We start from the raw sequence: 230,686 nt of genomic DNA, 5'->3' as shown, positions 1-230,686 counted from the left end.
TGACCACCTTGCCGGTGTGGTCGACCAGCATCCAGCGGCGGTCGCCGTCGAGTCCCCATGGCTCGACGGCGGCCTCGCCGACCGCGCACGCGGCCAGCGACTTGACCGGGTGGATGTGGACGGCACTCAGTTCGGGAGAGGGCATGCCTCCATCCTGCCAGCCGTTCCCCGGCGTTCCGCCGCTGCGTGCCGGCAGCGCTCCCTAGTAGCCCCTGCCCTGGTACGGGCGGTTGTACGGGTCCTCGTACGGCGATTGCGCGGGTGCGGGGCGCGGTGCCGCCGGGCGCATCGACTCGTAGCCCGTGCTGGGCGCCGGCCGCTGCTGCTGGTACTGCGGAGGCGACTGGTAGCCCCCGCGGGCGGCGGTCGGCTGCTGCGGGATGTACGGCGCCGGGGCGTGCTGCAACTGCGCCGGCTGCATCGGCGCGTAGCTCTGCTGCGCCATCGGCTGCTGGTAGCCGTACGACGGACTGGGCTGGGAAGGCGCCGCGGGAAGAGCCGGCAGGGCCGACGAGAGCGCCGGCAGATAGCTGTTGCCGGTGTCGTACGCGGCGGGCACTCGGATCGGTGCGATCTGAGGCGTGCCCCGCTCCGCGACCAGGGAGTCGTAGATCGGGGTGTCGGGGAACGACGGCGCGGCGTAGTAGCCGCCGCCGTAGGTGGAGCGGGGGGAGGTCATGGCACCTAAGTTAAGCCCACGATGTGCCGATTGGGGAGCCCCAATCTCGGGGTCATCCTTTTTACGCACATTCTGACCGCCTGACCTGCTAAAACGGTGACAAAGACGCCCGCTGACAGCGATGTCTTCCACCGGTGGCGTGCGGGACCCGGCTGAAGTGGCGGACGGGCCGCGAGCGGCGGGCCCCTGCCCGGCGGTCCGCCGGCGACGGGGGGCTTCGCGCTGAACCCCCGGAACCGGGCGGTCGGCAGGCCGGCGGCCATGGCGGCCGGTGCCGTGTGCCACCGGCCGGAAGCGTGCGCGGTGAAGGTCCGGCCCGCGGATCCGGGGGCGCTGCGTCGGTGGGCTTTCGGGCCCATGGGGGAGTCGGCGGGCGGCCTCGTCGCACGCCCGGAGAGGCCGGTCGGCCGTCGGCATGCCGGGAACGCTCGGCGACCTCGTTCTGCGGTCCGGCCGCAGAACGCCAGGAGTCGGGGGAGCGCCGCCGGGCGCTGGGCCTTCCGAGGCGGAGCGGCTCGGAGGTGGTGACCGCCGAGGAGCTTCGCCTGCGCGCGCCGAGACCCGCGGAACGCCGTCCGGCGCACCGTGGCCAACGGGGGTTCGGCCTTCCTGCCGGCGACGCGGATTCCATCTCCCTGTGCGCGCGCGGCATTTCCGTCCGGGCAGCGGTGCTGCCCGGACGGAACATAGGGAACAGCTGTGGAGGAGTCCGTAGGTGCGGCATGTCCGGGAAGCGCTTCGCGACGGGTTCGCGACCGTAGGGCCCGGCTGACGTGGCGTCAAGGAGTAGTGCGGGGCGGCGCAAGAGAATGAGGGGAAACCGGTAGGTGGTCGAAATGTTTCGACCCCCACCCGGGCAGTCCCGATTAAGTTTCGAAGAACTTTCGGAAATGATTCATTGACTGCCGCTCCGCGCCAAGCGCATACTCCCAGCCATCGGCACCTCCCCGTAACGGAAACGACTCCGTGCGGACACACCCGTCCACCTGGCACATCCACACGAGCATGCCCGGAGCCGGAAAGCAGGGCCGCGGTGATCGCCACTCCCACACACGTGTACGGCCTTCACCGCGCCCATCGCCGACCTGCCGCCTGAACGCCCGCGTCAACGCCGGCCAGGCCGCTGCATCACTCAACCATGCGCACCCACTGTAGTAATGACGACAGATCAGGGATCTCCACAATGACGAGGAAGTACGCAGCGCGACGGCCGTCGCGATCGGCTTGGGCATCGCGCTCGCCGCCACCGGCTGCGCCGGTGGCGGCGACGACGCCGGCAGTGGTGCGTCCAACGGCAAGGTCACGTTGACCCTCTGGGAGAACGCGACGCCCGGGCCGGGTGCGGAGTACTGGAAGACCGCCGCGAAGGCGTACCACTCGCAGCACCCGAACGTCACCATCAAGCTCCAGACGGTGCAGAACGAGGACTTCGACGGCAAACTGCAGACCGCGCTCAACTCGAACTCCGCGCCGGACATCTTCCTGCAGCGCGGTGGCGGCAAGATGCAGGCCATGGTCGACGCCGGCCAGGTCCAGGAGCTGAGTCTCAGCGCCGCCGGCAAGGAGAACGCGGGCGAGGCGGGTCTGGCGGGCTATTCGATCGACGGCAAGCTCTACGCGGTGCCGGTCGACACGCAGCCCGAGGGCATCTACTACAGCAAGGACCTGTTCAAGCAGGCCGGCATCACCGCGACGCCGACGACGATGGACGAACTCAAGTCCGCCGTGGCGAAGTTGAAGGCGATCAAGGTCGCCCCGATCGCGGTCGGCGCCAAGGACGCGTGGCCGGCAGCGCACTGGTACTACAACTTCGCCCTGCGGGCCTGCAGTCAAGACACCATGAAGAAGACCGCCAAGTCGCTCGACTTCAACGATCCGTGCTGGACCAAGGCCGGCGAGGACCTCGCCTCGTTCCTCAAGGCAGAGCCCTTCCAGAAGGGATTCCTGACGAACTCCTCGCAGCAGGGCGCCGGGTCGTCGGCGGGCATGCTCGCCAACCACAAGGCGGGCATGGAACTCATGGGCAACTGGGAGCCCGGTGTGGTCGCCAACCTGACCCCGGACAAGAAGCCGCTTTCCGACCTGGGCTGGTTCCCCTTCCCCACCGTGGCCGGTGGCCAGGGCGACCCGACCGCCATCATGGGCGGTCTCGACGGATTCTCCCTGTCCAAGAACGCCCCGAAGGAGGCCGTCGACTTCCTCGAGTTCCTTGTCACCAAGGAGCAGCAGGAGCCCTATGCCAAGGCCTTCTACGCGATCCCGGTGAACAAGAAGGCCCAAGGGGTCGTCACCGACTCCTACAACATCTCCGCGCTGGAGGCCTTCAACAAGGCTCCCTACTCCATGATGTTCCTCGACACCGAGTACGGCCAGAACGTCGGCAACGCCATGAACACCGCGGTCGTCAAACTGATGGCCGGCCAGGGCTCCGCCGCCGACATCGTCAAGGACAGCAACGCCGCTGCCGCGAGGGGCTGAGTGGCAGACCATGAGCGACACCCTGGGTACTGACACGGCCCCCGGCCGCCAGTCGCAGGGCACGCCGGGAGTCGGGGGTGCGGCGAAGTCCGCGCCGCCGGCTCCGCCGCGAGCGGCTGGGCGCCGTCGCGGCCGTGCCAAGATGCGACTCGAAATCGTGGTCCTGTCCGGACCGGCGATCATCATGTTCCTGGCGTTCGTGATCTTCCCGGTCGCGCTCGCCGCGTTCTACGGCTTCTACCGGTGGCATGGTTACGGGGCGCCCACGGACTGGGTCGGCCTGAACAACTACAAGCTGATCCTCACCGACCCCGCGTTCCAGCAAGTCCTGTGGCACAGCGGCCTGATCATGGTGCTCTCCCTGGTCATCCAGGGTCCCGTCGCGATCACACTCGCGCTCCTGCTCAACCAGAAGGTCCGCGGCCGTTCGGCCATCCGCGTCCTGATCTTCGTGCCCTACGTCATCTCCGAGGTCATCGTCGGCACCGGCTGGAGCCTGATGCTCCAGAGCAACGGCGCCGTCAACGATCTGCTGCGCCACGCCGGCCTGGGCTTCCTCCAGGCCGAGTGGCTCTCCGACCCGAAGCTGGCCATCTGGACGCTGATGGGCATCATCTCGTGGAAGTACGTCGGGTTCGCGGTGATTCTGATGCTCGCCGGCCTGCAGTCGATCCCCGAGGAACTGTTCGAGGCCGCTCAGATCGATGGCGCGTCCTACTGGCAGGTCCAGCGGCGCATCACGCTGCCGCTGCTGGGGCCGACGATCCGCATCTGGGCCTTCTTGTCGATCATCGGCTCACTGCAGTTGTTCGATCTCGTGTACATCATCTGGGGCCAGTACGTCTCGGGCACCGCGGGCACCTCGACCATGGCGATCTACATGGTCGCCCAGGGGCGCAGCGCGGGAAACTACGGCTACGGCAGCGCCGTCGCGGTCGTGATGTTCCTGATCTCGCTCATTGTCGCGCTGGTCTACCAGCGCTACGTGCTGCGCCGTGACCTCCGGGGCGCCGTCACCGAAGGAGCCCACTGATGAGTGCGACGTCCGTCGGCCCCCGGCCCTCCTCCGCCGCGGAGCCGGATACCCCCACCGGTCGCCCCGGCCGTCGCGACGGACCGCAGCGGTGGGGGCATCCCTTCACCTACTTCGTCGCGCTGCTCTTCATCGGCGCCTGCATCGCACCGGTGCTCTACATCGTGCTCGGCGGATTCCGCACCAACTCGCAGATCACCACGAGCCCGGCCGCCCTGCCGCACCCCTGGGTCCTCGGCAACTACGCCGCCGTGCTGAGGTCGAACACGTTCTGGGGGGAATTCGCCAACTCCCTCATCGTCGGGTTCGCGAGCACCGTCGGCATCGTCGTACTCGGCCTGATGGTGAGCTTCGTGCTCGCGCGCTATGACTTCAGGCTCAAAGGGGCGATGTATTCGATGTTCGCCGCGGGGCTGATGTTCCCGATGGTCATCGCGATCACCCCGCTGTACATCGTCATCAAGAAACTCGGACTCGTCGACAACCTGCTGGGCGTCATCGTTCCGCAGATCGCGTTCGGCCTGCCGACGACCGTCATCATTCTGGTCCCGTTCCTCAGGGCCATTCCGAACGAGATCGAGGAAGCCGCCGCGATCGACGGGGCGAGCCGGCTGGGATTCTTCTTCCGCATGGTGATCCCGTTGTCGCTGCCCGGTGTGGTGACCGTCGGAATTCTCGCGTTCATCGGCAGTTGGAACAACTACGTCCTGCCCCTTTACATCCTCAACTCGCAAGCCAACTTCACCCTGCCCCTGGGCGTCCAGGCCTTCTCCTCGCAGTACTCCCTGGACACCGCGAAGGTCCTCGCGTTCACCTCGCTCGCCATGCTGCCCGCACTGGTCTTCTTCTCGGTCTTCGAGAAGCGGATCGTCGGCGGTCTCACCGGCGCCGTGAAGGGCTGACTTCGGCACCAGGTTCTTCGCGCCCTCGTCCGCACGCCTGTTCCTGCCGTGCTCCGCGGCAGGGACAGGCGGCTGTCGGAGGAGGGAACCCCCATGTGCGGCGTCTGCCGGCACCGGCGGCGCGTTCCCGCGCACGGCCGCCGGCGTCGCCCTCCGGCCGGAGCTTCCCGGACCGGCCGGAGTTCATGACTCGGTACGCACCCCGGGCCCCTGCTGACCGTCGAGCCGGGCCAGGACCTCCAGGGGGTTGTCCAGGCTTTCCGAGAAGGCGAGTTCCGCGGCGCCGATCAGCACGGCGCTGTCGCCGAGTTCGCAGACCCGCAGCCGGAGGTTCTCGCGGGAGGCCCCGAGGGCGGTGGTGTTGATGCGGCTGCGCACCTGCGCGGCCGCGCCGAGGAAGACGTCCCGGAGCACGCCCCCGAAGATCACGGTTCCCGGATTGAAGACATTGACCAGATTGGCGACCCCGACACCCAGCCAGTCGCCGACGCGGCGCAGAGCGGCGGCGGCGACGACGTCCCCGCGGTCGGCGGCCGCGACGACGGCGCGTACCGTGTCGTGGCCCGGGGTACGGCCGTCCCGCCGGGCGGCCTCGAGCAGGGCCCGCGCGCCGGCCTCGGCTTCGAGGCAGCCGGTGGCGCCGCAACCGCAGGGCCGGCCGCCGTGCGGGTTCACGATCATGTGGCCGACTTCGCCCCCGTAGCCGTCCTCGCCGCGCAGCAGCCGTCCGTCGACGATGACACCGGCCCCGATTCCGATGTCGCCGTGCAGATAGACGACGTTGCGGCAGCCGGCTCCGGCACCGCGCAGATGCTCGGCCAGCGCCGCGACGTTGGCCTCGTTGCCGATGGCGACCGGAACGGTGAGGCCGAGGCGGTCGGCGAGCTGGGCGCCGAAGTCCTCTTCCGACCAGCCCAGGTTGGGAGCGAATCGGACCAGCCCGTCGGGATGGCGGACGATGCCTCGCACCGCCACTCCGACGCCGACACAGTGGCTGCCGGCCGGAGCGGCGGTCAGCATCTGCCGGGCCGACTCCGTGAGCGCCTCCGCGACCTGCCCGGGGGGCTGGGGGCCCGCCACCGCCCAGGGAACCTCGTGCCGGTCGAGGAAGAGGCCGCCGAGGCCGATGCGTGCCGCGGTCAGGCGGTCCACACCGATGTCGAACGCGAGGACGTGGGCGCGTGCGGACTCGGGGCGCACCACGAGCGAAGGACGTCCCGCCCGGCCGGTGTCCCGCGGGAGCTCCTCGCGCACGAGGCCCGCGCCGGTGAGCTCACTGACCAGGCCCAGTACGGTGCTGCGGTTGACTCCCATGCGCTCGGCGAGAACGGTCCGGGAGGCGGGGCCGCCGATGTGGACGTGGCGCAGCAGGGTACTGAGGTTGTGCCGGCGGATCTCCTCCTGGGAAGGACCGGCTTTCATAAGGGAACCTCATCGTTGCGCGGCGCGGCGGCGGGACAGAGCGTCCACCCCTGCGGCCACCAGCAGTACCGAACCGGTGACAGCGTACTTGACGCCCGAGCTGTACCCCATGAGGCCCATGCCGTTCTGGATCACGGCGACCACCATGCCGCCCAGGACGGCGTCGATGACGCGTCCGCGCCCGCCGAACAGACTGGTGCCGCCGATGACCGCGCCGCCCACGGCGAGCAGGAGGACGTTGCTGCCGCCCGTGTTCGGGTCCACCGAGTTGCCGCGCGAGGCGGCGATGATCCCGCCGACTGCCGCCATGGCCGAGCAGATGACGAATGCGGAGATGCGGATGAAGGCCACGTTGATGCCGGCTCTGCGGGCTCCCTCGGCACTGCCGCCCACCGCGTAGATGTGCAGTCCGAAGGAGGTGCGCTGGAGCACGAAGGTGCCGATGACCAGCAGGGCCCCGATGACCGGCACGACGATGGGCACGCCCTTGAGCGAGTCGACGATGACGTTGCGGCTGCGTTCCTGGTTGAGCAGGTACACCGCCAAACCCCCGAGTACGACGGCCGTGCCGAGGCGCAGGGCGATCAGCGCGGGCGGTGAGGTGGGCAGTCCCCGGGACCTGCGGTTGCCGTTGGCGCGGAACTGGACGGCCGCGTAGGCGGCGACGCAGACGGCGAGCAGGACCCAGCCGAGCGCGGGGCTGAGGTTGTCGTTGGCTATCGCGAGGATCGTCTTGTCCTCGATCGAGATGTTGGTGCCCTCCTTCAGGAGGATCAGCACGATGCCCTGGAACCCCAGGAAGGCGGCCAGGGTGACGACGAAGGACGGAATCCCGACCTTCGCCACCAGAAGGCCCAGGAGCAGCCCGATGGCCACTCCGGTCAGCATCGCGGCGGCCACCGCTCCGTACCAGGGCCATCCGTGGTCGGTGAGGAGGATGGCCAGCACGGCGGCGCAGACGCCGCTGGCGTAGCCGGCGGACAGGTCGATCTCGCCCAGGAGCAGGAGGAAGACCAGGCCCATGGCGATGGCGATGCTGCCCGCCCCCTGGGTCAGCAGGTTGGCGAAGTTGAGCTCGGTGAGGAAGACCGGGCGGAGGACCGCGAAGAACGCGCAGAGGACGACCAGGCCGAGGACGGCGGGGAGCACGCCCAGTTCACCCCCGCGGACCCGCTCGACGTAGGCGCGGGCGAGAGCGCCGATACCGGGTGTCTCGTGGGGGTCGTCCGCGCCGGTTCCTCCGGTTCTTCCCCGTCCTTCCGGCTTCTGGGGCGCGAGGGCGGCGGTCATGAGGTGGCTCCGTTGCTGTCGGCGAGGCCCAGGTCCCCGCTGCGGCCTGCGGTGATCAGTTCGACGACCTGGGCGTGCGTCAGGTCCGAGGTCTTGACCTGGGCGGCCATCCGGCCCAGGTGGAGGGCGGCGATCCGGTCGGACACCGCGAAGACGTCGTTCATGTTGTGCGAGATCAGCACGACGCTGAGGCCGTTGTCGGCGAGCCTCCGGACGAGCTCGAGGACCTGAGCGGTCTGCGCGACGCCGAGTGCCGCGGTCGGCTCGTCGAGGACCACGACCCTGCTGTTCCACAGCACGGCCTTGGCGATGGCCACGGTCTGCCGTTGCCCGCCCGAGAGACTGGAGACCTTCTGCCGGACCGACTTCACGGTGCGCACGGAAAGACTCTTCAGCGTGCTGGCCGCCATCTCCTCCATCGTCCCGCCGTCGAGCACGATGCCGCGGCGTTTCTCACGGCCGAGGAACATGTTCTGGACGATGTCGAGGTTGTCGCAGAGCGCGAGGTCCTGGTACACGATCTCGACGCCCAGCGCTGCTGCGTCGCGCGGGCTGTGCACGTGGACAGGCTCGGCGTCGAAAAGGTACTCGCCCGAGTCGATCGGATGGATGCCGCCGATGCACTTCACCAGCGTGGACTTGCCGGCGCCGTTGTCGCCGACCAGGGCGGTCACCTCCCCCGGGTAGGCGGCGAAGTTCACCTCGTGCAGCACCTGCACCGCGCCGAAGCTCTTGTCGATCCCCCGCAGTTCGAGGATCGGGGTGGCTGTCATGGTGGACGGCTCCTTGGGTTCGTTGCGCCGCGGACCCCGGCCCTCGTCCTGCTCCGGGACGGGGGCCGGGACGGTCGGGTCCGGCATGGCCTACTTGACGCCGTACTTGGTGCACAGAGCGGCGTACTTGCCGGTGCACAGGTCGGCCGTGGTCACGTATCCGTCGGCCACGACGTCCTTGACGTTGTCCTGGTAGACGGCCACCGGGGTCTCGAGGACCGCGGGCACGTCGCGCTTGCCCTCCGGATCGTGGACGGTGGCGTTCGTCGTCCCCTTCCGGCCCTTGGCGAGGCTCACCGCGAGCGCCGCGGTGGCGTCCGCCTCCTTCTTCACCGCCTTGTAGACCGTCATGCACTGCTCGCCCGCCAGAATGTTCTGCAGGCCCTGAACGGTGGCGTCCTGGCCGGTGACGGGCACCTGTCCGTTGCGGTGGTTCTTGCGCAGCACGGCGATGGCGGCGTTGCCGAGGCCGTCGTTGGCGGCCAGCACTCCGCCGATCCGGGGCTCGCTCGTCAGCATCTGCTCGAAGATCGTGCCGGCCTGAGCGTTGTCCCAGTCCGGAACCGACTGGTTGGGGCCCTTGCGGTACTCGCCCGAGGCGTACTTCGGGTTCAGGACGCCGTCGTAACCCTGGGCGAACAGCGTGGCGTTGTTGTCGGTCGGGGACCCGTTCAGCTCGGCGACGACGGGCTTCTTGGCGTTCAGGTCGGCCAGGCACTTGCCGAGACCTTCGCCCTGGAGCTTGCCGACGGCCGTGTTGTCGAAACTGACGTAGTACTGGGCGGAGCCGCCGAGGGTCAGCCGGTCGTAGTCGATGGTGGCCACGCCCTGCGACTTGGCCTTGCTCAGGACCGCCTTGCCGGTGCCGCTGTCCAGATTCACGATCACCAGGACGTTGACACCCTTGGTGATCATCTGGTCGGCAATGGTCTGGAACGCCTGCTTGTCGCCTTCCGCGTTCTGGATGTCGTAGTCCACGCCCGCCGCTTTGAAGGCCGCGGTCAGCAGCGGCCGGTCCGCGTCCTCCCAGCGGGCCGACGACTTGCTGTCCGGAAGGATCACGCCGATCTTCGGCTTCTTGGCGCCTCCTCCGGCGTCGTCGCCACCCGCGGAGGAGTCGCCGCAGGCGGCGAGCGAGGTCATGAGCACCACGGAGGTGCCGGCGATGAGGATTCCCTTGCGCATCGGAAGGGCCCCCCTTTCTGAGGTAACGGCCGTCCGGCACGGGGCGCACGGTTCGGCAGTGAGGGATGACTCCGGCAACGCCGTGAACAGGCGGTGCGCCCTCACGCGTTGAATGTTGTGGGCGGCAACATACGCGGCTCGGCCGACTGGCCACCAGCCCTCCACATGTGCGGCCCGATTACGATCGGGTCACGGGGCGGTAATCGGTCAACGACAACTGATCGCTCGTCAATTCCGGTACCGAGTCGCCGTGATGCCCGCGCGTCGCGGACCCGTCGCCGGACGGGCGGCCTCGGAGGGTGAGTGGGCGGCGCGCCCCCGCGACACCCGGCACACCGCCACCGCCGGGGAGCCCGGCTCGAAAAGTTTCGAGCTTGACACGGAATATTTCGCATGGTCTTCTGCTGCGCGCTTGCCCCGTTCGCGTACGCGCCCTCCTCCGGTGCCGCGGTGTCTCCGGGCGGCGCAGACCGTGAGGGGGCCTGGGTGTGACTGCGAACGCGGGTTCGCCGGACGGGCGGAGGGAGTCGCCCGCCCAGGTGCCACGGGGGCGGGCGCTCGTCGCGGTGGCCGGGCTGTCACTCGCGCTGTTCACCTTCGCCACGGTCGAGGCCCTGCCCGTGGGCCTGCTGCCGCAGATCGCACACGGCCTCGGGGTCTCGCTGCCCTCGGTGGGCCTCCTCGTGACCGGATACGGCCTCGTGGTCATGGCGACCGCCATCCCGCTGACCGCGTTGACCCGGCGGATTCCTCGCCGACGCCTGCTGGCCGTGGTGCTGGCACTCTTCACCGGCGCCACGCTGCTGTGCGGCATGGCTCCCGGCTATGGCGTTCTGCTGGGGGCGCGCGTTCTGATCGCGCTCACCCACGCGGTGATGTGGTCGGTGGTCGCCTCGGCCGCCACGGGCATGTTTCCCGAGCGGGTGCGGGCGAAGGTCGTGGCCGCGCTGTTCGGCGGGTCGTCGCTGGCACAGGTTCTGGGTGCGCCCGCCGGAACGTGGCTCGGGCAGCAGACCGACTGGCGGGTGCCGTTCGTGGTGGTGAGCTGCCTCGGACTGCTCTCCGGGATCACCGTGGTGGGCATGCTGCCCTCCTCGCCGGTGGAGGCGAACCCGGCCGCCACCGCCCCGCAGCCCGACCGGTTCCGGTTCCTGCTGGTCGTGACGGCGACCGCAGTCGTCATCGGCGGGTTCTTCACCTTCTACACGTACGTCACGGTCTTCCTCACCGACGTCGCCGGGATCTCGCCGCACTCGATCGGGGCGGTGTTCGCGGTGGGCGGCGTCGGAGGGCTGATCGGCACCAGTGTGTCGGGACTGCTCTCCGGCCGCAGCGCCCGCGGCACCATGATCGGATCCGTGGCCCTGGTGACTGCCGCCCTGGCGCTCCTGGTGGCGGCCGGAGACCGCCCCGTCGTCCCGGTCGCGGCGATCACGCTGCTCCTGCTGTCCCTGTCCGCCATGGTCACCGCTCTCACCAGCCGGATCCTGCACATCGCGCCGGGCAACGTGGACGTGGCCTCCGCGGCGAGTTCCGCGGCCTTCCAGGCGGGCATCGCCGCGGGCTCCTTCCTCGGCGGAACCGTCCTGGCCGCCCGCGGCCCGGACGGCGTCGCAGTCCTCGGCATGTCCGGCGCCGCCGCCGGGCTCGCGCTGCTCCTCGCCGAGGAACCGCTCAGCCGTCTCGTCGGCCGGTTCGGCGAGGGAGAAGTGCGGACCGGTTTCTCCCCGCCCGGCCCGCCCATGGCCCGGGAAGAATCCCTGTCCTGCACGAAGGGGCACGGGGGCGAGCACGCGTAGCGGAACGGGACGCACCGCGTGGCACCGAAGGGGCGCCCCGCGACCTCGGCCGCATCGCGTCCGAACGAGGGCGGGTCGACTCCTGCCTCCCGCCGCACGGCCCGGCGCCGAGCGTTCCTTCCCACCCGGAGGCGGCGTCCGTGAAGCGGACGCCCGCGCACCCACGGCATCATCCGACGCGCGCGCGGCCGAACCGAACTGATGGGCCGTCAAGGCGTTTCACGGACGGCGCGGAGCCCTTCCTCGTCCCTCACCACGCACGGGCGCGAGGCTGGAAAGGGGTCACTGTGAGCCGCCTGCGGCGACGGGCATTAGGTTGACGGGAAACTCTCGGCAGCCGTACTCGCGATGGGGGCGAGCATGACCATGCTAAAAGGAACCAACGTTCCGGTGGCCGCGCAGGCCGTGCGCGTCGAAATGGGGTGGCGCAACGCCCCCGGGACCCCGGACGTGGACGCCTCGGCGCTCCTTCTCCTGGGGACCGGAAAGGTGCGCAGCGACGCGGACTTCGTCTTCTACAACCAGCCGGTCCACGCGTCCGGAGCGGTGCGCCACGAGGGCAAGCGGGCCGCTGCGGGCGCGACCACCGACACGCTCGCCGTCGACCTGGCACGGGTGGAGCCCGCCATCGACCGCGTGGTGCTGGCCGCCTCCGTGGACAGCGGTTCGTTCGGCCGGGTGACCGGCCTCTACGTACGGATCACGGACGCGGCGAACGGCTCGGAACTGGCACGCTTCGACAGCGCCGACGCCACGGTCGAGACCGCCTTCATCCTCGGCGAACTCTACCGGCGCCAGGGCGCCTGGAAGTTCCGCGCGGTCGGCCAGGGTTACGGGACCGGGCTCGAAGGGCTCGCCACCGACTTCGGGATCTCCGTCGACGAACCCCAGCAGCCCGCACCGGCGCCTCAGCCCCACACGCCCCCGCCGCCCCGGCCGGCGACGCGGGTCGCGGCCACGCCGCCGCCCCCGTACCCCCAGCCGACGCTCGCCGCCCCGATGGCGCCGCCGGTCCCCCCGGCGCCCCCCGTCACCCAGCCCGTCCGCCTCACCAAGGTGACGCTCACGAAGGAGGCGCCCTCCGTCTCCCTCGCGAAACAGGGCGGCACTTCGGGAGCCATGCGCGTCAATCTCAACTGGGAGGTGCGCAAGCAGTTCAAGGGATGGGGCAGCAAACTCGGCAGGGCCGTCGCCCACCACGCGGATCTCGATCTCGATCTCTGCGCCCTCTACGAACTGACCGACGGCCGCAAGGGAGTCGTGCAGGCGCTCGGGAACGCCTTCGGCGCTCTCCACCAGCCGCCGTACATCCAGCTCGACGGAGACGACCGGACGGGCGCCAACGCCTCCGGGGAGAACCTGACGATCAACCTCGACCAGCAGACGAGGATCCGACGCGTCCTGATCTTCGTCACCATCTACGAAGGCGCCCGGAGTTTCGCGGATCTGCACGCGACCGTCACTCTCCAGCCGCAGCACGGCGCACCGATCGACTTCTCGCTCGACGAGTGCACCGTCCCCTCGACGGTCTGCGCCCTGGCGCTGATCACCAACACCGGCTCCGACCTCACCGTGCAGCGCGAGGCCCGGTATCTCGTGCCGCAGCGCGGAGTCAGCCCGCAGCGCACCATCGACCAGGCGTACGGCTGGGGCATGAACTGGACTCCCGGCCGCAAATGACTCCCGGCCGCCGGTCGAGCCCGCACGGCGGTCACTGATCCGGTGCGGCCTCGGGACGGGCGTACGTACGCCCCTTCCAGGCCGCACCGCGCCCGCGGTAGTGCTGCACGGCGGAATCGACCGTCATGAGCAGATACAGCAGCGCGGTGAACGGCAGCAGCGGAGCGAGCCACCACGACTGCCGGTAGTAGCCCAGCATCGGCAGGTACGTCCCGGCCATCACGGTCCAGGCCGCGCCCCCGGCCCAGGCGGCCGGGGCGTCACCGGCGATCAGGCCCGCGACGAGCGTCACGGGCGGCGCCAGATAGACCGCCGCGAGGCCGAGCACCGTGCCGAGCAGCACCAGCGGATGGTGCCGCAGTTGTGCGTACGCGCTCCGCGAGACCATCCGCCACAGATCGGCCAGGCGCGGATACGGCCGCACGCTGTCCACCCGGTCCGCGAGGCCCAGCCAGATCCGCCCGCCGCTGCGCTGCACCGCGCGCGCCAGCGACACGTCGTCGATCACCGCCTGCCGGATCGACTCCGGCACCCGCGCCCGCACGGCGGCATCGGTCCGCAGCAGGACGCAGCCGCCCGCCGCCGCGGCTGTCCGCGACCCCGCCCGGTTCACCCACCGGAACGGATAGAGCTGCGAGAAGAAGTAGACGAAGGCCGGCACCACCAGCCGCTCCCACACGCTCTCCACCCGCAGCCGCGCCATCTGCGAGACCAGATCGAATCCGCCCGAACAGGCCGCCGCCACCAGCTCCCGAAGACTGTCCGGCTCGTGCGCGATGTCGGCGTCCGTGAGCAGCAGGTACTCGGGCCCCCGGGACCGGGCCAGCGCGATGCCGTGCCGGACGGCCCAGAGCTTGCCCGTCCAGCCGGGCTGCGGCTCCCCGGGGGAGACCACGGTCACGGGCAGCCCCGCGCACCGAACGGACAGCTCACGGGCCAGGTCGCCGGTGCCGTCCTCGCTGCAGTCGTCGACCAGGAAGATCTCGGCGTGCCCCGGATAGTCCTGGGCCATCAGCGAAGGCAGGCTCACCGGAAGCATGTCGGCCTCGTCACGCGCCGGCACGACGATCGCGACCGAGGGCCAGTGCGCCGGTTCCGCGCGGCCCGGCAGCCGCTGGCCGGTCCACCAGAAGAACCCCTGCCCCAGCAACAGCCACACCCACGCGACAAGCGAAACCACGGCGATCCAGGCAACGGCACTCATTGGCCGAAGTCTGCCCCACTCAGCGAGGACCGCAAGGGCGGTCGACTATGGTGACCGGGTGAAGATCGCGCTCATGGACTCCGGAATCGGCCTGCTGGCCGCCGCCGCCGCAGTACGCCGGCTGAGGCCGGACGCCGATCTGGTCCTCTCCTCGGACCCGGCGAGCATGCCGTGGGGCCCCCGGACGCCGGAAGACGTCACCGCACGCGCCCTGGCCGTCGCCCGGGCCGCGGCGGACCACCGCCCCGACGCGCTGATCGTCGCCTGCAACACCGCCTCCGTGCAGGCCCTGGCCGCGCTCCGGGCCGAGCTGGAGCCCGCGCTGCCGGTCATCGGCACCGTCCCGGCGATCAAGCCGGCCGCCGCGGCCGGCGGGCCGGTCGCGATCTGGGCCACCCCGCTCACCACCGGCAGCCCGTACCAGCGCGGACTGATCCGCGACTTCGCCGGGTCCGCATCCGTCACCGAGGTGCCCTGCCCCGGCCTCGCCGACGCCGTGGAGTACGCGGACGAGGCCGGCATCGAGAAGGCCCTGGCCGCCGCCGCCGCGCTCACCCCGCCCGATGTGCGGGCCGTCGTGCTGGGCTGCACCCACTACGAACTGGTCGCCGAACGCATCCGTGCCGTCCTGCAGCGGCCCGGCCGCCCGCCCCTCGTCCTGCACGGCTCCGCCGGGGCCGTCGCCGCCCAGGCGCTGCGCCGGATCGGGGCCGAACCCGCTCCGTCGGCCGAACCCTCCGCAGGACTCGCCGTCCTCCTCGGCGGACGCCTGTCGGAGCTGCCGGAAGCCGCCCTGGCCTATCAGGAAGGGCGCGGGCTCGCCGCAGTCCGCTCCGCCCGCTGACCGCCCGACGGCCCGACGGGGGCCGTGGGACCCATTCCTTCGCGCGCATTCTTCAGTACGCTGCTTGGCATGGAGGACCACCCCCGCAAACCGACGCGAACCGGTGCCCCGACCCACACCGCCGTCTGGACCGGCCGGGCCACCAACCGGACCCAGTGGGTCCTCGCGGCCGCAGGCGCCGCCTGTCTGGCGCTCGGCATCCAGCTCGCCGTCAGCTCCACCTGGACTTCCGGCATCGCCCCGCTGCTGATGTCGGTGATCGGCTGCGTGGCGGCCGGGCTGCTCATGCTGTTCGGCACCCTCGCCTTCGTGAACGTGGCGGTCCGCGTCGACGGCGACGCCCTCGAAGTGCGCTGCGGCCACATGGGCCTGCCGCGCCGCCGGATCCTGCTCACCCATGTGGTGGGCGCGGAGTTCGCACCGCAGGTCACCCCCCGGCAGTGGGGCGGCTGGGGCTACCGGTGGCGCCCCGAGCAGGGCACGGCCGTGATCGTGCGCCGGGGCGAGGGCCTGGTGCTCAGGCTCGGCGACGGCAGGACGTTCACGGTCACGGTCGACGACGCGGAGGCGGGCGTCCGGTTCATCCGGGACCGCCTGCACCTGCCGTCCACCGGCGCCCCGGCCGGGGCCTGATCCTCACGCGACGCCGGGGGGGGGTCTCACCGCCTGGCCCGGCCGGGGCCCGACCCCAGTCCGGTTCATCCGGGACCGCCTGCACCTGCCGTCCCCCCGGCGCCCCGGCCGGGGGCTGACCCTCGCCCGACGCCGGGGGCGGGTCTCACCCCCGGCCCGCCGGCCCGAGCGGTGTCCACCGTGGGCGGCACGCCGGGCAGGCCGTGGCACCGGACGGGCGTCTCACCAGGGCTGTCAGGGCGACGACGGTCGCGGTGGCCACGGGCAGCAGAGTTCCACGGACGCGCCCGCGGGCGAAACCCGCAGCGACGCCGAGCGGAGCGATCAGCGCCCCCCGGGGACGGGTCTCGCGTCCGGCCGGGCTGATCAGTGACCAGATCGCCCAGGCTCCGAGGATCAGCGCATCGCCCGCGTCCGACGCGTTGCCGCTCTCGGAACCCCGCACGGGGGTACAGCCACCACGCTCGGCCCTCGGCCTGGGACCGGTCCCTCCGGCCCTCCGGTCTGTGACCGGCCCCGGCCTGTGACCGACCCCCGCTGCCTCTCACCGGCCCGCGGCCTGGGACCGGCCCTCCGGTCTGTGACCAGCTCCCGGCCTGTGACCGCCCCCTGCCCCTCACCGACCCGCCGCCTGGGACCGACCCTTCCGCGAGGGCCGGATACGCTCCGGCCGGTGGGGGACCGGCACACACGCTGACGGCCCCTGCCCCTCGATGTGCGGAAGTTCCGGAGAACGATTCGGCGGTGCGGATTCCACCACCAGGACAGGGCTCCCCGGCAATCGGCCCGCCACCGTAGACTCCGCCGGGTGAGCACCACCATCGCCCAGGTCGGCGACCCGCAGAAGCCTGACTCCGCCCCCCGAGCCGCACGTCTGCTGCCGCGCCTCGCACGGCCCGCCGCCGCCGTCGTCTCCGGGGTGATGCTGTACGCGAGCTTCCCGCCCCGGCCGTTGTGGTGGCTGGTTCTGCCGGGGTTCGCCCTCCTCGGCTGGGTGCTCTTCGAGCGCAGGCTCCGCGCGGCGTTCGGCCTCGGCCTGCTCGCCGGACTCGGCTTCATGCTGCCGCTGCTGCACTGGACCGGCGAAGAGGTCGGGCCGGTGCCGTGGCTGGCCCTGGCCGCGGCCGAGGCCCTTTTCATCGCCGTGGGCTGCCTCGGCATCTCCGCCGTGTCCCGGCTCGCCGGGTGGCCGCTCTGGGCGGCCGCGGTCTGGACGCTCGACGAAGCGGTCCGGGCCAGGGTGCCGTTCGGTGGCTTCCCCTGGGGGAAGATCGCCTTCGGGCAGGCGGACAGCCTCTTCCTGCCGCTCGCGGCTCTGGGCGGGACCCCGCTCCTCTCCTTCGCCGTGGTGCTGTGCGGCTTCGGACTCTTCGAAGCCGTCCGCCGCTTCCGCATCCGCCGCGCCACGGGCGCACTGCCCCGTGCGGCGGCCGCCTCGGCGGCCGCCGCCGTACTGGTCCCCGTCGTCGCGGCCCTCGCCGCCCTCCCCCTGGTCGACGACTCCGCCGAGGACGGCACCGCGACCGTCGCCGCCATCCAGGGCAACGTGCCGCGGCTCGGCCTCGACTTCAACTCCCAGCGCCGCGCGGTCCTGGACAACCACGCGAACCGTACGGAGCAGCTCGCCCGGGACGTGAAGGCGGGCAAGGTCCCCCAGCCCGACTTCGTCCTGTGGCCCGAGAACTCCTCCGACCTCGACCCCTACCGCAACGCCGACGCGAGGATCGTCATCGACGACGCGGTGAAGGCGATCGGTGTGCCGACCGTGGTCGGCGCGGTCGTGGAACCCGACACCGGCAAGCTGCGCAACACGCTCATCCAGTGGGACCCGGACAAGGGCCCCGTGGCCACGTACGACAAGCGGCACATCCAGCCGTTCGGCGAGTACATGCCGATGCGGTCCTTCGTACGCGTCTTCAGCTCGGACGTCGACCGGGTGCAGCGCGACTTCGGACCGGGCACGAAGGTCGGCGTCTTCGGTCTGGCGGGCACCGAGGTCGGCCTGGTGACCTGTTACGAGGCCGCGTTCGACGACGCCGTTCGCGACACGGTCGAGCACGGCGCCCAGATGATCGCCGTCCCCAGCAACAACGCCACCTTCGGCCGCAGCGAGATGACCTACCAGCAGCTCGCCATGTCCCGGGTGCGCGCGGTCGAGCACAGCCGGTCCGTGGTGGTCCCGGTCACCAGCGGGGTGAGCGCGGTGATCCGCCCGGACGGCACCATCGTCAGGAAGACGAAGATGTTCACGCCGGACGCCCTGGTGGAGCAGGTGCCGCTGCGCTCCTCGCTGACCCCGGCGACCCGGATGGGCCCGCTGCCCGAGGGACTGCTGTCCCTGCTCGCGGTGGCCGGCCTCGGCTGGGTGGCCCTGCGAGCGGTGCGCGCACGACGTACTCGCTGAGTCGCTCCGCGTGCCACATAGGGTTCGTGCCATGGCCATTCCTGATTTCATCCGCGAGATCCGCGCCACCGCGGGTCAACAGTTGCTCCTGCTGCCCGGCGTCACCGCCGTCGTCTTCGACGACGAGGGCAGAGTGCTGCTCGGGCGGCGGGCCGACACCGGCAAGTGGTCGGTGATCGGAGGCATCTCCGAGCCCGGGGAGCAGCCCGCGGCCACGGCGGAGCGCGAGGTGTACGAGGAGACGGCCGTGCACTGCGTGGCGGAGCGGGTGGTGCTCACCCAGGCCCTGCCGCCCGTGCAGTACGAGAACGGCGACCGCTGCCAGTACCTGGACGTCACCTTCCGCTGCCGGGCCACCGGCGGCTCGGCCCGGGTCAACGACGACGAGTCGCTGGAGGTGGGCTGGTTCCACGTCGACGCGCTGCCGCCGCTGCCGGAGTTCGCGCTCTTCCGGATCAAGCAGTCGATGACCGACGGCCCCACGTGGTTCGAGGCCACCGCCCCGCAGGCGTGAGGAACGGGCCGGGCGTCCGCGTACGGACACCCGGCCCGGACCTTCGCCCAGGGGCTGTGGGGAGTCGGCCCGGGGCCGTCGCCCAGGGCTGTGGGGAGTCGGCTCCCGCGGCGTCGCGGGGTGGGGCGCGCGCTCGCGGCGCCCCCGCGACGTCCCGGTGGCGCTCCCCTCATAGCCCGAGGCAGGGGAGGCGTCACCCGCCCAGGGCGCTCCGGCGCCCTGCGATCACACGCACCGTGCCCCGCTCCTCCCTCGGCGGGAAGCCCTTACCGGCCCCGGCGGCCGCTACGCACCGCTCCGGGCGGCATCCGCCGGCTGCTTTGCGGACGCGTCCTGCCCGGTGCTGGGATCCAGGTCCGCCAGGTCCCGGTGGCGGGTCTCCTTGGCGCAGACGACGGCCAGGACGGTGATGAGCGCCGCGGCGATCACGTACAGCGCGATCGGTGTCGAACTGTCGTAGTCGGCGAGCAGCGCGGTGGCGATGAGCGGGGCCGGGGCGCCGGCCGCGACGGACGAGAACTGGGCACCGATCGACGCGCCCGAGTACCGCATCCGGGTCGCGAACAGCTCCGAGAAGAACGCCGCCTGAGGCGCGTACATCGCGCCGTGGAAGAACAGTCCGACCGTGACGGCAAGGAGCAGGCTCCAGAAGCTCCGGCTGTCGATCAGCGCGAAGAAGGGGAACATCCACAGCCCCACCCCGACCGCGCCGACCAGGTAGACAGGCCTGCGCCCGACCCGGTCCGACAGCGCGCCCCACAGCGGGATGACGGCGAAGTGGATCGCCGACGCGATGAGGACGGCGTTGAGGGCCGTCTGCTTGCTCAGATCGGCGGCCGTCGTCGCGTAGACGAGAATGAACGCCGTGATGACGTAGTAGCTGATGTTCTCCGCCATCCTGGCGCCCATCGCGATCAGCACATCACGCCAGTGGTGCCGCAGCACGGCCACGACCGGCATCTTCTCCGTCGTCCCCGAGGCGGCTTTGCGCTCCTCGGCCTGGGCGAGTGCGGCCTTGAACAACGGCGATTCGTCGACAGACAGACGAATCCACAAACCGATGATCACCAGCACTCCGGAGAGCAGGAACGGGATGCGCCATCCCCAGGCCTCGAAGGCCGAGTCCGACAGGAGTGCGGTGAGCGCGGAGAGCACCCCGGTGGCGAGCAGTTGCCCGGCCGGCGCGCCGGTCTGCGGCCACGAGGCCCAGAACCCGCGGCGTCTGGCGTCCCCGTGCTCGGACACCAGCAGCACGGCTCCGCCCCACTCACCGCCGAGGGCGAAGCCCTGGACCAGCCGGAGCACGGTGAGCAGGACCGGAGCGGCGACCCCGACGGTGGCGTGCGTCGGCAGCAGCCCGATCGCGAACGTGGCCCCGCCCATCATCAGCAGGCTGAGCACCAACAGCTTCTTGCGTCCCAGCCGGTCGCCGTAGTGCCCGAAGACCAGCGCACCGATGGGTCGCGCGGCGAAGCCGACGGCGTAGGTGAGGAAGGAGAGGAGGGTTCCGACCAGCGGCTCGGAGTCGGGGAAGAACAGCTTGTTGAAGACGAGGGCGGCCGCTGATCCGTACAGGAAGAAGTCGTACCACTCGATGGTGGTGCCGATGAGGCTGGCGGCGACGATGCGGCGGAGGTTGGAGGCGGGTGGGGGAGCGGTTGCCGGTTCGGCCATGGGTACCACTTCCGGAGGTGGGCGGGGACGGGGTTGTGCGCCACACCGTAGGAAGGGGCAGGTGACAGGCGTATGTGGTGGGCCACCACAGTTCGTACGGGCGGTGTACGCCCGGCCTCCATGGCCTGGTGGGGTGTCCCTGCCGGAGGCGTTCGGAGGACCTCGTGCGGGGCCGTCCGGGTTGCACTGATCAGGCACGTTTTGGTGGCGCGGTGCTGACTCCCGTGCTGGTTTCGTGCTGACCGAAATCCCATGTCAGCGCCCCTTCTCACCTCTCCCGTGCTGACTTGGTGCTGACTACGCTGCGTTGAAATCCGGCATCTGCGACAGACCGGGTCGGGTCCTGCTTGCTGGGCCCGGCCGGCGCCGGAGGAGCGGGCAGCCGGCCGGGCTGAGGACCGAAGGGCTCAGGTGTCGCTGTCAGCCGCCGTTGTCAGCCCCTCTCGGGCTCCTTGTGCCATGTCGTCGTCGTGTCGGTGCCGACCGCAGTTGTGGTTCCGTCGGGCCATTCGATCTTCGCTCTGGTCCCGGTGGGCACCGTCGTGCGTACCTCGATGCCGGAGTCGGACGACCGTTGGAGCACGGGTACACCATGCATAGGCGCAGGCGGAGCCGCGCCGCGCCAGGCGGAAGAGACCGCAGTCCGGGGGACCGTCGAAGCGGAGGGGAAGAGGAACTGCGGCCTGTTCGGCAGCCGCAAGCAGCGAAGCGTGAGCCGACGGCCGGAGGACGTCCTGTGCGCTGCCGGGCAGGAGCGGAAAGAGGGGCAGCGAGAGGTCGGCCAGTACCGGCCGCAACCACCGCTCCGTGCGCACCTCGTTGCAGGGAGTCCCATGCGAGGGAAAGGGGCACGTGAGAGAGCTGGCTGTACGGAGCACAAGCTTTCCCGGATAGAGCGCTGTACGACGGACAGGAACCCCGGAGAAATGTGAGGCGGAGGCCGCCTGGGGCGGGCTTGGCCGGCTCATCGACGAAAGATGCGTACGCGGGGGTGTTCCGCCCCAGAACGTCCAGTCGAGGAGCGACCAGAGGTCCTCCCCGCCGACGCTGGGGTGTTCCGCCGCGCAGAGGCCGAGCGCGAGATGCGGCCGGGTCCTCCCCGCCGACGCGGGGGTGTTCCGCCGCCCTCGAGCGGGCCCTCGCACCGCTACAAGCTCGTCAACCGCCGCTCCGGCAAGGTACTCGGTGCCGACTCCGCCTCCACTGCGGATGGCGCGCAGGTGGTCCAGTGGAAGGACACCGGGGCCCCGGACCAGCAGTGGTCGCTGGTACCTGTGTCGTAGACGGCCCGACGCATAGGGCCCGTCAGTGCGACGGGTCCCGCAGGGCTGCGCCTGACCGTGCAACGGGCCGCCCGCGGAGTGCGTCGAACCCGCGGAGGGAGGGACGGACGGTGCTGCTCTGGGGCTCAGGCGGTGGGGGTGGCCGCCCTTTGCCGCATTGAGTACGGATGCGGTGGGGAGTGGGGGCAACGCATCGGACGGACCTTCTGGGGCCGCGGAATCGCTGCCCCCGAAAGGGTTTCGCACGGCCATCTTCACGCGGCATTTCCCCAGGGAGCGGCTCTTCGCGCTCCCTGAGTCCGAGTTCTTGGTGGGCGGTCTATTGGTGGGCGTTCGCCGTCGTTCAGTGTCAACTCCCCGGCGCACCAGAGGTCCGAAAGGCTTTCGTGAGGCTACCGGTGACATGGGGATGTCCCGTCCCGATACTTGCCACCAACCAGCGCACGTCTCGGAGGCGCATGGCCTCTTGCGCGCGCCGTGGTGACACCCCTCCAGCCCGCAAGGCGATACCCGCGTGCATCCAGACCGCCAGGACGACAGGCGTCGGCACGCGCATGCTAGAAGGAGCCGCAGTTGATATCTGACTCGATAAGGAAGACGTTCGCCGGGGCGGCCGCCGCAGGAATGGGAGTGGCGCTCACTCTCGTCTTGGCACCGAGCGCGGGGGCGTACCAGCCGGGCCCTTCCGACCTGTACGTCGCGCAGAGCCCGACGTGCAACAAGCGCCCATGCGTGCTCTACCCCAAGTCGGCACAGCTGCCGAGCGGCCGGATCGTGGCGGCGTTCGAGAACAGCCAGGGCGATCCGGTCGGGCAGACGCTCCCGCTGTACAAGAGCGACGACCACGGCACAACCTGGCAGAAGCTCACCGACGTGCGGGCGCCGGCCGCCCTGTCCGGAGACCCTCGGTACGCGAAGTACACGAGCAACTGGACCAACCCCTACCTCTACGTGCTCCCTCACGACGTGGGCCATCTGAAGGCCGGCACCCTGCTCCTTGCGAGCGTCGTGTCGGGCGACGATTCCTATTACAAGGAGCGCAAGGCCGCTGACCCCGGCTGGCAGCCCACCGGCGACGGCGACCGCAAGGACGTGTCGATCGCCCTGTATGCCAGCACGGACGACGGCGCTTCCTGGAGCTTCGAGAACATCATCGCGGCTGGCGGGTGGCAGGGCGGCGGCGGCTCGAACCGCTCGGCAGCCAACACGAACAAACAGCAGGACCCTGTCTGGGAGCCTCACCTGTACGTGCGTGGCGGCAAGCTGATCGCCTACTACTCCGACGAGAACGAGTTCACCGGCTTCGACGCCACCACCGGTGTGCCCGCTCTCGATCCGGACAATGACACCGCGCCGGACCCCGGTCTGCAGATCCTGGCGCACCGGACCTGGGACGGCACGGCCTCCTCCTGGAGCGCTCCGGTGGTGGACGTACCCGGGGGAACCGTGTGGTCCGGCACCAGGAATCTGATCGGCGGCGGACGTCCCGGTATGACCACCGTCGTGCCGACCACGGACGGCAAGTGGCTCATGACGTACGAGTACTGGGGCGGAGGGTCGAACGTCCGCTACCGGTTGGGGGACGACCCGCTGCGGTTCCGCGCCGCCCAGGACGACGCTGTTGGCGCCCTGCCTGTTCCGTCCGGGGGCGGTGGGCTCGCGGCGGGCGGAAGCCCCGTGCTCTCGGCGTTGCCCGACGGCCGCATCGTCTACAACGCGAACGGCAGCGGGAACGTCTGGGTGAACGAGTCCGGCAGAAGCAGCGGCACCTGGAAGGAGTACCAGACGCCGGTTCCCGCCGGATACAGCCGAGGCCTCCAGTACGTCGAGGGCACCGGCCGGGTGCTGATCCTCCAGGCGTCGTGGGCGGGCGGCAGTATCGGTCCCGTGCGGTACGGGGAGGTAGACCTCGGGCACTCGGACGGCGCCTACTACACGCTCGTCAATCGCCGCACCGGGCAGGCACTGACTCCCCGGGGCGGCAGGACACAGGACGCCAACCTAACCGGGAACGTTCCCGACCTGGTCACTGGCCCGGTGTCACCTGCCGACGACACCCAGCGGTGGCACCTCACGGACACGGGCGGCAGGGTGAGGCTGCTGAACAAGGCGGGCGGCCGTGCGGCCGGCATCTGGGGCGGCACCGCGACGGCGGGGGCCAAGCTCGCCCAGTGGGTCGACGACGGCGCCGGCGACAAGCAGTGGGCACTGGTTGCCTCCAGCGACGGCTACTACAAGCTCCGAGCCTTTGGGGACAGCAGTCTGTACATGACCGGCGCGGCCGCGGATGCGGCCGTCGATGTGCGGACGGCCATCGATGGCTCAACGGACCCGTCTGCGGACGACTCTCAGGAATGGCGCCTGGTGCGGGAGGCCCTGCCCACCGATGCACCCTTCACGCTCAAGGGCGGCCTCTCGGGCCGATGCCTGGACGTGCCGGGCGGTGCGACGGGCGTGCAGGTGCAGATCTGGGACTGCAACGGCAACGCGAACCAGACCATCACGCAGACCGGCGCGGGAGAACTCCGCGTCGCGGGCCGGTGCCTCGCCTCGGCCGGTGACGGCACTACGGCGGGGACCGAGCTCATCCTTTGGCCGTGCAACGGCAGCTCCAGCCAGAAGTGGTGGTTCAGGCTGGACGGTTCGGTGATCAACCGCTCCAATGGCCTGGCGATCGACGTCAGCGGTTCGCGGACCGGCAACGGATCGCCGGTCCAGCTCTGGACGGCGCTCGGCAACGCCACTCAGGCGTGGAGCCGGGTGTAGCCGTCTCGCAGCGGGCGCCGCAGGCTTGTCTGCCGGCGCCCGCTGCTGTTGTGTGAGCTGACGTGCAACGCCCGGCGCAGAGCCGGTGAGGAAAGCGGGACAGTGACTGTTCAGGACAGCGGGCGGCTCCAGGCGCAGTACGGGCTGCTGACAAGCATCGCGCGGGAGGCGGGGGTATCACTGAGCACCGTGTCCAAGGTGGTGCACCGGCGTCGTGACGTGGGGACGCGGACCCGGGCCCGGGTCGAAGAGTTGCTGGCCCGGCACGGGTACGTCCGCTCCTGGGAGCGTGATCCGCAGGTGCCCCGGCAGATCATCGCGGTGTTCCGCGACCTGTCCGGTCCTTACACCCTGGAGGTGGTCCGCGGGATCGTCGACGCGGCCGGGGAGTTCGGTGTGCACGTGGTGACTGGTACCACCGGCCGCCGGTCCATCGGGCAGTGGCTGAAGGAGTGCGGGGTGGTGGGCGCTGCCGGGCTGATCGTCGTCATCTCGATGTTGTCGGAGGATGACCAGCGGCGGATCGTCGAGGAGCGGCTGCCCGTCGTGCTGGTGGATCCGCTGAGTGCTCCGTCGGCGGAGATCCCGAGCATCGGGGTCACCAACTGGAGCGGTGCCAGGGAGGCGGTACAGCACCTCATCGGCCTCGGACACAGGCGCATCGGCATGGTGGCGGGGCGTTCGCACTCGCTGGCCGGGGCCGCCCGCCTGCACGGATACCGGGCGGCACTGGAGGAGGCCGGAATCGATTACGACCCGGCCCTGGTGCGTTCGACGGACTTCGACTATGCCGAATCGCTGGCGGCCACGTCGCAGATTCTGGCGGCGGAGGTTCCGCCTACGGCCGTGTTCGCGGCCAGCGACACCCAGGCGCTGGGGGTACTGGAGGCGGCCCGGCAGCGGGGGCGGCGGGTTCCGGACGACCTGGCGGTGATGTCGTTCGACGACACGCTGGTGGCGGCCATGGCAAGCCCGCCGCTGAGCGCGGTCCGTCAGCCGTTCGAGGAACTGGGGCGGGAGGCCACACGAGTACTGCTCCAATTGGCGGACGGGCGTCCGCCCGCATCGCCGCGCATCGAGCTGGCGACGGAGCTCGTTCTCAGGACGTCGACCGCCGCGCGAAAGGCATGAGGGCGGCCGGCCCCGGGGGCCGGCCGCCCTGCGAGTTGTTCAGCCTCGTTCGACCGTCACGGGCACGCCGTGCGTGCGGACGACGGGCACGGCCCGCTCCTCACCCACCACGTGCACCACGGCCTCAGCCGGTGTGTCGGAGCTGGAGGAACCGGCGCACAGCAGGATCTCGCCGGGCTCGACGATCCGCTGGCCGGCTCGTCCGGTGAAGGCGAACCGGTCGGTGTGAACATGGAAGCGGACCGTTGCTTCTTCCCCCGGTTGCAGGTGGACCTTGGCGAAGGCCAGCAGTGCCCGCACCGGCCGGGTGACTTGCGCGAGCGGGTCGGTGAAGTACAGCTGGACCGTCTCGGCGCCGGCGAGCGCACCGGTGTTCCTCACACGCACCGACGCCACGAACTCTCCGTCGCTGGGGACGTCGCCACGGTCGGTCTCCAGCCCCGAGACCGTGAACGTGGTGTACGACAGGCCGTGCCCGAAAGGGAAGGCCGGGGTGGGGTCGAGATTGGACAGCGCGCTCTGCCGGTCGCCCAGGGGCGGATGCAGGTAGGTGTATGGCTGTCCGGCCGGCGAGTTCGGAATCTGCACCGGCAGCTTTCCGCTGAAATTCGCCACGCCTGAGAGGAGTTCGGCCAGGGCGTGGCCGCCCTCCTCCCCCGGCAGGAAAACCTGCACCAGGGCCGCGGCGGTGGCCGCGAAGCGGCCCACAGCGTACGGGCGGCCGCTGTTGACCACGAGGGCGACAGGCTTTCCGGTGGCGAGTACCGCTTCGACCAGTTCCTCCTGGACGCCCGGCAGACGCAGGTCCTCGACGTCACAGCCCTCACCGGAAGTCCCGATGCCGAACATGCCAGGTTTGTCGCCGACGACCAGGACGGTGAGGTCGGCGGCCTCGGCTACGGCTGCCGCGGATTCGATGCCCGACCGGTCCAGGTCCCGGATCGGGCACCCCTGGGCCACCTCCCAGGTGACGTCCGGGGACTGTGCGGCCAGCGCACTGCGCAATGGTACAGCGGTGACACCGTTGCCGAGGTCGTCGCGGCTGGACAGGACGTGGTTGGGGAAGCTGTAGCAGCCGAACATGGTCCGTACGTCCTCGACGCACGGGCCGATCAGTGCGATCCGTCCGGTCGACGGCAGGGGCAGGATGCCGTCGTTCGACAGCAGGACCGCGCTGGAGCGGGCGACGGCACGGGCGAGGGAGCGGTTCTCGGGCTTGTCGAGTTCGAGTTCGCCCGTGCGCAGCGCGGACGGTTCGGGGTCCCAGTCCGGGTCGAGCAGACCGAGTTCGGTCTTTTGCCGCAGGACCCGGCGCACCGCGCGGTCGATGTCGGCCTCGTGGGCCAGCCCGCTGTTGACCGCGGCGATCAGGGCGTCGCCGAAGCCGCGCTGGTCGGGCAGTTCGACGTCCATGCCCGCCGCGAGGGCCAGTGCTCCGGCCGCGGGGAGGTCGGCTGCCACTCGGTGGGAGTTGACCAGGAAGGGCAGCGACCAGTAGTCGGACACGACGGTGCCCTCAAAGCCCCACTGCTCGCGCAGGAGTGTGGTCAGCAGCCAGCGGCTGGCGGCGGGGGCCTCTCCGTCGATTTCGGCGTACGAGTTCATGACTGAGCGAACGCCCGCGGCGACCAGCCGCTCGAAGGGCGGAAGGATGACGTCGGTCAGTTGGCGTCGCCCGATGTTCGCGGGTGCGTGGTTGCGGCCGCCCATGGAGTCGGAGTAGCCGGCGAAGTGCTTCAAAGTGGCGTACACGCCGGCGCTCTGCAGGCCCAGAACGTATGCCTCGCCCATTTCCCCTGTCAGGTGCGGGTCTTCGCCGTAGGTCTCCTCGCAGCGGCCCCACCGGTAGTCACGGATCACGTCCACGACGGGGGCGAGCCCTTGATGGACACCGGCGGCCGCCATATCCGCCCCGATGGCGGCGCCGACGCGGCGGATGAGTGGCGGGTCGAAGGTGGCGGCCATGGCCAGGGAGGTGGGGTAGATGGTGGCGCCGTAGGCGGTGAAGCCGGTCAGGCACTCGTCATGGGCCATTGCGGGGATGGCGAACCTGCTCTGGGCCATGATCTGCCTCTGCCGCTCCGCGAGGAGTCGGGCGTGTTCGAGAGCATGTCTCGGAACGGTTCCGTAGGGCCGGGTCAGCTGTCCCAGACCGTTCCTGGCGGTCTCGGTGAGATCGCCGACCCGTTCGAAGAGGCTGGTCCCGGGGGCCACCTCGGGCCCGGCGGGCTCGACGTCCTCCCAGCTGCTGCTCAGCTGAGCGACCTTCTCCTCCAGGGTGAGGCGGGCGAGGAGTGCTTCCACCCGTTCGTCCGTCGGCAGGGCCGTATCGGTCCAGGGCCGGGCGTCGCCTGCCGGCGGCCGGACGGTGTGGTGCTCCGGCAGATTGAAGTCCGGCGTGGTGGTGGGCATGTACTACTCCTGGTGTTTTTGGGCATGCCGAGGTCGGCCAGGCGTGGTGCCCGGCCTCCTTCGGGCGACTACTTGGAGAATCCGGCGGTCAGGCCGGCGACCAGTTGCCGTCTGGCCAGGACGAACACGACGAGCATGGGAAGGGTGGACAGGACCACCGCGGCCATCGTCGCGGGGATGTCGATGCCGAACTGGCCCCGGTAGAGGGTCAGTGCGAGCGGCAGCACAGCCTTGTCGCCGCTCTGGGTGAGGATCAGGGGGAACAGGAACCCGTTCCAGACCTGAAGACCGTCGTAGACCGCTACCGTCACCAGAGCCGGACGGGCCATCGGTGCTACGAGGGAGAACAGCATCCGCCAGTCCCCGGCGCCGTCGACCACCATCGCCTCGAACAGTGAGCGGGGGATGTCCCGCAGGAAACTGACCAGGATCATCACGGTCACGGGCAGCGCGAACGCCACGGAAGGCAGAATGATCGCCGGCAAACTGTCGTACATCTGCAAGCGGATGATCAGCAGATACACGGGGATGATCACTGCCTGCAAGGGGATGGCCAGTCCGAGCAGGTACAGCCGGAAGGACAGGCGTGACCACGGGTTGGAATACCGTACGACTGTGAAGGCCGCCATCAGGGCAACGACCAGGGTGACCGCCACGGTGACGATGGTGACGAGGACACTGTTGACCAGATAGGTCGTGAACTCACCGTTCAGAACGGTCTTGTAATTCTCCAGAGTCGGACTGTCGGGCAGGGCCAGCGGGCTGTCGGTGGTGAAGTCCGCACGGGTGCGCAGGCTGGTCACGACGAGCCAGTACACGGGGACGACAGCGAGTGCCGTCCATCCAAAGGCCGCCAAGGCGGACAGTGTGCGCCGCAGTGGCCTGCTGCTCCGTCGGCGCGCACCGGTGGCCGGCTCCGGCGGCCGAGTGGCCTGGTGGCGTCCATGTGCGGCCGGGGCCTTGGGGGTGGTGGTGCTCACATGCCCTCCTGCTGGCTGTCCATCCGGGTGAAGCCGGACAGGCGGGTGGTGATCATGGACAGGCCCAGGCCGAAGAGCACCAGGACCGTGGCCAGTGCGCTGGCGCGGCCCATGTCGTGCGCTTGGAACCCGGTGATGTACATGGCCAGGGGCAGTACGCGGGTCGCGGTGCCTGGTCCGCCGGTGCCACCCGAGAGAACGAAGATCAGGTCGAAGTAGGTCAGCGAGCCCACCAGCATGAGGGTGCTCGACGTGACGAGCGTGTACTTCAACTGCGGCAGTGTGATCCGCAGGAGGTGGGTCATCGCCCCGGCACCGTCGATGGCAGCAGCCTCGTACAGGGATACCGGGATCTGCCGGATGCCGGCCTGGTACAGCAGCGCGTGGAAGGGAACGAACTGCCAAGCGATCACGAAGATCACCGTGTACAGAGCCAGGTCGGGCGAGCCGAGCAGCGGACGGGCCAGCCAGTGCAGGCCGGGGGTGGAGCCGACACCGAAGGAGGGATCGAGCAGCGCCTGCCAGGTCAGGCCGATCGCCACCGCGGACAGCAGGAGCGGCAGGAACCAGAGCACCGCGAAGAAGGCGCGCGTCCGGCCCCGGGGGGCCTGGAAGAGCCCGAGTGCAAGGGCCAGCGGTGTCTGGACCAGCCAGCTGACCACCATGACCTTGACCGTGAGCCACAGCGCCTGCCAGGTAGTGCCGTCGGTCAGGACACCGCTCCAGTTGGACAGGCCGGCCCAGCTGATGGATCCGAGACCGTCCCAGCTGGTGAGGCTGAGCGCCACCACGCCACCGAGAGGGATCAGGGCGAAGAGGCCGAACAGGAGGAGAGCGGGAGCGGCCATGAGCAGACCGCTCAGACCGCGGCCACCCGCGTGGGCCGTGGCCGGCCGTGCCCTGTGCGGCGCGGCCGGACGCGGCGTTCGAGCGACTGCGGTCATTACTTCGACGCCTCGCTCATGTTCTTACCGAACTGCTCGGGCTTGATCTCACCCAGGAACGACTTGTCCACATTGGTCAGCAGCGGATCCGCCTGGCTCGACGGAAGGTCCTGGTCCCAGGAGAGCTGGAAGTTCGGCGCTTTCTCGACCAGGTCGTAGACGAAGGTCAGCCACTGCTTGTCGGCGGCCGACTTCGTCTGTGCCAGCTTGTCCTCCAGCTTGTTGACGGGCGGCACGCTGCCCGCGGCAAGGTAGCTGTCGATCTGCTGCTCGTTCATGACGTAGTTCTTCAGGTAGTCCAGAGCCTCGGTCTTGTTCTTGCTGGCCGAGTTCAGCGACAGGAAGTTCGAGGGGTTGCCGACGACATTCTTGGGGTCGCCCACTCCCGAGGTAAGGGCGGGGAAGGCGAGGTAGCCGAGGTCCTTCTTGACGAAGTCCGGCGCTGCCTTGACCAGGTTGGCGTACTCCCACGTCCCCATGAGCTCCATGCCGGCCTTGTTTGTGTAGAGCAGGGCCGTAGAGGCGCCCTGGTCGTAGCCGACGGAGGAGGCGTTGTCGCCGAAGGCTCCGGCCTTCACGAGTTCCTGGAGCCGGGCGTTGGCCTTGGAGACCGCCGGGCTCTTCCAGTCCTCGGAGCCGTTGGCCGCAATCTTCTGGAACACCTCGTCGCCGCCCTCGCGGTCAAGCAGGTACTCGAGGTACATCATGGTCGGCCACTTCGAGTTGGCCGCGAGGGAGAGCGGAGTGACTCCCTTGCGCTTGAGCTTCTTCACAGCGGACAACAGGTCGTCGTAGGTCTTGGGCGGCTCGACACCCGCGTCGTTCAGAACCTTCTTGTTGTAGTAGAGGACCACCGGGGCCAGCCCGTTGGCCGGAACGCCGTACGTCTTCCCGCTGAACTCCGCGCTCTGCAGCACGCTGGGCATGAAGCGCAGCAGGTCGACCTGCCTGTCCCTGAGCGGTTCGACCTTTCCTGCCTCGACGTAGTCGTTCAGGGCCCCACCGCCCCAGTTGAAGAACAGGTCCGGGGCCTGATTCGCGCCGAAGGCCACTCGCAGCTTCTGCTTGTAGTCGTCGTTGGCGAACAGCCTCAGGGTGATCTTCTCGTCGGGGTGGTCCTTGTTGTAGGCGTCAACGGACTCCTTGAGAATCGTCTGATCCGTCAGCGCCCACATGGTCAGGCCCTTGTCGGACGTGGCCGCAGACGGGCCCGAAGACCCGCATGCCGCGAGGCTGAGCGCAGCTGCCACAGCGACCGCCGGCACGAGGAGGTGCCGCCCCTTGGTCCCGCGCTTACGGCTTCTTGCTCCACCCGGTCCCAGGTTCCCGTGCATGTTCTTGTCTCGCTTCTCTCGGCCGTGCTCTGTCCGCAGATCAGGCAGGCGAGTTCTCCGAAAGAATTTCGGAGCTGTGCAGTTAGGACTACCTGCCTGATGAACCGGGACACTGACACGCCGGTCACCTCCGCGACAAGAAGATGGATTGCTCCAGTGACGAAAGACTTTCGTAGGTCCCTGCGCCCCCGCTTCCCCCGTAACCCACTGCATGGGGCGGCCGCAGGGTGAGCCCGGCACGGGGCTGTACTCGGCGGTGAGGGGGGCGATCAAACAGGCAGCGGCGCGGGAACTGACCGTCCACGGGCAGCCGCGCGGCGTAAGGTCAGCAGCCCGCCGGGGAGGTCGGGCCTACCGTCGTGACGGACGCCGATGGAACACCGGCCTGCGCAACCTGCCCCTGCACGACACCGCGCAGAACCAGATCTGGCTGGAGATCGTCCAGCTCGCCCTCGACCTGCTGGCCTGGCTGCCGATGCTCGCCCTGACCGGCCAGCCCCGCCTCTGGGAACCCCGCCGACTCCGGCTACGGCTGTTCTCCGCTGCCGCCCAAGATCGTCACCAGCCCGCCGCCGACACCTCCGGTTCGGCCGTCACTGGCCCTGGAGCGACCTGATCACAGACGCGTTCCAGCGGCTCGACGCTCTCCCGAACCCAGTCTGACCAGCAGAGTTATCCGTCTCAACAGCCTGACTACCCCACCGGAGCCGTGGAACCCGGCGCCCACCCGACGCGACAGCCGGGCCACCGGCCTACCCACAACGCCGAAACGGCCCACCAGAGAAACCGACGGGCCGTCACGAAAGATCGAGCTAACGGGTTCGTGTACGGCACGCGGTGGAGGTGTCGAGCCTGAAGCTGTTCCGGACGGACACGGCCCGTGTTCCCCAAGGCGCATGGCTCCTTCCGTCTGATGGGGCGAACAGCACCGGCCGGTTCGACGCCCGCCTCCTTCAGGGGCGCGGGCGACGAGTCTCACGCGGGCCACAAGCGGTGGGTCAGGAGGTGCGGCAGATTGTTCCGTGAGTGCGGCACTCGTGGGAGCGCTCCCGCGGTGATGCAGGTGAGGCAGGACCGCGTCAATGGCGCGGACGAGGGCTGTTTCCACCGTTGTGGTCCGCCGAGGCGCGCCAGGCCATCTCCGCGACCAGTCGTCGCGCCGTGCCCATGACGGAGTTGCTCGGTGTCGTCGCGCGCCCGCCAGGAATTGCGGGACAGCCCTTAGCTCGGCGGCAAAAGCGAGACCGCTGTGTCCGATCCCCGAGCGCCAGACGATGGTCTATTCGAGAGGCTGCGGTTTGCCTCACCTCTGTGAGGTCTCCCGACTGCTCGCTCCTCGCTTTGAGCTGACTCGAGCACCCGCCGACGGACCCCAACTGGCACGGTCGCATTCCGGTGCTCACGGTGTGCCACCTGCCGCCCGGCACTTCACGGGGGAGGACCCCGTAAGGTGGACTCCCACGTCGCGCACCAGCGCCAAGCGCAAGGAGGCGGAATGCTCGCCAACTCGTCGCCGCTGGCGGCCGGAAGGCGTCATTCGGTCGGGTGGTGCTCGGACGGAACCGTTCTCGCCGTGGGCAGCACCGCAGCCGCTGAATGTCGTGTCGAGTGATGGGATGGCGTCGTCGCGGTGGCAGTCGGCAACGTCCATGCCGCGAGGAACACAGGCAGGTCTCATACGGTGGGACTGCGGGCGGACGGCACGGTGCTGGCAACGGGGTGGAGTGACGACGGGCAGTGCGAGGTCGCCGGATGGCGAGGTGTCACCGCCGTGGCCGCGGGATGGCGCCGGACGCTCGGGGTGCTCGCGAACGGCCGCGTGCTAGCAGTTGGCCGGAGTTCGGAAGGACAGTGCGACGTGCAGTCCTGGCGCGAGATGGCCGTCCTCTCGTGTGGTGACTGGCACTCGGTCGGTCTCCGGGCGGACGGTTCTGCGCTGGCCGTGGGGAACAACCGGCGAGGGCAGTGTGCCGTGGAGGGGTGGTGTGACCTGGCCGCCGTTTCGGCCGGGTGTCTCCATACCGTCGGCCTCAGGGCCGACGGTATGGCTGTGGCGACCGGAGACCCGTCAACCGGGGCGTGCGACGTCGACGAGTGGGAAGACGTGGTCACCCTTGACGCGGGCAGCTACCACACCGTCGGGGTCACGGCGTCCGGGCGGGCCCTCGCGGTGGGAGACAACAGCCACGGACAGTGCGAGGTCGGCGCTTGGCGCGACATCGTCGCCGTCGCGGCCGGTTCAGCGCATTCCCTCGGCCTGCGTGCCGACGGCACAGTCGTGAGCGCAGGGAACAACGCCGACAGACAGTGCGAAGTCGATGCCTGGTCCGGAGTCCAGCGTTCATAGGCCCCGGGCCGCACCGACACGGACTCTCACCGCTGCCGGCCGCGGTAGCGCTCACCGTTCTCCAGGACCCGGAGCATCCGCCCGAAGACCGAGCCCGCCGTACGGCTCGGCCTTCTGCCGAGGGACCGGCGCCGCGATGACGGCGCAGGGGCGCCCGTCCTCAGCCGCGCCACCACGGCTCACGCACGTACAGGTTCTTCTCGCCCACGCATCCCAGACCGTTGGAGATCTCCTCCGCGTCCAGGTTCCAGCCCACGACACCATTCCCCTTGCGGCTCAGCTCGATCAGGCGGCTGTTTTCGTTCCGGGCGCCCTCGGTGACCTGGCAGCGGACGATCGAGGTCCACGCCTGCCCGTTCAGCGCCGAGACGAAGGCCAGGGCCGGCAGCGCGACGACGGTCAGGCCCAGGGCCACCCACTGTTCGACGGCCGCCGCCCGGCAGAGCCAGGGAGGCGGCCGGTAGGCGCCGTCGCGGCGTGATCCAGTGGTCGATGCGGACGGGGCGCGGTGCCCGTGCGGCCGCCGCCTGCCGGTGCGGTACTCCACCACGACACCCTTGCGCAGCGCGTACGAGGCGAGCGCGGCGCCCAAGCCCCACACGGGGCCGAAGAAGCAGGCGATCACCACCCCTACCGCCGCGGGGTTGACCACGGTCAGCGCCGCCCGTTGGAGCGCCCGCAGACCACCGCCTCCCACCGGAACCGCGCCGCGCGCCGCGAACAGGGCGAACACGACCCGGGAGACGACGACGGCCAGCACGGTGGCGAGCAGCGGATCGGTGAGCACCATGCCGATCAGCACATCCGGCCAGTTCGCGGGTTCCATGCCGACGAACACGTCCCTGGCCGCGCTGCCGCCTCCTACCGTGTAGGCGATCTTCGTCACCGGGACCGCGAACGCCAGCGCCAACAAGACCGTGTGCCCGGGGCCGCCTTTGCGGTCGACCGACCTCGACGGTTCCCCGCCCCGGTCGGTCCCCGTGCCGCCGCGCGCTTCTGCCGGGTGCGCCCTCTCCGTCATGACGCCCGCAACTGGTCGTCGACCATGGCGGGTCGGCCCGGGGCGGGGCCGGAGAGGGCATGGCGCGCCGGGACGGTCTCGCGTACGGGCACAGCCGCTGATGCCGCCGGCGCGTGCTCGAACAGGTGCGGCCGGACCCCGTCCGTCGACGTGCCCTTTACCGTCAGGTCGGCGATCTGCGCCCCGATGAGTTCCCGGATGCGCGGCCTCCCGCCGTTGCCGGGCGTGCGGTTCAGCAGGGACGTGGGCAGGCCGCCCACGTCCTCACGCGCCTGTCGGCCGCCCACCCCCGCGTGTTTGCCACCCAAGGCGGTGATCGCATCCGGCGGGGAGCCGGAGTGCGGGCTGCCGACGAGCGTGGCATCGTCCAGGTGCGGCAGGGGTGCCCCGACCTGGTGGAGGCATGCGCCGATCCCGCGGCTCCCGGCCATGGCCTTGTGGTTCTCGCCCCACCCCGCGAGGGCGTACTCCCCGCGCTCCTCCGAGAGTTCGGTCACCGCCCGCGGATCGGGCTCCGTGCAGGTGCCGAGTGCCGTCACGTCGAACCTCCGCATCACCTCGAAACGGGCCAGGGGCACGGCCCCCTCAAAGGCTCAGGGAGCATGCGGCGCAGGAGCTTTGGAGGGTGCGGCAGGGGATGTCGAGTTACTCACGGTCCGTGGACCGGTGCTGCCCCGGAGGATGCCGGCGGGGACTGCGAAAGTCATGAGGGTTCCTGCTTCCCGGAGGCTGCGGATCCGGCGAGAGACCACCGTGCCTGCTCAGCAGCCTTCATCGATCTCCCCGAACCGGCCACTTGCTCTACTCCAGCCGAGACGTCGCCTGCCCGCCATGGTCGGCACCCAAGCTGCCGAGACCGACCGCACTTCGTGTGCTGAGCCTGGCCGTCTGCCCGGTGGTGATCATCCGGGGCGGTGAGGTCAGCCTACGTCCGCAGAAGGGCGAGGTGGTGGCAGGCGTCCCCACGGAGGAGAACGAGGCGGAGGCGGTCCTGGACTTCGCCTTCCGTGCAGCAGCCGCACACGGCGTCCCTCTGAGGGCGGCGCGGGCGTGGGACCTGCCCGCCATGTTCACCAACCGGTCCGGGGTCCTGGGTCTCTCGAACAGGCCCGGAGAACTTGAGGGGGAACACCGCCGGGAACTGATCGCCCTCTTGAAGCCGTGGCGCCGCCGCTATCCCGATATCGCCGTCACCGAACACCTCGAACTGGGATTCGCCGCCGAAATGCTGGTGTCGCTGGCCGCCGGCGCTCAGCTTCTGGTCGTCGGGCGCAGCCTTAGGACGGGCAGCCGCTACGTCGGCCACGTCGTCCATTCGACGCTCCACTTCGCCAACGCCCCCATCGCGGTCGTCCCCACGAAGTAGCCATCCGCCCGGGGGCCCGCCTCGCTCTCACGACGAGGTTCTCGGATCCGGGTTCGGCCCCGCCGCCGGCCCTGACGCGCCCCCGGCGAGGCGTCACGGCCGGTCAGATCCGGCCGACCGGCCGACGACGCCGACCTTCTCCGACCAGTCGACGACGCCGACACCCTTCGACCAGTCGACAGCGCCGACCCCTCCCACCGGCCGGCAACACGGACGCCACGGCCGGCACCTCCCCGCCGCGGCGACCTCACCTCCCTCAGGTGCCCTGGCGTCCCCTCAGTTCCTCCACGGCCGCCCTGGCCGCGGCGCCGATGACCGCGTCGGCGCGGGGAAGCTTGGTGTCGGACCGGGCCGCCTGGGTGAAGACGACGGCGGTGTACGTGGTGCCGTCGGCGAGTTCGACGACGCCCGCTTCGTGGCGCAGTGAGCCGAAGGTGCCGGTCTTGCCGTAGACGGTGACGTCGTCGTACGGGAATCCGGACCCGAGGCGGTGGGCCCAGGGCTGTTGGCGCATCACCCCGCGCATGAAGGCGCAGTGTTCCTCGGAGGCGGCCTGTCCGGTCCAGATCGCTCGCAGGAGCCGTGCCATGTCCGAGGGGGTGGTGGAGGCCTTGTACGCGGGGTCGTACACGCCTGGTGGCACAACGGTGTCGTTGTCCGCCACGCGTGCCAGGGCCGCGGCCAGGGAGTGGGCGCCTGTTTCGGCGACCAGTTGGCTGAACGTGTTGACGACGCCTCCGTGGATTCGGGTGTCGGGCATGCCCAGGCTCCGGCACACGGCGTCGACCACGTCCGGGCCGACCGCTCGGAGTACGGCGTCGGCCGAGGTGTTGTCGGAGATGGTCATCATCAGCACCACCATGTCGCGCAGCGACATGGTGACGGCGTCGCTCAGGAGGGAGATGCCGGTCGGCCCGGGAACGCGCTCGCCGGGTTCCAGCGTCACCCTGCGCACCGGGTCGATCCGCCCCGCCTCCACGAGCCGGCAGAAGGCGACCATCACGGGAATCTTGTAGACCGAACCCATGGGAAGCTGTTCGTCGGGATCGACGGTCACCCGGGCCGACGGCCGGTGCAGTTCCGCCACATGCAGCCAGCCGCGGACACCCGCGTCGTCGAACATGCCGCGGATGGTGCTCTCCACGCCCCTGCCCCGCAGTATCCCGCTCACGGTGCCACCTTCCGGGTCAACGCGTCCTCCAGAAGTCGCGCCGTCCTGGCGGCCTCCTCCGCCCCGGGACGACGAGGGTCCCAGGCCACCCGCAGGCGCAGTGGCAGCGGTGGGTCCGTCGTCGGGAGCCGTTCGACGCCGGAGGCGGTGAGCGTGTCGTCCGCCGTGACCAGCACCGCCTGGCCGGCCGCGACGAGTGCGAGGCCCGCCCGCTCGTCGGACACCACCACAGTTTCCACTCGGCGGCCGCGGCTGGCCAGTGTGTCGATGAACAGGTCATGGGCCGCGGGGGCCTCGGCGCGGGGACGTACGGCGACGGGCAGACGCGGCGCCCGTGTGGCACGCACATCACCGCTGCCGGCGGGGGCGAGGATCCAGGTCGGCAGAAGGATCACGCGGCCGGCGGCGAGACCGTGCAGCACGGAGGGGTGTCGGATCACGGCGATGTCCAGGCGCCCCGCAGCGAGGTCGCCGAGCAACACGGACGTCGACGCCGTCACCATACCGATCCGCGTCCGCTCGCCCGCGCGGACCGGCGCGGCCGCCACGCCCGCCGCGAGGGGCGTCGGCACTTCCGGAGCCAGCCCGAGCCGCAGCCGCCGGCCGTCGGCCTGCTCACGAGCCCCGGTCTCACGGAGTGCCGTGAGCGCGGCCAGCGCCTTGCGGGCGTGCGGAAGCAGTTGAGTCCCCTCCTCGGTCAGGGAGACTCCTCTGTCACGGTCGAACAAACGGACACCGAGCAGCGCTTCCAGTCGCCGCAGGCCCTGGGACAGGGGCGGCTGGGTGATGCCCACCCGCTGCGCCGCAGCTCCGAAGTGTTCCTCCTCCGCCACCGCGACGAAGATTTCCAGATGCCGTTCCGTCAGCACTCTGCACCCCCTGGCCTGTACTGATACGAGCTGTGAATCGTGTGGTCGGCGAGATCGTATTCGACATGCGCTCCGGCGTGGGGCTTGACTCCCGACGTGAACCGGTTCCGGCCGGGCCGGAACCGAGCCGCCGGCGAGCCCAGGTACCCCGCCCACGCCGAAAACTCCGGCCGGCCGCCCGGTGCGGACCGCACGACCCGAGACGGAGATCACCTTGAGGCGTACCCACAGCCCGAACAGTTCCGCCCCGCGCCGCCGCCGGTCGCGAGGCGCCCGGCGACCCCTGGTCCTGGCCCTGTCCGTTCTCGTCCTCGCGGGAGGCGGGTATGCCGCATTCGGTCTCCGGGGCGGCGACGCGAGGGAAGACGACAGAGACGTGGCGGCCGCCCGCGAACCCCTGGCCGCGTTCCTCGGCGCATGGGCCGGGCACGACGCGCGGAAGGCGGCAGGCTATACCGACACCCCCGACGGAGCCGCCTCGCTCCTCACGTCGGTCCTGACCAATCTCAAGCCCTCCAAGACCACCATCGTCCAAGGCGAGGGGGCGAGGAAGGGGGAGGGGGAGGTTCACTTCCCCTTCACGGTGACCATGGCCGTACCGGGCGCCGGAGACGTCACCTGGCGCTCCGCCGCCCAGGTGGTCGACTCCTCGGGCACCTGGAAGGTCGAATTCGCTTCCCCCGTGATCCACCCGGAGCTGAAGCCGGGGCAGACCCTTGCGCTCAAGAGCATGAACACCCGGGCGAAGGTGCTCGACTCCCAGGGCGACCCGCTCCGCGCGGAGAGTCTCACCGGAACCGTCGACCCCGTCAGCGGCAAGGGCACGTCCGGCCTGGAGGCCCGCTACGACGCCATCCTCTCCGGGGGCAGGGCCGCAGCCAAGTCCGTCGTAGTCGCGGACCGGCAGAGCGGGCGCGCCGTCAAGGACCTCACCCCCGCTGCCGGGGGCAAGGGCCGCCCGGTGCGCACCACGATCGACCCCCGCGTCCAGGCGGCGGCGGCCGAGGCCCTGACCGGGGTCGAGGTCAACGCGGCGATCGTCGCGATAGACCCGCGCAACGGGCGGGTACTCGCCGCCGCCAACCGTCCCGGGGGATTCAACCGTGCCCTCGAAGGGCGCTATCCGCCCGGATCCGTCTTCAAGGTCGTGACGGCGACGGCTCTTCTGGAAGGCGGGATGAAACCAGGGGACCTCGCCCCCTGCCCCAAGTTCGCCCGAGTCGACGGGCAGCGTTTCGAGAACCAGAAGCAGTTCGAACTCCCTGCCGGTTCGACCTTCACGGACGTCTTCGCCCAGTCCTGCAACACCTACTTCGTCAACGCACGCGACCGGCTCTCCGACACCGACCTGAGGGACGCGGCACAGGCGTTCGGCATAGGCGGCAGCTGGGACGTGGGCACGACCACCTACGACGGCAGCGTTCCCGTCTCCACGAGCGACAACGACAAGGCCGCCGCGACCATCGGCCAGGCACGCGTTCAGGCGTCACCGCTGGTCATGGCGTCCATCGCGGCCACCGTCAAAAGTGGGACGTTCCACCAGCCCGTACTGGTGCCGGACGCGGTGAAGAAGAGGTACCGGGCGCCGAAGACGCTGGATCCCGAGGTCGCGGGCCGGCTCCGCGCCATGCTGCGCACCACCGTGACCGCCGGTTCCGCCCGCGCCCTCAAGGACCTACCCGGGCAACCGCACGCGAAGACCGGAACCGCCGAATTCGGCAGCGAAGCCCCTCCGCGCACCCACGCCTGGATGATCGGCTACCAGGGCGCCTCCGACCTCGCGTGGGCGGTACTCCTCGAAGACGGCGGTTCCGGTGGCGCCGACGCGGGCCCGGTCGCCGCGCGGTTCCTGAGCAACCTCGCCCGGTGAGCGCAGACCACCCTGTCCGAACGACCTGCAGAAGGGAACGTCCGCACCTCATGCACCCGCGAACTCGTCTTTCCCGTCGTGCGGTCCTGGCCGCGCTGGGCGGGGCCGCGACTCTGCCTGTGACCGGGTGTACCGCCACCCCGGACGGCACCGCCCCGACGACCTCCGGTCCGACTCCGCCCGCCGCGAAGCCGTCCGCGTCACCACAGCCCGCCGATTTCTCTCCGGAGCGCGCGTTCGTCGAACTGGAGAGGAAGTCCGACGCCCGGCTGGGGGTCTACGCGCTCGACACCGTCAGCGGCCGGGCCGTCGCCCACCGGTCCGACGAACGCTTCGCCTACGCCTCGACCTGCAAAGCACTGCTCGCCGGCGCCGTTCTCGGCAGGAACTCCCTGCGGCAGATGGACCGTCTCGTGCGTTACGGCCGCGACGATCTCGTCACCAACTCGCCGGTCACCGAGCAGCACCTCGCCACCGGACTGACCCTGCGTGAGCTGTGCGACGCAGCGGTCCGCTACAGCGACAACGCCGCGGCCAACCTCCTCTTCCGCGAACTGGGCGGCCCCCGGGCCCTCCAGGCAGCCCTGCGCGCGCAGGGTGACCGCACCACCCGCTGTGACCGCTACGAGACGGCGCTCAGTGACGCGGTCCCGGGAGACGTCCGCGACACCAGCACGCCCCGCGCCCTCGCCGGCGATCTGCGCGCGTACGTCCTCGGCACCGCGCTCCCGGCGGACAAACGGGCCGTACTGACCGACTGGCTCAAGCGCAACACGACAGGCGACCACACCATTCGGGCCGGCACTCCCGACGGGTGGCAGGTCGCGGACAAGACCGGTACCGGGGGCTACGGCACTCGCAACGACATCGCCGTCGTCTGGCCACCCCACGCCACCCCCGTCGTCCTGGCCGTCCTCTCGCGCCGCGACGCCGAGGATGCCGAACATGATGACGCCCTCATCGCTCACGCTGCCGAGATCGCTCTCCGTGCGGTCGTCTAAGGGCTGTCCCGCGATTCCTGGCGGGCGCGCGACGACAGCTATGGCACCTCGCCGCGTTGTCGAAACGCCCGAATACATCCAGTATGCGGGCGCCTCTCCGCCTTGCGATGCACCGCATCTGACGCCGCGCGCTGATCCACCAGGAATTGCGGGACAGCCCTTGGCACCGCATCAAACACATCGGCCCTTAGCACCGCATCAAACACACCGGCCCGGCGGGGAGGGCCGGCGGCGCCCGGCGGGACAACGTGTGCGTCGTCGCTGCGCCCGGGACCGGGATCCGGACCGGTGTCACTCCTCTGCCCTTTCCGCCTGGCTCGGCGCCTTCCCTGTCTGAGGAGAACGTTCAGCGGTGGCCGCCTCCGCCGATGACCGTCCGGGTGCCTCCGCACTGCGGCTGGGGCCGGTGATCGCTAGCGTTGTCCGTACGACGTGCCTCGACGTACAGGGAGCGTGACGATGTCCTCATCACCGCCGTCGGCGCGAGGTGACATCGGCCGACGTGTCGCCACACGCCGCAAGCAGCTCGGTCTGTCCCGGCAGGATGTCGCGCTCCGGGCAGCCGCCGCGCCCGGCTACATCGAATACGTCGAGGAGCACTCGTCCGCGGCGCCGGGCATCGGCTTTCTGCTCCGCCTGGCCAACGCCCTCGAGACGACCGTCGGGGAGCTGACGGGTGGGACCGAGGATCTGCCGGCAGGGCTCACGAGAGCTGCACCGCAAGCCCAGATGGTGGAACTCGACGAATCCGAGTCCTGGACCCTGCTCGGCGATCATGGTGTGGGGCGGGTGGCACTCGTGGGCGGGGACGGGCCGGTCGTGCTGCCGCTGAACTACCAGGTGCTGGACGGTGAGGTCGTGTTCAGCACGGCCGAGCACTCCCCGCTCGCCGCCGCCGACGGCACCGACATCGCGTTCGAAGCCGATCACATCGACGACGCCTTCAGCAGAGGGTGGAGTGTGCTGCTCGTCGGGTCGGTCCATGCTGTGGCGGACGAGGAAGCAGCTCGTCGGCTCAGGGCGGCCGCCTACTCGACACCATGGGCCGGGGAGGGGCGCGAGCACGTCATGGTGCTCTCGCCGCGACGCGTCACCGGGCGCAGGATCGTTGTGCCCGGTGCGCCGGGCGACGACGGCTGAGTCCAGGCCACGTCAACCGCCCGCTCTCTCCCACAGGTCCACCCGTGCGGGACGACGACCGGCGCGTCGCTGCGAGGGACCGCTGCGTCTCCGGCGCGGAACGCCGGCTCCTCACTGACGGGAGCCGGTGGCCAGGGCTTTCCGGAGGCCGTAGACACCGGCTCCGAGAGCGAGGACTGTGCCGCCGGAGAGGACAGCACCCGGGGGCAGGGCGAGGACGAGGGTTGCACAGCCGGCCAGACCGATGACGGGAACGAGGCGGTTCGGTCTGCCCTCCTGGGGGCTGAGGGTCCAGGCCGAGGCGTTGGCGATGGCGTAGTAGGCCAGGACGCCGAAGGAGGAGAAGCCGATGGCGCCGCGTACGTCGGTGGTCGCGGCGAGCACGGCGACGACGGCGCCGACTGCCAGTTCGGCGCGGTGCGGCACACCGAAGCGGGGGTGGACGGCGGCCAGGGCATGCGGCAGGTGCCGGTCCCGGGCCATGGCCAGGGTGGTGCGGGAGACCCCCAGGATCAGGGCGAGCAGCGAGCCGAGCGCGGCCACGGCACCGGCCCCGCGGACGACCGGCACCAGCCAGTCGGCACCCGCGGCCCGTACGGCGTCCGACAGGGGAGCGGCGGTGTTCGCCAGGCCGTCCGGACCCAGCATCATCAGGGCAGCGACGGCGACGAGCGTATAGACGACCAGAGTGATGGCGAGTGCTGTCGGAATGGCACGCGGGATCGTGCGCGCGGGATCGCGGACCTCTTCTCCCAGGGTCGCGATGCGCGCGTACCCGGCGAAGGCGAAGAACAGCAGGCCCGCCGCCTGGAGCACCCCGCCCACCGTGGCGTCCGGGCCGATGTCCAGCCGGGCGGTGTCCACGTCGGCGGAGGTCAGGGCGGTGACGACCACGGCAGCGAGAACGGCCAGCACGACAACGACGACGATACGGGTGACGCGCGCGGACTTCTGCACCCCGGTGTAGTTCACCGCTGTCAGCGCCACCACGGCCGCCACCGCCACGGCATGCGCCTGGCCGGGCCACAGGTAGGCCCCGACGGTGAGGGCCATGGCCGCGCAGGACGCCGTCTTGCCCACGACGAACGCCCAGCCGGCCAGGTAGCCCCAGAAGGCGCCCAGGCGTTCACGGCCGTAGACGTAGGTGCCGCCGGACTGGGGATAGAGGACGGCCAGCCGGGCCGAGCACGTGGCGTTGCAGTAGGCCACGACCGCGGCCAGGGCGAGGGCGAGCACCAGCCCGGAACCGGCGGCGCCGGCAGCCGGGCCGAGCGCCGCGAAGATCCCCGCCCCGATCATCGAGCCCAGGCCGATCATCACGGCGTCGGACATCCCGAGACGACGCTTCATCGCGCCCGCCGGTACTCCGGCAGAGCTCATCCCGCACCTCTTCCCGCACCGGTTGCGTCTGGGCGCACCGTACCGGAACGAAAGGGCGAGCCGAGATCGCCGTGGACCGGTCCTCCCACTCCGGTCCTCGCTCTTGCGGAGGGGAGTGGCGCGACACGTAGCCACCTCCCTCGGGTCGCCCCCCGGCACGCAAGAAGGGGCAGGTCAGAGGTGTGTGCGGGGGGACGCGGCAGTTCGCCCGGGCGGCGTGCGGGCGCGTGGTCCGAGGAGGCCCTCCGGGTGCCGGGCGGCCGGCCCGCCTACTGGGTAGCGTGGAGGGGGTAGTCGGGTAGTGCCTCCCTTTGGCCGTCGGGGGCCGCGGCGCCTTCTACGCGGCTGATTTCTCCAGGAAGGGCGGAGAGACTCATGTGCCGATGGCTTGCCTACGCGGGCACGAGCGTGGTGCTCAGCGATCTGCTCTACAAGCCGGAACACTCGATCATCGACCAGAGCCTGCACTCGCACATGGGCGTCGAGACGACCAACGGGGACGGCTTCGGTATCGGCTGGTACGGGCCCGATGCAGGCACCCCGGCGATCATCCGTGACACGGGTCCCGCGTGGAACAACCGGAATCTGCGGGAGATCGCGGGGCACGTACGGTCGCCCCTGTTCTTCGCGCATGTCCGTGCGTCCACCGGTACGGCGGTGCAGCAGACCAACTGCCACCCGTTCCGGCACGGCCGCTGGATGTGGATGCACAACGGGGCCATAGCCGAATTCCACCGTCTGCGGCGGGACCTCTCCTTGGCCATCGACCCGGCACTCTTCCCTTCGCTGGAAGGGTCGACCGACTCGGAGGTGATGTTCTACCTGGCCATCACCTTCGGTCTCGACCAGGACGTGCCAGGAGCCGTGGCGCGGATGGCCGGTCTCGTGGAGCGGCTGGGCCGCGACGAGGGAGTGGACTATCCGCTCCAGATGACCATCGCGGTGGCCGACGGGGAACGCATGTGGACGTTCCGCTACTCGAGCCGGCGTGCCTCGCGCTCGCTGTTCTGCAGCACCCGGGCCGAGACGATACGGGCGCTGCACCCGGATCTGGACTTCCTCCGCGGGGTCTCCGACGACACGCGCCTGGTGGTGTCCGAGCCGCTCGGCGACCTGCCCGGTGTGTGGAACGAGGTGCCGGAGAGCAGTTACGGAGTCGTCCAGCCCGGCTGGGACGAGTTCCGTCCCTTCAAGCCCGAACCGGTCTGACGGGACTCGAGCGCGAGCCGGCGTGACGTGACTCAGGCCGAACCGGTGTGACGTGACTCAGGCCGAACCGGTGTGACGTGAAGGGGGCGGGGCACCGGGCATCCGCCCCGTGCCCCGCCCCACCGGTCTTCCGGACGCCGTCTCAGGCGGCGAGCGCCTCGTCGATCTCACGGACGAAAGCTTCCAGGTCGCCGGGGTTGCGCGAGGTGATCAGCCTCCAGCCGCCCGCGTCGTCGGTGACGACCTCCTCGTCGGTCCAGTCGCCGCCCGCATTGCGGATATCGGTCTGCAACGAGGCGTAGGAAGTGAGCCGCTTGCCGGAGACGGCGCCGGCCTCGACCAGGACCCAGGGCCCGTGGCAGATCGCCGCGACCGGGCGGCCCGACTCCGTGAAGGCGCGAACGATGCGCGTCGCCGGCTCCTGCACGCGCAGCGTATCGGCGTTCAGGGTGCCGCCCGGTACGAGCAGAAGGTCGTATCCCGCCGGGTCGGCGTCGCTCAGCGCGAGGTCGGGGCGGAGTGTCTTGCCGGCGTCCTTGTCACCGACCAGGGTCTCGATCTCGTCCGTCGTCACGGCGGCGACATCGACCTGCGCTCCCCATCCGCGCAGGTGATCGAGCGGAACGAAGAGTTCGTCCTGCTCGACGCCGTAGTTGGTGACGATGGCCAGTACTTTTCGCTTGCTCACGTCGTGGTCAGTCATCGGCTTCCGCCCTTTCGTTCACGGCACAGACCGTTTCACTCACGGCACAGACAGAACGGATGCCCGGCCGGATCCGCGTAGACCCGGAAGCCGCGTTCTCCGTTCCGGTCGTCCACATCCAGGGGCGTCGCACCGAGCTCGAGCACCTCCCGATGGGCCCTTTCCATGTCCGTCACCTTGAAATCGAGGTGCTCCTGCTGGGAGTTCACGTCCCCGCGGGGCCACTCCGGCGGCCGGTGGTCCGGGGCGCGCTGGAAGGCGAGCCTGGCCCCGCCGGGCACCTGCAGGTCGAACCAGTCGTCCGATTCCTGCGTGACCTCTCCGCCCAGCACGTCCTGGTAGAAGCGGGCGAGCGCCGCAGGGTCGGGGCAGTCGAGAGCGACGAGGCAGTAGGTCGCGACAGCCATGTTCTCCTCGATTCGTTTCCGGGTTCATGCCCCGGGTTCCACACCTGCGTCGGCCGAAACGCGGCCCCGGATTCCGGGCCGGGATGCGTGCGGGGCCGGAACGCGGACGCCGTGGCCCCCGCCCGGCTCGCCGGGCAGGGAACCACGGCGGAATGCCGCTGAACGGCCCCTCGCACCGCAGGTCAGCGGTCGACGGCCTTGCGGAGCTGCTCCTTGTTCATGCTGGAGCGGCCCTCGATGTTCTTCTTCTTCGCTTCCTCGTACAGCTGGTCCCGGGTGCGGCCCTGCGCGCCCTTGTGCGAGCGCTCTCCGCCGCGCTGGGACGCCGACTTGGGGTCCTGCGTCGAGGTCCGGCTCGCGGTCTTCGACTCTCCGGAGCGCGCGCGTTCCTTGTTGACCGTGCGCGCCGCGATCTCCTTCGCGCGCTTCTCGGAGGCGCCGCGGTTCTCCGCGCTCTCCTTCACGTGTTCGTACTGACGTTCGCGCTTGGGGCTGGAACCTGCCGGCATGGCGATCTCCTCCTGGTCTGCCTCATGGCCCTCTCGGCCCGTCGGACGCGGCCGGAGCCGCCGAGGGGGCGCGCTGCGTACGTACACCCCGATTACCGCTGGGCCACTTCCGAAACATGGCACCGGCGGTCCGGCCACGCTTCCCGGGCCGCGCGCTCGGGTGATCCCGCGGTGCGGCTGCCGTCCTCCGCTGCTTTCCGCTGGGCTGATCGGGCCCCGGAGGCACGAGGGCATCGGTGAAAGCGGCCTCTTCGGGTACCGGGTTCATGGGAGACCGGGCCGGTCTCGACGCCGGCCGAGGGCACCGAGGAGGCACGCGATGTTCAGCACGCCGTCACCGCCTTCCACGCGGACCGGGCGCTGATGCGCCGCGCCGGCATTCGCGCCGAGATCGTCGACGCCGGCTGCTGCGGACTGGCCGGGAACTTCGGCTTCGCACGCGGCCCCTACGAGTTGTCCAGGGCGATCGGCGAGCAAGGGGTTCTGCCCGCCGTGCGCGAGGCCGCCGACGACGCCCTCGTCCTGGCCGATGGATTCAGCTGCCGCACCCAGATCGACCAGGGCGGGACGGGACGCCGGGCCATGCACCTGGCCGAGGCCCTGGCACTCGGTCTCGACGGGGACCCGCCCACCGGCCGCCCCGAGCGCGCCGTCCAGCGCCCCGCCGCGCCCGCCCCCACGGCCCGGCGGCTCGTCTCAGCGGCCGCGATCGCCCCGCTCAGCCTGTCCGCGTACGCGGCCGCGCGCCGGTACACACCACCGAAAGGATGAGGGAACCATGGCGACCAAAGTCTCCGACTACGTCCTGCAGCGCCTGCGCGAGTGGGACGTCGACCACGTTTTCGCCTATGCCGGTGACGGGATCAACGGCCTCCTCGCCGCATGGGGGAGGGCGGAGAACCAGCCGAAGTTCGTCCAGGCTCGGCACGAGGAGATGGCCGCGTTCCAAGCCGTCGGCTACGCGAAGTTCTCCGGCAGGGCCGGCGTCTGCGCCGCCACCTCGGGCCCCGGGGCGATCCACCTGCTCAACGGCCTGTACGACGCGAAACTGGACCACGTTCCAGTGGTCGCGATCGTGGGGCAGACCCATCGCAGCGCCATGGGCGGTTCCTACCAGCAGGAGGTCGACCTGCTGAGCCTGTACAAGGACGTCGCGTCCGAATTCTGCGAAATGGTCACCGTTCCCGAACAACTGCCCAACGTGATCGACCGGGCCATGCGCACCGCGTACGCCAAGCGGACCGTGACCGCGGTGATCATCCCCGCGGACGTCCAGGAACTGGACTACTCACCGCCGACGCACGCCTTCAAGATGGTCCCCTCCAGCCTCGGCGTCGGCATTTCGGCCCCCGTGCCCGCCCGGGAAGAGATCGTCAGGGCCGCCGAGGTGCTGAACGCGGGGGAGAAGGTCGCGATCCTCATCGGGCAGGGCGCTCGCGGGGCACGGGCCGAGGTCGAAGGGGTCGCCGACGTCCTGGGCGCCGGAGTCGCGAAGGCGCTGCTCGGCAAGGATGTACTCTCCGACGAACTGCCGTACGTGACCGGCTCCATCGGTCTGCTCGGAACCCGGCCCTCGTACGAGATGATGCGGGACTGCGAGACGCTGCTGGTGATCGGCTCCAGCTTCCCGTACACGCAGTTCCTGCCGGAGTTCGATCAGGCCCGTGCGGTGCAGATCGACATCGACCCGTTCATGATCGGTCTGCGCTACCCGTTCGAGGTCAACCTGGTCGGCGACGCACGCGCGACGCTCGACGCGCTGCTGCCGCACCTCAAACGCAAGAAGCACGGCGGCTGGCGGAAGAAGATCGAGAAGGACACCGCTCAGTGGTGGGAGGTCATGCAGCGGCGAGCCGCCGTGGAGGCGGACCCCGTCAACCCCGAGTACGTCGTCCACGCGCTCGACGCCCTTCTGCCGGACCAGGCGATGGTGGCCGCGGACTCCGGGTCGGCAGCCAACTGGTACGCCCGCCACCTGCGGTTCCGCGGCGGCATGCGGGGCTCGCTCTCCGGCACGCTGGCGACCATGGGCCCCGGCGTGCCCTACGTCATCGGAGCCAAGTTCGCCCACCCGGACCGGCCGGCCATCGCGATCGTCGGCGACGGAGCCATGCAGATGAACGGCATGGCCGAACTCATCACCGTCGCCAAGTACTGGCACGAGTGGCAGGACCCGCGGCTGGTCGTCGCGGTCCTCAACAACGAGGACCTCAACCAGGTCACCTGGGAGATGCGCGCCATGTCGGGGGCCCCGCAGTTCCTGCCCTCGCAGTCCCTGCCCGATGTGCGCTACGCCGATTTCGCCCGCTCCGTGGGCCTCGACGGCATGCGGGTCGAGAAGCCCGGCGAGGTCGAGTCGGCCTGGCACCGGGCCCTGGGCTGCGACCGGCCGTTCGTCATCGATTTCCGGACCGACCCCGCCGTGCCCCCGATCCCGCCGCACGCCGGTCTCGACCAGATCGAGGCGGCGGCCCTCTCCCTCATCAAGGGCGACAGCGACCGAGGAGCGGTGATGCGTCAGGGACTCAAGGCCAAGGTGCAAGAGATGCTGCCGGGGCATCACAAGAAGGACGGCCCTGACGGCGGGCAGGGGGCCGGGGGCAGGTGACTCCCGGTCCGGGTGACGGGAACGCCCCCTGATCGAACGGGTCGGCGCCGCGGCCTGCACGGGGCCCACCGACGCGCCGGAAGGCGACAGCATGCCGGCCTGGGACTCGACCACGCCGGTTCTGGTGCGCGTGGGCTCCGGCGACACCGGGGGGCTCGGCTACCCCTACGGGGCGCCGGCCACCGCAGCCGCCGTCGATCAGCTGCTCTCCTCGCGCGATGGGCGGCCCTGCTCGCCTGCAAGAGCGCGCTCCCGCCGGAGGGCGGTGAGGCCCGCCGCAGCTCGACCGGGCACCCGGGCCGTTCCCTGACAAGCTTTTGGCTCACAGGGCAACTAGCATGAATATGTGCTGGAGAGCCGAATGGAGGGCGTCATGATCGTTCTAGGCGTCATATTGCTCATCATCGGATTGATCGCCGGGATTTCGATCCTCTGGACCATCGGAATCATTCTGTTGGTCATCGGGGCCGTTCTCTGGGTGCTCGGAGCCGTAGGCCACGCTGTGGGCGGCCGTCGGCATTACTGGTAGCTGTCACACAGGTCGCCGCCCCGGGAGAGCGCCGAAGAATTCACGTGCTGTGGATTCTCTCCTCGCGCATGCATGCCGCGTCGTCAGGAGTCCGGTGCATTCCGACTTCCGACCAGGGAATGGATGAGCCGGCGCAACGTTTCCGGTGCGGGCACTCCCGGGGCCGCGGCGCGTACGACCTGTTCGTCGGTGTGCACGAGGCAGTCTGCGTTCTGCCTTCCGTCGCGTCGGCGTGAATTCGTCGCGCGTTCGTGAATTCCTTGTGCGTTCGTGAATGCGTCGCGCCGTTTCGAGCGGGGCGCCTCCGACCCCGCCAAGGCCTAGGCGTTTAGGACCCGTCGCCCGCCCGCCGGGCGACGGGTCCACCCCGTGGGTAGCGTGGAGTGGGCCGCGGCCCGCCCGCCGATGACCGGACCGTTCCACCGCGGCGCGTCGGGGCCTGGCTTGGCGCGCGCACTCCCGGGTACGGGAATGCCCTGAGGGAACGACGCCCTGCGCACTCGGCGCGGCGGCGGGCTTTTCTCACGGACTTCCGAGGAGGGATTCATGAGCGGCGTGCAGGACGGACCTCCGCTTCCGCGGAGCCGCGGCGACCTGTCGGCGGGCGTCCTCGCCCACCTGCGCGGGACCGGGAAGCTGCCGGCCGTGGGGTCGGCGGCCGTGGCCGATCCCTATGGCGACGACCTGCAGCTGGCGTTGTACATCTGCTACGAGCTCCACTACCGCGGCTTCGCGGAGGTGGACCCGGCGAGCGAGTGGGATCCGGCGCTGCTTGAGGTACGCGGCGCTCTCGAGCGGCGCTTCGAGTCGGCGTTGAGAGCGGATGTGCCCGCCACCGCAGGTCTGGCCGAGGTACTGGAAGACCTCCTGGTGGAACCGGTCCAGGGGACGGGGCTGTCGTACGTGCTCCAGGAGCGGGGCGATCTCGGTGCGCTCCGTTCCTACGCGGTCCAGCGGTCGTTGTACCACTTGAAGGAAGCGGATCCGCACGCCTGGGTGCTGCCCCGGCTCAGCGGCCGCGCGAAGGCGGGCATGGCGGCGGTCGAGTACGACGAGTTCGGCGCCGGACGGCCGGAACAGGTGCATGCCCAGTTGTTCGCCGATCTCATGACCGATCTGGGGCTGGAGACGGCGTACGGCCACTATCTGGACGACGGGCACCCCGAGATGCTGGCCCTGGTCAACCTGATGTCGCTGTTCGGCCTGCACCGCCGGCTGCGCGGCGCGCTGGTCGGGCATTTCGCAGCGGTGGAGATCACCTCGTCGCCCGCTTCCCGGCGTCTGGCCGAGGCGATGAAGCGCGCCGGAGCCGGTCCCGCGGCGGAGTTCTTCTACACCGAACACGTCGAGGCGGACGCGGTGCACGAACAGGTGGTCCGCCACGACGTCGTCCGCGGACTCCTGGACGACGAGCCCCACCTGGAGTCGGACGTGGTGTTCGGGATCAACACGACCGGCTTCCTGGAGGACCGCCTCGGGGAGCGGATGCTCGCGGACTGGCGCCTCTGACGCGCCCGGGGCCGCCTTCTCACTCGGCGCAGACCCGGACGGTGTTCAGTTCGGGGTCCGCCGGGTCGGGCAGGTTCATTCCGGCGGCGAGGCCCGACCTGAGGTAGCGCAGGACCGGCTCGGTCAGCTGCTCGCCGGGCAGTACCGCCGGGATGCCCGGAGGGTAGGGGGTCACCATCTCCGCGGAGATCCGCCCGGCCGCCTCCTCGACGGGAACGTCCTCCGTCGGCGCGAAGTACGCGTCACGAGGCAGTCGCACCTGCGCCATCCGCAGCTCCGACGGCGCGGGTACCGCTACCTCCGGGCCCCGGGGCAGCGACGGCGCCCGGCGGGCGAAGTCGCGCAGGGCCGTCAGGAGGCGCCCCGTCGTGGCGCCGTCGTCGGCGTGCGTGAGCTGGGCGCTGACCCGGCGGTGGTCCATCAGGTGGGCGTCGACCTGGTGCTGGCCGCGCAGCCAGTCGGCCGCACGGTATCCGGTGACCCCGAGTTCGCCGATGTCGATGACGACGGGCAGGGGATCGAACCCGGTCGCGGCGCCCGGCCCGCAGAAGTCGGCCCGGTCATTGACGTGCATGCCGTCGATCTCCTCGATCTGCCGGCGCACCGAGCCCGCCAGGTCGAGCGCGCGGGACAGCAGCGCATGACCGTCCAGCATCATCTGGCGGCGCCAGCCGTCGATACCCGCGTACAGCAGGACGGAAGGGCTCGTCGTCCCCAGGAGGTCGGCTCGCGACGCCAGGGTGTCATGGTCGATCAGGTCTCCCTGCAAGTGGAAGACGGAGCCCTGCTCCAGTCCGCTGCCCATCTTGTGGATGCTGGTGACGCAGACATCGGCGCCCGCGTCCATCGCCCACGTCGGGAGGTCGGGGTGGAAGGGAAGATGGGCCCCCCAGGCCTCGTCGACCACCAGGGGGCGCGAGCGCGCGTGACACACGTCCGCGATGGCGCGCAGGTCGGCGGTACTGCCGTACGGCGTAGGGCTGGTCACCAGAGCGCCCTTGGCGTCCGGATGTTCCGAGAAGGCCTTCTCGAAGTCGGCGGCCGCCGGCGGATGGGCGAGGTGACGCTCCGCGTCCCATCGGGGCTCGATCCATACCGGCTCGACGCCGGACAGGATGAGCCCCGAGATCACGGACTTGTGCGCATCCCTTCCCACCAGGATCTTCTCCCCATGAGAGGCGACGCTCAGCATGGCGGCCTTGACCGAGAGCGAGCTGCCGCACGTGGAGAAGAAGGCGTGGTCGGCGTGGACGGCGTCGGCCATCAGGCCCTCCGCACGCTGCAGCACCCGCGACTTCATCCGTCGCTCGTCGAGGCCGCCACTGGCCAGTACGTCCCCGAGGAACACAGCGTCCCCGAGCACGGCCCTGACCTCCGGCGCCGCACCGCGCGCCTGCTTGTGCCCAGGCGGCGAGAATCCCAGCTCGTCACGCTTGTGGTACGCGGCCAGGGCATCGAGAACGGGCGCTTCCTCATGATTCATCTGCATGCGTGACGCCTTCCCGCAGCCGCCCCGGCCAATCGGCCGAGTCCGGCCCGGGGGTTTCACGGTGCTACGGCAGGGGAGTCCCGCCGGTCGCGTTGAGGATCTCGCCGGTGATGTACCCGGCGTTCTCGGAAGCCAGGAACACATAGGCCGGGGCCATTTCGGCGGGCTGCGCCGGGCGGCCCAGCGGGCTCTGCTTCCCGAACTCCTTGGTGTCGGGCATGGTCGCGGGGATCAGCGGTGTCCATACGGGACCGGGCGCCACGGCGTTGACCCGGACGCCCTCGGGCGCGAGCATCTGCGCCAGGCCCTGGGTGAACGTCACGATCGCGCCCTTGGTCATGGCGTAGTCGAGCAGGTGCGGGCTCGGCTTGTACGCCTGGACGGACGTCGTGTTGATGATGGAGCCACCCGGCGGGATGTGCGGGAGGGCCATCTTGCAGAGCCAGAACATCCCGTAGAGATTGGTGCGCACGACGCGGTCGAACTGCTCGGTGGAGATGGCCGAGATGCCGTCCGGCTGCGACATCTGGTAGGCAGCGTTGTTGACGAGGACGTCGATCCTCCCGAACTCGTTCACCGCGCGCCCGATCAGCGCGCGGCACTGCTTCTCGTCCCGGATGTCGCACGCCACGGCCACGGCCTTCCGGCCGGCCTTCTCGATCAGCTCCGAGGTCTGCTGTGCCTCGTCCTTCTCCGGCTCGAGATAGGTGAACAGGACGTCGGCACCCTCCCGCGCGAAGGCGAGGGCCACCGCCCGCCCGATGCCGGAGTCGCCTCCGGTGACGACCGCCTTGCGGTCGGTGAGGAGCCCATGGCCGCGGTAGGAGTCCTCGCCGTGATCGGGCGGAGGGTCCATGGGCCCGGTCCAGCCCGGGTGTTCCTGCTCCTGCTGCGGGAAGTCGGGCTGCGGGTAGCGCTCGGTGGGGTTGTGGGGGCGCTCGCTCGCGCTCATGGTGCGGTTCCTTCCTCGATGACCGGTTCACGCGTCGGCCGGATGCGCCGGGCGTGCGATGGTGGGGAGGGTTCCCCAGGAGCGCGAGCCAAACGTGCCGTCCCCTCTCCGGAGGCGGGGCCCCTCAGGAGACGGGCGGTCCGCCGCCCCGCGCCGACCGGGAGGCGCGCCGCCCGATGCCTCGCAGCCGCCGCGCCAGGAGGTCGCTGTCGGTGTCCACGACGTCCTGGGCTATCTGGTCCAGCTTCCGGTTCGTTCCCTGGGAAATGCTCCGCAGGATGCCGAACGCCCGGTCCGCGTCGCAGTCCAGGGCACGCATCACCATGCCGGTGGCCCGGTCCACCAGAGCCCTGGTCGCGAGGGCGCCCTTCAACTGGCCGACCTCCACCGTCACGGAGGCGAGGCCGTGATCACGCACGAGTGCGTCCAGGGACTCCTCGGCGAGTGCCCGGACGGGCGGTTCGACCGAGGCGGGCAGCGTGCCCGCCCGGTAGCCGGCGAGGCCGACCACCGCGGTCATGCCGTTCCGGCGGACGGGAAGGGCGCGAAAGGTGCGCAGGCCCATTCCGAGCGCGTAGTACCGGAAGCGCGGCCACCGCGTCTCGGTCACCAGATCGCCGGACCGTACGGAGGCGGAAGAAGCCGGCGCTTCGACGTCGGGGCCCTCGCCGGTCTCCTCCTCGAAGCTCGCCAGCGCGTCGATGTCGGGGTGCGTGCTGGCGGTCCGGTGCACGCCGTCGGCGAGCCACAGCGTCACTGTGCTCGCGCAACACGCCGGTGTGCAGTCCCGCGCCTGCACGCTCAGCTGGGCGAGCCGCCGCACGGCGGAGGCGGACTCGGCGCTCAGGCCGGCCGATGGGGACACTTCCGAGGCACGTTTCACGCAGAACGCCTTCCGTCCGTCGGCCGTCGCATCCGATACGTTCGGCTCATGAGCCAGTCGCGCGCGTTCGGCCGAGCATTCGAGGACTTCGCCGCCCGGGTGGAAGAGCTGAGAGCGGCCCCGGCCAACCAGGAATCCGACCCTGCCGTTCTGCTCGATGCCGCGCTGGTGGAACTGGAACACGCAGTGGACTTCCTGCTCCCCGCGTACGAGGAATTCACTTCGTCCGGAGGGCGTCCTCCCACCGGTGCCCGGGCCGAGCAACGTCTCTTCAAGGCTATCTTCGAAAACCTGCCGGTGCCCGTGGCGCTCGTCGACGGTGAGACGGTGGTCCGCCGGGTCAACGCGGCCGCCGCGGAACTGACCGGTCTGCCCGCCGGGTACGCGGCCGGCCGGCCGATGAGCGGGTTCCTCCGCCCCGGCGACCGGCCCGCTCTGCGCAGCCAGACCGCCGCCGTGGCCAGGGGGGAGGGCAGCCGCAGCCTCGCGGCGCATCTCGCGCAACGCACGGGCGGCCGGGTGCGCGTCACCCTCAGTGAGGCGCACCTGCCCGGCGAGAGCGACCCGGCCGTCCTGGTGGTCCTGTGGCCGACGTCCGACCACGCATGGTCTGCGGGCGACCGGCCCGCCCCGGCGACGGCGGCGAGCGCCTCCGTCGCGGCACGGGAGGCCATGCTCATGGATCTGCTGGACCGCACGAGCGGCGTCCTGCTCGGGGCGGCGGCGGACGGGCCCGACACCGCGCTCCGGGCCGCGACGAGCGCGCTCCGGGAAGAACTCGCGGACTGGGCGGTCCTGGATCTTCTGCGGGACGGTGTGCTGACCCGCCACGTCAGCGGCCCCGAGGGGACCGACGACCCGGGGCTGGAGAAGGAGATCGCCCAACAGGATCCGGCGGCCTGCCCGGTCGTCGTCGAGGTCGTGGGCGCCGCTTCGGCCGTCCTGGACGGTTTGGCGGAGGACCGGGGCCGCTTCGGCCTCGACAGCGGGGGAGCGTCGCTGATGGGACGAGCCGATGTGGCCTCCCTGCTGAGCGTCGCGCTCACCGCGCCGGTCGGCGAACCGCCGGCGCGCGGCGCGGTCACACTTCTGCGCACCGGGGTGCGGCCGTCGTTCTCCCTCGCGGAGGCCAGGTGTGTGGAGAGGATCGCGGGGCACATGGCCCTCGTGGCAGAGCGGAACGCCGCGCAGGCTTGAGGACCGGGTGGTCACAGGTCGTGATGCGGCGTTCGCGGTGATGCGGGATTCTTGAGAAGTCTGCCGACCGGCTCGCGGACCGTCGAGCCGGGAAGGGCCGTTGCAGCGGATGACCCGACGGGCACGGCCTCGGCGAGAGGGTCGCGAAAGGGGCCGGAATGACGACGGAGACAGCGGAGCGGGACGGTGCCGTCCTGGTGGTTCCCCCGGGTGTGTACGCCCCCCAGTCCGATACCCGCCTCCTGTTGCGCGCCCTGGACCGGGAAGACATCGGGCCCGGCACGGAGGTCCTCGACGTCTGCACCGGGAGCGGGGTGCTGGCGGTGACGGCAGCCGGCCGGGGCGCCCGGGTGACAGCCGTGGACGTGTCCAGACGGGCCGTGGCCACGGCCCGTCTCAACGCACTGCTGAACCGTCGCCGGGTGAGAGTGCGCCGCCGCGACCTGGCCGCCGCGATGGGGGAGCGCACCTGGGACCTGGTCCTGTGCAACCCGCCCTACGTGCCGTCGCCCGACGCCCGGGTGCCGGACCGAGGAGCCCGCCGGGCCTGGGACGCCGGCCTCGACGGCCGCGCGGTCCTGGACCGGATCTGTGACAACGCGCCGGCTGCGCTCAAGCCCCGGGGAGTGCTCCTGATGGTGCACTCCGGACTCTGCGATCCGGACCTCACCGTCAGCCGTCTGGAACGGGCGGGGCTCGACGCCGCGGTGGCCGCGAGGACGCGGGTTCCGCTCGGCCCGGTGCTCCTCTCGCGCCGCGCCTGGCTCAGCGAACGCGCCCTCGTCGATCCGTACGAAGACTCCGAGGAACTGGTGGTCATCCGTGCCCAGCGATCGTGAACCCCGCGAACCCGTACGCATCCGTCTCGACGAAGGCGGCCCCCTGCTGGTGGAGGGGCCCGTCGAGGTGACGATGCCCGATGGCACCACCGTGTCCTCCGAACGCTTCGTGACGGCGATCTGCGTGTGCCGGAGAAGCCGCACACAACCGTGGTGCGATACCAGCCACCGGCGTCACAGCCGGGTCCGTGCGGCGACGCCGCATACGTCCGAGTAGGGCGCCGGCCCGACGAATGGGGAGGGGAAAGATGGTCAGGACCGTCGGCGTCGAAGAAGAACTGCTGCTCGTCGACGCGCGCAGCGGCGAACCACAGGCGCTCTCGTCAGCGGTGCTGGCACTGGCGGAGAGCCGGACCGGGGGAGAGTCCGTCTTCGAACCCGAACTCCACCACCAGCAGCTGGAATTCGCCACCGAGCCGCGCGCGGACATGACCGAACTCGTGGAGGAGATCCTGCGCTGGCGCGCCGAGGCGGCGGCGAGCGCAGCGGACCTCGGGGCGTCCGTGGCGGCTCTGGCCACCTCGCCCCTGCCGGTGAATCCGTCCATCGGGGAGGGCGAACGCTATCGCTGGCTGGCCCGGCGGTTCGGACTCACCGCACGCGAGCAACTGACCTGCGGCTGCCACGTCCACGTCTCGGTCGCCTCCGACGAGGAGGGGGTCGGCGTCCTGGACCGCATCCGCCCCTGGCTTCCGGTCCTGCTGGCGCTCACCTCGAACTCTCCCTACTGGCAGGGACGGGACAGCTCGTACAACAGCTATCGCAGCAGGGTGTGGAACCGCTGGCCCTCGGCGGGCCCCGTGGAGGTCTTCGGCTCCGCGGAGAGCTACCACCAGCAGGTGGAGGCGCTCATCGACACCGGAGTCCTGCGCGACAAGGGCATGGTCTACTTCGACGCGCGGCTCTCGCATCGCTACCCCACCGTCGAGATCAGGGTGGCGGACGTGTGCCTGGACCCGGCCGACACCGTGCTGCTGGCCACCCTGGCGCGCGGGCTGGTCGAGACGGCGGCCCGCGGCTGGCGAGCCGGTGAGCCGCCGGACGCGCTGCCGGTGAGTGTTCTGCGGATGGCGGCCTGGCAGGCGGGCCGCTCGGGACTGGAGGGCAGCCTGCTGCATCCCCGGACCATGAGGCCCGCACCGGCCGAAGACGTTCTGGACGTCCTGCTGGCCCATGTCCGAGACGCCTTGGAGGACACCGGGGACCTCGCGTCGGCGGAGAGCGCCCTGAGAGCGGTGATGTCGCGCGGACCGGGGGCCCGGGTCCAGCGCAGGCTGCTGGCCGAGACCGGAAGCCTGCGCGCGACCGTCGCCGAGTGCGTGGCGAGGAGCCGGGGATAGGAGGACGGGCGGGGCACGGAAGCCGTCTTCAAGGGCTTCCGTGTTCCCTCCGCCCTCCGCCGGCTCCCTGCGCACCGTACGTCCGGGACCCGTCAGCCCACGCCCTGCAGGGCCTCTCGTCGTACCTCGGCACAGCACTGACTGATCAGCCGGGACACGTGCATCTGCGAGATGCCGAGCGTCTCGGCGATGCTGTCCTGCGTCATGTCGCGGAAGAACCGCAAGTACAGGATGGTGCGTTCGCGCTCCGGCAGGCGCCGCAGCGCCGGCTTCACCGCCTCGCGGTCGACGGCGACGTCGAGGGCAGCGTCGCAGCAGCCCATCGTGTCGATGAGTGAGTAGCCGCGGTCTCCTCCCGGAACCTCCGCGTCCAGCGAGAACGTCCGGTAGCTGTCCAGGGCCTCCAGGCCCGTACGCACCTCTTCCGGGCTCAGGCCGGTGTCGGCCGCTATCTCGTCGTCGGTCGGGACACGGCCCTCCAGCCGCTGCGAGAGGTCGCGCCGTGCGAGGCGCACCGTGTTGCGCAGATCCTGCACCCGCCGGGGAACGTGAATGCCCCACGTGTGGTCCCGGAAGTGCCGCTTCAGCTCGCCCGTGACCGTGGGGATGGCGTACGTCTCGAACGCCTTGCCGCGCGACGGGTCGTAGCGGTCGACGGCCTTCACCAGGCCCATCGCCGCTACTTGACGCAGATCCTCCAGTGCCTCTCCGCGGCTGCGGTACTTGCCGGCCAGCCGGTGCGCCATGGGCAGCCAGGCGCAGACGATCGCCTGACGCAGATCGTCCTTCTCGGGGCCGTCGGACAGGGTCCGCAACCGGCGGAAGGCCGAGTCGGGGCAGTCGACCGGTTCCCGTACTCGTGCGTGGGCGTCAGCCATGGCGCGTCACTCCCTCGGCGATGCGGTGTGCGGCTTTCACCCGGGGAGCGAGGCGGTCCGGACAGGGCGCACCCGGAGCGTGACTCCACGGGTGTGCCTCCTGTCCGAAGCACGCCCCCATTCTACCGTTCGAGTGGTCCCGCACGCAGGAGAAGCGCCCTCCGACCGGCCGCCCGGCTGCCCGGCCGTGCGGTGGGCTGTGGGCGGCGGGCGGCACCGGGGCTGTCTTCCCAACCACCAGTGCCTGCGCTGCCGCGTACGCCGGGAGCGTGACGAACGGGTACCCACCGGGCCCGTGTGAAACACGGAGGTGCGCGGACACCGATGGGCCGATTGAAGGCGGGACTCGTGGGAACCCGTCGGGCGAACGGGTCGAAGGGGGACCGACCAGGACACGGCGGCCGCCGGGGAGGAACGAGGAGTGATGGGAAGGCACGCGGAACTCGTCCGGGCACTGGCCATAAGAGCGAAAGGGGCCAAGGAGCGGGCGGACGGCGCCGCTCTGGGGGACGACCGGCTCAAGGAGCTGGGGCGGCGACGGAAAGCGGAGGCCGAGGCGCGAGCGGCTCGGCGCAGGAGCGGTCACTGACGCGGACACCACCGGCGACGCACCGGGACCGCAGCCGGAAGTGAGGAGAGGGAAGCATGCGTGCACTGACCTGGCAGGGACGGCGGGACGTCCGCGTGACGACCGTGCCCGACCCGAAGATCAAGGAACCGACGGACGTGCTCATCCGGGTCACATCGACCGGCATCTGCGGGTCCGATCTGCATCTGTACGAAGTGCTGGGCCCCTTCCTCGACCCCGGGGACATCCTCGGCCACGAGGCGATGGGGGTGGTCGAGGAGACAGGTTCCGAGGTCACGGCGCTCGCACGCGGGGACAGGGTGGTGGTGCCGTTCAACGTCTCCTGCGGCGACTGCTTCATGTGCGACCGGGGGCTCCACTCGCAGTGCGAGACCACGCAGGTGACGGAGTACGGCACAGGTGCCGCCCTGTTCGGGTACACCAAGCTCTACGGCCAGGTGCCGGGCGGGCAGGCCGAGTTCATGCGGGTGCCGTTCGGCAACACCCTGCCCGTCAAGGTTCCCGACGGCCCGGAGGACGACCGCTTCGTCTATCTCTCGGACGTCCTGCCGACCGCCTGGCAGGCCGTCGAGTACGCCGCGGTCCCCCCGGGCGGCAGTCTCACCGTGCTGGGGCTGGGGCCGATCGGCGACATGGCCGCACGCATCGCCCAGCACCGCGGTGCGGGCCTGGTCATCGGCGTGGACATGGTCCCCGAACGACTGGCACGGTCGGCCGCGCGCGGCATCCGGACCGTGGATCTCAGGCAGTACGGGAAGGACGTGGCACAAGCGGTCCGGGACCTCACCGGCGGCCGTGGCACCGACGCGGTCATCGACGCCGTCGGCATGGAGGCCCACGGCTCACCGGTCGCCAAGGCCGCCCACTGGGCCACCGGCCTGCTGCCCGACGCCGCCGCGCGGACCCTGATGGAGCGGGCCGGCGTCGACCGGCTCACGGCGCTCCTGACGGCGATCGACATCGTGCGCCGGGGCGGCACCGTCTCCATCTCCGGCGTCTACGGAGGCGCTGCGGACCCGCTGCCGTTGCTCACGCTGTTCGACAAGCAGATCCAACTGCGCATGGGCCAGGCCAACGTCAGGCGTTGGGTGCCCGACATCCTGCCCCTGCTCACCGACGAGGACCCGCTCGGTGTGGACGGCTTCGCGACCCACCACCTTCCGCTCGACGACGGGCCGAAGGCGTACGAAACCTTCCAGAAGAAGGCGGACGGCATGGTGAAGACGCTGCTCAGGCCGTGAGGCCGGGCCCGGCCGCAGCGGGACGACGAGCACGAGGAGCGACGATGAACGCATCTCAGGGCCTGCGCGTCGTGGTGACCGGCGCGACGGGGAACGTGGGCACGAGCGTGGTCCGGGCCCTGTCGCGGGACCCCGCGGTGGGATCGGTGCTTGGTCTGGCCAGACGCATCCCCGGCCTCGCCGTCCCCGGAGTGGAGTGGGCGACGGCGGACCTGTCGCGGCAGGACGGCCTCGCGCCGCTCGAAGCGCACCTGGCCGGCGCCGACGCCGTCGTCCACCTGGCCTGGCGCTTCCATCCGACGCGCCGGCCGCTCGTCACCTGGCGGAGCAACGTGGAGGGCTCGCTGCGCCTGTTCGAAGCGGTGCGCAGAGCCGGCGTCCCGGTTCTGGTGCACGCCTCGTCCCTCGCCGCCTATGCGCCGGGGCCCCAGCGTGCCCCCGGAGTCGACGAGCAGTGGCCGACCGACGGGTGGCCGGACGCGGCGTACTGCAGGGAGAAGGCGTACCTGGAACGGGTCCTCGACACCTTCGAACTGCGTCACCCCCAGATCCGTGTCGTACGCATGAGGCCCACGTTCCAGTTCAAGGAGACCTCGGCCAGCGAACAGCGCCGCATCTTCGCGGGACGGTATCTGCCCGGCGCCCTGATCCGACCGGACCTGCTGCCCTTCCTGCCGTACCCGCAGGGCCTGCGCTTCCAGTTGGTCCACACCGACGACGCCGCGGAGGCCTTCAGACTTGCGGTGCTCACCGACGTGCGCGGAGCCTTCAACCTGGCCGCCGACCCGGTGGTCGACGCCCGTCTGCTCGGCGAACTGCTCGGCGTCCGCGTCGTCCCCGTCCCGGCGGCGGTCGTCCGGGGAGCGCTGGCCACCGCTTGGCGGACCCGTACCTCACCGGCGCCGCCGAGCCTCTTCGACGCCGTACGGAAGATCCCCCTCATGAACTGCGCCCGGGCCCACGGGGAACTGGGCTGGCTGCCGGTCCGTTCCGGCCCGGACGCCCTGAGGGCCTTCCTGCGGGGAGTCGCCCGCGGAGACGGTGAGGACACGGCCCCGATGGCCGGGAAGCAGTGGGGCTGACGGATTCCCCGCTGCTGCGACGTTCCTCTCGCGAAGGAGTGCACGATGAACGCGTCCAAAGTCGCCTACAAGCCCGTCGGGCTGCTGCTCGGCTCGTTGAGCGGTGCGGTGGCAGGCGGAATCTTCAAGGCGGTCTGGAAACGGATCAAGGGCGAGGAGGACGCCCCGGACGCCACGGACCAGCAGCGGCCCTGGAGGGAGATCCTCGTGGCGGCGGCACTCCAGGGTGCGATCTTCGCCGCGGTGAAGGCGGCCACCGACCGGGCCGGCGCCACGTTCGTCCACAAGGCGACCGGCGCATGGCCCGGCTGATCCGCCGGGCGGTCGGCGCCGGCGGAAACGGGACCCGGAACGAGCGAGTACCCCTCCCCCGAACGGGCCCGCCGGGCTCACACCGAGCGTGGGGGCAGGGGCCGCACGGCCGGTCCGTGGACCACCTCGCCGTCGATGGCGAACCGTGAGCCGTGGCAGGGGCACTCCCACGTGGTCTCCGCCTCGTTGAACGCGACCAGGCAGCCCAGGTGCGTGCAGCGCGCCGACACGGCGTGGACCTCTCCGCCCTCGTCGCGGTACACGGCACAGCGCCGGCCGTCGACGCGGACCACCGCGCCGGTACCGGGAGCGATGTCGTCGACGGAGTCGACGTGGGTGCTTTTCAGCCGGTCACCGATGAAGTGCCGGGCCACCTCGGCCTGCTGCTTCAGCAGCTCCGTCCCCTCGCGGACCGTGGACCACAGCCTGCGCGGATCGTAGAGACCCGCCCATGCGGGCCCGTCGCCCGTCAGCGCCGAGGACAGCAGTTGTCCGGCCATGGCGCCCCCGCTCATGCCCCAGCCCCCGAACCCGGTCGCCACGTACACATGGCGCGAACCCGGGTGGAAGGGCCCGACCAGGGGAACGCCGTCGCTCACGTCGTTGTCCTGGGCCGCCCACCGGTAGGCCGTGCTGCCGACCGCGAAGTGCTCGTGCATCCAGCCGTCCAGCCGCAGAAACCGCTCGCGGCTGTCGGCCGTCCCGGGCGTGAAGCTCTCACCGGTGACGATCAGCAGGCGTCGTTCCCCGTCGAGCGGCGCGGTGCGGACCGATCGTTTGCCCATGTCCGAGGTGATGTACATGTGCTCGGGCGCCTCGGCCGCGGGCAGCGGAGCGGCGACGACGAGTTCGCGGCGCGGCGACATGCGCGCGAAGAGAAGCGCCCGGTCGAAGACCGGGTAATGCGTGGCGACGACGACGTCCGCGGCGGTGACCGTCACGCCGTTCTCCGTACGCACCCGGCAGGGGGAGCCTTCGCTGAGGCCGGTCACCCGGGTCCGCTCATAAAGGGATCCACCGCGTGCCACGATCGCGTCCGCGAGGCCGAGCATGTACGTGCGGGGATGGAACTGGGCCTGTTCGGTGACCTGTACGCCAGCGGCAATCGGGAACGGCAGGTCGGTCTCCGTGACGAAGCGTGCCTCCAGACCCGCTTCCGACGCAGCCCCGGCCTCGGCCTCGAACTGGGCACGCCGGTGCGGATCGGTGGTGTAGGTCAGGGCCGAGCGGCGTTCGAAGTCGCAGTCGATGCCCAGTTCCTCCGCCACCGCCCCGACCCGCTCGACCGCCTCCTGCTGTGAACGGGCGTACTGGCGCGCGCCCTCTTGCCCGCGTGTGCGGCGCAGCCGCTCGTACACGAGGCCGTGGGCCGCCGTGAGCTTCGCCGTCGTGTAGCCGCTCACTCCTGCGGCGATGCGGTCGGCCTCCAGTACGGTCACCTTTCGCCCGGCAGCGGTCAGTTCCCAGGCGGTACTCAGCCCGGCCATGCCGCCGCCGATCACGACGACGTCCGCCGTGGTGTCGGAATCCAGGGCCGGTCGCGGAGTGCCGGGCTCCGTGGCCATCCAGTAGGACTCGGCCATGCCCGGCAGATCAGATCGGAAGGTCATGGGCGACGTGTTCCCCCCGTCGCGGGAAGGACACGGGGGAAGCCGACTTCTTCGCCCGAGCGGCCCTGCGCTGTCCGCGGGCGGGGCGCCGGTTCAGCCCTCCACGCCGGTGGCCCGGTGGGAGGCGCCGACCGGTTTGGACTCCGGTGAGCCGCGCTGACGCAGGTACACGGAGAGGATGACCATGGAGGCGACGGCCAGGAACTCCGACTGCCAGTTCTGCAGGGTGCGGCTCCAGAAGTCGGCCGACACCAGGTAGCCGCCCCAGCTGACGGGTGCTTCCAGCTGGCGGAGCCGTTGCTCGTTGTAGGAGGCGACACCGGCCACGGACTGGGCGAACCAGGACAGCACGAACAGGGCGCCCATCGTGATGCCGAGGGAACGGGAGAACAACAGCTGTCGCCAGCCGGCGGCCGCGGCCCAGCGCGGTGAGTCGCCGCGCGCGTGGGCGCCGATGCGCTGGTCCTCGTCGGACTCGGGACCGGCCTGACGCATCTTCTTGGACTCGGGTGAGCCGCGCTGGACGAGCCAGACCGTGCCGAAGATGTAGAGGAAGAACTGCAGGTACTCCGACTGCCAGTTCTCCGTCACGTCCACCGCGAAGTCGGAGGACGTCAGATAGGCGCCGAAGGAGACGGGGTGCAGATCGTCCACGGCACTCCAGCTCGGAACGCGTCCCCGGCGCCAGCGCGGCGCACACAGCCTCCGCGTCGTGGGCCTTCCCCGCCTGCTCGAAGGCGGCCGCCGCGTTCCGGGCGGCCGGCGACCGGTTGTCGCAGCCGCTGAGCAGCACCAGGGCCGGAAGCAGGGGGAGCAGCGTCCACGAACGCCGAAAGCGGGAGACCGTCACCGTAGTCCTCGCACGTAGTCGTTGGCGATGAGGCATTCTCCCTTCGGGCGTCTCCCTAAGGGCTGTCCCGCAATTCCTGGCGGGCGCGCGACGCCAGCTACGGCACCTCGCCGCGTTGTCGAAACGCCCGAATACATCCAGTGTGCGGGCGCCTCTCCGCCTTGCGATGCACCGCATCTGACGCCGCGCGCGGATCCACCAGGAATTGCGGGACAGCCCTTAGGCAGGCGACACGCCAGGCCGGGGCAGGCCCGGTGCGGACTGACTCCGCCGGCCGCCGCGCGCCCCGCACTTCCGCGGGCCCGGCCCCCGCCGGAGCGCTCGCAGTCACGGTGTCCGGATGCCACCATCGGATGCATGGGACGTACGGCGCTGATCGTCATCGACATGATCAACAACTACCGGCACGAGGACGCCGAACAGCTCCTTCCCGACGTGGAGCGCACCGTCCCCGTGATCGCCCGGCTGCTGGAGGCAGCCCGTGCGCAGGACGCCCCGGTGATCTACGCCAACGACAACTTCGGGGATTGGCGGTCCCACCACGGGGAAATCGTGGAGATGGCCATGGCCGGCGCCCGGCCGGATCTGGTCGAGCCCCTGCTGCCGGACGAGGACTCGCTGTTCGTGGTGAAGGCCAGGCACTCGATCTTCTACGAGACGCCGCTGGCGTATCTGCTCCGCCAGTTGGGCGTCGGTCACCTGGTGCTCTGCGGCCAGGTGACGGAGCAGTGCATCCTCTACTCGGCGCTGGACGCGCACATCCGGCATCTGGACCTTACGATTCCGGAGGACGGGGTCGCCCACATCCACGAGGATCTCGCCCGTGCCGGGCTGCGGATGATGGAGCGCAACATGGGCGCCGATGTCCGCCGTGCCGAGTCGGTAGCCTTCTGACCCGACGTCCCCCCGCCGCACCGGGGCACGGAGCGGCAGCCCCGTTCTCCCGGTGTCCCGGCGTCCGAACCGGAAGGAACCGATATGACCCGCGCGGCTCTGTTCGATGTGGACGGAACACTCGTGGACACCAACTACCTCCACGTCGGCGCCTGGTGGGAGGCGTTCCGCCAAGCGGGACACTCCGTGCCCATGAGTGCCGTGCACCGGGCGATCGGTCTCGGCTCGGACGACCTGATCGGGCATCTTCTCGGAGCCGGCCGGGACCGCGATCAGGACGCGGCCATCAGCGGCGCCCATTCCGCTCTCTACGCGACCTGGTTCGACCGCCTTCCCGCGCTGAACGGTGCGGCCGCTCTCCTGCGCGCCCTGGCGGCCCAGGGGTGGAAGGTGGTCCTGGCCACCTCGGCGAGCGGTCCGGAACTCCAGGCGCTGCGCAAGGCCCTCGATGCCGACGACGTCATCCACGACACCGCCAGCTCCGACGACGTGAGTGAGGGCAAGCCCGCTCCGGAGCCGATCCGCCACGCGATGGAGCTCGCCGGCGGAACCAGCGACGAGACGGTGTACGTGGGCGACTCCGTCTGGGACATGAAGGCCGCGACCGGCGCGTCGGTCACCGCGGTGGCGCTCCTTTCGGGCGGCATTCCCCGTGAGGACCTGGTGGGCGCCGGGGCCGCCGAGGTGTACCGGGACCCGGCCGACCTGCTGGCGCACCTGGACACCAGCGTCTTCGCCCGCATCGGCGGGGGCGGCTGAGCGCCGACGGACACTCCTGCCCGCGAAGCGGCCCGGTCACGTCCCGCCGTGCGAGTGAGCCGGTACGTTCGTCCGCTGCGGGCCCGGGAATCCGGGTCCGGGGGAGTGGTCCACGTCGAAGGTGAAGGACGGCTGATGTCTGCTGCGGAGCATGTGGTGCCGGCGCCTGGAATCCCGTGCTGGGTCAACTTGATGGTCGGCGACCTGCGGGCGGCCCAGGCCTTCTACGCGGCAGTGCTCGGCTGGGAGTTCCGGACGAGTTCCCTGGGCAGCGGTTTCCTGGTGGCATCGGTCGGCGGCAGGCCGGTGGCGGGCATCGGCGAGCGGCGGCCGGGCCTGGCCCCGCCCTCGGTGTGGACCCCGTACTTCGCCGTGCGGGACGCCACGCTGACGGCGGCCCGGATCCGGGAACGCGGAGCCACCCTGGCCGTAGGGCCCGTGGCCCTGGGCGAGGGGCGGGCGGGACTGGCCGCCGACCGGGACGGGGCGGCGTTCGGATTCTGGGAGGGCCCCGGGCTGGCCTGGTCGGTGGGCGAGGAGAGCGCCCCCGCACGGCTGGACCTCCAGACCCGGGACGTGTTCGAGGCCGCGGTCTTCTACGGGGAGGTCTTCGGCTGGGCCGACGAGCCGGGGATCGATGTGGCGTACCGGCGTGACCACGTCCTCGTCGAGCGGGACGGGCGGCCTGCCCTGTCCCTGCGCGGCGGCGGCGTGCAGACGTCCGCGCAGCCGCAGAGCAGGCCCCGCTGGCTGGTCAACTTCGCCGTCGACGACGTGGAACGGGCTGTGGCCACCGCCATGGGGGCCGGGGGCGGCAAACCCCAGATGGCGTCCTCCGCCTGGTCGCCCGACGGATTCTCGCGCGTCCTTCAGGACCCGGGCGGCGGCCTGTTCACCCTCACCCAGCGCCGCACCTGAGGGCCGGTCACCCTGGGGAGTAGCGGCAGGGTGCTGTCGGCCGTCAGAACTCCGCGGGGAGGGACGCCGGAGGCGTGGGCCGGGGTGCGCCGGACGCACGTCCCGGGCCCGCACCGTATCCCGGCGCGGCGCGGAGCCCGCGCGGAACCCGGTCCGGTGCCGGGTCCGGCGGCCCCGGGACGCGAGCGGGAGGCGACCGGCGGGCGAGCGGGCGCACGAGGCCGCTGTCCGCGGGGCGCGCGCCTTGTCACCCCGGCTCAGTCCGCCCGGTCGCGGTGGGCGAGTGCCCGGCGGCCGGTCGAGACCAGCGCGGTGGCGCCCCGCGCGCGGAGCGCGGCCCGCGCCGCGTTGGCCCCCGGCCCACCGTGCACGCCGCCCCCCGGATGTGCGGCGGCCGAGGCCATGTAGAGGCCGTGAACCGGCGTCTCGGGCCGCCCGGTGCCCGGGACGGGCCGGAACACCAGCTGCTGGTGCAGGCTGCTGGTCCCGCCGTTGATCGCGCCGCCGTGGAGGTTGCTGTCGGCGGCCTCCAGGACGGGGGGAGGGAGGAGGCGCCTGGCCAGGATGCGGCTCCGGAACCCGGGAGCGTAGCTCTCGACGCGCCGCTCCAGCCGGTCGGCGAACCTCTCGGCCTCGGCCGCGTCCCACCGGCCGGTGAGCCCCTCCTCGCCGGCGTCGGATTTCACGCGGTGCGGCACATGGGTGTAGGCCCACGCCGATTCCGTGCCCTGCGGCGAGCGCGAGGCGTCGGCAGTGGTCATCTGGCCCAGCAGGACGAAGGGACGGTCCGGGACCTGCCCCATGGCGATCTGCGCGGCGAACCGGGTGAGGTCGTCGACGCCCTCCGCCAGGTGCACCGTGCCCGCCGAGCGGGCGTCCGCCGCGCTCCACGGAATGGGGCCGTCCAGGGCCCAGTCGATCTTGAAGGTGGCGAAGTCCCACTGGAAGCGCCGCAGGTCGCCGAAGACGCGGGGCGGCAGATGCTCCGGGGCGACCAGATCCAGATAGAGGGAGGGCGCCGACACATCGGCGAGCACCGCCTTGCGCGCCCGTACGGCGTCGCCGTTCGCCGTACGCACTCCCACCGCACGGCCCCGCCGCACCACCACCTCCGTCACCCGGTTGCCGCAGTGCACCTCGACCTTGTGGGCCCGCAGCCGCCGCACCAGCGCGGCTGTCAGCGCGCCGGCGCCTCCCTCGGGCACGGGGAATCCGTAACGCTGTCCGAGCATGGCCATCAGCCAGCCGAACCCGCCGCTGCCGGCGGCTTCGGGGGGCAGGTCGGCGTGCAGCGCGTTGCCCGCCAGCAGCAGCCGTCCACCCTGGCCGGCGAATTCCTCCTCGCCCAGCCGGCGCACCGGCAGGAGCAGGCTCCGGGCCAGGCGCAGGCCGCCCGCCGCACGCAGGTGGGCCGCCAGCGCGGCGGTGGCCCGGACGGGCGGGAAGGGGGTGAAAAGGGCCCGGAGAACGTCGTCGCCCACCCGGTCCCAGACCTGGCACAGGGACGTCCACGCCTCCCCGTCCCCGTCCGCGAACCGGTCCAGGCCCGCCGCGGTGCCGGCCCGGTCCGCGTGCAGCACGGCGCAGCTGCCGTCGAGCAGGGGATGGGCGAGCACGGACGGCGCCCGGCTCCACCGCAGCCCCTCACGGTGCAGCGCCAGACCCGCCAGCACCGGGGAAGCGGCTGCCAGCGGATAGAACGCGCTGAACATGTCACTCACGAAGTCGGGGTGCACCCCCCGGTCGCTGCGCACCGCCCCGCCCGGCTCGTCCTGGCTCTCGAAGACTTCGACGCTCCATCCCGCGTCGGCGAGAAGGTTGGCCGCGACCAGGCCGTTCGGCCCGCTTCCGATCACCACCGCGTCCGCCATCATCCATCGCCCTTCACTCGGGGAGGCTCCGGCCGGTGCCGCCGGCCCACGGCGTGCACCGTCAGCTGTCGTCCGCCAGCTGGTCGACCGCGGAGGCGAGGCGCCCCAGCATGGCCCGGTGACGGAGCTGGAGCAGCACGTCGGCCGCGGCGTTGTGCAGGGTGCCGCCGGCGCCCCGGAGCGGGTGCTCGTCGAGCCGCACCAGCGTCTCCTCGCCCCAGGGCCGGATGTCGAAGGCGATGCGCGCCGAACCCAGCAGGCCGCTGTGCGCCTCCAGCTCGAGAATGCCCGGACGTTCGAGCCGGCGCACCACGGTCCGACCGTGGAACTCCTTCGGACCGACCCGCACGGTGTACTCGATCGAGGAGCCGAGTTCGGGCCAGTGCCCCTCCGCACTGCGCGAGCCGGAGGTGCCGACCACCCATTCCCCGTACAGGTCCGGCCGTTCCAGGACCGACCACAAGGCCGACGGCGGGTGCTTGATCAGCTGATGACGAATGGCCATGAGCGCCTCCAGACGCGGAAGGAGTGCCAGAGGGATCCGTGATGCGTCGTCTCCTACCCTAAGCCGCCCGCGGCGACCCGACATTCCGCACCGATCCGGATCCCGGACACGAGGGTGACAGCCATTGGAGGGGCTGGATGACGCGTCTGCCGTAGCACGGAGCCGTTCTTGTCGCTCTGCGTCCTCCGCTCGGCTACGAATGGTGAAGGGCCAGACCCTGGTGCCCGGGCGGCTCGCTCGGAGAGCGCGGCGCCCGCCGGAGTCCGCGGCGAGCGGCCGGCCGGTCGCGGAGGGACGGTCGGCAGGGCGCGGCGGGACAGATTCGCGCTTTCGCTGTGTCGACGCCCGGTTTCTGGATACCGGACTTTTCGTGCCTCTCGCGCACCAGCACCTACGGATGGAGCAGTCATGAGCGAAAACCGCCCCGAGCCCACGGCCGGCCGGCCGGACGGGTCAGGCCCCGAGGAGGGCATCCCCGGCAAGCCCGCGAGCGCCGATCCCTCGCCGGCCGAGCCGACCACGGTCCGGGAGCCCCTGCCTCCGAAGCCGGACCAGGGCGGGCCCGAGACGGTCAGCCCGACCGGGCAGGCCACCGGAGCGAACCCGGCGCGCATGGCGCAGAGCGGCTCCTACCTGACCACCGCGCAGGGAGCACGCCTCTACGACACCGATCACTCGCTGAAGGCGGGCCCCAGGGGCCCGGTCCTGCTCCAGGACCACCATCTGCGCGAGAAGATCACCCACTTCGACCATGAGCGGATTCCCGAGCGGGTCGTCCACGCGCGCGGGGCAGCCGCGCACGGCGTGTTCCGCGGCTACGGTTCGGCGGCGAACATCTCGAAGGCGGCGTTCCTGGCCCAGGACGTGGAGACCCCGGTCTTCGTCCGGTTCTCCACGGTGCTCGGGTCGCGCGGTTCGGCCGACACCGTGCGCGACACCCGCGGCTTCGCGACCAAGTTCTACACCGAGGAGGGTGTGTTCGACCTCGTCGGCAACAACATCCCGGTGTTCTTCATCCAGGACGCGATCAAGTTCCCCGACGTCATCCACGCGGGCAAGCCGCACCCGGACCGGGAGATCCCGCAGGCCCAGAGTGCGCACGACACCTTCTGGGACTTCGTCACCCTGCACTCCGAGGCGACGCACCACACCCTGTGGAACATGTCCGACCGGGGCATCCCGCGCTCCTACCGGATGATGGAGGGCTTCGGTGTACACACCTTCCGTCTCGTCAACGCGGAAGGGGCGACGACGCTCGTCAAGTTCCACTGGAAGCCGAAGCTGGGCGTCCATTCGATGGTCTGGGAGGAGGCCCAGATCACGAGCGGGGTCGACCCGGACTTCCACCGCCGCGACCTGGCCGACGCCATCGAGGCCGGGGCCTTCCCGCAGTGGGAACTGGGCGTGCAGACCTTCCCCGACAACCCCGAGCAGATGTTCGAGGGAATCGACCTCCTCGACCCGACGAAGATCGTCCCCGAGGAGCTGGCGCCGGTCCAGCCGATCGGGCTCATGACCCTGAACGCCAATCCGTCGAACTTCTTCGCCGAGACCGAACAGGTCGCCTTCCACGTGGGCAACCTGGTACCGGGGATCGACGTGACCAATGACCCCCTGCTCCAGGGGCGCTTGTTCTCGTACGTGGACACCCAGCTCACGCGCCTGGGCGGCCCGAACTTCTCGCAGCTTCCGATCAACCGCACCCACGCGCCGGTCAACGACATGCTGCGCGACGGCATGCACCAGACGGCCGTGCACCGGGGCGTGGCGCCCTACCGGCCCAATTCGCTGGACGGCGGGTGCCCGTTCGTCGCCGGAGAGGACGCCGGCGCCTTCATCGAGGTGCCGGTGGAGGTGCCGGAGGGAAGGAAGGTGCGCGAGGCGGCCGCTTCCTTCGACGACCACTTCAGCCAGGCCCGGCTGTTCTGGGTCAGCATGTCGCCCGTGGAGCGTGAGCACATCATCGGTGCGTACACCTTCGAGCTGGGCAAGTGCTACGAGGAGAACGTCAAGCGGCGAGGGCTTGAGGCACTCGCGCGGATCGACGGCGAGCTGTGCGAGCGGGTGGCCGCGGGGCTCGGTCTGCCGGCGCCCGCGCCCGAGGAGGCCCTGGCGTCGCCCCAGCCCAGTCCGGCGCTGTCCCAGGTGGGCGGGACCTGGCCGCCGGACGGCCGTGTCGTCGGCATCGTCGCCGACGACAGCATGGATCTCGCCGCCGTGCGGTCGGCGCGCAGCGCCGTGCTGGACGCCGGGATGGTGCCCCTGGTGGTCGCCCCGGCGGGCGGGAAGCTCGACGCGGACGGCGATCCGGTCACGGTGCAGCGCACCTTCGCCACCGCCCGGTCCATCGAGTTCGACGCCGTGCTGCTGGCCGGCGTGCCCGGAGCCGGTGCCGACGCGCTCGGTGCCCGGGACGCGAAGGCGGGAGATCCGCAGCGTGCGGCCGCCGCGGCGGATCCGCGGGTGCTGATGCTGGTGGCCGAGGCGTTCCGCCACGGCAAGGCGATCGGCTTCTGGGGCGGCGCCGACGCGGTGCTCACCGCGGCGGGCGTCCCCACGGACGCGGCCGGCATCGCCTCGGGAGCGAGCGAGGAGGTGGTGCGGGAGGTCACCACACTCCTGGGCAGCCACCGGGCCTGGGAGCGCTTCCCGGTGTCCGGCGCGTAGGCGGGTCCGGCTTTCGCCCGCCGCCCTCGCGGCAGGGTGGCGGGCGGAAGCCGTCAGGCGTGGGAGAGCGCGGCCGCCGGGGTGAGGGCGGCGCCCGCGGGTACGCGGTGGTCCGGTGCGCCGACGCCGCGCGTCACCCGCCGGTGACGCAGACCGCCCAGAGCGATGGCTCCGGCGATCAGGAGCCCGCCGGAGACCAGGGCGCCTCGCGCACCGGCGAACTCCAGGAGCAGACCGAGCAGGGGCGGACCGGCCAGGCCCCAGACCGTTCCGGCACTGCGCCAGACCCCGAGGACGCGGCCGCGCATCTCCGGCGCGGGGTCCGTCTGGAGCACGGTCGCGCCCGCCGTGTCGGAAAGCGACTCCACGACGGCCATCGGAATCACCACGAGAATGAGCACGAAGAGCCCCGGGGAGAGACCGGCCGCCACCTGGAGGAGGCCGCCGCAGGCCGCCAGGACGCCCACCAGCCGCACGGTGGGCCTGCGCAGCCGGCCCGCGAGGACGGCGCCCGCGATTCCCCCCACCGCGAGCACGGTCGAGACGGTGCCGAAATCGCTCTGGCTGCCGTGGAGCGGCCCGATGACGAGGACCACCAGCGTCAGCTGGTAGTTGCGCCCGAAGAGGGAGCTGAGTCCGGTGACGCCCGCCAGCGCGACGAGACGCGGCCTGCTCATGAAGTAGGTGAGCCCGGCCCGCGCGCCGTCCTCGGACCCCCGCTTGCGCGGGGGCGCTGCGGCAGCGGCCGCCGCGGGGGCCTCAGCCGGCGCACGGTGCGACCGTGCTGCCTCTTGTACCGCGTGCGCCGCGGGCCGCAGGGAGGGGATGACGGCGGCCACGAAGAGGAACGACAGGCCGTTGGCCACGTACGCGGACGCGGTACCGAGGGTTCCCACCGCCACGGCGGCCAGCGCCGTGCCGCCCAGACGGCCTGCGCTGTGCACCATCGAACCCAGCGCGATGGCCGAGGGCACGTCGTCCTTGGGAACCAGGTCGTTGCCCAGGAGGGACGTCGCGGGGCCGTCGATGGTGTTCACGATGCCGGTCAGCGCCGCCAGGAGGAGCAGGACCGGCATGCTGAGGAGGTCGAGTCCAATCAGCGCCGCCGTGGAGAAGGCGACGAGCCCGAGGACCACCTGGCTCACCATGGCGGTCACCTTGCGGTTCCACCGGTCGACCGCCGCCCCGCCGACGACGCCGAGCAGCAGACCGGGACCGGCCTGCACGGCCAGCGAGAGTCCGGTGGCGGCCGCCGAGCCGGTGATCTGGAGGACCAGCAGGTTCTGCACCGTGAGCTGCATCCACGTACCGGCGTTCGATACGAGGTTGGCGACGGACCAGCGGCGCATGCTCGGGGTGCGCAGGCACCGCCACGGGCTGCCACCGGCCCGGCGCTTCCGTGCGCGGGCAGGGGGCAGGGCGGGGGTGGCCGGAGCGGGAGCGGCCTCGGACGAGAGGGGTACAGACACAGGCAGCACATTTCGAACGGGGCCGGGGGAGCGACACGCACGCCGGCACCGAAGGCGGCGAGGTCGCGGAGTCTGGAGGCCGGGAACGGGGGCCGCTGGGGTGAGTCGGCCGGCCGCCGGCCGCCTGTTCATGTTCACAAACGCCTGCCGCCGACCCAAGTGCTGCCCCGCGCGGAAGGGTGCCGAAGGGGTGGCGAAGCCCTCAACTGCGCCTGCTTCAGGGGCGATCCGCAGCCCGGTGTTGTTCCTCACAGAGGGCGGTCCGTGACGCCCGCCGCCGGCTCGCGGTCAGAAGGGCAGGGCGCGCCCGGCAGCAGCTGCCGGGCGGTCCGGCCCCGCGAGGCGCGGCGCTTTGCGGTCGGCCGCTGCCCGGCCCGTCGGTGACAGGAGCCGGTCCCCCCAGCGGGCCGGAACGCCCGGTGGCCGGCTTTCGCCGGGCACCACCGCGGGCCGGCGCAGGAGCCCCGCCTGCGCCGCGGCCTTCGCGCCGCCCCGGACGGGGCCCACCACCAGCGCCGGAACGCCCATGCGCAACGCCGGCCCCCTGGCGTGCAGCCGGTTCCCCACCACCAGGTCTGGCCGTCCGGGGTACTGGCCGGCCGTCGCCTCGGCCGCGTACTCCACGATGCCGCGGACCCGGTGGCCGCGGGATCCTTCTCATCCACCGCAGCGCTCGCGCCGATGGCCGTAAGGCGGCACGCGGTGCAGCGCTGGTGCGGTCCGGCCGCCCGGGGGTGGACCGGACCTAGGACGGACAGCACCTGCTCGTCGCCTCGGGTGCCGCCACCTCCGGGGCGAGCGCCCCCGAAGCGAAGGCGGGGCTCCACGCGCTCTCGCGCGCGATGCCCGGAGAATCCGGAGCGGCGGGCGGCGCTTAGGGCGTGTTTCGAAAGTCCCGCCTGCTCGGCGACGCCTGGCACGCACACTCGCCGCGTTGTCGGGATCGCCCCGATACAACCAGTATCGGGGCGACCCTCCGCCTTGCGATCGCACGCACCAGGCGCCGCCGAGCCCGCCCTCCGGGCGGACGGCGCTACTTTCGAAACACGCCCTAGGGCAAAGGCCTCACCCACGGTCACCGCGCCGTCCAGGAAGCTGAACCGGCCGGTGAGCGGGGTCCTGCCCCCGGGCCCTACGCCTGGCGGCGACCGAGGAGCGTGTCGCGCGCGGAGTGGAGAGCGTCAGGTCTCGGCACCGCCTGCTCTTTCCCGTTTCATTCCAACGGTAGGCCCCGGGATGCGAATGCGCCGTGGTTCGGCAGGATGCGGGTGAGAACCGGGCAGCAAGGAACTTCGCTCGGAGCCGTCGGACAGTGGCGGTGCACACGGAGAGTCACCGCAGTCCGAGGATGGACCGGCGGAAGCAGCGGGCGGCGCGACGCCCCGGGGCAGGCCGAGCGGCCGGGCCCCACGGGTCGCGAGCGCCCCCCATGGCCTGACGGGCTCGCCGTGGGCGGGAGTGCATGCGCGCCCCGCGGACGACGTGAAGGGAGACCCAGTTGATGACGCCTTCGGCGAGTGATCGATGGCCCTGGCGGCGCGCCCTGGTGACCGGCGGGGCCGGATTCCTGGGCTCGCACCTGTGTGAGCGCCTCCTGGACGGCGGTGTCGAGGTGGACTGCGCCGACAACCTGTCATCGGGATCCTCCGCGAATGTGGCGCACCTCGTCGGCCGGACCGGCTTCCGCTTCGTCGAGTGCGACGTCTCGGACCCGTCCTGCGCGCGGGAACTTTCCGGCCCGTACGACCTCGTCCTCCACTTCGCCTGTCCCGCGTCTCCCGCCGACTACCTGCGGATGCCGCTGGAGACCCTGGACGTCGGAAGCCTCGGCACCCGCAACCTGCTGGGCATCGCGGCCCGGGACGGTGCCAGGCTGCTCCTGGCCTCGACCTCGGAGGTCTACGGGGACCCCCTGGTCCATCCGCAGCGGGAGGACTACTGGGGCAACGTCAACCCGGTCGGCCCCCGCAGTGTGTACGACGAGTCCAAGCGGTTCTCCGAGGCCCTGGTCACGGCCCATGCGGGGGCCCGGGGGACGAACGCCGGAATCGTCCGGCTGTTCAACACCTACGGACCGCGCATGCGGGCGCACGACGGCCGGGCCGTTCCCACGTTCATCTGCCAGGCACTCGCCGGCGAACCGCTGACGGTCGCCGGGGACGGCAGCCAGACCAGGTCGCTGTGCTACGTGGACGACACGCTCGATGGAGTGCTGCGGGTGGCGGCCAGCCGGTCGGTACGGCCCGTCAACATCGGCGGCAGCGACGAGACGACGGTCCGGGAGATCGCCCGCCGCATCGTCAAACTGACCAACTCCGGCAGCCGGATCGACTTCATCGAACGGCCGGTCGACGACCCCGAGCGGCGCAGGCCGGACACCACGCTCGTACGCGAGATGTTCGGCTGGGAACCGCGAGTGTCCTGGGAAGAGGGGCTGGAACGCACCATCGCGTACTTCGCCTCGCTGACCGGCACCCCGGCCGAACAGCCGGCCGGGAACGTCTGAAGGAGACAGCGCATGCGTGTGCTCGGCATCAACGCACTGTTCCACGACCCGTCGGCCGCCCTCGTCATCGACGGGGAGATCGTCGCCGCCGCCGAGGAGGAACGCTTCAGCAGGCGCAAGCACGGCAAGCGCCCCCTGCCCTTCTCGGCCTGGGAACTGCCGGAGCTGTCCGCCCGGTGGTGCCTGGAGACGGCCGGCCTCACCCCGGCGGACCTGGACGCGGTCGCCTACTCGTACGACCACGCACTGGCGCTGCCGGCCGAGGAGATGGGCCTGGACGATCCATGGGACCGGCTGCGGCAGGTCTACGCCCGCAAGGCTCCCGAATTCCTGGCCGAGGCGCTGCCCGGCCTAAACCCGGACAAGGTGCGCCTCGTCGCCCATCACGTGGCGCACGCCGCGTCCGCCGGGCTCGCCGCGCCCCTGGGCGACTGCGCCGTGCTCGTGCTCGACGGCCGCGGAGAGTGCTCCTCCCAGCTGGCCGGGAAGTACACCGACGGCCGGCTCGACATCCTGTCCGCCCAGCCGCTGCCGGAGTCCCTCGGCCTCTTCTACGAGGAGCTCACCGACCACCTCGGGTTCCTGCGCAGCAGCGACGAGTTCAAGGTGATGGCGCTCGCCTCCTACGGCAGGCCGCGCTTCGCCGACCGGATCGGCGAACGGGTCCACGGACGCGGCGACGGAGGCTTCCGTGCCAGTGACGTCCGCTGGAGCGACTTCGCGCCGCGCAGGAACCCCGGCGACCCCTACTCCCAGGAGCACGCCGACCTCGCGGCCAGTGCCCAGCGCTGCCTGGAGGACACCGTTGTCGACCTGGGCCGGTGGCTCCACGAGCGCACCGGAGCCACCGGCCTGGCGTTCGCCGGGGGAGTGGCCCTGAACTGCGTCGCCAACGCGCGTCTGCACCGCGAAGGGCCCTTCGACCAGGTCTGGGTCCAGCCGGCCGCCGGTGACGCCGGAACCGCCCTCGGCGCGGCCCTGCACGTCGCGGCGGAGCAGGGCCCGGTACGGCCGATGGCCACCGCGGCGCTCGGCAGGGGCTGGAGCGACGAAGAGCTGCGGCGGATCCTGGAGACGGCCGCGCTGCCCTACGAGGAACCCGAGGACGTGGCCGCGGCCGTGGCCGAGGAACTGGCCCAGGACGGAATCGTCGCGTGGTTCCAGGGCCGGAGCGAGTTCGGCCCCCGCGCACTCGGCCACAGGTCCCTGCTCGCCCACCCGGGCCGAGCCGAGAACCTGGAGCGGCTGAACGCGGTGAAGGGGCGGGAGGAGTTCCGGCCGGTCGCCCCGATGGTCCTGGCCGACCGGGCGGCGGAACTCTTCGACGGGCCGTTGCCCAGTCCCTACATGCTCTTCGTCCACGAGGTGGCCGAGGAGTGGAAGTCCCGCATCCCCGCTGTCGTCCACGTCGACGGCACGGCGCGGATCCAGACCGTGGACCGTACGGCCGAGCCGCTTGTCGCCCGGATGCTCACCGCGTTCGAACAGCGGACGGGTCTCCCGGTCGTGGTGAACACCAGCCTGAACACGGCGGGCCGGCCCATGGTCGACCATCCCCGCGAGGCGCTGGAGTGCTTCGGATCGGCGCCCGTCGACCTGCTGGCCATCGGCCCCTTCCTCGTCCGCCGGGCGAAGGCGTTCTCATGACGGCGGACGACGCACTGCACCCGGAGCGGCCCGACCTCTCGTACTCGGTGGTCATTCCGACCATCGGCCGCCGCTGCCTGGCCGACTGCCTGCAAGCGCTGGCCGCGGCGTCGGGCCCCGGCCCGTACGAGGTGTTCCTCGTCGACGACCGCCCGGCCGCCGACGGCCCCCTCGACACCCGTGGCGCGGGCCCGCTGACCGACCGTCTCCGCCTCCTCACCACCGGCGGCCGGGGACCGGCCGCCGCGCGGAACGCCGGCCTGCGGGAAGTGACCACTCCCTGGGTCGTCTTCCTCGACGACGACGTACGGGTGGAAGCCGACTGGGGCAGCCGGCTCGCCGACGACCTGACGGCCGCCGGCCCGATGACCGTGGGAGTGCAGGGCCGGCTGACCGTCCCGCTGCCCGCCGACCGCGAACCCACCGACTGGGAACGCTGCACGGCGGGCCTCCAGGAAGCCGCCTGGGCCACCGCGGACATGGCGTACCGCACCCAGGCGCTGATGACGGCGGGCGGCTTCGACGAACGGTTCCGCCGCGCGTTCCGCGAGGACGCCGACCTGGCCCTGCGCATGATGGACGCGGGCTGGAAGCTCGCCAGGGGCGGCCGCTCCACGCTGCACCCCGTGCGGCCCGCCGACCGCATGGTCTCCGTGCGCGCGCAACGGGGAAACGCCGACGACGCGCTGATGCACCACCTCCACGGCGCCGACTGGTGGACCCGGGCCGCGGCTCCCCGGGGCAGGCTGCCGCGCCACCTCGCCGTCACCGCCGCCGCCCTCGCGGCGGCTGCGCTGGCGCTGGCCGGCCGCCGCCGGGGCGCTGCCGTGGCCGCGGGGCTGTGGGCCCTGGGCACCGCGGAATTCGCCTGGGCCCGGATCGCCCCCGGACCCAGGACCGCACCCGAGGTCGCGACCATGATCGGCACGAGTGTCGTCATCCCGCCTCTCGCAGTCCGCCACTGGGCTGTGGGCCGGGTACGGCACCGAGGCGCCGCGCCCTGGGGGGACCGCGCATGACGGAACGCCGCGACGAAACCGCAGAGCCCGCGATCCCCATTCCGGCCGTCCGCCCGGCCGCCGTCCTGTTCGACCGGGACGGAACCCTGGTGCACGACGTGCCCTACAACGCCGACCCCCGCCGGGTCCTCGCGATACCCGGAGCCGCCGAAGCCGTACGGCTCGTACGCGAGGCCGGTCTGCGGACCGGCGTCGTCAGCAACCAGTCCGGGATCGGACGCGGCCTGCTCACCCACGAGGACGTGCGCCGGGTCAACGCGCGCGTCGACGAGACGGTCGGCCCGTTCGATGTCTGGCTCTACTGCCCGCACCACCCCGACAGCGGATGCCCCTGCCGCAAGCCGCGCCCCGGACTGGTGCGGGAAGCGGCCCGGCTGCTCGGGGTGCGCCCGGCCGACTGCGTGGTGATCGGTGACATCGCGGCCGACGTGCTCGCCGCCCGGGCGGCCGGCGCCGAGGGCATCCTCGTCCCCAACGCGGCGACCCTGCCGGGCGAAACGGCCGCGGAGGCGGAGCCCGCCCCCGACGTCCTGTCCGCCGTGCGCCGCCTCCTGGCCCGGCCCTGCCGGGACTCCGTCCCCTGCGCGACCGACGGGGGGCCGGCATGAACGTCCTCGTCGTACGACTCGACAGCTTCGGCGACGTGCTGCTCGCCGGCCCCGCCGTCCGGGCCGCGGCGGGGCGCGCCTCCCGGCTCACCATGCTCTGCGGGCCCCTGGGCGAGCCCGCGGCCCGCATGCTCCCCGGCGTGGACGACGTGATCGTCTGGCAGGCGCCCTGGGAGGGCACCCACCCACCGCCCGTCGAGGAGGCGGACATCCCGGCTCTCGTCGACTCGCTGCGGGCCCGGGCCTACGAGGCCGCGCTCGTGCTGACCTCCTTCCACCAGAGCCCGCTGCCTATGGCGCTGCTGCTGCGCATGGCCGGGGTCCGGAGCATCGGCGCCGACAGCACCGACCACGCCGGACACCTGCTCGACGTCCGGCACCACAGACTTCCCGGCCGGCACGAGGCGGAGGCGGCACTCGACGTGGCCGCGGCCCTGGGATTCCCGCCGCCGCCGGGGGACGACGGCCGGCTGCGCGTCCTTCCGCCGCCCGACACCGCCGCGCTGACGGGCAACGGCCCCTATGTCGTCGTCCATCCCGGTGCGAGCGCCGCGGCACGGTCCTGGGATGCCGAACGGCACGCCGAAGCGGTCCGGCTGCTGGCCGACGAGGGACACCGGGTCGTCGTGACCGGAGGGCCCGGAGAGAGGGAGCTGACGCGGCTGGTCAGCGGCGACGTCGCGGTCGACCTCGGAGGCCGTACCAGCCCCCGGAAACTGTCCGGCGTGCTCCGGGGCGCCGACGCGCTCGTCTGCGCGAACACCGGCCCCGCCCATCTGGCCGCGGCGGTCGGGACCCCTGTCGTCTCCCTCTTCGCGCCGGTCGTGCCCGCCGGGCGGTGGGCCCCGTACGGCGTGCCCACGGTGCTGCTCGGCGACCAGACCGCGGAGTGCGCCGACAGCCGGGCGCGCGTCTGCCCGGTGCCCGGACACCCCTGCCTGAACGGCGTCACGGCCCAGGACGTGGTGAGCGCCGTGCACAAGCTGCTGAAGGAGAGCTCATGAACATTCTGATCTGGCACGTGCACGGCTCATGGCTGACCTCCTTCGTCCAGGGCCCGCACACCTACCTCGTGCCGGTCACGCCCGACCGGGGCCCGGACGGGCTCGGGCGCGCCCGGACGTGGACCTGGCCGCAGAGCGTGCGCGAGCGCACTCCGGAGGAACTGCGGGACAGCGACATCGATCTCGTCGTCCTCCAGCGCCCGCACGAGATCGAGCTCGCCCATGCCTGGACCGGCCGGCGGCCGGGACAGGACCTCCCCGCCGTGTACGTCGAGCACAACAGCCCCCACGAGTCCGCCGTCGACACGGTGCACCCGCTGGCGGACCGCTCGGACATCCCCGTCGTCCACGTCACCCACTTCAACCGGCTCATGTGGGACAACGGCCGCGCCCCCACCGACGTCATCGAGCACGGCATCATCGACCCCGGGCACCTGTGGACGGGGACCGAGCCCCGGGCCGCCGTCGTCGTCAACGAACCCCTGCGCCGCGGCCGTACCACCGGCACGGACCTGCTGCCCGGCTTCGCCGCCGCTGCGCCGCTGGACGTCTTCGGCATGGGCACGCGGCAACTGGCCGCCCGGCTGGGGCTGCCGCCGGAACTCTGCCGTACGGCCGAACTCCCCCAGAACGAACTCCACCCCGCCATGGCGCAGCGCCGCGTCTACCTCCACCCGGTGCGGTGGACCTCGCTCGGACTCTCCCTCCTCGAAGCCATGTTCCTCGGCATGCCCGTGGTCGCCCTCGGGACCACCGAGGTGCGGGAAGCGGTGCCACCGGACGCGGGGACGGTCTCCAACCGGCCCGAGGTGCTGAACGAGGCGCTGCGCCACTTCCTGGCGGACATCGGCCACGCCCGACGGGCCGGGGAGCGGGCCCGCGCCGCCGCCCGTGCCAGGTACGGAGTCCAGCGGTTCCTGGACGACTGGGAACGACTCATGAAAGAGGTCACGCGATGACGTACTCCAAGCCGCGCCCCGGCCGGATCGCCCTGGTGTCCGAACACGCGAGCCCTCTCGCCGAGCTGGGCGGCCCGGACGCCGGCGGGCAGAACGTCTACGTGGCGCAGCTGGCAGCCCGCCTGGCCGGGCGCGGCCACGACGTCACCGTCTACACCCGACGGGACAGCCCCGACCTCCCCACGCTGGTGCGCACACCGCTCGGCGTGAAGGTCGTCCACGTGCCCGCGGGACCGCCGACCGCCGTACCGAAGGACGAACTGCTGGTCTGGATGCCGGACTTCGGCGGCTACCTCTCCAGGATGTGGCGCCTCGCCCGCCCCGACGTCGTCCACGCGCACTTCTGGATGTCCGGCCTCGCCGCACTGACCGGCACCCGCGGCACGGGCATCCCCGTCGTGCAGACCTACCACGCGCTCGGCACGGTGAAGAGGCGCTACCAGGGCCCCGAGGACACCAGCCCGCCCGAACGCGTCGGCATCGAGGCCCGCATCGGCCAGGAGGCCGACCACACCATCGCGACGTGCGCCGACGAGGTCGTCGAACTCGTCGCGATGGGCGTCCCGGAGGAGCGGATCTCCGTCGTCCCCTGCGGCGTCGACACCACCCGCTTCTCGCCGGTGCCCGACCCCGGTCGGCCACCGGGCGGGCCCCGCCGCCTCCTGTCCGTCGGGCGCCTCGTTCCCCGTAAGGGCTTCGACCGGGCGATCAAGGCCCTGGCCGAGGTGCCGAACGCCGAACTCCTCATCGCCGGAGGCCCCGACGCCCCCCTGCTCTTCGCCGATCCGGAGGCCGAACGGCTGCGCAAGACCGCTTCCGAGTACGGCGTGGCCGAGCGGGTCACGATGCTCGGCTGCGTACCGCAGGAGAAGATGCCCGCGCTCATGTCCAGCGCCGACCTCCTGCTGTCGCTGCCCCGCTACGAGCCGTTCGGCATCGTGCCCATCGAAGCGATGGCCTGCGGAACACCGGTCGTCGCCACGGCCGTCGGCGGCCAGCTGGACACCGTGGTCGACGGGGTCACCGGAGCCCTGGTGCCGCCCGCGGACGACGGCGGCCACGACCTGGCCGCCACGATCCGCTCCCTCCTCGACGACCCCGCCCGGCGCGCGCGGTACGGCGAAGCCGGCCGCGCCCACGCACTCGCCCGCTACACCTGGGACGAAGTGACGGACGGCGTCTCACGGGTCTACGCCCAGCTCACACCGGTTCCCCTGCCCACGGAGGTGGCACGATGAAGCTCATCACCCCCGGCCAGCACTGTGACGATCTGGCACGCGCGCTGCCCGCATTCCGGCGGGCCGCCGGAGTGACGGAGCGCTGGGGCGCGGCCCTGGCCCGCGTCCTGTCCGACGGAGGCCGGCTGCTCGTGGCGGGCAACGGCGGAAGCGCCGCCCAGGCCCAGCATCTGACCGCCGAACTCGTCGGCCGCTACCGGGACGACCGCCCGGCGTACTCGGCCATCGCCCTGCACGCCGACACCTCGTCCACCACCGCCATCGCCAACGACTACGGGGTGCACGAGGTGTTCGCCCGGCAGACGTGCGCCCACGGACGGGCCGGTGACGTGCTGATGCTCCTGTCGACGAGCGGCGCGAGCGCCAACCTCCTGGGCGCGGCGACCGAGGCCATGCGGATCGGCATGCCCGTGTGGTCCCTCACCGGACCCGCACCCAACCCCCTGGCGGCGGCCAGCGACGAGGCCCTGACTGTGGAGGCCGGGGTCGCCGCGACGGTCCAGGAACTCCACCTGGTCGCCGTCCACATGATCTGCGAGAGCTTCGACCGCGAGATCGCCGCCCGCGCCGCCCGCAGCGAGCGCCCCCGGTCCGCGGACGGCCGGCCGGCCGAGGAGGACCTCGCATGAGGCCCCGCACCCCGTTGCTGGTCGTCGGCGACGCCCTGCTCGATCTGGACGTCTCCGGCCGGGCCGAGCGCCTGGCGCCCGACGCGCCCGTCCCCGTCGTGGGCCACGCCGAGCGCCGGGCCCGGCCCGGCGGGGCGGCCCTGGCGGCCTGTCTGGCCGCCGCGGACGGCAGGGACATCACCTTCGTGACCGCACTCGGCGACGACGAGTCCTCCCGCGCGGTACGGGACATGCTCAAGGACCGCGTCCGCCTCGTGGAGATCCCCCTGACCGGGACACTGGCCTCCAAGACCAGGCTCATGGCCGACGGCCGCCCGCTGCTCCGGCTCGACGAGGGCGACGGGCGGGCCGCGAGCACCACGGCCGAGGCCGACGAGGCCGTCGCCGGGGCCCGGGCGGTCCTGGTCGCCGACTACGGCCGGGGCGTGGCGGGCGTCCTGCGCGACGCCCTGGCCCGGCGGGCGGCCCACGCCCCCCTCGTCTGGGACCCGCACCCCGCCGGAGAACCACCCGTCGCCGGCACGCGGATGGCCACGCCGGCGGCGTCCGAAGCCCGTCACTTCGCGGAACAGGACGCGCGGCCCTCCGCCCGCGCCACCCCGCGCGGGAACAGCCGCCATCGGCTGCGTACGGCGGCGGCGGACGCCCGGACCCTGCTGGACAGGTGGGACATCGCCTCCCTGGCGGTCACCCTGGGGGAGGACGGCGCCATGCTGGTGCGAGACGGCACCCCGCTGCTCGTCCCCGCCCCCTGGAAGGCGGCCGGCGACTGCTGCGGGGCCGGAGACAGGTTCGCCGTCACGGTCGCCGGGCGGCTGGCCGACGGAGAACTGCCGGAAGTGGCCGTACGGGACGCGGTCGGCGCCGCCGCCCGTTTCGTCAGCGACGGAGGGGCGCACGCCGTGCTGCACGGACCCGCCGCGGGCGAGGGCGACAGGGGACCGGCCGACGGGGCTCAGGAAGTCGTGCGACGCGTCCGCGAGAGGAACGGCACCGTGGTCGCGGCGGGCGGCTGCTTCGACCTGCTGCACGCGGGACACGTGGAACTCCTCCAGGCCGCCCGCAAGGTCGGGGACTGCCTCGTCGTCTGCGTGAACTCCGACGCCTCCGTCCGGCGCCGCAAGGGCGGAGGGCGCCCCGTCGTGCCGGCCGCCGACCGCGTCCGGGTGCTGAGCGCGCTGGACTGCGTGGACGCGGTGATCGTCTTCGACGAGGACACCCCGGAACGCCTGCTGGCGGAACTGCGGCCCGACGTCTGGGCCAAGGGCGGCGACTACGCGCTCTCCGACCTTCCCGAGGCCGGCCTCCTGGAGAGCTGGGGCGGGCAGGTGGTGCTGCTCCCGTACCTCGACGGCCGCTCCAGCACCAGGCTGGTCGAGCGGGCCGCCCTCGGACCCGCGGGTCCCGCACGACCCACCCGACGGAGGTGACCCCGGTGGACCCCGGCACGCGTCCGGAACCGGCTCCGCCCGCCGGTGAACGCCCTACTGTGCTGATCCTGCGGGCCCTGGGGCTGGGCGATCTGCTGGCCGGAGTGCCCGCGCTGCGCGGAGTGCGGCGCGCATTCCCCGGCCATGACATCGTGCTGGCGGCGCCCACGGGACTCGGCCCCGCCGTCCGGGCGACCGGCACCGTCGACGAGCACTTCCCGACGGCGGACAACGGCCGCCAGGTGCCCTCGCTGAGCCACTGGCCGGGGGCTCCGCCGGAGATCGCCATCGACCTCCACGGCAACGGAACCCCGAGCCACGACGCGCTGGCCGCCCTCGGCCCCGGCCGGCTGCTTTCGTACGCCCGCCCCGAACCGGGCCACCCCGCGCCACCGCGCTGGCGGGCGGACGAACACGAGCGGCAGCGCTGGTGCCGGTTCCTGGAGGCGTACGGGATCCCGGCGGACCCCGCGGACGTACGCATCGCGCCCCCACCGCTCCCGTCCCCGGCGCCCGGGGCCGTCGTCCTCCACCCCGGTGCCGACTCCGTGGCCCGCCGCTGGCCGGCCGCCCGGTACGCCGCCGTCGCCGCGGCCCTCCGGGACGCCGGCCGGCGCGTCGTCGTCACCGGAGGCCCCGGCGAGGAGGACGTGTGCGCGAAGGTCGCCGCGGCCGCGGGCATCTCGCGGCACGACGTCTTCGCCGGGACCCTGGGGTTCGACGAGCTCTCCGCCCTCATCGCCGGCGCCGCGCTCTTCATCAGCGGGGACACGGGCCCCGCCCATCTCGCGTACGCCCACGGCACGGCCTCCGTGACCTTGTTCGGGCCGGTGGCGCCGCGGTTGTGGGGCCCGCCGGAGAACCGCAGGCACATCGCGCTCTGGCATCCCGGCCCCCCGGGGGACCCGCACGCCGGAGAGCCGGACCCCCTGCTGCTGCGCCTCGACGCCCGCCAGGTCGCGCACAGCGCCCTCACCGCCCTGGATCGCCACGGAAACACGGGAGTGACCGCGTATGCGTGAGCACGCACGGGACGAGTCGGGCGACGGAGTCCGGACCACGGTCGCGATCATCACCCATAACCGGCGCGAGAGTCTGATCAGGACGCTCGACCGCCTTCAGGCGCTCCCCGAGCGCCCTCCCCTCCTCGTGGTGGACAACGGCTCGACCGACGGCACGGCGGAAGCCGTGCGCAACCATCCGTCCGGGGCGCAGCTGCTGTCCCCCGGGCACAACACGGGAGCGGTCGGCCGGACCCTGGCGGCACGTCACGCCCGCACGCCCTACGTGGCGTTCAGCGACGACGACTCGTGGTGGGAGCCCGGGGCCCTGAAGACCGCGGCTGCCCTGTTCGACTCCTACCCCCGCCTCGGCCTCCTGGCCGCTCGCACCGTCGTGCAGCCCGGCGGTTGCGAGGACCCGGTCAACGCCCTCCTCGCGGGCTCACCGCTGCCTCCACGCACCGACGTCCCCGGCACCCCCGTGCTCGGTTTCCTCGGCTGCGCCGTCGTCGCGCGCCGCTCCGCCTTCCTGGAAGCGGGCGGCTACCAGGGGCTGCTCTTCCTCGGCGGCGAGGAGACCCTCCTCGCCTACGATCTGACGGCGGCGGGCTGGGGAGTCGTGTACGAGCCCTCGCTGATCTCCCATCACGACCCCGCGCCGGGTGAGCGGCCGGGGCGCACCGTCGCCCTCCGGCGCAACTCCCTGCTCACCGCGTGGCTCCGCCGGCCACTGCCCGTGGCACTCCGTGCGACGGCCGGACTGGTGAACGACTGGGGCCGCGGGCGCCCGGGCGCCGGCCGGGCCCTGCGCGAGATCCTCGTCCGACTGCCTTCCGCCCTGCGGCAACGACGCAAGCTGCCCGGGTGGGTCGAGGACCAGATCCGGCTGGTGGAGAGCCGGGCAGCGCGCGGAGGGCCCCTGTGAACGCCGTACCGGACCCCGCGTGTCAGCGTGGTCGTGATCTCCCACAGCCGTCGCCCCTGACCCCCGCGGAGCCTTCGCCTGTGGTCCGGCCTCCCCGGACGGCAGGCGTGAAGCCGCTTGCCGACCGTGGGCGCGTTCGGGCCGCCGCGCCGTGAGCCGTCATGACCGAAGCGCGGTCAGGCGCCGGGGCCGCCGCTGCCGAATCCGCCGGTGTCGTTCCCGTCGTTCCGGTCGTCGTTCCCCGGGGGCGCGGGCCTGGTCCCGAAGTTCCCGTAACCCTTCAGCTCGTGCGGATGCAGCCGCTCGTCCTCCGCCCCGAAGTCGTCCGCCTGCCTCGCGCCCGTCTCCTCGGGGTGCTCCCAGCGTTCCCCCCGGTGCCCCGCGCCCGTCGGCGCGTGGTCCTCGCGGGCGTGCGAGCGGCCGCGTACGACGCCTGCCACGAGCACCACGGCCGCGGCGCACGCCGAAGCCCCGGCCAGCCGGCGGGCGCCGGCGGCGCGGGTCCCGGGCCTGTTGCGATGTCGCCTGTCCGTCTTCATGTACCCACCACACCTTTCGACCTCCGCCCGGCGGGCCCGGGGGCCGGCTGCGGGAAACACCCCTGAATCCCGGTTCCCGCAGCCGGTTCACCATGGCCCGTCGGTGCGGCCACCTCCTCGGGTCCCCCTGCGCGGGTCTTCCAAACAGCGGCCACCGCCGGGGCGCCGGCCGAGGCACGGACCGGGGCTGCGGGGACACACAGGGTTGCGCGCCCGGGGTTCCGCATGACCCCGGCGAGGCGGGGTACCCACCGCGACCACAGCCCCTGGGGAGGGCAGGGCGCAAGGGACTCGCGCCTCGTGCGGGCTCGGACGAGAGCGCGGGCCGGTGCCCACCGCGTACGTGGACACATCCCTGGCGGACGAGGCCGCGCGCGGCCCGCGAGAACTCGTTGTGAGGCGCATCCCGGAGCAAGGGACGCCGTAGAGGCCACCAGGGAGCACCGCGAGCAGCGGCTCGCAGGAGACAGGAAGAAGCAGCAACAGACAGGAGGTGGGCCCCATGGCCACCGCGCGAGAGATCATGACACCGGGCACGGAGTGCGTCGGCGTCGACGATTCCATCCTGTCCGCCGCCCACAAGATGGCGGACCTCGGGGTCGGGGCCCTGCCGGTCTGCGGCAAGGACGAGCGGCTCAAGGGAGTGGTGACCGACCGGGACATCGTGATCAAGGTGCTGGCCGCCGACAAGGACCCCGCGAGGACGACGGCCGGTGAGCTGGCGCAGGGCGAGGCCGTGACCATCGGAGCGGACGACGAGGCGCAGGAGATCCTGCGCACGATGAGCAGTCACAAGGTGCGGCGGCTGCCCGTCATCGACGGGCACGTCCTGGTCGGCATGGTCGCCCAGGCCGACGTCGCGCGCTCCCTGCCCGCGCCGGAAGTCGGCGATCTGCTCGAAGCGCTGTCCTCTGACTGACCGCGCCCCGGCCCCGGGCCGGGCGTCGCCCGGCCCGCGCCGACGGCCGGGCCGAGTACGGGATCAGCGGTCGTCGGCCGCTGATTCCTGCGCCTCGGTGTTCGGCGTCAGCGCGTCGCCGGCACCGGGCTCGCCGTCGTCCCGGTCTCCGGGGCGGACCTTGCGCGCCGCACGTTCCGCCTCCTCGGCCACCTCTTCTCCGGCGGTACGCGGGGCGGGGCCGTCAGCGTGCGGATCGCGGCTCTCGTGCGCGGTCATGGGGTTTCCTTTCATCCGCCGGCCTTCCGGTACCGCAAGACCGGATCCTCGGAGGCTCGTCAGGATCAGAGGCTCGTCAGGATCTGAGGAGCCAGGTTCTTGATCATGGTGTTGGCCCAGCGCATCTGCCGCAGGGTCTGCGGGTGGCAGGATGCGGCCAGCCGCTGGAGACGTGTGTCCTTCCCGGCCTGGCCGGCCTGCGCGAGCATCTCCCAGTAGAGGGAGTTGCCCGCGGCCGCGAGGTGCAGGTCCCGCAGGTCCCGCAGGAGGAGGAGACCCGGCTCGGGCCGGTGCCCGGCCGCTTCGGCTGCCCCCTTCCGGAGCTCGGCGACCGGACCCGCCGAGGACACCGGGGACGGGCCGTCCAGATCCAGGTCGTAATGGGCCGCGGTCTCCGCCAGGCGCAGACAGTGCCCGTTCGACCACCGGGCCAGGTCCTTGGCGACGTGGACGATCTCGTGCTCGGTGGTGTGCCGCTCGGAGCTGACCACGAGTTCCTTGGCCAGCTGCCGCTCTCCGTGGTGGAGGGCGCGCAGCGTGAAAGTGATCCCGTTCACCGGTTGCCTCCTGCGGCAGTGTGCCCGTCCCCGTCGGGGGAGGTCGTCTCCCGTACCCGGGCTGTGGCGCCCCCGACGGTCGGCGGCACGCCGTCGGGCCGGGAGGGTGCCGACGCGGTCGTCGTGGGAGCCGGGGCGGGCTGCCCCGGCCTCTTCTCGACCAGGGTGAGGGCGGCCGCGGCCGTCTTGAACAGCGGCTGCTTCGAGACCGGGTCCCAGTCCGTCACGGTCGTCTCGTTCGCCGCGCGGGGCGCGGTCGACTCGTCCGGCCCACACCCGGAGGGCGTGTCCCAGTACCCGTAGTGGAACGGCACGAACAGCAGCCCCCTGCGGATGCCGGTGACGCGCAGCCGTGCCCGGAGGGAGCCGCGCGGGGTGGTGACCTCCACGAGGTCGCCTTCGTCGAGCGCATGCGCCACCGCGTCGGAGGAGGAGATCTCCACCCAGACGTCGGGTGCCGCGGCGTTCAGCTGGGGGACTCGGCCCGTCTTGGTGCGGGTGTGGAAGTGGTACAGGGTGCGTCCGGTCGTCAGCTGGAACGGGAAGTCGCTGTCCGGCTCCTCGTGCGGCGGGAGGAATTCCGCCCCCTTGAGCATGGCTTTGCCGTCAGGGTTCCCGGAGCGGTACTCCTCCGGCGGGACGGACGCGCCCGTGATGAGGTCCTTGCCGTACGTCTCGCACGTGTCCGGTGCCGCCCACGTGACGCCGTCGCCGTACAGCCGCGCCGTTCCCTCCGGCGCCTGTGCGTTGCACGGCCACTGGATCCCGCTGTCACCCCGCAGCGCGGCGTAGGTGAGCCCGGTGTAGTCACAGGGCCGTCCGGCGCTGCAGCGCTTCCACGCCTCGAACGCGGATTCGGCGTCGTGCCAGGAGATCAGCGGTCCGCCGTCCTTGTCCCGGAAGTCCATGCGCCGGGCGTAGTCGAGGAAGATGTCGAGGTCGGGCCTGGCCTGCCCCGGCGGCTCGACGGCCTTCTCGGACAGGTGAACGGTCCGGTCCGCGTTCGTGAAGGCGCCGGTCTTCTCCCCCCAGGTGGCCGCCGGCAGGACCACGTCCGCGAACTGCGCGGTCTCGGTGAGGAAGAGGTCCTGCACCACCACGAACAGCCGCTCCTGGGCCAGGAGGGAGCGGATACGGGAGAGTTCGGGCAGGGAGACCGCGGGATTGGTGCCGCTGATCCACAGCATGCGGATCGTTCCCTGCTCCGCGTACCGGAAGATCTGCATCGCATGGGTGGGCGGAGCGAAGTGAGGGATCGTCGCGGGCTCCACGTTCCAGACCTCGGCGAGATCCGCCACGTGATGGTCGTTCTGCCAGTTGCGGAACCCGGGCAGGTCGCCGTCGGCGCCGCACTCCCGGGTGTTCTGCGCGGTGGGCTGGCCGTTCATCTGCAGGACCCCGGCGCCGGGCCGTCCCAGCATGCCGCGGATCAGATGGAGATTGTTGATCTGTACCGCGGCGGCCGTGGCCTGGTGGGACTGGTAGACACCCTGCAGCACCGTGGACAGGAGCCTGTCCGCCGTACCGAGCAGTTCGGCGGCCTCCACGATGCGGGCGGCGGGCACGTCGCAGATGCGCTCCGCCCACTCGGGGGTGCAGTCCGCGACGGTCTTCGCCAGCTGTTCGAAGCCGACGGTACGGGCCTCGATGTAGCCGTGATCGACCCGGCCGGTCCGGATGATCTCGTGGAGAAGCGCGTTGAGCAGCGCGACGTTGGTGCCGATCCGGGGCGCGAGGTGAACGGTGGCCGCACGGGCCACCAGGGTCGGCCGTGGATCCACGCACACCAGGCGCGGCGGATCGCCGCCCTCGAGCCGGTCGAGAATCCGCATCCACTGCACGGGCTGTGTCTCTGCGACGTTATGACCGAACAGCGCGATCACGTCCGCGTGGTCGATGTCGTCGTACGTGCCGGGCTGACCGTCGCAGCCGAAGGACTCCTTGAGGGCCTCGGCCGCCGTCGACGTGCACAGCCGTGTGTTGCCGTCCAGATGGTTCGTGCCGATGCCGCCCCGCGCCAGAACCGCCAGCGTGTAGTACTCCTCCAGGAACAACTGGCCCGAGGTGTAGAAGCCCATGGCTCCGGGCCCGCGCTCCTCCAGCAGGTCGCGCGACCGGTCCACCACCGCACGCATCGCGGTGTCCCAGTCCGTTTCGACCAGGTGCCCGTCGCGCCGGATCAGCGGAACGGTCAACCGGTCCGACGCGGCGTTGGCCCGCCAGCCGAACGCGTCCTTCGGCCCCAGCCGCCCGCGGTTGACGCGGTCCGTCACCCGGCCGCGCACCCCCACCATGCGGCCGTCCCTGACCGCGACGTCCATGGCGTCACCGTCGGAGTGCAGGATGGAGGCGGTGCGTACCCACCGGTCGACCGTGTCGGGCGCCACTCCCTCGGCCAGATGGGTGTCCATCCGTGCAGGCCACGACTCTCCCCGGGCATAGGGGGTACGGCTGCCCCACGGTTCCGCGATGCGGTCGACCGACGTTTCCATACCTGCCTCCCGGCCGGCACCGGCGGCGCCCGGCGCGCCGACTGCTCATCGGTACCCGTAGTCCCCGAGTCCTAACGCCGTGCCACGCTCGTGGCCGCGGCAACCGGGCGCCCGGGACGTCGTGGAGTCCGAGGTCGGCGCCGCCCTCTTCCCAGGGCCCGACGACCTGGGACTCGGCCCGGCCCCGCAGCGGCGCGCCGCCGGTCGGCGGAGCGCGTCACGGCGTCGGCCACCGGGGCCGGGAGCAGACCCCCGAAGCGGGCGCCGCCACGAACGGCGCCCTCGCCGCCACGGCGCCACACGCTCGCCGTCAACGCGGCGCACCTCGCCAAGGCGCTCGCGAACGCCCCGTACCCGCCCCCTCGTAGCGCGAGCGGCCGGTGTGCCCTAAGTCCTACAACATTCAACCGGTGGGGCGCTATCGTGCGCGGTGATTCGCGCACGATTGGATGCCGTGATGCCCGAAGACCTTTCGCCACTGATCGCCGCCACGACGTGGTGGCTGACACGCGCGTTCCCGGCGGGAGGAGGCTCGCTCACGGCTGCGGTGGCCGAGGCCCAGGCGAGGCAGGCCGTCACGGTCGCGGCTTGGCTGCGCTACCCGACCGTCATGGACGCGGCCCTGGTGATCATGGCCGGGCCCGGAGGCTCGGCGCGACTGGACCGGATCACCGGGGCGCACGGTGACGGCGCCGCGGGCATCGAGGACCGGGCCTGGCGGACCTGGGTGGACGAGGTCGTCGCCAGCTGGGCCGTCCATCTGCTCACCAGCCCGGAAGCGGCCAGGGCCGCCGTCGACGCCGTCGGCCGGTGCGAGCACGCCTCGGCAGGGACGGCCGAGTTCCGGAGGCTGACAGCGCCGAGCGCCCACGATCTCGCCGCGTCGCCCCTGCTGCGCCACCCGGATCTCGTACAGCCGATAGCGTGCCTGCACCATGCCGAGCTGCTCGACCGCCTCACCCTGCGCGACCCCCGGTGAACCCGGGCCGCGGTGAGTATCAGCTCTTGCCGCGGCCGGACAGCAGGTCGCGGGCGCGGTCGACCAGCCCGGCCCCCGGGCCGAGGATCCTGTTGCCCGGCGGAGTGTCCGGTGCGGAGGGGTGCGGGCGGGTGGGGGCCGTCTTCTTCGCCGTGCGGATCCTGTCGCCCCGAGCTCGTCCAGGACCTCGGGGCGACAGGCTCAGGTAGATCCTTCCGCCTCTGTGGTGCGGGCCGGTTGCGGCTCGCGCCCCCAGGGGTATCCGCGAACTCCTCCCGCGCACGCAGCCTCGCCGCCTGCTGGGCCGTCCAGCCAGCCGAACGACCACCAACAGCGGACAGCAGGCGGGACCCTGGGCAGGGGCAGGGGCAGGGGCAGGGGCAGGGGCAGGGGCAGGGGCAGGGGCAGGACAGGGGCAGCTCTCGCTCCGCGTCCTTCAGCCGGGGCTGAGAAGGAGGAGAGCGATGTCGTCGCCCGGGGCGGGGGCGTGCCGGACGAGCATGTCGGCCATGGCGTCGAGGTCGTTCGGGTCCCCGTGCTCGATCAGTCCGGCGAGGGCCGCGGTGGCGTCCTCGATGTCGACCCCCGGAGCCTCGACGAGCCCGTCGGTGTAGAGAGCCAGTACGCAGCCGGGCGGCAGCAGGAATTCCTGCGCCGCGTACCGCTGGTCCGGATCGATGCCGAGCAGGAGGCCGGGTGTGACACTCAGAAGTTCGGTGCGGCCGTCGGCATGGCGCAGCAGGGGCGGCGGGTGGCCGGCCGTCGCCAGGCACCCCCGGTGGTGGGCGAGGTCGAGGTGGACGTAGACACAGCTGGTGAACAGGTCGGGGTCGAGGTCGGTGAGCAGGCGATTGGTGCCGGCCAGGACGTCGTCGGGGGAGGCGCCGACGGTGGCGTGGGCGTGGACCGCGGTCCGCACCTGACCCATGAGGGCGGCGGCGTCCACATTGTGGCCCTGCACATCGCCGATGGTGGCGCCGGCCGTGCGTTCGTCGAGACGGATGAGGTCGTAGAAGTCGCCGCCGACGCCCAGGCCCTGAGCGGCCGGCAGATAGCGGGCCGCGACCCTCAGGCCCGGAATGCGGGGGAGCGTGTGCGGCAGCAGGGCGGCCTGGAGGCGGTGGGCGAGGTGGTGCTTGGAGTCGTACAGGCGGGCGCGGTCCAGGGCCTGCCCGACGAGGCCGGCCAAGGAGGTGAGAACAGCGCGTTCACCGGGCGGGAAAGTCCTGGTCCGCTTGTAGGAGAGGAGGAGGGAGCCGATGGGGCGGCCGGAGGCGATCAGCGGCAGAACGGCCCAGGACGCCATCCCGTCCTGGTGCTGGACCGACGGGTAGGCACGCTTCAGCTCCGCGAAGGCCGTGTAAAAGCCCGGGACTCCCGTGGTCAGCACCTCGCTGCCGGGGATCTGGGAGCTCAGGGGGACGCCGTCGAAGCTGTCCACGATCTCAGCGCTGTACCCCCGCTGCCCGACGATCTTCAGACGGCCGTTCTCGGCGGTCATGAGCACCATGGCCTGGGCGTCGAGAGCGGGAAGCAGCTGGTCGGCGGTCTGCTCGACCACGTCCTGCACACCGACGGCCTCGGTCAGGGTGCCGGCGAGATGCATCAGGTGATAGAGCACGGTGGCTCGGCTGGGGCCCGCCGCCGGCACCTCCGCCGAGGAGCGGGCCCCTTCGGACGGGTCGATGTGCGTGATGCGGACGCTGATCCCGGAAGGGTCGGGGTACAGCTCGAAAGCCAGCCACACGTCCGGCGGGCGCAGGATCGTGAACGACTGGGACCCGCGGCTCACCAGGGCGGCCCGGTAGCGGTCCTCGACCTGGGGGACGTCCATCCACGGCAGTGCCTCCCAGGGCAGAGTGCCCAGGAGGGTGGCCGCATCGGCCCCCAGGAGTGCGGCGGCGGACGGGGTGATGAACGTGATGCGCCCGTGCATGTCCAGGGCGCAGGAGCCGCCCGGCAGCCGGTCGACGAACGCGGACAGCTCCGACGCCTCCCCGGGGGAGGGGGCGGGTCCGGCCGGCGGGCGCAGCGTCCGGGGGCGGTCGGCGGCTCGCAACGGCTCCCCGCGGTCCTCCGCCTCCCGCAGGACATCCCCCAGGCGCCGGCAGCCCGCATCGATGGCGGCGCGCGCGGCGGGAGTCAGATCCGGGGAACGCGTCCCCGGATACAGCAGGACCAAGCCGCCCCGGACCTCGGCTCCGGAGGCGACCGGGGCGGCTGCCAGGGAGAAGTCGTACGGCAGCACGAGTGCGGGCCGGGGATAGCGGCGCGCCATCTCCTCCTGACCGGCGACCCAGATCAGCTGCCCCTCGCGCACCGCGTCGGCCACCGGCATCGCGTCGCTCGCCGCCACCCGCCTCCACGGAGCGGCGATGGACTGCGGCACACCGGCCGCCATGGCGAGCCACAGCGCGTTGTCGTCGTCGGGGGCCAGGACGTACAGCAGCCCGCCGAACGCACCTGCTTCGCGGACCACGGCCGCCATCGCGGTTTCCATCAGCTGTCCACCCGTGCCCGCCGGCCGTGTTCAGGGAAACGGAAGAGTGCGCCGTGCCCCAGGTGCTTGGGCAGGGCTGCCGGACACCGGGCACACCGACAATCGCCCATAAGCGGACCATACGCCCCCTTGGCCGTGCGGGCATCCGGCACCTGAGCGGGGGCGTGCGGGGTGTGCGGCGGCTCCCGCCCCACACCCCGCACGTCCCCGGCGGCGCTCCGGTCGGACACGGGGTCCGCCGCGTCAACGGGACGCGGAGCCGACGGCGTCCTCCGTCTGGGAGAGCGGCCGCGCGATGTCCTCCAGGGACCGCTGCTCGGCGTTGACCGCGAGGAAAGCCGCCACGACGCCCGCCGCGCACATCAGCCCCGCACCGATGCAGAACGCGAGGGCCGTATCACCCGGGACACCCGACGCCGTGAGATCGGCGAAGATGAGGGGGCCGCTGATACCGCCGACCGCCGTACCGATCGCGTAGAAGAACGCGATGGCCATGGCCCTGGTCTCCATCGGGAAGACCTCGGAGACGGTCAGATACGCGCTGCTCGCTCCGGCGGAGGCGAAGAACAGCACCACGCACCAGCAGGCGGTGAGGGTGTTGGCGGTGAGCGAGCCCCGGTCGAAGAGCCAGGCCGTGATGAAGAGCAGGATGCCCGGCACGATGTACGTGGCGGCGATCATGACGCGTCGCCCGATCGTGTCGAACAGCTTGCCCAGCACCAGCGGGCCGACGAAGTTGCCGGCCGCGATCACCGCGAAGTAGTAGCCGGTGTGGCCGCTCTCGACGTCGAAGAACGTGGTGAGGATCGATCCGAAACCGAAGGTGATCGCGTTGTAGAGGAACGCCTGCCCGATGAAGAGGGACAGCCCGAGCACCGCGCGCTTGGGGTAGCTGTGAAAGACCGTCTTCGCGATGAGACCGAAACCGATGCTCTTGCGCTCGTGGATCGTGATCTCGCCGGCCGGGGGCGGCAGCTTCTCGTGCTTCTCCTCCTCGATCTCCCGCTCCACGGAGCCGACGAGCCGGTCGGCCTCCTCACCGTGCCCATGGATGAACTGCCACCGCGGGCTCTCCGGCACATGGCGTCGTACGAGCAGGATCACGAGGCCCAGCACGACGCCGAGGGCGAAGGTGAGCCGCCAGCCCAGGTCCTTCGGGAAGTAGTCCGTGTTCAGCATGACGATCGACAGCAGCGCCCCGCCGACCGCGCCCAGCCAGTAGCTTCCGTTGATGATGAGGTCGACCCGGCCCCGGTACTTCGAGGGGATCAGCTCGTCGATCGCGGAGTTGATGGCCGCGTACTCCCCGCCGATGCCGAAGCCGGTGAGGAAGCGGAAGAGGAAGAACCACCAGGCGCTGAAGGACAGGGCGGTCATCGCGGTCGCGGCGAGATAGACCGCGAGCGTGACCATGAACAGCTTCTTGCGGCCGTACCGGTCGGTGAGCCAGCCGAAGAACAGGGCACCCGCGCAGGCCCCGGCCACATAGAGGGCGGCGGCCATGCCAGTGACCTGGGCGGACGTGATGGCCAGCCCGGAACCCTCCTCCGACAGCCGGCTCGCGATGTTGCCGACCGTCGTCACTTCCAGGCCGTCGAGGATCCACACCGTGCCGAGGCCGATGACGATCATCCAGTGCCAGCGCGACCAGGGCAGCCGGTCCAGCCGGGCCGGTACGGCCGTCGTGACGACACCGACCCCGGAATCACCCGGTGCCGCGGCCTCGGCCTGCCGACCGCTGGGCCGGCCTCGGCCGCCGCCCCCGCCACCGGGGCCGACCGCCTTGTCTCCGCCGGGCTCCTCCGATGCGGTGGGGGTTGTCACAGCAGCGCCTCTTTCCTCGTCCGGGCGGCGGGTGCGCACTGCGCGACCGCGGCCTCCAGCGGTGCATCCAATATCGGTCAGGTGCCCTGGCGAGGCCGCCGCACACGCGGTGGCGCTCGCCCGCACGTGGTGCGGGGCCGCGGCGGCCCGGCGTCACGCCGCGCCGAGAGGAGGCGACGCCTGCGCACACGCGGGGCGCTCGCCCACGGGAGCTGCGGGGGGTGCGGCGTGCCCGGCGTTCCGCCGGGCCGGTCATGCCGGCCGGGTCACCCGGCTTCCGGGCGTACGAAGGGGAGTCCGGCCGTGTGGGCGGCCTCGGCGAGCACCTCGCGCAGCATGCCCGGCGTGAGGCGGCGGGTCTGCACGTTGCGCCGGCTCACGTGGTAGCAGCCGAAGAGCGTCAGCGGGGCGGTGGCGCCGTCCGTGTGCGTCAGCGCCGTCCGTACGCCGTGGCCGAACGCCGGACGCGGACGCGGCAGGTCCCACCCCGCCTGCCGCAGCGCCGGCATGACGGCCTGCCAGCCGAAGCCGCCCAGCACGACCACGGCGCGTGCCGTCGGCCGCAGCAGTTGCAGCTCCCGGGCCAGCCAGGGGCGGCAGGTGTCGCGCTCACCGGTCGTGGGGAGATTGGCGGGCGGCGCGCAGTGCACCGGCGCGGTGACCCGGACCCCGTGCAGTTCCAGGCCGTCGCCCCGGTGCGTCGCCGTGGCCCGGGAGGCCAGACCGAGCTCGTGGAGCGTCGCGAACAGCAGATCGCCGGCCTGATCCCCGGTGAACATCCGGCCGGTCCGGTTGGCACCGTGCGCGGCGGGCGCCAGCCCCGAGATCACCAGCGGAGCGTCCGCCGGACCGAACCCGGGCACCGGGCGTCCCCAGTACTCCCAGTCGCGGAAGGCGGCGCGTTTGGTGCGGGCGGTCTCCTCGCGCCAGGCGACCAGACGCGGGCAGGCACGGCAGGACACCAGTCGCGCGTCCAGTTCGGCCGGCGTACCGGCTCCGGCGGCGGCGGACACCGGATAGTCCTGGCTGTCGGACATGATCAACCCCGATCGGCGACATGGGTGGCGGTTGCGTCCCCGCCTGCCCAGGATCGACGATGAGACGACATCCGACCGCCGCGCTCGCGGCCTGCCGTGCCGTACCCGCCCCGCCTCGCGAGTGCGCCGGCGAGCAGCGGACCGGCAGGCGGGCGGACCGACGGACGGGGCGGCATCATGACGAACCGCATCTGCACGGTGGGGCATTCGACGCGCACCTTCGACGAGATGCTGGAGCTGCTGAGGAACAACGAGATCACCTGCCTGGCCGACGTCCGGTCCTTTCCCTCGTCGAGAAAGTTCCCCCAGTGGAACCAGCAGGAGATCATCGACGCCCTCCCTCCCGGCATCGGCTACCGGTGGATGCGTGAGCTGGGTGGCCGACGGCATACGCCCAAGGGGGTGCCGAGCGAGAACGGGGCATGGCGGGTCAAGGCCTTCCGGGACTACGCCGACTACATGGCGAGCGAGGACTTCGAGCGGGGGCTGAGCGAGTTGCTCGGCATGGCCGTACACGAACGGCCGGCGATCATGTGCAGCGAGGCCGTCCCGTGGCGCTGCCACCGCAGACTGATCACGGACGCACTGATCGTCCGGGGGGTGGAGGTCGTGCACATCATGTCTCCCACGACGGCGAAGCCGGCGGTGCTGAACGAGAACGCCAGGCTCCGGCACGGGCACCTGATCTACCCGCCGGACCTCTGAGCCTCCGCACGGGGAGCGGGCACCGTGCCCGCGCGAACCGGTAGAGTTGCGGGCGGCGAAGGCGGCCCGGCCGCCCCGCTCCCATCCGTCCCGGGACCGATGACGCCCCCGGCGAAGACCCGATTCCCGCAGGAGTGAGCGTGCGCAAGCCCGGGGAAGGGCGCGCCGCCTGCCCGCCGTGACCTTCCGCCCTCCGCAGGGGAAGCGCGCGGGGCCAGCCTGCGCGTGGCCCGGGCTTCGTCCTTCCCGCCGGCCTCCGGCCCGCCCCCGAGGTGCCGGCCCGGCCCCTTCTTTTCGTTCCTTTCCCGTACGCCCCCGGCCTGTCGGCGGGGTCGGCCCGAGCACGACAGGTACCCGCCTCCTTGTCCTCTTCCGTCATCACGCCCGCCGCTGTTCTGCGCGGCCTGAAGCCCGACTGGCTGTCCGACCCGAAGGTCTGGCGTACGGAGGTGCTGGCCGGCCTGGTCGTCGGGCTCGCGCTGATCCCCGAGGCCATCTCGTTCTCGATCATCGCGGGCGTCGACCCGGCGATCGGTCTGTTCGCCTCGTTCACCATGGCCGTGGTCATCTCGGTCGTCGGCGGCCGCCGGGCCATGATCTCCGCCGCCACGGGCGCCGTCGCCCTCGTGATCGCACCACTGAACCGGGAACACGGACTCGGCTACCTGATCGCCGCCGTGATCCTGGCCGGGATCTTCCAGGTCGCGCTCGGCGCCCTGGGCGTGGCGAAGCTCATGCGGTTCGTGCCGCGCTCGGTGATGGTCGGCTTCGTCAACGCGCTGGCCATCCTGATCTTCGTGGCGCAGGTGCCGGAGATGCACGACGTGCCCTGGGCCGTGTACCCGCTGATCGCCGGCGGTCTCGCGCTGATGGTGTTCTTCCCCAGGGCCACGAAGGTGATCCCCGCCCCGCTGGTCTCCATCGTCATCCTCACCGTCATCACGGTCGCGGCGGGGATCGCCGTGCCGACCGTGGGGGACAAGGGGGACCTGCCGTCCTCGCTGCCGGCGCCGGGCCTGCCCGACGTCCCCTTCACCCTCGACACCCTGACGACGATCGCCCCCTACGCCTTCGCGATGGCGCTGGTCGGGCTGATGGAGTCGCTGATGACGGCGAAGCTCGTCGACGAGATCACCGACACGCATTCCTCCAAGACCCGTGAGTCCATCGGGCAGGGCATCGCCAACATCGTCACCGGCTTCTTCGGCGGCATGGGCGGCTGCGCGATGATCGGACAGACGATGATCAACGTGAAGGTCTCCGGCGCCAGGACCCGGCTGTCCACCTTCCTCGCCGGCTCGTTCCTCATGGTGCTGTGCATCGTCTTCGGCCCGGTGGTGTCCGACATCCCCATGGCCGCCCTGGTCGCCGTCATGGTCATGGTGTCCTTCGCGACCTTCGACTGGCACTCCATCGCGCCGAAGACCCTGCGGCGGATGCCCGCGGGCGAGATCGCCGTCATGGTCATCACCGTGGGGGTGGTGGTCGCGACCCACAACCTCGCCATCGGTGTCGTCGTCGGTTCCGTCACCGCGATGGTCGTCTTCGCCAAGCGCGTCGCCCGCCTCGCCGACGTCACGGCGGTCACCGACCCGGACGGCAGCGGCGTCGTGTACTCCGTGAGCGGCGAGCTGTTCTTCGCTTCCTCCAACGACCTCGCCGGCCGGTTCGACTACGCCGGAGACCCCGACAGGATCGTCATCGACCTGTCGGCCGCCCACATCTGGGACGCCTCCTCCGTGGCCGCCCTCGACGCCGTCCAGACCAAGTACGCCCAGCGCGGCAAGACCGTCGAGATCATCGGCCTCAACGCCCCCAGCGCCGATCTGCACGGCAAGCTCACCGGAGAACTGACCAGCCACTGATACGAGGCGGCCCGCGGAACCACGTGGCTCAGCCGGTCCCCGGCGTCACTCCGCGCCGGGGCCGGACACGGTGAACAGCGCGCCACCGGGATCACGGATGATGTAGGCGTCCTTCGAGCAGCCGAGCGGGGGAAGGGCCGGGGTGGATTCGCCGTCCGCCGCGTCGGCCGCCGCCGCGGCCGCACGGCTGTCCGCCACGCGGAAGTCCACCACCCAGCGCGGCCGCATCCTCGGGTCCGGGGCCGATTCCATGCCGCCGCCCCTAAGCGTGGCGACGGTGTGCCCGGCCACCTGGATGACCACATGGTCCTGGGCGTAGTCCACCGTGCAGCCGCCGCTGCCCGGCTTCGCCCAGTCGAAGACCTCGGCGTAGAAGATGGCCGCCTCGAACGCATGGCGCGTCATGAGGTCCAGCCGTGCGGGCGCGCTGCCCCGCCCCACCGTCCAGGCCAGAGCCGGCCCCTCCCAGAAACCGAAAGCGGCTCCGTCGCGGTCCGCCGCGAGCGCGGCACGGCCGCCGCCCAGCCGTGCGGGCCCGACGGCGAGCGTGGCCCCCCGCTCCCTGATCCGGTCGGCGGTCTCGTCGGCGTCGGCGACGGCGAAGTACGGCGTCCAGCGGGCGGGGAGCCCCCGGCCGTGGCAGTACCCCATCCCCGCGACGGGTTCACCGCCCGCCACGGCGACCGAGAAATCCGTTCCGAGGGAACTGTCGAGGAACTCCCACCCCATCACCTGGGCGTAGAACGACCGGGCCGCGCGAGGGTCGGGCGTCACCAGACTCACCCAGCAGGGCGCACCGGTCACCGGCGTCGTCGTTCCGAGGGCCGGCATCGCAGACTCCCTTGTGAGGTGGCGGAGAGAAGCTCGCATCCGGGGGCTCACTGCGAGCCGTCGGCCCGCGAACCTCGCGCTTCCTCCACCGGCGGTGGTCCGGCCGACGGCTGTGCCCTCCAACTGTGGGCACGGCCGCGACTCATCCGCACCCGGACCCCGCCCCCCGCACCGCACATTCCTCATGCGGGGCACCGGGGACGTACCTTCGCCGCCTCGCCCGCCGTGGTGCCCGGACCGGCTCCTCCGGGCCGGCCCCGCTCCCCGCCCACCTCACCCGCTCGGGCGATCACCCGAGCGGCCTGGCCCGCAGGCGCGCTCGTCCTCCGGATGTCATGTTTTCGGGAACGAGCACACGGGGGCGGGCGAAGGCCGGCACGTCTTCCCACGGCCGTCGCGGAACTCTTCCGTCGCTGCGTCGAGAAATGGCCCTGATGATGATGTCTGCCCGCATGCCCCGCAACCTCGAGTCCGACGGCACGGGCTCGCTGCCCGAAGCGGCGGTGTCCGCCGCTCAGCCCCCCATCGACGAGCCCCGGGCCGCCTGGGCGGTGGGCACCGTCATGGCGGTGACCCCCTGCTCGGCCCGGGACGCCAGATGGGTGCTGGGCGTCGCCGCGAAGGCGGCGGGCGTCACACCCGCCGAAGTGGCCGCCGCCATGGCCGCCGGCTCGCGCGGCACCGCGATGCCGGCCGTGGTCGAGCGGGCGCTGCACCGGGCCGTGGCGACGGCCCGCACCGTGTCGCCCCGTTCGGCGTGCATCGGGCTGATGCCGAGCCGGGCCCGGACCGAGGAGGTCCTGGCGGAATTCCGGGCGTGCCAGTCCCGGCTGACCGCCGCCCCGTCCGACATGAGGGCGCGCCAGGCACTGGACGACGCCGCGTACACGCTGTGCGTCCTGCTGGGCAGGACCGGCGTGCACGACGCGGTGCTGGCGGCCGAACAACACCTCACCGGCGAGCCGTAGAGAGGACGCGGCACCCTCCGGCACCGGGCCGTGCGACGCCCGGTTCGGAGCGCCCCCGGAGGCCTCCGTCCGGGACCCCGTACAGGGCCGCGCCCCACGCGCGCGAGTAAAATGACAGACGGCCGGCCGTTTCGACACACGACACACGACGGTGAAGAACCGCGCTACGCGGTGGCCTCGGTGGCCGGGTGAACGATGCCGGCCGGGCCGCCGATCGGCCTCTGGGAGGTACCCCATGCCCCGGTCGGCAACAGTGAAGCGGCTGCTCGGCCAGCACGGGCGCACCTACGCGGACGAAGCCGGAATCCGGCTGCGGAACACCCCGGCGCCGCTGTACCGCTTGCTCACACTCTGCGTCCTCCTGTCGGTCCGCATCAAAGCCGACATAGCGGTGGCCGCGGCGCGTGAACTGTCCGCAGCCGGGATGCGTACGCCGCAGGCCATGCTGAAGGCCTCCTGGCAGGACCGGGTGGACGCGCTGGGCCGCGCGCACTACCGCCGGTACGACGAGAGCACGGCCACCGCGCTGGGGAACGGGGCGGAGTTCCTGCTCGACCGGTACCGCGGTGACCTGCGGCGCCTGCGCGAGGAGGCCGGCGGAGATCCGGAGCGCGTGCGCGGGCTGTTGCGGGAGTTCCCCCGCATAGGGCCCGTGGGAGCGGACATCTTCAGCCGCGAGGCGCAGGGCCTGTGGCCCGAGCTGCGCCCGGCGTTCGACGCCCGGGCCCGTCGCGCCGCCGCCGGACTGGGGCTGCCCGACACACCCGAAGGGCTGGCCGGCCTCGTCGCCGACGACGATCTGCCGAGGCTGGCGGCCGCGCTGGTCCGGGTCGGACTGGCCAAGTGAGCGATCCGGTCACGCCGGAGGATGCCGTGGACCGGATCGGGGGAGCGCCCGCATCCGGTCAGGCAGGAGGTGGATCCATGGCGCGGGTGGTGGTCGACGGCGGGGACATCGTCGTACGGCTGTCGTGGTGGGAGAAGGCCGCGGCCCGCCGACGCGGCGTGCGCGTACCGGAATCGGCGCTGCGCCGCGTGTACGTCGAGCCCGACTGGTGGCGCGCACTGCGCGGTGAACGCGAGCGCGGCACCTGCCTTCCCGGCAGACTGTGCGCGGGCATCCGGAAACACCACGCAGGTGAGGATTTCACGCTGGTGCGGGCGGGCGGCCCGGTGCTGTGTCTGGAACTGCACCGCAGCTCACCGCTCAGCCGGCTGGCGGTGTCGGTCCCCGACCCCGAGAAGACGCTGCGGATGCTCTCGCGCACAGCCGCGGGAGGCGGTCCGTGAGACACGGTCACCCGAGAGGCACCCGGGGGCGCTCTCCGCGGTCTTCCCCGGCGACGGGCCCGGCTACGGTTGGTCCGCATGACGCACACCGACACCACCGGGACCGAGATGACCGCGGAGCTCGTACGGGAACTGCTCCGCGAGCAACACCCCGACCTGGCCGACCGGGCGGTGCGGCTCGGCGCGCGTGGCTGGGACAACCAGTTGTGGCGGCTGGGTGATGACCTCGCCGTCCGGCTGCCGTGGGCGACGCAGTCGGCCGATGAGCTGCTTCTCGGGGAACACGCCTGGCTGCCGGTCCTCGCGCCGGACCTTCCGTTGCCGATCCCCGTGCCGCAACGCCTCGGCGAACCGTCCGAGCTTTTTCCGCGCCCCTGGATCGTCACCACGTGGGTACCGGGTGAGCCCGCCGACCGCGCACCCGTCACCAGGGCCGCCCCCGCGGCCGACGCCCTGGCCCGGTTCTTGTCGTCGCTTCACGTTCCCGCTCCCGGCACGGCGCCCGTCGGACGTTTCGGCCGCGGCGGCTCGCTGTCCCGCTTCTCCGGGGAGCTCCTCAAGACGCTCGACTCGACCGCCGAGCGAGGGCTGATCCCCGATCCCGCCGCCGTCCGCGCGGTCTGGGAGGACGCCGTCGCCGCGCCCGAGTGGACCGGGCCGGCGCTGTGGCTCCACGGAGATCTGCATCCGGCCAACGTCCTCACCGCCGACGGCACCCTCTGCGGTGTGATCGACTTCGGCGATCTCTGCTCGGGGGATCCGGCGTGCGACCTCGCCGCCTCCTGGGTGCTGCTGCCGGACGGCGCGGTCGACCGCTTCCACGCCGCCTACCGGCCGGCCGCGGACGCCGCGACCCTGCGCCGCGCGCGGGGCTGGGCCGTGCGGCAGGCCCTCAGCGGCATCCTCGTCGGGGACGCCGGAGTGCACGGCCGGCACGGGGGCAAGGCCAGCTGGGGCCCGCCCGCACAGGCCGCGCTGCGCCGCCTGGTCGCGACGGCCCGCTGAGCGGCCGGCTGCCGAGCCCCTTGCGGGGTGCGGGTCCCCTTGCGGTGCGGGGTTCCGTCCTCAATCGCCGGACGGGCTTGAGATGTGCGGGCCGTCCGCGTTGCGCGGGTGCGCTCTGTTCGGTGGGTGGGGGTGGGGTCCCTCCGGGGCGTCTCCTCAGAAATGGCATGTGCGGCCCGGTGGGAAAACGACCGGAGTCGTACGCCATTTCCTGCGGGGACTCCCCTGCACGCCCCCACCCGGCCGTCCTGCGCCTGTACGCCCGGTGAATCGACTGTCGCAGACGCACGGCGGGCGGGTTCGGGGGCGTGCAGGGGAGTCCCCGCAGGACGACGAACATCGACCCGGGTGCGGCTGCGTACCCGCCGAACGTTCGTCGTTTGAGGAGACGCCCCGGAGGGACCCCGGACCCCCACCCACCGGACAGGCGCGCACCCGCAACGCGGCGCACCCGCACCCGCGACCACCAAGCCCGTCCGGCGATTGAGGACGGAACCCTCCGCCCCGGACCGGGGCAAGCAACAACGCGCACCGCCCCCCGCAGGGGACCCCGCACCGTCGGAGAGACGCCGGGTGTCCGAGCATGCGGAAGAACTCGGCCTTCGCCTGGCACGGCGGAGCCGGCACGGTCGCGGACCCCCCTCGACCGCCCGGGGTTCCGCGGCTGCGTCCTGGTTGCGCGGCGACGATGCGTCAGGGGCGGCTGGTCAGGTAGCCGCCCATGGTGGTGAAGTACTCCGTCGCGGGCATCTCCCGGCCGTCCTCGGTGCGCACGCGCGTCAGCGCCAGGCCGTGGTTGCGGCCGGTACGGGCGTCCGCACCGGCGACGATCACCACACCCTCGCCCTCTCGGTAGAAGATCCGGCCGGGCGTTCCGCCGTAGCGGCCCTGCGACACCACGGCGGCCAGGACCTCCAGGCGCTTGCCCCGGTGGAAGGCGAAGGCGCTGGGGTACGGATCCGACTGGGCGCGCACCAGGCGTTCGAGGTCCTGCGCCGGCCAGGTCCAGTCGATCCGGATGTCCTCGGCCGAACGCTTGTGGAAGAAGCTCGCCCGGGAGCGGTCCTGCTTCGTGAACTCCGTCCGGCCCGCGGCGATGAGGGCGAGTGCGGCGGTGGTGACCGGGGCGATGAGGTCGACGGTCTTGTGGAAGAGGTCCGTGGCGGTGTCCGCGGGCCCGACCGGGACCGCCTCCTGCCGGACGATGTCGCCCGCGTCGAGTTCGTCGTTCATCAGGTGCGCGGTGACGCCCACTTCGCGCTCGCCGTTGATCAGGGCCCAGATCAGCGGCGAGAAGCCGGCGTACTTCGGCAGCAGCGAGTCGTGGATGTTCAGCGTGCCGTGGCGGGGGAGGCCGAAGATGCGCGGGGGGATCCAGGTCCGCCAGTTGTTCGCCACGATGATGTCCGCGTCGGCCTCCTCGAGACGCTCGAACAACTCCTCGTCGTCGGGGCGGTTGCGGATCATCACGGGAACGCCGTGCTCCTCGGCGAGGTCGGCGACGGAGTCGCTCCAGATCTTCTCGTACGCGTGCTCGCTCCGCGGATGGGTCACGACCAGCACCACGTCGTGCTCGGAGTCCAGGAGGGCTTGCAGGGTGCGGTGCCCCCAGGTCTGGTAACCGAACATGACGACCCGCATGGGGTTCCTCCTCAGCGTGGGAATGGAGCGCCAGTCAGTAAAGCAAGGCTAACCTAATCTGACAACGGGCCCTCGGTGTGGCTGGGTTGAGGCTTCCGGCGTCACGTTTGGCCGGTTCCGGTCTATCGACACGGTTCCTGGATTAGCTTAGGCTCACCTAAGTTTCCCGGGTCGCTCCCTCGGCGTGCCCGTCTCTTGCGCTTTCCCCACCTCTGACAGGCGGCGTCCCCGCACGATGGGAGTGACATGTCACAGGTTCGTCCTGGCGACGCACCACCGGTCCACGACCTCATTGGCATCGGCTTCGGGCCGTCCAACGTGGCCATGGCGATCGCGATCAGCGAGCACAACGCACGCGGCGGGAACCGGGAGGCGGTCAGCGCCCGCTTCTTCGAGCAGCAGCCGCGCTTCGGCTGGCACCGCGGCATGCTCATCGACGACGCGACCATGCAGGTCTCCTTCCTCAAGGACCTGGTGACGCTCCGGAACCCGTCCAGCGAGTTCAGCTTCCTCTGCTACCTGCAGAGCAAGGGCCGGCTGATCGACTTCATCAACCACAAGAACCTCTTCCCCCTGCGGGTGGAGTTCCACGACTACTTCGAGTGGGCCGCGGAACAGGTCGGCAGCCTGGTCTCCTACGACCACGAGGTCGTCGGCGTCACGGCCGTCGTCCATGACGGCGACGTGGAATACCTGGATGTGACGGTCCGTTCGGGCCAGGGACTCACCGTGCACCGCGCGCGCAACCTCGTCATCGGCACGGGGCTGCGCCCGCTCATGCCGGAGGGTGTGGAGCGCGGCGAGCGTGTCTGGCACAACTCGGAACTGCTCGCGAAAGTCGACGCGTTGGAGGGCGCCTCACCCTCGCGGTTCGTGGTCGTGGGGGCCGGGCAGAGCGCTGCGGAGAACGTCGCCTATCTGCACCGCCGCTTCCCCGGGGCCGAGGTCTGCGCGGTCTTCTCCCGCTACGGGTACAGCCCCGCCGACGACAGCAGCTTCGCCAACAAGATCTTCGACCCCGGTGCGGTCGACGAGTACTTCGCCGCGCCCGAGGGGGTCAAGCGCAGACTGATGGACTACCACGGCAACACCAACTACTCCGTGGTGGACATCGACCTGATCGACGACCTCTACCGGCAGATGTACCAGGAGAAGGTGCTCGGCGCCGAGCGGCTGCGCTTCCTCAACGTGTCGCGCCTCGAAGAGGTCAAGGAGACGCCGGACCACGTCCGCGCCACCGTGCGCTCCCTCGTCACGGGTGAGGAAACCCTCCTGGACGCCGACGTGGTGGTGCTCGCCACCGGATACAGCCCCGCCGACCCGCTCGGTCTCCTGGGCGATGTCGCGGACCGCTGCCTGCGGGACGAGCAGGGAAGGGTCCGCGTCGAGCGCGACTACCGCATCGCGACGGACTCCGCCCTGCGCTGCGGCATCTACCTCCAGGGGGGTACGGAGCACACGCACGGCATCACCTCGGCGCTGCTCTCCAACACCGCGATCCGGGTCGGAGAGATCCTGGACTCGCTGCTGGCCCGGGGTGCGGAACCCGCCGTCGGCGGAACGGCCGGCGCGTCCCGCTAAGGGCTGCCCCGGACCGGACGGCCGCGCTTGCGAGTGGATCAAAGGGATGACGAACGCCGACATGAGCACGACTGCAGTGGAACGCCCCGCCGCCCGGGGCGCAACCACGGCCCGCCGACGGCGGGTTGCGGGACTCGGGGCGCTGCTGGCCGTCCTCGTCGTCGCGGCGGCGGCGTCCCTGGCCGTGGGGGCGCGGGCGCTGAGCCCCGCCGAGGTGTGGCACGGGCTGTTCGCGGCGCCGGAATCCGACCAGCGGCTCACCGAGATCCGGCTCATCGTGCAGACCGTGCGGGTTCCCCGGACAGTGCTCGCCGTCGTGGCGGGCGTCGCCCTGGGCGTCGGCGGCTCGCTGATCCAGGGCTACACGCGCAACCCGATCGCGGACACCGGCCTACTGGGGGTGAACGCGGGCGCCTCCTTCGCCGTGGTGTCGGTGATCGCCGTGTTCGGGTTCGGCGATCCGTTCCAGTACGTCTGGTTCGCCTTCCTTGGAGCGGCGGTCGCCGGTGTCGTCGTGTTCGGGCTGGCGAGTATCGGCAGGGGCGCCGGCAATCCGCTGACGCTCGCGCTGGCCGGTCAGGGGACCACCGTGTTCCTCGCGGCCATGACGACCGCGGTCGCGCTGTCGGACCAGAAGTCGCTGAACGCGCTGCGGTTCTGGAACGCGGGCTCCGTGGCGGGCGTCGGATTCGAGGTCATCGGGCCGGTGACCGGATTCGTCGCCGTCGGGCTGGTACTGGCGCTCACCCTGCTGCCCTCCCTCAACCTGCTGAACCTGGGGGACGACGTGGCGCGGGGGCTGGGCGTGAACATCGCGCTGAGCCGGACGGCCGGCATCCTCGCCATCACGCTGCTGGCGGGCGCGGCGACGGCGGCGTGCGGCCCCATCGCGTTCCTCGGTCTCATGGTCGCGCACGTGGCCCGCTCCCTGACCGGCCCGGACTACCGCTGGCTGGTTCCGTACGCCGGTCTGCTCGGCGCCCTCGTCCTCCTGGTCTGCGACATCGTGGGCCGACTGGTGGTGCGGCCGGGCGAGTTGGACGCGGGTGTCGTCGTCGCCCTCCTCGGCGCCCCGTTCTTCGCGGCTCTGGTGTGGCGCGGAAGGTTCAGGAGCGCGTGAAGGTGAACGGGATGAGGACTTCACCGGCGCCGGTGCCGGGCGTGCGCCTCGGCCAGGTGTCGTTCGTATGGCGGCCCTGGCTCGTGCTGGTCACTCTGGTGCTCGCGGCCGCCGCGTTCCTGGTGTTCTGCCTCTCCATCGGCGTCGGGGACTTCCCCATCGGTCTCTCCCGGGTGATCGCCACGATCCTCGGCCGGGGGGAGCAGGTGGACCAGTTCGTGATCATGGACCTGCGGATGCCGAGGGCGCTGGCCGGCGTCGTCGTCGGGATCGCGCTCGGGGTGTCCGGGGCGATCACCCAGTCCGTCGCACGCAACCCGCTGGCCAGTCCGGACGTCCTCGGGATCACCGGGGGCGCGAGCATGGTCGCGGTGTTCCTGGTGACGGTGTCGGGCGGGACCGCCGCGGCCGTCGTCGGCGCGGTCGGCCTCTCGGCGGCGGCCCTCGCCGGTGGCCTCGGAGCAGGGCTGCTGGTGTACTTCCTGGCGTGGCGGCGGGGCATCGACGGCTTCCGGCTCGTCCTCATCGGGATCGCGGTGAGCGCCGTGACGGAGGCGGTCACGACGTGGCTGCTGGTCTCGGCGGACGTCAGGGACGTGGCCCGGGCCCAGGCATGGCTGGTCGGCTCGCTGGACAACCGGTCGTGGGACGAGGTCCGGGTGGCGTTGTGGTGTTCGCTCGCCCTGATGGCCCTGGTGGCCTGCGTCGCGTTCCAGTTCAAGCCGATGCACCTCGGTGACGAGGTCGCCGCGGGCCTCGGCGTCCGCTACACCCGGGTGCGGGCCGTCCTCCTGCTGTGTGCGGTGCTGCTGGCCGCGGTAGCGGTGAGCGCGGCCGGCCCGGTCCCGTTCGTCGCGCTGGTGGCGCCGCAGGTGGCGATGCGTCTGGCGAGGTGCCCGACACCACCGATGGTGGCCTCGGGCCTGACCGGCGCGCTGCTGCTGACCGGCTCCGACCTGGTGGCGCGCTCGGTGCTGCCGGTCTCCCTCCCGGTGGGGGTGGTCACCGCCGCGGTCGGCGGGCCCTTCCTGGTGTATCTGCTGGTGCGGGCCAACCTCCGATAGATGACGGACGAGATGCAATACCCGGACAGAGGAGGCCCCGTGGCCGTGCACCACCCCACCACCGAGAGCGAGCCCGCGGTCGAGGACACCGCCCGGCTGGCCGCCAGAGGCGTCACCGTCGGATACGGCGGCCGGACCGTCATCGACCAGCTGGACGTCGCCATCCCGCCAGGCGTGATCACCACGATCATCGGGCCCAACGGCTGCGGGAAGTCCACCCTGTTGCGCACGCTGACCCGCCTGCTGAAGCCGGTCGGCGGTGCGGTCGTCCTGGACGGGGAGGACATCGCCGCGCTCCGGACCAGGGACGTGGCGAAGAAGCTCGGCCTCCTTCCCCAGGCGCCCGTCGCCCCGGAGGGGCTGACGGTGGCCGACCTGGTCGCCAGGGGGCGGCATCCGCACCAGAGCTGGCTGCGGCAGTGGTCCTCGGACGACGCCGACGTGGTGGCGGCCGCGCTGGCCATGACCGGGGTGTCCGAACTGGCGGACCGCACCGTCGACTCGCTGTCCGGCGGGCAGCGTCAACGGGTCTGGATATCGATGACGCTCGCCCAGGGCACCGATCTGCTGCTGCTGGACGAGCCGACCACGTACCTGGACCTGGCGCACGCGATCGATGTGCTCGACCTGGTCGACGACCTGCACGAGTCGGGACGCACCGTCGTCATGGTGCTCCACGACCTCAACCTCGCCACCCGGTACAGCGACCACCTCATCGTGATGCGGGACGGGGCGGTCCTGGCCCAGGGGCACCCGCGCGAGGTGATCACCGCCGCGCTGCTGCACGAGGCGTTCGGGCTGCGTGCCCTGGTCATCGACGATCCGGTCGGCGACCGGCCCCTCATCGTGCCGATCGGCCGTGCCCACGTCTCGCTCAACTAGGTTTCCGGCAACGGGAATACGCTAGTTAGGCTAGGCTACCCTCACTTAAGCGGGGTAAGGTTTGCCTGCCCTTGCGAAGGGCTCAGTGGACAGCGCGAAAGCAAGGGATTCCGGATGCTCACCCGTAGAACGACGCCCACCAGGCCCTGGCAGCGGCTGGCCGCTGCGGTGTCCGCCGCGACCCTCGGCATCGGCCTCCTGGCGGGCTGCGGTTCCGACGGCCCGGACGACGCGGACAAGGCGAGCGGCCGGGCTCCTGCCGCGGCGGCCGGCGCCTTCCCGGTCACCGTGGAGCACGCGTTCGGCTCCACGAAGATCACCAAGGCGCCCGAGCGGGTCGTCTCGGTCGGCTACACGGACGACCAGACCATCCTGGCGTTCGGCATCAAGCCGGTCGGCATGGTCGACCAGTACCCGAACCCCGTGGGCAAGGTCCCCGACATCAACACCCAGTGGCCGTGGGTGAAGGACAAGTGGGGTGACGCGCGCCCCGAGGTGATCATGAAGAACGGTGACGCGGGCCCCAACTACGAGAAGATCGCCGCCCTTCGGCCCGACCTGATCATCGCGGTCTACTCGGAGGTCGACCGGGCCGCGTACGACAAGCTCTCGAAGATCGCCCCCACGGTGGGCCGCACCAAGGCCGAGAAGGAGCCCTTCAGCGCGCCGTGGCAGGACAACGCGGTCCACATCGCCAAGGCGCTCGGCAAGGAGAGCGAGGGCGCGGCGATGGTGAAGGGCATTCAGCAGAAGCTCGACGCCGCCGCCGAGGCCCACCCGGAGTTCGCGACGCAGACCGGTGTCGCGCTGTCCTGGTACGAGAAGTCCGTCGCGCCGTTCACCACCACCGATGTGCGCGGACGCCTGGTGACGGGCATCGGTTTCAAGGGCGCGACGGAGATCGACAAGATCGCGGGCGGCAAGTTCTACACCGTGCTCTCGCCCGAGCGGATGGACCTCGTGGACGTCGACCGCATCTTCGTCATCAACGACAAGGCCGACCAGGAAGCCCTGAAGAAGTCCGAACTGTTCGGCAACCTGAAGGCGGTCAAGGAGGGCCGGGTGTCGTATCTGCTCGACAGCGAGGGACCGGCGGTCGGCGCGGCCATCTCCCAGGGCACCCTGCTGTCGCTGCCGTACGCGATCGACGAGCTCGTCGAGTCGGCCGCCCGGTGACGTCGGCCGGCACGAACGCCCCGGAGTGCGGGTGACCACCACCGGCGCCCGAGCCGCCCCGGCGACCCTCCGCACGGCCACCGGGGGAGAGGGGGCGCGGTGGATCGCGGCGCACTGCCGCGAGACGCCGTGGCTGACGGCGGCCACCGTGCTCACCACGGTGGCCGGCGCGGCGCTCCAGGTGCTCCCGGTTCTCCTGCTCGGCCAGGTGGTCGACGGGGTGGCCGGGGGCGAACCGCGGTCGCTCCTCGTCCGGATCGGCGTGCTGATGGTCGCCGCCGCGTTGCTCGGGGCGGCCGCCACCGCGGCGTCGGCCTATCTGATCGGACGGCTGGGCGCGGAGCTGCTCGCCCGGCTGCGCGAGGGCGCCGTCCGCGCGGTGCTGGGGATGCCCAGCGCACGGATCGAGGAGGTCGGCCGGGGCGATGTGCTGTCCCGGGTGGGCGACGACGTGGCCGTGCTGTCCCGGGGCATCCGGTCGGCCGTTCCCACGGTGTTCTCGGCGGGGGTGCTGGTCGCCATCGCGACCGCCGGCATGTTCGGGCTGGACTGGCGGCTCGGCCTCGCCGGCGCGGGTGCGCTTCCCGCGTACGCCCTGGCCCTGCGCTGGTACCTGCCCCGGTCCGCGCCGCTCTACCGGAGGCAACGGGCGGCGCAGGCCGACCGGGCGCAGGCGCTGATCAGCGGTCTGAACGGGATCGACACGGTCCGGGCCTACCGCCTGGAGGGTGCGTTCCGCGAGAAGGTCACGGACGAGTCGTGGCGGGTACGCGAACTGGGCATCGAGGTGTTCCGGTTCTTCGGCCGCTTCGTCGGCAGGGAGAACCGTGCCGAGTTCATCGGACTGGTCCTGATCCTCCTGGCCGGATACGCCCTGCTGGAGGGCGACGCGGCCACCCTCGGGGAGGTGTCGGCCGCTCCGCTGATGTTCCACCGGCTGTTCACACCGCTCGGCGCGATCATGTTCACCTTCGACGAGGCGCAGAAGTCGGGCGCGAGCCTGACCCGGCTGGTCGGGGTGCTGGGCGAGCGGACGGAGGACCGCCTGGTGGGCGACTCCACCGTGGCGCCGGCCGGTGCGGGCCCGTACCAAGTGACCGTGGAAGGGCTGACGTTCAGCTACCCCGACGCCGAGGACCCGGTCCTCAGGGACGTCGGCCTGACAATCCCCGCCGGCGGTTCACTCGCCCTGGTGGGGGCGACGGGCGCGGGCAAGTCGACGCTCGCCGCCCTGATCGCGGGCATCGGAACCCCGCAGACCGGTTCGGTGCGGATCGGGCCGCACGACCTCGCGGGGCTGGACGAGGCCGGGGCGCGGGCCCTGGTGAGCATCCTGACGCAGGAGACGCACGTGTTCTCCGGCCCGCTCGCCGACGACCTGCGGCTGGCCGCGCCGGAGGCGACGGACGGGGAACTGGCGGACGCGCTGCGGACGGTGGGCGCGGGGGTGTGGGCCGACGCGCTGCCGGACGGACTGCGGACCGTGGTCGGCGAGGGCGGGGAGCGCCTGGACGTCACCAAGGTCGCCCAGATCGCCCTGGCCCGGCTGGTACTGGCGCGGTCGCCCGTGGTGGTCCTGGACGAGTCGACGGCCGAGGCCGGCAGTGCGGGCGCCGCCGAGCTGGAGCGGGGTGTGCTCGCCGCGTGCGCGGGGCGGACCACGCTGTTCGTGGCGCACCGGCTGACCCAGGCGATGGCGGCGGACCGGATCGCCGTGCTGGACGCGGGACGGGTCGTGGAGCAGGGGACGCACGAGGAGCTGGTGGCTCTGGGGGGCCGGTACGCACGGTTGTGGCAGGCCTGGCGCGAAGGTAGTTAGGTGAACCTTAGTTAGGCTAGGCTAAGTTGGACACCTCGGATGGGAAGCGGAGTCTTCGATGATGGAACCGGGCGCTCGTCTCGTACTGCTTTCCGAAACGGGCCTGGCCGGCCTGCGCCGGCGAACCGGTGATCACAGTGACCGCGCGCTCGTCACCGCGTGCGCCGTGGCTCTCTCCTACTGGGCGACCGGACACAGTCCGCAGGGTATGGACCTGAGCCCCGGCACCCTGTTCGCCGACGTCCTCGGATGGGCCGGCAGCGGCGGCCCGGGACCGGCCGGCTGGGAGACCGGTGCGGACGGCCGCAGTATCGCCGTCCCGGAAGGCGTCTCGCAGGCCGACGCCCAGCTCGCCCTGGACGACCTCGCGGACTTCCCCGACCGGCCCCTCGGGACCATCGGCCCCTCGGGCGTCACCGCACGGATCGAGGCCCTGGCCCGGTGGAACGACACGGAGGCCGGCCGGGTCCGTCCGACCCTCGTGGAGATGTTCCACGAGCAGGTACGGCGAAGCCCGGACGCCGTCGCGATCGTGGACGCGCAGCGCACCCTGACGTACCGACAGGTCGCCGCGTACGCAAGCCAGTTGGCCCACCACCTGCTCGAGCGCGGACTCGTTGCCGAGCAGGTCGTCGGCATCTCGCTGGAGCGCTCCGCCGACATGGTGGTCGCACTGCTCGGCGTGCTCCAGGCGGGATGCGCGTTCGTCCCGCTCGATCCGCAGTGGCCCGCCGCGCGCAGGGCCGTCGTCATCGAGGACGCCCGGGTCGTGCTCCAGCTCACCGGCTCGGGTGAGCACCGCCCGGGCGAGCCGGACGCCGTGGCCGTCGACCTCGGGGACTGGCGGTTCGCCTCCCACCCCGCCACGGGCCCCGCGGTCACCGTACCCGGAGCCGCCCTGGCCTATGTGATCTTCACGTCCGGCTCGACCGGCCGGCCCAAGGGCGCGATGATCCGGCACGAGGCGATCAGCGAGCGCCTGTTGTGGCAGTCCGGCGAGATCCTGCACTTCGGCCCCGACGACGCGTCCTTGTTCAAAGCGCCGCTGTCGTTCGACATCTCCATCAACGAGATCTTCCTGCCGCTCGTGTGCGGCGCACGGCTGGTGGTCCTGCGGCCCGGCGGCGAACGCGACCCGCACCACCTGCTCAGCGTGATCGCCGAGCAGCGCGTCACCTTCACCTACCTGGTCTCGTCCATGCTCGACGTCCTGCTGGAGATGGCGGGCGACTCGGGCCGTCTGGACAGCCTGCGCCATGTGTGGTGCGGCGGCGAGGTGCTCACCCCCGAGCTCTACGAGCGCTTCCGCACCCGCCTCGACATCCCCATGTACCACGGCTACGGCCCCGCCGAGACGACCATCGGCGTCTCGCACGTCATCTACCGGGGCGCGGCGGAACGCCTGTCGACCTCGATCGGCAAGGCCAACCCCAACACGCAGTTGTACGTGCTCGACGACGAACTCCGCCCCGTCCCGGTCGGGGCCGGCGGCGAACTGTACGTGGGCGGTTTCCTCCTGGGACGCGGATACGTCAACGCGCCCGGCCTCACCGCATCCCGCTTCGTGGCGAACCCGTTCGCGGCCGACGGCTCGCGGCTGTACCGCACCGGCGACCTCGCCCGCTACGCCCCGGACGGATCGCTCGACTTCCTCGGCCGCGCCGACAACCAGATCAAGATCCGCGGGATGCGCCTGGAGACCGAGGACGTCGAGGCCGGACTCGCCGAGCACCCCGGCGTGCGGCACAGCTGCGTCGTCGCCAGGAAGAACACCGCGGGCGGGACCTACCTCGTGGGGTACGTGATCCCGGCCGCCGGGCACGAGGACCTGCACGCCGACGAGGTCAGGGACTGGGCGGACGCGCACCTGGTGGATTACATGGTGCCCGCCCGCACCGTCGTGCTGAAGGAGTTCCCGCTCACCGCCAACGGCAAGGTCGACCGGGCGGCGCTGCCGGAACCCGTGACCGCGGCCGGTCCGCTGCTCGCGCCCACCACGGAGAACGAGCGCGTGGTCTGCGCGGCCGTCGCCGCCGTACTGCGGCTGGACGAGGTCGGCGTCGACCAGGACTTCTTCCGGCTGGGCGGGGACAGCATTCTGGCGATCTCCCTGCTGAGCGCCTTGCGGGACGCCGGTCTCCACGTCACGGCGCGGCAGATCTTCACCCACGGTGTCGTCGGCGCCCTCGCCGCGGTCGCGAGCCGCGAGGACCCGTCCACGGCGCAGGACGACGACGTGCCGACCGGGCCCGTCGTGGGATCGCCCATCGTCCAGTGGCTCGGCGAGACCACCGACGCGGTCGACGGCTTCGTCCAGTCGGTGGTGCTCACCACCCCGGCGGACCTGACCGCCGACGCCCTGGACCGGATCCTCACCGCGCTCGTCCGCCACCACGACATGCTGCGGGCCAGGCTGGTGCGCGGGGAGCGCTGGAGCTTCTTCGTGCCGGAGGCGGAAGGAGCCGTCGCCGCGTGGGAGGAGAGCGGCCTGCCGCTCGACGCCTGCGTCGCACGCGCCACCGAGGGGCTCGACCCGGACAACGGCGTCATGCTGCGCGCGGTCTGGCGCCGCGAGGACCGGCAGCTGGTGGTGGTCATCCACCATGTGGTCGTCGACGGCGTCTCCTGGCGGGTCCTGAGGGAGGACATCGCGACGGCGTGGCGGCAGTACAGCTCAGGCGCGGCGCTCGAACTGCCGGCGGTGGGAACGTCGTTCCGGCGCTGGACCGAGCTGCTGGGACGTCCCGCGTTCGACGCGGACCGCGCCTACTTCGAGCGTCCCCTGCCCGGTGCCGACGGACCGCTGGGCAGGCGTGCGCCGACCGACGCCGACACCGTCGCCCGGGAGCGGCAGCGGACCGTCTCGGTGGGGACGGGGACCACGTCGGCGCTGCTGAGCGAGATCCCCGCGAAGTTCCACGCCGGCGTCAACGACGTCCTGCTGACCGCGCTCGCCGTCGCCCTCGCCCGGTGGCGCCGCGACCTCGGCCAGGACCAGACGTTCGCCCACATCGAACTGGAGGGGCACGGCCGCGAGGGCCGTTTCGTCGCGGAGGCCGCCGGCTGTGAACCCGAACTCTCCCGGACCGTCGGCTGGTTCACCACCCTGTTCCCGGTGACCGTCGACCCCGGCGCCACGGACTCGTTCACCTCGCCCGCCTACCTGGCCGCCGCGCTGAAGGCGGTCAAGGAGGACCTCGCCCGCGTGCCGGGCAACGGGCTCCCCTACGGCGCCCTGCGGTATGTGCACGACACGCGGTTCGACGCGCCCGCTCCCCAGGTGCTGTTCAACTACCTGGGCCGTTTCGACTCGGACGCCGCAGGGGACTGGCAGCTCGCCGGGACCACCGGGCAGCTCGGCGAGAAGCGCGATCCGAGGATGCGCCTGCCGCGCGCCCTGGAGTTCAACCTCGTCGCCGAACCCGTCGCGTCCGGGGCGCACGAACTGGTCGCCACCCTCTCCTGGCCCGACGGCCTGTTCACCGACGAGGACATCACGACCCTCGGCGCCTATCTGCGGGAGGCCCTGACCGGACTGGCCTCGCTCGAACACGGCGGCCACTCGCCCAGCGACTTCGCCCCGCTGGCGCTCACCCAGGCCGATGTCGACGCCCTGGACGGCCCGCGACTGCACGGCATTCTGCCGCTGACCCCGTTGCAGGAAGGCCTGTACTTCCACTCGGTCTTCGACGACGACGCGGCCGGCGGCTACGTCGAGCAGCAACTGCTGACGCTGGACGGCGAGGTGGACGCCGGACGGCTCGCGGCAGCGGCCACCCGGCTGCTGACGCTGTATCCGAACCTGGCCGCACGATTCGTCGCCCTGGCCGACGGCCGGGTGGTCTCCGTGCTGGAGAGCGGGACGGAGGCGCCCTTCACCACACTGGACCGTCCGGGCATCACCGACGCCGAGATCCGGACGTACGCGGAGCACGACCGTCGCCAGGGGTTCGACCTGGCCACCGGCCCGCTGATGCGCTACACGCTCATCCGGCGGGGCGCCGGCCGCCCCGTCCTGGTGCAGACCGTGCACCACATCATCGCCGACGGCTGGTCGGTGCCGCCGATGCTCCGCACCCTGCTCGCCGAATACCACCGGCCGGGCACCGTGTACCGGGCCGGCGGCTTCCCCGACTACGTGCACTGGCTCGCCGGGCGCGACGCCGACGAGAGCGAGCGCGTCTGGCGCGAGGAGCTCGCCGGGCTGTGCGGCCCCTCCCTCGTCGCCGAGGGCCACATCCCGTCGGACCGGTTCGCCGACACGGCCGTGGAGCCGTCGGACGGCATCGACGCGGCCGCCAGGTCGGCGGGCGTGCCCCTGAGCGTGGCCGTGCACAGCGCCTGGGCCGTGACGCTCGGCGGCATCCTCCACGCCGAGGACGTGGTGTTCGGATCGACCGTCTCCGGACGCGACGCGGACGTCCCCGGCATCGCCGACATGGTCGGCCTGTTCATCAACACCATTCCCGTGCGCGCCCGGTGGTCCGGGACCACGACGTCGTCCGGTCTGCTCGCCTCGGTGCGGGAGCACCAGAGCACCGTGCTGCCGCACCAGCACGTCTCGCTGGCGAGGATCGGCCGGCAGGCCGGCGCGGGCGCCCGCTTCGACACCCTTGTGGTGTTCGACGTGGCGACCGACGTGACCGCCCTGCGCGGGCCCGACGACGAGGTGGTCGTCACCGGCATCGTGAACGAGGGGGCCCCGCACTACCCGTTGACGCTGGTGGTGGAGCGCGCCCCCGACGGCGGCCCGCGCTTCCACCTGATCTACGACGGGGACCTGCTCCGGGAATCGGGCGCCGCCGCCATCCTGCGCAGGTTCACCCGCACCCTCACCGGCCTGCTCACCCGGCCGGACGCCCTGGTCGCGGACCTGGCGGCCGAGGAGGACCGGCGCCCCGCCCCGGTCGCCCCGGCGACCCTTGGCGCGCTGTTCGACGCCGCCGCACGCCGGGACACGGCCGCCGTCGCCGTCACCCAGTGCGCCCTCGACGGAGGCACCAGGTCGCTCACGTACGGTGAACTGGCCTCGGCCAAGGACGAGCTGGCCGGGGTGCTGAGGGCGGCCGGCGCCGGGCCCGGCGCGCGCGTCGCCGTCGGCGTACCGCGTTCCCTGGAACAGGTGCTCGCCCTGATCGCGATCGTCACGGCGGGCGGTGCGTACGTACCGCTGGACCCGGACTACCCGGACGAACGGCTGGAGTACGTCCTGGCGGACGCCGCACCGCAGGCCGTGCTCGTGGACCGCGAGCAGCGGGACCGGTTCGCGCGCCTGCTGTCCCGGGCGGGCGTACAGGCCCGGGTGCTCGTGCTCGGCGACGAACCGCCCCCTCCGCACGGGCCCGCGCCGGAGACCGCGGAACCGGGCCCGGACGATCCCGCGTACGTGATCTACACGTCGGGGTCCACCGGCCGGCCCAAGGGCGTCGTCGTCCCGCACGCCTCCGTGGTGGCGCTGCTCGCGAACACCCGGGCCGACATGGAGTTCGGCCCCGACGACGTGTGGGTCCAGTTCCACTCGTACTCCTTCGACTTCGCCGTCTGGGAGCTGTGGGGCGCGCTCGCGCACGGTGGTGAACTGCTCGTGCCGGACTACGCGCTGACGCGCTCCCCGGTGGACTTCCACCGGCTGGTCCGCGAGCGCGGAGTCACGGTGCTCAACCAGACCCCATCGGCGTTCTACCGGTTCGTCGAGGCCGACCGGCACGCCGGCGAACCGGCCACCGCACTGCGGCGGATCGTCTTCGGAGGCGAGGCGCTGGATCCCGTACGGCTGCGCGGGTGGGTCGAGCGGTACGGCGCCGACGCGCCCGAACTCGTCAACATGTACGGCATCACCGAGACCACCGTCCACGTCACCCACCGGGTGCTCGGCGCCGAGGACCTCGACACCGGCGTCAGTCCGATCGGCGGTCCGGTGCCCGGCCTGCGCATCCATCTCCTGGACGACCGGCTCCGGCCGGTGCCGCCCGGAAGGGTGGGCGCGATCTACGTCGCGGGCGAGCAGGTGGCGCTCGGCTACCTCGGCAGGCCGGGACTGACCGCGGGCCGCTTCGTGGCGGACCCGTTCGCCGGCGACGGCTCCCGGATGTACCACACGGGCGACCTCGCCCGGCGCACCCTGGACGGGGAGCTGGAGTTCGCGGGCCGCGCCGACGACCAGGTCCAGCTCAAGGGGTTCCGGATCGAGCCCGGCGAGGTGGAGTCGGCGATCAGGGAGCTCGAAGGCGTGGTCGACGCGGCCGTCACCGTGGCGGACAGCGGAGACCACCTGGTCGCGCACATCGTGGGCCGGGTACCCGGCGGACTCACCGGCCTCCTGGCCGCGAAGCTGCCCGCGCACATGGTGCCGGGGCGGGTGCGCCCGGTCGAAGCGCTCCCGCTCACGGTCAACGGGAAGCTGGACCGTGAGGCCCTCGCCGAGCACGCGGCCACGGACCCGTCCCCCGAAGGCGCAGCCGGCTCCGCGCTCACCGGCCGGGAAGCCGTCCCGGCGGTCGCTCCGGGGTCCGCGCTCGCGTCACTGGTGAGCGTCTTCGGCGAGACGCTGCCCGGCTCCGCCGTGGACGCCGGCACCGACTTCTTCATGGCCGGCGGGGACAGCATCCTCGCCATCACCCTCATCAACCGGGCCCGGGCCATCGGACTTCCGATCGCACCGCGGGACGTCTTCCTGTTCAAGACCCCGCGCGCACTCGCCGAGCAGCTGGAAGCGCGGACGCAGCGGATCGCCGCCCCCGCGCCCGCCCACCGGGCTGACGGCCCCCTGCTCCCGACGCCGATCATCCTGCGCAGGCGCGAACTGGGCGGCTCGCTCGCCCGGTTCGCCCAAGCCAGATGGCTGACGGTCCCCGAGGGCGCCGGGCTCGCCGATGTCGCACGCGCCGCCAACGCCGTCGTGGCCGCGCACCCGGTCCTCCGTCTGCGGCTGCACGCCGGGCACGGCGTGTGGGCCCTGCGCACCGAGCCCCACCGCGAGGTCACCGTCGGCCGCACGGGGACGACCGACGTGACGGCCGCCGCCAACGAGGCGGCCGGACGCCTCGATCCGGAGACCGGTGCCGCATCCGGGTCCGGGGGCGTCATCGCGTTCTCCTGGATGCCGGAGAACCGGACGCTCGTGGTGGCCGTGCACCATCTCGCCGTCGACGCGGTGTCCTGGCTGATCCTGCTCGACGACCTGGCCACCGCACTGGACGGGGCGGAGCTGGCACCCCCCACCACGTCGTACGCCGAGTACGCCGAGGCGATGACCGCCCGGTCCGCCGAGGTGTCCGGCCTGGGCGACTGGATCACCACGCTCGGCGCGCCCGCGTTGCTGCCCGCCGTCGAGGGCGTGCGCGAGACGACCGTCGTGCTGGCGCCCGACGTCAGCGACCGGGTGACGCGCACCGCGCCCGCCGCACTCGGCATCGGGCTCACCGAGCTGCTGTGCGGCGCGCTCCGCACCGCGCTGACCCGCTTCCAGCCGTCGCCCACCGACCTCGCGATCGATCTGGAGCGGCACGGCCGGGTCCCCGCGCGGGAACACCACGACTACACCCGTACGGTCGGCTGGTTCACCGCCATCGCACCCGTGCGGCTCACCGCGCACACCGACCCCGTCGAGGCGGCGCGCGAGGTCGCCGCACGCCAGCCGGACGAAGACGGACACGTCGCCTACGGCCGGCTCAGGTACCTCAACCCGCAGACCGCCCCGCTGCTGACCGCCCGCCCGCAGGTGCTGTTCAACTACCTCGGCCGGAGCGGCGAGTCCCGGGCGCCGCACCTCGCCGGCACGGACGAGGGCCGCCCGTACGCCGTCGAGGTCAACGCCTGGACCGACGACACCACCGGCAGCCTGCACGCGGCCTTCACCCTCGCCGACGGCATCCCCGACGAGATCACCGGCCACTGGCGAGCCGCCCTGGAACACATCGCCGACGCCGCCGCGACGGCCGAGCGCACCGCTCCGGTCACCCCCCTCCAACGCGGCCTGTACTTCCAGGCCCAGATGGCGGCCACGGCCGGGCACTACGTCGCACAGAGCTACTTCACCTTCGACCGCCGCCTGGACACCGACGCCCTCGCCGAGGCGATGGCGCACGTGATCGCACGGCACCCGGTCGTGGGCGCCGGCTTCACCACCGACGACCGCGGAAACCCGGTGCAGGTCCTCAGGGCGGGCCGCCGCGTCGAGGTCCGCACCGTTCACCTGGCGACGGACGCCGAGGCCGACGCCCTGCGCGCCCGCGACCGCGACACCGGATTCGACCCGGGCGAGCCGCCGCTGGTCCGGCTGACCGTGGTGCGCCTGCCCGACGGGTGCGACCGGCTGCTGCTGAGTTACCACCTCCTGCTGTGGGACGGCTGGTCCCGCGAGATCCTGCTGCGCGACCTGTTCGACGCCTACCGGGCCGTCGTAGCCGGTGAGCCACTGGAGGGGCCCCCGGCCGGCCCCGGATTCGAGGACTACGCCCGCACCCTCGCCGCCAAGGACCCCGCGGTTGCGGAACGCTTCTGGGCGCGGCACCTGGAGGGCCTCACCGGACCGACCCTGCTCGCCGGGCCCCGCCCCGATCTCCCGGACGAACTGCCGCGCGCGCTCGTCCACACGTTGTCCGCCGAACTGTCGGACCTGCTGAGGGACGCGGCCAAGGCCCACGGCGTCACGCTGAACACCGTGCTGACCGGCGCGTTCGGCCTCCTGCTCGGCGCGCACACCGGCCGGGCCGACGCGGTGTTCGGCGTGACCGTGTCCGGCCGCGAGGGCGAGGGGCTCTCCGCCATCGTCGGCGTACTGCTCAACACCGTGCCCCTGTGGACGCGGCCCCGGCCGCACGACACGGTCCGGGAGTACCTGACGGCCGTCCAGGCGGCCCGGGTCGAGGCGATGGAGCACGAGCACCTGGGCCTCGGCGAGATCCAGCGCGCCAGTGGACACGACACCCTGTTCGACAACCTCTTCGTCCTCCAGAACTTCCTGGACCTCGACGCGCTCGCCGGGATGAACGCACGGCACGGCATCACCTCGGTCCGGGCCGACGACTCGACCCACTATCCGTTCACCTGGGTCGTCACCCCCGGCGACCGGCTCACCGTCAGACTGGAGCACCGCGACGACGACCCGGCGAACGCCCGCCGGCTCCTGGACGACTACCTGCGCCTGCTGGAGGAACTGGCCAGGACCACCGGCCCCGTCGGCGCTCTGCGAGGACCGGGACCGGAGCCCGGGCCCGCCACGCGTACGGGCATCGGGACGGACACCGTCGTCGACCGGTTCGACCGGGCGGCGGACCGCGACCCGCACCGCGTCGCCCTCGTCGCCCACGGCGCGACCCTGACCTTCGCCCAGCTCCGCGACCGCAGCCGCGCGGTGGCGGGTGTGCTGGCCGGACGCGGCATCGGACCCGAGCGCACCGTGGCCCTCGCGGTCCCGCGCTCGCTCGACTCGATCGTGGCGCTGTTCGCCGTGCTGCGCGTGGGAGCGGCCTACGTCCCGCTGGAGCTCGACCACCCGGACGAGCGGATAGCCGCGATCGTCGACGACGCCCGCCCGGACGTGATCCTCACGGTCGGCGCGGTGTCGCCCCGGCTGACCGGCGACCTCATCGAGCTGGACCGCCCGCTGCCCGGGGCGGAGCCGTACCGGACGTTCGCGCCGGACGATCCGGACCGCCTGCGGCACCCCGCGTACACGATCTACACCTCGGGATCGACCGGCAGGCCCAAGGGCGTGGTGACCGAATACGCCGGGCTCACCAACATGCTGATCAACCATCAGCGACGCATCTTCGAGCCGGTGCTGGCCGCGCACGGGCACCGGGTCTTCAGAATCGCGCACACCGTGTCGTTCGCCTTCGACATGTCGTGGGAGGAGTTGCTGTGGCTCGCCGACGGCCATGAGGTGCACATCTGCGACGAGGAACTGCGCCGCGACGCGCCCCGGCTGGTCGCGTACTGCCTGGAGCACGGCATCGACGTCGTCAACGTGACCCCCACGTACGCGCACCAGCTGGTCGCGGAGGGCCTGCTCGACACCCCCGGACGGCGGCCCGCCCTGGTGCTGCTCGGCGGCGAGGCGGTCACCCCGGCCCTGTGGCAGCGGCTCGCGGAGACCGAGGGCACGGTCGGCTACAACCTGTACGGACCCACCGAATACACCATCAACACCCTCGGCGTGGGCACTTTCGAATGCGAGGACCCGGTGGTCGGCGTCCCGATCGACAACACCGAGGTGTACGTGCTCGACCCCTGGCTGCGCCCGCTGCCGGACGGGGTGCCCGGCGAGCTGTACGTCTCCGGCGTCGGCACGGCACGCGGCTACCTCGGCCGGGCCGCCCAGACGGCGCACCGCTTCGTCGCATGCCCGTTCGCCGGACCCGGCGAGCGCATGTACCGCACCGGGGACCTGGTGATCCGGCGGCCCGACGGCAACCTGATGTACCTGGGCCGCACCGACCAGCAGGTCAAGATCCGCGGACACCGCGTCGAGCCGGGCGAGGTCGAGGCCGCGTTCGCCGACCACCCGGCGGTGCGGTTCGCCGCCGTGGTCGCGCAGCCGGACCCGCAGGCCGAAGGGGTGTACCGGCTGGCCGCCTACCTGGTGCTCGACGAGGGATCCGCGTTGGCGTCCGTCGCCTCCGAAGTGTGCGCCGCCCTTCCGGACTTCCTGCGCCCCACCCACTACGCCCAGGTCGACCGCATCCCCCTGACCGTGAACGGGAAGGCCGACACCAAGGCCCTGCCGGAGGCCAGGCCGCTGGGGGTGCTGACCACCGCGGCCGAACGCGCACCGGAGACCGGAACCGAGAGCACCGTGTGCGCGTTCTTCGCCGAGGCGCTCGACCTGGACGACGAAGAGGTCAGCGCCGTCAGCGACTTCGTCTCCCTCGGCGGGCACTCCATGCTCGCCGTGCGTCTGACCGGGCTGCTCCGCCGGGAGTACGGCCCGGTGATCACGATCCGCGACCTGCTCACCCTGCGAACCCCCGAAGCGATTGCCGGTCACCTCGATGCCCGCTCCTGACCCCCACCGGCCCCTCCGAGGCACCGTCATCCTGCGGACCGCCCTGCGCCGCAATCTCGCCGCCATGGCCTGGGGCACCGTCCTCATGGGCCTGTACCAGGCGGGCGAGACCGCCTTCCCCATCGCGCTCGGTCTGATCGTCGAGCACACGCTGCAGGACCGGAGCCCCGGTTCCCTCGGTGTGTCGATCGGCGCGCTGGCGGTGATCATCACGACCGTGTCCCTGTCGTGGCGGTTCGGGATGCGCGTCCTGCAGAAGGCGAACACGACCGAGGCGCACCGCTGGCGGGTGCAGGTCGCCGCGTGCGGACTCCAGCCGGTGGACCGGGACACCGGCCTGAAATCCGGTGAGGTGCTCACCATCGCCACGGAGGACGCCGACTCCACCGCCGACATCATCGAGGTGGTGCCGCTGCTGATCAGCTCGCTGGTCGCCGTCCTGGTCGCGGCCGTCGCGCTGGGCCTCGCGGACGTCCGGCTCGGACTCCTCGTGATCATGGGCACCGTGGTGATCCTGACGATCCTGAGCCTGATGTCCAAGCGGATCGGTGCCGGCACACAGGAACAGCAGGCCCGGGTGGCTCGGGCCGGCGCGAAGGTCGCCGACCTGATCACCGGCCTGCGCCCGCTGCACGGATTCGGCGGCAACCACGCGGCGTTCGTCTCCTACCGGAAGGTCAGCACCGAGGCGAGGCGGCAGGCGGTCACCGTCGCCAGGGTGAACGGCGCGTACGCGGGAGCCGCACAGGCCCTCAACGCGGCCCTCGCCGCCGCGGTGACCCTGACGGCCGGCGGGCTGGCGTTCGGGGGCCGGATCTCCCTCGGTGAGCTCGTCATGGCCGTCGGCCTCGCGCAGTTCATCATGGAGCCGCTCAAGATGTTCTCGGAGATGCCGAAGTACGTGATGATGGCGCGGGCCTCGGCCGAGCGGATGGCGCTGGTGCTCTCGGCCCCGCCGGTGACGCAGCCCGGGCCGCAAAGCCCGGCCCTCGGCGGGGACCTGGAGATCGACGGCGTCCGGTACGGAACGCTGCGCGGGCTGAAGCTGCGCGTGTCCGCGGGGGAGTTCGTGGCGGTCACCGCCTACCACCCGCGCGCGGCGGCGGACTTCGCGTCGATCCTGGCCGTGAACGTCCCGCCGCACGCCTACGAGGGAGTGGTGCGCATCGGCGGGCAGGATATGGCCGGCCTGTCGGTCGAGGCGGTCCGTGAGCACCTGTTGGTGAACCCGTACGACGCGGAGATCTTCGCGGGCACCCTCCGTACGAACATCGATCCCTCGGGCACCGGCCGGATGGTGGCCGAGGCCGTCGAGGCGTCCCTGCTGACCGACGTCGTCGCCCTGCACCGCGCCGGGCTCGACCACGCCGTCCGCGACCGAGGCGCGAACCTCTCGGGGGGTCAGCGTCAACGCCTCTCGCTGGCGCGCGCCCTGGCCGCCGACACCGACGTCCTGGTGCTGCACGACCCCACCACGGCCGTCGACGCGGTCACCGAACAACTGATCGCGCGCAACCTCGTGAAGCTGCGCCGGGGCCGTACCACCCTCGTGATCACCAGCAGTCCGGCCGTCCTGGACGCCGCCGACCGGGTCCTCGTCCTGGACGACGGCGTCATCACGGCCGAGGACACCCACCGCAACCTCCTCGCCTCCGACGAGGCGTACTGCCTGGCGGTGGCGAGGTGAGCGGCCGGGGACTCCTGGGCCTCCAGGTCGTGTCCTCACACTGCCGTCTGCCGCGCGGCGTGACGACACTCCCTAGCCGAGTGCCCAGGCCACATCTCTGAGCAGGGCGTGCCGCCAGCCCGCCCGGTCGTGGCCGGACGCCGACCGTGACACCCGCACCGTCGCGCCGGCCCGTTCCGTCAGGGCCTCCACGCGTGCGCAGTGGGGCAGCATCCTCGGCTCGTGTTCCCCCACATCGAAGGCGACCCGCAGACCGGTCAGATCGGGCTGCTCCCGCAGGCGCGCGGCCACGGAGCCGCCGACCGGGCCGCTCAGGGGATCGGCCCCGTCCGGTGCGTCCGGCGTCCACCAGAACGAGCCGGACTGACAGGCGACCCGGGACACCAGCTCGGGGAAGTCCAGGGCCGCGGTCACTGCGCTCAGCCCGCCGAGGCTCTGCCCGACGGCCACCAGCCGGTCCGTATCCGCGGTCACCCCCGACCCCGCGACCAGTGGCAGCAGTTCGTCCCGGACCGCCTCCCACAGCTCCGATCCGGCCGCGAACTCGGCAGCCCGGTCCTTGGCCGGAAGGAAGACGAGGGTGACGGGCTCCACGGCGCCCGCCGCGACGGCCGCGTCGAACGCGGTCATGGCCGGATGCAGATACAGCCAGTCGTCCCCGTCCAGCAGCAGGACCACCGGCCCGCCGCCTCCCGCCGGGTGGACGCGCACCGTGCGCCGGCCGCCGAGCCGTGCGCTGTCCCAGCGGAGCCGGGTGCGCGGGAGGGGCAGGACGTCGTCCGGGCCGACGACGGGCCAGTGCGGCTGGGCGGGGGCGTCAGGGGTCGCGGCGAGGGAACGGTCCATGCCGGCCCCGACCGGGTTGAACGGGTCGGCGCACGCGGCGTCGCCCACCAGGAACTGGTAGGTCGCCCGCAGCCGTCCGGGCAGGGGCACCGCGGCGTACCAGCAGTCGGTGTCGCGCCACCGGCGCAGGGGGACCGGCTCCGGACAGCTCTCGAAGACGATGCTCGCCGGGGAGCCCCGCCAGAGGAACAGGGTCGTCCAGCCGCCGTCGCCGGCGGGGACCGACGCGGGCGTCCGCGCCGACGCCCAGAACCCGTCCGAGCCGGGCGCGCCGCCCAGTCCGAACGCGGCGAAGTCGTTCTCGGTACGGATCCGTTCGGTCACCGGGGGCATGAACGTCTCCTTGTGGGAGGGAAGGGAGAAGGGCTAAGCTCCTGACAATTAGGGGAGCCTAACCTAAGTTGGACTCTCTTTCTCTCCCCCTGACCACCCTGTGAACGAGCTCTCCGGGAGGCGCGCCGGCCGCCCCGGCGGGCAGAGGCACACGCTCGGCGCGGCCGCCACCGGCCCGTCGGACCCGAGGAGGTACTGACCCATGAGCACCAACCCGTTCGACGACCCCGACGGCCGGTTCCTGGTCCTGGTGAACGGTGAGGGCCAGCACTCGCTGTGGCCGTCCTTCGCGCAGGTGCCCGGAGGCTGGACGATCGCCTTCGACGAGAACACCCGGGAGGCGTGCCTGGACTTCGTGGAGACCCACTGGACCGATCTGCGGCCCCGTTCCCTCGCCGGGCAGGGCGACGCCTGAGCGGTCGACGACCGGGCCGCAGCCCCTTCGCTGCCGGGACGCGTTGCCGGTCCCGGGTCCTGGGGCGATGCTTGGGGGCATGGCCGACCAAGCCGGACCCGGTCCCGTCGCGGCCGTCCGACACGCCCTCCGCCTGCTGGAGGCCGTCGGGGCGCACGGGAGCGGGGCCACCGCGCACCAGCTGGCCCGGGAAGCGGGGCTTCCTCCGGTCACGGTGAGCGAGATGCTGCCCGGGCTGGCCCGGGACGGGTTCGTGACGGAGCTGGACGACGGTACGTACGTCCTCGCCGACAGCGGCGCCGCGCCGGGCGCCGCCGCCCACACCGGGCACGCCCTGATCGAGCGCGTCCGCCCCGCTCTCGCCTCCCTGCGGAACGATCTGTCGGCCGCCGTCTACCTGACTCTGTACGAGGAGGGAGAGATCCGGGTCCTGGAGATCGTCGACAGCGCCAGGACCCCGCGGGTGGACCTCTGGGTGGGCTTCGAGGACGCCGGGCACGCGACCGCCCTGGGCAAGAGCGTGCTGAGGGAACTGGACCAGGAGGCGCGGGCCGACTACCTGTCCCGGCACTCCCTGGACGGACTCACCCCGAGGACCATCACGCGGCGGGAGGAACTGATCCGGCAGCTGGACGCCTCGGCGGCTCCGCTGGTCATGGACCGCGAGGAGTACATCCGGGGCACCACCTGCGTGGCGGTCCCCGTGTACAGCGGCGATCAGGTCGGCTCGCTCGGGATCTCCTTCCGCTCGGACCGGATGTACCGGTCCGACCAGGTCCGCGAGGGGCTGCTGGCCTCCTCCATCCGCGTCTCCAGGGGGCTCTCGCTCCCGGACTGAGACACCGGTCCGGCGCGGGGGTCCCGGCCGGTGTCCGGCGCCGCCCACGACCCGGCCGGCGAGGTCATCGCCCTCCCCGAGGACGCGAGTTGGGGTCCGGCCCTCCGCCGCGCTGGCGGATGTGGCACAGTCGGGCCGTGGATGCACTGCGGCCCCAGGACCCCGCGCGCATAGGCGCCTACCAACTGCTCGCCCGCCTCGGGGCGGGAGGCATGGGGCAGGTGTATCTCGGCCGGTCTCCGGGCGGACGGCTGGTGGCGGTGAAGGTCATCCGCGACGAGATCAGCGAGCACCCCGACGCCCTGGCCCGCTTCCGGCGGGAGGCCGCGACCGTCGAGGCGGTACGCAACGCGTACACGGCCCAGCTGATCGAGGCCTCGCTCGACTCGTCCCCCTACTGGCTGGCCACCGAGTACGTCGCCGGACCCACCCTGCGCGCCGCCGTGGGCGCGGGCGGCCCCTTTCCCCCGGACAGCGCGCTGCGCCTGCTCGCCGCACTCGCCGAGGGCCTGGCCGCCGTCCACGTCCACGGAATCACGCACCGGGACCTGAAGCCGCACAACGTCATCCTCTCGCCGCAGGGGCCGCAGCTCATCGACTTCGGGATCGCGCGAGGGCTGGAACAGACGATCCTCACGCAGGAGGGGCTGGCGTCCGGGACGCCCGGTTTCACGGCCCCCGAGGTGCTGCTGCGCAACGAGGCGGGACCGGCGGCGGACGTCTTCGCGCTGGGCGCGACCCTCGCCTACACCGTGACGGGCCGGCCTCCGTACGGTGGGGGCGACGCGGCGGCCGTGAACTTCCGGACCGTGTACGAGGACATCGACCTGGAGGGCGTGCGGCCGGCGGCGGCCGCACTGATCCGCGCGTGCGTCGCCAAGGACCCGGCCGACCGGCCCGGCCTCGCCACCGTGATCGCCGGATGCGCGGTGGACTCCCCGCTGGCGTCCGACCCCCACTACCGCGTGGTGGCGCGGGCGGCCGACCCCGTGCCCGTACCGCAGAACACGTCGGCGGCCCCGTCGCACACCCGTCCCGGCCCGGGGCCGCGACGGGAACCGGCCACCGTGCCCGTCGCGGCGACGGCCGCCGGCACCGGGGGTGAGGCGCAGGATGACGGACAGGCCGCGGAGCCGGCCGGGCGGTGGCATGCGGCCGCGTCCGTCCGGCCCCCCGGCACCACGACGCCGAACGGCGGCCCGGAACGGCAGCGCCCCTCGGGCCGCGGCCCGAGGGGTACCACGTGGCTCGCCGTGTGCGCGGTGGCGCTCGCCGCGCCGCTGACGGTCTGGCTGCTCCCGCACTCGGGCGGCAGGGGCGACGCCACGGCCACGCCCGGGACCACGCTGTCCGGGCGGCCCGCCGCCTCCCGGTCCGCGGGCGGGGGGCCGGAGGGGAAGAGCCCGGACGGCGGGAGCCGGGCAGCCGGGCCACCCGGCCACCTGCTGAACGACCGCGTCTCGCACGACCGCTGGACCCTGTCGCCGGACCCGGAGCAGGCCGCCCTGCGCAGCGGCTCCTGCGATGCCGACAGCCCTCCGGAGGACTCACCGCCGGATGGCCTGTTCTCCTCCGTCTCGCACACCACGGGCTCCGACACGGCCACGGTGTCGCTGCGGCCCGAGAACGTGGGGAAGGGCAAGCGGCCCGCGCCCTACTACGTCTCCGTCGGGGTGCGCCCGCCGCACGAGACGGACCGCGCCACCGGCCGGCCGCTCAGGTCCGTCGGCAAGGGCATCGGCTTCACCAGCAAACCGGTCGACCTGTACGGGCGGTGGTCTTCGGGCGGAACCCTCAGGCTCAGGTACCCCGACGACTTCCGGGGCCACTTCAAGGACGGCAGCGTGGCCGCGCTCCCGGTGGGCGACGACCGGGGCGACTGGACCGTCGTGATCTACCACGTCGAGGGCGGCCCGTCGGACTACAGCTCCGTCGTCTGCAACGGCTTCCACGCCTGAGGCGCGCCCCGTCACGGCGACGGGCGGCGACTCGTCCGTCGCCGCCCGCACCCGCTGCCCGGCCGTTCGGCCATGCACCTGTCCGACCACTCGGTCACTCGATGACGAGATCGACCTGGATGTTGCCGCGGGTGGCGTTCGAGTACGGGCAGACCTGGTGGGCCTGCTCGACCAGCTTGCGGCCGGTCGCCTCGTCGACGGACTCGGGCAGTTCCACGCGCAGGGTGACGGCGAGGCCGAAGCCCTCGCCCTGCTTGCCGATGCCGACCTCGCCCGTCACGGCGGCGTCGGTGACGTCGACCTTGGCCTGACGGCCCACGAGGCCCAGAGCGCTCGCGAAGCACGCGGCGTACCCGGCGGCGAACAGCTGCTCGGGGTTCGTGCCCTGGCCGTTTCCGCCCATCTCCACGGGGATGGCCAGCTGAAGGTCCAGCTTGCCGTCGGAGCTGACGGCGCGGCCGTCACGGCCGTGGGTGGCGGTGGCGACGGCGGTGTAGATCGATTCCATGGAAACCGTTCCTCTCGAAGCTCTGTTCGGCGGCGGTGTCCGGCCGCTCCGCTCAAGTGAATCACACAATTGAATTGTGCACAATCAAATCGAGCCCAGCGCTATGCTGGAGAACATGACCGCCACGCCCAGCGCCGCCCGTCAGGCTCCGCAGGAGGCCGACTACCTCCGTCTCGACCAGCAGATCTGCTTCTCCCTGAACGCCGCCTCGCGCGCCTTCGGCAGCGTGTACCGGGTGCTCCTCAAGGACCTCGGGCTCACCTACCCCCAGTACCTCGTGATGCTGGTGCTCTGGGAGCACGGCGAGCTGCCGGTGAAGGCGCTGGGACAGCACCTGCGGCTGGACTCCGGCACGCTGTCGCCCCTGCTGAAGCGACTGGAGGCGGCGGGCCTGGTGCGGCGCGAGCGGAGCGCCCGCGACGAGCGGTCGGTGCACGCGCACCTCACGGAGGAGGGCGCGGCTCTGCGCGAGCAGGCCCTGCTCGTGCCCCGCCGGATCGCCGCCGCGACGGGCTTCGACCTGGAGGAGATCACCGAGCTGAGGGGCCGCCTCGACCGTCTCACGGCCGCTCTGGACGCGGCGGCGGACGGCGTCGGCGGGCATTAGCGCGGGGCGAACGGTCGCCCGGGCGTTCAGGCGGCGTACGCGCTGAGCGCCAGCGTTCCGGACAGCACCTTCCACAGCGCCCAGGCGCCCGCACGGCTCGCGACCGTGCAGGGGACGCTCTCCGTGCAACGGGTCGGCCGGTCCTGCCAGGCGCTGACGACCAGGTAGTGGAACCCGAGGGTGCGGCTGAACGCGAAACGGATGTGCAGGGCCTCTCCCAGGGTGTGGCCGCGCAGGGTCTCGATCTGCAGGTCGGTGGCGCCGACGGCCTCGACCCGGACGGGGTTCTCGCCCAGGAGGTCGCACTCGTCGGCCGGCCGGATCCGGTCCGGACACGCGCCGCTCACCGGGAACAGCCAGAAGTTGTCGGTGAGCTGCCTGCGCACGTCGTCCGGGCCGGTGAAGGGGTGCAGTCCCAGGGAGTAGCCGTACCGGTAGAGCCACCGCACGCCGCCGTGGCAGGATTCCGGCCCCTGGCCGCACCCCTCCGGCGCCGCCTCGCGGCCGGCTGCCGACGGCGAGGCGGGAGTGCCGGCGTACGAGGGCGGCGGCACGGTGAGTGTGAGAGAGGCGGTGAGCACGGCGGCCGACGCGTACAGGGACGCCGTGCGGGTGAACCTCCGCGCGGCTCGCCGGCCCGCCGCCTCCGGAGGGAAAGCGGGGGAGGTACGGCACCGAGCGCGCTTCGTGTTCCGCATCAGCACCTCCCGATGTGCGGTCCGCGCCACATGGACGGTATGTCCTGGTGCCTGGTTCGGCATCTCGGCGCACGCGACCCGGCCCTGCACCTGCCCCGCCCTCCCGGGCCCCGGGCAGGTGCGACGGCCGTACGGACAGGACGCGCATCAGGCGGCGCGATCAGGCCGCGAGCCCCAGCACCATCGCCCCCACGACCGGCGCCGCGTACACCAGCGGGTAGGGGATGTGCGTGTACCAGCGGGCCCGGATCACCGTGACGACGGCCCCGGCGAAGTAGAGCACCAGGCCCACGCCGGCGGCGATCCCGACCGCCGGTACGAACAGCCCGGCGACCAGGCCCACGGCCCCGGCGGCCTTCGCCGCGCCGAGCCATGTCCACCAGGAGCGGGGGACGCTGTAGTCGTCGAGGGCCTGGACGACCCACTGGGCCCGGAAGAGAAGAGCGGCGGCCGAGTAACCGGCCATGGCGGCGGCGACGATCGTGACGACGATGTGGGCGACGGACATGGTGGAAGCTCCTCATCAGGCGGTGCCGGTGGGGTGTCGCCGGCCTCGGTGGCCGCTCCGGCACTGCACTGAAACGCCCCGACGGGGAAACGTGACACGTTCGCCGAGATGTTTTCCGGGTCCGTCCGCGGCGCCCTGTGGGGCGCCGCTCCGTCAGGTCCGCCGCGCCAGCAGGAACAGGTGAGGTTCGGGCACGGCCGCCGGATGGTCCGGGGTGAACAAGGTGCTCTCCTGCGCGAGGACCGTGAATCCGGCCGCCGCCACCGCCGCCGTGAACGCCTCCGCGCCGAAGCTGGTCACCCGCACCGGTTGGCCCATGAACACGCCGCTCACCCCTTCCACGTCCAACGGCACCGTGGCCACAGCCAGATGGCCGCCGGGCCGGAGGACCCGCGCGGCCAGCCGCAGGACGTCCTGCTGGTCCGCGCGGGACAGCTGCAGGAGTGAGAAGTACACGCAGACCGCGTCGAAGCTCGCCTCATCCAGCGTCAGTTCGCGGATGTCGGCGCAGCGGAACTGGGCTCCGGGAACCTGCCGGGAGGCGAGATCCACCATGACGGGGGAGACATCGACGCCGAACACCTCGTGGCCGGCGTCGGTCAGGGTCCGCGCGGTCGGCCGCCCCGTGCCGCTGCCGATGTCCAGCACCCGGCTGCCCGGAGCGAGCCGCTCCAGCAGCAGTTCCAACGAGGCCCGGTGTGCGTCCGAACCGCCGAACGCCCGCTCGTACTCCGCGCCGAGAGCGTCGAACACCGAAGCGGCGGTGGGCTGCTGAGCCGAATCCATCGCGGACCCCTTCTGCTGTGGTTCTCACGGGTACGTGCGGCCGTTGTTCTCACGGGTGCGTGGACGCGGGTGTTCCTTACGGTACGCGGGCCACGGCCACGTACAGTCCGCTGTGCTCGGGCTCCGGCGCGGGCGAGTCGCGGAACCACTCCGGGGCCGTCACCAGCCCGGGCTCGACGACGTCGAGCCCGTCGAGGAACAGCGCGAACTCGGCGCGGGTGCGCAGCGCCAGCCGGATGCCGCCCTTGTCGTACTCGTCGGCCCCCTGCTGCCCCCGCTCCGGGTTGACGTCGGACGCGCCCTGGGACAGCACCACATAGCTGCCCGGGGCCATGGCGGCTGTCAGGGTGCGGACGATGCCGACGGGATCCACGTCGTCGGGCAGGAAGTGCAGCAGCCCGAGCATCGAAAGGGCCACGGGGCGCCGGAAGTCCAGGACCTTGCGGGCGGCCCCGATGATGACGTCCGGTTCGCGCACGTCCGCCGGGACGTAGTCGGTGGCGCCCTCGGGCCGGCTGATCAGCAGTGCCTCGGCGTGCCGCAGGACGATGGGGTCGTTGTCGCAGTAGACCACCCGCGACGCCGGGTTGATCTCCTGGGCGATCTGGTGGAGGTTCGGCGCGGTCGGAATGCCGGTGCCGATGTCGAGGAACTGGTCGAGGCCCTCACGGGCCAGCCATGCCGTGGCGCGGTTCATGAACGCGCGGTTCTGACGGGCGCCGGTCTTCGCCTCGGCGGGCAGCTGTTCCGCGACCGCCTGGTCGACAGGGTAGTTGTCCTTGCCTCCGAGGAGCGCGTCGTAGACGCGCGCCGACTGCGGCCTGCTGGTGTCTATCGGGGGCTGGGACGTCCCTGCCGTCATGGGGTGCTCCGTTGCAGATGAGGTGAAACCGCTCCGCAGTGAAGTCTGCCACAGCAACTTCCCGCTGGTCAGGTGATGTTGGGGTGGGACCGGCCGCCCGCCGGACCGGGGGCCCGTACCGGCGCGAATCCGCCACGGCGGCCCTACTGCAGGGCGCGCACCGCCGCACCGAACAGGGCGGGGGCGCGATGCGCTGCGGGAACGATCATCCGTGCGGTGGCGGGGCGCCGGGCCACCGACAACAGGGCTGCGGTGAGCAGACGGTGACGCCGGGTCAGCCGGGCCCAGCTGGCCGGGTAGTCCTCGGGGCGGCCCGCGGCGAGCGAGTCCACCGCCGCACCGGCCGTCGCCACGGCGAGTGCGACCCCCTCGCCGGTCAGCGCGTCCACGTAGCCCGCGGCGTCACCGGCCAGGAGTACCCGCCCCGCCCGCTGAGCCCGGGCGCGTTGGCGCAGCGGACCTGCGCCGCGGACGGGGCCCGCCTCCCGGCCGAGGAGCAGGGCGGCCAGGCCGGGGAAGGCCGCCAGCTGGCTCTCGTACGCACGACGCTCCCCGCTGAGCACGGCCACGCCCACCAGGCCGTTCGCGAGCGGCGTCACGTACGCCTCGCCGTGCCGCGACCAGTGCACCTCCACGTACTCCGTCCACGGGGCGACGCGGTAGTGCCGGCGCAGCCCGTAACGGCGCGCCCCGCCACCGGGCCCGTCCAGGCCGAGCCCACGACGGACGGGGGAGTGCAGCCCGTCGGCGGCGATCAGCCACCGGGCGGTGAGACCGCAGGCCCCGACCCGGTCATGGTCCTGCCGGACCTTCGCGACCTTGCCCGGCACGATCCGGACCCCGAGCTCCACCGCCCGCGCGTGCAACGCGGTGTGCAGGGCCGTCCGCCGCACGCCGAGCCCGGCCGCGCCGCGGAACACCGCCGCCGCGCTCCTGGCGCCCTCCACGTAGCGGATCCCGCGCAGCGGATGGCCGGCCGGCTCGACGCCGAGGGCGCGCAGCGCCGCCATCCCGCTGGGCATGATGCCCTCGCCGCACGCCTTGTCGACGGGGGCCGTACGGGGCTCGACGACGACGGCCTCCATGCCGAGCGAAGCCGCCCGGATCGCTGCCGCGAGGCCGGCGGGGCCACCGCCCGCGATCAGGAGGTCGATCACGCCGGCACGCCCCCGGCGGAGGCGAGCGCCGCCTCCTCGCACCTGACCCGTACGGCCATGAGCGCCGCGTTGAGCACGGTGAAGAGCAGCGCGGTCACCCATGCGCCGTGGACCAGGGGGAGCGCGATCCCCTCCGCCGCGACGGCGACGTAGTTGGGGTGGCGCAGCAGGCGGTACGGGCCGCCCGTCACCAGCGCCATGCCCGGGACCACGATGACGCGGGTGTTCCACCGGTGTCCGAGCGTCCGGATGCACCACCAGCGCAGACCCTGCGCGGCCAGCACCACGGCCACCATGCTCCAGCCGAGCACCGGCAGGAACGGCCGGTCCGCCAGTGCGGCCTCCGCCAGACACCCCGCGAGCAGCGCGGTGTGCAGGGCGACCATGGCCGGATAGTGTCCGCGGCCCGACTCGGTTCCGCCCCTGGCCAGCGCCCAGCGCGTGTGACGCAGGGCGACGGCGAGTTCGGCGAGGCGCTCGCCCGCCACGGCCAGCACCAGTGCCGTGTACCAGATCATGTGTCCTCCGACCTACCAGCGCAGCAGCACCAGTTCGCAGCAGAAACCCGGGCCCATGGCCATCAGCAGCCCGGGAGAACCCCGCTCGGGCCGGCGCTGCTCCAGGGTGTCCCGCAGGACGTGGAGGACCGAGGACGAGGAGAGGTTCCCCACGGCGGCCAGCGAACGCCAGGTGACGTCCAGCGCCCCGTCGGGGAGCGAGAGGACATCGGAGACGGCCTCCAGGACCTTGGGCCCGCCCGGGTGGCACACCCAGTGGGCCACGTCCTTCGGCTTGAGCCCGTGTTCCGCGAGGAAGTCGCCCACGTCGTCCGCCAGATGGCGGCGCACGACGTCGGGGACGCCCGGATCGAGCACCACCTTGAAGCCCGAGTCGCCGATGTCCCAGCCCATGACGTGCCCGGTGTCGGGGTACATGCGGCTGCGCGTGGCGATGACCTCGGGCCCCGTCCGCGAAGCCCGGCCCGCGCCGAGCGCCACCACGGCGGCGGCGCCGTCCCCGAACAGGGCGGTGGCCACCAGATTGGCGGGCGACGCGTCGCCGCGCTGGAAGGTGAGGGAACACAGCTCCACCGAGAGCAGCACCGCCACGTCGTCGGGCCGGCCGAGCAGGTAGTCGTGGAGGCGGGCGATGCCCGCCGCCCCGGCGACGCAGCCGAGCCCGAAGACCGGCAGCCGCTTCACATCCGGGCGCAGGCCGAGGCGCCCCACGAGGCGGGCGTCCACCGACGGCGCGGCCACGCCGGTGACCGAGGTGAACATCAGCAGGTCCACGTCGGCGGGCCGCAGCCCCGCCGTCCGCAGCGCACCGCGCAGCGCCTCGGCGCCCAGGTCCACGGCCGCCTCGATGAACACGTCGTTGGCGTCCCCGAATCCGCCCAGTTCGCGGTAGCGCTCCAGCGGCAGCACCATGCTGCGGGTGCGCACCCGGGCGTTCTCGTGCAACCGGTCCAGGACCCGCCGGTCGGCCCCCGGCGGCAGGCAGGTGCGGGCCACCATGTCGGTGATCTCACGCTGGGTGTGCCGGTACGGGGCCAGGGTGCCGTGCACGGCTGCGATCCGGGTCATCCCGGACCCTGCTTCTCAGGCGTCATGGCCCATCCCTGCCCCGCGCAAGGGACAAAACACCGCAAACAACCCGTGCGGCTGTCAGGTCCGCGGAGTCCGGAGTCTCTACGATCACGTGATGGGCACCCCGGATCCGTCGCGCGCCTGCACCCCCACCGCGTGGCCGCTCCGCCGCGCGACGGCCCTGGCCCGCTCCTGCCACCCGGGGCCGGTGGCCGCGGTGACCGCGATCGCGGGCGGCCTCGGGGCGGGCGCCGGCCTCGACCGCGGGGGCTGCGCCCTCCTCGTCGCGGCCGTGCTGACCGGTCAGCTGTCCGTCGGCTGGTGCAACGACGCCTTCGACGCCGGGCGGGACGCGGCCGACGGACGCCCCGGCAAACCCGTGGCCGACGGTTCGGTGAGCCGCGGGACGGTCTGGGCGGCGGCGTTCGCCGCAGCCCTGTTCTGCGTTCCGCTCTCCCTGGCCTGCGGCCCGCTCGCGGGCGCGCTGCATCTGACGGCCGTGGCGGCCGCCTGGGCGTACAACCTGAGGCTGAAGGCCACCATGCTGTCCTGGCTTCCGTACGTCATCGGGTTCGGCACCCTGCCCGCCGTGGCCGCGCTGACCCTGCCCGGCCGCCCCGGGCCGGCCTGGTGGACGGTGACCGCCGGAGCGCTGCTGGGCCTGGCCGCCCACCTCGGCGATGTCCTGCCCGACATCGAGGACGATCTGCGCCACGGCGTCAGGGGGCTCCCGCAACGCCTGGGCCCCGTCACCACGGGCCTCCTGCTTCCCTTGCCCCTCGTCGCCGCCTCCGTGGTCCTCGCGCTCGGCCCGGCGGGACCGCCCGGGCCCTGGGGCGCGGCGGCACTCGCCGTCGCGGCGCCGGCCGCCCTCGCGGGACTCCTGCTCGCCCGCGCCTGGCGCAAGGCGCCCCTCGCCGCGGCGGCCGCCGTCGCGGCGGCGGACGTGGCACTCCTGCTGGCACGCGGCACGGCACCGGGGTGAGCCGGGCGGGGAGCGCTCAGGCCGTGCGCAGCCAGACATCGAGCAGCCGCAGGCCGGCGTCGGTCAGGCCGAGCGACGGATCGACGCGGTGGAGAAGCGCCGGCGCCGCATGGTGGGCCGCCACCCAGCGCCGGTCCCGCTCGGTGATCTCGTCGTCCACCCAGGCGAAGGCGCGCCCCGCCGCCCAGCCGGCGAGCGTGCGCGTCTTCCAGTGCAGACCCGCCCGTGCGTCCCGCTCTTCCTGCTCGGAAGGCGCGGGCCAGGCGACCACCGGCAGGTGGGGCAGTCCGAGTCGCGGCGCGACGACCGCGTTCGCCTCTTCCCCCCATGTCGTCGCCCAGACCGGCTCGCACGCGAGCGCGGCGAGCCGGGGCCCGAGCGCCGGGTCGATCCGGTCGAGCAGCGGATTGCCTCCGGCCGCCGCCGACGGGTGCCGCCCTCCGGGGTGGACGGGGTGCCCGCCGGCGCGCGGGCCGAACGGGATGAGGGGGCCGTCGACATCGAGGAAGAGAAGCGGAAGCCCGCCGGGACCGGTCACCGCTGCACGCTACAGCCCGTCGTCCTCGCCCCGGGCCCGCCGGGCACCGCACCGCACCGCGGCCGGATGTCAGCGGCCGCCCGCCACCCGGAGGATCGCGCCGGTGGCGTACGAGGCGTCGTCCGAGAGGAGCCAGGCGACCGCGCCCGCGATCTCCTCGGGCTGCCCCGGCCGGCCCAGCGGGATCGCGGAGGCTGCCTTGTCGGGGCGTTCCGGATCCGCGTGGAAGCCCGTCCGGATGATGCCGGGAGCGACGGCGTTGACACGGATGCCGGCCGCCGCGACCTCCTTGGAGAGGCCGATGGTCATCGCGTCCACGGCTGCCTTGGCCGCGGCGTAGTGGACGTACTCGCCCGGGCTTCCGAGCGTGGCCGCGGCCGACGACATGTTCACGATGGCCCCGCCGCCCGACCCGGCCATGTCGCGCACCGCGCGCCGCGCACAGAGCAGATAGCCGACGACGTTGACGTCCAGGGCGCGCCGGAGCCCTTCGGCGTCGGCATCGGCGAGCGGGCCCAGCGGGCCGCTGACCCCGGCGTTGTTGACCAGGCCGGTGACCGGTCCGAGTTCCGCCGCCGCCGTCTCGAAGAGCCGGTCCACCCCGGCCTCCTCGGTCGTGTCCACCCGCACCGCGACGCAGCGCCGGCCCGTCTCCCGCACGGCCGCGGCTACCGCCTCGGCCGCTGCGGCGTCGGAGCGGTAGCCCAGGGCGATGTGATGGCCGTCGGCGGCCAGGCGCGTACAGACCGCGGCGCCGATGCCCCGGCTGCCTCCGGTGACCACGGTGACCGGCTGACGGCTCATGCGGGTTCCTCGCTTCCGTGCGGCGAGGAGACGGCGTCCTCGGCGGGGCTCCATCGTAGGCACCGGTGATCAAGGTCCCCTCGGCGCCCGCCGGCGCCCCGCACACGCCGAAGGCTGCCACCCCCTCATGGAAGGGTGGCAGCCGTCGTTCGCGCGTGCGCGCGGTGGCTACAGGGGCAGGCCGCTGTCGTCCCGGCCGGCCTGCTGCTCGCTCTGCTCCCGCAGCTTCCGGGCCTTCTCCTCGAGCCGGCGACGCTGCTCCGGGTCGCTGGTGCGCTCGGCGGCCTCGGTCATGTGCCTGGCCTTCTCGCGCATCTGCTGGGCTCGGCCGGTTTCTCCTGCAACGCTCATCGTCGCTCCTTCGGACGGTGGGGAAGAGCGGGCCCCCTCAGGGAAGCAGCGCAGCGTGGGCATCGCATTCCGAACCGCTACGTACGGTGAGAGCGCCAGGTGGAGGGCGTGCGGGGGCCGGACCGCGCCGGTTCGGGGCCCCGGTCCGTGACCGGGGTGATCCGGGCGTCCCGACGCTGGCATGATCGAGGGCATGAACGAGCGCATGATCGCCGCGTGTGACGGGGCGTCGAAGGGTAATCCGGGGCCGGCCGCCTGGGCCTATGTGGTGGCCGACGCGGACGGCAGGCCGCTGCGGTGGGAGGCCGGGCCCCTGGGCACCGCCACCAACAACGTCGCCGAGCTCACGGCCCTGCAGGAACTCCTGGAGTCGCTCGACCCGGCCGTGGCGCTGGAGGTCCGCATGGACTCGCAGTACGCCATGAACGCCGTGACCAAGTGGCTGCCGGGCTGGAAGCGCAACGGCTGGAAGACCTCGGCCGGCAAGCCCGTCGCCAACCGCGACCTGGTGGCCCGCATCGACTCCCTGCTGACCGGACGGGCCGTGGACTTCGTCTACGTGCCGGCCCACCAGGTGGACGGCGACCCGCTGAACGCGCTGGCCGACCAGGCCGCCAGCGAGGCGGCCGTGGCCCAGCGGGCGGCCGGCACCTCTCAGGGCTCCGCCGACCTGCCCGTTCCCGCCCCCTCCCGCGCCACCGAGGGGCGGCGGACCGGGGGAGCGGCGAAGAAGGCGGGCAGCGCGCCCCGTTCCGGCGGGGCGACCATCCGTGCCAAGTTCGCCGGCCGGTGCCAGTGCGGCAGGCCCTACGCGGCCAAGGACATGATCGCCAAGAACGACCAGGGCTGGGGCCACCCGGAGTGCCGGACCGCCACCGCCTGACACGGCCCGCCGCGGGCCGTCTCACGTCCGGCCGCCGCCGCCCGGCGGGGCCGTCGGCGGGCCGCCCCGCGACCGGACCGGTCCGGGTCGTGGTGATCCCGCCCCCACGGGGGGACGGGCGTGCCATGATGCGGCTCCGGCGGTGCGGTCCGAGACGCCGCCGGAGCTGTGGGAACGGCGACACGCTGGGGGGCGTATGGAAAGCACGGTTGCGGTGCTGCGTGAGCTGCGCGGGGCGCAGAAGTCGGCCAAGGGGGTGTCGCTCTACTCGCGGTACGTGAACCGGCCGGCCGGCCGGATCTTCGCGGCCGCCGCGTACCGCCTGGGAATGACGCCCAATCAGGTCACGCTGGTGAGCGCGGCGTTCACGTTCGCCGCCCTGGCCTCGGTGGCTCTCGTCCGCCCCGGCTGGGGGCCGGCGGTCCTGGTCTACCTGGGGCTCGCCGTGGGCTTCGCCCTCGACTCCGCCGACGGGCAGCTCGCCCGGCTGACCGGCGGTGGCGGCCCGGACGGCGAATGGCTCGACCACGTCGTCGACTGCGCGAAGATGATCCTGGTCCACAGCGTCGTACTGATCGCGTTCCACCGCTACTTCGCTCTCGGCTCCGACGGCTGGCTGCTCCTGCCGCTCGGCTTCCTGTTCGTCGCGGTGCTCACCTTCTGCGCCGGACTGCTCCGGGAGCAGCTGGGGAAGGCGGCCGCCCGTTCCCAGCCGGCGGCCGGCGCTCCGGCCGGGCCGGTGTCCCGGCTGCGGGCGGTGGCCCTGCTGCCGGCCGACTACGGGGTGTTCTGCCTGGTGTTCCTGCTGCTCGGCGACGAGACGGCGTTCCGGACGGGATACGCCGTGCTCGCCGTCGTGCACGCACTGTTCCTCGTGGCGTTCCTCGGCAAGTGGTTCAGGGAGCTGAGAGCGCTCCGGGCGGGCTGACCATCGTGTCCAGCGCCCGGCGCAGCTGGGTGCTGGACGTGTGCACCGTGTACGGGAAGTACACGACCTCCACGCCGACTTCGGCGAAGTCGCGTTCCAGGCGCCTGCCCTTCTCCGTGTCGCGCCAGTCGTCCCCCTTGAAGATGACGTCGAACCTGACCTGTTGCCAGGTCTCGACCTTGTCGGGGACGGTCTCGACGAACGCCGCGTCCACGTACCGCACGCTCCGCACGATCTCCAGCCGCTCCGGCAGCGGAATGACCGGCTTGTGGCCCTTGGCGAGTGCCGCCATCTCGTCCGAGACGACGCCCGCGACCAGGTAGTCGCACTGACTGCGGGCGTGTCGCAGGATGTTGAGGTGGCCTATGTGGAACAGGTCGTAAACCCCCGGCGCGTAGCCGACCCTGTGTACCATCCGTTCTCTCCCCCCACGGTGTGAACGTGATGTCCCGTGTCCCACCGGAAGGTATCCGGACATGGCATCCGGTCCGGCGGGATATCGGTATCGGTGTGATCGTGCGATGACCTTACTGCGAAGACCACTTGCGCATCTCGTGAACGGATAAGCTCACTTTTGGGGCTGTTCCTTGGGGGGAACACAGGTGGCTCCGGGGGGAAGGCGGGCGTCCGATGCCAGGAACAGAGCACCACGAGCCGTTCGGCGGCCGCCGTCTGCTGGTGGTCTCCACGAACTACGCACCCGAACTGACCGGCATCGGCCCGTACGCCGCCCAGCTCGCCGAGCACTGGGCCCGCTCCGGGGCCGACACGCACGTGCTGACCGGGATGCCGCACTACCCGTCCTGGCGGACCGAGGCGGCATACCGGGGTGTGTGGCGGACCGAGGAGCAGCGCTCGGGTGTCACCGTGCACCGCCGGCGGCACTATGTGCCGCCGCGTCAGAGCGCCCTGCGCCGGGCCGCGTTCGAGGCCAGCGTGCTGGCGCACGGCCTCGCGGCCCCGCCCGCGCTGCGGCCCGACGCGGTGATCGCCCAGTTGCCGAGCCTCGCCGGCGGCGTCATAGGCGCCCGGCTCGCCCGCCGCCACGGCGTCCCGTACATACCCGTCGTCCAGGACCTGATGGGCGCCGCCGCCGCCCAGAGCGGCATCCGGGGCGGTGGGCGGGCGGCCGCCGTGGCCTCGCGGGCCGAGCGGTACGCCCTCGCGGCCGCGACTCTGGTCGGCGTCATCCACGAGAGCTTCGTCCCCCGGGTCACCGCCTACGGGGTGGACCCGGACCGCATCCGGCTGGTCCCCAACTGGAGCCATGTGAAGCCCCCTTCGGCCGACCGGGCCGCCACAAGGGCCCGCCTCGGATGGCGGGAGGGCACCCCCGTGGTCCTGCACTCCGGAAACATGGGACTCAAGCAGGGACTGGAGGTCCTCGTCGACGCGGCGCGGCTGGCCCCTGAGGTGCGCGTCGTCCTGATGGGGGACGGCAACCAGCGCGACGCCCTGCTCGCCCGTGCGTCCGGCCTGCCCAACCTGGACTTCCTGCCGCCCGCCGGACCGGACGAGTTCACCGACGTCCTGGCCGCCGCCGACGTCCTCGCCGTCACCCAGCGCGCGTCCGTGCTCGACATGAGCGTCCCTTCCAAGCTCACCTCCTACTTCGTCTCCGGCCGCCCCGTCGTCGCCTCCGTGGCCGACGGGGGCGGCACCGCCCAGGAGGTGCAGCGCTCGGGCGCCGGTCTCCTCGTCGCGCCGGAGGACCCGGCCGCCGTACTCGCCGCGGTCCGCAAGCTGGTCGAGGAACCCGCCGCCGCCGACCAACTCGGCGCCCACGGGCCGCGGTACGTGGCCCGCCATCTCAGCCGGGAAGCCGGCCTCGCCCGCTTCGACGCACTGCTCACCGAGGTCCTCCAGGACGCCGAAGGGACACACCGCCGATGACCCAGCCGATCCGCGCTCTGGAGGACCAGGACGAACCCGCGTTGCTGCGCGACCAGTTCCGCCAGCTCCTGCGCTACCGCTCCCTGCTCGCGTGCGGCGTCGTCGTCGGACTCCTCGGCGCGGGCTGGCTCGCGCTGAGCGGCGAGGACACGTACACCTCCACGGGCGAGGTCTCCGTGCGCTCCGCCACCTCGGACCCCTTCGCCGCCGGCGCCTCCGCCGACAAGGGCATCAACATCGGCTCGGAGCGCCAGACGGCCGTCAGCGACGCGGTGGGCACCGTCGCCGCCGGCTCGCTGGCCAAGACCGGCGACGCGGTGGAGGTGGGCACCCTGCTCCGTGGGCTCCAGGTCACCAACCCGCCCAACACGCTGGTGCTCAGGTTCTCCTACACCGGCAGCGCCCCCGAACAGGCCAGGACCCGAGCCCAGGCGCTGGCCGAGGCCTACCTGGAGATTCGCCGCGAGCGCACCGAGAACAGCATCGACAACATGGTCGACGGATACCGCGCCCAGCTGAAACCGCTCACCGAGCAGCGCGACCGGCTGGCCGAGCAGGAGACCGGCGCCGTGGGCAACGACGTCACCAGCGCACGGGCCAACCTCATCGTCTCCATCTCCGAACTGAGCCAGAAGATCTCGGAGTTGCGGGCCCTGGACACCACACCCGGCTATCTGAACAAGAAGCCCGTGGCCCCGGAGAAGCCCAGCGGCGCCAGTCTGCCCCTGCTCCTCGGACTCGGCGGTGTCGTCGGACTCGCGCTCGGCCTGCTGCTGTCCTGGGTACGGCTCGTCTTCGACCCCGCAGTCCGCTCCACCAGGGAACTCGTCCGCTCGCTGGGCGCCCCGCTGCTCGGCACTTTGCCCCGCGAACGCGCCGCGGCCGGAACCCTGCTCGCCATCGGACGCGGCGGCAGCAGGCTCGCCGAGGAGTACCGGGCGGTGGCCTTCCGCCTCGCCTACGACCCCTCGTTCACCGAACGCCGCCGGATCCTCGTCACGGCGCCCCGCGGCGACAACGACATGGCGACGGCCGCGGCGGCCAACCTCGCGGCCGCCTTCGCCGAGATGGGGCGCGACGTCCTGCTCGTGGAGGCCGATCTCAGGGCCCCGTCCCTGGCCGGGTCCCTCGGAGCGGTGGGCCGGGCCGGCCGGCCCAGCTGGGCCAGCGAAAGGGACGGGCGCGGCTGGCCCTCGGACAGCCGCACCAACGTGGACGTGCCCGGATCGGGGGCCTTCACGCTCGTCGCGGGCCGCCGTACGGACAACGTGCCGCGCGCCCTGACCTCCGCGCCCGTCAGCCGCATCCTCGCCGAGGGCGGCCGGCCGGGAGCCGTGGTCATCGTGCTCGCCCCGCCCGTCCTCTCGTACGCCGACGCCGTCGCGCTCATCGACCGGGTCGAGGGCGTGGTGGTGGTCTGCGACCCGCGCGAGGTGCACCGCAGCGACCTGGAACGCATCCGCGAGATCATCGGCGCCGCGGGCGGCTCCGTGCTCGGCACCCTGCTCCACCCCGGCTACGGACGCCTGGAGCGCCGGGCCCGCCGGAAGGCGGCCGGACGCCGGGGACACGGCCGGACGGCGCCCCCGCAGGACGAACAGGACGGAGCGGAGGCGGACGGCCCCGACCGGGCGGACGTCTCCGGGCACACCGGCGACCCCACCGAGACGCTCGGCCTGCGCACCCTGGAGAGCGGCATCGGACGCGGCGGCAACGACCACAGCAGCACCGCGGGCCACAGGTGAGGGCACGCACCGCCGTCTTCTGCTCGGTCGCGGACCAGGGGGTGGCGGCGCTCACCAACATCCTGGTCCTGGTCGTGGCCGCCAGGCTGTCCACCGTCGCCGACTTCGCCCGCTTCTCCGCCGTCTACCTCGTCTTCTCCGTACTGCTGGGGGTGTCCGGCGCCTACACGGGACAGCCCTTGGTGCTGCGCCGGGGCGCGAGCGAGGAGACGCGCGGGGCCTGCCGCTCCGCGGTCGGCTTCACCCTCCTCGTCGCGTCCGCCGTCGGGGGCCCGCTCGCCGCCGTCTGCGCGGTGCTGCCGGGCGGGACGGCGCGCGCCCTGACGATGCTCGGGCTCGTGCTGCCCGTCGTCCTCGCCCAGGACACGGCCCGCTACGCCTTCGCCACCCTCCACGCCCAGCACATGGCGCTGGCCGCCGACACGCTCCGGCTGGTCTGCGTCCTCGGGGCGCTGGCCGCACAACCGCAGGGCACCCCCGCGGCCCGGCTGGTCATCGTCTGGGGGCTCTCCGCCCTGCCCGCGCTCCTGCTCTCGGCGGCCGCGCTGCACCGCAGGACGGCCGGAGCCCCCGTGCTGCTGAAACCCCTGCTGAGGAAGGGACACCTCGGCCGGCGGTTCGTCATCGAGTTCGGCGTGGGCAACGCGACCAGCCAGCTCTCCGTGCTGGGGCTCGGCGCGGTCGGCAACCCCCTCCTCGTCGGCGCCCTGCGCGGCGCCACCACCCTCTTCGGCCCGCTGAACGTGCTGTTCACCTCGGCCACCGGCTTCGGCCCGCCGCTCCTCGGGCGGCTCGCCACCGAACGGCTCAGGGTACGGGCCACCGCCGCCCTGGCCGCCCTCCTGGCGCTCACCGCCGCCGGCTGGGCGAGCGTCCTCGCGCTGCTCCCCGCATCGGTCGGCCGCCACCTGCTCGGCGACACCTGGCCGACGGCCGCCGCGCTGCTCCCCGCCACCGGCAGCCAGTACACGGCGATGGCCGTCGGCACCTGCGGGCTGCTGGCGCTCAGGCTGCTCGATCCCCGCACCACCCTCGGCATCCAGGTGGTGTTCTCCCTGGCCTCCGTCGCCTTTCTCACCGGCGGCTACCTCCTCGGCGGCGTGCCGGGGGCCGCCTGGGGCCTGTGTCTCGGCTCCGTCTGCAAGGCGGCCGCCACCTGGACCCGGGTGGCCCGGCTCACCCGCCGGGACAGGCCGGGGCACGCCCCGGTCAGCGCGACCGCCGTGGGCTCCGGTCCGTGAAACTCGTGACGAGCGCCAGGCACAGCGCCGCGATGGCGAGCTTCCCGACGGCTTGGAGGAGCGGGCCGCGGAGCAGGATGAAGGTGTACCCCGCGATCAGCGGAGCCGCGATTGCCAGGACGCTGCCGGGCCCCGGGCCGTCCCGCGTCACCGCCCGGGCGTAGCGGCGGTCGGTGCGCGCCGCCGCGTAGCCGATCAGGGCGAGCCCCCCGATCATGCCCGGCATCCCGAAGTCGACCCACAACTCGGTCCACAGCGGCGCGGAGAGGTTGGTCATGTTCATCCCCATCCATTGCCCCACGCGCACCCCGGTGTCCTCCGGCTTCCCGCTCCACGCCGCCCGCGGCACGAAGAAGAACGCGGAGCCCGCCAACTGCCGGCCGTACGTATGGCCGCGGGTGTCCACCCAGGAGATGGTGTTGGCGAACATTACCGTCTGGTCGTAGTCCTTGGTGGCCAGCGGCTCGAACACCGACGACGACTGCACCGGCCGGTACCCGGAGTCGTCGTAGCGGAACCGGTCCGCGTACGGGAACAGCACCAGGGCGCCGATCACCCCCATGGCCAGCACCGAGCGGTACATCGCCGCGCTGCTGGGGAAGGCGGTGAACAACAGCGAGACCAGGACCGTCAGGAACCAGTAACGCGCATTGGACACCGGGTTGTTCACGACCAGGTTGACCGCTGCCAGCGCGATCCACACCAGGACGGTGGACGGCGAGCGCCGGGCCCGGCGCGAGGTCACCAGCCGCCGGGTGTAGAAGAGGAGGGCCAACAGGGCCGGGACGGTCCCGAAGCCCTTCAGGAACGCCGAGCCCACATTCGACTCCCCGCTCGCGACACCGCTCTCCGCGACCGAGGCGCTGATCTCCTGCCTGCTGGAGAAGAACACGGCGGGCCCGCCGAGCTTCAGCACGTAGTAGCCGCTCGCCGCGAACGCGATCAGCACCAGCAGCCGCAGCCTGACCGGATGCGCGGTGGCGGGACCGCCGCCCCCGCGCGCCGCGGAACGCCGCCGCAGCGGACGCCGGGACGCGAGCAGGGCCCCCAGGTCGAAGGCGGCACACCCCACCAGGATCAGGGCGATCGCCGTGACCAGGTCCGCCCGCGGCCCCACCATCGGCGTCGGCGTCTGACCGATGACCGCCTGGGCGAACGGCGCCACCCCCATCGCGATGTACACGAACATCCAGAAGACGCCCTGCAGCAGCCGCCGCCGGGTGGAGAGGATCATGGTCGCCAGCCGGGCGCCGGAGTAGCACGTCAGCACGAGCTGCAGCCAGTACCCCGTGTCCCGCGCCCCGGTCCCGGGCTGGGCGGCGATCAGCGCGGGCAGGAAGCAGACCAGGCCCAGGATGAGCGGCACGGCCATCGCCCGCGACAGCATCGCCCAGGACATCGGCTTGGCGGGCGGCTCGACCGGATGGCTCCGGCGAACGCCTGCGGACAGTGCCGCCTCGTGCACGGACGTCATCGTTCCCCCGCTCCGTGAACGTACGAGCCTGTGAACACCTTAACCAATCAGCCCACTTGAGGTGATGTGATGACTAGTCTGTGAACAGCCGGCCGAGGTCGAGGGGAACCCTGGTGAAGATCCTGCACATCGTCACGCTGCACACCCCGGACCATGCTTTCGGCGGTCCGACGCGAGTGGCGCTGAACCTTTCGAAGGTCCAGCGCGCCGAGGGCGACGACGCCCGGATCATGGCCCTGGGCGACGGCTTCGAGGGGCCGCTGCCGGACGAGGTGGAGGGGGTGCCCGTCCACCTCTTCCAGGCCCGCCACGCGCTGCCCATGTTCGAGGTCAGCGGCATCACCTCGCCGGCCCTCCTGCGGAGCGCGCGCCGGATGATGCGCGGCGCCGACCTCGTCCACGTCCATCTGATGCGCGACCTGGTGACTCTGCCCGCCGCGCTGCTCGCACTCGCGGGGGGCACCCCGCTCGTCGTCCAGACGCACGGCATGGTCGACCCCACCGAGAAGCGGGTGGCGCAGCTGACCGACCTGCTGGGGGTGCGCAAGGTCCTGCGCGGCGCGGACGCGGTGCTCCACCTGACCGAGGCCGAACGCCTCGACGTGAACGCCGTCGCGGCGCCCGTCGCCCTCACCAGGACCGTGCGCCTGGTCAACGGCGTGCGCCCGCAGGAGTTCAAGCCCGCCCGCGACCCGGCCCGCCCGCCGACGGTCCTCTTCCTCGCCCGGATCCAGGAGCGCAAGCGTCCGGAGGACTTCGTGGCCGCGATGCCCGCGGTCCTGGCGGTCCACCCGGACGCGCGGTTCGTGCTGGCGGGGCCCGACACCGGCGCACTCCCCGGCACGCTGCGCCTGGCCCGCAGCCTGGGGGTGCAGGACTCGCTCGACCACGTCGGACCCCTGGGCCACGAGGAGGTGCTGGCCGCCGGCCGTGAGGCCGATGTGTACGTCCTGCCGTCGATCGAGGAACCCCTGGGCGTCTCGGTCCTCGAAGCGATGTCCGTCGGCACCCCGGTGGTCATCACCCGCACCTGCGGCCTCGGCCCGGACGTCGCGCGGGCCGGAGCCGGCCGGGTCATCGACAGCCGGGTGGGCGAGGACGACGCCAACGCCGGGAAGGTCGCACAGGCGATCCTGGAGCTGCTGGAGCCCGGGGCCAACGCCCAGGCGGGCAAGGCCGCCTGGGAGCTGGTCAACGAGGACTTCACCATCGACGTCGTCACCCGGACGCTCCGGCGGACCTACGAGGACGTGGTCCGCCGGAAGCGCGGGTGACTCATGGCGTGGGCCGCTCCCGCGACTTGAGAGCGATCTGCCACCGGTAGAAGCTCATGGCCAGCGCGAAGTCGAGCCCCGCCCGCCCGTCGAGGAAGCCCCGCCGGTACACGTACATGTACGCGAAGGACACCAGCGGTTTGAACGGCGCCTTGTGGAACAGCTGTCCCTGACGTGACTTGACCTTGCGCACCTGCTCCTTGACGTCGGGATGCTGCTCCAGCCACGCCTCCCAGTCCGAGTACCGGTTGTGCCGCTCGAACCAGGCGGTCACCGGGTCGAGGTCCTGGTGCTCGATCGGGTTGCGGAGCGAGCCCGCGCTCTCCGCGACCGGCTGGTAGTGGCCCTCCACCTCGCCGATGCCCGGTGCGTCGAGATCGCCCACCTCCGGATAGTGGCACCGGGTGCGGTCGGTCAGCGAACGCTTGCGGATGGTGTACCCGTGCCGCAGCCGCTTCCCGGAGAACCAGTACCCCAGCGGAATGTCGTACGCCGCGGGCCGCGGCGCCTCCGGGTCCGCGAAGACCTCCCTCAGCTCGGCCAGCAGCCCGGGACTCAGCCGTTCGTCCCCGTCGAGGAGCAGGATCCAGTCCAGGTCCGTGCGGACGTTCTCCAGGCACCACTGCTTCTTCCTGGGATGTCCGCCGTCCCAGGTGTACATGACGACCTCGGCCCCGCACTCCGCGGCGATCTTCGCCGTGTCGTCGGTGCTGTGCGAGTCGACGACGACGACCGCCTCGAAGTGGCCGAGGACCGACTTCACCGCCTCGGCGATGTTGAGCCCCTCGTTCTTCGTGGGGATCGCCACGGCTATCGGCAGTCTGCTCATCCGTTGTCTCCTTCGGGCAGCCAGGCGTAGCAGCCTGTGGAGGTGAAGGCGCGGGCCGCCTGCGGAATGGTGATGACGGTTCTCTTCCCGTCGTCGGACGAGCCCGACACCAGGTCCTTGCCGTTCGCGCCCGTGACCTGCCAGCTGCAGTTCTTGGTGGGGCTGACGTCGCGGTAGCGTCCCGGCCGCAGCCGCCCGCCCTCGTGGGTGCCGTCGGCGTAGCCCCCGGCCGCCCGGTCCACCAGCGCCTGGTGCTGGGTGCACAGGTGCCCGACGGCGGGCGCCGCGTCCGCGATCTCACCGGTGACGATCGCGCCGACGGCCGTGTCCCGGTCCACCTTGACGAGATACGTCAGCCGGTCGCAGGTCGCCTGCCCGGTCTGGAGCACGGCGGCGGGGTCCATGCCCTTGGGGACCCGGTCGACGAGGAACTCCTTCTGCTTCTTGGTGAACGTGCCGGTGGCCGGCGTGAGGTCGTCACTGGGAATCTTCGGCGGCTCACTGGCCGGGGACGTCTTCGGACCGGCGGGTGACGGGCCTTCTGACGCGGTCCCCCGGGGCGCCACCGCGCCCGGCGAGGCCGTGGCACCCGCGCCGGACGCCTTCTGCCCGCCCCCGTCGGAGGACGAGCCGCAGGCGGCCAGCGCCGCCGTCATGATGACGACGGCGCCGGCCAGGAACGGATACCTCATCCACCCGTCCTCAGTGCGTAGTGGGCGGCGACCTTCGAACTGCTCAGCGCGGTCGGGTAGACCGCCGTCTCGTCGATCTGCCCGGCGAAGAAGTTGCTCGTCGGACGGTTCGGCCAGCCGGAGAGGTTGTCCCCGCCGATCCGCCAGTAGCCCTGGTAGCTCTCGTTGCCCGTGTAGAACGGGTTGGAGGCGCGGAGCTGCCCGTCGACGTACAGCGCCATGCCGCCCGAGCCCTGCGTGGCGACCACGTGGTGCCATTCACCGTCGTTGTACGGGGCGAGGGTGGTCACCGTCCGGGTGCCACCGCTGTGGACCCCGAACATCAGCCGCCCGTCGTTGCGCATGTAGACGTGCTTGTCGTACTGACCGCTGTTCTGCATGGTCAGATTGCCGAAGCCGATGATCTTCCCTCCCTTGGTGGTCGTGGTCTTGATCCAGGTCTCCACGGAGAACGTCGTCGGCTGCGCGTGCCGCCTGTTGCTGTAGACGTACTCGTCCGTGCCGTTGAAGCCCATGGCGGTCGATCCGCCGGCGATCGCGGCCGGAGTCTGCCGGTAGGCCGGCGCGTTGCGCACGAAGCCGTTGTCCAGGCCGCCGGAGGCATCCCCGGCGAACGTCGAGCCGGGCTCGTCGTAGCGCCAGTACAGCGATGCGCCGTCGGCGATCACCCGGGCGGGGTAGGCCTCCGCCGCGGACGCCACGACCGCCGTCACCGCCGGGGACTTGGCGCTGGTGTTGGTGCCGTCGCTCGCGCTGATCCGGTACGTGTGCGTCTCACCGGGCGCCACCTCCCGGTCGGTCCACGTCAGCTGCGGTCGGTCCCAGAACAGCGAGGAACCGGTCACGGTGTGCACGGGAGTGCTCGCGCCGTCCTTGTAGATCCGGTACGTCAGCTCCCCGTCGTCCGTGTCGAAGCTGGTCTGCCAGTTCACGTCCACCTCGCCCGTGCGGACCGTGGAGACGCTGGCGTTGGGCACCCAGGGCGCCCCCGTGTCGGGCCCGTCGGCGAACCGGGTCAGCCCCTGCTGCCCGGCGCCGTTGACGGTGGTGAACTCGCCGCCCACCCACAGGTAGTGGTGACCGCCCTTGTCCGTCTGCGCCATCACCCGCGGGCCGACCGGCTCCCCGATGCCGTCATTGGTGTCCGGGAACCACGGCAGCAGCTTGGGGTTGTCGACCGCCTGGGCCAGCAGATGCTTGCGCGGCTGGTCGGGGAACTCGCCCATGGACGCACAGTCATGGGCGTGACTTCCGCTGTACAGCACGCCGTCGTGCACCAGGAGCGCCTGGGTGGCACCGAGGCAGGTGTCCCGCCAGACCTGGGAGAACGTGGACAGGTCGAGCGCGATCCGGCCGTCGAAGACGCCTCCGCCGGTGCCTTCGTTGGCGGTGTAGAACTGGGTGGCGTCCGAGGTCAGGTCCTGCACCGTCGAGGTGTTCGGAATGAATCCCGGATAGCTCTTGTCCAGGGCGCCCGTGGTGGCGTTCACCACGGCCAGCGCGTGGGAGGCCGTCCCGTTGACGGTGAAGAAGTCGCCCCCGATCACCACGTGCAGGCCGTCGGGCGTGACCTCCACGGCCCGCCCGACTTCGTCCGTGTTCGCGGTGAACGGCTTGAGCTGGCCGCCGGTGGTCACTGCGGCGAACTTGTTGCGGGTCTGCCCCTCGACGCTGTTGAAGTCACCGCCGAAGTACACCGTGTCGTCGGTGACGTCGATCGCCCGCACGGTCGCCGAGACGGCGACCTTGAAGTCCTGACGCGGAGTGCACGTGGCCGTGTCCACGGCCGCGATGTTGCTGACCCCGACCCCGTTGACCGCTCCGAACTGTCCGCCCGCGTAGAGGGTGTCACCGTCCGGCGACAGGACGAGGGACCGCACGGTCGCGGTTCCGGAGGAGAGGGTGAACGACAGGCTGCACCCCGTCGGCGCACCGGTCGCGGCGTCGAACGCGGCGAAGTTCACCGCGGGCTGTTCCGACGTTCCGGCCGCCGCGTCCGGCGGCCGGACGGTGGAGAAGGTGCCGCCCGCGTAGACCACCCCGTCGGCCGATGCGGCCATCGACCAGACGATGCCGTTGGTCTGCCAGGTCGACAGGTCGTCCGCGGTCAGCGAGACCGGCGGGGTGAGCGCCGCTGCCGGGGAGCTCCCGGCGGCGGCGGCGCTCAGGGCCCCGGCGAGGAGGCAGAGCGCGGCGGCCGCCGCACGCGTGCGGCCGCGTGCGCCGGGCCTGCGCCCCGTACTTGCGTTCATCATTCAGCTCCGAAGGTGAGAACGAGCTGCGGCCGGTAGGCCGCGGTTGCGACCTCGCCCGACCAGACGCGGAGACTGTCCGTTCCGCTGCTGGTGAGGGCGAGTGAGTAGGCGGAGCCCAGGGCCCCGCCCAGCGCCGGCGCGTTCAGCTCCACCGAGTAGTCGGTGGAGACGGCGGTTGCGCCGGAGATGGTCCCCAGCACCGTCGCGGCGAGCGACGGGCGGGTGTTGTAGGTGACCGCCGACTCGGTCCACGTGCCGGTGACCGGCACGAGTGTGTGGGGTTCGGCCGAACCCGCCGTGGAATCCGACGAGGTGCGGAAGGTGAGCCGGGCGCTCTTGAGCTCCTGCCCGGCCGGGGCGGCGGGCAGGGCGAAGCGGAGATAGCCGATGTACGGCGTGGAGCCCCGGGAGGCGAGCTGGGTGTCGTCGTAGTTCGTGTTCGCGGCCACGCCGTTGACGTACGCGTCCTCCGTCGGCGTCAGCGTGAGGGTGGTGTCCCCCGGGCCGGACGGGGTGTCCGCCAGGTCGTGGTGCGCGGCCACCTGGGCGGCGGTCAGCGCCGAGGGGTAGACCGCCGTCTCGTCCACCTGTCCCGCGAAGTAGGTGCTGGTCGGACGGTTCGGCCAGGCGGTGCTCATGGCGTCCCCGCCGACCCGCCAGTATCCGTTGTACGAGCGGTTGCCCGTGGCGGCGTTGGCGCCGACCTGCGTTCCGTCCACGTACAGGCGCATGCCGGACGGGCCCTGCGTGGCGACGGCGTGGTGCCAGGTGTCGTCGTTGTACGACGCGGACGAGGTGATCGTCGGCCGGGTGCTGGAGCTGCTGGACTGGACGCCGAAGGCGAGCCGCCCGTTGTCGGTGAGGTAGAGGATCTTGTCGGAGATTCCGCTGGTGTGCCCCTGGGCGGTGCCGATGTTGCTGCCGAAACCGACGATGCGCCCGCCCCGGTTCGTGGCCGTGCGGAACCACGTCTCGATCGAGTACGGGCTCGGCGAGGTGTAGCGGTGCAGCCGGTCGCTGTAGACGTACTCGTCGGTGCCGTTGAGGGAGAGCGCCGAGGAGCCGGAAACCGCGGCGGGCGTCGAGCGGTACGCGGGGGCGTTCGCGTACACCCCGCCGTCGTCGCTGTCGGAGGCGTCGGAGGCGAACGCGCCTCCCGCCTCGTCGTACCGCCAGTACAGCCCGGCCCCGTCGGCGAGCACCCGCTCCGCGTACGGACTGGCCGAACCCGAGGCGGTGACCGAGACGTTGGCGGAGAGCGCGCTGGTGTTCGTGCCGTCGCTCGCGGTGACCCGGTAGGCGTAGCTGCGGCCCGCCACCACGTCGGTGTCGGTGAAGGTCAGCTGTGGCCGGCTGAAGAACAGCGAGGAACCCGTCGTCGTGTGGACGGGCGCCGACCCGCCGTTGCGGTACACCCGGTAGGTGAGCCGGCTGTCGTCGAGATCCAGGCTCGAGCGCCAGGTCACCCGCACCTCGCCCGGCCGGGGCGCGGAGACGCTGACCACCGGCGCGGAGGGCGCCCCGGTGTCCGGGGAGTCGGCGAACCGGGTCAGCGCCTGCTGCGCGACCCCGTTGACCGTGGTGAACTCGCCGCCCACCCAGAGGAAATCGCGTCCGTCGCGCGACGACACGGTCAGCGCGCGCGGCCCGACCGGTTCGCCGATGCCGTCGTTGGTGTCCGGCAGCCAGCCCAGCATCGCCGGATCGCCGACGGCCTGCGCGGTCAGGTGCTTGCGCACCTGGTTGGGGAAGCCGCCCATGGTCGAGCAGTCGTGGACGTGGCTGCCCGCGTACAGCACCCCCCGGTAGACCCGCAGCGCCTGCGTGGCCCCCTGGCAGGTGTCCCGCCAGCGCTGGTCGAACGTGGCGAGGTCCATCGCGAGCCGCCCGTCGAACGAGGCTGCGCCGGCCCCCTCGCCGCCGGCGTACCAGCCTCCGGACGCGCTGTCCGTGACGATGTCCTTGATCACCGCGGTCGGCGGGATGAAGTTGTTCGGGTACGCCCGGGTCAGCGCGCCCGTCCCCGCGGCGGTCACCGCGAGTGCGTGCGAGTTCGCGCCGCCCACGGTGGAGAAGTCCCCTCCGATCAGCACGCTCTGCCCGTCCGGGGTGACCTTCAGCGTCCGGCCGGGATCGTCGGCGTCGGGGTTCCAGGCCGTCAGCGCACCGGTGGCCGTGACCGCGCCGAAGAAGCGCCGGGTCTGCCCGTTGACGCTCTGGAAGTCGCCGCCCGCGTACACCGTGCCGCTCGCCGCGACGTCGAGTGCCCGCACGGTCGCTCCGAAGTCGGGGGAGAAGCCGGGACGCCGGGCGCAGGTGGCGGTGTTGATCGCGACCAGCCCGTTGGCGGCCGTCCCGTTGACCGCGTTGAAGTAACCCCCGGCGTACAGGGTGGACTTGTCGGGGGAGACGGCGAGCGCCCGTACCGTCGCGGTGCCGCTGGAGCGGGTGAAGGAGAGCGAGCACCCCGTGGGCGCTCCGGTGGCCGCGTTGAACGCGGCGAAGTTGACCGCCGGCGTGGTGTTGCTGCCGGCGGGGGAGCCCGCCGGGCGGACGTTGGTGAACGTGCCGCCGGCGTAGACGACCCCGTTCGCCTCGGCGAGCGACCAGACGATGCCGTTCGTCTGGTACGTGGAGAGGTGGTCGGCCGTGAAGCCGACCGGCTCGGTGAGGGCCTCGGCCGGGGGAGCGGTCACCGCGGAAGCGGTCAGGACCCCGGCCGCCAGGGCGAGGACGGCGGCGAACACGCCGCTCCGGCCGCGTCTGAGACGTCGGGGCCCCCTCATCGGTCCACCCGCACGGCCGCCCCGGACAGCTGGTCGGTGAGCAGGCGCACATCGGCGTCGACCATGATCCGGGCCAGCTCCTGCGACTTCACGGCGGGCTTCCAGCCCAGCAGTTCCGCGGCCTTCGACGCGTCCCCGATCAGCGCGTCGACCTCGCTGGGGCGCTCGTACTTCGCGTCGTAGCGGACGTGCTCGCGCCAGTCGAGACCGGCGTGCTCGAAGGCGTACTCCAGGAACTGGCGCACGCTGACGCCCTCCCCGGTCGCCACCACGTAGTCGTCCGGGGTGTCGCACTGGAGCATCCGCCACATCGCGTCGACGTACTCGGGGGCGTACCCCCAGTCACGCACGGCGTCCAGGTTCCCCAGGTGCAGATGCGTCTGCAGACCCGCCTTGATCCGCGCCACCCCGCGGGTGATCTTCCGGGTCACGAAGGTCTCCCCCCGGCGCGGCGACTCGTGGTTGAACAGGATCCCGTTGACCGCGAACATGCCGTACGCCTCACGGTAGTTGACGGTCGCCCAGTACGAGTAGACCTTGGCGACGCTGTACGGGCTGCGGGGATGGAACGGGGTGTGCTCGTTCTGCGGAGGCGGGTTGGCGCCGAACATCTCCGAGGAGGACGCCTGGTACACCCGGGTGTCGATGCCGCTGGCGCGCACGGCCTCCAGCAGCCGGATCGTGCCGAGACCGGTGACGTCACCCGTGTAGAGGGGTGCGTCGAAGGAGACCCGGACATGCGACTGGGCACCGAGGTTGTAGACCTCGTCGGGCCGGATGTCACGCAACAGGTTCACCAGGGCGACCCCGTCGGAGAGATCGGCGTGGTGCAGCACGAACGAGCGGTTCTCCTCCTCGGGCCCCTGATAGATGTGGTCGATCCGCTCCGTGTTGAAACTGGACGAACGGCGTATGAGGCCGTGGACGATGTATCCCTTCTGGAGCAGCAGCTCCGACAGATACGAGCCGTCCTGTCCGGTCACGCCGGTGATGAGCGCGGTCTTCGCCACGATTCCCCCTCTTGTGGCCGCCTGTGAGGCGGTCTTTCACGCCGAAATTTCAGAGTTTGAGCGATCTGCGGCAAAACATCACCGCGTCATACAACTGCTGGCACAATCCGAGCCATGACGACTGAACTCCCCGGCCCCTCCCAGGAATCCGCCCCGACCCTGCTACGCCCCGGTGCCCGCGTGTTCGTCGCCGGCCACCGCGGTCTGGTGGGCTCGGCGCTGGTGCGCCGCCTGACCTCGGACGGCCATGAAGTGATCACCCGCGGGCGCGACCGGCTCGATCTGCGCGATGCCGAGCGGACCGGGGCCTTCCTGCGCGACGTGCGCCCCGACGCCGTGGTGCTGGCCGCGGCCAAGGTCGGCGGGATCATGGCCAACAGCACGTATCCCGTGCAGTTCATCGAGGAGAACCTGCGCATTCAGCTGAGCGTGATCGCGGGCGCCCACTCCGCCGGGACCGAGCGGCTGCTCTTCCTCGGCTCGTCCTGCATCTATCCGAAGCTGGCCCCCCAGCCCATTCCCGAGTCCGCGCTGCTCACCGGCCCGCTGGAGCCGACCAACGAGGCATACGCCCTCGCGAAGATCGCCGGAATCGTGCAGACCCAGTCCTACCGCCGCCAGTACGGCGCCTCGTACATCAGCGCCATGCCCACCAATCTCTACGGACCGGGCGACAACTTCGACCTGGAGACCTCGCACGTCCTGCCCGCCCTGATCCGCCGCTTCCATGAGGCGCGCCTGAACGACGCCCCGGCGCTCACGCTCTGGGGTTCGGGCAGCCCGCGCCGCGAATTCCTGCACGTCGACGACCTGGCCGCCGCCTGTGTGCTGCTGCTGGAGCGGTACGACGGCGACGCGCCCGTCAACGTCGGCTCCGGCGAGGACCTGACGATCCGCGAACTCGCCCTGACGGTGGCCGAGGTGACCGGTTATCAGGGCAGGGTCGACTGGGACACGGCCAAGCCGGACGGCACGCCGCGCAAGCTCTTGGACGTGTCCCGGCTCTCCTCCCTCGGTTTCAAGCCGCAGATCCCCCTGCGCGACGGCATCGCGCGGACCTACGCCTGGTGGCTGGAACAGCAGGGCGCACAGGTCTGACCGGTCACCGGGGCCCGCCCCCGGCGCCGGGTGGACGGCCGCGACCACGCGACCCTCCACCCGGCCCGCTTCCCTCTCCCTCATCCGGTCCCGTCCGCTCTCAGTACGCCCCGCGGCCGTCGGTGACGGCACGCAGCGTACGGGCCATGAGTCCCATGTCCGTGGCCACCGACCAGTTGTCGACGTACCACAGGTCCAGCGCCACGGTCTCCTGCCACGACAGGTCGGACCGCCCGCTGACCTGCCAGAGGCCGGTCAGCCCCGGCCTGACCGCGAGCCGCCTCAGCTCGCGCTCGTCGTAGCAGGACACCTCGTCCGGCAACGGCGGCCGGGGGCCGACCAGGGACATGTCACCCCTCAACACGTTGAACATTTGCGGGAGTTCGTCCAGGGACGAGCGGCGCAGCAGCCGGCCGACACGGGTCACCCGGGGGTCCCGGCGCATCTTGAACATCCGGCCGTCGTTCTCGTTGGACGCCACCAGCTGCGCCTTGTGCTGCTCGGCGTCCACCACCATCGTGCGGAACTTCCACATGGTGAACGGCCGGTTGTGCTGCCCCTGCCGGATCTGCCGGTGGAAGACCGGCCCGGCCGAGGTGAGGCGGACCAGGAGCGCGATCGTCACCAGCAGCGGGGCCAGTGCGATCAGGCCGAGAGCGGCGCCCGTGCGGTCCACCGCGGCCTTGAGGGCCTGCTGCGGACCGTGCCGCAGCGGCGGCACTATGTGCAGCAGGGTCAGCCCGGCGGCCGACGAGGGACGGACCCGGCGCTCGGTGACCTCCGACAGGTGCGACAGCACCGACAGGGCGAGCCCGCCGTCGTGCAGCCCCCAGGACAGCCGCCGTAACCGCTCCTCGGCGAGCTGCGGCCCCGGCACCACCAGCGCCAGGTCCGCCTCGTACGCGAAGGCCGCGCCCAGCACCGTCGAGGCGTCGTCGTCGGCCGGCTCCGAGGCGAGCCGCCCCGGCACCGGGACGTCACAGGTCAGGCTCGCCGTCCCCACGGGCACCACCCCCACCACGAGATAGGCGTGGTCCGACCGTGAGGAGAGCAGCCGCACCGCCCGTTCCACGCCCGCGGACTCGCCGACCACCAGTACGCGGCGGACGGTCCGGCGCCCCCCGGGCCGCGGTATTCGCCGCGCTCCGGAGAGCGCCGCCGTCGCCAGCAGGCCGGGAACCAGCGCCACGACGGCCGCCGCCGGATCGACGGTGGTGTCGGCGGCGGTCCACAGGACCGCCAGCAGTCCGATGAGCAGCAGCCAGTCCCCGGCGGCGGCCACCGCCCCCGCCGGCCGGCCCGGGTTCCGTGCCGCGTACCGGCCGCGCGCGGCCCGGACGCCGGACCACACCATCGCGGCGACGGCCGCGCCGGCCAGGGCCCTGGGCTGTCCGTCGGTGCGCAGGACGAACCAGGCGGGAATCCCCAGGCCGACGACGTCGAAGCCGGCGACGAGCGGCAGATACCGGCCGGGGCCGTGCTTCGGCCCGGGCCGGGCGGAACGGTCGCGCTGTACGGTCGGGGCCTGCCGCAGGCGGTCGAACTCCTGGCGGCGAGGCCGGTGTGAAGCGGTCCGTGGGCGCGGTCTCCCCGCCAGTCCCACGGGCCTTGTTATCTCGGATTCGGGTAGCTCGACATGCCCCATGAACCCCCCAGTCACAGTCGCATTGCCACAAACGGGGCGCATCCGCCGATCCTGTGGACTGACGGATGCGCCCTCGCTCGGTGCACGATATCCACACACGTGGCATTTCGCTGGAGTTCCCGTGAAGTTCAGACCAGTGGCAGTGACCCGGAACTCGTCCCCTTCCGCACGGGATCTCAGGTTCTGTGGGCGGCTGTTGGTATTTGGGACGTACGGGTATGTGGCCGTGTGCGGATATGTACGGCTGCCGGGCCGGCCGCGGTGCGGGGGCCAGGGCGGATCGTCACGATCTGCACTCCTGCCCCTCCGCTCCCGAGGTCTGGGAGAATGCGGTGCCGGGGGAGTGCCCGCGGCGGGAGCGAAAGAGGAACGCACGGTGACCCCTGCGGAGACGAACTGGGCCGGCAACATCACGTTCGGGGCGCGCCGCGTGTGCATACCCCGGTCCGAGGCGGAACTGCGCGAGACGGTAGCCGCCTCCACCACGGTGCGGGCCCTGGGCACCCGGCACTCCTTCAACACGGTCGCCGACACCACGGGCGACCTCGTCTCGGTGGCCGGACTGCCGCGGGTGGTCGACATCGACCGGAAGGCGCAGGCGGTCACGGTCAGTGCGGGACTGCGCTTCGGCGAGTTCGCGGGTGAGCTGAACGACAACGGGTTCGCGCTGCACAATCTGGGCTCGCTGCCGCACATCTCGGTGGCCGGCGCCTGTGCGACCGGAACCCACGGCTCCGGTGTCGGGAACCGCTCCCTCGCGGGGGCCGTCCGGGCCATGGACCTGGTGACGGCGGACGGCGGGACACTCACCCTGCGCCGCGGCGACGCGGACTTCCCGGGCGCGGTGGTGGCCATGGGCGCCCTGGGCGTGGTGACCCGGCTGACGCTGGACCTGGTGCCGGCCTTCGACGTGCGGCAGTGGGTCTACGAGGACCTGCCCGAGTCCGTGCTGACCGGCCGGTTCGACGAGGTGATGTCGGCCGCGTACAGCGTCAGTGTCTTCACCGACTGGCGGCCGGGACCGGTCGGACAGGTGTGGCTCAAGCAGCGGGTGGGCGACGAGGGCACGCGGGAGGCGCCCGCCGAGTGGCTCGGCGCACGGCTCGCCGACGGTCCGCGCCACCCGATCCCCGGTGTGCCGGCCGGGAACTGCACCCGTCAGGAAGGTGTGCCCGGCCCCTGGAACCAGAGGCTGCCGCACTTCCGGCTGGAGTTCACCCCCAGCAACGGCGACGAGCTGCAGTCCGAGTACTTCGTGGCGCGGGAGGACGCCGCTGCCGCGTACGAAGCGGTGGCCCGTCTGCGGGACCGGATCTCCCCGGTGCTGCAGGTCTCCGAGATCCGCACCGTGGCGGGCGACGACCTGTGGCTGAGTCCCGCGTCCGGCCGCGACTCGGTGGCCTTCCACTTCACCTGGGTCCCGGACGGGGACGCCGTCGCCCCGGTGCTCGCGGAGATCGAGGAGGCGCTGGCCCCGTTCGGCGCCCGCCCGCACTGGGGCAAGGTCTTCGGCACATCCCCCGACGTCCTGCGCACGCTGTACGGGCAGTACCAGGACTTCGAGAAGCTGATGGCCCGCTACGACCCGGCGGGCGCCTTCCGCAACGACTTCCTGGACCGTCACTTCCGACGGTGATCCCGGAGGTCCGGGGCGCCTCGCGAGGTTCGGCGGCTCTCGTGTCCGCCCCGGGACCGGGGTGGCCACGCGGCCGCCGATCTCTCCGGGGCGAGTTCGTCCACCAGCTCGGCCAGCTCCTCACAGGCGCGCTCGATCCGGTGGCGGACGCTCTGCTGCTCGGCGACGAGAGCGGCCAGCAGGAGCGCGGTCAGGGCGACCGCCCCGTTCAGGACCGTGAGGTTCACCATGACCTGGAGCATGGTGTGACCGGCGAAGGGGCCCACGCGGTCCGTCCCCGCGACCACCGCCAGGACGGACACCAGCAGGGCGCACGGCGCGCTGCCCGCGAGCTGGAAGCGCAGCGCGGCCCAGACGAGGATCGGGAACACCAGATAGAGCATCGACAGCGAGCTCCGGGTCGCGAGCAGCGCGCCCACGACCGCGACGAGCAGCAGCGCGCCCCCCTCCGCCCACCGGTCGGTGAGCCGCGGCATCCGCAGCCTGCGCAGGACCAGCAGCAGCGGGACGACCACGAGCACGCCCATCACGTCCCCGGACCACCAGGCCGACCAGACCGGCCAGAACCCGCTCGCCGGCAGCTTGCCGTCGGCCACCAGCACGGCGGTTCCCGTGGTCGCGCTGATGATCATGCCGGTCATCGCGCCCAGGAAGACCAGGGCGGCGCCGTCGCGGAGCCGGCCCAGCTCCATACGGAAGCCGACCCTGCGCAGCAGCAGGAAGGCGCAGACGGGCGCGAGCGTGTTGCCCGCCACGACGAGCGCGGTGGACGCCGTCACCGAGCCGCTGAGGGTGGTGATGACGAGGAGGGAGCCGAGCGGGATCCCGGGCCAGACGCGCAGCCCCATGTACAGCAGGGCGCCCAGGGCGATTCCGGTCGGCGGCCACAGCGGCGTCACCACCGCACCGTGGACGCCCACCTGGCGCAGCAGGCCCAGACACGCGGCCGCGTAGTAGGCACCGGCGACGCCCAGGACGCGCAGGAGGGCCAGGGCCCTGCGCCGGTTCTTCTCGCTGTGGATCACGGTTCTCATGAGACACCTGCCGTGAGGGGAGGCCGCCGCGTGACACGCGCCGGTCCGCCCGGTCTCATTCGGGGGCGAGAGACGGTTCGTGCCGCAGGACCAGTACGGCGGCGTCGTCCTCGTGTCCGGTGCGTTCCGCCGTGCCCAGGACCGCGTCGGCCAGCTCGTCCGCGTCCAGGCCGACATGCGAGCGCACCAGGCCCAGGATGGCGTCCATCCCCTCGTCGATGGCGTACGAGGGCCCTTCGACCACCCCGTCGGTGAGCAGGACGAAGGCCCCGCCGGCCGTCAGCCGCCGGGTGGTGACCGGGTACTCCTCACCGCTCTGGATCCCCAGCGGCAGACCGCCCTCGTCGTCGGTGATGCCCGCCTGCCCGTCGGCCGTGGCCCAGACCGCGCCCACATGACCGGCGCGGGCGCTCTGGAGTTCCCGGGTCCACGGATCGAGCCGGACGAAGGTGCAGGTGGCCAGCAGGCCGGAGTCGACGGAGAGCAGCAGATCGTTGGTCCGGCGCACCACCTCGCCCGGATCCGTCGCGGTGACCGCGAGCGCGCGCATCGCGATCCGGACCTGGCCCATGAAGGCGGCCGCCTCGACGTCGTGTCCCTGTACGTCCCCGATGGCGAAGGCCAGCGATCCGTCCGGCAGCCGGAACCCGTCGTACCAGTCGCCGCCGATGTCCAGGCCGCTGCGGGCGGGCGCGTACCGGGCGGCGGTCCGCAGGCCGGGCAGGCCGGGCAGGGCGGAGGGGAGCATCTCGCGCTGCAGCGCCTCGGCCAGCTCCACCCGTGCCTGGTGCAGCTCCACCTCACGGCGCGCCCGCGAGGTGAGGTGCTGGAGGGTGGTGAGCAGCTCCTCGGAACTGGCCGGGCGGGGAGGACGACGCCGGTTCATGGGCCGCTCCGCAGGGCAGGTGGTGGCCGTCCGCGCCACGGGATCCGTCGCGGCGGGCCGGCCCGGGAGGCCGACGCTTGTCGGCCCGCAGGACAGGGGCCGAGGCCCGGCTGCTGCGGGCGTGGTCTCCCCGCATCCTATTTCGGTCCGGGGATCCGCGCAGGACGAGCCGGAACGGGCGTGCGGGGCCGGTTGGGTGGATGCTGGAAACTGACCCGTACGGCGGCGGGCGTCCGCCTGCCGGTGCGGGCCGGGAGGTGCCCCATGAACCGCACGATGGAGTGGACGGTCCGCGTCGATCTGTCGGAGGACGACGGGACGACGAAGGCGGAGGCGGTGCTGGACACCGGTACCGCGAAACTCACCGGCCACGGGGTCGCCCGGTGCAGTCCGCAGGATCCGGACGTGCCCGCCATCGGCGACGAGCTGGCGGCGAGCCGCGCGATGCGCGATGTCGCGGGACAGCTGATGAGTGTGGCCGACCAGGAACTGGGCCGGGCCGGTGCGGGCCCCGGGGCCGGGCCCGTGCCGCCCCCGTACGCCTGGTCGGACGCGACGGCCTGAAAGGGCGGAGCGGCTCGGCCCGGAAGCCGCGCCGCCGCGGGTCCGCCCGCCCCGGTGACCGGGACGGGCGGACCGGTGCGTCACCGGTGATCAGTCGGCATAGGTGATGTCGGACGGGGCGTACAGGCAGTTCGTGCTGTCCGGGCCGGTGCCCGTCTTGGTGGGCTCGCCGCTCGTCACGCCCTTGTACTTGGTGCAGACGTCGATGTCGCGGTCGCCGTCTCCGTAGATCGTCACGCCGGAGAGGCGGGCCGTGTCCCCGTAGTTGGGGTTGATCCCGACGAGACCGTCACCGGGCGCGGTGACCCAGACGTTCTGCACCTGTACGTGGCGGCCGTACTGGGTCGAGCAGTTCCCGCACGAACGGTAGAGCTTGCCGAAGTCCCGGACCTGGAAGTTCTTGATGATCAGGGTGCCTCCGCCGTTGTGCTGGAACACCTTGTCCTGCGCCAGCTTCGCGCCGCCGCCGTCGATCGTGCGCACCAGCGAGGAGGAGCCGCCGAGGAAGGTGGCGGCGTCCTCGCCCACGTCCTCCCACCACACGTTCTTCAGCGTGCAGGCGCCCAGGCAGTGCACACCGTCCGCGGCGGGGGAGCCGAGGATGACGTTTTGCAGCGTGGCGCCGTCCGCGAGCTCGATCAGGGCCGGCTGGTTCTCGTCCTGTCCGTCACTGCCCAGGTCGCCGCTCCCGTAGAAGCGCTTCAGACCGCCGTCGTAGGTGCCGGAGACCTTCATCGTCGCGGAGACGGCCTGGCTGCTGGTGGCCGTCGGCCAGGCGGGCGGCGAGCCCGGGTCGGTGGGCGGGTCGGTCGGCGGATCCGTGGGCGGGTCGGTCGGCGTCGACCCGGCCGGGGTGAACGTCCAGCGCTTGCTGGTCACCGAGTCGCAGGAGTTCTGCTGGACGAGGGCGCCGGCCGCGGTCGAGCCGTCCTTGACGTTCAGGCACTTGCCGCCGTTGGCGTTGACGACCTGGTACGTGCTGCCGCTGACCGGGGTGAGCGTCCACACCTGGCCGGCACCGCCGGTGCAGCTCTGCTGCTCCACGGCCTTGCCCGCACTCGTCGAGGCGCCACGGACCCCGGCGCACTTGGCGCTGTGCGCGGCGGCCAGGGTGAAGCCGCTGCCGGAGGCCTTGAGCTGCCAGGTCTGGTGCGCGGCTCCGCTGCAGGACCGCTGGGCGAGCTGGACGCCGTCGGAGGTTGCCGCGCCGGGGACCTCCAGACACAATCCGCTCGCCGCGTTCGACAGGCTGTACGAGCCGGCTGCGGGGGCCGCCGTTGCCGAACCGGTCGCGAAGAGTGCCGTGAGCCCCGCGAGAACGAGCGAGGCTATGGCGACGAACGCGGCGGCTGCCCGGCCGCCTCTACGTCTGGCATGCTGATTTCTGGTACGCACTGGGTGTTCCTTTCACCGCCTGCGGTGTCCTCCGCAGGCACCAATGAGTGGTTTGGTGCGGTGGTAGGCAATCCCTCGACCATCGGAACGACGTCCCGTGATGTTCCGCATGGTGAACCGAGTTCTTGTATGAGAACAGCGGTGACGGTACGTCAACGGCATGGACCGGTCAAGAAGTCGGAGTGTCATAGGCCGGCGGCGGCCTGGCGGCCCGTAGCGTGACAGAGGGAGCGGCCGCGGCGGAATCCGGCCGCCCGTACGAGAGACCCCCGGGTGACGCCATGTGCTGGAGTGCGACCGCGGACCTCGTCGCGGGCACGGCGATCGCGGCGACCGGCGCGGCCTGTGCGGCACGCACCCGCAGGCTCCGGGACCTGCCGCTCGCGGCGCTGCCGCTGCTCCTGGGGGCGCACCAGATCATCGAGTCCGTGGTCTGGCGGGCGGATGGCGGCACCGGCCCGGTGACTGTGGCCCGGGCGGTCATCGCCCTGCCGGTGCTGGCGCTGTGGGTGCCGCTCGGTGTGCTGTGCGCGGCCCCGTCACAGGCCCGGCGCCGGCTCGTGCTGCCGTCGGCGGTGGGGGCCGCCACCTCGGCGGCGCTCGCGTACAGCCTGGCCACCCGGCCCGTGACGGCGCGGATCAGGGGGCACACACTCGGGTACGTCCTCGACCTGCCGCACCCCGGACTGCTGGTGGCGGGCTACCTCGTGGCCACCGTCGGAGCACTGCTGCTGTCCGGCGACCGGTTGCTGGTGTGGCTCGGCGTGCTGGTCGCGGGCGGGGCCGCCGTCTGCGCGGCGCTGTGGCGCCTGGAGTTCATCTCCACCTGGTGCGCGTTCGCCGCCGTCTGCTCCGTGGTCCTGCTCGGCTGGTCCGGGAGGCGCCCGCCGGGGCCCGCGGACCAGGGGCGGCCTGTCCGCGTGTGACGGGCGGGACGCGGACAGGACCGGGCGGCGGCGCCGTCCGACCGGCACCGGCCCCGCCCGACGCCTCAGCTCTCGCCGCAGTGCCGCGCCACCACAGCCGCCGCGTCCGTGCCCCGCGGCAGAACCCCGTACTGGTGACCACGCGCCTCGCCCAGCCGGGCCGCCACGAAGGCCTCGGCCATCGGCGCCGGCGCGTGACGCAGCATCAGTGAGGCCTGCAGCGCCAGCGCCATGCCCTCGACCGTGGCCCGCGCCCGCGTCTGCGCCGCCACCGGGTCGCGCAGGTCGTCGGCGAGATCCCGCCGGACCCGGCCGATGTGCGCGTCCAGCACGGCGCTGACCCCGGACGTGCCGTCCAGCTCGGCCCAGAACGCCTCGAGGGACTGCGGGCTCCGGGCGATCCCGCGCAGCACGTCGAGGGCGATGACGTTGCCCGAGCCCTCCCACACGGCCATCACCGGCTGCTCGCGGTAACGGCGGGCCAGGGGCCAGTCCTCCGTGTAGCCGTTGCCGCCGAGGCACTCCAGCGCCTCGTAGGCGTGCTGCGGGCCCCGCTTGCAGATCCAGTACTTCGAGACCGCGGTGGCCAGCCGCCGGAACAGCACCTCCTGCTCGCCGCCGTCCGCCTCGTAGGCATGGGCCAGCCGCATCGACGTCCAGGTCGCCGCCTCCGTCTCCAGCGCGAGGTCCGCCAGGACCGCGGTCATGGCCGGCTGGTCGGCGAGACGTGCGCCGAACGCGCTGCGGTGGCGTGCGTGCCAGATCGCCTCGGACACCGACTGGCGCATGCCCGCCGTGGTGCCGAGCACGCAGTCAAGACGGGTGTGGTTGACCATCTCGATGATCGTGGGCACGCCCCGGCCGGGCTCTCCGACCCGTACGGCCCAGGTGCCGTCGAACTCGACCTCGGCGGAGGCGTTCGACTTGTTGCCGAGCTTGTTCTTCAGCCGCTGGACGCGGAGGGTGTTGCGTCTCCCGTCGGGCAGCACCCGGGGGACCAGGAAACAGCCGAGGCCCGCCTCCGCCTGCGCGAGGACGAGGAAGGCGTCCGACTGCGGGGCGGAGAAGAACCACTTGTGACCCGTCAGAAGATGCGCCCGGCCGTCCGCGTCGGACGCCACCGGGACGGCCCGGGTCGTGTTGGCACGCACGTCGGAGCCGCCCTGCTTCTCCGTCATCCCCATGCCGAAGGTCAGGCCGGCCTTGCCGGCCGGGGCGATCGGCCGCGGGTCGTAGACGCGGCTCAGCAGGCCGGGCAGCCACTCCCGGCCCACCTCGGGGTCGCGCTGCAGGACCGGGACCACGGCATGCGACATGGACATCGGACAGGCGTGACCCGGTTCGATCTGGGCGAAGAGCATGAAGGTCGCCGCCCGTGCGACGGCGGCGCCGGGCCTGGGGTCGGCCCAGCCCGCCGTGTGCGCGCCGTGGCCCACGGCCGCGCCGATGACCTGGTGATACGCGGGATGGAACTCGATCTCGTCGATCCGGTTGCCGTACCGGTCGTGGGTGCGCAGCACGGGCGGGGAGGTGTGGGCGAGTTCGGCGTCGCGCTGGAACGTCTCCGAGCCGACCAGCCCGCCGATCCCGTGCAGCTCCTTCCCGTGCCACTCCGCACCGAACGCGGCGACGGCCTCGACCAGGGGTGCGTTGGCGCCGTACTCGTCGAGGCCCGCGCGGGGCGGCGCCTGGTTGGAGACCTCGTGCGTGCCGTGCGGCGCCGCAAAGGGCGTGGCCGGGCCGGCCGGAGGTGCGGTGGCGGTCATCTCGGGGCTCCTGTCTGAGGGTTCGGGACATGCGGCGCGCAGGCGGGGCGGTCCGGCCGGGTCAGCCGGCGGGGGCTCCGACCGCGCGGAGGCACAGCGCCGTGATGCCGTCCACCACCGGCCCGGGGTCGGTGCGCTCGCCGACGGGGGAGAGCGGGCCGAGCAGCGCCTCGCTGACCGCCCCGATGACGGCGGCCGCCGAGAGCCGGGGGTTCTGCTCGGGCAGCTCACCCGTGGCCACGCCTGCCGCGACGACGGATTCGGCCAGCGCGTGGTACCCCCGCCGATACGTCAGCCGTTCCTGCTCGACGAGCGGATCGACCGGCTCGGCCAGCAGCGCCCACGCCGTGCGCGGCGTGCGCAGCGCCCGGTACGAGAACACCTCGACCAGTGCCCGCACCTGCTGCGCCGCCCCGCTTCCCGCCCGCACCGCCTCCCGCACCGCGTCCAGTTCGTGACCGGCGACATGGCGGAAGACCGCGGCCAGCAGTTCCTGCTTGGAGGTGAAGTGGTTGTAGACGCTGCCGGTGGCGACTCCGGCACGGTCGGCGAGCGCGGCGATGCTCGCCGCGGCGTAACCGCCCTCGGCGAGCAGTTGCCGTGCGGCGTCCAGCAGCCGCTCCCGGTGGGCGAGCCGGGTCGCCTCGGTGCGAGGGGTGGACCGGTAGGCCATGATGATCTGAACCTCGATTCATAGCTTCGTGCGTCACTCAACCATGCGTGGCCGAGCGGCGCAATCACTTGATCCGGCCACTGACCGAGGGAACGCCCGTTCCGCTTTCCATGGGTAATGGAACGGCCGTTCGCCTCCGGCTGGGCCGGGGCTGTTACAGGCTGCAGGGGGGTGGCGCAGGGTGGCCCGGGCGGGGGCGCGGTCGCGCGTCGGTGGCCGTCAACCGGGTGCCGGGCGGGTGGATGCAGCAGGCAGGAATTGACAGGTACCCGGAGGTCTGGGTACATGCCGCCTACAGTCGCCCGTGACAGAAATGTCCGTACTTCGTCACACGTACCGGGGCGCGGCCCGTCCACCCGGCAACTAGTTCAAAGTTTGCCTTCCCGGTATCACTCCGGGGCCGAACAACGCCCGGACCGCACGGCCCGGGCCCGCACTTGAGGGGTCTTCATGTCCCGTTCCGCACGACGGATCACCGCTGCCGTTCTCGCCGCCGGCGCCCTTGTCGCCGCTGCCGCCCTTCCGGCGGTCGCGGACGACCACGACCACGGACGCGGTCACGACCGCGACCACAGCCACGGACGCGGTCACGACCACGGACGCGGTCACGACCACGGACGCGGTCACGACCGCGGCCACGACCACGGCGACGGCCGCGACCGCGGTCACGGTCACGCCGTGCGGTCGGCCGTCGTTCTGGGCAAGATCCAGTACAACAGCCCCGGTCGCGACAACGGCTCGAACCGGAGCCTGAACGGCGAGTGGGTCACCGTCACCAACACCGGCCGCCACGCGGTCAACCTGCGCGGCTGGACCCTCCGCGACGAGAGCCACCGCACCTACCGGTTCGACCTGCGCCTGCCCGGCCGTTCCTCGGTGCGGGTGCACACCGGCGCCGGCCGTGACAGCCGGACCGACGTCTACCAGGACCTCCGCCGCTACGTCTGGGACAACAGCGACACGGCGACCCTGCGGGACGCGTACGGCTACAAGGTCGATTCCAAGTCCTGGGGCCACCGCTACGGTGGCCACCGCTGATCCGTCGGCGGCCGTCCTCTGAACCCGGGGCGGCTGCCGCCGCCCCGGACGCGGCGCACCACGGCCCGACCGCCGTGGTGCGCCGCACCCATGTCCCCGTGCCGGGCCGTCAGGGGGCGTCGTCGGCCGGGATCTCCTGCTCGGTCCACAGGGCCTTCCCGCCGGCGCCGTACCGGGTGCCCCAGTGCGTGGCGAGCTGGGAGACGATGAACAAGCCCCGGCCGCCCTCGTCGACGGTGCGGGCGTGCCGCAGGTGCGGTACCACCGGGCTGGTGTCGTGGACCTCGCAGGTGAGGCTGCGGTCGAGCAGGAGCCGCAGCCGCAGGGGCGGGGTTCCGTAGCGGACCGCGTTGGTGATCAGCTCGCTCACGATCAGTTCCGTCGCCTCGATCGTGTCCTCGCCGAGGTTCCAGCCCTCGAGCCGGTCGCGGACCAGGGTGCGGGCCATGGCCGGCGTGGTCCGGTCATGGGTCAGCTCCCAGGTCGCGACCCGGTCGGGCGGCACCACACCCGTCCTGGCGAGCAGGAGGGCGGCGCCGTCCGGGTGCGTTTCGGCGGGCAGGTGGTAGACGACGGCGTCGCACAGCTCCTTCAGGGGCCGGTCCGGACGGGCGAGGGCGTCCTGCACCCCGGCCACCGACCGGTCGGCGGACAGCAGCGCTTCCGTGAGGAAGGCGAGCACACTGCCCTCTTCCAGTTCGACGGTCGCGGTGGCGAACGGGGCGCTGTCCTCGGAGAACAGCGGCGGTCCCTCGGGTACGTCCACGGGGACCGGGCGGCCGTCCGGAGCGACCGCGACGGGAGCCGGATGCCCCGCCCGCGCCATCGTGCAGGTGCGGGTGAACGGGTCGTAGACCGCGTACAGGCACGTCGCCGTCAATGTCTGGTGGTGCAGCGAGTCGCCCGGCGGCAGGGACCTGCGTTCCAGGGCGAGCCGGTCGGCCGTCTCGTTGAGCCGGGCCAGGACCTCGTCGGGCTGCAGGTCCAGGCCCGCCAGAGCGTGGATGACCGTCCGGAGCTGGCCCATGGTGATGGCGGTCTGGAGTCCCTGCCCCGCCACGTTGCCGATGACCAGCGCCGTTCGCGCACCGGACAGACCGATCGTGTCGAACCAGCAGCCGCTGTTGTGTCCGGGAAGCAGCACATGTGCGGTCTCGACGGCGATCCGGAGACGGTCGTCCTGCGGCAGCAGCCGACGCTGGACGGTCGACGCGATCACATGGTCACGGGCGTAGCGGAGCGCGTTCTCGATACTGAGGGCGGCGTGGGCGGCGGCGGTCACCGCGAGGGTGAGGTCGTAGGCGTCGTACGGTTCGGCGTCCTGGTTCCGGTAGAGGCTCACCAGCCCGAGTACGCCGCCGTGCAGTTTCAGCGGAACCACGATCAGCGAGTGGGCGCCCGTCGTCTCGGTCAGCCGTGCCGTGGCGGGGTCCGTGCCGAGCCAGGGGGTGTTCCGGTCCAGTGCGATGAGGCGGGGGCGGAGATCGGTGACGGCGAGCGCGAAGGGGGTGTGCTCGGGCAGCCGCCGCAACTCGCCGACCAGGTCGTCCGACTCCGTCCCCCGCACGGCGGCACGGCGCAGGGGCACATCGGGTTTCAGCGGACTGAGCGGCGGTTCCGCCCCTCTCAGGACCTCGTCGACCATCTCGACCACGGCGAACTGGGCGAACTGCGGCACCAGGGCCGCCACGAGCCCTTCGCAGGTCGTCGCCACGTCGAGTGAGCGGCCGACCTCCTTGCGCACGGACTCCAGACACTTCGACCTGGCCTGGGCCTTCACCCGCTCGTTGACGTCGACCACCGCCGCCAGCAGCCCGAGCGGCCGTCCGGAGGCATCGTCCAAGCGGTGGAGGGTCACCGTCAGACTGCGGCCGGGCCCGGGCGCACCCGCGAGCCGCCCTCGGATCATCTGGTTCAGAACGGGGCTTCCGCTCTCCAGAACCCCGCGCAGCAGCCGCTCGGCCTCCTCGGGGTCCTCGAGCCGGTACGCCTCGGTGAAGTGCAGCCCCACGATCCGGTCCGTGGGGACCGAGTCCGACAGCGCGTTGACGCGCACCACCCGCAGTTCCGTGTCCAGGACGTGCAGTCCCACCGCGGACTGACTGAACAGTGTGTCCAGGAGTGCGCCCGCCATCCCGTCGGGCAGGGGCGTCCCTGGGCCCGGTGCACCGGCGTCCGGCACGTCGCACCCCCAGCATCTGGCTCCGCCATCCCTGCGCATCGGCAGCTCTGCGGACAGCCTGCGCACCCTCCGCCCGGCCCGCCACCGCGCCGGGGCAGACGGGTGAAGCCGGTTCGTGCGGACCGGCTCACATCCGGTGGGCGGGGACGGCAACCTTTCCGGGCCGGGCGGGCACTGAGGTGTACCCGACACCCCCACTCCGGAAGGCACACCCCGTGGCTCCTGAGCATCCCCGTTCCCCCCGCAGACGCCGCACCACCCGTACCCGGACCGTGCTCGGCGCCGTCACGGCGGGCCTGCTGGCCGCCGCCGGACTGATCGTCACCGGACAGACGTCCCAGGCCGCGACCGCACGCCAGGCCGAGGCTCTGGACCGGGGCGTCGTCAGCGTCCACACCGACGCGGGCAACCTGATCAGCTGGCGCTGGCTCGCCACCGACGCCGACGACGTGTCCTTCAACGTGTACCGGGCGGGCACCAGGGTCAACGCCTCACCGGTCACGGGCTCGACGAACTACTTCCACGCCGGGGCCCCGAACTCGGCCGACTACACGGTGCGCGCGATCGTCGGCGGCGTCGAGCAGGGCGACTCGGTGCACGCCATCCAGTTCCGCAGCGGTTACAAGGACGTGCCCCTCAGCCCGCCCGCCGGCGGCACGACCCCGGACGGCGTCGCCTACACCTACGAGGCCAACGACGCGTCCGTCGGCGATCTCGACGGGGACGGGGCGCTCGACTTCGTACTGAAGTGGCAGCCCACCAACGCCAAGGACAACTCCCAGTCCGGGTACACGGGCAACACGATCGTCGACGGGATCAAGCTCGACGGCACCCGGCTGTGGCGCGTCGACCTGGGCCGCAACATCCGCTCGGGCGCGCACTACACGCAGTTCCAGGTGTACGACTACGACGGCGACGGCAAGACCGAGGTCGCGATGAAGACCGCGGACGGCAGCGTCGACGGAAGGGGCACGGTGATCGGCAGTGCGTCGGCCGACCACCGCAACGCGTCCGGCTACATCCTGTCCGGCCCCGAATACCTGACCATGTTCAACGGGCAGACGGGAGCCGCCATGGGCACCGTCGACTACGTCCCCGCGCGCGGCACCGTCTCGTCCTGGGGCGACAGCTACGGCAACCGCGTCGACCGCTTCCTCGCCGGCACCGCCTACCTCGACGGCTCCCGGCCCTCGCTGATCATGGCCCGCGGCTACTACACGCGTACCGTGATCGCCGCCTGGGACTGGCGCAACGGGGCGTTCACCCGGCGCTGGACCTTCGACACCAACAGTTCGACCAACTCCGGCAAGGGGTACGACGGCCAGGGCAACCACCAGCTGTCGGTCGCCGACGTGGACGCCGACGGCAAGGACGAGATCGTCTACGGTTCCATGGCCGTCGACGACAACGGCAACGCCCTGTGGACCACGAAGAACGGCCACGGCGACGCCATGCACGTCGGCGACCTGGACCCGTCCCGCGCCGGCCTCGAGGAGTTCAAGGTCGACGAGGACGGCTCCAAACCCTCGTCATGGATGGCGGACGCGAGGACCGGCCGGCTCCTCTGGACGACGCCGGCCGACGGCGACAACGGACGCGGCGTCAGCGACGACATATGGTCCGGCAGCGCCGGCGCCGAGTCCTGGTCGTCCGCGGCCGACGGGGTACGCGACCCGAAGGGGACCGTCGTCGCGAGCCGCAAGCCGTCCAGCACCAACTTCCTGTCCTGGTGGGACGGCGACACCACGCGGGAACTCCTCGATGGCACCCACATCGACAAGTTCGGCACCTCCGGCGACACCCGGCAGCTGACCGGGGCGTCGGTCCACTCGAACAACGGGACCAAGGCCACCCCCGCCCTCTCGGGCGACCTGTTCGGCGACTGGCGCGAGGAAGTGGTCTGGGCGACCACGGACAACACCGCGCTGCGGATCTACTCCACGCCGTACGAAACCGGCACGAAGATCACCACCCTGCTCCACGACACCGCCTACCGCACGGCGCTGGCCTGGCAGAACACCGCGTACAACCAGCCCCCGCACCCGAGCTTCTTCATCGGCAGCGGGATGGCGAAGGCGCCCCGGCCCACGGTGACGACCCCCTAGCCGGGTACACGTGTCCCGAGAGCCCCCGTGAGAGGGCGGTCGGAGTGGGTTGCTCCGACCGCCCTCTCATGCCGTTGAGCTGCTGGGGAGAATCTGGGGGGATCCGCCGGGAAGTCGCGGCCCTGGGGGCGGAGGGCCGGGGCCCGTCGGCCGCCTGTGCCGGCGCGGCCCGTGCGCCACTCCGAGCTCGCGAACCGATGCCCCGCCTCCGGTCGGGAACCGCCCGAGCGCGGCCCGGCCGCGGTTCGGACCATGCCCACCGGGAGATACCCATGACCGGCCCCAGCAGCAGCCCTCGCGGAGAACACACCGGATGCCCCGGAACCCGATGGGAATACCGGACTGTGGTGGACCGGCGAGCAGGTCATCGCCGACGACGCACCCCAACCCCGGCCAGCCGGGCTGCGCGGCGAGCAGCACGGAGGAAGAAATGACGGCCCGCACCCCCTGCCAGCCGTCCGACGTTCCGGATGTCCGAGAAGAGTCTGATGGATCGGGTGCCGGGCAGGCATAGTGCTGACGTTCTTGTGCTTTATGGCCCGGGGGGAGCTGCCATGAGCTATCTACCTATCGAGGTTGTCCGTGCAAGTGCCGCGACGTACCGCGCACGAGTCACGAACTCCTGCGGTACGGCGTTGAGCCCCGACGAGGCGACTGCCGTGGGGAGGCAAGCCGCCCGGGCTGCGGCCCGGCAAGCCGTCCACGAGACTCTCACCGAAGCATGGATGCCACTTTTCCTTGTGGGGGTACTCCTTGTTTCCATTCCCCTTCCCTGGCTCGCCCGCTTGGACCCGGATAGCACCTTCGGGTGGCCCCCTCCCTTCTCCTGGGTCCAACATGTCATCACCACGAACGATGCTCCCACTCCGCGCTCTGCGTCGTTCTGGAGCGGCTACGCCTTGATTTTCATGACCATGGTCGCTCTCTTCGTGGCGGTTCTCCCCGCCAGGCCGGGAGCTGCGCGAAGCCTGCGAAGGGGGCGTCTGGGCACGCTCCACGTTCTGGCCCTGGCCCTCGTTACAGCCTCGGTACTTCTCTTCGCGATCTCGGGAGGCGCTGACGGGGGCGAATGGCCCAGCGCCCGAGAGATCTTGGCAAGATGGTCCGCTATCTTGACCTTTATCTCTTTGCTCGTCATTGCCTTCTTTGTGTGCGTTGTGCTGGGCGTGACGATAATTCCAGCCTTAGTCGAATGGGTGACCCGTCCCGTCCTGCGCCCCTACGACCTACTGCTCCTTGCGCTCGTTGACGCCTGCTTCAAGACGCACGTTCACCGTGACACCTGGTTCCGCCGGCAATCACGGACCGAAGTGGAAGCTGCCGTGGAGCATGCCGCCCGCGAGGCGGAACGGTCCGTGTCGGCCTGGTTGTTTCCCGGCGGGCGCCGATCCGCCCGGGCTGACTTACGGCGAGTCGCCACGGTCATACGCCGGCACAAGGCCCCGATAGCCCGAGCCAGCGGCCCGTCTTCTTTCGATCTCGTCGCCCAGTCCCTCTGGTCCGGGGTGGTAGCGCTGATCGGTGACGACTGGGAGGCCCTGACCGCGGCCGCTCCGCCCGTGACTGCCCTTTCCCGGATTCGTAGGGTCGCGGGCGCGGTATGGACTCCGACAGTCCTTTTTGCCGCTGCCATCGCGCTGCCATGGATTCCAGGGCTGACACAGGCCCCCGCGTTGGTGGACGGAGCGCGGGTCACCCTTGTCATCACTGCTGTACTCGGCCTTGTCCTGCCCCGTGACGCCTCGGGGAGAAGCGCCGCCATCGACGCGATCAAATCCCTGACCTTCCGCGCCGAAAAGTAGGGACGAGGGGGAGCAGGCGTGCGCGGCCGTCGGCTCGCGCTGCGCTGCGGCCGAACGTCGTGCTCGTAGGGGGTCAGCGCCAGACCCAGCGCGAACCGATCGCTCGAGGCTCGGGCGACGTGGCGCATCGCGGCATCCGGGTGAACCCTGTCCGTGCGACGGCAACCCACCAGCCTGTCGCGCCGTAACGAAGACATGACAGGGATCGTTCGAATCATCGACGCGTAGGAGCCCTTCCGGTAGCTGAGCCGAGGCTGCCCGGGGACCGTCGGCTGCGTGAAGGTAGGACTCAAGCGGTTCGAGGAACGTGGGGGAGAGGCTGGGGGCTCGTCGAAGCGCACCCCATGCACGTGGGCGAGAAGGCGCACGAGGGGTCTCGCCCGGATTCGAGGATGTCAGGGCCTCCGCCTTTGCGGTCTGTGCAGAGGCGGGGAGGAGGCGACCGGATCAAGGCGCCGCCCCGCGCCACGGCCCGATGCACTGCGACGCCCCGGGCCGTTGAAGCGGGGGCGCGTTCACATGTCCGGGATCAGACCTTCCCGCCGCTGAAGAGGCCGGCGACCAGAACGACCAGGGCCGGCGTCACCATCAGGCCGGTGATCCAATGGATGGCCCCCGCGAGCCACGCCAGGAGCCCGATGACGACCATGATCGGCAGACCGATGCCCACCATGAGCGCCCACGTCAGGCCCAGCCCGGCCCGGGTGCCATCGCCCAGGCAATCAGCCCCACCGCGGACGGCGCTCCGTCCGGCGGTTCTCCGCCGCATGCGGTCACCGCGGCAACGCCTCGTCGAGGTACTGGTGGACCGGCCCGAACAGGCCGTAGGGCACGTAGTCGTCGATCTGCGCATGCGCGACCCAGGCAACCTCGGTGATCTCCTCCGGGGCACCGATGCCCGCGGTGCCGGAGACCGGATCGCACGCCACATACGTCATGTGGCGGCCGGTGTTCGGGTGCACCCGTTCGCCGAGAACGCGGACGGCTTCGACCTCCAGCCCGACCTCCTCGGACGTCTCCCGGACCGCGGTCTGCTCCGGCGACTCGCCGGCCTCGATGCCGCCGCCGGGGAACGCCCACAGCAGCTTCCCCTCCCGCTCGCGCCGGCGAATCATGAGGACCCTGCCGCCGTCCACGATGATCGCCGCGGAGATGCCCTGCCGGGTGTCGGTCTGCTCGGTCACGCGGCCTCCGAGGCAGTCGGAATCGGCGGGCAGAGGCGGGCGGCCGGGATCAAGCGGGTCAGGTGCGCGAGCGGCACCCAGGCGACGTCGACGTTCTCGACCGTGTCTCGGTCGGTGGCTTCACCGGCAAGATAGCCGCAGAGGACGTGCCCCGCGAGCGCCCGCGTTTTCGGGTGGATGCGGCTGCCCCACTCTTGCCGGCGTCCAGCCCCTTCACGAGCGAGGGACGTTCGGCTTGCCGGATCGGCAGATGCCCGGGACCTGTGAAGCTGTTGGCGCATCGAGCCGCCTGGCAGCGGTCGATGAGAGGCACTGACCATCAGCCGCAGGTCACGCCGCCTCAGCGCCGTCGCCCCGCACCACAGCCGCCCACTCCGCGAGGAGGCGCTCGTACTCCCGCCGCCCCTCCGGCGACAATCGGCCGCCCCGCTCCCACAGCGCGCGGATGTCCGCGTTCACCGCGGCCAGCGAGCGCACAGGTGTGGCACGCGAAGAGGCAGAGGGCATGCGCCGATTCTACGCCGTGGGGCTGACAATGGCACCGACGCCGTCGAGTGGGTGATGCCACAGCCAGGCCCGCGGAGGCTCCCGACCGGCGTGGGGCGCCCCCGCAGACCCCTGGGCCGCGCCGGAACGCGCTACGACCGCCTCAGATCGGCCCGCACCAGATCGTGGTCCGAGTACGGAGTGAGATGCACACCCTGCTCGAGCGAGGTGAAGCCGCGCAGGAAGACGTAGTCGAACTTGCTGTGCCAATCGGTGGTCGGCTCGCACCTGCCGGACGCCGAAGGACCGCACCCGGCGTCCGCGTCCGCGAACAGCTTCCACATTCCGGCGAGTTCGGCGGCATCCGGGACCGCGTTGAAGTCACCGAGAACAATCGCGCGGTCATGCCGGGCGACCGCCTTCGCGAGTACGCCCGTCTGCTTCATGCGGACCGATTCCTGACTCCGCTGGGCAAGGTGCGTGTTGAAGACCCGGACGGCCCGGCCGTCCACGAGGGTGGTGACGGCCATGTAGCCGCGGTCCTCGGAACCGCCTTCGGGGTACTCCACGTTCACACGGCCGGTCATCGGAGCGGCCGAGAGGATGGCCTGACCGAAACCCCCCGGGGCCCACGGCACTCCGCCGCAGCGGCTCCAACTCCGCAGAACCGATCCGTACTCGACGTGGTAGACCAGCCCGTACCGATACCGCAGATGATCCCGGATCCTCTCGACATCACCCACGCACGCTTCCTGCAGGCCGATGACCTGAGGCGCGTACGCGGCGATCTCCGCCGCCCGGCCGGCGTTCTGGCCGCTCCCCTTGCAGGGGTTGCAGATGTTCCACGTCATGACGCGGTTCGGGACGGCCTTCCCGGGAGCATCGGCCGGCGGCGGCCCGGCGAGGCCGCCGCCGTTCGGTGCGCTGCGGCCGAGGAGCAGTACGCAGGCCACGACCAGCGCGCCCGCGAGCGCCCGCGCACCGGTACCGGTCACCTTCGCCTCCTCGGAGCAGAGACATCCGCCCTCATGCGCGGTCTCCCCGGAAGAGGTTAGGTGACGGGTTGTAGGCAGCGCATGAGGTGCCTCGCCGCCGGCGGCATCGTCATCCGCCGAGCAGCAGCGCGGCGACCGCTTCCGGGGCTTCGTGCATGGCGTCGTGTCCGGTGGGGAGTTCGTGGACACGCCACGCGGGGTCGGCCCGCAGGCGGGTGCGGAGAGCGGCGAACGGCGTGCGGTCCTCCCAGCCGGAGCAGTAGACGAACTCCCGCCGGGTGACCCGCTCGTGCGCGCCGGTGAGCCGGATGGTCTGCACGAACGACGCCAGGGGATGCGGCCGGCGGCGGGGATCACCGTCGCCCGGCGGCCGGACGGCGTAGCCGGTGGCTGCCGCGCCGGCGGCGAAGACGTCCCGGAAGTGCGCGTTCGTCGACGACCAGCACGACTCGCCGTCGCGCGGTACGTAGGCGTCGAGATGCACGAGGCGTGAGATGCGGCCGGCCGCGCGGTCGGCGGCGGCGGCGATCACCATCCCGGCGTAGCTGTGGCCGACCAGCGTCGCGTCGGTGACGCGGTGACGGTCGAGGAGCCGCAGCACGTCGTCGGCGTGGGTGTCGAGGTTGGCGCTCGCGACCGTCGAGCGGTCGTCGTCCGGCCGCAGACCCGTCAGGGTCAGGGCGTGAACCGTGTGACCGGCACGCTCCAGCAGCGGAGTCACCGCCTCGAACGACCAGGAGCCCTTCCACGCGCCCGGTACAAGGACGAACGTCGTCATGCGTTTCCCCTTCTCTCGCGCCGCGGCATCGAGCCACGCTGCCCCACCGCCGGAGGCCGCTGCACGAACGAGTCTCACCGGGGCGGGGGACGGCGTGCCACCGCTAAGGTGCCAACTGATGCCTGTTCGCCGCCAACCTCGTCCGGCCGCCGGTGTGACGTCGCACGTGTGGCCGTCCGGCGGGCGCCACCTGTGGCCGTCCGGGGAAGCGAGCACGGCCCAGTCGCACGCGCGGGGCCACCTGGTCTACGCGGCCGACGGCGTGCTGGCGGTCCACACCGAGCGCGGCACCTCGATCGTTCCCGCCAACCGGGTCGCCTGGACGCCCGCCGGCTTCACGCACTACCACCGCGCCCACGGCGACACCGACATGCGCATCGTCTTCCTCGCCCCCTCGCTCGCCCGGCTCATGCCGGACCGCCCGGCGGTGTTCGGCGTCTCCGGCCTCTCCCGCGAGGTCCTGCGCGCCCTGACCGGTCCCTCCCACGACGGCGCGCCGGGCTACAGCCGCCCGGCGCGCACGCGCCTCCTTCACGTCCTCGTCGACGAGCTCAGGGAAGTGGACGAACAGCCCCTGCACCTGCCGGAGCCACGTGACGACCGCCTGCGAACCGTCGCGCGACTGCTGTACGAGGCACCGGCCGACAACTCCACGCTGGCCGAGCTCGGGAAGGCGGCCGGGGCCGGGGCCCGCACCCTCAGCCGGCTGTTCCGCGAGGAACTCGGCATGACCTTCTACGAGTGGCGCACGCAACTGCGCATCCACCACGCGCTCGTGCTCCTGGCCGACGGCCACGACACCACCCGGACCGCCGCCGCCTGCGGATGGGCCAACCCGAGCAGCTTCATCACGGCGTTCACCCGGGTCATGGGAACGACTCCGGGCCGCTACCGTGCCGGCCCCCGGGCCGCCACCCACGCCCCACGACTTCCGGAGCCCGTCGACTCCTCGGAGTGATGCGGAAGCGCCCCGGCCGGAGGACGGACCCAACGCCGGTCCCGGTCCCTACGCCGTCCCGTCCGCGGTGCCGTCCCCGGAGGCGGGCGCAGGCGCCTGCGACTCGGCGGTCTGCGGCGTCACGGGCTCTGGGGCCGACTCCGACGTCGGCGGCGCCTCGGAGGAGGGCGGCGGGGGCGGTGGTGCGGACGACGGAGGCGGCTCGGGCGGCTGCGTCGACGGCTCACCGGGCTTCGTCGCCGGCGAGGACGGCTCGCCGGAAGCGGGGGAGCGCGACGAGGAGTCCGAGGGGCAGGACTCGTCCGGACACCGCGAGGCGCTCGAGTCGGCGGGCGGCCGGGTCTTCTTGTCGTCCCCACCCGTGTCACCCGCGTCCCGCTTGAACCAGCCCTCGGTCCGGGGGTCGAACATGACGAACACGTCCACCGGCCGTGCGGCGGGCTCCACCACCACGACGTTTCCCGCCCGGTACCCCGGCCAGGGCTCGCCCTTCTGCCGGGGTGTTCCCTTCAGAGCGACCGGCGGCGACAGCGGGTTGCCGCAGGCGCACCGCACCCGGGGCACTCCCCGGTCGTCGATCAGCACCGCCGTCCCGGCCTGAAGGACCGCCTGGTAGCTCGTGGCGGCCCCGTTCTCGTAACCGTGGTTGGTCACCCGGGTGTCGAGCCGCAACTGGACAGGCGTCAGCGCGCGCAGATACGCCGGGACACCGGAGGGGGCCACACCCGCGACCGAGGCGAACGCCTTGTTCTTGGCAGGCCGGCCGGTGAGGGCGTTGACCTGCTTCTCCACGTCGCAGGCGGCTTTCTTGCGCGTGCCGCCGTACAGACCGGGAGCCGCACCGTCCACGCCCTGGGTGACGTGGGGCCCGGCACGGGAAGGGCTCGCCACGGGACTCGGTACCGCGGTCGGCGTCGCGTCCCCGGCGCGGCCGCGTGCGGTGGACCCGGTGAACGGGGCGGGGCCCGTCGAGCCCGCCGCCTCCAGGAACACCTCCCCGCTCGCCTTGTCGGACCCGTCGGGCCGGGTGAGGACGATGGTCAGCACCACCGCCGCCACGAGGGCGACGGCGATCGCCGCCACCTTGGGGACCGACCGCCACCAAGGGGTGCGGGGGCCCCTCCCCGGACCTTGCGGGGCCTCGCCCGCACCGCCCCTACCGCCCGCACCGCCCGGACCGTCCGGGCCGCCAGGTCCGCCGTGGCCGCCGCCGGAGGGCGGGCCGGGCGGGGGACCGGACGGACGCTCCGGAGGCGGCGGAACGGGCCCCTCCCGCGAGGGACCCGAAAGCGGTCCTGAGGGCGGCCCCGTGGGGCGGCCGGACGACGGCGGCTGGTCACTCACGGCTTCTCATCCCCACGCCTGGGTCGTTGCGGAATTGTTCGGGTATCAGCCATTGTGTGCCCGGCCGCGCGCCCCGCAAGCCGACGCGGTCGCCCACCCGGGGGCGGCCGGGATCGTGGCTGCCTGAGGGCCGTCCCGTCATTCCCGGCAGGCGCACGACGACAGCCGCGGCACCCCGCCGCGCCGTCGCCAACCGATACATCCAGCGTGCGAGTGGCTCTCCGCCTCGCGACGCACCGCGCCTGACGCCGCGCGCTGATCCACCGGGAACGGTGGGGCAGCCCTTAGCGTGGGCCCGTGAGCACACAGGGATCGGACGGCCGGCCCGGAACGGGAATCCGCGGTGCGCACGGCTGGGCCGACGCCCTCCTGACCGTGCTCGCCGGACTCCTGGTCATGAGTCTCACCGCCGCGCTCGGCCTCTGGGCGGCCGGCGCGGCGGAACTGCCCGGCGGTTCGTTCCCCCGCGTCACCGCGGCCGTCGTCGTCATGGCGGCCGGCGGGTCGGTCGCGCTCTCGGGGAACGCGGGCGAACTCGCCAGGACCCACGCGGACATCTCGGCCCTGCCGCTCTCGGTCACCCTCCTCGGCGCGCTGGTCCTCGCCGCCGGATTCCTGCGCCCCCTGCGCCACCGAGCCGTCGCCACCACCCGCGAACTGGCCGGCTGGGCCGGCCGCGTCGCGGCACTCTGGGTCCTGGTGCTCATCGGGCTGTCCCTCCTGGCCCGGCACACCTTCGACATCCCCGGGGCCGGCCCGACGGGTGGCATCGGCGACGTGTTCGACGCCTCGCCCCGGGCCGGATTCCGTGCCGAGATCCCGCTCACCCTCGTCCTCGGGCTGCTCTGGCTGGCCGGCGTCCTCGTCCTGGCCCTGCTCGTCTCGCGCGGCGCGCCCCTGCCCGTCCGGCTGGTGCGCTTCCAGGAATCGGTGCGCCCGGCCGCGTACGCGATGGTGGCCCTGTTGCTCGCCTATGCGGGGGTGGGCCTGCTCGTCGCCCTCGTCGTCATGGTGACGCGAGGACACCCCGCCGAGACGGCCGCGGTGATCCTGCTCGGACTGCCCAACGTGGTCTGGCCGGCGTTCACCCTGGGGCTCGGGGCGTCCTGGGAAGGGAAGGCGGACGGGCCGTTCGGACTCCCGATGCCGCAGGTACTGGACTCCGTCCTGCGGACCCCGGACCTCTCCACGGTGAACGTCGGCACGCTCGCCGACCAGGACGGCCGCGTCTGGTGGTGCGTCGCCGTCGCCGCTCTGTTCACCCTGGCGGCCGCGTTCCTGGCGGCCGTACGCTCCCCGGCCCGGATGCGTCCCCGGCAGCACGCCCTCCACATGGCGGTGGCACTCGTCCTCACCGTGCTCGCCGTATGCCTGCTCGCACGGATCTCCGCCCACTACGGTCTGTCCCTGCTCGGTCTCGGTGACCTCGGCGGCGGGCTGGGCGGAGAGGTCCTGCTGCGACCGCGGCTGTGGGGCGCGCTCGGACTCGCCGTGCTGTGGGGGCTCGTGACCGGTCTGCTGGGCGGGCTGCTCGGCACACGTGTGCACCGGCGCGGCGAAGTGCGCCCCGAGAGCCCGGCTTGATCCGAACGAGAGGCGCTATCCCCGGAACACCGGTAGCGCCCACCGCGGCGGCCCCGGCGGTGGTCCGGGCCCCGACCGCCATGCGCCGACCCGGCGGTCCACCTGCGTCGGCGGATGGCCGCCCCGCACCTCGCCCCGCGCGGCGGCCCGCAGCGCGGTCACGAACTGGAGACAGGAGTCGTAGCGGTCGTCCGGACTCTTGGCCAGGGCCTTCGCCAGCACCGCGTCGACGTCCGCCGGAAGGCCGGAGCGCAGTCCCGTCAGCGCCGGCGGTGGATCGAACTGGTGCGCCCACAACAGCGCCATGTCGTCGTCGCGCTGGAAGGGCGGGGCGCCGGCCATCGTCTCGTGCACGACGCACGCGAGGCTGTAGACGTCGCAGCGCCCGTCCACCGGCCGGCCGGAGATCTGCTCGGGCGCCACGTAGTCGAGCGTTCCGACGAACTGGCCCACGGACGTGAACCCCGTCAGCGACAGGGACTTCTTCGTCAGCCCGAAGTCCGTCAGGTAGACGTGCTCCGGATGGTCGCTGTCCGTGCCCTCCGCGACCAGGATGTTGCCGGGTTTGACGTCCCGGTGCACCAGATCGTGGTCGTGGGCGGCATCGAGGGCCGAGGCCACCTGGGCCGCGATCCGGAGCGCGGTTGCCACGGGGAGCGGCCCCTGCCGGTCGATGAGGGCCCGCAGATCCTGACCGGCCACGTAGCGCATGGCGATGTAGAGGATGCCCTCGGTCTCCCCGGCCTCGAAGACCGGCACGATGTGCGGGTGGTCGATCGCGGCAGCCACCCGGGACTCATGCGTGAAGCGTTTGCGGAAGGTGTCGTTGCGGGCGAGTTCCGGGGCGAGCAGCTTGAGGGCGACCGTACGGTCCAGCCGCAGGTCCTTGGCCCGGTAGACGACCGCCATCCCGCCTCGCCCGATCTCCCGCTCCACCAGATATCCCGCGATCCGCCTGCCGGTCAGGTCGGCGGGCCGTCCGGCGGGCAGGCCGGAATCGTCCGGGGACGCGGTGGCCGGCGCCATCAGGTCTCACCCGGCCAGGTCCGCGGGTGCGTGCCGGGGTCGACGAGCCGGGTCGCCTCCGGGCCGCCGCTCACCGGGGCGCTCTTCGGCAGGCCGGGGCCGGACTGCGCCGCGTAGACCGTCAGCCGGGTGCCGTCCGTGTACACCCAGCGCTCGTGCTCCGCGTCGAACAGCCACACGGCTTCGCCGTCGACGACCACACCCGCGCGCAGCCCCTGGGTGCGGCGGCGGAAGGTCTCCCCGTCGATGCGGCCGGCGACGAGCTCCTCGGACGCCCGGCGGAAGAGGTCCAGCGACTCCTGGACCCGGGCCATCAGCGGACCGGGGTCCGCCGTCCGGGCCATCGGCTGTCCGGCCTGCGGCGGGTCGTGCGGTACGGACACGAGCAGCCGGCCGTCGACCCATGCCGACCAGCCGTTGGCGCACAGGATCCGGCCCCAGTCGCCGCGCCGGTCGAGCAGCTGGACGGGAAGCAGAGGATCGAGGGGCTCGGTCGGCCGGGACACGTCCGGTGCCTCCCAGGCGGGCAGCCCGTCCCGGGGGACGACATGGGTGGGGCGGAAGTCCTCGCTCTCCATGGGCCGCTCCTACTTCCGCATGATGGCGGGTTCGTGCCGCCGCAGGAGTCTGGACACCGCGAATCCGAAGACGACGGAGAGCACGACCAGCATCGCCATGTCGAGGAACCAGATCCCGGCGGAGTGCTCGAACAACGGGTCCGAGGTCAGTTTCCCGGGCACGATCCGGGCCAGGCCGATCGTCCCGGCCATGGCGCCCAGCGCCCAGCGGGAGGGGATCAGCCAGGACAACTGCTCGATGCCGGGCACGCCGTGCAGCTTCAGCAGCGCGCCGCAGAAGACGACCTGGACGATCGCGAGCAGCACCAGGAGGGGCATGGTGACCTCCTCCTTGCGCACCAGTGCGGACACCAGAAGGCCCAGCATCATGGCGGTGAACGACAACAGGGCCACCGTCAGGGTGATTTCGGCCAGGGGCGGCAGGAGAACGCCCTCGCCGCCGGGGGCGTTGAGATCGACGCCCACGAGACCGACCAGGGTCAGCACGACGGCCTGGAGCACCGTGATGGTGCCCAGCACCACCACCTTGGACATCAGATACGCGGATCTGGACAGGCCGACGGCTCTTTCCCGCTGGTAGATCACCCGTTCTTTGACCAGTTCCCGTACGGCGTTGGCGGCGCCCGTCAGCACCCCGCCGACACAGAGGATGAGCAGCGCGTTCATCGCCGTCTCCTGCGTCAGCCTGCTCCCGGCGAGGGCCCGGGTCATGGCGCCCATCACGAACGGCAGCGCGATCATGATGGCGAGGAACGTCCGGTCGGCGCTGAGCGCGGCCGCGTACCGCCGCACGAGGGTCCGCAGTTGGGCGCCCCAGCTGCGGGTCTTCGGCGGCGGGGCGACCGTCGCGGCGGCGGCGTGCGGCAGCCGGGGCTGTGAACTCGCGTTGGCGATGTAGCGCCGGTGGAAGGGGGAGGCCGCGAACTCCTCGGACCAGGGCCGGTCGCGCTCGTTCTCGAACGCCTCGAACGCCTCAGGCCATTCGGTGAAGCCGAAGAAGGCCAGCGCGTCCTCGGGCGGACCGTAGTAGGCGATCTTCCCGCCGGGCGCGAGCACCAGCAGCCGGTCGCACACGTCCAGGCTCAGCACGCTGTGCGTGACGACGATGACCGTCCGCCCGTCGTCGGCGAGGCCGCGCAACATGTGCATGACCGAACGGTCCATGCCGGGGTCGAGGCCCGACGTCGGCTCGTCGAGAAAGAGCAGTGACGGCTTCGTCAGCAGTTCCAGCGCCACGCTCACCCGCTTGCGCTGACCGCCGGAGAGGCTGTGGATCGGCTGGTCCGCACGCTGCTCGAGCCCGAGTTCGCGCACCACCTCGGCGACCCGCTCACGGCGCTCCGACTTGGCGGTGTCCTGCGGGAAACGGAGCTCCGCGGCGTAACCGAGCGCTCTGCGTACGGTCAGCTGGGCGTGCAGGATGTCGTCCTGCGGCACGAGGCCGATGCGCTGCCGCAGTTCGGCGTAGTCGTGGTAGAGATCGCGGCCGTCGTACAGGACGGTGCCCTCGTCGGCCGGGCGCAGTCCGGTCAGGGCGTTCAGGAGCGTGGACTTGCCCGCGCCGCTGGGTCCCACCACGCCCAGCAGGCACTTCTCGCCGACCGGGAACGCGACATGGTCGAGCAGCGTCTTGCGTCCCTTGTCGACGGTGACCGCCAGGTCCTGCACGTCGAGGGACACCTCGCCGGTGTCGACGAACTCCTGCAGGGTGTCCCCGACCAGGCAGAAGGCGGAGTGCCCGATGCCGACGATGTCTCCGGGGGAGACCGGTGCGCGGTCGGCCGGCTGGCCGTTGAGGAAGGTTCCGTTGTGCGAGCCGAGGTCGACGATCTCGTACGTGCCGTCCGTATGGGCCAGCAGTTCGGCATGGCGGCGGGACACGCTCAGATCGTCGACGACCAGGTCGTTCCCGGCGCCGCGGCCGATCCGTACGGTGCGCGACGGCAGCGGCCGTACGGTGGTCGGCTGCCGGAACATGCCGGTCGAGGCGGGCATGGAGACGGCCGACGGACGGTCCGGCGCCGGCGCCGGGGCCGGCGCGGCCCGGACCCGGAGGACGGCCCGCGGTCCGTCCTCCGGGTGGCCGAAGCGGATGAGGGCGCCGGGCCCGATGCCGCAGGTGCCGATCCGCCGGCCATCGCTGTAGGTGCCGTTCGTGCTGCCCTCGTCCTCGATCGACCAGTGGCCGTCCGACGCTCTGAGCACGGCGTGGTGCCACGAGACCCGGACGTCGTCGATGACGATGTCGCTCAGAGGGTCGCGTCCGACGTGGTACTCCCGGCCCGGACTCATCACCGTGGGTCCTGCGTCGGTTTCGAGTACGACCTCGGGCGCAGTCGGCGCGACCGGCCGCTCTCCCATGCCCGAATTCTATCGACCGGTACGGTTATGTGCCCGGCCAGCCGCTACGGGCACGGCCCTGCACGGGTGCGGGGGAGGCGGGGGGCCGCCGGCCCCCGCACCGGGCCGGCCGGGGGCGAACGGCGTCCGCCTCAGGCGTCCAGGGCCGCGGAGACGACGGCCTTGGCCTCCTCCTGGACGAGGGCGAGATGCTCGGCGCCCCGGAAGGACTCCGCGTAGATCTTGTAGACGTCCTCGGTGCCCGAGGGCCGCGCCGCGAACCAGGCGTTCTCCGTCGTCACCTTGATGCCGCCGATCGCGGCCCCGTTCCCCGGGGCCGAGGTGAGGACGGCCGTGACCGGTTCGCCCGCCAGGGTGTCGGCGCTGACCTGCTCGGGGGAGAGGCGTGCCAGTACGGCCTTCTGCTCGCGGTCCGCGGGCGCGTCGATCCGGGCGTAGGCGGGCTCACCGAAGCGGGAGGTCAGCGCGGAGTAGTGCTGGGAGGGCGAATCGCCCGTCACCGCGAGGATCTCCGAGGCGAGCAGGGCCAGCAGGATGCCGTCCTTGTCCGTGGTCCAGACGGATCCGTCCCGGCGCAGGAACGAGGCCCCGGCCGATTCCTCGCCGCCGAAGCCGAGGGAGCCGTCGGCCAGGCCGTCCACGAACCACTTGAAGCCGACAGGCACCTCCACCAGCCGCCGGCCGAGATCGGCGGCGACCCGGTCGATCATGCCGGACGAGACCAGGGTCTTGCCGATGCCCGCACCCGCCGGCCAGCGGTCCCGGTGCGCGTACAGATAGTTGATGGCCACGGCGAGGTAGTGGTTCGGATTCATCAGCCCGCCGTCCGGGGTGACGATCCCGTGCCGGTCGGCGTCGGCGTCGTTGCCGGTGGCGATCTGGTAGCGGTCGCGCTGTCCGATCAGGGAGGCCATCGCGTACGGTGAGGAGCAGTCCATCCGGATCTTGCCGTCCCAGTCCAGCGTCATGAACCGCCAGGTGGGGTCGGTGAGCGGATTGACCACGGTCAGGTCGAGCCGGTGCTGCTCGGCGATGCGGCCCCAGTACGCGACCGAGGCGCCGCCCAGCGGGTCGGCCCCGATCCGCACTCCGGCCGCGCGCACCGCGTCCAGGTCGAGGACGGACGGCAGGTCCGCCACGTAGGTGCCCAGGAAGTCGTACGTGCCGGTGGACTGCGCCGCGAGCGCCCGGACGTACGGCATGCGGCGGACGTCCTTGAGGCCGCCGGTGATGATCTCGTTGGCCCGCTCCTGGATCCAGCCGGTCGCCTCCGACCCGGCAGGACCGCCGTTCGGCGGGTTGTACTTGAACCCGCCGTCGCCCGGCGGATTGTGCGAGGGGGTGACCACCACACCGTCGGCGAGGTGCGAGCCGCGGCCCCGGTTGTACGTGAGGATGGCGTGCGAGACCGCGGGCGTCGGTGTGTAGCCGTCGGCGGAGTCGATGAGCACGGTCACGTCGTTGGCGGCGAACACCTCGATGGCGGTCACCCGCGCGGGCTCCGACAGGGCGTGGGTGTCGGCCCCGAGGAAGAGCGGCCCGTCCGTGCCCTGTCGCGCCCGGTACTCGCTGATCGCCTGGCTCGTCGCCGCGATGTGGTCCTCGTTGAACGCGGTGGCCGTCGACGACCCGCGGTGCCCCGACGTGCCGAAGGCGACCCGCTGGCCCGGTTCGGCGGGATCGGGGTGCAGCGTGTAATACGCCGTCACCAGCCGCGCCACATCGGTCAGGTCCTCCGGGCGTGCCTGCTGCCCGGCTCGTGTCTGCGGCATCTGCCACTCCTCCGTATCGGTCGGTCGGTGCGGTCTGCCCGCTCCGTCATTTTCACCGGTCGCCGTGGCGGGCGGGCGGCTGCCCCGCCGCGCGGACCGCCACCGCCGCCGCATATCCGGCGGGGACCCCGACATCGGTGACCGTCCAGCCGGGCGGGCCCGGACGGGGCCGGGGGCCGGTACCCAGGTGTTCGGCCGCGAGGCCGTCGGCCAGGCCGATGCCCTCACCCTTGAGGTGGGCCTCCTTGCGGGTCCAGACCCGCCCGAAGGCGGCCGGCCGCTGCTCCCCGGGAAGCGCGGCCAGCTCGCGGGACTCGGCCGGATGCAGCTGACCGGCGATCTCGGAGACGATCTCCTGCGTCGGCAGGGGCTCCACGTCCACCCCCACGGGCGTGTCCGCGAACGCCAGCAGGGCCAGGTGGCGGGTGTGCGACAGGGAGAAGTGCACACCGCCGTCGGTGCCGGGACGGCCGTGCGGGCCGCCGCAGGACGGGCACGGCTCCCGCGTGAGGCGCACGGCGTCCGGAGCGATCCCCAGCCACGCGCCGAGCAGCAGCCGCAGGGCCACGTGCGCGGCGACGTAGCACGCGCGGTCGGCCGGGACGACCAGACGCGCGGCCCGGTCCCGTTCGCCGGCATCGAGAATTCCCGGCGCGAGCCGCCGCGCGTGCTCTCCGTCCCGCTCCGCGTCCACCAGCCACAACGCGGGGGCGCCCGGTGCCAGGAGGGGGGCCGGGACGCGGTGGCCCTTCCCGGGGAACGTGAACTCGTGGGGCTGGTACACCGGTACGTCGTTCCTTCGCCGGGCGGACACCGTGCGGGCGCGTCACGGCGGAGCGGTCGGCCTTATTCTATGGAGATCCTGACCGGGCCCGACGTATGTTCGATCTCCGGGTGGCTGGTTCACGGCGCCTCCGAGAGGCGGCGGGGCTTTCCTCACCCGGCCCCCACGGACAGGAGACCTGGATGTCATCGGACGGCCGCCCGCCCTCAGGCGCGATACACCTGCGGGAGGCGCGCGTCGAGGACGCCCCCTGCCTCACCCGCCTGTTCCTCGATTCCCGCGCCGCCTCCATGCCCTATCTGGCGAGGGTGCACAGCGACGAGGCCACCCTCGGCTGGATGACCCACGTCGTCCTGCCCGGCACGGAGGTCTGGGTGGCCGAAATCCAGGGAGGCGGGGGCGCGGGGGAGCCGGTCGGCTTCCTCTCGGTCGACGGGGACGAACTCGAGCACCTGTATCTGCGCCCCGACATGCGGCGTCGGGGCATCGGAACGCTTCTCCTCGCGAAGGCCAGGGAGCGCAGCCCGGAAGGGCTCGCCCTCTACGCCTTCCAGCGCAACACCGACGCGCGGGCCTTCTACGAGCGGCATGGATTCACCGCCGTCGGCTTCGACGACGGGGGCCGCAACGAGGAGAGCGAACCGGACGTCAGATACCGCTGGAGCCCGTCGGGCTGAACCGGCGGCCCGTGGAAGAGGCAGAACGGGCGGGGTCCGCACCAGCGGACCCCGCCCGTTGCCGTGCGCCGCCCGTTGCCGTACCCCGCCCGTCGTCATGCCCCCGTCGTCGTGCCCCGGCCTTCCCTCTCGGCCTCCCCTCCGAGCTGGCACCTTTCAGTTCCTTTCATAAATACGCAAATTCCTTGCGTGATCGCGTAGCGCGGACGCTTGGCCTATCCCCGGTCAAATGCCGTGATTGTTACCTGAGTTGCGGTGCCCCAGGAGCGGCCGCCCGGATTCCGTATTCTGTCGCAACGGTGGACTCGGTCTCAATTCTCTGCAACTCTCTGACCGCAAAACGCAAAACCCCATCCCGATGGTGCAGAAAGTTATGACCCAGCGGGTACGCAGACAGAGCCGCGCCTTGGCCGCGCCCCCTGCGCCGAGGCCGAAGATCGGGGACATATGAGAACGCAACACCGCCGATGGCGGGTCCTCTCCGCCGCCCTCACCACCAGCCTGCTGATGGTCGGCTGGCCGGCGCTCAACGCGTCGGCCCACAGCGGCCCGAACATCGCCGCCGGTCACCGCGCGGCGGCGAGCAGCGCCGGCCGCACGACAGCCGCCGCGAACATCGCCGACGGAGACCCGTCGACGTACTGGCAGGGGTCGGGAAGCTCCCTGCCCCAGTGGGTGCAGAGCGATCTGGGCAAGGTCACCCGCATCGACCAGGTCACCCTCAGGCTTCCCGAGGGCTGGAAGAGCCGCCGTCAGACCCTCTCGCTCCAGGGCAGCGCCGACGGCACGAGCTTCACCACGCTCAAGACCCCGGCCGCCTACACCTTCGCGCCGGGCAGCTCCAACAAGGTGACCATCGACCTCCCGGCCACCCGCGCGCGGTTCGTCAGGGCGACCATCACCGCGAACTCCGCGTCGGACAACGGCCAGCTCGCCGAGCTGGAGGTGCGGGCCGCCGCCGAGTCGACGGTGAACCTGGCGGCCGGCCGCACGCTCACCGCCAGCAGCTACACCCAGACGTACATCGCCGCCCACGCCAACGACGGCAACGCGGCGAGTTACTGGGAGAGCCGCAACAACGACCTGCCGCAGTGGATCCAGGCAGACCTGGGCTCCTCCGTCCGGGTCGACCGTGTGGTGCTGCGCCTGCCGGACGGCTGGGAGACCCGCAGCCAGACGCTGAAGATCCAGGGCAGCGCCGACGGCACGGCCTTCAGTGACCTGACGCAGTCCGCGCCCTACACCTTCAGTCCGACGGCAGGGGAGTCGGCGACGATCTCCTTCGACGCCACGACCACCCGGTATGTCCGGGTCCTGGTCAGCGCCAACTCCGTCCAGCCGGGCGCCCAGGTCTCCGAGCTGGAGATCTACGGCCCCGCCTCCGGTGACACCCAGGCGCCGACCGCGCCGGCGCAACTGGCGTACACCGAACCCGCCACCGGACAGATCAGGCTGGCCTGGAAGGCGTCGACGGACGACACCGGCGTCACCGGCTACGACGTCTACGCCGACAACACGCTGCTCACGAGCGTCGCAGGGGACGTCACCACCTTCACCGACACCCGTCCGGCCGGCACCACCGTCTCGTACTACGTACGGGCCAGGGACGCCGCGGGCAACGCGTCGGCGAACAGCAACACCGTGACCCGCACGGGAAGCACAGGCGACACCCAGGCCCCGACCGTGCCCGCGAACCTGAGCTTCACCGAGCCGGCCACCGGGCAGGTCAAGCTGGTCTGGCAGGCGTCCACCGACGACAAGGGCGTCACCGGTTACGACGTCTACGCCAACAACGTGCTGCGCAAGAGCGTGGCGGGCGATGTCACCACCTACACCGACACCCAGCCTGCCGGCACCACCGTGTCCTACACCGTCAGGGCCAGGGACGCGGCGGGCAACGTATCGGGCGACAGCAACACCGTCACCCGCAACGGCAGCACCGGCACCGCGTCCAATCTAGCCGTCGGCAAGCCCGTCACGGCCTCGTCCGTGGTCCACACGTTCGTCGCGGAGAACGCCAACGACAACAGCCTCACCACCTACTGGGAGGGCGCCGGGGGCAGTTACCCCAACACCCTCACGGTGAAGCTGGGCGCCAACGCCGACACGTCGAGCGTCATCGTCAAGCTCAACCCGGACAGCAGCTGGGGAGCCAGGACGCAGAACATCCAGGTCCTCGGCCGTGAGCAGAGCGCCTCGGCCTTCAGCAGCCTGGTGGCTGCCAGGGACTACGCGTTCAGTCCGGGCAGTGGCAACACGGTGACCATCCCGGTCGGCGCCCGGGTCGCGGACGTCCAGCTGAAGTTCACGTCCAACAGCGGCGCGCCCGCCGGTCAGGTCGCGGAGTTCCAGGTCCTGGGCGCCCCCGCCGCCAATCCGAACCTCCAGATCGGCTCGGTGACCGCGGCCCCGGCCGCGCCCGTGGAGTCGGACCCGGTCACCCTGACGGCAACGGTCCGCAACACCGGTTCGCTCGCCGCGCCGGCGAGCAAGGTCGAATTCCGCCTCGGCGGTTCCAAGGTGGCCACCGCGTCCGTCGGCGCCCTCGCCGCCGGGGCCTCCGCCCAGGTCAGCGCCGGCATCGGCGCGCGGGACGCCGGCACGTACGCACTGAGCGCGGTCGCGGATGCGGCCGACGAGGTCATCGAGCAGAACGAGACCGACAACACCTGGACCGGTGCGACCGGCCTCGTCGTGAAGCCGGTCGCCAGCTCCGACCTGGTCTCCACCGGGGTCAGCACGTCGCCGTCGGCCCCGTCCGCCGGCCAGAACGTCACCTTCTCGGTCGCCCTCAAGAACCAGGGCACCGTCGCCTCGGCGGCGGGCGGCCACGCCGTCACGCTGACCCTGCTCGACTCCAAGGGCGCCACGGTGAAGACCCTCACCGGCGCCTACGACGGGGCCATCGCCGCGGGTGGGACGAGCGCCCCGGTGAACCTGGGCGGCTGGACGGCGGCCAACGGCTCGTACACCGTGAGAACGGTCATCGCGGACGACGCCAACGAGCTCCCGGTGAAGCGGGGGAACAACACCGCCACCAGCTCGCTCTTCGTCGGACGAGGCGCCGACATGCCGTACGACATGTATGAGGCGGAGGACGGCGTCACCGGCGGCGGCGCGCAGGTCGTCGGCCCGAACAGGACCGTGGGCGACGTGGCCGGCGAGGCGTCGGGCCGCAAGGCCGTCACCCTCAACAGCACCGGGAACTTCGTGGAGTTCACCACCAGGGCCAGCACCAACACGCTGGTGACCCGGTACTCCATCCCCGACTCCGCGGGCGGCGGAGGCATCGACTCCAAGCTGAACGTCTACGTGGACGGCGTCTTCCTCAAGGCGATCGACCTCACGTCGAAGTACGCCTGGCTGTACGGCGCCGAGACCGGCCCCGGGAACTCGCCGGGCGCGGGCTCCCCGCGCCACATCTACGACGAGGCGAACATGATGCTGGGCCGGACCGTCCCCGCCGGCAGCAAGATCCGGCTGCAGAAGGACGCCGCCAACACCAGCACCTACGCGATCGACTTCGTCAGCCTGGAGCAGGCGACGCAGATCGCCAACCCCGACCCGGCCGCGTACACCGTCCCCGCCGGATTCACCCACCAGGACGTCCAGAACGCCCTGGACAAGGTGCGGATGGACACCACGGGGAAGCTGGTCGGCGTCTACCTGCCGGCCGGGGACTACCAGACCGCCGGCAAGTTCCAGGTCTACGGAAAGGCCGTCCGGGTCATCGGCGCGGGCCCCTGGTACACCAGGTTCCACGCGCCCTCCGGCCAGGAGAACACCGACAACGGCTTCCGGGCGGAGGCCAGCGCCAAGGGATCGACGTTCGCCAACTTCGCGTACTTCGGGAACTACACCTCGCGCATCGACGGACCGGGCAAGGTCTTCGACTTCTCCAACGTCTCGGACATCGTCATCGACAACGTCTGGAACGAGCACCAGGTGTGCCTCTACTGGGGCGCCAACACCGACGGCATCACCATCAGGAACTCCCGCATCCGCGACACGTTCGCCGACGGCATCAACATGACCAACGGCTCGACGGACAACCACGTCGTCAACAACGAGTCCCGGGCCACCGGTGACGACAGCTTCGCGCTGTTCTCCGCGATCGACTCCGGCGGCGCGGACATGAAGAACAACGTCTACGAGAACCTCACGTCCCTCCTGACCTGGCGCGCGGCCGGAGTCGCCGTCTACGGCGGCTACAACAACACCTTCCGCAACATCCACATCGCTGACACCCTCGTCTACTCCGGGATCACCGTCAGCTCGCTGGACTTCGGCTACCCGATGAACGGTTTCGGGGCCGATCCGACGACGGTCGAGAACGTGTCGGTGATTCGCTCCGGCGGCCACTTCTGGGGGACGCAGACCTTTCCCGGCATCTGGCTGTTCTCCGCGTCCAAGGTCTTCCAGGGCATCCGGATCAACCACGTGGACATCGTCGACCCGACGTACAGCGGCATCATGTTCCAGACCAACTACGTAGGAGGACAGCCCCAGTTCCCCATCAAGGACACCATCCTGACCGACATCTCGATCTCCGGCGCCCGCAAGAGCGCGGACGCCTTCGAGGCCAAGTCCGGCTTCGGGGTGTGGGCCAACGAGATGCCCGAGTCCGGCCAGGGGCCGGCCGTCGGTGAGGTCACCTTCAACGGGCTGAAGCTCAGCGGCAACGCCCAGGACGTGAAGAACACGACGTCCACCATGAAGATCAACATCAACCCGTAGCCGGTACCGCATTCACGAGCGCCGTCCGGTCCGCCGGGCGGCGCTCCGTGCTGCGTCCACGCAGGCACCGCACGCCGCGTGCGAAGCACTGTCAAACTTTTACGAAAACTGCGCGAGATATTGCGTTCACATGTTGCCGCTGGTTGAGTGTGCCTCGCCCCGGCAGAGAGCCGGCCGAGGGCCATCCACGCTCATGCCCGAAGGGGATCATCGATGAGAAGTGCCGGGTTGCGCCGCACACGCCGTATCAGCCGTGCCTCCGCGGCTGCCCTCGTCACCGCACTTGCCCTGACCTCGCTCGCCTCCTGCGGCACGAGCAGCAGCAAGGACGGGGACTCGAACAGCGCGTCCAAGGGATCGTCCGACCCTTCCGCCCCGCTCGACCCGAAGACCAAGGTGACGATCTCGATCGACTGCATGCCGCCGGCGGCCAAGGCCGCGGAGCTGCGCGAGTGGAACGAGGACATCAAGACGTTCAACAAGACGTACCCGAACGTCAAGATCAACGGAAAGTCCACCCCGGGGCAGTGCAACGAGCCGCCGCGCTTCACGGCCATGCTGAAGGGGAAGTCGCAACCCGACGTCTTCTACGCGTACTTCACCGACCTCCAGCAGGTTCTGGACAACGACGGGGCCGAGGACATCTCCGCCTACGTCACCGAGAAGACCGTGCCGGCCCTCAAGGACATCCAGCCCCAGGTCATCGACGTGGCCCGCAAGGACGGCAAGCTCTACGCACTGCCGACCAGCAACTACACCATGGGCCTGATGATCAACCGGAAGCTCTTCACCCAGGCCGGCCTCGACCCGGACACCCCGCCCGCCACCTGGGAGGAGGTGCGCACCGCCGCCAAGAAGATCGCGGGCCTGGGCAAGGGGATCGCCGGCTTCGGCGAGTACAGCGCCGGCAACAACGGAGGCTGGCACTTCGCCGCCACCCAGTACGGCCTCGGAGGGGACGTCGTCGACGCCTCGGGCAAGAAGGCCGCCTTCAACGACGCCACCGGCAAGCAGGTCCTCCAGCAGCTGCACGACATGCGCTGGGAGGACGACAGCATGGGCAAGACCCAGCTGCTGAAGTGGGGCGACCTGCAGAAGCAGATATCCAGCGACAAGCTGGGCATGTTCCTCGCCGCCCCCGACGACATCGCGTACATGGTGCAGCAGCTCGGCGCCCGGTACGAGACCTTCGGCCTGGGCCCGATCCCCGGGGCGAAGGGGACCCTGTTCGGCGGAAACAACTACATGATCAAGAAGGGCAGTTCGCCCGACCAGATCAAGGCGGCCGTCGCCTGGCTGAACTTCAAGAACCTCACCCCCGGCAAGGGGCAGTTCGACTGGGCCCGCACCAAGGCCGACAAGCTCCCCGTCGGGCTTCCGCAGCCCAACTTCTTCCTGGGCGACAGCAAGGCCAAGGACGACGCCTCGCGGACGGCCAACGCGTCGATGCCCGTCCAGAACTTCAAGGCCTTCATGGACAACCCCGTCCAGGGGAAGGCCGAGCCGCCGAAGGCGCAGGAGATCTACAAGATCCTCGACAACGCCATGTCCGGAGTGCTGACCAACGAGGACGCGGACATCGACAAGCTGCTCTCCACCGCCGAGCAGCAGGTCAACCAGGTCCTGGCGAACCCGTAACGGACGCGCGGGACCGGGTCACGCGGACCCGGTCCCCCGTCCCGGACCCGTCCGCCTGCGCTCGAAGTACACCGGCACCGAGGAGACACACCATGTCGGCCCCTACCCTGTCCTCCCCCAAGACGACCGGGCCCGGCCCGGGCCACCCGGGCCCCGCCCGCCGGGACTCCGCCCGCGAGGAGTTCCTGCGCGCCGTGCGCCGCAACATCTCCGCACACGGCTTCCTGATCGGAGCGGTGCTCTGCTTCTCGCTCTTCTCCTGGTATCCGATGGTCAGGGAGTTCGTCCTGGCCTTCCAGAAGACCGAGGACGGCAGGACCACCTGGGCCGGCTGGTCCAACCTGACCTACGTCTTCAACGACCCGGCGTTCTGGCAGGCGTGGCGCAACACGGCGCTGTTCACCGTGCTGGCGCTGCTGCTCGGCTTCGCCGTCCCGTTCGTCGTCGCCGTCGTGCTCAACGAGTTCCGGCACGGGCAGGGCTATCTGCGGCTGCTGGTCTACCTGCCGGTGATGCTGCCTCCGGTCGCCTCCGTCCTGCTCTTCAAGTACTTCTACGACCCGGGATACGGGCTCTTCAACCGCATCCTGGAGCTCTTCCACCTGCCCGCCCAGCAGTGGCTCCAGGACACCGGCACCGCGATGCTCTCGGTCGTCATCGCGGCCACCTGGATGAACATGGGCGGGGCGACCCTGATCTACCTGGCCGCGCTCCAGGGCATCCCGGGGGAGCTGTACGAGGCGGCGGAACTCGACGGCGCCGGGCTGCTGCGCAAGGTCTGGCACGTCACCATCCCGCAGACCCGGCTCATCCTCTCGCTGCTCCTGCTCATGCAGGTCATCGCCACCATGCAGGTCTTCACCGAACCGTTCCTGCTCACCAACGGCGCCGGCCCGGAGGGCTCCACCACCACCGTCGTCTACCTCATCTACCAGTACGCCTTCAACTTCAACAACTACGGCAGCGCGGCGGCACTGGGCCTCGTCCTGCTCGTCGTCCTCGCGGGCTTCTCCGCGGTGTACGTACGGCTGAGCCGCAGCAGCGAAGACTAGGACGGGAGCACGACCATGGCATCGAACACACTGGTCTCCCGGCGCGGGAGCCGGCGGCACGGGCCCGGCCGCGCGGCCGAGGCCGCGCGCCAGCGGACCCTGATCTCACCGGCCCAGCTCGGCAGACCCCGCGGCAAGGCGTTCTACTGGATCGTCTTCACCGTGGTGGTCGTCCTGTTCACGGTGGCCTTCCTCGGGCCGCTGTACTGGATGGTCACCGGCGGCCTCAAGACCACCCAGGAGGTCGTCCAGAGCCCGCCCACCGCCTTCCCCCGCTCCCTGCACACCGAGAACTACAGCCAGGCCTGGACCGTGATGGACCTGTCCAGGCTGCTGTTCAACACCCTGTACTACGCCTTCGGGGCGCTCTTCTTCCAGCTCGTCCTCGACGTCGCGGCCGCGTACTCGCTGTCCAAGCTGCGGCCGGTGTTCGGCAAGGTCATCCTCGGGATGATGCTGGCCACCCTGATGATCCCGGCCACCGTGCTGGTCGTGCCCCAGTACCTCACGGTCCTGGACGTCCCGCTCTTCCAGCGCAACCTGGTCAACTCGCCCTGGGCGATATGGCTGCCGTCGGTCACCAACGCGTTCAACATCTTCCTGCTGAAGCGGTTCTTCGACTCGATCCCGCGCGAACTCCTCGACGCCGCCGCGATCGACGGCGCGTCGCCCCTGCGCACCCTGCGCTCGATCGTCCTGCCGATCTCCCGGCCCATCCTCGGCGTCGTCTCCATCTTCGCCGTCGTCGGGGTGTGGAAGGACTTCCTCTGGCCGATGCTCACCCTGCCCGACCCCAGCAAGCAGACCCTCAACGTGGGCATCTACTCGCTGGCCAGCGGCGTGCCCGAGAACGTCCTCATCGCCGCGCTCACCATCGCGTCGATCCCGACGCTGCTCATCTTCCTGCTCTTCCAGCGCAACATCATGAGCGGTCTGACCGCAGGCGGTCTCAAGGGCTAGGGCCTGTCCCAGCCGGGGCCCCGTACAGCCGCTTCCCCTCAGCACTCCGCCGCCGGCCCACCACCTGCCCCGCCCGCCGGGCCGGCGGCGGAGTCCCACCTGCCCGAAAGGAACGCCACGTGGCAGCCAACCGTCCGTCCGAGGCCACCGCGAACTGGTGGCGAGACGCCGCCATCTACCAGATCTACGTACGCAGCTTCGCCGATGGCGACGGTGACGGCACCGGCGACCTCGCGGGGGTCCGGGCCAAGCTGCCCTACCTCGTCGAACTGGGCGTGGACGCGCTCTGGTTCACCCCCTGGTACCTCTCCCCGCTCGCCGACGGCGGCTACGACGTGGCCGACTACCGCACCATCGACCCCGCGTTCGGCACCCTCGCCGAGGCCGAGAAACTGATCGCCGAGGCCCGCGAGCTGGGCATCCGCACCATCATCGACATCGTTCCCAACCACGTGTCCGACCAGCACGCGTGGTTCCGGGCCGCCCTCGAAGCCGGCTCCGGGAGCCCCGAACGCGACCTCTTCCACTTCCGCGCCGGCCGCGGCGCCGACGGCGAGATCCCGCCCAACGACTGGGTCTCCGAATTCGGCGGCACCCCCTGGACCCGGCTGGACGACGGCGAGTGGTACCTCCACCTCTTCGCCACCCAGCAGCCCGACCTCAACTGGGCCCACCCCGCGGTCCGCCAGGAGCACGAGGAGGTGCTGCGCTTCTGGTTCGAGCGGGGCGTCTCCGGCGTACGGATCGACTCGGCCGCCCTCCTCGCCAAGGACCCCGCCCTGCCCGACTTCGTGCCGGGCCGCGACCCGCACCCCTTCGTCGACCGCGACGAACTGCACGACATCTACCGCTCCTGGCGTGCCATCGCCGACGAGTACGACGGCGTCTTCGTCGGCGAGGTGTGGCTCCCGGACACCGAACGGTTCGCCCGCTACCTGCGGCCCGACGAACTGCACACCGCCTTCAACTTCAACTTCCTGGCCTGTCCCTGGGACCCCGCACTGCTGCGGACCGCGATCGACGACACCCTCGCCGAACACGCCTCGGTGGGCGCGCCCGCCACCTGGGTCCTGTGCAACCACGACGTGACCCGCACCGTCACCCGCTACGGCCGCGCGGAGACCGGGTTCGACTTCGCCGCGAAGACCTTCGGCACCCCCACGGATCTGGCCCTGGGGACGCGGCGGGCCCGCGCCGCCGCCCTCCTCTCGCTGGCCCTGCCCGGCGCGGCCTACCTCTACCAGGGCGAGGAGCTCGGCCTGCCGGAGGCCGACATCCCGCTCGACCGCATCCAGGACCCCATGCACTTCCGCAAGGGCGGCACCGACCCGGGACGCGACGGCTGCCGGGTACCGCTGCCCTGGGCGGCGGGCGAACCGTACGCCGGATTCGGCGCCGCCACCGCACCCTGGCTCCCGCAGCCGGCCGGCTGGTCCGCGTACGCCGCCGACCTCCAGGGCGGCGACCCGGACTCCATGCTCAGCCTGTACCGCGAGGCCCTGCGGCTGCGCCGCACCGAACCGGGCTTCGGCACGGCGGGAGAGCCCGGGGTACGGAGACTGACCTGGCTGGACGCGCCGCCCGGGGTGCTGGCCTTCAGCCGGACCGGCGGTCTCGTCTGCATCGTCAACCTGGCCGCCGGGCCCGCCGAGCTGCCCCCGCACACCACCGTGCTGCTGGCCAGCGGGCCCCTCGATCCAGCGGGGAGGCTGCCGCAGGACACCGCGGTCTGGCTGCGCGTCTGACCACCGGACGAGGACCCGTTCGCCGGTCCGTCCGTCCGTGCGCCGCGGCACGGCCGGGCCGGTCGGCGGGATCGCGGCGGAGCGAGGGCTGCGGCACCGTGGGGTATGCGGCACAGTGGGGCATATGGACGCACCGAACGAGCTGAACGCCCTGGCCGACGAACACCTGACCGCGGCCCGCACCTCTCCGCACGGCCGCAGCGCCCACCTCCTGCTCCGCCAGGAGCCGCTGAGGCAGACCGTCATCGCGCTGACCTCGGGCAGCTCCCTCGACGAGCACAACGCCCCGCCCGCAGCCTCCCTCCAGGTCCTGCGCGGATCGGTACGGCTCACCGCCGCGTCGGGGGACCGGGAACTCGCCGCCGGACAGCTGTACCCGATCCCGCAGGAACGGCACGGACTGCTCGCCCTGGAGGACGCCGTGGTGCTGCTGACGGCCGTCAACGACTGACGGCCCGGCGCGTGGCACCAGCCGGCGCCGTCACCGGGGGCCGGTACCCGGCCGGCCGTCGGGCAGCGCCTCGGCCGTGGCGGCGGGGGCGTCCTGCCCGGGGCCGGCGGCCGAGCCCCTGCTCAGCCGTCCACGTTACCCTCGAACGGCCGGACCTCGATGGGCAGTCCGATCGCCAGCGCGGCCTTGCGTCCCCAGTCCAGGGCCGCCTCCCGGCCGGCCGCCTTGATGATGCTGAGCCCGCCGAGATACTCCTCGCCCTCGGTGTAGGGGCCGTCGGTGAGTACCGTGTCGCCGTCCTCGGCCCGCACGACGGTGGCCGTGGCCGGCGCGCTCAGCCCGCCGTCGAAGACGCAGGCCCCGGCCTCTTCGAGCTCGCGGTGAAAGCCCTGCACCCTCCGCATGATCTCCGCCAGTTCCCCGGGAGCGGGCGGAACGCCGTCGGCCGGTGTGACGACGCTGAGCAGATAGTGCTTCATGGGGTGCCTCCTCGGGTGCGGAGCCGGTCGCCTACCGGCCCGTCCACCCTCTATACGAACGGCTGCCGCACGGACCGGTGCCGGACACGGCCGTGTTCGAAGAAATCTTTCCCGGCCCTTGTGGGAGCGCTCCCAAAGTCGGCAGGATGAGGCGGTGACCCTGCTTCCCGGCCTGCGGGCCTATCGATCCGACGATCGCGCGGCGCTCGCGGACATCTGCGTGCGAACGGCCGACAACGGCGGTGACTCCCGGCACCTGTACCCGGACCTGGATCTGATGCCGTCGATCTTCGCCGCACCGTACGCCCACCTCGAACCCGACCTGGCGTTCGTCATCGACGACGGCACGGGCCGGGCCGTCGGCTACATCCTGGGGACGGCCGACACCCCGCGCTTCGTGACGGAGTTCCGCAACCGCTGGCTGCCCCTGGTCGAGGACCGGTACCCGCGTCCGGACGGCGCGCCGCGCACTCCCGCCGACGAGATGATCGCGCTCCTGCACAACCCGGAGCGCATGGTCCTGCCCGAACTCGCGGACTACCCGGCCCACTTGCACATAGACCTGCTGCCCGACTGGCAGCGCAAGGGGTACGGGAGGGAGCTGATGCGCGCCTTCCTCGCGGCCCTGGACGCCAAGGGGGTGAAGGGCGTGCACCTGTGCATGCTCACGTCCAACACCCCGGCCAGGGCGTTCTACGACCGGCTCGGTTTCACCGAGATCGAGGTCCCCGATCCCGGACCCGTCAGCTACCTCGTGCGCTCGACGGCGGCCGGCCTGTAGTCCGCCCACGGCGACGCGGGTGCCGCGCGGGTCCGCTGGGCAGGTAGTCCAGGACGAGACCGCTTCGGGGGGCGGGAAGCCGGTGGCGAGAGGTGTGTGACGTGAGGGAACGAACCGTGTGGGAGTTCTCCGACGACCGAGGACAGGTGTCGACTGCCGACAGGCGCCCGGCAAGGATCCTCGCCTATGTCCAGGCCGGGGCGACCTTATGGGACCACGGCATCCGCCCGCGCGCGATATTCGGCTCCGGGCACGACGATCCCCGGGTGCCGGACGCGGCCAAGACCGGGTCGCTGCCCCTGGCCGACGTCGCGTACGCGGGCGCGGGCGCCACGCTGGACGCGGACACGCTGCTGAGGGGGGAACCGGACCTCGTGGTGGCCGTCAGCTACGGCGGCGGCCAGGTCTACGGCCTCGGCCCCGAGACGGCCAAGCACCTGGAGGGGCACGTCCCGGTCGTCGTCATCGACGTGGGCCAGGCGCGCACCCTGCCGGAGATCGCCGACCGGTTCGCCGGGCTGGCCCGTTCGCTCGGCGCCGAGGAGCCCGCGGCGGCCACCCAGGAGCTGGACGCGGCCCGGGACCGGCTGCGCGCGCTCACGTCGGGCCCGGACCGGGCGAGGGTCATCGCGCTGTCCCCGGCGGGCCAGGAGCAGGTGCACCTGGCACGTCCCCGTATGTGGCCCGAGCTGCGGGTCCTGGCCGAGCTGGGCGTCGGCCTGGTGGAACCCGCCGAGGGCCCCGGTGCGAACTGGTCCACGGCCGGCTGGGCCCAGGCCGCCGCACTGCGGCCGGCCGTCGTGCTCGCCGACATCCGGGCCCACGCCACCCCGCTCGACGCGCTCCCGGCCGACGGACCCTGGGCGTCGGTCCGGGACTCCGTGCGGGTGGCGCCCTGGAACCCCGAGCCGGTGTGCAGCGCGCGGGCCCACGCGCGGTTCCTGGCGCGCGTGGCCGACGCGCTGGAGGCGTAGGCGGGCAAGAGGGGCCCGGCCCGTACGCGCCCGGGCGCCTGGGCGGGAGAGGGGCCGGGCCGTACGCGGTCCGGGGGCGATGCCCCGGACGGACGTGTGCGATCGCGCGGGCCGCCCCGGTTCGCCAGGCTGGCCGGGAGCGTCCCGCGCCCGTACCCGCACGTCCCCAGGAGCAGGCATGCAGCAGGACAAGCACCCCTCGTACCGGCCCGTGGTCTTCCGTGACCGCTCGGCGGGCTACGCCTTTCTGACCCGGTCGACGGCCTCCAGCGAGCAGACGATCGACTGGGACGACGGCAACAGCTACCCCGTGATCGACGTGGAGATCTCGGCCGAGAGCCACCCGTTCTACACCGGCAAGGCGCGGGTGGTCGACTCGGAGGGACAGGTCGCCAAGTTCGAGCGCAGATACGGCGAGGAGGGCGGCGCCGACGCCTCCTGAGCCGTGCCGCGGCCCGAGTCCCCCGTCCCCTTCGGCAGGGCGGGGGACTCGGCGCGTCCCCGGGCGCCCCGCGCGGGACGGGCGGCCTCCTGCCGACGCCCCCGGGGGCACGCGGCAGGATGGGTCCCGGCGCGTCCGCAGGCAGTCGCGCCTGCCGGGACGCCCGGGCCACCGCACTCCAGGAGAGGTCACCTTCATGCTCGACAGTTCCGACCTGCTGGTCATCGGTGAATGCGTCGCCGACATCGTCCGGCTGCCCGATGCGGCCGACCGGGTCCACCCGGGCGGAAGCCCGGCCAACGTCGCGTACGGCCTGGCCCGGCTCGGACACGCCACGACCCTGCTCACCCAGCTCGGGGCCGACGCGAACGGGCGGCTGATCCGCGACCACCTGACCGGAGCCGGGGTCGACGTCCGCACGGACGGTTCCACCGCCCCCACCCCGTCCGCCGCGGTGACCCTGGACGGTGCGGGGCGGGCCACGTACACCTTCGAGATCACCTGGACCCTCGGCGCGGTCTCTCTGGAGCGGCCGCCCGCGCATGTGCACACCGGATCGATCGCGACCGTCTCGGAACCCGGTGCGACCACCGTCGTCGCCGCCCTCGAATCGCTGCGTGCCGCCGCCACGGTCAGTTACGACCCCAATGTGCGGCCGGAACTGATGGGCGACCACGGGGCCGCCGTGCGCCGGGCCGAGCTCTGCGTGGCCCTCAGCGACGTCGTCAAGGCGAGCGACGAGGACCTGGAGTGGCTGTACCCGGGCGAGGACCCGGTGAGGGCCGCCGAACGGTGGCTCGCCGCCGGCCCGGCCGTCGTCCTCGTCACGCGGGGCGGCGACGGGGCGTTCGCGGTTCTGCCCGACGGGCGGGTGAGCGTCGAGGCGCTGCCGAGCGAGGTCGTCGACACGGTGGGGGCGGGAGACGCCTTCATGTCCGGCGCCCTGCACGCGCTCGCCGCGCACGGGCTGCTTGGAGCCGCCGGCCGGGAGCGGTTGCGGGCAGCACTTGACCGGGCCACCGTGACGGACGTTCTGCGGCATGCGGCGGCTTCCGCGGCGGTCACCGTCGGGCGGGCCGGCGCCAGCCCGCCCGACGCGGCGGAACTGGACACGGTGCTCCACCGGATGTGAACGCCGGGGCCGGGCGGGCCGGTCGCGCCCGGCCCTACGCCTTCGCCGCCAGATGAGGAGTGCTGTCGTCGTCCAGGAATTCGACGACCGCCAGGGCGACCAGGGCGCACAGCGCGATCCACACCGTGACCAGTCCCGTCGGCCGGTCCCACGCCAGCAGCACCGCGACGGCCACCACGACCACCGTCCAGTTCAACGGCCGGCGGGCCCGGTGCACCCACCGGCCGGCCGGGCCGCCGGTGAACCCGGCCGCGTCCCGTACGGCCCCGATGCCACCGCTCCACATCGCCATGACCCGCTTCGCCGCGCGACCCCGGCCGGTGAGCCAGGCGGAGAGGGCCACCACCGCCCCGACGGTCACCACCAGCCGGATCCCGGCGCGCAGATAGCCGGCCAGCGCGTCGAACACCGCTCCCGCAGCGGGCTGCGAGACGTGCGGGGGGAGGCTGTCGAGGTAGAACGCGCGCCCCGCCCACAGTCCGAGCGCGAGCAGCCCCGCGCCCACCGCGGCCGCCAGCGCCGCGGTCACCAGGGCCCGTCGCCGGCGTACGGCGAGCAGCACCCCGCCCGCCGCCACCACCAGCGTGAACAGCGGCAGCCAGAATCCGAGGAGTTCGAGCGCCCGGAACCCCTTCTTCGCCTTGCCGACCGAGTCCGAGGTCAGAAGAGTGAAGTCGGTGTGGATCTCGGGGATCTTCCCGGCGACCGTCAGACCACGGTCGACGAGCCGCTGTTTGACCCGGTCGATGACGGGGGCGAGGTCCAGCGTCACCGTGTCGCCGGTGAGTTTCACCGCGCCGCCGCCCTCTCCGGTCAGGGCCTTCACGACGGAGGCGTGGGCCGACCGGTTGAGGTTGATCCACACCCGCTCGAACTCGTCGCTGCTCACGAACTTCTCCACGGTCCCGTGCACGAAGTCCGTGACCCCTGTGGTGAGGGGATCACCGAGCTTCCCCAGTGCCTTGTCGACCACCGGCCGGTCGGCGGGCGCGACGTCCGCGAGCAGCGCGTCGATGTCCAGACGGTCCATCACGGCATCGGTGACGCGGTGGGTCACCGCGGCCCGCACCTCGGGATCGGAGGCCAGCGGCTTCATCATCTCCACGTAGCGGTCCGTGTCCCCGGCGACCTCGCTCGCCCAGCTCGACAGGATGCTCAGCGGCGTGAGCACGGCGGCCACCAGGATCAGCAGCACGGCGAGGAACGAGCGCGGGCGCGGCCGGGAGCGCCCCGGACCACGGGCCTCCAGGTTCGCCACCCGGTCACGCAGGGCAACCAGTTCGGCGTGCTCGTCGGGTGTGGTTCGCTGAGCGGGGTCCTGTTCCATGCCCCCAGGGGATGTCCTGCCCGCCCGTACAGCGCGGCGGATTACTGCGTACGGGTGAGAACGGCAGCCGGGACCGCTGCCGTCGGCCGACGGCGAGGGGGCGCGAAAGCAGACGCCGGGGTGTCCTCGGCGATTCCCGATCGTTGCCGCTTTCATGAACGCCATCTTCGACAGCGCCGCCCCCTCGGGAACCGGGAACGGGCGAGTCACCGACCTGCTCAGCACCGTGCTGTTCGGCTCGGATGCCCGCCGCGAACACGGCTTCTGGCGCCGCCTCGTCGCCACCGAGCCGTTCCGCCGGCCGCTCTGGCCGCCGCCGGGCCCCACCTCAGACGAGCGCCTCGCCCTCGCCCACGCACGGCTGCGCGCGCTCAACGACGCCCTGGACAGCGCCGCGCGCCCCGCCGCCGACCCGCGTGCCCTGGCAGCCCTGCACGAGTGGCTCGCGCCGGTGGACCCGGCGCTCGCCACCGTCGCGGGCATTCACTACAACCTCTTCCTCGGCAGCCTCCTGGACCACGACGCCGGCAGCTTTCGCGACCTGTCGGACTTCCTCCGGCTGCGACGGATCGGCACCTTCCTCTGTACGGAGGTGGCGCACGGCAACGACGCGGCCGCCGTGGAGACGACCGCCACCTACGACCCCGGCCGGGACGGGTTCGTCCTGCACACCCCGAACGCCGGCGCACAGAAGTTCATGCCCAACACCAGCCCGGCCGGCGGCCCCAAGTCGGGTCTCGTCGCCGCCCGGCTGATCGTCGGCGGCGCCGACCACGGCGTCTTTCTGCTGCTGGTGCCGCTCACGGACGCGTCGCGGGCCCTGCCCGGCATCCGGGTGCGCCGGCTTCCCGCCCGGATGGGCAGTCCGGTCGACCACAGCCTGACCTCCTTCGACCAGGTCTTCGTGGGCCGGGGCGCGCTGCTCGGCGGTCCTCAGGGGAGGGTCGGCGACGACGGGGTGTTCCGCAGTGAAACGGAGGGACGCAGGCGCCGCTTCCTCACCTCGATCGGGCGGGTCGTCACGGGCCGGATCTGCATGAGCGCCAGTGCGGTCGGCTCCGCGCGCGTCACCCTGGCCCTCGCCGTCCGCTACGGAGGCCACCGCTTCGTCTCGGCGGGCCGTGCGGCGCCGCCGGTGCCGGTCCTCGCCCACCGCAGCCACCACGGTCCGCTCGCCGAGGCCATGGCCACCGTCTTCGCGATGAGTCTGCTGCACCGGCGCGTACTCGACCGGTGGGAGAAGGCGGCCTCGCGGCCGCCGGCGGAGCGGGAGGCGGCCGAGCGGCTGGTCGACATCGCCAAGGGATGGATCACCTGGCAGGCCCGGGACGTCATCGTCGAATGCCGGGAGAGGTGCGGTGCCCAGGGGCTGCTGGAGAACAACGGGATGACCGAACTCGTCACCGGGATCGAGGGCGCCATCACCGCGGAGGGCGACAACCTGGCCATCTGCTCCCGGGCGGCCGCCGGACTGCTCGCCGACGCGGTACGGGCCCCGCAGGAGGAGCCGGACCCCGAACCCGAGAGCGGCGACCTCGCCGACCTCCGGTTCCTCGGCCGGCTCCTGGACCAGGTGGAGCGCATCCGGTGGGCCCGGGCCGCCGCACGGTTGGCGGGGGCGGAGCACGGCGACCCGCTGGAGCGCTGGAACGCGGCTTCCGGGCCCGCCCTGCGGGGGGTCGAGGCCCATGCGTACCGGCAGGCGGCCCACGCGTACGACCACGCGATCACCGCCCTGCCCGACGGCGAGGCCCGCGACCGGCTGGGCGAGCTGGCCCGGCTGTTCGCGCTGAGCTGGGTCGCGGCCAACAGCGGGGACCTGCTGGCCGCCGGCCACCTGACCGCCGGCCAGGTCGAGGGGCTGACCGATGCCACCGAGCAGCTCGTCGCCGCCGTGAGCGGCCACCTCCCGGAACTGGCGGAGTCCTTCGCGCTGCCCCCGGAACTGCTCGCCGACTGGCCCATCGCCGGAGCCCGCTACACGGACGCGTACGACGACCCGGGCGCCTCCTGGCACACCGAAGCGGCCCGGGAACCCTCCGGGAGCGCGCGATGACCGGCCCGCCCCGGCGCGCGGCCGCCGCGCTCGGGCACCGGGCGGCGGACGCGGCGGGGCGGCTGGGAGTCCGGATCGTCCTGCTGGCGTTCTGGGGGACCGCGTCCGTGCTCTCCCGGTGGGGCGAAGGGCCGCGCAGCCACGAGGGCGAATCGGTTCGCCGCGACGGGTGACCGGAGGGACACCGCCCCGCCGCTCCGGCGCGGGGCGGTGCGCCCCACCGCCCCGGCCGCCCACCGTCCCGTACCACCGGCGCACTGCCGCTGAGCTGCGCGGAGGCTCGTGGTAGCGTGCCGGAGCCAGTCGAACTCCACGTAGGGGTCAGGGAATCCGGTGCGAATCCGGAACTGACGCGCAGCGGTGAGGGGGACGGGCGGGGCCACGGCCACTGGGAGAGCGATGTTTCCCGGGAAGGCGTCCCGTCCGCGTGAACCCGAGTCCGAAGACCTGCTGGCACCCGCTGTCCGGCACCGGGCGGCGGAACTCCGTACAGCGGGCCCCGCGCATGGGCCCAGAGACGCCGAGGTACTCCGTGCCGCCCATAGCCGGCCCCGCCCGCTCCGCCGCCCTGCTCACCGCCGCCCTGCTCCTGTTGACGGCCTGCGGCGGCGGCACGGACGGCACCGCCGCCAAGTCCCCGGGAGCCGACGGCTATCCGGTCACCCTGAAGAACTGCGGACGGACCGTCACCGTGGACGCGGCGCCCGAGCGCGCCGTTCCGGTCGACCAGGGATCGACCGAGATCCTGCTCTCGCTCGGCCTCGCCGACCGGCTCGCCGCCACGGCCACCTGGACCGACCCGGTGCTCAAGGGTCTCGAGAAGGCCAACGCCGGCGTGCCGAGGATCTCCGACAACCGCCCCTCGTCGGAGAAGGTCCTGGACCAGGAACCCGACTTCGTCAGCGCCTCCTTCGAGTCGACCCTCGCCAAGGGCGGGGTCGCCCCCCGCGAGCAGTTCGAGAAGCTCGGCGTCCCCACCTACGTCTCGCCCGCCGACTGCACCGCCAAGGACAACAGCAAGGACGGCGACGGCGTCCGGACCGGCCCGCTGACCATGGACAGCGTCTACGCCGAAGTGCGCGAACTGGCCCGGGTGTTCGGCGTCCCCGGGCGCGGCGAGAAGCTCGTCGCCGGACTGCGCGCCCGCGTGCGCGAGGCGACGGACGGCATCGACGCCTCCGGGACGTCCCTGATGTACTGGTTCGCCAACTCCGAGTCCCCGTACCTGGCCGGCTGCTGCGGTGCGCCAGGCATCATCACCCGGGAACTCGGTGCGGAGAACGCCTTCGACGACACGCACGAGGAGTGGCCGCAGATCAGCTGGGAGACCGTCGCCGACCGCGACCCGGACGTGCTGGTCATCGGCGATCTGACCCGCAAGTCGCAGACCGCCGAGAGCGCCGCGAAGAAGATCGCCTTCCTGGAGTCCAACCCGGTCACGAAGAACATGGACGCCGTCCGGCACAAGCGTTACGTGCTGCTCAGCGGGCAGGCCATGAACCCCACCATCCGGACCGTCGAGGGCGTGGAGCGTATCGCCGCCGCTCTGCGCACCTTCGGGCTCGCCCGGTGACGGACACCGGACAGGCCCTCGCACCGCGCGAGGACGCGGGCCCGGACGCCCGTCCCGCCCTGCGGAGCATCCGCGACGGGCTGCTGTGGACCGGCGGGATCCTGCTGCTCGCGCTGTCCGTCGCGGTCGCCGTCACCATCGGACCGGCCCGGATATCCGTCGGCGACGTCTGGTCCGCGGTCGCCTCCCACCTCGGCGCGGGGGAGTCGCGGCTGAGCCCGATCCGCGACGGCATCATCTGGAACCTGCGCATGCCCCGCACGCTGCTCGCCGCCGTCTGCGGTGCGGGGCTCGCGGTCTGCGGCACCGTCATGCAGTCGCTGCTGCGCAACCCGCTCGCCGACCCGTTCGTCCTCGGCGTCTCTTCCGGGGCGTCGACCGGCGCGGTCGTGGTGGTCGTCCTCGGCGTCGGCGGGGGAGCGGTGTCCCTGTCGGCCGGGGCGTTCATCGGGGCCCTGTGCTCCTTCGCGCTGGTCATGCTGCTCAGCCACACCCTCGGCGGCAGCACCGACCGGGTGGTCCTGTCGGGGGTCGCGGCCATGCAGCTGTTCTCCGCGCTCACCTCCTTCGTCGTGATGACCGCCGCCGACGCCGAGCAGACCCGCGGGGTGCTGTTCTGGCTGCTGGGCTCGCTCGGCGGCGCCGGCTGGAGCGATGTGTGGATCTGTTCCGCCGTGCTCGCCGTGACGCTGCTGATCTGCCTCGGCCACGCCCGGACGCTCGACGCCTTCGCCTTCGGCCAGGAAGCGGCGGCCGCCCTCGGCGTCCATGTCGGCCGCACCCGGATCGTCCTGCTCTGCACGACCGCGCTCCTCACCGCCGCACTCGTCAGCTCGGCCGGCGCCATCGGTTTCGTCGGACTGGTGCTGCCGCACGCGGCGCGCGCTCTCACCGGCTCCGGGCACCGCAGGCTGCTGCCCGTCACCGCCCTGTCCGGGGCCGTGTTGCTGGTCTGGGTCGACACGCTCGCCCGGACCGTCCTGGACCCGCAGGAGGTTCCGGTGGGAGTCGTCACCGCGCTGATCGGGGTGCCCGCCTTCGTCCTGGTCCTCCACCGCACCCGGCGGGCGCCGTGACCGGGGCCGTCCCCGCCGGTCTGCGGGCCGACCGGGTCAGCCGGGAAGCGGGCGGCCGCCTCATCCTGGACGGCGTCTCGCTCGCTCCGCCGCCCGGCGCCACCTTGGGGCTGATCGGCCCGAACGGCTCGGGGAAGTCCACCCTGCTGCGGATACTGTCCGGGATCCTCGCCCCGGACGCGGGCCTGGTCACCCTCGACGACGATCCGCTGTCCGCCGTCGGCCGCCGCACCGTGGCCGGACGCGTCGCGGTGGTCGACCAGCACGCCGTCACCCAGGTCGAGCTGAGCGTCGTGGACGTCGTACGCCTGGGCCGCATCCCGCACCGCCGCGCCTGGTCGGCGCCGACGGCGGCGGACGAGAGCGCGGTGCGCGAGGCCCTGGAGCGGACCGGTCTCGCCGACCGCCGCGACCAGTCCTGGCACACGCTGTCCGGCGGCGAGCGCCAGCGCGTGCAGATCGCCCGCGCGCTCGCCCAGCAGCCCCGGGAACTCCTGCTGGACGAACCGACCAACCACCTGGACATCCAGCACCAGCTCGAACTGCTGACCCTCGTCACCTCGTTGCCGCTGACCGCCGTCATCGCCCTGCACGACCTCAATCTGGCCGCGATGTTCTGCGACCGGATCGTCGTGCTGAACGAGGGACGGGTGGTCGCGGGCGGCACACCGTCGGAGGTGATCACCGAGGAGCTCATCGCCGACGTCTACCGGGTGCGTGCCGTCGTGACACCGGACGGCCCGCAGGGGCGGCCGTCGGTGCGCTTCCGCCCGGAGCGGCCCTGACGCCCCTGCCGAGGCCGGCCGGGCCGGGGCCGGCAGTCCCTGCCGCGGGCGAAGGTCACCGGCCGGGCGCTCCACCCCGTGGAACCGCAGGAGAACGCGAAGGGCGGGCCCCGGCGCGGGGCCCGCCCTCCACTGGTGCGGTTCGGCCGTCCGGCACGGTGCGCCGGAGGTCAGCGGCGTCGGCCCTGGCCGAATTCACCGCCCATGTCCTTGCCACCCATGTCCTTGCCGCTCTTGGTGGTGCCGTCCGCGTAGTCGATCTGCTCCTTGCGCAGTTCGGCGGAGACTTCCTTCTGCTCGGTCACCTTCTGTGTCTCCATCCGCACCCGCTCGACCGGCACCGTCTCCTTGCGCATCGTGGCGCGTTCGGCGTGCAGGGTGACCTCCACGTCCTGCTCGGTGAGGTCGGCCCGGCCGGTTGCCTTGTCGCCCGGCCGGAGCGGTTCGCGGACCACGCGCACCTCTTCGTGCGACACGGGAACGGTCCTGGTGACGTTCTCGGTGACGACGTACTTGTGGAGGCGGGCCTTGCCGCTCTCGTACTCCTCCGTGCCGATGTGCAGCTGTTCCTCGGAACGGATCAGTTCCTCCTTGCCGCCGGGATCGGCGGAAGAGCGCTGAGTGCCCGCACCGGCTCCGGCCAGCGGCCGGGACGTGCCCGAGGTCTCGGTGTCACGGTGCCGGCCGGTTCCAGTCCCGGCGCCCGCGCCGGCCATGCCGGCCGAGGTGGTCCGGTCGGTTCCTGAGGTGCGGCCCGCGCCTGCGGCGCCCGCGGCCCCGGCACCGGCTGCCGCTCCGGTCCCGGCCGCGCCCATGGTGCCCGTGCCGGTCGTGGTCGGAGCGTCGGCACCGGTGGTGCCGCCGGCCCCGGAACGGTCGCCGAGATTGGCCTTGGTGTTCCGGGTCAGGCCGTAGTGCCGGTAGAGCTCTTCCTCCTCGGAGACGGAGAGATGGGCGTCCGCGTCCACCCGCGGCGCTTCCTTGACCTGGTCCTTCGGATGCGAGATGTGCAGGTCGGAGCCCACGCGGCGGGCTCCGGCGAGGGGCACGAAACTCTCCTTCATGCCGAACAGGCCGGTCTTCACCGTGATCCAGTCCGGCCGGCCGGTGCTGTCGTCGACATACACCCGCCCCACGTTGCCGATCTTCTCGCCCTCGGTGTCGTACACCGTCAGGCCGTCGAGCTCTCCGGAATCCGTGAAACCGTCAGCGGCTCCCATAACCGATCCCTCCTCGCCCGGGCGCGTCCTGTGGGTGGGTCCAGCAGGGGAGGCGCGTCCGGATTCCATCGCGCCTCACCCGGATGGACGCTGCAACCGCCCAGCACGCGCGGTCCGGGTGCCGCACCCGGGCACAGGGGCGTGCAGCCCCGGTGTGATGCCTTTGCCGGGCCCCTGCACGAATTAGGCCAATCGAGTGAACGGTCCCGGAGGGCGCCCTCCGGGGAGCCCTGCCCCGGCGCCTATGATCAACGGGTCCCCGTGCCCGACCGACGGGGCGCCGACCACCGACCTGCCGCACCACCGGGGGTGTCCCATCCGTTCCGTACGCGTCCGGCTGCCCGAACAGCGTGGCGAGCTGCTGGCCAGGTGCGAGGACGGCCGGGAGCTCCACCATCTGGTGTGGCGGCTGGGATCCGGGTGGCGGGTGTGCAGCAGTGCGGTACTCGGCGGCGGTATCGGCCCGCGTGACTGGATCCTCAACGCGCAGGTACCCGGTGGCTATCCGCGCATGGACCCCGACCGCCACCTCGCAGAGATCGCCGCCGTCGCGCGGCTCACCGGCCCGGGGGCCGGGCTGATGACGGCCGCCGATGTCACCGCGTACACCGTCGCCACCGACGGGGGCGTCACCGCGACCGCCACCTGCGGCCTGGGCGTACGCGGCTGGGCTGCGGCAGAGGCCGAGGGGGACGGGGGGCCGCGGGCACCGGGGACGGTCAACATCGTCGTCACCGTTCCGGCGCCCCTCGCCGACGCCGCACTCGTCAACGCCGTCGCCACCGCCACCGAGGCCAAGGTGCAGGCGCTCCTGGACGCCGGACTCGACTGCTCCGGCACCCCCACCGACTCCGTCTGCGTCGCCGCGCCCGCACCCTCCGGGGACACCGGTCCCGGTGAACCGTTCGCAGGGCCCCGCTCGCGCTGGGGCGCACGACTCGCCAGGGCCGTACACGCCGCCGTCCTCGAAGGCGCGCTGCGGCAGACCTGAGCATCCGCAATGCCGCGCGCCCGTACCGGCGCGGCCGATGAAGGGAGAAACCCCGCATGACCTCAGCAGCCGACGCCGTCCCGCAGCGCTCGTCCGTCGCCGTCCTCGGCACCGGGATCATGGGTTCGGCCATGGCCCGGAGCCTGCTCCGAGCCGGTCTCAACGTCCGGGTCTGGAACCGTACGCACGCCAAGGCGGCACCGCTCGCCGCCGACGGCGCCACCGTCGCCGACACCGCGGCCGAAGCCGTGCGCGGCGCCGGCGTCGTCCTCACCGCGCTCAACGACAGCACCGCCGTCGCCGCCGCGCTCACCGCCGCATCCGACGGCCTGCACCGCGGCCAGGTCCTCCTGCAGACCTCCACCGTCGGGTCGGAAGCCACCGCCGAGCTGGCCCAGCGCGCCGCCGACCTCGGCCTCGTCTACCTCGACGCCCCGGTCGCCGGCACCAAGCAGCCCGCGGAACAGGGCATGCTGACCGTCTTCGTCTCCGGCCCGTCCGCCGCCCGCGTGGCGATCGAGCCCGTACTCGACGCGATCGGCCAGCGCACCGTCTGGGTGGCGGAGGAGCCGGGAGCCGCCTCCCGGCTCAAGCTCGTGGTCAACACCTGGGTGATCAACATGGTGGGCGGCGTCGCCGAGTGCCTCAACCTCGCCGAGGGACTCGGCGTGGACCCCCAGATGTTTCTCGACGTCATGAAGGGCGGACCGCTCGACACCGCCTATCTGCACGGCAAGTCCGCAGCCGTCCTGTCCGGCGACCTCACCCCGAGTTTCGCCGTGACCACGGCCCTCAAGGACACCCGGCTCATTCTCGAAGCCGCAGGCCACGCAGGCGTCCGGCTGGACCTGACGGAGGCCTCGGCCGCGCGCTTCGAACGCGCCCAGGCGGCCGGGCACGGTGACGAGGACATGATCGCCACCTACTACGCAGGCCGGCCCCCGGAGAAGGACGCCGGCTGACGGCCGCCGCCGCACGGCCACGGGGTGCGGGGAGGACCGCCCCGCACCCCGCCCAGGCATCGGTGCCGTGCCGTCAGACGACCTGGGCCCTGCCCCCGGCATACGCGCCCTGCCGTCGATGACCCGCGTGCTGCCCCAGGCATGCGCGCCCTGCCGTCAGACGACCCGCGCGCTGCCCCGGCATCCGCGCCTGCCCACCCCGGCATCGCGTCCCGCCGTCAGACGACCCGCACCTCGTGCCGGACCACCGCGTCGAACAGATAGCCCTGCGTGTTGTGCACGGCGACGTCCGGCTGGGTGCGGCCCGACCGGTCCGTCGCCCGGGCCAGCAGAACCGCCGGCCCCCGGGTCCCGGGCACCCAGTCGGCCGACCAGCGCACCCAGCTCCCGCTCCGCGGTTCGTCACGCAGCCGCGCCCGGCGCCACCGCGCGCCTCCGTCGGTGCTGACCTCGACCGCGCGCACCGGAGCGCCGCCCGACCACGACCGCCCCGTCAGCACCTGGCGCCGATGGGCGGGGAATTCCGCCCCCGGCGCCAGCTCGAAGGCGCTCTTCAGCGTCTGACGGGTGAGCGGCGCACTCCCCTCGGCCGGGTAGCCGGGTCCGAACAGCCGGTAGAGAGCGGTGTTCCAGGGGGAGACCAGGGGCTGCGCGCTCACCTCGATGTCGCCGACCCACTTGATGTTCGCGATCCCGACCCAGGACGGCACGATCAGCCGCACCGGATGGCCGTGGTCGGGAGGCAGCGGCTCGCCGTTCATCTCGTACGCGAGCAGGACGTCGTCCAGCGCCTTCGCCACCGGCAACGGCCGGCGCACGTGCCCGAGGTTGATCCCGTCGCTGACCACCTCGCCGTCGAGGCCGCGCGGCAGCACGTCGACCGCGTGCCGGGTGATGCCCGCGCGGCGCAGTACATCGGCGAGCCGCACCCCGCGCCAGCGGGCCGTGCCGATCGCGCCCAGAGTCCATGCGGTCCCGCTGACCGGCTGGCCCTGCTGCGTCGCGTAGTAGCTGCGGGCGTTGCCCGCGCACTCGACGAACGAGGTGCGGGTCACCGAGGGCAGAGCGCGCAGTTCGTCGTACGTGAACTCCACCGCCGGGCCCTTCAGTCCGTCGCCCCACACCCTCAGCCGCCAGTCGGCCGCCGCGATCCGCGGGGTGACCGTGTGGTTCCGTACGAAGAACCGCTCGGCCGGCGTGAGCAGCCCCGTCTCGCGGAGCGCGGCGAAGTTCGTCTCGGCGTTGGTGCCCCGCACCGTGAACACCTCGGGCGGCAGCGGCTTCACGATGCCCGGGGCGGTCGCGGTGGCGGAGGCCGCCTGGGCGGGGGTGGCGAGCCCGGCGAGCGGGGCCGCCACCGACGCCGCAGCGACCAGCCGCAGCAGATCGCGGCGCTCGATTCCCGCGGAGCGCGCGGTGCCGTGGGCCCACTGGCGCAGCCGCATCCGGTCGTAGGCGGCTTCGGACGGCGGAACAGATGGCATGGACAACTCCGGGGAGGGGAGGGGAGGGGAGCGGATCGGGACGAGGCCGTGGACGTGATTCGGGGGGAGCCGGGGCGGGTCAGCGACCCAGAAGCGGCTCGTCGGGTCAGTGACCCAGAGGCGGCTGGTCGGGCAGCAACTCCCGTACGAGCGCGCCGACCTGGTCCGTCTCGGTCAGGAACCCGTCGTGACCGTGGAGCGACTCCACGGTCCGGAGCCGGTCGGCTCCCGGCAGCAGCGCGGCCAGCTCGGCCTGCTGCGCGGGCGGATACAGCCGGTCCGAGTCGATCGCGGCGACGAGCGCGGGCATCCGGGCCCGGCGCAGCGCCTGCCGGACACCCCCGCGGCCCCGCCCGACATCGTGCCCGTTCATCGCGCCGGTCAGCGTCACATAGCTGCCGGCGTCGAAGCGGTGCACCAGCTTGGCCGCGTGGTGGTCGAGATACGACTCCACCCGGTACCGCCCGCCGTGCCACGGATCCTCACCGGGCTGCGGCGCCCCGCCGAACCGTGCGGCCAGCTCCGGCTCGCTGCGGTAGGTGACATGGGCGATCCTGCGCGCCAGACCGAGCCCCCGGTGCGGCCCCTCGCCGGGTGCCGCGTCGTGGTAGTGGCCGCCGCGCCAGCCCGGATCGGAGCGGATCGCGGAGATCTGCAGCGACCCCCAGGCGATCTGCTCCGCCGAGGCCGCGGCGGGTGCGGCCAGAACCAGCAGCGCCCCGGTGCGCTCCGGCAGGCCCACCGCCCATTCGAGTGCGCGCATGCCGCCCATGGACCCGCCGATCACCGCCGCCCATCGTCCGATGCCGAGTGCGTCCGCCAGTGCCACCTCGGCGGCGACCTGGTCACGGACCGTCAGGTAGGGGAAGTCGCCGCCCCACCGGCCTCCTCCGGGCCGCCGGGAGGCCGGGCCGGTACTGCCCTGGCAGCCGCCGAGCACATTGGGCGCGACGACGAACCACCGGTCCGTGTCCAGCGCCCTGCCCGGTCCGACCAAGGCGTCCCACCAGCCCGCCGTGGGGTGCCCGGGCTCGGCGTGCCCGGCCACATGGCTGTCCCCGGTCAGGGCGTGGAGCACCAGGACCGCGTTGGAACCGTCGGGGGCCGGCCGGCCCCAGGTCTCGTACGCCAGCCGGACATCCGGCAGGGCGCCGCCCGACTCGAGCGGCAGCGGGCCGTTCGCCCGCACCCAGGAACGGCGGCCGGGCGGATCCCCCTCCCGCCGGCCGCCCGTGGCCGGCGGGAGGGCGGGAGCGGAGGAGAGGGCCATCCGGTTCAGGACGCGGCCTTCGCGGCGCGGAACCCGGCCTCCAGGTCGGCCTTCAGATCGTCCAGGTTCTCCAGCCCGACGGAGAGGCGGACCAGTCCCGCGGTGGCCCCGGTCGCGGTCAGCTGCTCCTCGGTCAGCTGGCTGTGCGTGGTCGACGCGGGATGGATGATCAGGCTCCGTACGTCACCGATGTTGGCGAGGTGGCTGAACAGCTCGACCGCGTCCACGAACCGCTTGCCCGCCTCCACCCCGTCGCGCAGTTCGAAGGAGAGCACCGCTCCGGCGCCACGGGGCAGATAGCGGCGCCCCGCCTCGTACCACCTGCTCGACGGCAGCCCCGCATAGTGGACGGCCGACACCTCGTCCCGGCCCTCCAGCCACTCGGCGAGCGCCAGGGCGTTGGCGGTGTGCCGCTCCAGCCGCAGGCTCAGCGTCTCCACGCCCTGCAGCAGCAGGAAGGCGGAGTGGGGCGAGAGGGCCGGCCCGAGGTCGCGCAGCAGCTGCACCCGCAGCTTGACGGCGAAGGCACTGGGCCCGAGGTCCGGCCAGTAGCGCAGCCCGTGGTAACTCGGGTCGGGGGAGCTGAAGTCCGGGAACCGCTCGGCGTGCGCCCCGAAGTCGAACGTACCGCCGTCGACCACCACCCCGCCGATCGTGGTGCCGTGCCCGCCGAGGAACTTCGTCGCGGAGTGGATGACGACGTCCGCGCCGTGCTCGATCGGGCGCAGCAGATAGGGGGTGGGAACGGTGTTGTCGACGATCAGCGGCACCCCGGCCGCGTGCGCCGCGTCGGCGACCGCCCGGATGTCGAGGACGTCGCCGCGCGGGTTGCCGAGCGTCTCCGCGAACAGCGCCTTGGTGTTCGGCCGGATCGCGGCCGCCCATGCGTCGATGTCGTCCGGGTCGTCGACGAACGACACCTCGACGCCGAACCGGGGCAGCGTGTGGCGCAGCAGGTTGTACGTACCGCCGTACAGCGAGGTGGAGGAGACGATGTGGTCGCCGGCTCCGGCCAGCGTCAGCAGGGCGAGGGTCTCCGCCGCCTGCCCGGAGGCGAGCGCCACCGCGGCCACCCCGCCTTCCAGGGCGGCGATCCGCTGCTCCAGCACGTCCTGGGTGGGGTTGTGGATCCGGGTGTAGATGTTGCCGGGTTCGGCGAGCGAGAACAGGTCCGCGGCATGCTGGGTGTCGCGGAAGACGAACGACGTCGTCTGGTAGATCGGGACCGCCCGGGCGCCGGTCGCCGCGTCGGGAGCGGCCCCGGAGTGGATCTGCTTGGTCTCGAAGGACCAGGCGGCCACGGTTCGCTGACGCTCTGCGTCTTCGGGGGTGTGACCTGCGGTGACGGAGTCGACGGGCTGGCTCATGGTGGTTCCTCTGCGGTTCTCGTACGGAGCGGAGCCGGCCGGTGGCCGGGGCGGGGGTCCGTGGCCGGACCCGGCCGGGCATCGGGGCCGGGGTGCGGGAATCGTCGCTGCGCCGGCGCCGGGGATCAGGCTGCCGACGGCGCGGAATTCGCTGCCGCGCCGGCGGGGATCAGCCGGCCGACGGCGCGGGGGAGCGGCGCGGGCCGCGGCGACACGCGGCGGACGCGAGGCGTCCCAGATCGACGTGGCGCCGCGAGAAGAGAACCGGAGTCGCGGGCATGCGGCAGAGCGTGCCAGTGGGCCAGGAGGGCGTCAACAAGCTCCTCGTGCGGCTGAGGTGCCTGTCGGCGACACGGGAGGACCGGACCCGCTACCTCGCGAGGGGGCGTACTTCGCCGCCGTGACCTGCGCGGACGTGCCGTTCGCTGAGGAGCGGGCCGAGAGGCGGGGCGGGCGACGGGCGAGGACGCGGGCCCGCGCCGAATTCATCGGGCCGCAATGTACGGGCGTGCGGAAACGCCGAGGGGGGCTCCCGGCCGCCTCGGCCGGGAGCCCCCCTCGCACCGCTCACTCCTCGACGAACATCCCTTCACGGAGCCTGCGCAGAATCCGGCTGATCAGCCGGGAGACGTGCATCTGTGAGATGCCGAGCTCCGCGCCGATCTGCGCCTGGGTCATCTCCTGGCCGAACCGCATGTCGATGATGCGCCGCTCGCGCTCGTCCAGGTCCCCGAGCAACGGGGCCAGTGCGTGCAGGTTCTCGACCGTCTCCATGGCGGGATCCGGGCTGCCCAGGATATCGGCGAAGGTCCGCCCCGCCGCGCTGGGCTGCCCGGAGTCCGTCGTGGCGGCCGGCATGTCCAGCGAACCCGCGGTGTATCCGTTGGCCGCCACGATGCCCTCGGTGACCTCGGCCTCGCTCAGGCCCAGGTGCTCGGCCAGCTCCGCGACGGTGGGGTCGCGGTCGAGCTCGCCGGCCAGCGTCTCCTTGGTCTTGGCGATGTCGACCCGCAACTCCTGGAGCCGGCGGGGGACATGGACCGCCCAGCTGGTGTCACGGAAGAAGCGCTTGATCTCCCCGGTGATGTACGGAACCGCGAAGGAGGTGAACTCGACCTCGCGGGACAGGTCGAACCGGTCGATGGCCTTGATCAGTCCGATGGTGCCGACCTGGATGATGTCCTCCATGTCGCCACTGCCCCGGTTCCTGAACCGGCCGGCGGCGAACCGGACGAGCGAGAGGTTCATCTCGATGAGGGTGTTCCGCGCGTACTGATGCTCGGGCGTCCCCTCCTCCAGTACCTGGAGCCGGTCGAAGAACAGCCGGGACAGCTCGCGCGCGTCGGTGGGCGCGACCTTGCCCGCGTCCTCGATCCACGGCAGCTCACCGAGGTCCGCGGCGGCAGACCCCGCGCCCGTGAACGCCCCCTGCCCGGCGACGGTTTCCGTCGCCGTTCCGGCGCCGACCAGTGCCGTCGGCACCGCACTCTCCGCTCGCTCCGCACCGGCAGTCCGCGTAGTGTGCGCCGTCATCTCTTCACGCTCCCTGGTGGTAGGCCATGAGGTGTAGACGCCTGCCCCGTCAGAACACTCTCATGCACATCAACAGAAATTCATTCGTTGACACCCCGTCAACAGCCGGGACCCGGGGTGCCCCAGGCGTGGGCCGAGCGCGCTTCGCCGCCTCGGCTGAGCCCGGCGCGGAGACGCAGAACCGCCCCACCGGTACGGGGGAGCCCGGTGGGGCGGTCGCCACCAGAGTGCCACAGCCACCCCCGCAGGGGAGCAGGCCGACGTATATCCGGCAGAAGGTTGAGTCGAAATCGACGGTGGCTGAGGGGCGGTTCGGCTGTCGGCCGAGTGCGGCGGGGGTGGCCGGGGGTGGGCTGCCTGCTGGTCGAGCCGCGGTCGGGCGGGTGGGGTGTCGGCCGAGCCGCGGCCGGGCCGGTCGGCTGGTGGCTGAGCCGTGGCACCGGCTCAGGTACCCGGAGACATCGGACGGCACCGAAAAGGGTGTGCGTGCGGGGTGGGGTCGCTGACAGGCTGCTCCGGTGAATCATGACGAGATCTCCGCCCTTGCCCATGCCGGCCACCCGATCAAGGCGCCGCTCGCCGACGACTCCGTGAGCGGACTCCTGGACCACGCGGTCCCGCGTGGTGACGCGCGAGCGCTCGATCTGGGGTGCGGGGGAGGGGAGTGGCTGCTGCGCGCCCTGACCGGGCATCCCGGCCTGCGGGCCGAGGGCGTCGACATCTCCGAGGGCTCCCTCCAGCAGGCGGGGGAGGCGGCGGACCGCCTCGGCGTACGCGAACGCCTCGTCCTGCACCGGCAGGACGGCGCCGCCTTCGCCTCGGCGGAACCGTTCGACCTCGTCCTCAGCGTCGGGGCCGCGCATGTTTTCGGCGGACTGCTGCCGACCCTCGCCGCCGCGCGCAAGCACCTGGCTCCCGGAGGCCGCGTCCTGATCGGTGACGGCTTCTGGGAACGCGAGCCGTCACCGGAGGCCGTGGAGATGCTCGGCGAGTTCGCCGACCTGGCGACCACCCTGGACCGGGTCGCCGCCGACGGCTGGACGCCCGTGCACGGCCACGTCAGTTCACGCGCCGAACTCGACGCCTACGAGTGGGCGTGCTGGGGCTCGCTGGCCTCCTGGGCGCTGGACAACCCGGCCGATCCCAGGAGCGCCGAGGTGCTGGAGACCGCGGCCACCCGGCGCACCGAATGGCTGCGGGTCTACCGGGAGACCTGGGGCTTCGTCACCCTGGTGCTGCGCCCCACATCCGGCTGACCCCGGGCGACGCCGTCGCCGCTCGCCGGTCCGATCGACGCGGCCCCGGCAGACCGCCCGGCGACGGGGACGGAACCCCGCCGACCGCCACCGGCACGCCCGGCGGACTCCGGCCCGGGACCTCCTCGCCTCCCCGGGTTCGTTGCGGCCCCGTGAACACACCCGGCTCCCGGGAATACGTGCGCGCCGGGCGGACTTGCCGCTCGTGGGGCAGTCGGCGTCAGGCCCGGCCGCCCGTGCCACGAACGGAGAGGAAGCCCATGTCCAAGGCGTACGTGTTCACCCGCAACGGCGGGCCGGAGGTGGAGGCCCTCGTCGACCAGGACCCTCCGGTCCCCGGACCCGGGGAACTTCTCGTCGCCGTCCGGGCGGCCGGGGTCAACCCGGTGGACTGGAAGCTGCGCAGGGGATACCTCCGTCCCGGCAGTGCGCCGAAGCCGTTTCCGGTCGTCCTCGGCAGCGAGGCGGCGGGGGTCGTGGAGGCGGTCGGCCCCGGTGTCGAGGGGTTCGAGGCCGGGGACGAGGTCTTCGGCAATCCGCTGACGGGCGGGTACGCCGAACACACCCTGCTGCCCGTGGCCGTGACCGCCCACAAGCCGGCCGGGCTCCCGTTCGCCGACGCGGCGGTGCTGCCGGTCGCGGCGGCCACGGCCTACGACGGGGTGCGTCAGCTCGGCCTCGCTCCGGGGGCCACGCTGCTCGTCACGGGGGCCGGCGGCGGAGTGGGAAGCGCCGCGGTGCAGCTCGCACGCCACGCGGGCGTCCATGTCGTCGGCGTCGCGAGCGCGGCCAAGAAGGAGTTCGTGGCCTCGCTCGGCGCTGTGCACGTGGAATCCGGCCCGGGACTCGCCGACCGCGTACGCGCGGCGGCGCCCGGCGGCATCGACGCGGTCTTCGATCTGGCCGGCGGTGACACGCTGCGCGAGGCGGCCACGCTGCTCGCCGACCCCGCCGCGCTGATCAGCGCCGGTGACAAGGCACTCGTGGCCGAACTCGGCGGGTCGCCCGTCGAGCGGGCCCGCACCGCCGCGGTGCTCGACGCGGTGGCGGACCTCTTCGTCGCCGGCGCCCTGCGCACGCACATCACCCGGACGTACCCGCTCGCCGCGGCCGGCGACGCCCTGCGCCTGGTGGAAGAGGGTCACGCCCTCGGCAAGACCGTGATCGAGGTGACCGCATGACCGGCCCAGGACGTCCCGACACCGCGGCGCACCCCCTCGACGACCCGGTGGGTTCGGCGCTGCGGGGGCCGCACGCCCACTTCACCGAGCACCGCGGCCGCGTCCTGCGCTACCCGCCGGACGTCACCCCCTGGGTCGCCCTGCCCGAGAGGCCCGGTCCCGCCGACTGGGCCGACGCGGCCGCGCTCGCCGGACCCGGCGGTCTCGTCACCATCACCGCTTTCACGGAGCCGCCGCCCGAGGACTGGGAGGTCGTCTTCGACGCGGAGGGCGTCCAGCTCGTCGACGCGGGAGTCGACGCGGCACCGTACCCGGAGGCCGTCCGGCTCGGCCCGGCCGATGTGCCGGACATGCTGGACCTGGTGGCACGGACCCGGCCCGGCCCGTTCGAGCCCCGCACGATCGAGCTCGGCGTCTACCTCGGGGTGCGGCGCGAGGGGGTGCTGGTCGCCATGGCCGGGGAACGCATGCGCCCGCCCGGCTGGAGCGAGATCAGCGCCGTCTGCACGGACGAGTCGGTGCGCGGTCAGGGGCTTGCCGGCGGACTCGTGCGGGCCGTCGCGCACGAGATCCGGGAGCGCGGCGACACCCCGTTCCTGCACGCCGCCGCCTCCAACACCAACGCCGTCCGGCTGTACGAGTCACTCGGCTTCGCGCTGCGCCGCCACACGCCGTTCCTGTCGGCGATCGTCCCGCAGGACCCTCCCGCGCGCGTGCCCGGCACGGTCCGGGGCGAGGTGCGTGAGCGGGCCGCTCGCTGATCCGGGGGCTTTCGGGGGACTTGAGGAGCTGGGAGGACGGGCCTCGGCTTCGGCCCGCGCAGGGCGGCCGAAGGCCGAGGCCTGCGCCGCTTCCGGGACCTTCGGCGTGGCGGGTGAGGCCGTAAGCCTCGTGTGCCACCCGGCGCTGCCGGGGTGTACTCGGAGGGAACGCCGGGGCCGGTCCGGCGCAGACCCCGGGAGGAATGCGGCCGTGACCATCGGGCTCCGGCACCTGTCGACGACGCGTGGAGCAGAGCTCACGGATACGGAAGCGAGCGAGGCCGCCGTCCGGGCGCCGCGCGTCGGCAACCGGGCACTGTTCGGTGGTCTGGCGTTGCTGACCGCGCTGATCGTCCTGCTCGACATCGGGTCCGGCGACGACCTGCGCCTCGTGCCGCTGCTGGTCGTCGTGCCGGCACTCGTCTCGGTCTTCGCGACGATCCGGCAGACGGTGGGTGTGGCCTCCTGGATCATGGCGGTGGCCGTCACCTCGCGGATCGTGACCGGCGGGACGTTCTGGGACATCACCAGCAGCGTCGTCTTCACGGTGCTCGCCTGTTTCCTCGGCGTCGGCGCCTGCGCGCTGCGCATCCGCCACGCCACCGAGATCGCCAGGCTCCGCTCCGCCGCCGTCGCACTCCAGCGTCAGATCCTGCGTCCGCTGCCCATCCTGACCGACCAGGTCGTCGCCCACGGCACCTATGCGCCGATCGAGGAGGACCGGCTGGTCGGCGGCGACATCTACGAGGTCGTCCAGTCGCCCTACGGCACGCGTGTGATCATCGGGGACGTCCAGGGCAAGGGGCTCGCGGCGATCGGGGCCGGCTTCGCCGTACTCGGCGCCTTCCGGGAGGCGGCGATTCGCGAGCCCTCCCTGACCGGAGTCGTCGACGCCCTGGAGGACGCGGTCGCCCGGCACAACGCCTTCTCCGCGCAGACCGGCGAGATCGAGCGCTTCGTCACGGCTCTGGTCCTCGGTTTCGACGGCGAGGGGCGCGTGCAGGCCGTCAACTGCGGGCATCTACCGCCCCGGCTCCTGCACGACGGAGTGGCGTCCCCGGTCCCGCTGCGCCGTACGTCGGTCCCGCTGGGCATGGCGGAGCTCAGCAGCGACGCCCGTCTCACCGAATGGCTGGACTTCCCGCCCGGCGCCACGCTCCTCATGTTCACCGACGGAGTCACCGAGGCCCGTGACGCGGCCGGGACCTTCTACCCGCTGGACACCCGGCTGAGCCGCTGGGCCCGCCTGTGCCCCCGTGAGCTGCTCGACGCGCTCAGCGCCGACCTGGAGGAGTTCTCCGGAGGCGTACGGCGCGACGACATCGCCGCGCTCGCACTGCGCCGGACGCCGTCGGGCGGCCACGAGCTGATCACGACGCCGGGCCACGGCGCGCGACGCACCGTGGAGACGTGCGGCGGGCGCTGACGGCCCGGCCCCTGCCCCGGCCCGCGGCGGCACCCGGAACCACCCACCCCCGAGAGCCACATGTCCCAACGCGACGTTTGTCGCGGTGGGACATTTTTAGGTGTACGGTGCAGTTATGAATCGGGAACGGACGACCCCGGAGAGGCGGAGCCGCAAGGCGCGCCGGACCCGGGACACGCTGGCCCAGGCCGCCTTCGAGCTCGTGCTCGACCGGGGTCTGAGGGACGTGACGGTCGAGGAGATCGCGGCCCACGCGGACGTCGACCGGCGCACGTTCAGCCGGTACTTCGCGAGCAAGGAGGCCGCCGTTCTGGACTCGGTCCGCGGCGACGGAGACCGGATCAACGACGCCCTGCGGGCCCGCCCCGCCGGGGAACCCCCTCTCACCGCCTACCGCCGGGCCGTTCTGGACTGGCTGGCGGACCCCGAGGCGGAGGCCTGGCACCGCCGCCCGAGGATCTTCGAACTGCTGGTCCTCGCCGAGCGCGAGCCGACCCTCTACGCGGCGTTCCACCACATCCGCGTGGACGCCCAGGAGGAGTCGGTCGCCATCGTCGCCGAACGGCTCGGAGCCGACCCCCGGCAGGACATCCGCGCCGCCGTGACAGTCGCCGCCGGAGCCGGCGCGCTCCTCGCAGCCCAGGCCGCCTGGGTGCGCGGAGGCCGTCCCGAGGAGTTGCCCCGACTCGTCGAGCAGGCATTCGACGCCCTCGCGGCAGACCTGCTCACGCAGGCCCCCGCCGGACCGGCGTCACGCAGCACCACGGAAGGAAACGCACCATCATGAGCACCACCACCACCGCCCCCGCCGAGCAGGAGTTCGCCGGCCGCACCGCACTCGTCACCGGAGGAGCCTCCGGCATCGGCCTCGCGCTCGCCCACCGGCTTGCCGCGGCCGGCGCGTCCGTCGTCGTGGCCGACTACGACGAGCAGAGCGCCCGCAAGGCGGTCGCCGCACTGCAGAGCACCGGCGCCAAGGCCGCCGCGGTGGCCATGGACGTCACCGACCCCGCTTCCGTCGAAGCGGGTGTGCGGTTCGCCGTCGAGACCTTCGGCGCCCTGCACCTCGCCGTCAACAACGCCGGCATCGGCGGCCCGAGCAGCCCGACCGGCGAGTACGCCGTCGAGGACTGGAACCGCGTCGTCGCCACGAACTTGAGCGGCGTCTTCTACTCGATGCGCTACGAACTTCCCGCCCTCGTCGCCGCGGGCGGCGGCGCCATCGTCAACATGTCGTCGATCCTCGGCACCAACGGCTTCGCCGGCTCGCCCGCCTACGTCGCCGCCAAGCACGGAGTCGTCGGCCTCACCAAGACGGCCGCCCTGGAGTACGCCGCGCAGAACGTCCGCGTCAACGCCGTGGGCCCCGGCTTCATCGACACCCCGCTGCTCCGCGACACCGAGGGTCCGGCCCGCGACCACCTGATCGCGCTGCACCCGGCGGGACGCCTCGGCACGGCGGAGGAAGTGGCGGAACTCGCCGCCTTCCTGCTCTCCGACCGCGCCTCCTTCATCCACGGCAGCTACCACCTGGTGGACGGCGGCTACTCAGCCGCCTGAGTGGCGGCCGGGGGGCAGGGGGGCGAGAAAGTAAGCAGGAGAGGTCAAGGAGGACCCCATGAAAGCCGTCCAGTACCGCACCATCGGCGCCGCGCCCGAGGTCGTCAACGTTCCCGACCCGGAGCCCGGACCCGGGCAGGTGCTGCTGAAGGTCACCGCGGCAGGCGTCTGCCACTCGGACATCGCCGTCATGAGCTGGCCTGCGGACCAGTTCCCCTACCCGCTGCCCCTGACCCTCGGCCACGAGGGCGTCGGCACCGTCGCCGCCCTCGGCGACGGCGTCACCGGGTTCTCGGCCGGCGAGTCCGTCGCGGTCTACGGCCCGTGGGGCTGCGGTACGTGCGTCAAGTGCGCCGAGGGCAAGGAGAACTACTGCCTGCGCGCCCAGGAGCTGGGCATCAACCCGCCCGGCCTGGGATCTCCCGGCGCCATGGCCGAGTACATGATCGTCGACGACCCGCGCCACCTGGTCCCGCTGGGCGGCCTCGACCCGGTGCAGGCTGTGCCGCTCACCGACGCCGGCCTCACCCCGTACCACGCGATCAAGCGCTCCCTGCCGAAGCTGGTCCCCGGCGCGACCGCCGTCGTCATCGGCACCGGCGGCCTCGGCCACGTCGCCATCCAGCTGCTGCGCGCCCTGACGGCGGTCCGGGTCATCGCCCTCGATGTCACGGAGGACAAGCTCGCCCTGGCCCGCACCGTCGGCGCACACGAGACGGTCCTCTCCGACGAGCGCGCCGCGGAGCGGATCCGCGCGCTCACGGGCGGCATCGGTGCCCAGGTGGTTCTGGACTTCGTCGGCGCCCCGCCGACCGTCGCGACGGCCGGCGCCGCGGCCGCGATCGACTCCGACGTGACGATCGTCGGTATCGGCGGCGGAGCCCTTCCCGTGGGCTTCGGCTCCCTGCCGTTCAACACGACGGTGTCCGCCCCGTACTGGGGATCCAGGTCCGAACTGGCCGAGGTCCTCGAACTGGCCCACGCGGGCGCCGTGAACGTCCACGTCGAGACGTACTCTCTGGACGAGGCTCCGCTGGCCTACGAACGGCTGCACGAGGGCAAGATCAACGGCCGGGCGGTCATTCTGCCCAACGGCTGACCGCCCCTGCCCTCGAGCCCCACGACCCTGCGGGCCGTCGCACAGCGTGCGCCGGTCCGCAGGGTCGTACCTGCGGCCGATGCGCACCGCACCGCCCGGGACGGATACTCGGGGCATGGAATTCGCCGCCATGATGACGCTGCCCGGACTGGTGATCGGCCTGACCCTCGCCGCCTTCGTCGACCAGCTGCTGCTCCGCGCAGGAAAGGCCGGCCTGCTGCCGTGGCGCAACAGCGCCCGCCAGGGCCAGATCTCGGCCACCGGATTCGAGCAGCTGCACGCGACGTTCTCCCCCGGCAAGCAGAGCGAGCTCAAGGAACGCCGGAGCGCGCTGCTGCTGCGCGACGACGAGGAGGACGGTGCCCCGCCCCACCGCTCCACCGTCGACCTGGACGGCGGCCGCGCCGTCATCCGCCTGCGCCGGCGGTAAGGCCCGGCCCGGTGCACGGGCCCGGCCGGAGGCCCGCCCCGGGTGCGTCCCGCAGGGGATGGTCACCCACCGCTCGTGGGTTCACGTGCCCGCGGTTTCGCCCGTCGACCGCCCCTGAGTGTTCCGGTCATGGCCCGTCTCGGGTGAACGCCTGGCCCGCCCGGAGGTGAAGGTGCGCCTTCGGTCCGGGCGCGAGACATGTTTGCGGGCCACGCTTCCCCCCTCAGCCCGCCGCCACCAGCGGGCGCAGCCGGCTGTCCCGCAACCGCACCACCGCGGGCGCGCAGCGGCGGGCCGCGAGCGTCAGCGGCCAGGCGACCAGGACGCCGACCAGCAGCCCGAGCATCACATCGTGCGGGTAGTGCGCGCCGACCCAGACCCGGGAGGCGCCCATCGCCAGCGCGGCGACACAGGCCACCGCCCCGAGCCGTCGGTCGCTCAGCCAGATCGCCGCCGCCGCGGCCGCCGCGATGGCCGCGTGATTGCTGGGGAACGACCAGTCACCGGGCGCGGGACATGCCTCCACCGTCACGACATGCAGCGTCCGGCAGGGCCGCTGCTCGTGGATGACCGACTTGACCAGGTCGTTGACCAGATACGCGGCCACCACGACCAGGGGGGTGCACAGGGCCATGGCGGTGCGCGCGGGATCAGCCGTGCGGGAGCGCCACCAGGCCACGAGCATGAGCAGGGCGAACAGGGCCGGTCCGTAGTCCGACCAGATGCGGACGGCCGAGTCCAGCGGGGCCGGTGAACGCTGGGCCAGTTCGGTGACCCACGTGTAGAAACCGCCGTCGATCGAGGAGGCGGCGGAGGCGAGCGGCATCAAGGTGCATCTCCTTCGGTGGTGCGCCGGGCGCGGGAGCGGACCAGTTCGGCGGCGAGCGGAATGAGGGAGACGGCGACCACCACGGCGACGATCGGCAGCAGGTACCGGTCGACGTTCGGCACGGAGGCGCCCAGGCCGTACCCGGCGAGGACCAGTCCGGCCGTCCAGGCCACCCCGCCGACGGCCTGCCACAGGGTGAACGACCGCACCGGGACGCCCAGCGCCCCGGCCAGGGGGTTGAGCACGGTGCGCACCACGGGGACGAAGCGTGCCAGCACGATGGCGCGGCCATGGCCGTACCTGGCGAGCAGCCCCTCGGCGCGCGCGGCGCCCTGGCGGAGCCGTTCGGCGCCGCCGCGGGCGAGCAGCGCCCGGCCGCCGCGCCGGCCGATCCAGTAGCCCGTCTGGGCGCCGAGCAGTGCACCGGCCGTCGCGGCCGTGAGCACCTGCGGCAACGACAGTCCGACCGGCCCGTGCGTGCCGGGCACGCACAGGAGACCTGCCGTGAACAGCAGGGAGTCGCCGGGGAGGAAGAAGCCCGCCAGCAGCCCCGTCTCGGCGAAGAGCACGACGGCGATGCCGAGCGCGCCGAACGTACTCAGCAGCGAACCGGCATCCAGCAGGTTCACGGCCAGGGGCGGCGGGGCCGACGAAAGTACGGACACGGTGGCGGGTCTCCCATAATGGTGAGCGGGCGGCTCCGCGGGAACGCCCGACTGACTACAGTGGTGTAGACGGTCTACATCACTGTAGACGCCCGAACGGGGAGGAGAGTTCCCATGTCCCAGGCGAACGGGATATCGGGCGGGGAATCCGCCCGCCGCCCGTCCGGCGCGCCGGCCTCCGAACCGATGCCGCCGACCGCTCCCGGACCGCAGGGCGGCCCCGCCGGACCGGCTGCGGGCCCGCCCGGCCGCGAACGCGCTGCCGCCGAGCGACGTCCCTCCGGCGAACTGGAGTCGACGATTCTCGCCGCCCTCTGGGCGGCCGGCACCCCGCTCACCCCCGGCCAGGTCCAGAGTGCCGTCGCGACGGAACTGGCCCGCACCACCGTGACCACGATCCTGTCGCGCCTCTACGAGAAGGGCGCGGTCACCCGCAGCAGGTCCGGGCGGGGGTTCGCGTACACGCCCACCGAGGACGTGGCCGGACTGACCGCCCGCCGGATGCACAGCGAACTGCGCAAGGAGCAGGACCGCGGCACGGTACTGGCCCGGTTCGTCTCCCAGCTCACGGACGAGGACGAGCGGCTGCTGCGCGATCTCCTCGACGGTGACACCCGGTGATCTACGCCGTGTGGGTTCCGCTGCTGGTGCCCTTCGTCGTCGTTCCCGCCGCCCGTCGGCTCGCCGACGCCCTGGCCCCCGCACGGGCCGTGCGGCTCCTCGCCGCGACCGGCGCCGGCCTCGCGCTGTGCACCCTGATCGCCCTGGCGTTGCTGGTGATTCCCGGTGCCGGCCGGCTGTCCGCCGTCGCGGCGGCCGGCGATTTCGTCCATCCCCTCGCCGCGGCCGCACCGGCCGCGGCCGTCCCGCTCGCGGCCGCCGCCCTGGCCCTGATCGCGGGCTGCGCCGCCGCCGTGGCGCGTGCGGTGCGCGGCCACTGGGCCCAGCTCCAGCGGGTCCGCCCGGCCCGGAGCGACGGGGAGGAGCTGGCCGTCCTGCACGACAGCCGACCGGACGCCTACGCGCTTCCCGGACGGCCCGGCAGCCCCGGCCGGATCGTCGTCACCACCGGCATGCTGCACGCCCTCGACCCCGCCGAGCGGGAGGCCCTGCTCGCCCACGAACGCGCCCACCTGGCCGGTCACCACCACCTGTACCTCGTCGCCGCCGAACTGTCCGCACGCTGCCACCCGGCCCTGCGCGCTCTGCGCGCCCCCCTCGGATACGCGCTGGAGCGCTGCGCCGACGAGGCCGCCGCGCACGCCGTGGGGGACCGCCGGGTCGCGGCCCGTGCGATCGGGCGCGCCGCTCTC

General features: G+C 72.2%; 192 protein-coding genes, 3 pseudogenes and 1 riboswitch (1 of these 196 cut by a window edge). Of the genes and pseudogenes, 109 read left to right on the top strand and 86 right to left on the bottom strand.

Annotated elements, in window-relative coordinates:
* Both E6R60_RS16480 and E6R60_RS16475 read right to left on the bottom strand, forming a co-directional pair.
* Positions 1–145: the 5' portion of an MOSC N-terminal beta barrel domain-containing protein gene (locus E6R60_RS16480; protein WP_136327305.1), read on the bottom strand. It extends 680 nt beyond the left edge of the window; 145 of the gene's 825 nt are visible here — the first part of the coding sequence; it begins with the start codon at positions 143–145; its stop codon lies off the left edge, out of view.
* A gap of 57 nt (positions 146–202) precedes the next feature.
* Positions 203–679 carry a DUF6643 family protein gene (locus tag E6R60_RS16475; protein WP_136327304.1) on the bottom strand — a complete coding sequence of 159 codons (477 nt, stop codon included), beginning with the start codon at positions 677–679 and terminating at the stop codon, positions 203–205.
* A gap of 1,224 nt (positions 680–1,903) precedes the next feature.
* Here E6R60_RS16475 and E6R60_RS16470 point away from each other — a divergent pair.
* The 3 genes from E6R60_RS16470 (at position 1,904) to E6R60_RS16460 (ending at position 5,092) form a co-directional block, all read left to right on the top strand.
* Positions 1,904–3,157, top strand: coding sequence for an extracellular solute-binding protein (locus E6R60_RS16470; protein ID WP_136327303.1), 1,254 nt, complete (start codon positions 1,904–1,906; stop codon positions 3,155–3,157).
* Positions 3,158–3,299: 142 nt separating this feature from the next.
* Positions 3,300–4,190 (top strand): sugar ABC transporter permease, encoded by an 891-nt coding sequence (locus tag E6R60_RS16465; protein WP_240802593.1) that lies wholly within the window; start codon positions 3,300–3,302, stop codon positions 4,188–4,190.
* On the top strand, positions 4,190–5,092 hold the full coding sequence (locus E6R60_RS16460) for a carbohydrate ABC transporter permease (RefSeq protein ID WP_136327301.1): 903 nt from the start codon (positions 4,190–4,192) through the stop codon (positions 5,090–5,092). The genes E6R60_RS16465 and E6R60_RS16460 overlap by 1 nt, the downstream gene beginning before the upstream one ends.
* Positions 5,093–5,275: 183 nt before the next feature.
* Here the strand turns inward: E6R60_RS16460 and E6R60_RS16455 are convergent, their stop codons facing one another.
* The 4 genes from E6R60_RS16455 to E6R60_RS16440 form a co-directional block, all read right to left on the bottom strand.
* Positions 5,276–6,514 carry an ROK family transcriptional regulator gene (locus E6R60_RS16455; protein ID WP_136327300.1) on the bottom strand — a complete coding sequence of 413 codons (1,239 nt, stop codon included), beginning with the start codon at positions 6,512–6,514 and terminating at the stop codon, positions 5,276–5,278.
* 9 nt (positions 6,515–6,523) lie between these two features.
* On the bottom strand, positions 6,524–7,804 hold the full coding sequence (locus E6R60_RS16450; RefSeq protein WP_136327299.1) for an ABC transporter permease: 1,281 nt from the start codon (positions 7,802–7,804) through the stop codon (positions 6,524–6,526).
* Positions 7,801–8,577 (bottom strand): ATP-binding cassette domain-containing protein, encoded by a 777-nt coding sequence (locus E6R60_RS16445; RefSeq protein ID WP_136327298.1) that lies wholly within the window; start codon positions 8,575–8,577, stop codon positions 7,801–7,803. Before E6R60_RS16445 ends, E6R60_RS16450 begins: the two co-directional genes overlap by 4 nt.
* A 90-nt stretch (positions 8,578–8,667) precedes the next feature.
* Positions 8,668–9,762 (bottom strand): substrate-binding domain-containing protein, encoded by a 1,095-nt coding sequence (locus E6R60_RS16440; RefSeq protein WP_136327297.1) that lies wholly within the window; start codon positions 9,760–9,762, stop codon positions 8,668–8,670.
* Between the two features lie 488 nt (positions 9,763–10,250).
* Between E6R60_RS16440 and E6R60_RS16435 the strand changes: the two genes are divergently transcribed.
* Both E6R60_RS16435 and E6R60_RS16430 read left to right on the top strand, forming a co-directional pair.
* On the top strand, positions 10,251–11,561 hold the full coding sequence (locus E6R60_RS16435; RefSeq protein WP_136327296.1) for an MFS transporter: 1,311 nt from the start codon (positions 10,251–10,253) through the stop codon (positions 11,559–11,561).
* Positions 11,562–11,909: 348 nt separating this feature from the next.
* On the top strand, positions 11,910–13,241 hold the full coding sequence (locus E6R60_RS16430; RefSeq protein WP_136327295.1) for a TerD family protein: 1,332 nt from the start codon (positions 11,910–11,912) through the stop codon (positions 13,239–13,241).
* A 31-nt stretch (positions 13,242–13,272) separates the two neighbouring features.
* On the opposite strand, the gene E6R60_RS16425 is transcribed toward E6R60_RS16430, so the two are convergent.
* On the bottom strand, positions 13,273–14,445 hold the full coding sequence (locus tag E6R60_RS16425) for a glycosyltransferase (protein WP_136327294.1): 1,173 nt from the start codon (positions 14,443–14,445) through the stop codon (positions 13,273–13,275).
* 58 nt (positions 14,446–14,503) lie between these two features.
* On the opposite strand from E6R60_RS16425, the gene E6R60_RS16420 reads away from it, so the two are divergent.
* The 4 genes from E6R60_RS16420 to E6R60_RS16405 all read left to right on the top strand — a co-directional run bounded on the left by E6R60_RS16420 (position 14,504) and on the right by E6R60_RS16405 (position 18,840).
* Positions 14,504–15,289 (top strand): aspartate/glutamate racemase family protein, encoded by a 786-nt coding sequence (locus E6R60_RS16420; protein WP_206309436.1) that lies wholly within the window; start codon positions 14,504–14,506, stop codon positions 15,287–15,289.
* A 69-nt stretch (positions 15,290–15,358) separates the two neighbouring features.
* Positions 15,359–15,922 (top strand): hypothetical protein, encoded by a 564-nt coding sequence (locus E6R60_RS16415; RefSeq protein WP_136327293.1) that lies wholly within the window; start codon positions 15,359–15,361, stop codon positions 15,920–15,922.
* An 808-nt stretch (positions 15,923–16,730) separates the two neighbouring features.
* Positions 16,731–18,326, top strand: a complete 1,596-nt coding sequence (gene lnt / locus E6R60_RS16410; protein ID WP_136327292.1) for an apolipoprotein N-acyltransferase — start codon at positions 16,731–16,733, stop codon at positions 18,324–18,326.
* 31 nt (positions 18,327–18,357) lie between these two features.
* Complete coding sequence (locus tag E6R60_RS16405; RefSeq protein ID WP_136327291.1) at positions 18,358–18,840, top strand: NUDIX domain-containing protein; 483 nt, start codon at positions 18,358–18,360, stop codon at positions 18,838–18,840.
* A 285-nt stretch (positions 18,841–19,125) separates the two neighbouring features.
* Here the strand turns inward: E6R60_RS16405 and E6R60_RS16400 are convergent, their stop codons facing one another.
* Entirely contained in the window at positions 19,126–20,514 is a 1,389-nt protein-coding gene (locus tag E6R60_RS16400) for an MFS transporter (RefSeq protein WP_136327290.1), read from the bottom strand.
* Between the two features lie 977 nt (positions 20,515–21,491).
* Between E6R60_RS16400 and E6R60_RS16395 the strand changes: the two genes are divergently transcribed.
* From E6R60_RS16395 to E6R60_RS16385, 3 genes are all read left to right on the top strand, one after another.
* Positions 21,492–21,797 carry an RICIN domain-containing protein gene (locus tag E6R60_RS16395; RefSeq protein ID WP_136327289.1) on the top strand — a complete coding sequence of 102 codons (306 nt, stop codon included), beginning with the start codon at positions 21,492–21,494 and terminating at the stop codon, positions 21,795–21,797.
* A gap of 624 nt (positions 21,798–22,421) precedes the next feature.
* Positions 22,422–24,563 carry an RICIN domain-containing protein gene (locus E6R60_RS16390; protein ID WP_136327351.1) on the top strand — a complete coding sequence of 714 codons (2,142 nt, stop codon included), beginning with the start codon at positions 22,422–22,424 and terminating at the stop codon, positions 24,561–24,563.
* 102 nt (positions 24,564–24,665) lie between these two features.
* Positions 24,666–25,694, top strand: a complete 1,029-nt coding sequence (locus E6R60_RS16385) for a LacI family DNA-binding transcriptional regulator (RefSeq protein ID WP_136327288.1) — start codon at positions 24,666–24,668, stop codon at positions 25,692–25,694.
* A 39-nt stretch (positions 25,695–25,733) separates the two neighbouring features.
* Here E6R60_RS16385 and E6R60_RS16380 read toward each other — a convergent pair whose 3' ends face one another.
* From E6R60_RS16380 to E6R60_RS16365, 4 genes are all read right to left on the bottom strand, one after another.
* Positions 25,734–28,106 (bottom strand): glycoside hydrolase family 3 N-terminal domain-containing protein, encoded by a 2,373-nt coding sequence (locus E6R60_RS16380; RefSeq protein WP_136327287.1) that lies wholly within the window; start codon positions 28,104–28,106, stop codon positions 25,734–25,736.
* Between the two features lie 68 nt (positions 28,107–28,174).
* On the bottom strand, positions 28,175–28,963 hold the full coding sequence (locus E6R60_RS16375; RefSeq protein WP_240802592.1) for a carbohydrate ABC transporter permease: 789 nt from the start codon (positions 28,961–28,963) through the stop codon (positions 28,175–28,177).
* Positions 28,964–29,082: 119 nt separating this feature from the next.
* Positions 29,083–29,934: a sugar ABC transporter permease gene (locus tag E6R60_RS16370; RefSeq protein WP_206309434.1), complete on the bottom strand. Its 852-nt coding sequence runs from the start codon at positions 29,932–29,934 to the stop codon at positions 29,083–29,085.
* A gap of 95 nt (positions 29,935–30,029) precedes the next feature.
* Positions 30,030–31,205: an extracellular solute-binding protein gene (locus E6R60_RS16365; protein ID WP_240802591.1), complete on the bottom strand. Its 1,176-nt coding sequence runs from the start codon at positions 31,203–31,205 to the stop codon at positions 30,030–30,032.
* Between the two features lie 538 nt (positions 31,206–31,743).
* On the opposite strand from E6R60_RS16365, the pseudogene E6R60_RS16360 reads away from it, so the two are divergent.
* Together E6R60_RS16360 and E6R60_RS16350 are read left to right on the top strand one after the other, a co-directional pair.
* Positions 31,744–32,027 (top strand): annotated as a pseudogene (locus E6R60_RS16360) (transposase); the annotation flags it as partial.
* 967 nt (positions 32,028–32,994) lie between these two features.
* Positions 32,995–33,711 (top strand): chromosome condensation regulator, encoded by a 717-nt coding sequence (locus tag E6R60_RS16350; RefSeq protein WP_240802590.1) that lies wholly within the window; start codon positions 32,995–32,997, stop codon positions 33,709–33,711.
* A 160-nt stretch (positions 33,712–33,871) separates the two neighbouring features.
* Here E6R60_RS16350 and E6R60_RS16345 read toward each other — a convergent pair whose 3' ends face one another.
* Together E6R60_RS16345 and E6R60_RS16340 are read right to left on the bottom strand one after the other, a co-directional pair.
* Positions 33,872–34,732: a hypothetical protein gene (locus E6R60_RS16345; protein WP_136327283.1), complete on the bottom strand. Its 861-nt coding sequence runs from the start codon at positions 34,730–34,732 to the stop codon at positions 33,872–33,874.
* The gene (locus E6R60_RS16340) at positions 34,729–35,310 is read right to left on the bottom strand and encodes an acetoacetate decarboxylase (protein WP_136327282.1); all 582 of its coding nucleotides are present in this window, start codon (positions 35,308–35,310) and stop codon (positions 34,729–34,731) included. Before E6R60_RS16340 ends, E6R60_RS16345 begins: the two co-directional genes overlap by 4 nt.
* Positions 35,311–35,603: 293 nt before the next feature.
* Here E6R60_RS16340 and E6R60_RS16335 point away from each other — a divergent pair, with 293 nt between their 5' ends.
* Positions 35,604–36,098, top strand: coding sequence for a universal stress protein (locus E6R60_RS16335; protein WP_240802589.1), 495 nt, complete (start codon positions 35,604–35,606; stop codon positions 36,096–36,098).
* Between the two features lie 256 nt (positions 36,099–36,354).
* Here the strand turns inward: E6R60_RS16335 and E6R60_RS16330 are convergent, their stop codons facing one another.
* Positions 36,355–37,269, bottom strand: a complete 915-nt coding sequence (locus E6R60_RS16330; RefSeq protein WP_136327280.1) for a serine hydrolase — start codon at positions 37,267–37,269, stop codon at positions 36,355–36,357.
* Positions 37,266–38,138 carry a LysR family transcriptional regulator gene (locus tag E6R60_RS16325; protein WP_136327279.1) on the bottom strand — a complete coding sequence of 291 codons (873 nt, stop codon included), beginning with the start codon at positions 38,136–38,138 and terminating at the stop codon, positions 37,266–37,268. The genes E6R60_RS16330 and E6R60_RS16325 overlap by 4 nt, the downstream gene beginning before the upstream one ends.
* Before the next feature lie 376 nt (positions 38,139–38,514).
* Between E6R60_RS16325 and E6R60_RS16320 the strand changes: the two genes are divergently transcribed.
* The 3 genes from E6R60_RS16320 to E6R60_RS16310 all read left to right on the top strand — a co-directional run bounded on the left by E6R60_RS16320 (position 38,515) and on the right by E6R60_RS16310 (position 42,149).
* On the top strand, positions 38,515–40,008 hold the full coding sequence (locus E6R60_RS16320; protein WP_240802588.1) for a penicillin-binding transpeptidase domain-containing protein: 1,494 nt from the start codon (positions 38,515–38,517) through the stop codon (positions 40,006–40,008).
* A gap of 50 nt (positions 40,009–40,058) precedes the next feature.
* Positions 40,059–41,009: a class A beta-lactamase gene (bla, locus tag E6R60_RS16315; RefSeq protein WP_136327277.1), complete on the top strand. Its 951-nt coding sequence runs from the start codon at positions 40,059–40,061 to the stop codon at positions 41,007–41,009.
* 459 nt (positions 41,010–41,468) lie between these two features.
* Entirely contained in the window at positions 41,469–42,149 is a 681-nt protein-coding gene (locus E6R60_RS16310) for a pyridoxamine 5'-phosphate oxidase family protein (protein ID WP_136327276.1), read from the top strand.
* Positions 42,150–42,260: 111 nt separating this feature from the next.
* Here E6R60_RS16310 and E6R60_RS16305 read toward each other — a convergent pair whose 3' ends face one another.
* A complete protein-coding gene (locus tag E6R60_RS16305; protein ID WP_136327275.1) occupies positions 42,261–43,529 on the bottom strand; it encodes an APC family permease in 1,269 nt (422 codons plus the stop codon).
* 375 nt (positions 43,530–43,904) lie between these two features.
* Between E6R60_RS16305 and E6R60_RS16300 the strand changes: the two genes are divergently transcribed.
* Positions 43,905–44,738, top strand: coding sequence for a class II glutamine amidotransferase (locus E6R60_RS16300; protein ID WP_136327274.1), 834 nt, complete (start codon positions 43,905–43,907; stop codon positions 44,736–44,738).
* Positions 44,739–44,880: 142 nt separating this feature from the next.
* Here E6R60_RS16300 and E6R60_RS16295 read toward each other — a convergent pair whose 3' ends face one another.
* From E6R60_RS16295 to E6R60_RS16285, 3 genes are all read right to left on the bottom strand, one after another.
* Positions 44,881–45,441, bottom strand: a complete 561-nt coding sequence (locus tag E6R60_RS16295; protein WP_136327273.1) for a type 1 glutamine amidotransferase domain-containing protein — start codon at positions 45,439–45,441, stop codon at positions 44,881–44,883.
* A gap of 35 nt (positions 45,442–45,476) precedes the next feature.
* Positions 45,477–45,848, bottom strand: coding sequence for a VOC family protein (locus E6R60_RS16290; protein WP_136327272.1), 372 nt, complete (start codon positions 45,846–45,848; stop codon positions 45,477–45,479).
* Between the two features lie 182 nt (positions 45,849–46,030).
* Positions 46,031–46,357, bottom strand: coding sequence for a plasmid stabilization protein (locus E6R60_RS16285; protein ID WP_136327271.1), 327 nt, complete (start codon positions 46,355–46,357; stop codon positions 46,031–46,033).
* Positions 46,358–46,681: 324 nt separating this feature from the next.
* Between E6R60_RS16285 and E6R60_RS16280 the strand changes: the two are divergent.
* From E6R60_RS16280 to E6R60_RS16265, 4 genes and pseudogenes are all read left to right on the top strand, one after another.
* Positions 46,682–47,128 (top strand): annotated as a pseudogene (locus tag E6R60_RS16280) (FAD-binding oxidoreductase); the annotation flags it as partial.
* A 7-nt stretch (positions 47,129–47,135) separates the two neighbouring features.
* Positions 47,136–48,965 carry a thiamine pyrophosphate-requiring protein gene (locus E6R60_RS16275; RefSeq protein ID WP_136327270.1) on the top strand — a complete coding sequence of 610 codons (1,830 nt, stop codon included), beginning with the start codon at positions 47,136–47,138 and terminating at the stop codon, positions 48,963–48,965.
* Between the two features lie 373 nt (positions 48,966–49,338).
* Positions 49,339–49,494 carry a DUF6131 family protein gene (locus E6R60_RS37455; protein ID WP_240802598.1) on the top strand — a complete coding sequence of 52 codons (156 nt, stop codon included), beginning with the start codon at positions 49,339–49,341 and terminating at the stop codon, positions 49,492–49,494.
* A gap of 546 nt (positions 49,495–50,040) precedes the next feature.
* On the top strand, positions 50,041–51,003 hold the full coding sequence (locus tag E6R60_RS16265) for an iron-containing redox enzyme family protein (protein ID WP_136327268.1): 963 nt from the start codon (positions 50,041–50,043) through the stop codon (positions 51,001–51,003).
* A 19-nt stretch (positions 51,004–51,022) separates the two neighbouring features.
* Here E6R60_RS16265 and E6R60_RS16260 read toward each other — a convergent pair whose 3' ends face one another.
* The 3 genes from E6R60_RS16260 to E6R60_RS16250 all read right to left on the bottom strand — a co-directional run bounded on the left by E6R60_RS16260 (position 51,023) and on the right by E6R60_RS16250 (position 54,201).
* A complete protein-coding gene (locus E6R60_RS16260; protein WP_136327267.1) occupies positions 51,023–52,492 on the bottom strand; it encodes an aminotransferase class I/II-fold pyridoxal phosphate-dependent enzyme in 1,470 nt (489 codons plus the stop codon).
* A 64-nt stretch (positions 52,493–52,556) separates the two neighbouring features.
* Complete coding sequence (locus E6R60_RS16255) at positions 52,557–53,444, bottom strand: SDR family oxidoreductase (RefSeq protein WP_136327266.1); 888 nt, start codon at positions 53,442–53,444, stop codon at positions 52,557–52,559.
* Between the two features lie 124 nt (positions 53,445–53,568).
* Positions 53,569–54,201 (bottom strand): ANTAR domain-containing protein, encoded by a 633-nt coding sequence (locus E6R60_RS16250; RefSeq protein ID WP_136327265.1) that lies wholly within the window; start codon positions 54,199–54,201, stop codon positions 53,569–53,571.
* 174 nt (positions 54,202–54,375) lie between these two features.
* On the opposite strand from E6R60_RS16250, the gene E6R60_RS16245 reads away from it, so the two are divergent.
* The 4 genes from E6R60_RS16245 to E6R60_RS16230 all read left to right on the top strand — a co-directional run bounded on the left by E6R60_RS16245 (position 54,376) and on the right by E6R60_RS16230 (position 57,703).
* Positions 54,376–55,524 carry a PAS domain-containing protein gene (locus tag E6R60_RS16245; RefSeq protein ID WP_136327264.1) on the top strand — a complete coding sequence of 383 codons (1,149 nt, stop codon included), beginning with the start codon at positions 54,376–54,378 and terminating at the stop codon, positions 55,522–55,524.
* A gap of 158 nt (positions 55,525–55,682) precedes the next feature.
* Complete coding sequence (locus tag E6R60_RS16240) at positions 55,683–56,363, top strand: HemK2/MTQ2 family protein methyltransferase (protein WP_136327263.1); 681 nt, start codon at positions 55,683–55,685, stop codon at positions 56,361–56,363.
* Positions 56,347–56,580: a CDGSH iron-sulfur domain-containing protein gene (locus tag E6R60_RS37450; protein ID WP_136327262.1), complete on the top strand. Its 234-nt coding sequence runs from the start codon at positions 56,347–56,349 to the stop codon at positions 56,578–56,580. Before E6R60_RS16240 ends, E6R60_RS37450 begins: the two co-directional genes overlap by 17 nt.
* Positions 56,581–56,611: 31 nt before the next feature.
* Positions 56,612–57,703, top strand: a complete 1,092-nt coding sequence (locus E6R60_RS16230; protein WP_136327261.1) for a glutamate--cysteine ligase — start codon at positions 56,612–56,614, stop codon at positions 57,701–57,703.
* Positions 57,704–57,795: 92 nt separating this feature from the next.
* Here the strand turns inward: E6R60_RS16230 and E6R60_RS16225 are convergent, their stop codons facing one another.
* A complete protein-coding gene (locus E6R60_RS16225) occupies positions 57,796–58,581 on the bottom strand; it encodes a SigB/SigF/SigG family RNA polymerase sigma factor (RefSeq protein WP_136327260.1) in 786 nt (261 codons plus the stop codon).
* A gap of 645 nt (positions 58,582–59,226) precedes the next feature.
* Here E6R60_RS16225 and E6R60_RS16220 point away from each other — a divergent pair.
* The 3 genes from E6R60_RS16220 to E6R60_RS16210 are packed head-to-tail and all read left to right on the top strand — an operon-like array spanning position 59,227 to position 61,805.
* Positions 59,227–60,411, top strand: a complete 1,185-nt coding sequence (locus tag E6R60_RS16220; protein WP_136327259.1) for a zinc-dependent alcohol dehydrogenase — start codon at positions 59,227–59,229, stop codon at positions 60,409–60,411.
* Positions 60,412–60,455: 44 nt separating this feature from the next.
* Positions 60,456–61,493, top strand: a complete 1,038-nt coding sequence (locus E6R60_RS16215; protein ID WP_136327258.1) for an NAD-dependent epimerase/dehydratase family protein — start codon at positions 60,456–60,458, stop codon at positions 61,491–61,493.
* Between the two features lie 45 nt (positions 61,494–61,538).
* Positions 61,539–61,805 (top strand): DUF4235 domain-containing protein, encoded by a 267-nt coding sequence (locus E6R60_RS16210; protein ID WP_136327257.1) that lies wholly within the window; start codon positions 61,539–61,541, stop codon positions 61,803–61,805.
* A gap of 77 nt (positions 61,806–61,882) precedes the next feature.
* On the opposite strand, the gene E6R60_RS16205 is transcribed toward E6R60_RS16210, so the two are convergent.
* Positions 61,883–63,415: an FAD-dependent oxidoreductase gene (locus E6R60_RS16205; RefSeq protein ID WP_136327256.1), complete on the bottom strand. Its 1,533-nt coding sequence runs from the start codon at positions 63,413–63,415 to the stop codon at positions 61,883–61,885.
* Positions 63,416–63,508: 93 nt separating this feature from the next.
* Positions 63,509–64,069 (bottom strand): DUF6766 family protein, encoded by a 561-nt coding sequence (locus E6R60_RS16200; RefSeq protein WP_240802587.1) that lies wholly within the window; start codon positions 64,067–64,069, stop codon positions 63,509–63,511.
* Between the two features lie 553 nt (positions 64,070–64,622).
* On the opposite strand from E6R60_RS16200, the gene E6R60_RS16195 reads away from it, so the two are divergent.
* From E6R60_RS16195 to E6R60_RS16185, 3 genes are all read left to right on the top strand, one after another.
* Positions 64,623–65,159, top strand: a complete 537-nt coding sequence (locus E6R60_RS16195; protein WP_136327255.1) for an isochorismatase family cysteine hydrolase — start codon at positions 64,623–64,625, stop codon at positions 65,157–65,159.
* Positions 65,160–65,243: 84 nt separating this feature from the next.
* Entirely contained in the window at positions 65,244–65,918 is a 675-nt protein-coding gene (locus E6R60_RS16190; RefSeq protein WP_136327254.1) for an HAD family hydrolase, read from the top strand.
* A gap of 135 nt (positions 65,919–66,053) precedes the next feature.
* Positions 66,054–66,836, top strand: coding sequence for a VOC family protein (locus E6R60_RS16185; protein ID WP_206309433.1), 783 nt, complete (start codon positions 66,054–66,056; stop codon positions 66,834–66,836).
* 257 nt (positions 66,837–67,093) lie between these two features.
* Here E6R60_RS16185 and E6R60_RS16180 read toward each other — a convergent pair whose 3' ends face one another.
* On the bottom strand, positions 67,094–68,707 hold the full coding sequence (locus tag E6R60_RS16180) for an NAD(P)/FAD-dependent oxidoreductase (RefSeq protein WP_136327348.1): 1,614 nt from the start codon (positions 68,705–68,707) through the stop codon (positions 67,094–67,096).
* Positions 68,708–68,768: 61 nt separating this feature from the next.
* A complete protein-coding gene (locus E6R60_RS16175; RefSeq protein ID WP_136327253.1) occupies positions 68,769–69,212 on the bottom strand; it encodes an SRPBCC family protein in 444 nt (147 codons plus the stop codon).
* Between the two features lie 408 nt (positions 69,213–69,620).
* Here E6R60_RS16175 and E6R60_RS16170 point away from each other — a divergent pair, with 408 nt between their 5' ends.
* On the top strand, positions 69,621–71,879 hold the full coding sequence (locus E6R60_RS16170) for a catalase (protein WP_136327252.1): 2,259 nt from the start codon (positions 69,621–69,623) through the stop codon (positions 71,877–71,879).
* Positions 71,880–71,932: 53 nt separating this feature from the next.
* Here E6R60_RS16170 and E6R60_RS16165 read toward each other — a convergent pair whose 3' ends face one another.
* Together E6R60_RS16165 and E6R60_RS16160 are read right to left on the bottom strand one after the other, a co-directional pair.
* Positions 71,933–73,348: an MFS transporter gene (locus E6R60_RS16165; protein WP_276613966.1), complete on the bottom strand. Its 1,416-nt coding sequence runs from the start codon at positions 73,346–73,348 to the stop codon at positions 71,933–71,935.
* Between the two features lie 288 nt (positions 73,349–73,636).
* Positions 73,637–73,972: a hypothetical protein gene (locus E6R60_RS16160; RefSeq protein WP_136327251.1), complete on the bottom strand. Its 336-nt coding sequence runs from the start codon at positions 73,970–73,972 to the stop codon at positions 73,637–73,639.
* A gap of 877 nt (positions 73,973–74,849) precedes the next feature.
* Here E6R60_RS16160 and E6R60_RS16155 point away from each other — a divergent pair.
* The 11 genes from E6R60_RS16155 to E6R60_RS16105 are packed head-to-tail and all read left to right on the top strand — an operon-like array spanning position 74,850 to position 86,314.
* Positions 74,850–75,854: an NAD-dependent epimerase/dehydratase family protein gene (locus E6R60_RS16155; protein ID WP_136327250.1), complete on the top strand. Its 1,005-nt coding sequence runs from the start codon at positions 74,850–74,852 to the stop codon at positions 75,852–75,854.
* A 12-nt stretch (positions 75,855–75,866) separates the two neighbouring features.
* The gene (locus tag E6R60_RS16150) at positions 75,867–77,501 is read left to right on the top strand and encodes a carbamoyltransferase C-terminal domain-containing protein (protein ID WP_136327249.1); all 1,635 of its coding nucleotides are present in this window, start codon (positions 75,867–75,869) and stop codon (positions 77,499–77,501) included.
* Entirely contained in the window at positions 77,498–78,520 is a 1,023-nt protein-coding gene (locus E6R60_RS16145) for a glycosyltransferase (protein WP_136327248.1), read from the top strand. Before E6R60_RS16150 ends, E6R60_RS16145 begins: the two co-directional genes overlap by 4 nt.
* Positions 78,517–79,128, top strand: coding sequence for an HAD-IIIA family hydrolase (locus tag E6R60_RS16140; RefSeq protein WP_136327247.1), 612 nt, complete (start codon positions 78,517–78,519; stop codon positions 79,126–79,128). The genes E6R60_RS16145 and E6R60_RS16140 overlap by 4 nt, the downstream gene beginning before the upstream one ends.
* The gene (locus E6R60_RS16135; protein WP_136327246.1) at positions 79,125–80,132 is read left to right on the top strand and encodes a glycosyltransferase family 9 protein; all 1,008 of its coding nucleotides are present in this window, start codon (positions 79,125–79,127) and stop codon (positions 80,130–80,132) included. The genes E6R60_RS16140 and E6R60_RS16135 overlap by 4 nt, the downstream gene beginning before the upstream one ends.
* Complete coding sequence (locus E6R60_RS16130) at positions 80,129–81,091, top strand: glycosyltransferase (RefSeq protein ID WP_136327245.1); 963 nt, start codon at positions 80,129–80,131, stop codon at positions 81,089–81,091. The genes E6R60_RS16135 and E6R60_RS16130 overlap by 4 nt, the downstream gene beginning before the upstream one ends.
* A complete protein-coding gene (locus E6R60_RS16125; RefSeq protein WP_136327244.1) occupies positions 81,088–82,329 on the top strand; it encodes a glycosyltransferase in 1,242 nt (413 codons plus the stop codon). Before E6R60_RS16130 ends, E6R60_RS16125 begins: the two co-directional genes overlap by 4 nt.
* On the top strand, positions 82,326–82,958 hold the full coding sequence (locus E6R60_RS16120) for an SIS domain-containing protein (RefSeq protein ID WP_136327243.1): 633 nt from the start codon (positions 82,326–82,328) through the stop codon (positions 82,956–82,958). Before E6R60_RS16125 ends, E6R60_RS16120 begins: the two co-directional genes overlap by 4 nt.
* Complete coding sequence (gene rfaE2, locus E6R60_RS16115; protein ID WP_136327242.1) at positions 82,955–84,388, top strand: D-glycero-beta-D-manno-heptose 1-phosphate adenylyltransferase; 1,434 nt, start codon at positions 82,955–82,957, stop codon at positions 84,386–84,388. The genes E6R60_RS16120 and rfaE2 overlap by 4 nt, the downstream gene beginning before the upstream one ends.
* Positions 84,389–84,393: 5 nt before the next feature.
* Positions 84,394–85,410: a glycosyltransferase family 9 protein gene (locus tag E6R60_RS16110; protein WP_240802586.1), complete on the top strand. Its 1,017-nt coding sequence runs from the start codon at positions 84,394–84,396 to the stop codon at positions 85,408–85,410.
* Positions 85,403–86,314, top strand: coding sequence for a glycosyltransferase (locus E6R60_RS16105; RefSeq protein ID WP_136327241.1), 912 nt, complete (start codon positions 85,403–85,405; stop codon positions 86,312–86,314). The genes E6R60_RS16110 and E6R60_RS16105 overlap by 8 nt, the downstream gene beginning before the upstream one ends.
* Positions 86,315–86,490: 176 nt before the next feature.
* On the opposite strand, the gene E6R60_RS16100 is transcribed toward E6R60_RS16105, so the two are convergent.
* Entirely contained in the window at positions 86,491–86,853 is a 363-nt protein-coding gene (locus E6R60_RS16100; protein ID WP_136327240.1) for a DUF6479 family protein, read from the bottom strand.
* Positions 86,854–87,355: 502 nt separating this feature from the next.
* Between E6R60_RS16100 and E6R60_RS16095 the strand changes: the two genes are divergently transcribed.
* The gene (locus tag E6R60_RS16095; protein ID WP_136327239.1) at positions 87,356–87,772 is read left to right on the top strand and encodes a CBS domain-containing protein; all 417 of its coding nucleotides are present in this window, start codon (positions 87,356–87,358) and stop codon (positions 87,770–87,772) included.
* A gap of 63 nt (positions 87,773–87,835) precedes the next feature.
* On the opposite strand, the gene E6R60_RS16090 is transcribed toward E6R60_RS16095, so the two are convergent.
* From E6R60_RS16090 to E6R60_RS16080, 3 genes are all read right to left on the bottom strand, one after another.
* Positions 87,836–88,030: a hypothetical protein gene (locus E6R60_RS16090; protein WP_136327238.1), complete on the bottom strand. Its 195-nt coding sequence runs from the start codon at positions 88,028–88,030 to the stop codon at positions 87,836–87,838.
* Positions 88,031–88,095: 65 nt separating this feature from the next.
* On the bottom strand, positions 88,096–88,587 hold the full coding sequence (locus tag E6R60_RS16085; protein WP_136327237.1) for a hypothetical protein: 492 nt from the start codon (positions 88,585–88,587) through the stop codon (positions 88,096–88,098).
* The gene (locus tag E6R60_RS16080) at positions 88,584–91,079 is read right to left on the bottom strand and encodes a nitrate reductase (RefSeq protein ID WP_136327236.1); all 2,496 of its coding nucleotides are present in this window, start codon (positions 91,077–91,079) and stop codon (positions 88,584–88,586) included. The genes E6R60_RS16085 and E6R60_RS16080 overlap by 4 nt, the downstream gene beginning before the upstream one ends.
* Before the next feature lie 457 nt (positions 91,080–91,536).
* On the opposite strand from E6R60_RS16080, the gene E6R60_RS16075 reads away from it, so the two are divergent.
* Positions 91,537–92,058, top strand: coding sequence for a hypothetical protein (locus tag E6R60_RS16075; protein WP_136327235.1), 522 nt, complete (start codon positions 91,537–91,539; stop codon positions 92,056–92,058).
* A 19-nt stretch (positions 92,059–92,077) separates the two neighbouring features.
* Here the strand turns inward: E6R60_RS16075 and E6R60_RS37445 are convergent.
* The 4 genes and pseudogenes from E6R60_RS37445 to E6R60_RS16055 form a co-directional block, all read right to left on the bottom strand.
* A pseudogene (locus E6R60_RS37445) lies at positions 92,078–92,227 on the bottom strand (hemerythrin domain-containing protein); the annotation flags it as partial.
* A gap of 267 nt (positions 92,228–92,494) precedes the next feature.
* Positions 92,495–94,558, bottom strand: coding sequence for a SpoIIE family protein phosphatase (locus E6R60_RS16065; RefSeq protein WP_136327234.1), 2,064 nt, complete (start codon positions 94,556–94,558; stop codon positions 92,495–92,497).
* Between the two features lie 243 nt (positions 94,559–94,801).
* Positions 94,802–96,382, bottom strand: a complete 1,581-nt coding sequence (locus E6R60_RS16060) for an MFS transporter (protein ID WP_168713624.1) — start codon at positions 96,380–96,382, stop codon at positions 94,802–94,804.
* Between the two features lie 266 nt (positions 96,383–96,648).
* Positions 96,649–97,419, bottom strand: coding sequence for a uracil-DNA glycosylase (locus tag E6R60_RS16055; RefSeq protein ID WP_136327233.1), 771 nt, complete (start codon positions 97,417–97,419; stop codon positions 96,649–96,651).
* 177 nt (positions 97,420–97,596) lie between these two features.
* Here E6R60_RS16055 and E6R60_RS16050 point away from each other — a divergent pair, with 177 nt between their 5' ends.
* Both E6R60_RS16050 and E6R60_RS16045 read left to right on the top strand, forming a co-directional pair.
* Positions 97,597–98,124, top strand: coding sequence for a DUF488 domain-containing protein (locus E6R60_RS16050; RefSeq protein ID WP_136327232.1), 528 nt, complete (start codon positions 97,597–97,599; stop codon positions 98,122–98,124).
* Positions 98,125–98,486: 362 nt separating this feature from the next.
* The gene (locus tag E6R60_RS16045; protein WP_136327231.1) at positions 98,487–99,989 is read left to right on the top strand and encodes a SulP family inorganic anion transporter; all 1,503 of its coding nucleotides are present in this window, start codon (positions 98,487–98,489) and stop codon (positions 99,987–99,989) included.
* 45 nt (positions 99,990–100,034) lie between these two features.
* Here the strand turns inward: E6R60_RS16045 and E6R60_RS16040 are convergent, their stop codons facing one another.
* The gene (locus E6R60_RS16040; protein WP_136327230.1) at positions 100,035–100,820 is read right to left on the bottom strand and encodes a VOC family protein; all 786 of its coding nucleotides are present in this window, start codon (positions 100,818–100,820) and stop codon (positions 100,035–100,037) included.
* Positions 100,821–101,272: 452 nt separating this feature from the next.
* On the opposite strand from E6R60_RS16040, the gene E6R60_RS16035 reads away from it, so the two are divergent.
* From E6R60_RS16035 to E6R60_RS16020, 4 genes are all read left to right on the top strand, one after another.
* The gene (locus tag E6R60_RS16035) at positions 101,273–101,788 is read left to right on the top strand and encodes a DUF5133 domain-containing protein (RefSeq protein ID WP_168713623.1); all 516 of its coding nucleotides are present in this window, start codon (positions 101,273–101,275) and stop codon (positions 101,786–101,788) included.
* Positions 101,789–102,023: 235 nt separating this feature from the next.
* Positions 102,024–102,635, top strand: coding sequence for an endonuclease (locus E6R60_RS16030; protein WP_136327228.1), 612 nt, complete (start codon positions 102,024–102,026; stop codon positions 102,633–102,635).
* A gap of 77 nt (positions 102,636–102,712) precedes the next feature.
* A complete protein-coding gene (locus E6R60_RS16025; RefSeq protein ID WP_136327227.1) occupies positions 102,713–103,078 on the top strand; it encodes a hypothetical protein in 366 nt (121 codons plus the stop codon).
* 78 nt (positions 103,079–103,156) lie between these two features.
* Positions 103,157–104,083 (top strand): aminoglycoside phosphotransferase family protein, encoded by a 927-nt coding sequence (locus E6R60_RS16020; protein ID WP_136327226.1) that lies wholly within the window; start codon positions 103,157–103,159, stop codon positions 104,081–104,083.
* 693 nt (positions 104,084–104,776) lie between these two features.
* Here the strand turns inward: E6R60_RS16020 and E6R60_RS16010 are convergent.
* Positions 104,777–105,724, bottom strand: coding sequence for a methionyl-tRNA formyltransferase (locus tag E6R60_RS16010; protein ID WP_136327225.1), 948 nt, complete (start codon positions 105,722–105,724; stop codon positions 104,777–104,779).
* Between the two features lie 246 nt (positions 105,725–105,970).
* On the opposite strand from E6R60_RS16010, the gene E6R60_RS16005 reads away from it, so the two are divergent.
* The 8 genes from E6R60_RS16005 to E6R60_RS15970 all read left to right on the top strand — a co-directional run bounded on the left by E6R60_RS16005 (position 105,971) and on the right by E6R60_RS15970 (position 126,061).
* Complete coding sequence (locus tag E6R60_RS16005; protein ID WP_136327224.1) at positions 105,971–107,305, top strand: lysine N(6)-hydroxylase/L-ornithine N(5)-oxygenase family protein; 1,335 nt, start codon at positions 105,971–105,973, stop codon at positions 107,303–107,305.
* 61 nt (positions 107,306–107,366) lie between these two features.
* Positions 107,367–108,425: an iron ABC transporter permease gene (locus E6R60_RS16000; protein WP_168713622.1), complete on the top strand. Its 1,059-nt coding sequence runs from the start codon at positions 107,367–107,369 to the stop codon at positions 108,423–108,425.
* A gap of 11 nt (positions 108,426–108,436) precedes the next feature.
* The gene (locus E6R60_RS15995; protein WP_136327222.1) at positions 108,437–109,489 is read left to right on the top strand and encodes an iron chelate uptake ABC transporter family permease subunit; all 1,053 of its coding nucleotides are present in this window, start codon (positions 108,437–108,439) and stop codon (positions 109,487–109,489) included.
* A gap of 39 nt (positions 109,490–109,528) precedes the next feature.
* A complete protein-coding gene (locus E6R60_RS15990; RefSeq protein ID WP_168713620.1) occupies positions 109,529–110,371 on the top strand; it encodes an ABC transporter ATP-binding protein in 843 nt (280 codons plus the stop codon).
* A 114-nt stretch (positions 110,372–110,485) separates the two neighbouring features.
* Complete coding sequence (locus tag E6R60_RS15985; RefSeq protein ID WP_136327221.1) at positions 110,486–111,547, top strand: iron-siderophore ABC transporter substrate-binding protein; 1,062 nt, start codon at positions 110,486–110,488, stop codon at positions 111,545–111,547.
* Positions 111,548–111,578: 31 nt separating this feature from the next.
* A complete protein-coding gene (locus E6R60_RS15980) occupies positions 111,579–113,366 on the top strand; it encodes an ABC transporter ATP-binding protein (protein WP_136327220.1) in 1,788 nt (595 codons plus the stop codon).
* 58 nt (positions 113,367–113,424) lie between these two features.
* A complete protein-coding gene (locus tag E6R60_RS15975) occupies positions 113,425–124,374 on the top strand; it encodes a non-ribosomal peptide synthetase (RefSeq protein ID WP_136327219.1) in 10,950 nt (3,649 codons plus the stop codon).
* Positions 124,361–126,061: an ABC transporter ATP-binding protein gene (locus E6R60_RS15970; protein ID WP_136327218.1), complete on the top strand. Its 1,701-nt coding sequence runs from the start codon at positions 124,361–124,363 to the stop codon at positions 126,059–126,061. The genes E6R60_RS15975 and E6R60_RS15970 overlap by 14 nt, the downstream gene beginning before the upstream one ends.
* 72 nt (positions 126,062–126,133) lie before the next feature.
* On the opposite strand, the gene E6R60_RS15965 is transcribed toward E6R60_RS15970, so the two are convergent.
* Positions 126,134–127,240: an alpha/beta hydrolase-fold protein gene (locus E6R60_RS15965; RefSeq protein WP_136327217.1), complete on the bottom strand. Its 1,107-nt coding sequence runs from the start codon at positions 127,238–127,240 to the stop codon at positions 126,134–126,136.
* 202 nt (positions 127,241–127,442) lie between these two features.
* Between E6R60_RS15965 and E6R60_RS15960 the strand changes: the two genes are divergently transcribed.
* The 3 genes from E6R60_RS15960 to E6R60_RS15950 all read left to right on the top strand — a co-directional run bounded on the left by E6R60_RS15960 (position 127,443) and on the right by E6R60_RS15950 (position 130,451).
* On the top strand, positions 127,443–127,655 hold the full coding sequence (locus tag E6R60_RS15960; RefSeq protein ID WP_136327216.1) for an MbtH family protein: 213 nt from the start codon (positions 127,443–127,445) through the stop codon (positions 127,653–127,655).
* Between the two features lie 79 nt (positions 127,656–127,734).
* A complete protein-coding gene (locus E6R60_RS15955; RefSeq protein WP_206309432.1) occupies positions 127,735–128,493 on the top strand; it encodes an IclR family transcriptional regulator C-terminal domain-containing protein in 759 nt (252 codons plus the stop codon).
* A gap of 137 nt (positions 128,494–128,630) precedes the next feature.
* Positions 128,631–130,451 carry a serine/threonine-protein kinase gene (locus tag E6R60_RS15950; protein WP_240802585.1) on the top strand — a complete coding sequence of 607 codons (1,821 nt, stop codon included), beginning with the start codon at positions 128,631–128,633 and terminating at the stop codon, positions 130,449–130,451.
* Positions 130,452–130,545: 94 nt separating this feature from the next.
* Here E6R60_RS15950 and E6R60_RS15945 read toward each other — a convergent pair whose 3' ends face one another.
* Positions 130,546–130,959, bottom strand: a complete 414-nt coding sequence (locus E6R60_RS15945; RefSeq protein ID WP_136327213.1) for an organic hydroperoxide resistance protein — start codon at positions 130,957–130,959, stop codon at positions 130,546–130,548.
* 115 nt (positions 130,960–131,074) lie between these two features.
* On the opposite strand from E6R60_RS15945, the gene E6R60_RS15940 reads away from it, so the two are divergent.
* Positions 131,075–131,566 (top strand): MarR family transcriptional regulator, encoded by a 492-nt coding sequence (locus E6R60_RS15940; protein WP_136327212.1) that lies wholly within the window; start codon positions 131,075–131,077, stop codon positions 131,564–131,566.
* Between the two features lie 26 nt (positions 131,567–131,592).
* Here E6R60_RS15940 and E6R60_RS37440 read toward each other — a convergent pair whose 3' ends face one another.
* From E6R60_RS37440 to E6R60_RS15905, 7 genes are all read right to left on the bottom strand, one after another.
* Positions 131,593–132,264 (bottom strand): hypothetical protein, encoded by a 672-nt coding sequence (locus tag E6R60_RS37440; protein WP_240802584.1) that lies wholly within the window; start codon positions 132,262–132,264, stop codon positions 131,593–131,595.
* Between the two features lie 160 nt (positions 132,265–132,424).
* On the bottom strand, positions 132,425–132,772 hold the full coding sequence (locus E6R60_RS15930) for a DoxX family protein (protein ID WP_136327211.1): 348 nt from the start codon (positions 132,770–132,772) through the stop codon (positions 132,425–132,427).
* Positions 132,773–132,925: 153 nt separating this feature from the next.
* Positions 132,926–133,558: a class I SAM-dependent methyltransferase gene (locus tag E6R60_RS15925; RefSeq protein ID WP_168713619.1), complete on the bottom strand. Its 633-nt coding sequence runs from the start codon at positions 133,556–133,558 to the stop codon at positions 132,926–132,928.
* Between the two features lie 76 nt (positions 133,559–133,634).
* Positions 133,635–134,420: an SAM-dependent methyltransferase gene (locus E6R60_RS15920; protein WP_136327210.1), complete on the bottom strand. Its 786-nt coding sequence runs from the start codon at positions 134,418–134,420 to the stop codon at positions 133,635–133,637.
* 143 nt (positions 134,421–134,563) lie between these two features.
* Positions 134,564–135,577, bottom strand: a complete 1,014-nt coding sequence (locus E6R60_RS15915; RefSeq protein ID WP_136327209.1) for an FAD-dependent monooxygenase — start codon at positions 135,575–135,577, stop codon at positions 134,564–134,566.
* On the bottom strand, positions 135,574–136,095 hold the full coding sequence (locus E6R60_RS15910) for an isoprenylcysteine carboxyl methyltransferase family protein (protein ID WP_136327208.1): 522 nt from the start codon (positions 136,093–136,095) through the stop codon (positions 135,574–135,576). Before E6R60_RS15910 ends, E6R60_RS15915 begins: the two co-directional genes overlap by 4 nt.
* 12 nt (positions 136,096–136,107) lie before the next feature.
* Positions 136,108–137,163 carry a 3-oxoacyl-[acyl-carrier-protein] synthase III C-terminal domain-containing protein gene (locus E6R60_RS15905; protein WP_136327207.1) on the bottom strand — a complete coding sequence of 352 codons (1,056 nt, stop codon included), beginning with the start codon at positions 137,161–137,163 and terminating at the stop codon, positions 136,108–136,110.
* Between the two features lie 118 nt (positions 137,164–137,281).
* On the opposite strand from E6R60_RS15905, the gene E6R60_RS15900 reads away from it, so the two are divergent.
* Positions 137,282–138,151: a UbiA family prenyltransferase gene (locus E6R60_RS15900; RefSeq protein WP_136327206.1), complete on the top strand. Its 870-nt coding sequence runs from the start codon at positions 137,282–137,284 to the stop codon at positions 138,149–138,151.
* 16 nt (positions 138,152–138,167) lie between these two features.
* On the opposite strand, the gene E6R60_RS15895 is transcribed toward E6R60_RS15900, so the two are convergent.
* The 3 genes from E6R60_RS15895 to E6R60_RS15885 all read right to left on the bottom strand — a co-directional run bounded on the left by E6R60_RS15895 (position 138,168) and on the right by E6R60_RS15885 (position 139,844).
* A complete protein-coding gene (locus tag E6R60_RS15895; RefSeq protein ID WP_136327205.1) occupies positions 138,168–138,689 on the bottom strand; it encodes an HAD domain-containing protein in 522 nt (173 codons plus the stop codon).
* A gap of 69 nt (positions 138,690–138,758) precedes the next feature.
* Positions 138,759–139,493: an SDR family oxidoreductase gene (locus E6R60_RS15890; protein WP_136327204.1), complete on the bottom strand. Its 735-nt coding sequence runs from the start codon at positions 139,491–139,493 to the stop codon at positions 138,759–138,761.
* A 168-nt stretch (positions 139,494–139,661) separates the two neighbouring features.
* Positions 139,662–139,844, bottom strand: a complete 183-nt coding sequence (locus E6R60_RS15885; RefSeq protein ID WP_136327203.1) for a DUF6381 family protein — start codon at positions 139,842–139,844, stop codon at positions 139,662–139,664.
* 193 nt (positions 139,845–140,037) lie between these two features.
* Here E6R60_RS15885 and E6R60_RS15880 point away from each other — a divergent pair, with 193 nt between their 5' ends.
* Both E6R60_RS15880 and E6R60_RS15875 read left to right on the top strand, forming a co-directional pair.
* Positions 140,038–140,727 (top strand): ribonuclease H, encoded by a 690-nt coding sequence (locus tag E6R60_RS15880; RefSeq protein WP_136327202.1) that lies wholly within the window; start codon positions 140,038–140,040, stop codon positions 140,725–140,727.
* Between the two features lie 196 nt (positions 140,728–140,923).
* A complete protein-coding gene (locus E6R60_RS15875; protein ID WP_136327201.1) occupies positions 140,924–141,655 on the top strand; it encodes a CDP-alcohol phosphatidyltransferase family protein in 732 nt (243 codons plus the stop codon).
* Here the strand turns inward: E6R60_RS15875 and E6R60_RS15870 are convergent.
* A complete protein-coding gene (locus E6R60_RS15870) occupies positions 141,624–142,070 on the bottom strand; it encodes an adenylyltransferase/cytidyltransferase family protein (RefSeq protein WP_136327200.1) in 447 nt (148 codons plus the stop codon). The two genes, E6R60_RS15875 and E6R60_RS15870, sit on opposite strands and share 32 nt — an antisense overlap.
* A 215-nt stretch (positions 142,071–142,285) precedes the next feature.
* On the opposite strand from E6R60_RS15870, the gene E6R60_RS15865 reads away from it, so the two are divergent.
* Genes E6R60_RS15865 through E6R60_RS15855 form a run of 3 tightly spaced genes read left to right on the top strand, consistent with a single transcriptional unit; the run spans position 142,286 to position 146,534 of the window.
* Positions 142,286–143,548 (top strand): glycosyltransferase, encoded by a 1,263-nt coding sequence (locus E6R60_RS15865; RefSeq protein ID WP_136327199.1) that lies wholly within the window; start codon positions 142,286–142,288, stop codon positions 143,546–143,548.
* Entirely contained in the window at positions 143,545–145,293 is a 1,749-nt protein-coding gene (locus E6R60_RS15860; protein WP_136327198.1) for a lipopolysaccharide biosynthesis protein, read from the top strand. Before E6R60_RS15865 ends, E6R60_RS15860 begins: the two co-directional genes overlap by 4 nt.
* A complete protein-coding gene (locus E6R60_RS15855) occupies positions 145,290–146,534 on the top strand; it encodes a hypothetical protein (protein ID WP_136327197.1) in 1,245 nt (414 codons plus the stop codon). The genes E6R60_RS15860 and E6R60_RS15855 overlap by 4 nt, the downstream gene beginning before the upstream one ends.
* Here the strand turns inward: E6R60_RS15855 and E6R60_RS15850 are convergent.
* A complete protein-coding gene (locus E6R60_RS15850; RefSeq protein WP_206309431.1) occupies positions 146,503–148,008 on the bottom strand; it encodes a hypothetical protein in 1,506 nt (501 codons plus the stop codon). The two genes, E6R60_RS15855 and E6R60_RS15850, sit on opposite strands and share 32 nt — an antisense overlap.
* A gap of 113 nt (positions 148,009–148,121) precedes the next feature.
* On the opposite strand from E6R60_RS15850, the gene E6R60_RS15845 reads away from it, so the two are divergent.
* Positions 148,122–149,282: a glycosyltransferase gene (locus tag E6R60_RS15845; protein ID WP_136327196.1), complete on the top strand. Its 1,161-nt coding sequence runs from the start codon at positions 148,122–148,124 to the stop codon at positions 149,280–149,282.
* Between the two features lies 1 nt (position 149,283).
* Here E6R60_RS15845 and E6R60_RS15840 read toward each other — a convergent pair whose 3' ends face one another.
* From E6R60_RS15840 to gmd, 5 genes are read right to left on the bottom strand one after another with little or no spacing between them, the layout of a single operon-like run.
* Entirely contained in the window at positions 149,284–150,111 is an 828-nt protein-coding gene (locus E6R60_RS15840) for a glycosyltransferase family 2 protein (RefSeq protein ID WP_136327195.1), read from the bottom strand.
* Entirely contained in the window at positions 150,108–150,803 is a 696-nt protein-coding gene (locus tag E6R60_RS15835; RefSeq protein ID WP_136327194.1) for a hypothetical protein, read from the bottom strand. Before E6R60_RS15835 ends, E6R60_RS15840 begins: the two co-directional genes overlap by 4 nt.
* On the bottom strand, positions 150,800–153,058 hold the full coding sequence (locus E6R60_RS15830) for a LamG domain-containing protein (RefSeq protein ID WP_136327193.1): 2,259 nt from the start codon (positions 153,056–153,058) through the stop codon (positions 150,800–150,802). The genes E6R60_RS15835 and E6R60_RS15830 overlap by 4 nt, the downstream gene beginning before the upstream one ends.
* Complete coding sequence (locus E6R60_RS15825; protein ID WP_136327192.1) at positions 153,055–155,844, bottom strand: LamG-like jellyroll fold domain-containing protein; 2,790 nt, start codon at positions 155,842–155,844, stop codon at positions 153,055–153,057. Before E6R60_RS15825 ends, E6R60_RS15830 begins: the two co-directional genes overlap by 4 nt.
* A complete protein-coding gene (gene gmd, locus E6R60_RS15820; protein WP_136327191.1) occupies positions 155,841–156,854 on the bottom strand; it encodes a GDP-mannose 4,6-dehydratase in 1,014 nt (337 codons plus the stop codon). The genes E6R60_RS15825 and gmd overlap by 4 nt, the downstream gene beginning before the upstream one ends.
* 114 nt (positions 156,855–156,968) lie before the next feature.
* Here gmd and E6R60_RS15815 point away from each other — a divergent pair, with 114 nt between their 5' ends.
* Positions 156,969–157,952 carry a GDP-L-fucose synthase gene (locus E6R60_RS15815; RefSeq protein ID WP_136327190.1) on the top strand — a complete coding sequence of 328 codons (984 nt, stop codon included), beginning with the start codon at positions 156,969–156,971 and terminating at the stop codon, positions 157,950–157,952.
* A 100-nt stretch (positions 157,953–158,052) separates the two neighbouring features.
* Here the strand turns inward: E6R60_RS15815 and E6R60_RS15810 are convergent, their stop codons facing one another.
* Complete coding sequence (locus tag E6R60_RS15810; protein ID WP_136327189.1) at positions 158,053–159,555, bottom strand: sugar transferase; 1,503 nt, start codon at positions 159,553–159,555, stop codon at positions 158,053–158,055.
* A 418-nt stretch (positions 159,556–159,973) separates the two neighbouring features.
* Here E6R60_RS15810 and E6R60_RS15805 point away from each other — a divergent pair, with 418 nt between their 5' ends.
* The gene (locus E6R60_RS15805) at positions 159,974–161,233 is read left to right on the top strand and encodes an FAD-binding protein (RefSeq protein WP_136327188.1); all 1,260 of its coding nucleotides are present in this window, start codon (positions 159,974–159,976) and stop codon (positions 161,231–161,233) included.
* Here the strand turns inward: E6R60_RS15805 and E6R60_RS15800 are convergent.
* A complete protein-coding gene (locus tag E6R60_RS15800) occupies positions 161,218–162,258 on the bottom strand; it encodes an MASE1 domain-containing protein (RefSeq protein ID WP_136327340.1) in 1,041 nt (346 codons plus the stop codon). The genes E6R60_RS15805 and E6R60_RS15800 overlap by 16 nt on opposite strands.
* Before the next feature lie 64 nt (positions 162,259–162,322).
* Positions 162,323–163,153, bottom strand: a complete 831-nt coding sequence (locus E6R60_RS15795) for a PP2C family protein-serine/threonine phosphatase (protein ID WP_136327187.1) — start codon at positions 163,151–163,153, stop codon at positions 162,323–162,325.
* 264 nt (positions 163,154–163,417) lie between these two features.
* Here E6R60_RS15795 and E6R60_RS15790 point away from each other — a divergent pair, with 264 nt between their 5' ends.
* A complete protein-coding gene (locus E6R60_RS15790; protein ID WP_136327186.1) occupies positions 163,418–163,717 on the top strand; it encodes a DUF1876 domain-containing protein in 300 nt (99 codons plus the stop codon).
* Positions 163,718–163,807: 90 nt separating this feature from the next.
* Here E6R60_RS15790 and E6R60_RS37960 read toward each other — a convergent pair whose 3' ends face one another.
* Positions 163,808–165,112 (bottom strand): pectate lyase, encoded by a 1,305-nt coding sequence (locus tag E6R60_RS37960; RefSeq protein WP_346766071.1) that lies wholly within the window; start codon positions 165,110–165,112, stop codon positions 163,808–163,810.
* Between the two features lie 281 nt (positions 165,113–165,393).
* On the opposite strand from E6R60_RS37960, the gene E6R60_RS15780 reads away from it, so the two are divergent.
* Complete coding sequence (locus E6R60_RS15780) at positions 165,394–166,038, top strand: DUF6629 family protein (protein ID WP_136327185.1); 645 nt, start codon at positions 165,394–165,396, stop codon at positions 166,036–166,038.
* A 65-nt stretch (positions 166,039–166,103) separates the two neighbouring features.
* On the opposite strand, the gene E6R60_RS15775 is transcribed toward E6R60_RS15780, so the two are convergent.
* Positions 166,104–167,804, bottom strand: coding sequence for an acyl-CoA dehydrogenase family protein (locus E6R60_RS15775; protein ID WP_136327184.1), 1,701 nt, complete (start codon positions 167,802–167,804; stop codon positions 166,104–166,106).
* A 61-nt stretch (positions 167,805–167,865) separates the two neighbouring features.
* A complete protein-coding gene (locus E6R60_RS15770) occupies positions 167,866–168,477 on the bottom strand; it encodes a TetR/AcrR family transcriptional regulator (RefSeq protein WP_136327183.1) in 612 nt (203 codons plus the stop codon).
* 450 nt (positions 168,478–168,927) lie between these two features.
* Between E6R60_RS15770 and E6R60_RS15765 the strand changes: the two genes are divergently transcribed.
* Positions 168,928–169,515, top strand: a complete 588-nt coding sequence (locus E6R60_RS15765; protein ID WP_136327182.1) for a lamin tail domain-containing protein — start codon at positions 168,928–168,930, stop codon at positions 169,513–169,515.
* Positions 169,516–169,624: 109 nt separating this feature from the next.
* On the opposite strand, the gene E6R60_RS15760 is transcribed toward E6R60_RS15765, so the two are convergent.
* On the bottom strand, positions 169,625–171,649 hold the full coding sequence (locus tag E6R60_RS15760) for a SpoIIE family protein phosphatase (RefSeq protein ID WP_136327181.1): 2,025 nt from the start codon (positions 171,647–171,649) through the stop codon (positions 169,625–169,627).
* Positions 171,650–171,912: 263 nt separating this feature from the next.
* Here E6R60_RS15760 and E6R60_RS15755 point away from each other — a divergent pair, with 263 nt between their 5' ends.
* A complete protein-coding gene (locus E6R60_RS15755) occupies positions 171,913–173,802 on the top strand; it encodes a rhamnogalacturonan lyase (protein WP_136327180.1) in 1,890 nt (629 codons plus the stop codon).
* A 1,112-nt stretch (positions 173,803–174,914) separates the two neighbouring features.
* Positions 174,915–175,604, top strand: coding sequence for a hypothetical protein (locus tag E6R60_RS15750; protein WP_136327179.1), 690 nt, complete (start codon positions 174,915–174,917; stop codon positions 175,602–175,604).
* Positions 175,605–176,133: 529 nt separating this feature from the next.
* On the opposite strand, the gene E6R60_RS15745 is transcribed toward E6R60_RS15750, so the two are convergent.
* From E6R60_RS15745 to E6R60_RS15725, 5 genes are all read right to left on the bottom strand, one after another.
* Complete coding sequence (locus E6R60_RS15745) at positions 176,134–176,373, bottom strand: hypothetical protein (protein ID WP_136327178.1); 240 nt, start codon at positions 176,371–176,373, stop codon at positions 176,134–176,136.
* A 4-nt stretch (positions 176,374–176,377) separates the two neighbouring features.
* Complete coding sequence (locus tag E6R60_RS15740; protein WP_136327177.1) at positions 176,378–176,788, bottom strand: NUDIX hydrolase; 411 nt, start codon at positions 176,786–176,788, stop codon at positions 176,378–176,380.
* 330 nt (positions 176,789–177,118) lie between these two features.
* A complete protein-coding gene (locus tag E6R60_RS36750) occupies positions 177,119–177,295 on the bottom strand; it encodes a hypothetical protein (RefSeq protein ID WP_168713618.1) in 177 nt (58 codons plus the stop codon).
* 131 nt (positions 177,296–177,426) lie between these two features.
* Positions 177,427–178,269: an endonuclease/exonuclease/phosphatase family protein gene (locus tag E6R60_RS15730; RefSeq protein WP_136327175.1), complete on the bottom strand. Its 843-nt coding sequence runs from the start codon at positions 178,267–178,269 to the stop codon at positions 177,427–177,429.
* A 109-nt stretch (positions 178,270–178,378) separates the two neighbouring features.
* Complete coding sequence (locus tag E6R60_RS15725) at positions 178,379–179,047, bottom strand: alpha/beta hydrolase family protein (protein WP_136327174.1); 669 nt, start codon at positions 179,045–179,047, stop codon at positions 178,379–178,381.
* A gap of 118 nt (positions 179,048–179,165) precedes the next feature.
* Between E6R60_RS15725 and E6R60_RS15720 the strand changes: the two genes are divergently transcribed.
* A complete protein-coding gene (locus E6R60_RS15720) occupies positions 179,166–180,005 on the top strand; it encodes a helix-turn-helix transcriptional regulator (protein WP_136327173.1) in 840 nt (279 codons plus the stop codon).
* A 48-nt stretch (positions 180,006–180,053) separates the two neighbouring features.
* Here E6R60_RS15720 and E6R60_RS36745 read toward each other — a convergent pair whose 3' ends face one another.
* On the bottom strand, positions 180,054–181,349 hold the full coding sequence (locus E6R60_RS36745; protein WP_168713617.1) for a DUF6777 domain-containing protein: 1,296 nt from the start codon (positions 181,347–181,349) through the stop codon (positions 180,054–180,056).
* A 297-nt stretch (positions 181,350–181,646) separates the two neighbouring features.
* On the opposite strand from E6R60_RS36745, the gene E6R60_RS15705 reads away from it, so the two are divergent.
* On the top strand, positions 181,647–182,933 hold the full coding sequence (locus E6R60_RS15705) for a streptophobe family protein (RefSeq protein ID WP_136327171.1): 1,287 nt from the start codon (positions 181,647–181,649) through the stop codon (positions 182,931–182,933).
* Between the two features lie 15 nt (positions 182,934–182,948).
* Here E6R60_RS15705 and E6R60_RS15700 read toward each other — a convergent pair whose 3' ends face one another.
* The 5 genes from E6R60_RS15700 to E6R60_RS15680 form a co-directional block, all read right to left on the bottom strand.
* Complete coding sequence (locus tag E6R60_RS15700; RefSeq protein WP_136327170.1) at positions 182,949–183,959, bottom strand: serine/threonine-protein kinase; 1,011 nt, start codon at positions 183,957–183,959, stop codon at positions 182,949–182,951.
* Positions 183,959–184,537: a hypothetical protein gene (locus E6R60_RS15695; RefSeq protein ID WP_240802582.1), complete on the bottom strand. Its 579-nt coding sequence runs from the start codon at positions 184,535–184,537 to the stop codon at positions 183,959–183,961. The genes E6R60_RS15700 and E6R60_RS15695 overlap by 1 nt, the downstream gene beginning before the upstream one ends.
* Positions 184,538–184,546: 9 nt before the next feature.
* Entirely contained in the window at positions 184,547–186,898 is a 2,352-nt protein-coding gene (locus E6R60_RS15690) for an FHA domain-containing protein (protein ID WP_136327169.1), read from the bottom strand.
* 131 nt (positions 186,899–187,029) lie between these two features.
* Positions 187,030–188,670 (bottom strand): phosphoglucomutase (alpha-D-glucose-1,6-bisphosphate-dependent), encoded by a 1,641-nt coding sequence (pgm, locus tag E6R60_RS15685; protein WP_136327168.1) that lies wholly within the window; start codon positions 188,668–188,670, stop codon positions 187,030–187,032.
* A 52-nt stretch (positions 188,671–188,722) separates the two neighbouring features.
* Entirely contained in the window at positions 188,723–189,454 is a 732-nt protein-coding gene (locus E6R60_RS15680) for a 4'-phosphopantetheinyl transferase superfamily protein (RefSeq protein ID WP_136327167.1), read from the bottom strand.
* 182 nt (positions 189,455–189,636) lie between these two features.
* Between E6R60_RS15680 and E6R60_RS15675 the strand changes: the two genes are divergently transcribed.
* From E6R60_RS15675 to E6R60_RS15645, 7 genes are all read left to right on the top strand, one after another.
* Positions 189,637–190,131, top strand: a complete 495-nt coding sequence (locus E6R60_RS15675; protein WP_136327166.1) for a GNAT family N-acetyltransferase — start codon at positions 189,637–189,639, stop codon at positions 190,129–190,131.
* A 447-nt stretch (positions 190,132–190,578) separates the two neighbouring features.
* Positions 190,579–194,868 carry a discoidin domain-containing protein gene (locus E6R60_RS15670; RefSeq protein ID WP_136327165.1) on the top strand — a complete coding sequence of 1,430 codons (4,290 nt, stop codon included), beginning with the start codon at positions 190,579–190,581 and terminating at the stop codon, positions 194,866–194,868.
* Positions 194,869–195,081: 213 nt separating this feature from the next.
* Positions 195,082–196,506: an extracellular solute-binding protein gene (locus tag E6R60_RS15665; RefSeq protein WP_136327164.1), complete on the top strand. Its 1,425-nt coding sequence runs from the start codon at positions 195,082–195,084 to the stop codon at positions 196,504–196,506.
* A 92-nt stretch (positions 196,507–196,598) separates the two neighbouring features.
* Positions 196,599–197,558 carry a sugar ABC transporter permease gene (locus E6R60_RS15660; protein WP_136327163.1) on the top strand — a complete coding sequence of 320 codons (960 nt, stop codon included), beginning with the start codon at positions 196,599–196,601 and terminating at the stop codon, positions 197,556–197,558.
* Positions 197,559–197,573: 15 nt separating this feature from the next.
* Positions 197,574–198,518: a carbohydrate ABC transporter permease gene (locus E6R60_RS15655; protein WP_206309429.1), complete on the top strand. Its 945-nt coding sequence runs from the start codon at positions 197,574–197,576 to the stop codon at positions 198,516–198,518.
* 119 nt (positions 198,519–198,637) lie between these two features.
* The gene (locus E6R60_RS15650; protein ID WP_136327162.1) at positions 198,638–200,263 is read left to right on the top strand and encodes a glycoside hydrolase family 13 protein; all 1,626 of its coding nucleotides are present in this window, start codon (positions 198,638–198,640) and stop codon (positions 200,261–200,263) included.
* 124 nt (positions 200,264–200,387) lie between these two features.
* The gene (locus E6R60_RS15645) at positions 200,388–200,714 is read left to right on the top strand and encodes a cupin (RefSeq protein ID WP_136327161.1); all 327 of its coding nucleotides are present in this window, start codon (positions 200,388–200,390) and stop codon (positions 200,712–200,714) included.
* A gap of 122 nt (positions 200,715–200,836) precedes the next feature.
* Here the strand turns inward: E6R60_RS15645 and E6R60_RS15640 are convergent, their stop codons facing one another.
* A complete protein-coding gene (locus E6R60_RS15640; RefSeq protein ID WP_136327160.1) occupies positions 200,837–201,193 on the bottom strand; it encodes a YciI family protein in 357 nt (118 codons plus the stop codon).
* A gap of 154 nt (positions 201,194–201,347) precedes the next feature.
* Between E6R60_RS15640 and E6R60_RS15635 the strand changes: the two genes are divergently transcribed.
* From E6R60_RS15635 to E6R60_RS15620, 4 genes are all read left to right on the top strand, one after another.
* Positions 201,348–201,974, top strand: coding sequence for a GNAT family N-acetyltransferase (locus E6R60_RS15635; RefSeq protein ID WP_136327159.1), 627 nt, complete (start codon positions 201,348–201,350; stop codon positions 201,972–201,974).
* Positions 201,975–202,075: 101 nt separating this feature from the next.
* Complete coding sequence (locus E6R60_RS15630) at positions 202,076–202,948, top strand: ABC transporter substrate-binding protein (protein ID WP_136327158.1); 873 nt, start codon at positions 202,076–202,078, stop codon at positions 202,946–202,948.
* Positions 202,949–203,126: 178 nt separating this feature from the next.
* Positions 203,127–203,390: a type B 50S ribosomal protein L31 gene (locus E6R60_RS15625; RefSeq protein WP_136327157.1), complete on the top strand. Its 264-nt coding sequence runs from the start codon at positions 203,127–203,129 to the stop codon at positions 203,388–203,390.
* 196 nt (positions 203,391–203,586) lie between these two features.
* Positions 203,587–204,522 carry a carbohydrate kinase gene (locus E6R60_RS15620; RefSeq protein ID WP_136327156.1) on the top strand — a complete coding sequence of 312 codons (936 nt, stop codon included), beginning with the start codon at positions 203,587–203,589 and terminating at the stop codon, positions 204,520–204,522.
* A gap of 34 nt (positions 204,523–204,556) precedes the next feature.
* On the opposite strand, the gene E6R60_RS15615 is transcribed toward E6R60_RS15620, so the two are convergent.
* On the bottom strand, positions 204,557–205,849 hold the full coding sequence (locus tag E6R60_RS15615) for a hypothetical protein (protein ID WP_136327155.1): 1,293 nt from the start codon (positions 205,847–205,849) through the stop codon (positions 204,557–204,559).
* Positions 205,850–206,003: 154 nt separating this feature from the next.
* Between E6R60_RS15615 and E6R60_RS15610 the strand changes: the two genes are divergently transcribed.
* The 5 genes from E6R60_RS15610 to E6R60_RS15595 all read left to right on the top strand — a co-directional run bounded on the left by E6R60_RS15610 (position 206,004) and on the right by E6R60_RS15595 (position 211,339).
* Positions 206,004–207,905, top strand: coding sequence for an acyl-CoA dehydrogenase (locus E6R60_RS15610; RefSeq protein WP_136327154.1), 1,902 nt, complete (start codon positions 206,004–206,006; stop codon positions 207,903–207,905).
* Complete coding sequence (locus E6R60_RS36740; protein WP_168713616.1) at positions 207,902–208,078, top strand: hypothetical protein; 177 nt, start codon at positions 207,902–207,904, stop codon at positions 208,076–208,078. The genes E6R60_RS15610 and E6R60_RS36740 overlap by 4 nt, the downstream gene beginning before the upstream one ends.
* Before the next feature lie 110 nt (positions 208,079–208,188).
* A riboswitch (cobalamin riboswitch) is annotated at positions 208,189–208,375 on the top strand.
* A 62-nt stretch (positions 208,376–208,437) separates the two neighbouring features.
* Positions 208,438–209,478, top strand: a complete 1,041-nt coding sequence (locus E6R60_RS15605; protein ID WP_136327153.1) for an ABC transporter substrate-binding protein — start codon at positions 208,438–208,440, stop codon at positions 209,476–209,478.
* 59 nt (positions 209,479–209,537) lie between these two features.
* Complete coding sequence (locus E6R60_RS15600) at positions 209,538–210,554, top strand: iron chelate uptake ABC transporter family permease subunit (protein WP_240802595.1); 1,017 nt, start codon at positions 209,538–209,540, stop codon at positions 210,552–210,554.
* Complete coding sequence (locus E6R60_RS15595; protein WP_136327151.1) at positions 210,551–211,339, top strand: ABC transporter ATP-binding protein; 789 nt, start codon at positions 210,551–210,553, stop codon at positions 211,337–211,339. The genes E6R60_RS15600 and E6R60_RS15595 overlap by 4 nt, the downstream gene beginning before the upstream one ends.
* 170 nt (positions 211,340–211,509) lie before the next feature.
* On the opposite strand, the gene E6R60_RS15590 is transcribed toward E6R60_RS15595, so the two are convergent.
* Positions 211,510–212,559: a PRC and DUF2382 domain-containing protein gene (locus E6R60_RS15590; RefSeq protein ID WP_136327150.1), complete on the bottom strand. Its 1,050-nt coding sequence runs from the start codon at positions 212,557–212,559 to the stop codon at positions 211,510–211,512.
* Between the two features lie 244 nt (positions 212,560–212,803).
* Between E6R60_RS15590 and E6R60_RS15585 the strand changes: the two genes are divergently transcribed.
* Positions 212,804–213,550, top strand: a complete 747-nt coding sequence (locus tag E6R60_RS15585; RefSeq protein WP_136327149.1) for an adenosylcobinamide amidohydrolase — start codon at positions 212,804–212,806, stop codon at positions 213,548–213,550.
* 56 nt (positions 213,551–213,606) lie between these two features.
* Complete coding sequence (locus E6R60_RS15580; RefSeq protein WP_136327148.1) at positions 213,607–214,512, top strand: NAD(P)-dependent oxidoreductase; 906 nt, start codon at positions 213,607–213,609, stop codon at positions 214,510–214,512.
* Between the two features lie 218 nt (positions 214,513–214,730).
* On the opposite strand, the gene E6R60_RS15575 is transcribed toward E6R60_RS15580, so the two are convergent.
* The 4 genes from E6R60_RS15575 to E6R60_RS15560 form a co-directional block, all read right to left on the bottom strand.
* Positions 214,731–215,996: a sulfite oxidase gene (locus E6R60_RS15575; RefSeq protein ID WP_136327147.1), complete on the bottom strand. Its 1,266-nt coding sequence runs from the start codon at positions 215,994–215,996 to the stop codon at positions 214,731–214,733.
* Positions 215,997–216,102: 106 nt separating this feature from the next.
* Complete coding sequence (locus tag E6R60_RS15570) at positions 216,103–217,266, bottom strand: homoserine O-acetyltransferase (protein WP_136327146.1); 1,164 nt, start codon at positions 217,264–217,266, stop codon at positions 216,103–216,105.
* 5 nt (positions 217,267–217,271) lie between these two features.
* Positions 217,272–218,633 (bottom strand): bifunctional o-acetylhomoserine/o-acetylserine sulfhydrylase, encoded by a 1,362-nt coding sequence (locus tag E6R60_RS15565; RefSeq protein ID WP_136327145.1) that lies wholly within the window; start codon positions 218,631–218,633, stop codon positions 217,272–217,274.
* Between the two features lie 567 nt (positions 218,634–219,200).
* Positions 219,201–220,166, bottom strand: a complete 966-nt coding sequence (locus E6R60_RS15560) for an RNA polymerase sigma factor SigF (protein WP_136327144.1) — start codon at positions 220,164–220,166, stop codon at positions 219,201–219,203.
* Between the two features lie 518 nt (positions 220,167–220,684).
* Here E6R60_RS15560 and E6R60_RS15555 point away from each other — a divergent pair.
* The 8 genes from E6R60_RS15555 to E6R60_RS15520 all read left to right on the top strand — a co-directional run bounded on the left by E6R60_RS15555 (position 220,685) and on the right by E6R60_RS15520 (position 227,879).
* Positions 220,685–221,422 carry a class I SAM-dependent methyltransferase gene (locus E6R60_RS15555; RefSeq protein WP_136327143.1) on the top strand — a complete coding sequence of 246 codons (738 nt, stop codon included), beginning with the start codon at positions 220,685–220,687 and terminating at the stop codon, positions 221,420–221,422.
* A gap of 260 nt (positions 221,423–221,682) precedes the next feature.
* Positions 221,683–222,603, top strand: coding sequence for an NADP-dependent oxidoreductase (locus tag E6R60_RS15550; protein WP_136327142.1), 921 nt, complete (start codon positions 221,683–221,685; stop codon positions 222,601–222,603).
* Positions 222,600–223,364 (top strand): GNAT family N-acetyltransferase, encoded by a 765-nt coding sequence (locus E6R60_RS15545; RefSeq protein WP_136327141.1) that lies wholly within the window; start codon positions 222,600–222,602, stop codon positions 223,362–223,364. Before E6R60_RS15550 ends, E6R60_RS15545 begins: the two co-directional genes overlap by 4 nt.
* A gap of 211 nt (positions 223,365–223,575) precedes the next feature.
* On the top strand, positions 223,576–224,790 hold the full coding sequence (locus E6R60_RS15540) for a PP2C family protein-serine/threonine phosphatase (protein ID WP_206309428.1): 1,215 nt from the start codon (positions 223,576–223,578) through the stop codon (positions 224,788–224,790).
* Positions 224,791–224,905: 115 nt separating this feature from the next.
* A complete protein-coding gene (locus E6R60_RS15535) occupies positions 224,906–225,577 on the top strand; it encodes a TetR family transcriptional regulator (protein WP_136327140.1) in 672 nt (223 codons plus the stop codon).
* Positions 225,574–226,350: an SDR family NAD(P)-dependent oxidoreductase gene (locus E6R60_RS15530; protein ID WP_136327139.1), complete on the top strand. Its 777-nt coding sequence runs from the start codon at positions 225,574–225,576 to the stop codon at positions 226,348–226,350. The genes E6R60_RS15535 and E6R60_RS15530 overlap by 4 nt, the downstream gene beginning before the upstream one ends.
* 58 nt (positions 226,351–226,408) lie before the next feature.
* Positions 226,409–227,449 carry an NAD(P)-dependent alcohol dehydrogenase gene (locus tag E6R60_RS15525; protein ID WP_136327138.1) on the top strand — a complete coding sequence of 347 codons (1,041 nt, stop codon included), beginning with the start codon at positions 226,409–226,411 and terminating at the stop codon, positions 227,447–227,449.
* Positions 227,450–227,564: 115 nt separating this feature from the next.
* A complete protein-coding gene (locus tag E6R60_RS15520) occupies positions 227,565–227,879 on the top strand; it encodes a DUF6191 domain-containing protein (protein WP_136327137.1) in 315 nt (104 codons plus the stop codon).
* A 223-nt stretch (positions 227,880–228,102) separates the two neighbouring features.
* On the opposite strand, the gene E6R60_RS15515 is transcribed toward E6R60_RS15520, so the two are convergent.
* Both E6R60_RS15515 and E6R60_RS15510 read right to left on the bottom strand, forming a co-directional pair.
* Complete coding sequence (locus tag E6R60_RS15515; protein ID WP_136327136.1) at positions 228,103–228,705, bottom strand: phosphatase PAP2 family protein; 603 nt, start codon at positions 228,703–228,705, stop codon at positions 228,103–228,105.
* Positions 228,705–229,373, bottom strand: coding sequence for a DedA family protein (locus E6R60_RS15510; RefSeq protein ID WP_240802581.1), 669 nt, complete (start codon positions 229,371–229,373; stop codon positions 228,705–228,707). The genes E6R60_RS15515 and E6R60_RS15510 overlap by 1 nt, the downstream gene beginning before the upstream one ends.
* Before the next feature lie 288 nt (positions 229,374–229,661).
* On the opposite strand from E6R60_RS15510, the gene E6R60_RS15505 reads away from it, so the two are divergent.
* Both E6R60_RS15505 and E6R60_RS15500 read left to right on the top strand, forming a co-directional pair.
* Positions 229,662–229,994 carry a BlaI/MecI/CopY family transcriptional regulator gene (locus E6R60_RS15505; RefSeq protein ID WP_240802594.1) on the top strand — a complete coding sequence of 111 codons (333 nt, stop codon included), beginning with the start codon at positions 229,662–229,664 and terminating at the stop codon, positions 229,992–229,994.
* A partial coding sequence (locus E6R60_RS15500) for a M48 family metalloprotease (RefSeq protein WP_136327135.1) occupies positions 229,991–230,686 on the top strand: 696 nt, incomplete at its 3' end. The genes E6R60_RS15505 and E6R60_RS15500, both read left to right, overlap by 4 nt.

The sequence above is a fragment of the Streptomyces sp. A0642 genome, assembly GCF_004795105.1.
Lineage (GTDB): Bacteria > Actinomycetota > Actinomycetes > Streptomycetales > Streptomycetaceae > Streptomyces.
This window is presented reverse-complemented; position numbering and strand designations above follow the sequence as displayed.

Coding starts and splice junctions, on each gene's coding strand:
- E6R60_RS15775 (WP_136327184.1), bottom strand. CDS start 167,804: ATGACCGCCACCGCACCTCCGGCCGGCCCGGCCACGCCCTTTGCGGCG.
- E6R60_RS16370 (WP_206309434.1), bottom strand. CDS start 29,934: ATGGCCGCTCCCGCTCTCCTCCTGTTCGGCCTCTTCGCCCTGATCCCT.
- E6R60_RS16225 (WP_136327260.1), bottom strand. CDS start 58,581: ATGGCTGACGCCCACGCACGAGTACGGGAACCGGTCGACTGCCCCGAC.
- E6R60_RS16460 (WP_136327301.1), top strand. CDS start 4,190: ATGAGTGCGACGTCCGTCGGCCCCCGGCCCTCCTCCGCCGCGGAGCCG.
- E6R60_RS15670 (WP_136327165.1), top strand. CDS start 190,579: ATGAGAACGCAACACCGCCGATGGCGGGTCCTCTCCGCCGCCCTCACC.
- E6R60_RS16055 (WP_136327233.1), bottom strand. CDS start 97,419: ATGTCCGACAGCCAGGACTATCCGGTGTCCGCCGCCGCCGGAGCCGGT.
- E6R60_RS16285 (WP_136327271.1), bottom strand. CDS start 46,357: ATGCCGGCAGGTTCCAGCCCCAAGCGCGAACGTCAGTACGAACACGTG.
- E6R60_RS15700 (WP_136327170.1), bottom strand. CDS start 183,959: ATGGCGCCGGCCACCGCGTCCCCGGACGATTCCGGCCTGCCCGCCGGA.
- E6R60_RS16005 (WP_136327224.1), top strand. CDS start 105,971: ATGTCACAGGTTCGTCCTGGCGACGCACCACCGGTCCACGACCTCATT.
- E6R60_RS15860 (WP_136327198.1), top strand. CDS start 143,545: ATGACCCAGCCGATCCGCGCTCTGGAGGACCAGGACGAACCCGCGTTG.
- E6R60_RS16030 (WP_136327228.1), top strand. CDS start 102,024: ATGCCCCGGTCGGCAACAGTGAAGCGGCTGCTCGGCCAGCACGGGCGC.
- E6R60_RS16120 (WP_136327243.1), top strand. CDS start 82,326: ATGAAGCTCATCACCCCCGGCCAGCACTGTGACGATCTGGCACGCGCG.
- E6R60_RS16000 (WP_168713622.1), top strand. CDS start 107,367: ATGAGCACGACTGCAGTGGAACGCCCCGCCGCCCGGGGCGCAACCACG.
- E6R60_RS16180 (WP_136327348.1), bottom strand. CDS start 68,707: ATGGCGGACGCGGTGGTGATCGGAAGCGGGCCGAACGGCCTGGTCGCG.
- E6R60_RS15910 (WP_136327208.1), bottom strand. CDS start 136,095: ATGATCTGGTACACGGCACTGGTGCTGGCCGTGGCGGGCGAGCGCCTC.
- E6R60_RS15675 (WP_136327166.1), top strand. CDS start 189,637: ATGTCATCGGACGGCCGCCCGCCCTCAGGCGCGATACACCTGCGGGAG.
- E6R60_RS15900 (WP_136327206.1), top strand. CDS start 137,282: ATGGGCACCCCGGATCCGTCGCGCGCCTGCACCCCCACCGCGTGGCCG.
- E6R60_RS15725 (WP_136327174.1), bottom strand. CDS start 179,047: ATGACGACGTTCGTCCTTGTACCGGGCGCGTGGAAGGGCTCCTGGTCG.
- E6R60_RS16255 (WP_136327266.1), bottom strand. CDS start 53,444: ATGAGCGCGAGCGAGCGCCCCCACAACCCCACCGAGCGCTACCCGCAG.
- E6R60_RS16065 (WP_136327234.1), bottom strand. CDS start 94,558: ATGGAAACCGCGATGGCGGCCGTGGTCCGCGAAGCAGGTGCGTTCGGC.
- E6R60_RS15905 (WP_136327207.1), bottom strand. CDS start 137,163: ATGACCCGGATCGCAGCCGTGCACGGCACCCTGGCCCCGTACCGGCAC.
- E6R60_RS15695 (WP_240802582.1), bottom strand. CDS start 184,537: ATGGAGAGCGAGGACTTCCGCCCCACCCATGTCGTCCCCCGGGACGGG.
- E6R60_RS15520 (WP_136327137.1), top strand. CDS start 227,565: ATGGAATTCGCCGCCATGATGACGCTGCCCGGACTGGTGATCGGCCTG.
- E6R60_RS15770 (WP_136327183.1), bottom strand. CDS start 168,477: ATGGCCTACCGGTCCACCCCTCGCACCGAGGCGACCCGGCTCGCCCAC.
- E6R60_RS16450 (WP_136327299.1), bottom strand. CDS start 7,804: ATGACCGCCGCCCTCGCGCCCCAGAAGCCGGAAGGACGGGGAAGAACC.
- E6R60_RS16130 (WP_136327245.1), top strand. CDS start 80,129: ATGAACATTCTGATCTGGCACGTGCACGGCTCATGGCTGACCTCCTTC.
- E6R60_RS16300 (WP_136327274.1), top strand. CDS start 43,905: ATGTGCCGATGGCTTGCCTACGCGGGCACGAGCGTGGTGCTCAGCGAT.
- E6R60_RS15985 (WP_136327221.1), top strand. CDS start 110,486: ATGCTCACCCGTAGAACGACGCCCACCAGGCCCTGGCAGCGGCTGGCC.
- E6R60_RS16260 (WP_136327267.1), bottom strand. CDS start 52,492: ATGCAGATGAATCATGAGGAAGCGCCCGTTCTCGATGCCCTGGCCGCG.
- E6R60_RS16150 (WP_136327249.1), top strand. CDS start 75,867: ATGCGTGTGCTCGGCATCAACGCACTGTTCCACGACCCGTCGGCCGCC.
- E6R60_RS15575 (WP_136327147.1), bottom strand. CDS start 215,996: ATGCCATCTGTTCCGCCGTCCGAAGCCGCCTACGACCGGATGCGGCTG.
- pgm (WP_136327168.1), bottom strand. CDS start 188,670: ATGCCGCAGACACGAGCCGGGCAGCAGGCACGCCCGGAGGACCTGACC.
- E6R60_RS15765 (WP_136327182.1), top strand. CDS start 168,928: ATGTCCCGTTCCGCACGACGGATCACCGCTGCCGTTCTCGCCGCCGGC.
- E6R60_RS15535 (WP_136327140.1), top strand. CDS start 224,906: ATGAATCGGGAACGGACGACCCCGGAGAGGCGGAGCCGCAAGGCGCGC.
- E6R60_RS16365 (WP_240802591.1), bottom strand. CDS start 31,205: ATGTGGGCGCTGACGGATCAGACGATTCTCAAGGAGTCCGTTGACGCC.
- E6R60_RS16425 (WP_136327294.1), bottom strand. CDS start 14,445: ATGAGTGCCGTTGCCTGGATCGCCGTGGTTTCGCTTGTCGCGTGGGTG.
- E6R60_RS15945 (WP_136327213.1), bottom strand. CDS start 130,959: ATGGAATCGATCTACACCGCCGTCGCCACCGCCACCCACGGCCGTGAC.
- E6R60_RS15585 (WP_136327149.1), top strand. CDS start 212,804: ATGATCAACGGGTCCCCGTGCCCGACCGACGGGGCGCCGACCACCGAC.
- E6R60_RS15815 (WP_136327190.1), top strand. CDS start 156,969: ATGACGACTGAACTCCCCGGCCCCTCCCAGGAATCCGCCCCGACCCTG.
- E6R60_RS16455 (WP_136327300.1), bottom strand. CDS start 6,514: ATGAAAGCCGGTCCTTCCCAGGAGGAGATCCGCCGGCACAACCTCAGT.
- E6R60_RS15645 (WP_136327161.1), top strand. CDS start 200,388: ATGGACGCACCGAACGAGCTGAACGCCCTGGCCGACGAACACCTGACC.
- rfaE2 (WP_136327242.1), top strand. CDS start 82,955: ATGAGGCCCCGCACCCCGTTGCTGGTCGTCGGCGACGCCCTGCTCGAT.
- E6R60_RS16220 (WP_136327259.1), top strand. CDS start 59,227: ATGCGTGCACTGACCTGGCAGGGACGGCGGGACGTCCGCGTGACGACC.
- bla (WP_136327277.1), top strand. CDS start 40,059: ATGCACCCGCGAACTCGTCTTTCCCGTCGTGCGGTCCTGGCCGCGCTG.
- E6R60_RS15560 (WP_136327144.1), bottom strand. CDS start 220,166: ATGACGGCGCACACTACGCGGACTGCCGGTGCGGAGCGAGCGGAGAGT.
- E6R60_RS16405 (WP_136327291.1), top strand. CDS start 18,358: ATGGCCATTCCTGATTTCATCCGCGAGATCCGCGCCACCGCGGGTCAA.
- E6R60_RS15925 (WP_168713619.1), bottom strand. CDS start 133,558: ATGGATTCGGCTCAGCAGCCCACCGCCGCTTCGGTGTTCGACGCTCTC.
- E6R60_RS16290 (WP_136327272.1), bottom strand. CDS start 45,848: ATGGCTGTCGCGACCTACTGCCTCGTCGCTCTCGACTGCCCCGACCCT.
- E6R60_RS16175 (WP_136327253.1), bottom strand. CDS start 69,212: ATGGCCATTCGTCATCAGCTGATCAAGCACCCGCCGTCGGCCTTGTGG.
- E6R60_RS16090 (WP_136327238.1), bottom strand. CDS start 88,030: ATGACCGCGCACGAGAGCCGCGATCCGCACGCTGACGGCCCCGCCCCG.
- E6R60_RS37440 (WP_240802584.1), bottom strand. CDS start 132,264: ATGCGGAACACGAAGCGCGCTCGGTGCCGTACCTCCCCCGCTTTCCCT.
- E6R60_RS16215 (WP_136327258.1), top strand. CDS start 60,456: ATGAACGCATCTCAGGGCCTGCGCGTCGTGGTGACCGGCGCGACGGGG.
- E6R60_RS16210 (WP_136327257.1), top strand. CDS start 61,539: ATGAACGCGTCCAAAGTCGCCTACAAGCCCGTCGGGCTGCTGCTCGGC.
- E6R60_RS15930 (WP_136327211.1), bottom strand. CDS start 132,772: ATGTCCGTCGCCCACATCGTCGTCACGATCGTCGCCGCCGCCATGGCC.
- E6R60_RS36750 (WP_168713618.1), bottom strand. CDS start 177,295: ATGCCCTCTGCCTCTTCGCGTGCCACACCTGTGCGCTCGCTGGCCGCG.
- E6R60_RS16145 (WP_136327248.1), top strand. CDS start 77,498: ATGACGGCGGACGACGCACTGCACCCGGAGCGGCCCGACCTCTCGTAC.
- E6R60_RS16155 (WP_136327250.1), top strand. CDS start 74,850: ATGACGCCTTCGGCGAGTGATCGATGGCCCTGGCGGCGCGCCCTGGTG.
- E6R60_RS16190 (WP_136327254.1), top strand. CDS start 65,244: ATGACCCGCGCGGCTCTGTTCGATGTGGACGGAACACTCGTGGACACC.
- E6R60_RS16245 (WP_136327264.1), top strand. CDS start 54,376: ATGAGCCAGTCGCGCGCGTTCGGCCGAGCATTCGAGGACTTCGCCGCC.
- E6R60_RS16440 (WP_136327297.1), bottom strand. CDS start 9,762: ATGCGCAAGGGAATCCTCATCGCCGGCACCTCCGTGGTGCTCATGACC.
- E6R60_RS16395 (WP_136327289.1), top strand. CDS start 21,492: ATGCGTACGCGGGGGTGTTCCGCCCCAGAACGTCCAGTCGAGGAGCGA.
- E6R60_RS16080 (WP_136327236.1), bottom strand. CDS start 91,079: ATGGAAACGTCGGTCGACCGCATCGCGGAACCGTGGGGCAGCCGTACC.
- E6R60_RS16075 (WP_136327235.1), top strand. CDS start 91,537: ATGCCCGAAGACCTTTCGCCACTGATCGCCGCCACGACGTGGTGGCTG.
- E6R60_RS15835 (WP_136327194.1), bottom strand. CDS start 150,803: ATGAGGTATCCGTTCCTGGCCGGCGCCGTCGTCATCATGACGGCGGCG.
- E6R60_RS15825 (WP_136327192.1), bottom strand. CDS start 155,844: ATGAGGGGGCCCCGACGTCTCAGACGCGGCCGGAGCGGCGTGTTCGCC.
- E6R60_RS16305 (WP_136327275.1), bottom strand. CDS start 43,529: ATGAGCTCTGCCGGAGTACCGGCGGGCGCGATGAAGCGTCGTCTCGGG.
- E6R60_RS15515 (WP_136327136.1), bottom strand. CDS start 228,705: ATGCCGCTCGCCTCCGCCGCCTCCTCGATCGACGGCGGTTTCTACACG.
- E6R60_RS16415 (WP_136327293.1), top strand. CDS start 15,359: ATGGAGGACCACCCCCGCAAACCGACGCGAACCGGTGCCCCGACCCAC.
- E6R60_RS15870 (WP_136327200.1), bottom strand. CDS start 142,070: ATGGTACACAGGGTCGGCTACGCGCCGGGGGTTTACGACCTGTTCCAC.
- E6R60_RS16195 (WP_136327255.1), top strand. CDS start 64,623: ATGGGACGTACGGCGCTGATCGTCATCGACATGATCAACAACTACCGG.
- E6R60_RS16020 (WP_136327226.1), top strand. CDS start 103,157: ATGACGCACACCGACACCACCGGGACCGAGATGACCGCGGAGCTCGTA.
- E6R60_RS16170 (WP_136327252.1), top strand. CDS start 69,621: ATGAGCGAAAACCGCCCCGAGCCCACGGCCGGCCGGCCGGACGGGTCA.
- E6R60_RS15795 (WP_136327187.1), bottom strand. CDS start 163,153: ATGAACCGGCGTCGTCCTCCCCGCCCGGCCAGTTCCGAGGAGCTGCTC.
- E6R60_RS16445 (WP_136327298.1), bottom strand. CDS start 8,577: ATGACAGCCACCCCGATCCTCGAACTGCGGGGGATCGACAAGAGCTTC.
- E6R60_RS15550 (WP_136327142.1), top strand. CDS start 221,683: ATGTCCAAGGCGTACGTGTTCACCCGCAACGGCGGGCCGGAGGTGGAG.
- E6R60_RS37455 (WP_240802598.1), top strand. CDS start 49,339: ATGATCGTTCTAGGCGTCATATTGCTCATCATCGGATTGATCGCCGGG.
- E6R60_RS16430 (WP_136327295.1), top strand. CDS start 11,910: ATGGGGGCGAGCATGACCATGCTAAAAGGAACCAACGTTCCGGTGGCC.
- E6R60_RS15570 (WP_136327146.1), bottom strand. CDS start 217,266: ATGGCCCTCTCCTCCGCTCCCGCCCTCCCGCCGGCCACGGGCGGCCGG.
- E6R60_RS15580 (WP_136327148.1), top strand. CDS start 213,607: ATGACCTCAGCAGCCGACGCCGTCCCGCAGCGCTCGTCCGTCGCCGTC.
- E6R60_RS16050 (WP_136327232.1), top strand. CDS start 97,597: ATGACGAACCGCATCTGCACGGTGGGGCATTCGACGCGCACCTTCGAC.
- E6R60_RS16310 (WP_136327276.1), top strand. CDS start 41,469: ATGTCCTCATCACCGCCGTCGGCGCGAGGTGACATCGGCCGACGTGTC.
- E6R60_RS15690 (WP_136327169.1), bottom strand. CDS start 186,898: ATGGGAGAGCGGCCGGTCGCGCCGACTGCGCCCGAGGTCGTACTCGAA.
- E6R60_RS16275 (WP_136327270.1), top strand. CDS start 47,136: ATGGCGACCAAAGTCTCCGACTACGTCCTGCAGCGCCTGCGCGAGTGG.
- E6R60_RS15865 (WP_136327199.1), top strand. CDS start 142,286: ATGCCAGGAACAGAGCACCACGAGCCGTTCGGCGGCCGCCGTCTGCTG.
- E6R60_RS15525 (WP_136327138.1), top strand. CDS start 226,409: ATGAAAGCCGTCCAGTACCGCACCATCGGCGCCGCGCCCGAGGTCGTC.
- E6R60_RS16025 (WP_136327227.1), top strand. CDS start 102,713: ATGGCGCGGGTGGTGGTCGACGGCGGGGACATCGTCGTACGGCTGTCG.
- E6R60_RS16010 (WP_136327225.1), bottom strand. CDS start 105,724: ATGCGGGTCGTCATGTTCGGTTACCAGACCTGGGGGCACCGCACCCTG.
- E6R60_RS15780 (WP_136327185.1), top strand. CDS start 165,394: ATGTGCTGGAGTGCGACCGCGGACCTCGTCGCGGGCACGGCGATCGCG.
- E6R60_RS16125 (WP_136327244.1), top strand. CDS start 81,088: ATGACGTACTCCAAGCCGCGCCCCGGCCGGATCGCCCTGGTGTCCGAA.
- E6R60_RS15790 (WP_136327186.1), top strand. CDS start 163,418: ATGAACCGCACGATGGAGTGGACGGTCCGCGTCGATCTGTCGGAGGAC.
- E6R60_RS15615 (WP_136327155.1), bottom strand. CDS start 205,849: ATGGAACAGGACCCCGCTCAGCGAACCACACCCGACGAGCACGCCGAA.
- E6R60_RS15660 (WP_136327163.1), top strand. CDS start 196,599: ATGTCGGCCCCTACCCTGTCCTCCCCCAAGACGACCGGGCCCGGCCCG.
- E6R60_RS15880 (WP_136327202.1), top strand. CDS start 140,038: ATGAACGAGCGCATGATCGCCGCGTGTGACGGGGCGTCGAAGGGTAAT.
- E6R60_RS16295 (WP_136327273.1), bottom strand. CDS start 45,441: ATGACTGACCACGACGTGAGCAAGCGAAAAGTACTGGCCATCGTCACC.
- E6R60_RS15940 (WP_136327212.1), top strand. CDS start 131,075: ATGACCGCCACGCCCAGCGCCGCCCGTCAGGCTCCGCAGGAGGCCGAC.
- E6R60_RS16185 (WP_206309433.1), top strand. CDS start 66,054: ATGTCTGCTGCGGAGCATGTGGTGCCGGCGCCTGGAATCCCGTGCTGG.
- E6R60_RS15850 (WP_206309431.1), bottom strand. CDS start 148,008: ATGACGTCCGTGCACGAGGCGGCACTGTCCGCAGGCGTTCGCCGGAGC.
- E6R60_RS16040 (WP_136327230.1), bottom strand. CDS start 100,820: ATGCCGGCCCTCGGAACGACGACGCCGGTGACCGGTGCGCCCTGCTGG.
- E6R60_RS16105 (WP_136327241.1), top strand. CDS start 85,403: ATGCGTGAGCACGCACGGGACGAGTCGGGCGACGGAGTCCGGACCACG.
- E6R60_RS15620 (WP_136327156.1), top strand. CDS start 203,587: ATGCTCGACAGTTCCGACCTGCTGGTCATCGGTGAATGCGTCGCCGAC.
- E6R60_RS15720 (WP_136327173.1), top strand. CDS start 179,166: ATGCCTGTTCGCCGCCAACCTCGTCCGGCCGCCGGTGTGACGTCGCAC.
- E6R60_RS15840 (WP_136327195.1), bottom strand. CDS start 150,111: ATGAGCAGACTGCCGATAGCCGTGGCGATCCCCACGAAGAACGAGGGG.
- E6R60_RS15955 (WP_206309432.1), top strand. CDS start 127,735: ATGGCCGACCAAGCCGGACCCGGTCCCGTCGCGGCCGTCCGACACGCC.
- E6R60_RS16230 (WP_136327261.1), top strand. CDS start 56,612: ATGGTCAGGACCGTCGGCGTCGAAGAAGAACTGCTGCTCGTCGACGCG.
- E6R60_RS16380 (WP_136327287.1), bottom strand. CDS start 28,106: ATGCCCACCACCACGCCGGACTTCAATCTGCCGGAGCACCACACCGTC.
- E6R60_RS15655 (WP_206309429.1), top strand. CDS start 197,574: ATGGCATCGAACACACTGGTCTCCCGGCGCGGGAGCCGGCGGCACGGG.
- E6R60_RS16095 (WP_136327239.1), top strand. CDS start 87,356: ATGGCCACCGCGCGAGAGATCATGACACCGGGCACGGAGTGCGTCGGC.
- E6R60_RS15830 (WP_136327193.1), bottom strand. CDS start 153,058: ATGATGAACGCAAGTACGGGGCGCAGGCCCGGCGCACGCGGCCGCACG.
- E6R60_RS15890 (WP_136327204.1), bottom strand. CDS start 139,493: ATGAGCCGTCAGCCGGTCACCGTGGTCACCGGAGGCAGCCGGGGCATC.
- E6R60_RS15975 (WP_136327219.1), top strand. CDS start 113,425: ATGATGGAACCGGGCGCTCGTCTCGTACTGCTTTCCGAAACGGGCCTG.
- E6R60_RS15640 (WP_136327160.1), bottom strand. CDS start 201,193: ATGAAGCACTATCTGCTCAGCGTCGTCACACCGGCCGACGGCGTTCCG.
- E6R60_RS15530 (WP_136327139.1), top strand. CDS start 225,574: ATGAGCACCACCACCACCGCCCCCGCCGAGCAGGAGTTCGCCGGCCGC.
- E6R60_RS15760 (WP_136327181.1), bottom strand. CDS start 171,649: ATGGCGGGCGCACTCCTGGACACACTGTTCAGTCAGTCCGCGGTGGGA.
- E6R60_RS16035 (WP_168713623.1), top strand. CDS start 101,273: ATGCCCCGCAACCTCGAGTCCGACGGCACGGGCTCGCTGCCCGAAGCG.
- E6R60_RS15995 (WP_136327222.1), top strand. CDS start 108,437: ATGAGGACTTCACCGGCGCCGGTGCCGGGCGTGCGCCTCGGCCAGGTG.
- E6R60_RS16205 (WP_136327256.1), bottom strand. CDS start 63,415: ATGACCTTCCGATCTGATCTGCCGGGCATGGCCGAGTCCTACTGGATG.
- E6R60_RS15665 (WP_136327164.1), top strand. CDS start 195,082: ATGAGAAGTGCCGGGTTGCGCCGCACACGCCGTATCAGCCGTGCCTCC.
- E6R60_RS16265 (WP_136327268.1), top strand. CDS start 50,041: ATGAGCGGCGTGCAGGACGGACCTCCGCTTCCGCGGAGCCGCGGCGAC.
- E6R60_RS15590 (WP_136327150.1), bottom strand. CDS start 212,559: ATGGGAGCCGCTGACGGTTTCACGGATTCCGGAGAGCTCGACGGCCTG.
- E6R60_RS15920 (WP_136327210.1), bottom strand. CDS start 134,420: ATGACGGCAGGGACGTCCCAGCCCCCGATAGACACCAGCAGGCCGCAG.
- E6R60_RS15875 (WP_136327201.1), top strand. CDS start 140,924: ATGGAAAGCACGGTTGCGGTGCTGCGTGAGCTGCGCGGGGCGCAGAAG.
- E6R60_RS15565 (WP_136327145.1), bottom strand. CDS start 218,633: ATGAGCCAGCCCGTCGACTCCGTCACCGCAGGTCACACCCCCGAAGAC.
- E6R60_RS36740 (WP_168713616.1), top strand. CDS start 207,902: ATGACCGGCCCGCCCCGGCGCGCGGCCGCCGCGCTCGGGCACCGGGCG.
- E6R60_RS15885 (WP_136327203.1), bottom strand. CDS start 139,844: ATGAGCGTTGCAGGAGAAACCGGCCGAGCCCAGCAGATGCGCGAGAAG.
- E6R60_RS16135 (WP_136327246.1), top strand. CDS start 79,125: ATGAACGTCCTCGTCGTACGACTCGACAGCTTCGGCGACGTGCTGCTC.
- E6R60_RS16390 (WP_136327351.1), top strand. CDS start 22,422: ATGGGAGTGGCGCTCACTCTCGTCTTGGCACCGAGCGCGGGGGCGTAC.
- E6R60_RS15745 (WP_136327178.1), bottom strand. CDS start 176,373: ATGCGGCGGAGAACCGCCGGACGGAGCGCCGTCCGCGGTGGGGCTGAT.
- E6R60_RS16100 (WP_136327240.1), bottom strand. CDS start 86,853: ATGAAGACGGACAGGCGACATCGCAACAGGCCCGGGACCCGCGCCGCC.
- E6R60_RS16140 (WP_136327247.1), top strand. CDS start 78,517: ATGACGGAACGCCGCGACGAAACCGCAGAGCCCGCGATCCCCATTCCG.
- E6R60_RS15965 (WP_136327217.1), bottom strand. CDS start 127,240: ATGCCCCCGGTGACCGAACGGATCCGTACCGAGAACGACTTCGCCGCG.
- E6R60_RS16345 (WP_136327283.1), bottom strand. CDS start 34,732: ATGACGGAGAGGGCGCACCCGGCAGAAGCGCGCGGCGGCACGGGGACC.
- E6R60_RS16400 (WP_136327290.1), bottom strand. CDS start 20,514: ATGGCCGAACCGGCAACCGCTCCCCCACCCGCCTCCAACCTCCGCCGC.
- E6R60_RS16240 (WP_136327263.1), top strand. CDS start 55,683: ATGACGACGGAGACAGCGGAGCGGGACGGTGCCGTCCTGGTGGTTCCC.
- E6R60_RS16465 (WP_240802593.1), top strand. CDS start 3,300: ATGCGACTCGAAATCGTGGTCCTGTCCGGACCGGCGATCATCATGTTC.
- E6R60_RS15970 (WP_136327218.1), top strand. CDS start 124,361: ATGCCCGCTCCTGACCCCCACCGGCCCCTCCGAGGCACCGTCATCCTG.
- E6R60_RS16475 (WP_136327304.1), bottom strand. CDS start 679: ATGACCTCCCCCCGCTCCACCTACGGCGGCGGCTACTACGCCGCGCCG.
- E6R60_RS15625 (WP_136327157.1), top strand. CDS start 203,127: ATGCAGCAGGACAAGCACCCCTCGTACCGGCCCGTGGTCTTCCGTGAC.
- E6R60_RS15960 (WP_136327216.1), top strand. CDS start 127,443: ATGAGCACCAACCCGTTCGACGACCCCGACGGCCGGTTCCTGGTCCTG.
- E6R60_RS15610 (WP_136327154.1), top strand. CDS start 206,004: ATGAACGCCATCTTCGACAGCGCCGCCCCCTCGGGAACCGGGAACGGG.
- E6R60_RS15545 (WP_136327141.1), top strand. CDS start 222,600: ATGACCGGCCCAGGACGTCCCGACACCGCGGCGCACCCCCTCGACGAC.